The organism is Aminobacter ciceronei, from assembly GCF_014138625.1.
Lineage (GTDB): Bacteria > Pseudomonadota > Alphaproteobacteria > Rhizobiales > Rhizobiaceae > Aminobacter > Aminobacter ciceronei.
This window is the reverse complement of the sequence record NZ_JACJHY010000003.1, coordinates 57,672-278,706: the sequence shown is the minus strand read 5'-3', so window position 1 is coordinate 278,706 and position 221,035 is coordinate 57,672. Positions and strand designations below refer to the sequence as shown.

At 63.9% G+C, this 221,035-nt stretch carries 225 protein-coding genes, 1 tRNA gene, 2 pseudogenes and 2 riboswitches (2 of these 230 only partly in view); of the genes and pseudogenes, 107 read left to right on the top strand and 121 right to left on the bottom strand.

Annotated elements, in window-relative coordinates; genetic code table 11:
- A protein-coding gene (locus HNQ95_RS05280) for a hypothetical protein (RefSeq protein WP_067954543.1) crosses the window boundary here: on the top strand, window positions 1–197 show its 3' portion. 127 nt of this gene lie to the left of the window's left edge; the window shows 197 of its 324 coding nt (coding positions 128–324); its start codon lies beyond the left edge, outside the window; it ends in the stop codon at window positions 195–197.
- A 212-nt stretch (window positions 198–409) separates the two neighbouring features.
- On the opposite strand, the gene HNQ95_RS05275 is transcribed toward HNQ95_RS05280, so the two are convergent.
- The 5 genes from HNQ95_RS05275 to HNQ95_RS05255 all read right to left on the bottom strand — a co-directional run bounded on the left by HNQ95_RS05275 (window position 410) and on the right by HNQ95_RS05255 (window position 5,082).
- Window positions 410–1,231, bottom strand: coding sequence for a DUF8605 domain-containing protein (locus tag HNQ95_RS05275; RefSeq protein ID WP_067954545.1), 822 nt, complete (start codon window positions 1,229–1,231; stop codon window positions 410–412).
- Between the two features lie 87 nt (window positions 1,232–1,318).
- Window positions 1,319–2,461, bottom strand: coding sequence for an ABC transporter permease (locus HNQ95_RS05270; RefSeq protein ID WP_154384700.1), 1,143 nt, complete (start codon window positions 2,459–2,461; stop codon window positions 1,319–1,321).
- A complete protein-coding gene (locus HNQ95_RS05265; protein WP_067954549.1) occupies window positions 2,458–3,375 on the bottom strand; it encodes an ABC transporter ATP-binding protein in 918 nt (305 codons plus the stop codon). The genes HNQ95_RS05270 and HNQ95_RS05265 overlap by 4 nt, the downstream gene beginning before the upstream one ends.
- A 70-nt stretch (window positions 3,376–3,445) precedes the next feature.
- A complete protein-coding gene (locus tag HNQ95_RS05260; protein WP_067954551.1) occupies window positions 3,446–4,402 on the bottom strand; it encodes an HlyD family secretion protein in 957 nt (318 codons plus the stop codon).
- On the bottom strand, window positions 4,399–5,082 hold the full coding sequence (locus HNQ95_RS05255; protein ID WP_154384699.1) for a DUF1956 domain-containing protein: 684 nt from the start codon (window positions 5,080–5,082) through the stop codon (window positions 4,399–4,401). The genes HNQ95_RS05260 and HNQ95_RS05255 overlap by 4 nt, the downstream gene beginning before the upstream one ends.
- Window positions 5,083–5,161: 79 nt before the next feature.
- Between HNQ95_RS05255 and HNQ95_RS05250 the strand changes: the two genes are divergently transcribed.
- The 3 genes from HNQ95_RS05250 to HNQ95_RS05240 are packed head-to-tail and all read left to right on the top strand — an operon-like array spanning window position 5,162 to window position 7,417.
- Complete coding sequence (locus HNQ95_RS05250) at window positions 5,162–5,638, top strand: CYTH domain-containing protein (protein WP_067954556.1); 477 nt, start codon at window positions 5,162–5,164, stop codon at window positions 5,636–5,638.
- A complete protein-coding gene (locus HNQ95_RS05245) occupies window positions 5,635–6,567 on the top strand; it encodes a CHAD domain-containing protein (RefSeq protein ID WP_182573540.1) in 933 nt (310 codons plus the stop codon). The genes HNQ95_RS05250 and HNQ95_RS05245 overlap by 4 nt, the downstream gene beginning before the upstream one ends.
- Window positions 6,568–6,619: 52 nt before the next feature.
- On the top strand, window positions 6,620–7,417 hold the full coding sequence (locus HNQ95_RS05240) for a YiiX/YebB-like N1pC/P60 family cysteine hydrolase (RefSeq protein ID WP_067954559.1): 798 nt from the start codon (window positions 6,620–6,622) through the stop codon (window positions 7,415–7,417).
- A gap of 12 nt (window positions 7,418–7,429) precedes the next feature.
- Here HNQ95_RS05240 and HNQ95_RS05235 read toward each other — a convergent pair whose 3' ends face one another.
- Entirely contained in the window at window positions 7,430–7,627 is a 198-nt protein-coding gene (locus HNQ95_RS05235) for a hypothetical protein (protein ID WP_067954561.1), read from the bottom strand.
- Between the two features lie 24 nt (window positions 7,628–7,651).
- Complete coding sequence (hrcA, locus tag HNQ95_RS05230; RefSeq protein WP_067965763.1) at window positions 7,652–8,722, bottom strand: heat-inducible transcriptional repressor HrcA; 1,071 nt, start codon at window positions 8,720–8,722, stop codon at window positions 7,652–7,654.
- 149 nt (window positions 8,723–8,871) lie between these two features.
- Between hrcA and rph the strand changes: the two genes are divergently transcribed.
- The 5 genes from rph to HNQ95_RS05205 are packed head-to-tail and all read left to right on the top strand — an operon-like array spanning window position 8,872 to window position 12,155.
- Window positions 8,872–9,588, top strand: coding sequence for a ribonuclease PH (gene rph / locus HNQ95_RS05225; protein WP_067954563.1), 717 nt, complete (start codon window positions 8,872–8,874; stop codon window positions 9,586–9,588).
- 10 nt (window positions 9,589–9,598) lie between these two features.
- The gene (locus HNQ95_RS05220; protein ID WP_067954565.1) at window positions 9,599–10,009 is read left to right on the top strand and encodes a VOC family protein; all 411 of its coding nucleotides are present in this window, start codon (window positions 9,599–9,601) and stop codon (window positions 10,007–10,009) included.
- Window positions 10,009–10,656, top strand: coding sequence for an RdgB/HAM1 family non-canonical purine NTP pyrophosphatase (gene rdgB / locus HNQ95_RS05215; protein ID WP_154384697.1), 648 nt, complete (start codon window positions 10,009–10,011; stop codon window positions 10,654–10,656). Before HNQ95_RS05220 ends, rdgB begins: the two co-directional genes overlap by 1 nt.
- Window positions 10,656–11,822: a radical SAM family heme chaperone HemW gene (gene hemW / locus HNQ95_RS05210; RefSeq protein ID WP_182573541.1), complete on the top strand. Its 1,167-nt coding sequence runs from the start codon at window positions 10,656–10,658 to the stop codon at window positions 11,820–11,822. The genes rdgB and hemW overlap by 1 nt, the downstream gene beginning before the upstream one ends.
- 12 nt (window positions 11,823–11,834) lie before the next feature.
- Window positions 11,835–12,155: a low molecular weight protein tyrosine phosphatase family protein gene (locus HNQ95_RS05205; protein ID WP_154384695.1), complete on the top strand. Its 321-nt coding sequence runs from the start codon at window positions 11,835–11,837 to the stop codon at window positions 12,153–12,155.
- A 6-nt stretch (window positions 12,156–12,161) separates the two neighbouring features.
- Here HNQ95_RS05205 and HNQ95_RS05200 read toward each other — a convergent pair whose 3' ends face one another.
- Window positions 12,162–12,635 carry a GNAT family N-acetyltransferase gene (locus tag HNQ95_RS05200; RefSeq protein ID WP_154384694.1) on the bottom strand — a complete coding sequence of 158 codons (474 nt, stop codon included), beginning with the start codon at window positions 12,633–12,635 and terminating at the stop codon, window positions 12,162–12,164.
- Window positions 12,636–12,727: 92 nt separating this feature from the next.
- On the opposite strand from HNQ95_RS05200, the gene HNQ95_RS05195 reads away from it, so the two are divergent.
- The 4 genes from HNQ95_RS05195 to HNQ95_RS05180 all read left to right on the top strand — a co-directional run bounded on the left by HNQ95_RS05195 (window position 12,728) and on the right by HNQ95_RS05180 (window position 14,997).
- A complete protein-coding gene (locus tag HNQ95_RS05195; protein ID WP_067954574.1) occupies window positions 12,728–13,165 on the top strand; it encodes an EamA family transporter in 438 nt (145 codons plus the stop codon).
- A gap of 216 nt (window positions 13,166–13,381) precedes the next feature.
- A complete protein-coding gene (gene rsmI, locus HNQ95_RS05190; RefSeq protein ID WP_182573542.1) occupies window positions 13,382–14,281 on the top strand; it encodes a 16S rRNA (cytidine(1402)-2'-O)-methyltransferase in 900 nt (299 codons plus the stop codon).
- Window positions 14,274–14,645: a YraN family protein gene (locus tag HNQ95_RS05185; protein WP_067954578.1), complete on the top strand. Its 372-nt coding sequence runs from the start codon at window positions 14,274–14,276 to the stop codon at window positions 14,643–14,645. Before rsmI ends, HNQ95_RS05185 begins: the two co-directional genes overlap by 8 nt.
- A gap of 121 nt (window positions 14,646–14,766) precedes the next feature.
- Window positions 14,767–14,997, top strand: coding sequence for a DUF3297 family protein (locus HNQ95_RS05180; protein WP_067954580.1), 231 nt, complete (start codon window positions 14,767–14,769; stop codon window positions 14,995–14,997).
- A 109-nt stretch (window positions 14,998–15,106) separates the two neighbouring features.
- Here HNQ95_RS05180 and HNQ95_RS05175 read toward each other — a convergent pair whose 3' ends face one another.
- Together HNQ95_RS05175 and HNQ95_RS05170 are read right to left on the bottom strand one after the other, a co-directional pair.
- Complete coding sequence (locus tag HNQ95_RS05175; protein ID WP_246340567.1) at window positions 15,107–15,385, bottom strand: acylphosphatase; 279 nt, start codon at window positions 15,383–15,385, stop codon at window positions 15,107–15,109.
- 125 nt (window positions 15,386–15,510) lie between these two features.
- On the bottom strand, window positions 15,511–16,881 hold the full coding sequence (locus HNQ95_RS05170) for a cytochrome P450 (RefSeq protein WP_182573544.1): 1,371 nt from the start codon (window positions 16,879–16,881) through the stop codon (window positions 15,511–15,513).
- Between the two features lie 183 nt (window positions 16,882–17,064).
- Here HNQ95_RS05170 and HNQ95_RS05165 point away from each other — a divergent pair, with 183 nt between their 5' ends.
- The gene (locus tag HNQ95_RS05165) at window positions 17,065–17,634 is read left to right on the top strand and encodes an NADPH-dependent FMN reductase (protein WP_067954586.1); all 570 of its coding nucleotides are present in this window, start codon (window positions 17,065–17,067) and stop codon (window positions 17,632–17,634) included.
- Between the two features lie 140 nt (window positions 17,635–17,774).
- Window positions 17,775–18,221: a response regulator gene (locus HNQ95_RS05160; protein ID WP_067954587.1), complete on the top strand. Its 447-nt coding sequence runs from the start codon at window positions 17,775–17,777 to the stop codon at window positions 18,219–18,221.
- A 68-nt stretch (window positions 18,222–18,289) separates the two neighbouring features.
- On the opposite strand, the gene HNQ95_RS05155 is transcribed toward HNQ95_RS05160, so the two are convergent.
- On the bottom strand, window positions 18,290–20,188 hold the full coding sequence (locus HNQ95_RS05155; RefSeq protein WP_182573545.1) for a PAS domain-containing HWE histidine kinase family protein: 1,899 nt from the start codon (window positions 20,186–20,188) through the stop codon (window positions 18,290–18,292).
- A 502-nt stretch (window positions 20,189–20,690) separates the two neighbouring features.
- Between HNQ95_RS05155 and gyrB the strand changes: the two genes are divergently transcribed.
- From gyrB to HNQ95_RS05140, 3 genes are all read left to right on the top strand, one after another.
- Entirely contained in the window at window positions 20,691–23,138 is a 2,448-nt protein-coding gene (gene gyrB, locus HNQ95_RS05150) for a DNA topoisomerase (ATP-hydrolyzing) subunit B (protein WP_182573546.1), read from the top strand.
- 165 nt (window positions 23,139–23,303) lie between these two features.
- Window positions 23,304–23,648: a hypothetical protein gene (locus HNQ95_RS05145; protein ID WP_182573547.1), complete on the top strand. Its 345-nt coding sequence runs from the start codon at window positions 23,304–23,306 to the stop codon at window positions 23,646–23,648.
- Window positions 23,582–23,938, top strand: a complete 357-nt coding sequence (locus HNQ95_RS05140) for a Pr6Pr family membrane protein (protein WP_210289148.1) — start codon at window positions 23,582–23,584, stop codon at window positions 23,936–23,938. Before HNQ95_RS05145 ends, HNQ95_RS05140 begins: the two co-directional genes overlap by 67 nt.
- Before the next feature lie 67 nt (window positions 23,939–24,005).
- On the opposite strand, the gene HNQ95_RS05135 is transcribed toward HNQ95_RS05140, so the two are convergent.
- The 11 genes from HNQ95_RS05135 to ubiE form a co-directional block, all read right to left on the bottom strand.
- A complete protein-coding gene (locus HNQ95_RS05135; RefSeq protein WP_067954596.1) occupies window positions 24,006–24,698 on the bottom strand; it encodes a response regulator transcription factor in 693 nt (230 codons plus the stop codon).
- Window positions 24,695–27,433 (bottom strand): DUF4118 domain-containing protein, encoded by a 2,739-nt coding sequence (locus HNQ95_RS05130; protein ID WP_182573549.1) that lies wholly within the window; start codon window positions 27,431–27,433, stop codon window positions 24,695–24,697. Before HNQ95_RS05130 ends, HNQ95_RS05135 begins: the two co-directional genes overlap by 4 nt.
- A gap of 56 nt (window positions 27,434–27,489) precedes the next feature.
- A complete protein-coding gene (kdpC, locus tag HNQ95_RS05125; RefSeq protein ID WP_182573550.1) occupies window positions 27,490–28,059 on the bottom strand; it encodes a potassium-transporting ATPase subunit KdpC in 570 nt (189 codons plus the stop codon).
- A 12-nt stretch (window positions 28,060–28,071) separates the two neighbouring features.
- Window positions 28,072–30,144, bottom strand: a complete 2,073-nt coding sequence (gene kdpB / locus HNQ95_RS05120) for a potassium-transporting ATPase subunit KdpB (RefSeq protein WP_067954602.1) — start codon at window positions 30,142–30,144, stop codon at window positions 28,072–28,074.
- A 37-nt stretch (window positions 30,145–30,181) separates the two neighbouring features.
- Window positions 30,182–31,885, bottom strand: coding sequence for a potassium-transporting ATPase subunit KdpA (gene kdpA, locus HNQ95_RS05115; RefSeq protein WP_154384688.1), 1,704 nt, complete (start codon window positions 31,883–31,885; stop codon window positions 30,182–30,184).
- A gap of 31 nt (window positions 31,886–31,916) precedes the next feature.
- Window positions 31,917–32,006 carry a K(+)-transporting ATPase subunit F gene (gene kdpF / locus HNQ95_RS05110; protein WP_067954606.1) on the bottom strand — a complete coding sequence of 30 codons (90 nt, stop codon included), beginning with the start codon at window positions 32,004–32,006 and terminating at the stop codon, window positions 31,917–31,919.
- A gap of 369 nt (window positions 32,007–32,375) precedes the next feature.
- Window positions 32,376–32,981 carry a glutathione transferase GstA gene (gstA, locus tag HNQ95_RS05105; protein ID WP_182573551.1) on the bottom strand — a complete coding sequence of 202 codons (606 nt, stop codon included), beginning with the start codon at window positions 32,979–32,981 and terminating at the stop codon, window positions 32,376–32,378.
- Between the two features lie 126 nt (window positions 32,982–33,107).
- Entirely contained in the window at window positions 33,108–34,325 is a 1,218-nt protein-coding gene (coaBC, locus tag HNQ95_RS05100) for a bifunctional phosphopantothenoylcysteine decarboxylase/phosphopantothenate--cysteine ligase CoaBC (RefSeq protein WP_182573552.1), read from the bottom strand.
- 9 nt (window positions 34,326–34,334) lie between these two features.
- Window positions 34,335–34,550, bottom strand: a complete 216-nt coding sequence (locus tag HNQ95_RS05095; protein WP_210289147.1) for a type II toxin-antitoxin system VapC family toxin — start codon at window positions 34,548–34,550, stop codon at window positions 34,335–34,337.
- A 16-nt stretch (window positions 34,551–34,566) separates the two neighbouring features.
- The gene (ubiB, locus tag HNQ95_RS05090) at window positions 34,567–36,141 is read right to left on the bottom strand and encodes a 2-polyprenylphenol 6-hydroxylase (protein WP_182573553.1); all 1,575 of its coding nucleotides are present in this window, start codon (window positions 36,139–36,141) and stop codon (window positions 34,567–34,569) included.
- Window positions 36,142–36,154: 13 nt separating this feature from the next.
- Window positions 36,155–36,931, bottom strand: coding sequence for a bifunctional demethylmenaquinone methyltransferase/2-methoxy-6-polyprenyl-1,4-benzoquinol methylase UbiE (gene ubiE, locus HNQ95_RS05085; RefSeq protein WP_154384683.1), 777 nt, complete (start codon window positions 36,929–36,931; stop codon window positions 36,155–36,157).
- A 110-nt stretch (window positions 36,932–37,041) separates the two neighbouring features.
- Between ubiE and HNQ95_RS05080 the strand changes: the two genes are divergently transcribed.
- The 3 genes from HNQ95_RS05080 to HNQ95_RS05070 all read left to right on the top strand — a co-directional run bounded on the left by HNQ95_RS05080 (window position 37,042) and on the right by HNQ95_RS05070 (window position 39,388).
- The gene (locus HNQ95_RS05080; RefSeq protein ID WP_067954616.1) at window positions 37,042–38,016 is read left to right on the top strand and encodes an adenosine deaminase; all 975 of its coding nucleotides are present in this window, start codon (window positions 37,042–37,044) and stop codon (window positions 38,014–38,016) included.
- Window positions 38,017–38,118: 102 nt separating this feature from the next.
- Window positions 38,119–38,745 (top strand): uracil phosphoribosyltransferase, encoded by a 627-nt coding sequence (gene upp, locus HNQ95_RS05075; RefSeq protein WP_067954623.1) that lies wholly within the window; start codon window positions 38,119–38,121, stop codon window positions 38,743–38,745.
- 100 nt (window positions 38,746–38,845) lie between these two features.
- On the top strand, window positions 38,846–39,388 hold the full coding sequence (locus HNQ95_RS05070; protein ID WP_182573554.1) for a retropepsin-like aspartic protease family protein: 543 nt from the start codon (window positions 38,846–38,848) through the stop codon (window positions 39,386–39,388).
- 3 nt (window positions 39,389–39,391) lie between these two features.
- On the opposite strand, the gene HNQ95_RS05065 is transcribed toward HNQ95_RS05070, so the two are convergent.
- Window positions 39,392–40,348 (bottom strand): AraC family transcriptional regulator, encoded by a 957-nt coding sequence (locus tag HNQ95_RS05065; protein ID WP_182573555.1) that lies wholly within the window; start codon window positions 40,346–40,348, stop codon window positions 39,392–39,394.
- Between the two features lie 75 nt (window positions 40,349–40,423).
- Here HNQ95_RS05065 and HNQ95_RS05060 point away from each other — a divergent pair, with 75 nt between their 5' ends.
- Window positions 40,424–41,638, top strand: coding sequence for an MFS transporter (locus tag HNQ95_RS05060; protein WP_182573556.1), 1,215 nt, complete (start codon window positions 40,424–40,426; stop codon window positions 41,636–41,638).
- A gap of 33 nt (window positions 41,639–41,671) precedes the next feature.
- Here HNQ95_RS05060 and deoA read toward each other — a convergent pair whose 3' ends face one another.
- The 6 genes from deoA to HNQ95_RS05030 all read right to left on the bottom strand — a co-directional run bounded on the left by deoA (window position 41,672) and on the right by HNQ95_RS05030 (window position 47,897).
- Window positions 41,672–42,991, bottom strand: coding sequence for a thymidine phosphorylase (gene deoA, locus HNQ95_RS05055; protein ID WP_182573557.1), 1,320 nt, complete (start codon window positions 42,989–42,991; stop codon window positions 41,672–41,674).
- A 63-nt stretch (window positions 42,992–43,054) separates the two neighbouring features.
- On the bottom strand, window positions 43,055–43,861 hold the full coding sequence (locus HNQ95_RS05050) for a purine-nucleoside phosphorylase (protein ID WP_182573558.1): 807 nt from the start codon (window positions 43,859–43,861) through the stop codon (window positions 43,055–43,057).
- Window positions 43,858–44,250, bottom strand: a complete 393-nt coding sequence (gene cdd, locus HNQ95_RS05045; RefSeq protein ID WP_182573559.1) for a cytidine deaminase — start codon at window positions 44,248–44,250, stop codon at window positions 43,858–43,860. The genes HNQ95_RS05050 and cdd overlap by 4 nt, the downstream gene beginning before the upstream one ends.
- Before the next feature lie 2 nt (window positions 44,251–44,252).
- Complete coding sequence (locus HNQ95_RS05040) at window positions 44,253–45,224, bottom strand: ABC transporter permease (protein WP_182573560.1); 972 nt, start codon at window positions 45,222–45,224, stop codon at window positions 44,253–44,255.
- A gap of 1 nt (window position 45,225) precedes the next feature.
- On the bottom strand, window positions 45,226–46,368 hold the full coding sequence (locus HNQ95_RS05035) for an ABC transporter permease (RefSeq protein WP_067954655.1): 1,143 nt from the start codon (window positions 46,366–46,368) through the stop codon (window positions 45,226–45,228).
- Window positions 46,365–47,897: an ABC transporter ATP-binding protein gene (locus tag HNQ95_RS05030; RefSeq protein ID WP_182573561.1), complete on the bottom strand. Its 1,533-nt coding sequence runs from the start codon at window positions 47,895–47,897 to the stop codon at window positions 46,365–46,367. The genes HNQ95_RS05035 and HNQ95_RS05030 overlap by 4 nt, the downstream gene beginning before the upstream one ends.
- Window positions 47,898–48,078: 181 nt before the next feature.
- Between HNQ95_RS05030 and HNQ95_RS05025 the strand changes: the two genes are divergently transcribed.
- Entirely contained in the window at window positions 48,079–48,288 is a 210-nt protein-coding gene (locus HNQ95_RS05025; protein ID WP_182573562.1) for a SlyX family protein, read from the top strand.
- 20 nt (window positions 48,289–48,308) lie between these two features.
- On the opposite strand, the gene HNQ95_RS05020 is transcribed toward HNQ95_RS05025, so the two are convergent.
- From HNQ95_RS05020 to HNQ95_RS05000, 5 genes are all read right to left on the bottom strand, one after another.
- A complete protein-coding gene (locus HNQ95_RS05020; RefSeq protein WP_067954660.1) occupies window positions 48,309–48,680 on the bottom strand; it encodes a VOC family protein in 372 nt (123 codons plus the stop codon).
- Window positions 48,681–48,761: 81 nt separating this feature from the next.
- A complete protein-coding gene (locus HNQ95_RS05015; protein ID WP_067954662.1) occupies window positions 48,762–49,751 on the bottom strand; it encodes a BMP family lipoprotein in 990 nt (329 codons plus the stop codon).
- Window positions 49,752–49,945: 194 nt separating this feature from the next.
- On the bottom strand, window positions 49,946–50,611 hold the full coding sequence (gene msrA, locus HNQ95_RS05010; protein WP_182573563.1) for a peptide-methionine (S)-S-oxide reductase MsrA: 666 nt from the start codon (window positions 50,609–50,611) through the stop codon (window positions 49,946–49,948).
- 45 nt (window positions 50,612–50,656) lie between these two features.
- Complete coding sequence (locus tag HNQ95_RS05005; protein WP_067954665.1) at window positions 50,657–50,977, bottom strand: hypothetical protein; 321 nt, start codon at window positions 50,975–50,977, stop codon at window positions 50,657–50,659.
- Window positions 50,978–51,047: 70 nt separating this feature from the next.
- Window positions 51,048–51,761, bottom strand: coding sequence for a hypothetical protein (locus HNQ95_RS05000; RefSeq protein ID WP_182573564.1), 714 nt, complete (start codon window positions 51,759–51,761; stop codon window positions 51,048–51,050).
- Window positions 51,762–52,108: 347 nt separating this feature from the next.
- Here HNQ95_RS05000 and HNQ95_RS04995 point away from each other — a divergent pair.
- Window positions 52,109–52,198 (top strand) — tRNA-Ser (locus HNQ95_RS04995).
- Between the two features lie 353 nt (window positions 52,199–52,551).
- Here the strand turns inward: HNQ95_RS04995 and HNQ95_RS04990 are convergent.
- Together HNQ95_RS04990 and HNQ95_RS04985 are read right to left on the bottom strand one after the other, a co-directional pair.
- Window positions 52,552–53,844 carry a sensor histidine kinase gene (locus HNQ95_RS04990; protein ID WP_246765361.1) on the bottom strand — a complete coding sequence of 431 codons (1,293 nt, stop codon included), beginning with the start codon at window positions 53,842–53,844 and terminating at the stop codon, window positions 52,552–52,554.
- Between the two features lie 56 nt (window positions 53,845–53,900).
- Window positions 53,901–54,560, bottom strand: a complete 660-nt coding sequence (locus HNQ95_RS04985; RefSeq protein WP_067965767.1) for a response regulator transcription factor — start codon at window positions 54,558–54,560, stop codon at window positions 53,901–53,903.
- Window positions 54,561–54,702: 142 nt separating this feature from the next.
- Here HNQ95_RS04985 and HNQ95_RS04980 point away from each other — a divergent pair, with 142 nt between their 5' ends.
- The 11 genes from HNQ95_RS04980 to HNQ95_RS04930 all read left to right on the top strand — a co-directional run bounded on the left by HNQ95_RS04980 (window position 54,703) and on the right by HNQ95_RS04930 (window position 67,335).
- A complete protein-coding gene (locus HNQ95_RS04980; protein ID WP_067954670.1) occupies window positions 54,703–55,014 on the top strand; it encodes a PepSY domain-containing protein in 312 nt (103 codons plus the stop codon).
- A gap of 823 nt (window positions 55,015–55,837) precedes the next feature.
- Window positions 55,838–56,230, top strand: a complete 393-nt coding sequence (locus HNQ95_RS04975; protein ID WP_182573566.1) for a hypothetical protein — start codon at window positions 55,838–55,840, stop codon at window positions 56,228–56,230.
- A gap of 40 nt (window positions 56,231–56,270) precedes the next feature.
- On the top strand, window positions 56,271–56,741 hold the full coding sequence (locus HNQ95_RS04970) for a DUF2271 domain-containing protein (RefSeq protein ID WP_154384612.1): 471 nt from the start codon (window positions 56,271–56,273) through the stop codon (window positions 56,739–56,741).
- A gap of 10 nt (window positions 56,742–56,751) precedes the next feature.
- Window positions 56,752–58,959 (top strand): PepSY domain-containing protein, encoded by a 2,208-nt coding sequence (locus tag HNQ95_RS04965; protein ID WP_154384611.1) that lies wholly within the window; start codon window positions 56,752–56,754, stop codon window positions 58,957–58,959.
- Complete coding sequence (locus HNQ95_RS04960; protein WP_154384610.1) at window positions 58,940–59,917, top strand: FAD:protein FMN transferase; 978 nt, start codon at window positions 58,940–58,942, stop codon at window positions 59,915–59,917. The genes HNQ95_RS04965 and HNQ95_RS04960 overlap by 20 nt, the downstream gene beginning before the upstream one ends.
- A 4-nt stretch (window positions 59,918–59,921) precedes the next feature.
- Window positions 59,922–61,826 carry a heavy metal translocating P-type ATPase gene (locus HNQ95_RS04955; RefSeq protein ID WP_154384609.1) on the top strand — a complete coding sequence of 635 codons (1,905 nt, stop codon included), beginning with the start codon at window positions 59,922–59,924 and terminating at the stop codon, window positions 61,824–61,826.
- Window positions 61,823–62,524, top strand: a complete 702-nt coding sequence (locus tag HNQ95_RS04950; RefSeq protein ID WP_067954684.1) for a VIT1/CCC1 transporter family protein — start codon at window positions 61,823–61,825, stop codon at window positions 62,522–62,524. Before HNQ95_RS04955 ends, HNQ95_RS04950 begins: the two co-directional genes overlap by 4 nt.
- A 200-nt stretch (window positions 62,525–62,724) precedes the next feature.
- Complete coding sequence (locus tag HNQ95_RS04945; protein WP_067954687.1) at window positions 62,725–63,474, top strand: ABC transporter ATP-binding protein; 750 nt, start codon at window positions 62,725–62,727, stop codon at window positions 63,472–63,474.
- Entirely contained in the window at window positions 63,471–65,834 is a 2,364-nt protein-coding gene (locus HNQ95_RS34050) for an ABC transporter permease (protein ID WP_182573567.1), read from the top strand. The genes HNQ95_RS04945 and HNQ95_RS34050 overlap by 4 nt, the downstream gene beginning before the upstream one ends.
- A 2-nt stretch (window positions 65,835–65,836) precedes the next feature.
- Window positions 65,837–67,024 (top strand): efflux RND transporter periplasmic adaptor subunit, encoded by a 1,188-nt coding sequence (locus HNQ95_RS04935; RefSeq protein WP_083948234.1) that lies wholly within the window; start codon window positions 65,837–65,839, stop codon window positions 67,022–67,024.
- A 104-nt stretch (window positions 67,025–67,128) separates the two neighbouring features.
- On the top strand, window positions 67,129–67,335 hold the full coding sequence (locus HNQ95_RS04930; protein ID WP_347400132.1) for a cytochrome b/b6 domain-containing protein: 207 nt from the start codon (window positions 67,129–67,131) through the stop codon (window positions 67,333–67,335).
- A gap of 285 nt (window positions 67,336–67,620) precedes the next feature.
- Here the strand turns inward: HNQ95_RS04930 and HNQ95_RS04925 are convergent, their stop codons facing one another.
- Window positions 67,621–67,845 carry a hypothetical protein gene (locus tag HNQ95_RS04925; protein ID WP_067954693.1) on the bottom strand — a complete coding sequence of 75 codons (225 nt, stop codon included), beginning with the start codon at window positions 67,843–67,845 and terminating at the stop codon, window positions 67,621–67,623.
- 140 nt (window positions 67,846–67,985) lie between these two features.
- Complete coding sequence (locus tag HNQ95_RS04920) at window positions 67,986–68,195, bottom strand: cold-shock protein (RefSeq protein ID WP_067954694.1); 210 nt, start codon at window positions 68,193–68,195, stop codon at window positions 67,986–67,988.
- 14 nt (window positions 68,196–68,209) lie between these two features.
- Between HNQ95_RS04920 and HNQ95_RS04915 the strand changes: the two genes are divergently transcribed.
- Window positions 68,210–68,449, top strand: coding sequence for a hypothetical protein (locus HNQ95_RS04915; RefSeq protein WP_067954696.1), 240 nt, complete (start codon window positions 68,210–68,212; stop codon window positions 68,447–68,449).
- Window positions 68,450–68,520: 71 nt separating this feature from the next.
- Here HNQ95_RS04915 and HNQ95_RS04910 read toward each other — a convergent pair whose 3' ends face one another.
- Window positions 68,521–69,009, bottom strand: a complete 489-nt coding sequence (locus tag HNQ95_RS04910; RefSeq protein WP_067954698.1) for a RidA family protein — start codon at window positions 69,007–69,009, stop codon at window positions 68,521–68,523.
- Window positions 69,010–69,291: 282 nt separating this feature from the next.
- On the opposite strand from HNQ95_RS04910, the gene HNQ95_RS04905 reads away from it, so the two are divergent.
- The 6 genes from HNQ95_RS04905 (at window position 69,292) to HNQ95_RS04880 (ending at window position 76,191) form a co-directional block, all read left to right on the top strand.
- Window positions 69,292–69,981, top strand: coding sequence for a TetR/AcrR family transcriptional regulator (locus HNQ95_RS04905; protein WP_154384606.1), 690 nt, complete (start codon window positions 69,292–69,294; stop codon window positions 69,979–69,981).
- A gap of 538 nt (window positions 69,982–70,519) precedes the next feature.
- A complete protein-coding gene (locus HNQ95_RS04900; RefSeq protein ID WP_154384605.1) occupies window positions 70,520–71,581 on the top strand; it encodes an ABC transporter substrate-binding protein in 1,062 nt (353 codons plus the stop codon).
- Window positions 71,582–71,611: 30 nt separating this feature from the next.
- Window positions 71,612–72,661, top strand: coding sequence for an ABC transporter ATP-binding protein (locus HNQ95_RS04895; RefSeq protein ID WP_067954706.1), 1,050 nt, complete (start codon window positions 71,612–71,614; stop codon window positions 72,659–72,661).
- Window positions 72,658–73,578 carry an ABC transporter permease gene (locus HNQ95_RS04890; RefSeq protein WP_067954708.1) on the top strand — a complete coding sequence of 307 codons (921 nt, stop codon included), beginning with the start codon at window positions 72,658–72,660 and terminating at the stop codon, window positions 73,576–73,578. Before HNQ95_RS04895 ends, HNQ95_RS04890 begins: the two co-directional genes overlap by 4 nt.
- A complete protein-coding gene (locus HNQ95_RS04885; protein ID WP_067954711.1) occupies window positions 73,571–74,371 on the top strand; it encodes an ABC transporter permease in 801 nt (266 codons plus the stop codon). Before HNQ95_RS04890 ends, HNQ95_RS04885 begins: the two co-directional genes overlap by 8 nt.
- Window positions 74,372–74,487: 116 nt before the next feature.
- A complete protein-coding gene (locus tag HNQ95_RS04880) occupies window positions 74,488–76,191 on the top strand; it encodes a glycoside hydrolase family 3 N-terminal domain-containing protein (protein ID WP_182585765.1) in 1,704 nt (567 codons plus the stop codon).
- 2 nt (window positions 76,192–76,193) lie between these two features.
- Here the strand turns inward: HNQ95_RS04880 and HNQ95_RS04875 are convergent, their stop codons facing one another.
- The 7 genes from HNQ95_RS04875 to HNQ95_RS04845 all read right to left on the bottom strand — a co-directional run bounded on the left by HNQ95_RS04875 (window position 76,194) and on the right by HNQ95_RS04845 (window position 82,253).
- Window positions 76,194–77,663, bottom strand: coding sequence for an amidase (locus tag HNQ95_RS04875; RefSeq protein ID WP_182573568.1), 1,470 nt, complete (start codon window positions 77,661–77,663; stop codon window positions 76,194–76,196).
- Window positions 77,664–77,675: 12 nt separating this feature from the next.
- A complete protein-coding gene (locus HNQ95_RS04870; protein ID WP_067954715.1) occupies window positions 77,676–78,503 on the bottom strand; it encodes a sugar phosphate isomerase/epimerase family protein in 828 nt (275 codons plus the stop codon).
- The gene (locus HNQ95_RS04865; RefSeq protein ID WP_083948239.1) at window positions 78,500–79,675 is read right to left on the bottom strand and encodes a Gfo/Idh/MocA family protein; all 1,176 of its coding nucleotides are present in this window, start codon (window positions 79,673–79,675) and stop codon (window positions 78,500–78,502) included. The genes HNQ95_RS04870 and HNQ95_RS04865 overlap by 4 nt, the downstream gene beginning before the upstream one ends.
- Before the next feature lie 107 nt (window positions 79,676–79,782).
- Complete coding sequence (locus HNQ95_RS04860) at window positions 79,783–80,133, bottom strand: RidA family protein (protein ID WP_067954718.1); 351 nt, start codon at window positions 80,131–80,133, stop codon at window positions 79,783–79,785.
- Window positions 80,130–80,822 carry an HpcH/HpaI aldolase family protein gene (locus HNQ95_RS04855; protein ID WP_067954720.1) on the bottom strand — a complete coding sequence of 231 codons (693 nt, stop codon included), beginning with the start codon at window positions 80,820–80,822 and terminating at the stop codon, window positions 80,130–80,132. The genes HNQ95_RS04860 and HNQ95_RS04855 overlap by 4 nt, the downstream gene beginning before the upstream one ends.
- Before the next feature lie 10 nt (window positions 80,823–80,832).
- On the bottom strand, window positions 80,833–81,828 hold the full coding sequence (locus tag HNQ95_RS04850) for a sialidase family protein (protein ID WP_067954722.1): 996 nt from the start codon (window positions 81,826–81,828) through the stop codon (window positions 80,833–80,835).
- Window positions 81,829–81,857: 29 nt separating this feature from the next.
- A complete protein-coding gene (locus tag HNQ95_RS04845) occupies window positions 81,858–82,253 on the bottom strand; it encodes a cupin domain-containing protein (RefSeq protein WP_067954724.1) in 396 nt (131 codons plus the stop codon).
- A 421-nt stretch (window positions 82,254–82,674) separates the two neighbouring features.
- Between HNQ95_RS04845 and exbB the strand changes: the two genes are divergently transcribed.
- The 16 genes from exbB (at window position 82,675) to HNQ95_RS04765 (ending at window position 100,543) form a co-directional block, all read left to right on the top strand.
- Entirely contained in the window at window positions 82,675–83,808 is a 1,134-nt protein-coding gene (exbB, locus tag HNQ95_RS04840; RefSeq protein WP_083948245.1) for a tonB-system energizer ExbB, read from the top strand.
- Window positions 83,809–83,819: 11 nt separating this feature from the next.
- Entirely contained in the window at window positions 83,820–84,281 is a 462-nt protein-coding gene (gene exbD / locus HNQ95_RS04835) for a TonB system transport protein ExbD (RefSeq protein ID WP_067954728.1), read from the top strand.
- Complete coding sequence (locus tag HNQ95_RS04830) at window positions 84,278–85,180, top strand: TonB family protein (protein WP_067954729.1); 903 nt, start codon at window positions 84,278–84,280, stop codon at window positions 85,178–85,180. Before exbD ends, HNQ95_RS04830 begins: the two co-directional genes overlap by 4 nt.
- A 371-nt stretch (window positions 85,181–85,551) precedes the next feature.
- Window positions 85,552–86,055, top strand: coding sequence for an RNA polymerase sigma factor (locus HNQ95_RS04825; protein ID WP_169808286.1), 504 nt, complete (start codon window positions 85,552–85,554; stop codon window positions 86,053–86,055).
- 114 nt (window positions 86,056–86,169) lie between these two features.
- Window positions 86,170–87,141 (top strand): FecR family protein, encoded by a 972-nt coding sequence (locus tag HNQ95_RS04820; RefSeq protein ID WP_067954732.1) that lies wholly within the window; start codon window positions 86,170–86,172, stop codon window positions 87,139–87,141.
- A 130-nt stretch (window positions 87,142–87,271) separates the two neighbouring features.
- Complete coding sequence (locus tag HNQ95_RS04815; protein ID WP_182573569.1) at window positions 87,272–89,578, top strand: TonB-dependent receptor; 2,307 nt, start codon at window positions 87,272–87,274, stop codon at window positions 89,576–89,578.
- Between the two features lie 59 nt (window positions 89,579–89,637).
- Complete coding sequence (locus tag HNQ95_RS04810) at window positions 89,638–89,922, top strand: DUF2218 domain-containing protein (protein WP_067954736.1); 285 nt, start codon at window positions 89,638–89,640, stop codon at window positions 89,920–89,922.
- Between the two features lie 92 nt (window positions 89,923–90,014).
- Entirely contained in the window at window positions 90,015–91,796 is a 1,782-nt protein-coding gene (locus HNQ95_RS04805; protein WP_182573570.1) for an IucA/IucC family protein, read from the top strand.
- Window positions 91,780–93,492, top strand: coding sequence for an IucA/IucC family protein (locus HNQ95_RS04800; protein WP_067965769.1), 1,713 nt, complete (start codon window positions 91,780–91,782; stop codon window positions 93,490–93,492). Before HNQ95_RS04805 ends, HNQ95_RS04800 begins: the two co-directional genes overlap by 17 nt.
- Before the next feature lie 10 nt (window positions 93,493–93,502).
- Entirely contained in the window at window positions 93,503–94,771 is a 1,269-nt protein-coding gene (locus HNQ95_RS04795; RefSeq protein ID WP_182573571.1) for an AMP-binding protein, read from the top strand.
- Window positions 94,771–96,072: a DUF6005 family protein gene (locus HNQ95_RS04790; RefSeq protein ID WP_067954742.1), complete on the top strand. Its 1,302-nt coding sequence runs from the start codon at window positions 94,771–94,773 to the stop codon at window positions 96,070–96,072. Before HNQ95_RS04795 ends, HNQ95_RS04790 begins: the two co-directional genes overlap by 1 nt.
- Window positions 96,069–96,914 carry a sugar phosphate isomerase/epimerase family protein gene (locus HNQ95_RS04785; protein WP_182573572.1) on the top strand — a complete coding sequence of 282 codons (846 nt, stop codon included), beginning with the start codon at window positions 96,069–96,071 and terminating at the stop codon, window positions 96,912–96,914. The genes HNQ95_RS04790 and HNQ95_RS04785 overlap by 4 nt, the downstream gene beginning before the upstream one ends.
- Before the next feature lie 72 nt (window positions 96,915–96,986).
- Entirely contained in the window at window positions 96,987–97,892 is a 906-nt protein-coding gene (locus HNQ95_RS04780; RefSeq protein WP_067954745.1) for a siderophore ABC transporter substrate-binding protein, read from the top strand.
- The gene (locus HNQ95_RS04775; protein WP_154384603.1) at window positions 97,892–98,854 is read left to right on the top strand and encodes an ABC transporter permease; all 963 of its coding nucleotides are present in this window, start codon (window positions 97,892–97,894) and stop codon (window positions 98,852–98,854) included. The genes HNQ95_RS04780 and HNQ95_RS04775 overlap by 1 nt, the downstream gene beginning before the upstream one ends.
- Complete coding sequence (locus tag HNQ95_RS04770; RefSeq protein WP_246787010.1) at window positions 98,847–99,788, top strand: iron chelate uptake ABC transporter family permease subunit; 942 nt, start codon at window positions 98,847–98,849, stop codon at window positions 99,786–99,788. The genes HNQ95_RS04775 and HNQ95_RS04770 overlap by 8 nt, the downstream gene beginning before the upstream one ends.
- On the top strand, window positions 99,785–100,543 hold the full coding sequence (locus HNQ95_RS04765) for an iron ABC transporter ATP-binding protein (protein WP_154384602.1): 759 nt from the start codon (window positions 99,785–99,787) through the stop codon (window positions 100,541–100,543). The genes HNQ95_RS04770 and HNQ95_RS04765 overlap by 4 nt, the downstream gene beginning before the upstream one ends.
- Window positions 100,544–100,592: 49 nt before the next feature.
- Here the strand turns inward: HNQ95_RS04765 and HNQ95_RS04760 are convergent.
- From HNQ95_RS04760 to HNQ95_RS04725, 8 genes and pseudogenes are all read right to left on the bottom strand, one after another.
- A pseudogene (locus HNQ95_RS04760) lies at window positions 100,593–101,686 on the bottom strand (FAD-binding oxidoreductase).
- Between the two features lie 22 nt (window positions 101,687–101,708).
- The gene (locus tag HNQ95_RS04755) at window positions 101,709–102,956 is read right to left on the bottom strand and encodes an aromatic ring-hydroxylating oxygenase subunit alpha (RefSeq protein WP_154384601.1); all 1,248 of its coding nucleotides are present in this window, start codon (window positions 102,954–102,956) and stop codon (window positions 101,709–101,711) included.
- 118 nt (window positions 102,957–103,074) lie between these two features.
- Window positions 103,075–103,281: riboswitch (cobalamin riboswitch) on the bottom strand.
- A gap of 87 nt (window positions 103,282–103,368) precedes the next feature.
- The gene (metH, locus tag HNQ95_RS04750) at window positions 103,369–107,106 is read right to left on the bottom strand and encodes a methionine synthase (protein ID WP_195763176.1); all 3,738 of its coding nucleotides are present in this window, start codon (window positions 107,104–107,106) and stop codon (window positions 103,369–103,371) included.
- Between the two features lie 186 nt (window positions 107,107–107,292).
- Entirely contained in the window at window positions 107,293–108,051 is a 759-nt protein-coding gene (gene cobF / locus HNQ95_RS04745) for a precorrin-6A synthase (deacetylating) (protein WP_154384600.1), read from the bottom strand.
- On the bottom strand, window positions 108,048–108,281 hold the full coding sequence (locus HNQ95_RS04740) for a hypothetical protein (protein ID WP_154384599.1): 234 nt from the start codon (window positions 108,279–108,281) through the stop codon (window positions 108,048–108,050). Before HNQ95_RS04740 ends, cobF begins: the two co-directional genes overlap by 4 nt.
- Window positions 108,272–109,399 (bottom strand): ribonucleotide-diphosphate reductase subunit beta, encoded by a 1,128-nt coding sequence (locus tag HNQ95_RS04735; protein WP_154384598.1) that lies wholly within the window; start codon window positions 109,397–109,399, stop codon window positions 108,272–108,274. The genes HNQ95_RS04740 and HNQ95_RS04735 overlap by 10 nt, the downstream gene beginning before the upstream one ends.
- A 27-nt stretch (window positions 109,400–109,426) precedes the next feature.
- Window positions 109,427–112,312 carry a ribonucleoside-diphosphate reductase subunit alpha gene (locus HNQ95_RS04730; RefSeq protein WP_154384726.1) on the bottom strand — a complete coding sequence of 962 codons (2,886 nt, stop codon included), beginning with the start codon at window positions 112,310–112,312 and terminating at the stop codon, window positions 109,427–109,429.
- Between the two features lie 110 nt (window positions 112,313–112,422).
- A riboswitch (cobalamin riboswitch) is annotated at window positions 112,423–112,634 on the bottom strand.
- A 75-nt stretch (window positions 112,635–112,709) separates the two neighbouring features.
- On the bottom strand, window positions 112,710–114,443 hold the full coding sequence (locus tag HNQ95_RS04725; protein ID WP_210289146.1) for a peptidase domain-containing ABC transporter: 1,734 nt from the start codon (window positions 114,441–114,443) through the stop codon (window positions 112,710–112,712).
- A 385-nt stretch (window positions 114,444–114,828) separates the two neighbouring features.
- Here HNQ95_RS04725 and HNQ95_RS04720 point away from each other — a divergent pair, with 385 nt between their 5' ends.
- From HNQ95_RS04720 to HNQ95_RS04705, 4 genes are all read left to right on the top strand, one after another.
- On the top strand, window positions 114,829–117,129 hold the full coding sequence (locus HNQ95_RS04720; RefSeq protein WP_154384596.1) for a TonB-dependent hemoglobin/transferrin/lactoferrin family receptor: 2,301 nt from the start codon (window positions 114,829–114,831) through the stop codon (window positions 117,127–117,129).
- A gap of 64 nt (window positions 117,130–117,193) precedes the next feature.
- A complete protein-coding gene (locus HNQ95_RS04715; RefSeq protein WP_154384595.1) occupies window positions 117,194–118,930 on the top strand; it encodes an ABC transporter ATP-binding protein/permease in 1,737 nt (578 codons plus the stop codon).
- A gap of 9 nt (window positions 118,931–118,939) precedes the next feature.
- Window positions 118,940–119,662, top strand: coding sequence for a hypothetical protein (locus HNQ95_RS04710; RefSeq protein WP_182573574.1), 723 nt, complete (start codon window positions 118,940–118,942; stop codon window positions 119,660–119,662).
- A 5-nt stretch (window positions 119,663–119,667) separates the two neighbouring features.
- Window positions 119,668–120,510 (top strand): ChaN family lipoprotein, encoded by an 843-nt coding sequence (locus HNQ95_RS04705; RefSeq protein ID WP_154384593.1) that lies wholly within the window; start codon window positions 119,668–119,670, stop codon window positions 120,508–120,510.
- Between the two features lie 406 nt (window positions 120,511–120,916).
- Here the strand turns inward: HNQ95_RS04705 and HNQ95_RS04700 are convergent, their stop codons facing one another.
- Window positions 120,917–121,144, bottom strand: a complete 228-nt coding sequence (locus HNQ95_RS04700; protein WP_067954773.1) for a hypothetical protein — start codon at window positions 121,142–121,144, stop codon at window positions 120,917–120,919.
- A 259-nt stretch (window positions 121,145–121,403) separates the two neighbouring features.
- Here HNQ95_RS04700 and HNQ95_RS04695 point away from each other — a divergent pair, with 259 nt between their 5' ends.
- The 4 genes from HNQ95_RS04695 to HNQ95_RS04680 all read left to right on the top strand — a co-directional run bounded on the left by HNQ95_RS04695 (window position 121,404) and on the right by HNQ95_RS04680 (window position 124,176).
- Entirely contained in the window at window positions 121,404–121,718 is a 315-nt protein-coding gene (locus tag HNQ95_RS04695; RefSeq protein ID WP_154384592.1) for a co-chaperone GroES, read from the top strand.
- Window positions 121,719–121,757: 39 nt separating this feature from the next.
- A complete protein-coding gene (gene groL / locus HNQ95_RS04690) occupies window positions 121,758–123,383 on the top strand; it encodes a chaperonin GroEL (protein ID WP_154384591.1) in 1,626 nt (541 codons plus the stop codon).
- A gap of 70 nt (window positions 123,384–123,453) precedes the next feature.
- The gene (locus HNQ95_RS04685) at window positions 123,454–123,846 is read left to right on the top strand and encodes a hypothetical protein (RefSeq protein WP_115729565.1); all 393 of its coding nucleotides are present in this window, start codon (window positions 123,454–123,456) and stop codon (window positions 123,844–123,846) included.
- Window positions 123,847–124,011: 165 nt separating this feature from the next.
- Complete coding sequence (locus HNQ95_RS04680) at window positions 124,012–124,176, top strand: hypothetical protein (RefSeq protein ID WP_182573575.1); 165 nt, start codon at window positions 124,012–124,014, stop codon at window positions 124,174–124,176.
- Between the two features lie 12 nt (window positions 124,177–124,188).
- Here HNQ95_RS04680 and HNQ95_RS04675 read toward each other — a convergent pair whose 3' ends face one another.
- From HNQ95_RS04675 to HNQ95_RS04630, 10 genes are all read right to left on the bottom strand, one after another.
- Entirely contained in the window at window positions 124,189–124,803 is a 615-nt protein-coding gene (locus HNQ95_RS04675) for an isochorismatase family protein (RefSeq protein WP_182573576.1), read from the bottom strand.
- Window positions 124,790–126,361, bottom strand: coding sequence for an FGGY-family carbohydrate kinase (locus tag HNQ95_RS04670; protein ID WP_210283713.1), 1,572 nt, complete (start codon window positions 126,359–126,361; stop codon window positions 124,790–124,792). The genes HNQ95_RS04675 and HNQ95_RS04670 overlap by 14 nt, the downstream gene beginning before the upstream one ends.
- A 157-nt stretch (window positions 126,362–126,518) precedes the next feature.
- Window positions 126,519–127,997 (bottom strand): mannitol dehydrogenase family protein, encoded by a 1,479-nt coding sequence (locus HNQ95_RS04665; protein ID WP_182573577.1) that lies wholly within the window; start codon window positions 127,995–127,997, stop codon window positions 126,519–126,521.
- A gap of 178 nt (window positions 127,998–128,175) precedes the next feature.
- A complete protein-coding gene (locus HNQ95_RS04660) occupies window positions 128,176–128,952 on the bottom strand; it encodes an L-iditol 2-dehydrogenase (RefSeq protein WP_182573578.1) in 777 nt (258 codons plus the stop codon).
- Entirely contained in the window at window positions 128,949–129,947 is a 999-nt protein-coding gene (locus HNQ95_RS04655; RefSeq protein WP_154384587.1) for an ABC transporter ATP-binding protein, read from the bottom strand. Before HNQ95_RS04655 ends, HNQ95_RS04660 begins: the two co-directional genes overlap by 4 nt.
- A gap of 21 nt (window positions 129,948–129,968) precedes the next feature.
- Entirely contained in the window at window positions 129,969–130,793 is an 825-nt protein-coding gene (locus tag HNQ95_RS04650; protein WP_154384586.1) for a carbohydrate ABC transporter permease, read from the bottom strand.
- Window positions 130,794–130,803: 10 nt separating this feature from the next.
- Complete coding sequence (locus tag HNQ95_RS04645; RefSeq protein ID WP_154384585.1) at window positions 130,804–131,676, bottom strand: carbohydrate ABC transporter permease; 873 nt, start codon at window positions 131,674–131,676, stop codon at window positions 130,804–130,806.
- A gap of 93 nt (window positions 131,677–131,769) precedes the next feature.
- Window positions 131,770–133,080 carry an ABC transporter substrate-binding protein gene (locus HNQ95_RS04640; RefSeq protein ID WP_154384584.1) on the bottom strand — a complete coding sequence of 437 codons (1,311 nt, stop codon included), beginning with the start codon at window positions 133,078–133,080 and terminating at the stop codon, window positions 131,770–131,772.
- Between the two features lie 200 nt (window positions 133,081–133,280).
- On the bottom strand, window positions 133,281–134,231 hold the full coding sequence (locus HNQ95_RS04635; protein WP_154384583.1) for a sugar-binding transcriptional regulator: 951 nt from the start codon (window positions 134,229–134,231) through the stop codon (window positions 133,281–133,283).
- 135 nt (window positions 134,232–134,366) lie between these two features.
- Complete coding sequence (locus HNQ95_RS04630) at window positions 134,367–134,804, bottom strand: OsmC family protein (protein WP_067965774.1); 438 nt, start codon at window positions 134,802–134,804, stop codon at window positions 134,367–134,369.
- Between the two features lie 403 nt (window positions 134,805–135,207).
- Here HNQ95_RS04630 and HNQ95_RS04625 point away from each other — a divergent pair, with 403 nt between their 5' ends.
- Genes HNQ95_RS04625 through HNQ95_RS04615 form a run of 3 tightly spaced genes read left to right on the top strand, consistent with a single transcriptional unit; the run spans window position 135,208 to window position 140,062 of the window.
- Complete coding sequence (locus tag HNQ95_RS04625) at window positions 135,208–137,157, top strand: PrkA family serine protein kinase (protein WP_067954797.1); 1,950 nt, start codon at window positions 135,208–135,210, stop codon at window positions 137,155–137,157.
- Window positions 137,158–137,179: 22 nt separating this feature from the next.
- Entirely contained in the window at window positions 137,180–138,496 is a 1,317-nt protein-coding gene (locus HNQ95_RS04620) for a YeaH/YhbH family protein (RefSeq protein WP_067954800.1), read from the top strand.
- A gap of 9 nt (window positions 138,497–138,505) precedes the next feature.
- A complete protein-coding gene (locus tag HNQ95_RS04615; protein ID WP_067954801.1) occupies window positions 138,506–140,062 on the top strand; it encodes a SpoVR family protein in 1,557 nt (518 codons plus the stop codon).
- A gap of 7 nt (window positions 140,063–140,069) precedes the next feature.
- Here the strand turns inward: HNQ95_RS04615 and HNQ95_RS04610 are convergent, their stop codons facing one another.
- Both HNQ95_RS04610 and HNQ95_RS04605 read right to left on the bottom strand, forming a co-directional pair.
- Window positions 140,070–140,795 (bottom strand): copper homeostasis protein CutC, encoded by a 726-nt coding sequence (locus HNQ95_RS04610; protein ID WP_154384582.1) that lies wholly within the window; start codon window positions 140,793–140,795, stop codon window positions 140,070–140,072.
- Entirely contained in the window at window positions 140,788–141,702 is a 915-nt protein-coding gene (locus HNQ95_RS04605) for an ROK family protein (RefSeq protein ID WP_154384581.1), read from the bottom strand. The genes HNQ95_RS04610 and HNQ95_RS04605 overlap by 8 nt, the downstream gene beginning before the upstream one ends.
- A gap of 84 nt (window positions 141,703–141,786) precedes the next feature.
- Between HNQ95_RS04605 and HNQ95_RS04600 the strand changes: the two genes are divergently transcribed.
- A complete protein-coding gene (locus tag HNQ95_RS04600) occupies window positions 141,787–142,785 on the top strand; it encodes a LacI family DNA-binding transcriptional regulator (RefSeq protein WP_154384580.1) in 999 nt (332 codons plus the stop codon).
- Between the two features lie 47 nt (window positions 142,786–142,832).
- Here HNQ95_RS04600 and HNQ95_RS04595 read toward each other — a convergent pair whose 3' ends face one another.
- The 5 genes from HNQ95_RS04595 to HNQ95_RS04575 are packed head-to-tail and all read right to left on the bottom strand — an operon-like array spanning window position 142,833 to window position 146,650.
- On the bottom strand, window positions 142,833–143,630 hold the full coding sequence (locus HNQ95_RS04595) for a transporter substrate-binding domain-containing protein (protein WP_154384579.1): 798 nt from the start codon (window positions 143,628–143,630) through the stop codon (window positions 142,833–142,835).
- A gap of 20 nt (window positions 143,631–143,650) precedes the next feature.
- Window positions 143,651–144,574 carry an isoaspartyl peptidase/L-asparaginase gene (locus tag HNQ95_RS04590; RefSeq protein WP_182573579.1) on the bottom strand — a complete coding sequence of 308 codons (924 nt, stop codon included), beginning with the start codon at window positions 144,572–144,574 and terminating at the stop codon, window positions 143,651–143,653.
- Between the two features lies 1 nt (window position 144,575).
- Complete coding sequence (locus tag HNQ95_RS04585) at window positions 144,576–145,307, bottom strand: amino acid ABC transporter ATP-binding protein (RefSeq protein ID WP_067954817.1); 732 nt, start codon at window positions 145,305–145,307, stop codon at window positions 144,576–144,578.
- Window positions 145,308–145,979 (bottom strand): amino acid ABC transporter permease, encoded by a 672-nt coding sequence (locus HNQ95_RS04580; protein ID WP_154384578.1) that lies wholly within the window; start codon window positions 145,977–145,979, stop codon window positions 145,308–145,310.
- Window positions 145,979–146,650 carry an amino acid ABC transporter permease gene (locus HNQ95_RS04575; protein WP_067954822.1) on the bottom strand — a complete coding sequence of 224 codons (672 nt, stop codon included), beginning with the start codon at window positions 146,648–146,650 and terminating at the stop codon, window positions 145,979–145,981. Before HNQ95_RS04575 ends, HNQ95_RS04580 begins: the two co-directional genes overlap by 1 nt.
- Before the next feature lie 282 nt (window positions 146,651–146,932).
- Between HNQ95_RS04575 and HNQ95_RS04570 the strand changes: the two genes are divergently transcribed.
- On the top strand, window positions 146,933–147,505 hold the full coding sequence (locus HNQ95_RS04570) for a transglutaminase-like cysteine peptidase (protein ID WP_067954824.1): 573 nt from the start codon (window positions 146,933–146,935) through the stop codon (window positions 147,503–147,505).
- On the opposite strand, the gene HNQ95_RS04565 is transcribed toward HNQ95_RS04570, so the two are convergent.
- Both HNQ95_RS04565 and HNQ95_RS04560 read right to left on the bottom strand, forming a co-directional pair.
- Complete coding sequence (locus HNQ95_RS04565; protein WP_154384577.1) at window positions 147,485–148,045, bottom strand: GNAT family N-acetyltransferase; 561 nt, start codon at window positions 148,043–148,045, stop codon at window positions 147,485–147,487. The two genes, HNQ95_RS04570 and HNQ95_RS04565, sit on opposite strands and share 21 nt — an antisense overlap.
- Window positions 148,046–148,221: 176 nt before the next feature.
- Window positions 148,222–148,449 (bottom strand): YdeI/OmpD-associated family protein, encoded by a 228-nt coding sequence (locus HNQ95_RS04560; protein ID WP_067954828.1) that lies wholly within the window; start codon window positions 148,447–148,449, stop codon window positions 148,222–148,224.
- Window positions 148,450–148,590: 141 nt separating this feature from the next.
- Here HNQ95_RS04560 and HNQ95_RS04555 point away from each other — a divergent pair, with 141 nt between their 5' ends.
- Complete coding sequence (locus HNQ95_RS04555; RefSeq protein WP_154384576.1) at window positions 148,591–149,031, top strand: DUF2214 family protein; 441 nt, start codon at window positions 148,591–148,593, stop codon at window positions 149,029–149,031.
- Here HNQ95_RS04555 and nth read toward each other — a convergent pair.
- Window positions 149,025–149,831: an endonuclease III gene (gene nth, locus HNQ95_RS04550; RefSeq protein WP_154384575.1), complete on the bottom strand. Its 807-nt coding sequence runs from the start codon at window positions 149,829–149,831 to the stop codon at window positions 149,025–149,027. The genes HNQ95_RS04555 and nth overlap by 7 nt on opposite strands.
- A 22-nt stretch (window positions 149,832–149,853) precedes the next feature.
- On the opposite strand from nth, the gene HNQ95_RS04545 reads away from it, so the two are divergent.
- Together HNQ95_RS04545 and HNQ95_RS04540 are read left to right on the top strand one after the other, a co-directional pair.
- Window positions 149,854–150,348, top strand: coding sequence for a DUF2244 domain-containing protein (locus HNQ95_RS04545; protein ID WP_154384574.1), 495 nt, complete (start codon window positions 149,854–149,856; stop codon window positions 150,346–150,348).
- A gap of 62 nt (window positions 150,349–150,410) precedes the next feature.
- Window positions 150,411–151,337, top strand: coding sequence for a methylated-DNA--[protein]-cysteine S-methyltransferase (locus HNQ95_RS04540; RefSeq protein ID WP_182573580.1), 927 nt, complete (start codon window positions 150,411–150,413; stop codon window positions 151,335–151,337).
- Here HNQ95_RS04540 and HNQ95_RS04535 read toward each other — a convergent pair.
- Window positions 151,267–152,181, bottom strand: a complete 915-nt coding sequence (locus HNQ95_RS04535) for an EamA family transporter (protein ID WP_154384572.1) — start codon at window positions 152,179–152,181, stop codon at window positions 151,267–151,269. The two genes, HNQ95_RS04540 and HNQ95_RS04535, sit on opposite strands and share 71 nt — an antisense overlap.
- A gap of 218 nt (window positions 152,182–152,399) precedes the next feature.
- Between HNQ95_RS04535 and HNQ95_RS04530 the strand changes: the two genes are divergently transcribed.
- From HNQ95_RS04530 to HNQ95_RS04500, 7 genes are all read left to right on the top strand, one after another.
- A complete protein-coding gene (locus HNQ95_RS04530) occupies window positions 152,400–152,666 on the top strand; it encodes a hypothetical protein (protein WP_067954840.1) in 267 nt (88 codons plus the stop codon).
- 611 nt (window positions 152,667–153,277) lie between these two features.
- Window positions 153,278–153,751 carry a hypothetical protein gene (locus tag HNQ95_RS04525; protein WP_067954842.1) on the top strand — a complete coding sequence of 158 codons (474 nt, stop codon included), beginning with the start codon at window positions 153,278–153,280 and terminating at the stop codon, window positions 153,749–153,751.
- A gap of 34 nt (window positions 153,752–153,785) precedes the next feature.
- Window positions 153,786–154,175 (top strand): hypothetical protein, encoded by a 390-nt coding sequence (locus HNQ95_RS04520; RefSeq protein ID WP_067954844.1) that lies wholly within the window; start codon window positions 153,786–153,788, stop codon window positions 154,173–154,175.
- Entirely contained in the window at window positions 154,142–154,639 is a 498-nt protein-coding gene (locus HNQ95_RS04515) for a hypothetical protein (RefSeq protein ID WP_067954846.1), read from the top strand. The genes HNQ95_RS04520 and HNQ95_RS04515 overlap by 34 nt, the downstream gene beginning before the upstream one ends.
- A 32-nt stretch (window positions 154,640–154,671) precedes the next feature.
- Entirely contained in the window at window positions 154,672–155,103 is a 432-nt protein-coding gene (locus tag HNQ95_RS04510) for a hypothetical protein (protein ID WP_246790358.1), read from the top strand.
- Between the two features lie 66 nt (window positions 155,104–155,169).
- On the top strand, window positions 155,170–156,069 hold the full coding sequence (locus HNQ95_RS04505) for a ribokinase (protein WP_067954849.1): 900 nt from the start codon (window positions 155,170–155,172) through the stop codon (window positions 156,067–156,069).
- A 67-nt stretch (window positions 156,070–156,136) separates the two neighbouring features.
- Complete coding sequence (locus tag HNQ95_RS04500; RefSeq protein ID WP_067954851.1) at window positions 156,137–156,751, top strand: LysE family translocator; 615 nt, start codon at window positions 156,137–156,139, stop codon at window positions 156,749–156,751.
- 72 nt (window positions 156,752–156,823) lie between these two features.
- Here the strand turns inward: HNQ95_RS04500 and HNQ95_RS04495 are convergent, their stop codons facing one another.
- Window positions 156,824–157,765: a nucleoside hydrolase gene (locus HNQ95_RS04495; RefSeq protein ID WP_154384570.1), complete on the bottom strand. Its 942-nt coding sequence runs from the start codon at window positions 157,763–157,765 to the stop codon at window positions 156,824–156,826.
- Between the two features lie 129 nt (window positions 157,766–157,894).
- On the opposite strand from HNQ95_RS04495, the gene HNQ95_RS04490 reads away from it, so the two are divergent.
- Window positions 157,895–158,320 (top strand): Hsp20 family protein, encoded by a 426-nt coding sequence (locus HNQ95_RS04490; protein ID WP_154384569.1) that lies wholly within the window; start codon window positions 157,895–157,897, stop codon window positions 158,318–158,320.
- Between the two features lie 62 nt (window positions 158,321–158,382).
- The gene (locus HNQ95_RS04485) at window positions 158,383–158,640 is read left to right on the top strand and encodes a BQ00720 family protein (RefSeq protein WP_067954857.1); all 258 of its coding nucleotides are present in this window, start codon (window positions 158,383–158,385) and stop codon (window positions 158,638–158,640) included.
- A gap of 93 nt (window positions 158,641–158,733) precedes the next feature.
- Here HNQ95_RS04485 and ptsN read toward each other — a convergent pair whose 3' ends face one another.
- From ptsN to lptC, 6 genes are all read right to left on the bottom strand, one after another.
- A complete protein-coding gene (ptsN, locus tag HNQ95_RS04480) occupies window positions 158,734–159,198 on the bottom strand; it encodes a PTS IIA-like nitrogen regulatory protein PtsN (RefSeq protein ID WP_067954859.1) in 465 nt (154 codons plus the stop codon).
- 64 nt (window positions 159,199–159,262) lie between these two features.
- Complete coding sequence (gene hpf, locus HNQ95_RS04475; RefSeq protein WP_067954861.1) at window positions 159,263–159,847, bottom strand: ribosome hibernation-promoting factor, HPF/YfiA family; 585 nt, start codon at window positions 159,845–159,847, stop codon at window positions 159,263–159,265.
- Window positions 159,848–160,127: 280 nt separating this feature from the next.
- Window positions 160,128–161,660, bottom strand: a complete 1,533-nt coding sequence (gene rpoN, locus HNQ95_RS04470; RefSeq protein ID WP_067954863.1) for an RNA polymerase factor sigma-54 — start codon at window positions 161,658–161,660, stop codon at window positions 160,128–160,130.
- 190 nt (window positions 161,661–161,850) lie between these two features.
- Window positions 161,851–162,672 (bottom strand): LPS export ABC transporter ATP-binding protein, encoded by an 822-nt coding sequence (lptB, locus tag HNQ95_RS04465; RefSeq protein ID WP_067954865.1) that lies wholly within the window; start codon window positions 162,670–162,672, stop codon window positions 161,851–161,853.
- Entirely contained in the window at window positions 162,673–163,182 is a 510-nt protein-coding gene (locus tag HNQ95_RS04460) for an LptA/OstA family protein (RefSeq protein ID WP_172582912.1), read from the bottom strand. It abuts the gene before it with no gap.
- Window positions 163,183–163,222: 40 nt separating this feature from the next.
- On the bottom strand, window positions 163,223–163,942 hold the full coding sequence (lptC, locus tag HNQ95_RS04455; protein WP_067954867.1) for an LPS export ABC transporter periplasmic protein LptC: 720 nt from the start codon (window positions 163,940–163,942) through the stop codon (window positions 163,223–163,225).
- A gap of 267 nt (window positions 163,943–164,209) precedes the next feature.
- On the opposite strand from lptC, the gene sppA reads away from it, so the two are divergent.
- From sppA to lhpI, 4 genes are read left to right on the top strand one after another with little or no spacing between them, the layout of a single operon-like run.
- On the top strand, window positions 164,210–165,184 hold the full coding sequence (sppA, locus tag HNQ95_RS04450) for a signal peptide peptidase SppA (RefSeq protein WP_067954869.1): 975 nt from the start codon (window positions 164,210–164,212) through the stop codon (window positions 165,182–165,184).
- 42 nt (window positions 165,185–165,226) lie between these two features.
- The gene (locus HNQ95_RS04445) at window positions 165,227–165,511 is read left to right on the top strand and encodes an integration host factor subunit beta (protein ID WP_055981346.1); all 285 of its coding nucleotides are present in this window, start codon (window positions 165,227–165,229) and stop codon (window positions 165,509–165,511) included.
- Window positions 165,512–165,555: 44 nt separating this feature from the next.
- Window positions 165,556–165,885 (top strand): LapA family protein, encoded by a 330-nt coding sequence (locus HNQ95_RS04440; protein WP_067954871.1) that lies wholly within the window; start codon window positions 165,556–165,558, stop codon window positions 165,883–165,885.
- Window positions 165,886–165,921: 36 nt separating this feature from the next.
- On the top strand, window positions 165,922–166,893 hold the full coding sequence (gene lhpI / locus HNQ95_RS04435) for a bifunctional Delta(1)-pyrroline-2-carboxylate/Delta(1)-piperideine-2-carboxylate reductase (RefSeq protein WP_067954874.1): 972 nt from the start codon (window positions 165,922–165,924) through the stop codon (window positions 166,891–166,893).
- On the opposite strand, the gene HNQ95_RS04430 is transcribed toward lhpI, so the two are convergent.
- From HNQ95_RS04430 to HNQ95_RS04420, 3 genes are all read right to left on the bottom strand, one after another.
- The gene (locus tag HNQ95_RS04430) at window positions 166,877–167,320 is read right to left on the bottom strand and encodes an EVE domain-containing protein (protein WP_154384566.1); all 444 of its coding nucleotides are present in this window, start codon (window positions 167,318–167,320) and stop codon (window positions 166,877–166,879) included. The genes lhpI and HNQ95_RS04430 overlap by 17 nt on opposite strands.
- Window positions 167,321–167,322: 2 nt before the next feature.
- On the bottom strand, window positions 167,323–167,700 hold the full coding sequence (locus tag HNQ95_RS04425; RefSeq protein WP_067954878.1) for a VOC family protein: 378 nt from the start codon (window positions 167,698–167,700) through the stop codon (window positions 167,323–167,325).
- Between the two features lie 66 nt (window positions 167,701–167,766).
- Window positions 167,767–168,459 (bottom strand): helix-turn-helix transcriptional regulator, encoded by a 693-nt coding sequence (locus HNQ95_RS04420; RefSeq protein WP_154384564.1) that lies wholly within the window; start codon window positions 168,457–168,459, stop codon window positions 167,767–167,769.
- 142 nt (window positions 168,460–168,601) lie between these two features.
- On the opposite strand from HNQ95_RS04420, the gene HNQ95_RS04415 reads away from it, so the two are divergent.
- The 8 genes from HNQ95_RS04415 (at window position 168,602) to HNQ95_RS04380 (ending at window position 176,458) form a co-directional block, all read left to right on the top strand.
- Window positions 168,602–169,711, top strand: coding sequence for an RsmD family RNA methyltransferase (locus HNQ95_RS04415; RefSeq protein ID WP_067954881.1), 1,110 nt, complete (start codon window positions 168,602–168,604; stop codon window positions 169,709–169,711).
- Window positions 169,708–170,544, top strand: coding sequence for a TrmH family RNA methyltransferase (locus tag HNQ95_RS04410; RefSeq protein WP_067954883.1), 837 nt, complete (start codon window positions 169,708–169,710; stop codon window positions 170,542–170,544). The genes HNQ95_RS04415 and HNQ95_RS04410 overlap by 4 nt, the downstream gene beginning before the upstream one ends.
- A gap of 113 nt (window positions 170,545–170,657) precedes the next feature.
- A complete protein-coding gene (gene lspA / locus HNQ95_RS04405) occupies window positions 170,658–171,149 on the top strand; it encodes a signal peptidase II (protein WP_067954885.1) in 492 nt (163 codons plus the stop codon).
- 396 nt (window positions 171,150–171,545) lie between these two features.
- Window positions 171,546–172,175, top strand: a complete 630-nt coding sequence (locus HNQ95_RS04400; RefSeq protein WP_169808288.1) for an SH3 domain-containing protein — start codon at window positions 171,546–171,548, stop codon at window positions 172,173–172,175.
- Between the two features lie 101 nt (window positions 172,176–172,276).
- Window positions 172,277–174,568: a PAS domain-containing hybrid sensor histidine kinase/response regulator gene (locus HNQ95_RS04395; RefSeq protein WP_067954889.1), complete on the top strand. Its 2,292-nt coding sequence runs from the start codon at window positions 172,277–172,279 to the stop codon at window positions 174,566–174,568.
- 150 nt (window positions 174,569–174,718) lie between these two features.
- Window positions 174,719–175,600 carry a l-ornithine N(alpha)-acyltransferase gene (gene olsB / locus HNQ95_RS04390; RefSeq protein ID WP_182573581.1) on the top strand — a complete coding sequence of 294 codons (882 nt, stop codon included), beginning with the start codon at window positions 174,719–174,721 and terminating at the stop codon, window positions 175,598–175,600.
- Between the two features lie 4 nt (window positions 175,601–175,604).
- Window positions 175,605–175,958 carry an MmcQ/YjbR family DNA-binding protein gene (locus HNQ95_RS04385; protein WP_067954892.1) on the top strand — a complete coding sequence of 118 codons (354 nt, stop codon included), beginning with the start codon at window positions 175,605–175,607 and terminating at the stop codon, window positions 175,956–175,958.
- A gap of 20 nt (window positions 175,959–175,978) precedes the next feature.
- Window positions 175,979–176,458 (top strand): SRPBCC family protein, encoded by a 480-nt coding sequence (locus HNQ95_RS04380; protein WP_067954894.1) that lies wholly within the window; start codon window positions 175,979–175,981, stop codon window positions 176,456–176,458.
- A gap of 26 nt (window positions 176,459–176,484) precedes the next feature.
- Here the strand turns inward: HNQ95_RS04380 and HNQ95_RS04375 are convergent, their stop codons facing one another.
- The 4 genes from HNQ95_RS04375 to grpE form a co-directional block, all read right to left on the bottom strand.
- The gene (locus HNQ95_RS04375) at window positions 176,485–176,832 is read right to left on the bottom strand and encodes a hypothetical protein (protein WP_154384562.1); all 348 of its coding nucleotides are present in this window, start codon (window positions 176,830–176,832) and stop codon (window positions 176,485–176,487) included.
- 25 nt (window positions 176,833–176,857) lie between these two features.
- A complete protein-coding gene (locus tag HNQ95_RS04370) occupies window positions 176,858–178,210 on the bottom strand; it encodes an NAD(P)/FAD-dependent oxidoreductase (protein ID WP_083948264.1) in 1,353 nt (450 codons plus the stop codon).
- A gap of 69 nt (window positions 178,211–178,279) precedes the next feature.
- Window positions 178,280–178,912, bottom strand: coding sequence for a trimeric intracellular cation channel family protein (locus HNQ95_RS04365; RefSeq protein WP_067954898.1), 633 nt, complete (start codon window positions 178,910–178,912; stop codon window positions 178,280–178,282).
- Window positions 178,913–179,033: 121 nt separating this feature from the next.
- On the bottom strand, window positions 179,034–179,666 hold the full coding sequence (grpE, locus tag HNQ95_RS04360; protein WP_067965778.1) for a nucleotide exchange factor GrpE: 633 nt from the start codon (window positions 179,664–179,666) through the stop codon (window positions 179,034–179,036).
- A gap of 253 nt (window positions 179,667–179,919) precedes the next feature.
- Here grpE and HNQ95_RS04355 point away from each other — a divergent pair, with 253 nt between their 5' ends.
- Entirely contained in the window at window positions 179,920–180,129 is a 210-nt protein-coding gene (locus HNQ95_RS04355; RefSeq protein ID WP_154384561.1) for a hypothetical protein, read from the top strand.
- A 55-nt stretch (window positions 180,130–180,184) separates the two neighbouring features.
- Here the strand turns inward: HNQ95_RS04355 and HNQ95_RS04350 are convergent, their stop codons facing one another.
- From HNQ95_RS04350 to cysG, 5 genes are read right to left on the bottom strand one after another with little or no spacing between them, the layout of a single operon-like run.
- Window positions 180,185–180,721 (bottom strand): DUF934 domain-containing protein, encoded by a 537-nt coding sequence (locus tag HNQ95_RS04350; RefSeq protein WP_154384560.1) that lies wholly within the window; start codon window positions 180,719–180,721, stop codon window positions 180,185–180,187.
- 12 nt (window positions 180,722–180,733) lie between these two features.
- Window positions 180,734–181,492 carry a phosphoadenylyl-sulfate reductase gene (locus tag HNQ95_RS04345; RefSeq protein WP_067954904.1) on the bottom strand — a complete coding sequence of 253 codons (759 nt, stop codon included), beginning with the start codon at window positions 181,490–181,492 and terminating at the stop codon, window positions 180,734–180,736.
- Window positions 181,467–183,137, bottom strand: coding sequence for a nitrite/sulfite reductase (locus HNQ95_RS04340; protein ID WP_067954905.1), 1,671 nt, complete (start codon window positions 183,135–183,137; stop codon window positions 181,467–181,469). Before HNQ95_RS04340 ends, HNQ95_RS04345 begins: the two co-directional genes overlap by 26 nt.
- Before the next feature lie 20 nt (window positions 183,138–183,157).
- Complete coding sequence (locus tag HNQ95_RS04335; protein WP_067954908.1) at window positions 183,158–183,463, bottom strand: DUF2849 domain-containing protein; 306 nt, start codon at window positions 183,461–183,463, stop codon at window positions 183,158–183,160.
- The gene (gene cysG / locus HNQ95_RS04330) at window positions 183,460–184,911 is read right to left on the bottom strand and encodes a siroheme synthase CysG (RefSeq protein ID WP_154384559.1); all 1,452 of its coding nucleotides are present in this window, start codon (window positions 184,909–184,911) and stop codon (window positions 183,460–183,462) included. The genes HNQ95_RS04335 and cysG overlap by 4 nt, the downstream gene beginning before the upstream one ends.
- 421 nt (window positions 184,912–185,332) lie before the next feature.
- Here cysG and HNQ95_RS04325 point away from each other — a divergent pair, with 421 nt between their 5' ends.
- Together HNQ95_RS04325 and ybaL are read left to right on the top strand one after the other, a co-directional pair.
- Window positions 185,333–185,782 (top strand): baeRF12 domain-containing protein, encoded by a 450-nt coding sequence (locus HNQ95_RS04325; protein ID WP_067954909.1) that lies wholly within the window; start codon window positions 185,333–185,335, stop codon window positions 185,780–185,782.
- Window positions 185,783–185,973: 191 nt separating this feature from the next.
- Window positions 185,974–187,785: a YbaL family putative K(+) efflux transporter gene (ybaL, locus tag HNQ95_RS04320; protein ID WP_154384558.1), complete on the top strand. Its 1,812-nt coding sequence runs from the start codon at window positions 185,974–185,976 to the stop codon at window positions 187,783–187,785.
- 89 nt (window positions 187,786–187,874) lie between these two features.
- On the opposite strand, the gene HNQ95_RS04315 is transcribed toward ybaL, so the two are convergent.
- From HNQ95_RS04315 to gstA (HNQ95_RS04255), 14 genes and pseudogenes are all read right to left on the bottom strand, one after another.
- Entirely contained in the window at window positions 187,875–188,729 is an 855-nt protein-coding gene (locus HNQ95_RS04315; protein WP_067954914.1) for a hypothetical protein, read from the bottom strand.
- A 48-nt stretch (window positions 188,730–188,777) separates the two neighbouring features.
- Window positions 188,778–189,374, bottom strand: coding sequence for a DUF2865 domain-containing protein (locus tag HNQ95_RS04310; protein ID WP_312870910.1), 597 nt, complete (start codon window positions 189,372–189,374; stop codon window positions 188,778–188,780).
- Window positions 189,271–190,017 (bottom strand): hypothetical protein, encoded by a 747-nt coding sequence (locus tag HNQ95_RS34045; protein ID WP_312870911.1) that lies wholly within the window; start codon window positions 190,015–190,017, stop codon window positions 189,271–189,273. Before HNQ95_RS34045 ends, HNQ95_RS04310 begins: the two co-directional genes overlap by 104 nt.
- 113 nt (window positions 190,018–190,130) lie before the next feature.
- On the bottom strand, window positions 190,131–190,586 hold the full coding sequence (locus tag HNQ95_RS04305) for a hypothetical protein (RefSeq protein ID WP_182573582.1): 456 nt from the start codon (window positions 190,584–190,586) through the stop codon (window positions 190,131–190,133).
- 176 nt (window positions 190,587–190,762) lie between these two features.
- Entirely contained in the window at window positions 190,763–193,006 is a 2,244-nt protein-coding gene (locus HNQ95_RS04300; RefSeq protein WP_154384556.1) for a transglycosylase domain-containing protein, read from the bottom strand.
- Between the two features lie 186 nt (window positions 193,007–193,192).
- Window positions 193,193–193,414, bottom strand: coding sequence for a hypothetical protein (locus tag HNQ95_RS04295; RefSeq protein ID WP_067954921.1), 222 nt, complete (start codon window positions 193,412–193,414; stop codon window positions 193,193–193,195).
- Between the two features lie 204 nt (window positions 193,415–193,618).
- A complete protein-coding gene (locus HNQ95_RS04290; protein ID WP_154384555.1) occupies window positions 193,619–193,819 on the bottom strand; it encodes a hypothetical protein in 201 nt (66 codons plus the stop codon).
- Window positions 193,820–193,855: 36 nt separating this feature from the next.
- Window positions 193,856–194,107 carry a hypothetical protein gene (locus HNQ95_RS04285; RefSeq protein ID WP_067954926.1) on the bottom strand — a complete coding sequence of 84 codons (252 nt, stop codon included), beginning with the start codon at window positions 194,105–194,107 and terminating at the stop codon, window positions 193,856–193,858.
- Window positions 194,108–194,191: 84 nt separating this feature from the next.
- A complete protein-coding gene (locus HNQ95_RS04280) occupies window positions 194,192–194,491 on the bottom strand; it encodes a hypothetical protein (protein ID WP_154384554.1) in 300 nt (99 codons plus the stop codon).
- Between the two features lie 142 nt (window positions 194,492–194,633).
- Window positions 194,634–195,251 carry a ribonuclease D gene (locus tag HNQ95_RS04275; RefSeq protein WP_154384553.1) on the bottom strand — a complete coding sequence of 206 codons (618 nt, stop codon included), beginning with the start codon at window positions 195,249–195,251 and terminating at the stop codon, window positions 194,634–194,636.
- A 76-nt stretch (window positions 195,252–195,327) separates the two neighbouring features.
- Window positions 195,328–196,716 (bottom strand): M20/M25/M40 family metallo-hydrolase, encoded by a 1,389-nt coding sequence (locus HNQ95_RS04270; RefSeq protein WP_154384552.1) that lies wholly within the window; start codon window positions 196,714–196,716, stop codon window positions 195,328–195,330.
- 345 nt (window positions 196,717–197,061) lie between these two features.
- Window positions 197,062–197,271 carry a tautomerase family protein gene (locus HNQ95_RS04265; protein ID WP_154384551.1) on the bottom strand — a complete coding sequence of 70 codons (210 nt, stop codon included), beginning with the start codon at window positions 197,269–197,271 and terminating at the stop codon, window positions 197,062–197,064.
- Window positions 197,272–197,298: 27 nt separating this feature from the next.
- Window positions 197,299–197,687, bottom strand: a pseudogene (locus HNQ95_RS04260) (nuclear transport factor 2 family protein).
- On the bottom strand, window positions 197,684–198,289 hold the full coding sequence (gene gstA, locus HNQ95_RS04255; RefSeq protein WP_154384550.1) for a glutathione transferase GstA: 606 nt from the start codon (window positions 198,287–198,289) through the stop codon (window positions 197,684–197,686). The pseudogene HNQ95_RS04260 and the gene gstA (HNQ95_RS04255) overlap by 4 nt, the downstream one beginning before the upstream one ends.
- 171 nt (window positions 198,290–198,460) lie before the next feature.
- Here gstA (HNQ95_RS04255) and HNQ95_RS04250 point away from each other — a divergent pair, with 171 nt between their 5' ends.
- The 4 genes from HNQ95_RS04250 (at window position 198,461) to HNQ95_RS04235 (ending at window position 203,234) form a co-directional block, all read left to right on the top strand.
- Window positions 198,461–198,847 carry a winged helix-turn-helix transcriptional regulator gene (locus tag HNQ95_RS04250; RefSeq protein WP_154384549.1) on the top strand — a complete coding sequence of 129 codons (387 nt, stop codon included), beginning with the start codon at window positions 198,461–198,463 and terminating at the stop codon, window positions 198,845–198,847.
- 120 nt (window positions 198,848–198,967) lie between these two features.
- Window positions 198,968–199,444, top strand: a complete 477-nt coding sequence (locus HNQ95_RS04245; RefSeq protein WP_154384548.1) for a GNAT family N-acetyltransferase — start codon at window positions 198,968–198,970, stop codon at window positions 199,442–199,444.
- A gap of 177 nt (window positions 199,445–199,621) precedes the next feature.
- Entirely contained in the window at window positions 199,622–202,603 is a 2,982-nt protein-coding gene (gene polA / locus HNQ95_RS04240; protein WP_182573583.1) for a DNA polymerase I, read from the top strand.
- A gap of 1 nt (window position 202,604) precedes the next feature.
- Window positions 202,605–203,234, top strand: coding sequence for a LysE family translocator (locus HNQ95_RS04235; protein ID WP_154384723.1), 630 nt, complete (start codon window positions 202,605–202,607; stop codon window positions 203,232–203,234).
- 6 nt (window positions 203,235–203,240) lie between these two features.
- On the opposite strand, the gene HNQ95_RS04230 is transcribed toward HNQ95_RS04235, so the two are convergent.
- From HNQ95_RS04230 to HNQ95_RS04195, 8 genes are all read right to left on the bottom strand, one after another.
- Window positions 203,241–203,654 carry a Fur family transcriptional regulator gene (locus HNQ95_RS04230; RefSeq protein ID WP_115733516.1) on the bottom strand — a complete coding sequence of 138 codons (414 nt, stop codon included), beginning with the start codon at window positions 203,652–203,654 and terminating at the stop codon, window positions 203,241–203,243.
- Window positions 203,655–203,830: 176 nt separating this feature from the next.
- The gene (mgrA, locus tag HNQ95_RS04225) at window positions 203,831–204,883 is read right to left on the bottom strand and encodes an L-glyceraldehyde 3-phosphate reductase (RefSeq protein ID WP_154384546.1); all 1,053 of its coding nucleotides are present in this window, start codon (window positions 204,881–204,883) and stop codon (window positions 203,831–203,833) included.
- Window positions 204,884–204,940: 57 nt separating this feature from the next.
- Window positions 204,941–206,083 (bottom strand): Gfo/Idh/MocA family protein, encoded by a 1,143-nt coding sequence (locus HNQ95_RS04220; protein ID WP_182573584.1) that lies wholly within the window; start codon window positions 206,081–206,083, stop codon window positions 204,941–204,943.
- A gap of 12 nt (window positions 206,084–206,095) precedes the next feature.
- Window positions 206,096–206,839, bottom strand: coding sequence for a sugar phosphate isomerase/epimerase family protein (locus HNQ95_RS04215; protein WP_154384544.1), 744 nt, complete (start codon window positions 206,837–206,839; stop codon window positions 206,096–206,098).
- 29 nt (window positions 206,840–206,868) lie between these two features.
- Window positions 206,869–207,948 (bottom strand): ABC transporter ATP-binding protein, encoded by a 1,080-nt coding sequence (locus HNQ95_RS04210; RefSeq protein WP_154384543.1) that lies wholly within the window; start codon window positions 207,946–207,948, stop codon window positions 206,869–206,871.
- Between the two features lie 4 nt (window positions 207,949–207,952).
- Window positions 207,953–208,855 (bottom strand): carbohydrate ABC transporter permease, encoded by a 903-nt coding sequence (locus HNQ95_RS04205; protein ID WP_154384722.1) that lies wholly within the window; start codon window positions 208,853–208,855, stop codon window positions 207,953–207,955.
- A gap of 43 nt (window positions 208,856–208,898) precedes the next feature.
- Window positions 208,899–209,801 carry a carbohydrate ABC transporter permease gene (locus HNQ95_RS04200; RefSeq protein ID WP_154384542.1) on the bottom strand — a complete coding sequence of 301 codons (903 nt, stop codon included), beginning with the start codon at window positions 209,799–209,801 and terminating at the stop codon, window positions 208,899–208,901.
- 126 nt (window positions 209,802–209,927) lie between these two features.
- Window positions 209,928–211,166 (bottom strand): ABC transporter substrate-binding protein, encoded by a 1,239-nt coding sequence (locus tag HNQ95_RS04195; protein WP_154384541.1) that lies wholly within the window; start codon window positions 211,164–211,166, stop codon window positions 209,928–209,930.
- A gap of 356 nt (window positions 211,167–211,522) precedes the next feature.
- Here HNQ95_RS04195 and HNQ95_RS04190 point away from each other — a divergent pair, with 356 nt between their 5' ends.
- A complete protein-coding gene (locus HNQ95_RS04190; protein WP_154384540.1) occupies window positions 211,523–212,611 on the top strand; it encodes a LacI family transcriptional regulator in 1,089 nt (362 codons plus the stop codon).
- A 127-nt stretch (window positions 212,612–212,738) separates the two neighbouring features.
- Here the strand turns inward: HNQ95_RS04190 and gnd are convergent, their stop codons facing one another.
- Both gnd and HNQ95_RS04180 read right to left on the bottom strand, forming a co-directional pair.
- Window positions 212,739–214,157 carry an NADP-dependent phosphogluconate dehydrogenase gene (gene gnd, locus HNQ95_RS04185; protein WP_154384539.1) on the bottom strand — a complete coding sequence of 473 codons (1,419 nt, stop codon included), beginning with the start codon at window positions 214,155–214,157 and terminating at the stop codon, window positions 212,739–212,741.
- 134 nt (window positions 214,158–214,291) lie between these two features.
- Complete coding sequence (locus HNQ95_RS04180; RefSeq protein WP_067954969.1) at window positions 214,292–214,732, bottom strand: Fur family transcriptional regulator; 441 nt, start codon at window positions 214,730–214,732, stop codon at window positions 214,292–214,294.
- A 602-nt stretch (window positions 214,733–215,334) separates the two neighbouring features.
- On the opposite strand from HNQ95_RS04180, the gene HNQ95_RS04175 reads away from it, so the two are divergent.
- From HNQ95_RS04175 to HNQ95_RS04160, 4 genes are read left to right on the top strand one after another with little or no spacing between them, the layout of a single operon-like run.
- Complete coding sequence (locus tag HNQ95_RS04175; RefSeq protein WP_246340588.1) at window positions 215,335–216,147, top strand: metal ABC transporter substrate-binding protein; 813 nt, start codon at window positions 215,335–215,337, stop codon at window positions 216,145–216,147.
- On the top strand, window positions 216,144–217,055 hold the full coding sequence (locus HNQ95_RS04170) for a manganese/iron ABC transporter ATP-binding protein (protein ID WP_371818599.1): 912 nt from the start codon (window positions 216,144–216,146) through the stop codon (window positions 217,053–217,055). The genes HNQ95_RS04175 and HNQ95_RS04170 overlap by 4 nt, the downstream gene beginning before the upstream one ends.
- The gene (locus HNQ95_RS04165; protein ID WP_067954976.1) at window positions 217,052–217,912 is read left to right on the top strand and encodes a metal ABC transporter permease; all 861 of its coding nucleotides are present in this window, start codon (window positions 217,052–217,054) and stop codon (window positions 217,910–217,912) included. The genes HNQ95_RS04170 and HNQ95_RS04165 overlap by 4 nt, the downstream gene beginning before the upstream one ends.
- Complete coding sequence (locus tag HNQ95_RS04160) at window positions 217,909–218,751, top strand: metal ABC transporter permease (protein WP_067954978.1); 843 nt, start codon at window positions 217,909–217,911, stop codon at window positions 218,749–218,751. Before HNQ95_RS04165 ends, HNQ95_RS04160 begins: the two co-directional genes overlap by 4 nt.
- Before the next feature lie 128 nt (window positions 218,752–218,879).
- Here the strand turns inward: HNQ95_RS04160 and HNQ95_RS04155 are convergent, their stop codons facing one another.
- Both HNQ95_RS04155 and bglA read right to left on the bottom strand, forming a co-directional pair.
- The gene (locus HNQ95_RS04155) at window positions 218,880–219,992 is read right to left on the bottom strand and encodes an ABC transporter ATP-binding protein (RefSeq protein ID WP_067954980.1); all 1,113 of its coding nucleotides are present in this window, start codon (window positions 219,990–219,992) and stop codon (window positions 218,880–218,882) included.
- Between the two features lie 27 nt (window positions 219,993–220,019).
- Window positions 220,020–221,035 carry the 3' portion of a beta-galactosidase BglA gene (gene bglA, locus HNQ95_RS04150; protein WP_371746536.1) on the bottom strand. Its footprint extends 637 nt past the window's final position, so only the last 1,016 of its 1,653 coding nucleotides appear in the window; its start codon lies beyond the right edge, outside the window — the gene reads right to left on this strand; the stop codon is at window positions 220,020–220,022.

Sequence of the window (221,035 nt, the reverse complement as noted above, 5' to 3'; positions counted from 1 at the left end):
CCAACCCGCACAACAAGACCTGCGACGGCAAGCTGACGCCCGACGGCGTCGAATGCTGCTACCGCATGTTCGACGAGGGCAAGTCGCGCTACTCGGTGTCCCAGGCGATGAAGATCTCGTTCGCGGCGGCGACGCACAGGTTCAATGCGTGGCGCAAGGCTGGTGGCGAGAAGCGGGTCAGGTCGCTGATGGGGTGAGGAGTGTTGGCCGCAGGCCAAGAAAAGCCAACGATCTGGCTTTTCCAACGACGAACGCCCGGAGCCATAGCGGAGGGCCAAGTCTCTTCGCCAAGCACCCCTCTCCGGGCGCTACACGGCCACCTCTCCCATTTCGTGAGGGAGAGGAATCGCCAACCTCATAGGCGCGGCCTCGCAGACCCGGAGCGCCCCGCCTCTACAAGGCGGCGCCACTACGGCGCCTCATGCCCCGACAGCACCTGCGCGGCGCCTGAGACGGCGTTGCGGAAGGCGTCATCGAAGCCGACGCCTGAAATGCCCCAGCGCGTGGCGGGCGACGCGTCGGCGATGCGCCATTCGGCGACCCAGCCGGCAGGCTTGCTGTTCCAGACGATGGTGCCGACAAGCGCCCGCTCGCCGCCGGCCATGCGGGCCAGGGTGCCGAGGCGCGCCGGATCGGCTTTCGCGAGGGTCGAAGCCGAAAGCCCCGCGTGCATCAACTGTTGCTGCGACGGCAGCAGAAGCGGCAAGGCTGCCTTGTCGGCGGCGCTGACGAGTGCTGCGCGCATGTCTTCATCGCGCGGGGCAATGCTGTCGCTGGCCAGCATGCTGGCCCTCCCCTTCATGTCGAGGGCGCCGATGACGGCGACAAGTTTTGGACGCTTGAGCCAAGGTTTGTGGTCGAACGACTTCAAGAAGGCGTCGAGCTTTGCGCGGTCGAAGACGCAGGTCAGGTCGTGCGGGCGGTCGTAGCTGCCCTGCTCGTCATGAATAGGTGTGCCACTCATGCGGTCGCGGAAGCTGTGGCTGGCGATCAGCTCGCCGGCATGCGCGGCTTGTTTGGCAAGGCGCGGCTCATTGAGCAGCCTGCTGTCGCCGGTGACCCGGACCACGACATTGCGCAGGCAATTGGCAAAACCGATGTCGCGCCGCTCGGGCGCTGTGCCGCTGGTGATCGTGCCAACGGAATAGAGGTCGTCGGCCCTCGCCTGGCCGACGCCAGCGAAAAGCAGCAGGAGCGCTGTCAGCGCGTTGCGTAGTCCGCCACGAAGCATGTGCCGCACCTTCAGCCGGGAGCAGGCAGCCTAGCAGAGCCATGGGCGGCGCAAAAGCTCATGCCACAAGGCAGCTGCCAGACCTTCTCAGTCCAGAGTGCGGCGGAAGCGGAACAGGGCCAGCCCAGCGAATACGGCAACGAACAGGCCGAGAATGCCGACTTCGACGGCGATGGCCGGCAGCTCTGCGCCCTTCAGCATGACGGCGCGGATGATGCGCAGGAAATGCGTCAGCGGCAGGATCTCGCCCAGCGCCTGGGCCCAGCCGGGCATGCCGCGATAGGGGAACATGAAACCCGACAGCAGGATCGACGGCAGGAAGAAGAAGAAGGTCAGCTGCATCGCCTGCATCTGGGTGCGGGCAATCGTCGAGATGGTGTAGCCGAGCAGCACCAGCGCCAGCACGAAGACCAGGATCGCCGACAGAAGCAACGACAGCGAGCCGATGAACGGGATGGCAAACAGCAGCTTGGAGGCGACCAGCACCACCGTCACCTGCACCGCGCCGACGACAAGATAGGGCAAGACCTTGCCGAGCATGATCTCGGCCGGGCTCGCCGGCATGGCGAGCAGATTTTCCATCGTGCCGCGCTCGGTTTCGCGGGTCAGTGCCATCGACGTCATCATCACCATGGTCATCTGCAGGATGACGCCGAGCAGGCCGGGCACGATGTTGTATTGCGAGATGCCCTCGGGATTGTAGCGGCGATGGACGACGACCTCGAGCTGCCCCTTGGCGGTCTCGGCGGAAGACGCTTCCATGCCCTGGGCCCTGAGCAGCGCCTGGTTGGCCACCGTGCCCAGCGTAGACACAGCACCGCTGGAGGCCGAGGGATCGGTGGCGTCGGCCTCGATCAGGATCTGCGGCGCGTCGCCGGCCGCCACCCGGCGGCCGAAATCGGCTGGGATGGTGACGACGAAGGCAACCTCGCCGCTGGCCATCAGCTCCTCGGCCTCGGCGGCGGTATGGGCGATGTGGTCGAAGCGGTAGTAGTTGGTGTTCTGCAGCGCCGAGACCATGGCCCGCGTGTACTGGTCGTTGCTGGTGGCGAGCAGTGCTGCGGGCAGGCTTTTGGGGTCGCTGTTGATGGCGAAGCCGAACAACACCAGCTGCATCAGCGGCACGCCGAGCATCATGGCAAAGGTGATGCGGTCACGCCGCATCTGGATGAATTCCTTGGTCAGCAGCGCACCGAGCCGCGCAAAGGAAAAGAAGCCGTTGGCGGTCATGACATATTGTCCCTGGAAGCGGCCATGAACTGGATGAAGACGTCTTCGAGGCTGGTTTCGCCCGGCGCGACGGTCACGCCTTCGCGGCTGCCGATGTCGGCAAGGGCTGCCTCGAGCTTCTGCCTGTCGGAGCCGACGACATGAAGCGTCGCGCCGAAGGGGGCGACCTGCTCGACGCCGGGCCGGCCTTCAAGCGCGGAGGCGATCTGGTCGAGCCGCGGGCCCGAGACGACGAAAGTTGTCAGCCCGGCATTGCGCACGACCTCCTCGACGGTGCCCGACGCCAGCATCTTGCCATAGGAGATGTAGCTGATGCGGTGGCAGCGCTCGGCCTCGTCCATGTAGTGGGTGGAGACGAGCACGGTGAGCCCGCCGCGCGCCAGGCGGTGGATCTCGTCCCAGAATTCACGCCGCGCCTTGGGGTCGACGCCGGCGGTGGGTTCGTCGAGCAGAAGCAGCTTCGGCTTGTGCATGATACAGGCGGCGAGTGCCAGGCGCTGCTTCCAGCCGCCCGACAGCGTGCCGGCAAGCTGGTTACGGCGCGTGGTCAGACCGAGCTCTTCGAGGGTTCGGGCGACATGCTCCTCGACAGGTCTGAGCTTGTAGAGCCGGGCAACGAATTCGAGGTTCTCGCCGATCGTCAGGTCCTCGTAGAACGAGAACTTCTGCGTCATGTAGCCGACTTCGCGCTTGATCTTGAGGCTGTCGCTGCGCAAGTCGTAGCCCAGCACCTGGCCCTCGCCCTCGTCGGGCGTCAGCAGGCCGCACATGATGCGAATGGTGGTTGTCTTGCCCGAGCCGTTGGGCCCGAGGAAGCCGACGATCTCGCCTTCGGCGACGGTCATGGTGACATGGTCGACGACGGTCTTGTCGCCGAAGCGCTTGACGAGGTTGGTGACTTCGATGGCGTTCATGGGTGCCGTAGACAAGGCAGTAAGTGAATAGGGCAACAGGGCTGCAACGCGCCTGGCCTGCCCTACTGCCTTACTCCCCTGCTCCCTTCTCCAGTGCCACATCGACGATCTGGCCCGGCTGCAGCGCCGAGTTGGCGCCTTCAGGGCGCGCCTCGACGAGGTAGACGAGCTTCTGCCGGTTCTCGAGCGAGTAGATGACCGGCGGGGTGAATTCGGGATCGGGCGAGACGTAGCTGACCTTGGCGGTGAGCCCGTCGGCGCAGCCGTCGCAGCGTACGGCAAGGCGGGTGCCGACATGAACGGAGGAAAACGCGCGCTCCGGGATGAACAAGGTCAGCTTGACCGCGCCGTCGGGCAGCACCGACAGCACCGGCGAGGACGGGCCGGCGGTGTCGCCGGCATTGCGGATGACGTCGTTGATGCGGCCGGCGGCGGGTGCGGTCAGCGTGCGCTTGGACAGCCGCCACTCTGCCTGGCCGAGCGCTGAGCGGGCCTGCTCGACCTGCTTTTCGGCGGCCTTGATCACCTCGCTGCGGGCCGGCAGGCGGCCGACGGCGAGATTGGCTGTGGCCTGTCCAAAGGCCGCCTGGGCGACCTCGAGCTTGGTCGTCGCGTCGTCGAGCTGGGCCTGGGTGGCAATCGAACGTCGGGCGAGATCCTGGGTACGGGTCAGGCTGCGCTGGGCATCGTCGGCCTGGGCCTGGCTGGAGCGCACGGCTGCCTCGAGGGCGGCGATCTCGTCGGGACGCTTGCCGATCTTGAGGTCGGCGAGCTGCGCCTCTGCCTGGGCAAGGGCTGCCTCGGCCTGGGTCACCGCGATCCTGGCGTCGCCGCTTTCCAGCGTGACGACGGGCTTGCCTGCCTCGACGCGGTCGCCGCGGCGGACGGAGACGGTTTCAACCTGCGCCACCTCGATGGGAGCGAGCTGGACATAGTCGCCCTCGACATAACCGACGGCCAGAGGTGCCGGGCCGGCACAGGCCGAAAACAGCTGTGCGGCAAAGGGTATGGAACACAGAACACTCATGGCTTTCCTGCCTTTCGCGCAGCGATGATGACTGCGACGTTTTCCCTGGCGATGCCGATGACCTTGCCGACTTCGGCGGGGCCGATGTCGACCCAGCCCATCCGGCGCAGGACCGCGGCGCGGGCGATGCGGAAGTAGACGACCTGGCCGATCATCATGAAGACGCTGATCCTGACGCGCTCACTCTCGGCCTCCTCGCCGGTGGCGGCGGCCCAGAGGTGACACAGCCTGCGGTGCACCGGCTCAAACACGCCGGTGTAGATACGGTCGAGCGCATCGGTCGGCGTCGACAGCTCGCGCAGCACGAACTGGACGATCTCGCCAGCCTCGGGGCGGGCGACCATGAAACCGACCATGCGCTCTACCGCCGCCTCGATCTGGGACTCGGCCTCTTCGGCGGAGACTACTTGCGGCTGGGCCAGCCCGGTATTGCCGAGCGCCTGGCTGGCGATCGCCTGGATGGTCGCCACGACATGGTCGGCTGCGGCCAGCCTCAGCCCTTCCTTGCCGCCGAAATGATAGGCGATCGAGCCAATATTGGCATTGGCTGCGGTGGCTATCTCGCGCGTCGAGGTGCCGTCGAAGCCCTGGCGGCCAAACAGTTTCAGGGCAGCCATCACCAGGGCCAGGCGGGTGGCGTCGGCTGCGGAGGGATTTTGCGGGGTTTGTGTCTTGCTCATTTCGGCGATTTAATCAATCGATTGATTAAAGTCAAATGAAATGTTGCACCGGCTGTCGGGCCGCGCTTTATTGGCGCCCATGGCCAAGGAAGTCGAACGCAAGTTCCTCGTGAACGGACAGGAGTGGCGAAGCCTTGTCGAAGGCAGGATCCGCATCCGCCAGTTCTATCTCGCCTCGAATACGGGCCGCTCCGTGCGGCTGCGCATCTCCGATGGCGAAGTGGCGACGCTGACGCTGAAATTCGGCTCCAGGGGTCGCGTGCGCGACGAATTCGAGTATCAGGTGCCCCTCGCCGAGGCCGAGGAGATGATGGATTTTGCCATCGGCCGTGTCATCGAGAAGACACGTCACCATGTTAGCCATCGTGGCCGCCTCTATGAGATCGACGTTTTCGGAGGCGAACTGAGGGGGCTGATCATCGCGGAACTCGAGACGCCGGAGGATGTTCCGGCATCCGAACTACCGGCTTGGCTCGGCCGCGAGGTGACCGGCGATCCGCGCTACTACAATGCGTCGCTTGCCCACAGCGACGACGTCCCGGAGGCCGTTGCATGAGCTTTCGCATCGATCCGCGCCTGGCGCTTACCGGCGAGGTCCGCCGTATCGCCGGCGAAGAGATCGAGAAGATCGCCGCCCATCTGGTCACCGCCCGCGACAATCCCGACAAGGCGCTGCACAAGGCGCGCAGGCGGCTCAAGGCGCTGCGCGCGCTGCTGCACCTGGTGTGGCCGGGCGACGAGGCCTTCTGCCGCGCGGAGAACGACCGCTACCGCGCCATCTCGGCCTCGATCGCGGCACCACGGCAGGCGACCGCGCTGATCGAAACCATCGACCGGCTGGCTGAGGATTTCGCCGAGTACGCCGCAGACGCCGGGCTGATCGCAATCCGCGCCATGCTGGTGCGCCATCGCGCGCAGGCAGCCCATGGCGATGCAGGCCTGGACGCCGTACTCGACACGGCAATCGGCGAATGCCAGGCAGGTTTCGAAGCGCTGCAGTCCCTCGCTCTGCCCGACCTGCCGGAGAATGCCGCCGACGTCCTGGCCGACGGCGCCTTGGCGACGCTGAGGCGGGCGCGCAAGGCGCTGCAGCAATCCCGCGAGCGCGGCGAAGCGGATGATTTTCATGAGCTGCGCAAGGCGGTGAAGCGGCATGCCGCACACCTGTCCCTGCTGCGCAAGCTGTGGCCCTCGCCGGTCAAGCCGCGCCGCGAGCGCGTCGAAGCGCTCGGCGAAAGCCTGGGCGAGTTGCACGACGTGTTCGTTATGCGCCAGCTGATCGAGGCCGGCGAAAAGCCATTCGACGGCCTGGAACCGAAACAGCTGGTCAGGCTGCTCAAGCGCTCGGAGAAAGCGCTGCGCAAGCTGTGCCTCGCTGACGCCGCCGAACTGTTCGAGGACAAGCCACGGCGCACGGTGCGCAGGCTGGCCAAGAAGGTCCGCGACGACCTCGGCGGAACCTTGGCGGAAACTGAAGCCGACTAGCTGTTTGCCCCGCTGGCATCGCCGGCCCGGCTCATGTTACGTCCTGTGCGTCATGACGCAAAAGACCGACACCCTGCTCGACCGTCTCGGCCGCTGGCTCGCCTCCCGGCTGCAGGTCGAATCCTCCGGCTACGAGCCTTACACACCTTCCGACCCGGACACGCTGCGGCGAACGCTGGAGCCCGGCGACATCCTTCTGATCGAAGGCAACCAGCGTATTTCGGCCGTCATCAAGTATCTGACGCAGTCGACCTGGTCGCATTCTGCACTCTATATCGGCGACGCGCTGCCAGAGCCGACGGACGGATCGGAGCGGCCGCGGCTGATCGAGGTCAATCTCGGAGAAGGCTGCGTTGCCGTGCCGCTGTCGAAATACCGCACCTACAACACCCGCATCTGCCGGGCCAACGGCCTGTCACCGGAGGATCGCGACCATGTCGTCAGGTTCATGGTGCAAAGGCTCGGGCTGAAATACGACCTCAAGAACATCACCGACATGCTGCGCTACTTCATTCCGCGGCCGCCGGTGCCCGTGCGCTGGCGCCGCCGCATGCTGGCCTTCGGTTCCGGCGACCCGACACGCGCCATCTGCTCGACGATGATCGCGCAGGCCTATGGTGAGATCCGCTATCCAATCCTGCCCGAGATCACCCGCGCCCCCGGCCGCGCTTCGGCGCAGTCGACCTACATGCGCCAGGAGATCATGCACATCCGCCACCACTCGCTCTACACGCCGCGCGACTTCGACCTGTCGCCCTATTTCCGCATCGTCAAACCAACGCTGGAATATGGCTTCGACTACCGGCAGGTGACATGGGGCGAGCAGGACAAGGCCAGCAAAGGGGCGTGATCGCCCGACTGCTCATTCTTCCTGTTCGGAAAAATCGTCATCGAGGCGCTTTTCGAGGTCGACGAGGTCCTTGGGCAGCGGCAGGCCCTGGGCGCGCAACTCGGAGAGCTTCTCGCGCAGCTGTTCCTGCAACTCGTGTGAATCCTCCGGCTGGTTGACCATTTCCTGGAGCAGCACGGCTATCTGGGCCTTGATCTGTTCGAGTGCCATGGTCCGGTTCTCCGCAGTTTCAGCTCACCTCAGCATGCGCGAAATCAGCTGCGCCGTATAGTCGACCATCGGCACGATGCGGGCATAATTGAGCCGGGTCGGTCCGATGACGCCGAGCGCGCCGACCACGCGAGCGTCCTTGTCGCGATAGGGCGCGACGACCAGCGACGAGCCGGACAGCGAAAACAGCCGGTTTTCCGAGCCGATGAAGATGCGCACGCCCGAGCCTTCCTCGGCGAGGTCGAGCAACTGGATCAGCCCGTCCTGGGTTTCCATGTCCTCGAACAGGTGCTTGAGCAGCTCGATGTCGGCCTGGGCGGTGACGTTTTCGAGCAGATTGGCGCGGCCGCGCACGATCAGGCGCGCCGGCAGGCCGCTCTCGGCGCCGGCCCAGACGGCGAGACCCTTTTCGACGAGGTCCTGCGACAGCGTGTCGAGGGCTGCCTTGGTCTCGTCCTTGATACGGGCGATCTCCAGCCGGGCCTCGGCAAGGGTACGGCCTCGAATATGGGCATTCAGGAAGTTCGACGCTTCGTGCAGTTGCGAAACGGTGACGCCGAGCGGCAGCTCGACGACACGGTTCTCGACATCGCCATTCTGCGACACCAGCACGGCGAGCGCCTTGGTCGGTTCGAGTTGGATGAACTCGATGTGCTTGAGCGCGACCTCGTTCTTGGCGGCGAGGACGAGGCCTGCGCCGCGCGACATGCCCGACAGCATCTGGCTCGCCTCGGTCAGCATATGCTCCAGCGTGGCGCCCTCGCCCGAAGCCTTGACCTGCGCCTCGATCGTCCGGCGTTCGTCGTCAGGCAGATCGCCAAGCTCCATGAAGGCGTCGACGAAGAACCTGAGCCCCTTTTGCGTCGGCAGGCGGCCGGCGGAGATGTGCGGCGCGTAGACGAGGCCGAGCTGCTCGAGATCGCTCATCACGTTGCGGACGGTCGCCGGCGACAGCGACGACGGCAGCATGCGTGACAGGTTACGCGAGCCCACGGGCTCGCCATCCCTGAGATAGGAATCGACGATGCGCCGGAAGATGTCACGCGACCGCATGTCGAGCGATTGCAGCGTGGGATCGGGTACCGCTTTGGTCATCTGCTTCATGGTCTCCGTCCAAAATGATATAGACCGCATGGCCGCGAACACAACAGCTCCAGCCACGGAACCGGTTTTCCTTTGCGCTGGTCCGGCCATGGGGCTACAAGCCGGCAACAATTTCCGATTTCGCCATAGAAAGTAGCCGTATGCGCCCCTCCAAACGCCAGTTCGACGAAATGCGCGCCATCTCCTTCGAGCGCAACATCTCCAAGCACGCCGAAGGCTCGTGCCTGGTCAAGTTCGGCGACACCCATGTGCTGTGCACGGCGAGCCTTGAAGAGAAGGTGCCGGGCTGGATGCGCAACACCGGCAAGGGCTGGGTGACGGCCGAGTACGGCATGCTGCCGCGCTCGACCGGCGAACGCATGCGCCGCGAAGCCTCTTCCGGCAAGCAGGGCGGCCGCACGCTGGAAATCCAGCGCCTGATCGGCCGCTCGCTGCGGGCCGTGGTAGACATGCAGGCGCTCGGCGAGCGCCAGATCACCGTCGACTGCGACGTCATCCAGGCCGATGGCGGCACCCGCACGGCCTCGATCACCGGCGCGTGGATCGCGCTGTACGATTGCCTGCGCTGGATGGAAGCGCGCCAGATGGTCAGCATCGACAAGGTGCTGAAGGACCATGTCGCGGCGATCTCCTGCGGTATCCATGATGGGCAGCCGGTCATCGACCTCGACTATCTCGAGGATTCCTCGGCCGGCACCGACGCCAATTTCGTCATGACCGGCAAGGGCGGCATCGTCGAGATCCAGGGCACCGCCGAAGGTACGCCGTTCTCGGAGGAAGAGTTCCTGCAGCTGATGGGCCTCGCCCGCAAGGGCATTGCGCGTCTGGTCGACCTGCAGAAGATGGCGGTGGGCTGAGGCTCTCGCCATGCAGCCCTCGGCGATCCTCGAATCCGCGCTCTATGTCACCGACCTCGATGCCGCAGAAAACTTCTACGGCGAGGTGATGGGACTGGAGCGGATCGCCAAGGTGCCGGGGCGGCATGTGTTCTTCCGCTGCGGCCAGGGCGTGCTTCTGCTCTTTTACGCCGAGGCGACGCGGCAGCCACCGAAGCCCGATGCCAGGCTGCCGGTGCCGCCGCATGGTACGTCAGGCCCGGGGCATCTGTGCTTTGCCGGCACGGCCGAAGAAGTCGAGGACTGGAAGACGCGGCTCGAAGGCGAGGGTATAGCCATCGAAGCCGATTTCGAATGGCCCAATGGCGGCCGTTCCATCTATTTCCGCGATCCCAGTGGCAATTCGCTCGAGATCGCCGAGCCGAAACTATGGGGCCTTTGATGCGCAAGCTTGCCGACAATGAGATCGTGATCGCCAGCCACAATGCCGGCAAACTGCGCGAATTCGCCAACCTGATGGCGCCGTTCGGCATCGGGGCCAAGTCGGCCAAGGAATACGGCCTGCCCGAACCCGACGAGACTGGCACGACCTTCGAGGAAAACGCCTACATCAAGGCGCTGGCCGCGGCGACCGCGACCGGCCTGCCGGCCATGTCTGACGATTCAGGGCTGGTGGTCGACGCGCTCGACGGCGCACCCGGTGTCTACACCGCCAACTGGGCCGAAAAGCCGGATGGCACGCGCGACTTTGCCATGGCAATGCAGCGCACCGAGGACGCCCTGCAGGAGCGCGGTGCCAAGGCCGTCGCGCAGCGCACCGGCCGCTTCGTTGCCGTCATCTGCCTGGCATGGCCGGACGGACACGCCGAGTATTTCCGTGGCGAAGCCGAGGGCAATCTCGTCTGGCCGCCGCGCGGCGAAAAAGGCTTTGGCTACGACCCGGTATTCCTGCCCAAGGGCTTCGACAAGACCTTCGGCGAGATGAGCGCCGACGAAAAGCACGGCTGGAAGCCGGGCCAGGCCGACGCACTGTCGCACCGGGCCCGCGCCTTCCAGAAGTTCGCCCGTGCCATGCTCGGTTCGGCCTGATGGCATTTGCGTCGCTCAGCCGCGACCCCGGCTTCGGCGTCTATGTGCACTGGCCGTTCTGCGCGGCCAAATGCCCTTATTGCGACTTCAACAGCCATGTCCGCCACCAGCCGGTGGACCAGGAGCGCTTTGCCCGCGCCTTTTCGACGGAACTAGCAAACATGCGCGCCCGCACCGGGCCGCGCGAGGTGACGAGCGTGTTTCTCGGCGGCGGTACGCCGTCGCTGATGCGGCCCGAGACGGTCGGCGCCGTGCTGGAGGCGATCGCTGCCAACTGGACGATCGCAGATAGTGCTGAAATCACGCTCGAGGCGAACCCGTCGTCGGTGGAAGCCGAGCGCTTCCGCGGCTATCGCGCTGCCGGGGTCAACCGGCTCTCGCTTGGCGTGCAGGCGCTGAACGACCAGGATTTGCGCTTCCTCGGGCGGCTGCACAATGTCGAGGAGGCGCTGCATGCGATCGGACTGGCACGCGAGATTTTTCCGCGCCTGTCCTTCGACCTGATCTATGCCCGACCCGGCCAGAAGCCGGATGCCTGGGCGGCGGAGCTGAAGCAGGCGATCGGTTATGCCGTCGACCATCTGTCGCTGTACCAGCTGACAATCGAAGAAGGCACGCGCTTCTTCCAGCTCTACAATGCCGGCAAGTTCGAGATCCCCGACGGCGAGCACGCGGCGGAGCTCTACGCCATCACCCAGGACGTAACGGCGGCGCATGGCCTGCCGGCCTATGAAATCTCCAACCACGCCAAACCGGGCGCCGAGAGCCGGCACAATCTGACCTACTGGCGCTACGGCGAATATGTCGGCGTCGGCCCCGGTGCCCATGGCCGCTTCCTGGAGGACGGCACGCGCATCGTCACCATCGCCGAGAAGCTGCCGGAACGCTGGGTCGAACTGGTCGAGCAACGTGGCCATGGCGTGGTCGGCGGCGAGACGCTGACACGCTCGGAAGAGGCCGACGAGTTCCTGCTGATGGGCCTCAGGCTGGTCGAGGGCATCGACCTCGCCCGCTACGAGCAGTTATCCGGCAAGTCGCTGTCTTCGGCACGGTTGTCGATCCTGCAGGGCGAAGGGCTGGTGGCACCGATCGGCAATTCGCGCTTGCGCGCGACGCCTGAGGGCATGATCGTGCTGGACGCCGTCGTGGCCGACCTGGCGCGGTAGGCGGGGACTGCGATGAAGAACGTGCTCTTCGTCTGCAGCCAGAACAGGTTGCGCAGCCCGACGGCCGAGCAGGTGTTTGCCGCCCGGCGCGACATAGAAGTCGACTCGGCTGGCACAAACCACGATGCCGAGAACCCGCTGACAGCGGAACTGGTGGTGTGGGCCGACATCATCTTCGTGATGGAAAAGGCCCACCGCACCAAGCTACAGAAGAAATTCCGCAGGTCGCTGAAGGCGCGCGTCGTCTGCCTCGATATTCCCGAAGACTACGCTTTCATGGACCCGGCACTGGTGACGCTGCTGGAAGAGCGGGTGCCGGGGCACCTGCGCTAAGGCCGATCAGGCACCACGCTTCATCGAAAAAACGTTGAGCCCCTCGACATCTTCCTCGATGCGCTGCCAGCCGAGGCGCTCGTAGAAGGCGGAGACGGCAGGTTTGGCGCAGAGATAGGCGGTGTCGAAACCCTGCCCGAACGCCGCGTCCGCCCCGGCCTGGACAAGAGCCGCGCCGATGCCGGACCTCCTGGCGGTTTCGTCGACCCAGACGGCGGCCACCCAGGGCGAATATTGCGGCCGCGATTCGAGATCGTTGTCGATCAGGTGAGCGGTGCCGAGAAAGGTGTCGCCGTCATGGGCGACGAACGCCTGCGGCAGGCCGGTCGAGGCAAAATTCTCGTCGACGAGGCCCCTGATAAAGGCGCGTTCGTGGCCGTCCTGACGCCACCAGGCGTTCCAGATGCGGTCGGCGACGTCATCAGCGAAATCCGGCCTGTCGCGAAGATCGGAGATGGAATAGGTCTTGTGCGTCGCCATGGTATCAGCCCGATTTCGAAATTTTCAGGCGTCCGGTACAGCATGGGCAAGCAACGATCCAGCAGCCAAGAGATCAGAACAACGGAGCCAACATGAATTCAGCCCTAGATTCCTGGCAGTTCTGGGCCATTCTCTCAGCCACTTTCGCGGCGCTGACGGCGATATTCGCCAAGGTCGGCATCGAGAACATCAATTCCGACTTCGCGACGCTGATCAGGACTGTGGTGATCCTTCTGGTGCTCGGCGCAATCATTGCCGCCACCGGGCAGTTCCAGCCGCTCGGCGAGATTTCGAGCAAGACCTATCTGTTCCTCGTGCTTTCCGGGCTGGCCACGGGGGCGTCGTGGTTGTGCTACTTCCGCGCGCTGAAGCTCGGAAACGCGGCGCAGGTGGCGCCGATCGACAAGCTAAGCGTCGTTCTTGTCGCGGTGTTTGGCGTCATTTTCCTTGGCGAGCGACTTGGCACGGCGAACTGGCTCGGCGTCGCGCTGATCGCGGCGGGTGCGGTGCTGGTCGCCTACAAGGCGTGAGGGTGGAGCCGCCTTGGTGGCGGCGTCGAGGCGGGAGATGAAGGCGTCGAAACGATGGGGCATGGCCGGTACGATTGCCTCTGTTCACGAATCGCTCTGTTCCGATCCGCGGCGGCGATTTGCTTCCCGCACTGTGGCAAAGCCATGGCAGAATCGATCACATCCTTTTGCAAGCCGGACCGGACCATGCCAAGGAGAAGGTGAAAGCGAGGCGGCGTGCAGAACAACGAAAACAAGCGGGTCTATGTCATCGGACAGACCGAGATCGCGGCGCGGCCGCTGACGCCTGCGCTCTATCTGGTGGCGACGCCGATCGGCAATCTCGGCGACATCACCCTGCGCGCGCTGGAGACCCTGGCCGGCGCCGACCATGTCGCCTGCGAGGACACGCGTGTTACCCGCGTATTGCTCGACCGCTACGGCATCCGCCAGCGGCCGACCGCCTATCACGAGCACAATGCCGGCGAAGCCGGGCCGCGGCTGATCGAGGCACTGGAAAACGGTCGCAGCGTAGCACTTGTATCGGACGCGGGAACGCCGCTGGTTTCCGATCCGGGTTTTCGCCTTGTCGGGCAAGCACAGGAGCGCGGCATTCGCGTCGTGCCGATCCCCGGCGCCTCGGCTGTGCTGGCGGCACTGACCGCCTCGGGACTACCTTCGGATGCGTTCTTCTTTGGCGGCTTCCTTCCGGTCAAGGACGGCCAGAAGCGGACGCGGCTCGAAGAGGTAAGGACCGTGCCCGGCACGCTGATCTTTTTTGAATCGCCACGACGGGTGGCCGACACCCTTGAAGCCATGGCCGATGTGTTGGGGGCGCGCCAGGCAGCGATCGGGCGCGAACTGACCAAGGCCTTCGAGGAAATCCGCACCGGCACGCTGGCCGAACTCGCCGCGCACTATGCTGCGGCCGACACGCCGAAGGGCGAGATCGTCATCTGTGTTGCGCCACCCGCGGAACGGACCGAGACGGCCGACGACGTCGACAAGCTCCTGCTGTCGCTGGCCAAGGAGATGCCGGCGTCGAAGGCGGCAGCGGAAGCCGCGCGCATGACCGGCCAGCAGAAACCGGCGCTTTATCGCCGATTGCTGGAGCTCCGGGAAGGATCCGGTGACTGACCGGCGCACCCGGCAGAAGGCACTGGGCCGCGGCCATCGCGGCGAATGGCTGGCCGCGCTTGCGCTGATGCTCAAGGGCTATCGGATCGTCGCTCGCCGCTACAAGACCAAGCTCGGCGAGATCGACTTGATCGCGCGGCGCGGCGACCTGGTGCTGATCGTCGAGGTGAAGGCGCGTAGAACGCTGGTCGAGGCGATGGAGGCCGTCGCCTATGGGTCAGAACGGCGCATCGAGGGCGCTGCCGATTTGTGGCTCGCGCGACAGCCCGACTATGGCAAGCTTTCGGTGCGTTTCGACATGGTGGCGGTGCTGCCGCGTCGTTGGCCGGTGCATGTCGAGAACGCCTTCCAGGGGCGGAACTGAGCTTCGAGCAGCCGTTGGCTCTTTACGCCTGCCGCCATTGCCCTTAACAGGCCTCGCAAAGCTCGCGATGCGGGCAATCGAGGTTCGCGCCCAGGGGGCGCCCTAGTTACTGGAGATGGCAATGTCCCTGCCCGACCGCCTGAGCAACGACCCGCGCAGTCCCTTTTTCAACGCAGAGGCGCTGGAGGCTGGCGTCGGCATCATGTTCAACGGCAAAGAGCGCCAGGACGTCAGCGAGTATTGCGTCAGCGAAGGCTGGATCCGTGTGCCGGCCGGCAAGTCCAAGGACCGCTTCGGCGAGCCGATCACCATCAAGCTCAAGGGCACTGTCGAGCCTTTCGTGAAGGCGTGATGTTGGCGAGCAGTACGCTGAACAGCCGCCCCTAAGCACCACCCGCTGTGCGTACCACTTTCCCCCTCGACAGGGGGAGAGGAAGCGCCAGTCGGCGCGGTTGCGTTGGTCAAGCGGTGATGTTGAAGCCGGCGGAAGCGTCGGCAGGACTGGCCGTTTCCTGAACCACGCTGCGGACTTCACAGCCGGGCGGCCCTTGCCAAAACGCATCCAGCATCGAGGTTACTGCCTCTTCAGGACCCGAGATCAAGGCGCTGACGGAGCCGTCTCGCTCATTGCGGACCCAGCCGTTCAGGCCGAGGCGACGGGCCTCGCGCTGCGTCCAGATGCGGAAACTGACGCCCTGGACGCGGCCTGATATGCGGACGAGGACGGCGCTGTCGTTCATGTCAGCCTCCATGTGGTGCTCCCGGATTCCCCGTCCTCTCTTTGTGGGAAGGCGGCGTCGAGCGACACTGACATGGCTCTGCCGAGCGTCGCGCCGCCCCTCCTCAAACGGGGAGAAAGATGCTGTCACCGCCGCGTCACCCGCATCGGCAGGCCGCCTTGCGGCTGGGTGGTCAGCTTCTGCACCGGCCAGGGCCTGGTTTCGTCAGTTGTGTCGAAGCGGAAGCGGGAGAGCAGGATGGCGAGCGCGATGATGGCTTCCTGCATGGCGAAACTCATACCGATGCAGACACGCGGACCGGCGCCGAAGGGCAAATACTGGTAGCGGTCGATCCTGTCGCGGTTTTCGGGATGGAAACGCTCAGGCAGAAACGCGTCCGGCTTGTCCCAGAGCTTGCGGTGGCGGTGGACCGTCCAGGGCATGACCAGCACTTGCGCCTTGCGCGGGATCTTGAAGCCCTTGTATTCGTCCTCGGCGATCGGCTCGCGGTTGATCGACGGCGCCGGCGGGTAGAGGCGCAAGGCCTCTTCGAAAGCGGCGCGGGTGAGCGGCATGGCGTCGAGCCATCTCACAGGATCGGGCTCGCGCGCCAGCACTGCGTCGATTTCCTGCTCGATGCGGTCGCGCTCCCAGGTCGCCTCGGCGAGGCAGTAGATGGTCCAACCGAGCGCGCGGGCCGTGGTCTCGTGGCCGGCACCGATGAAGGTGATGATGTTGTCTTCGATCTCCTGGCGCGACAGGCCATCGGGGCCTTCGGCACGCAAGAGCAGGGTCAGGAAATCCTCGGGCGCGCCGGCTGCGTCACGCACCAGCTTGTCGCTGCGCATCGCCACCGTGTCGGTGACGATCTTGCGGAAATAGGCCATGGTCTTGCGCCCGCGGATGCGGGTGAGGCGCGGCAGCCATTCGGGCGCGCGCAACAGGTCGAGCGGGTCGACGCGACCCATGGTCTCGAACAGCCGGTCGATCTCGTGGGCGAAGCTGCCGGCCTCGCCCGCGATCTCGCCCGAAAACAGCGTCTCGGCCAGAATCTCGTAGGTCAGCATGGTCATGTCGTGGGCAACATCGACGGTGCCTGAGGCGTCCTCGTAACGTTTGACGAAGTCGAGGGTGCGGGCGAGCATCGGCTGGGCGAAACCAAAAATGTGGCGCGGGGTAAAGACCGGGGCCATAGCCTTGCGGGAACGCTTCCAGACGTCGCCCTCGGCGGTAAGCAGACCATCGCGCAGGATCGGTCGCAGGATCATCTGGCGCACGGTCGCCATCTTGTAGTTTCTGGCGTTGTCGACCAGCACGTGACGGATGAGCCCGGGATCGTTGGCGATGACCAGCGGACCGCCGACGCCGTTCACCGAGATCCAGGGCTCGTTGTAGGACGGCTCGCCCCACAGCTCGAGCGGATTGCGATAGACGATGCGCATCATCTCCAGCGTCGACGGCGGCGTGTTGCGCGGCGTCGGCGCGGGCGGGACGAAGGGTTCGGGTCTTGTGTCCATCAAATGTGCCTCATCCGTGGAATGTAGGCATGGAGAGTGGGCACGTCCATGCGGCGGAACGGGACGATGACCGAGATGTGACCGGGTTACCTCGAGGTGCCTTCTTGCCATGGCGGGGTCCAAGCGACTATTTCCCGCCAGTCACCTTTTGATACCGCCCCTTACCTGCCAAGGACTGAAATCTTGAAACACCAGCTCAATATCGTCGTGGCCAGCACCCGCCCCGGCCGCGTCGGACCCGTTTTCGCCCGCTGGCTCGATGCCTATGCGCGCGAGCATGGCAAATTCGAACCCGTCATCACCGACATCGAGGCCTTCGGCCTGCCGATCTTCGACGAGCCCAGACACCCAAGGCTCGGTCAGTACGAGAACGAGCATACGAAGAAGTGGTCCGAGGCGATCAAGGCCGGCGACGCCTTCGTGTTCGTGACGCCGGAGTACAATTTCTTCGCCGCGCCTGCGCTGGTGAACGCCGTCAACTATCTGGCGCGCGAGTGGAACTACAAGCCGGCCGGTTTCCTGAGCTATGGCGGCGTCTCTGCCGGCCTGCGCGCCGTGCAGTCGGAAAAGATGCTTTTGACGACGCTGAAGATCATGCCGATCCCCGAGGCGATCGCCATCCCCGCTTTCACCCAGCACCTCGCCGAGGATGGCGAGTTCAAGTCGAACGCGCTGATCGACGACAGCGCCAAGACGATGCTCAACGAACTGTTCCGCTGGAGCGAAGCGCTGAAGCCGCTCCGTGTCGGTTGACCACGTCGTTGCCTCAGGACCACAATTGAGGCGACGAACATTGTCTTTGCGGAAATTCACCCCCCTGGCATGCAACCTATCGCTGACGGTGACGTTTGGCCCATGCAACCAATCAACAGGGAATACGCGTGTAGAGTGACATGATGAACTGCAAGGTGATGGTGGTTGAAGACGAGATCTTCGTTGCCACCGAAATTGAGAGCATGCTCGAAGAGCTAGGACACCACCCGATCGGCATCGCCATGGACTCGGCGAGTGCCCTCGACTTGGCGCGGCATGCCGAAATAGCGCTTGTTGACCTCAATTTGCGGGATGGTCCTACCGGCCCTTCACTGGGCAAGATTCTTGCCGAACAGTTCGGCGTGACGGTGCTGTTCATCACCGCCAACCCTTCGCAACTGGGCGACGGCGTTCCCGGCACGATCGGCGTACTTCCCAAGCCGGTGATGGACGAAGAATTGTCTGAAGCGGTACGATATGCAGTGGCGCGCCGACACCGCCTTGCCGCCGAACCGCCAACGCGGCTGAAGCTGTTTGGAGCGGATAATTGCAATGACCGCGAGGACGGACTTGGCGTAACCGCCTGACGAAAACGCGACGTCTCAACATCATCAGGGGCGCTCCGGCCGAAGCCGTTGCGCCCTTTGTCGTCGCTCTAGCGCCGCAACGTTGCCGAACGGCTGAGCTGTGCTGCCGGCATCGTCAGTTCCACTTCGAGCCCATCCGCCTTCCAGCGCCGCTGCAGCGTGCCGCCAAGCTGGCCCTGGACGCTGAGTGTGATCAGGCGGCTACCGAAACCTTCGTCGGCGGGCGGACCCGAAACTGGCGCGCCACCCGTTTCCTTCCAGACCATGCGATACTTGTCGCCGCTCAGAACAGCGTCGATGACCACGCGGCCATCGGCCTCCGCCAAGGCGCCATATTTCGCCGCATTGGTGGCAAGCTCATGAAACAGCAACGCAAGCGGAGTGGCCGCGCCGTCGTCGATGGTGGCGTCGTCACCGTGGAAGGTAAAGCGGCCGGAATCGTCGCCGACATGCGGAGCGAGCAGAAGCTCGACCAGGGCGCGCAGCGAAGACTGGTTGTTCTGCGGCCGCGATGCCCGGCTGTGCGGCCGGACAAAATCATGCGCCTTGCCCATCGCGCTGATGCGCTGCCTGAGTTGGTCGGCCAAGGGCTTGATGTCAGGATGGGACCGCGCCGACAGGCTGATGATGCCGTTGAGAACCGAAAAGATGTTCTTGATGCGGTGGCTGAGTTCGTGCGCGATGATCTCGCGCTCCTCGGCAACCTGCTTGGTTTCATGGATGTCGGTACAGGTGCCAAACCAGCGGATGATCTCGCCGGCCTCGTTGCGGATGGCCAGCGCCCGACCCAGTGTCCAGCGGTATTCGCCATTGGCATGACGCAGCCGGTACTCGATCTGGTAGGGCTCGCCGGTGGCGAGCGAATGGCGCCACAACTCCCAGGCGCGGTCCTGGTCGTCGGGATGGAACATACCTGCCCATGCCTCGCCATCCGTCGAACCGAGCGGCATGCCGGTGAATTCGTACCAGCGCGCATTGTAATAATCATGGAAACCGTCGGGCCTGGTCGACCAAACCATCTGCGGCATGGTGTCGGCAAGCGTGCGGAAGCCGGCTTCGCTTGCCGCCAGCGCCGCCTCGACCGCCTTGCGCTCGGTGATGTCGATGACGACGCCCGGCAGACGCGGATTGCCGCCGACGGTTTCGAAAAACTTGCCGGTGGCAAGCACCCAACGGATACCGCCATCGTCGTCGACGAGGCGATACTCGGCCCGAAATCCGCCGCGATTGGCGATTGCCTCATCGGTTTTGCGCGCGACGAAGTCCCGGTCGGCGGGATGGATGCGCCTGAAGAAGCCTTCAGCCGAAATGCCCTGTTCGGCTTCGGCGAGGCCGACGCCGAACATCTCGGCGAAACGCGCGTCGGCTGTGACGATCCGGCTGGTCAGATCGAGTTCCCAGGCACCGACGATGCCCGACGCCTCGAGCGCCAGCGACAGGCGCTCCTCGCTGCGGGCGAGTGCCTTTTCGGCACGTACGCGCTTGGTGGTTTCAGCCAGGATCGCAAATGCACCAACCGCCTCGCCGTCGTCGTCGAGCAAAGGACTGTAGTCGAGCTCGAGCCAGACGCGTTCGGCGGCACCATTGCGCCACAGCACAAGTTCCTGATCCTCGTAGGTCAGCGTTTCACCCTCGAAGATGCGGTCGATGACGGTACGGTTGAACTGCGCGACCTCGGGCCAGCTGTCAAAGACTGAAGTGCCGAGGCAGGCCGGATGCCTCGCGCCCGCGATGTCGCGATAGGCGTCGTTGTAGATCATCACGCCCTTGCGGCCGATGAGCAGGCACATCGGCATTGCCGATGCCAGCATGATGCGGATCGTCATGCGCACGACTGCCGGCCAGGAACCGATCGGGCCGATCGGCGTAGACGTCCAGTCCAAGGCCTCGATGAGCCCGGCCAGCTCACCTGAAACGATCGGATTGGAAACCTTGTCGTCGGCCTTCAATGGTCTTGTGGTCGGCATGGATGAGAATTTTCTCGGCTGAAATCTGTTGTGAAAAGTGTAGGCCGGCAAAAAATGGGCCCTACCGTGTCAGACGGAAGTGGGACAACATTATTGATGAGCCTGAATGCACCAGCGCGGCGTTTGTTCCAAACTCCGCCTACATGAACGGACGAGAAATCACATAGTTTCGCCAGTTTGCCAACGATCGGCGGCTTCCACGGCTGCATCGCCAACATGCCGCCGTCGATCGGCTTCCGGTAGCAGTGTGTCGGCATTTGGCTCACGTAAACTACGGCCTGTACTCGTTTTCGGGACGCGCTGCAGGCAGCGCAGATGGGCCGAACCATCAAGCCGGAGGACGAGGCGCCGCAAGGCCACGCGGCATGGCGTTATCCCCTCGCAAAAGCCCGGTAAAACTTGGAAAAACCACACTTAACGCCTATATCTGGGGCACCAACGGGCGTGCGATTCGGGGCCGATTTTGCCGCGTCCTCCTGCGGCAGTCAGACGAAAGTTTTTCATGAGCGACCAGTCCGAGAACCTTCCCGGCGCAGAAGCCGAGTACGGCGCAGATTCCATCAAGGTTTTGAAGGGGTTGGATGCCGTCCGCAAGCGCCCAGGCATGTATATCGGCGACACTGACGACGGCTCGGGCCTCCACCACATGGTCTATGAGGTCGTCGACAACGCGATCGACGAGGCGCTGGCTGGCCATGCCACGCTGGTGACGGTGTCACTCAATCCCGATGGATCGGTGACCGTGACCGACAACGGCCGCGGCATTCCGACCGATATCCACCCTTCGGAAGGCGTTTCCGCCGCCGAGGTGATCATGACGCAGCTGCATGCTGGCGGTAAGTTCGACCAGAACTCCTACAAGGTGTCGGGCGGCCTGCACGGCGTCGGCGTGTCCGTCGTCAACGCATTGTCGGTGTGGCTGAAGCTCAGAATCCGCCGCAAGGGCGAAATCCACGAGATGACCTTCAGCCACGGCAATGCCGTGGCGCCGCTGAAGGTGGTGGGACAGGCCGGCGACGAGACCGGCACGGAAGTGACTTTCCTGCCCTCGTCCGACACCTTCACCATGGTGGATTTCGACTACAGCACGCTGGAGCATCGCCTGCGCGAACTGGCCTTCCTGAATTCGGGCGTGCGCATCGTCTTGTCCGACAAGCGCCATGCCGACGTGAAGGTGCAGGAGCTGCTCTATGACGGCGGCCTGATCGAATTCGTGAAGTATCTCGACCGCGCCAAGAAGCCGCTGATCGCGGCACCGATCGCCATCCGTGCCGAGCGCGACGGCATCACGGTCGAAGTGGCGATGTGGTGGAACGACAGCTACCACGAGAACGTGCTGGCCTTCACCAACAACATCCCGCAGCGCGACGGCGGCACACACCTTGCCGGCTTCCGCGGTGCCCTGACGCGCCAGGTGACCGGCTATGCCGAAACCTCGGGCATTTCGAAGAAGGAAAAGGTCTCGATCACCGCAGACGACACCCGCGAGGGCCTGACGGCGGTGCTTTCGGTCAAGGTTCCCGATCCGAAGTTTTCGTCGCAGACCAAGGACAAGCTGGTGTCCTCCGAGGTTCGTCCGGTGGTGGAGAGCCTGGTCAACGAAGCACTCGGCACCTGGCTCGAGGAGCACCCGACCGAAGCCAAGACGCTGATCGCCAAGGTGGTTGAGGCCGCTGCCGCGCGCGAAGCAGCGCGCAAGGCGCGGGAGCTGACCCGCCGCAAGGGCGTGCTCGACATCACCTCGCTGCCCGGCAAGCTGGCCGACTGCCAGGAGCGCGATCCGGCCAAGTCCGAAATCTTCATCGTCGAGGGTGACTCGGCAGGCGGCTCCGCCAAGAGCGGGCGCTCGCGCCAGAACCAGGCGATCCTGCCCTTGCGCGGCAAGATCCTCAACGTCGAGCGTGCGCGCTTCGACCGCATGCTGTCGTCTGACATGATCGGCACGCTGATCACCGCGCTCGGCACCTCGATTGGCAAGGACGAGTTCAACGCCGACAAGCTGCGCTACCACAAGATCATCATCATGACCGACGCCGACGTCGACGGCGCCCATATCCGTACGCTTTTGCTGACGTTCTTCTTCCGCCAGATGCCGGAGCTGATCGAGCGCGGCCACCTCTATATCGCCCAGCCGCCGCTCTACAAGGTGACGCGCGGCAAGAGCTCGCAGTATCTGAAGGACGAAAGCGCCTTTGAGGATTACCTTGTCGATGTCGGTCTCGACGAGGCGTCGCTGACGCTTGCATCGGGCGAGGTGCGGACCGGTCAGGATCTGCGTACGGCCGTGGCCGACGCGCTTGGCGTGCGCACGCTGATCGACGGCCTGCATACGCGTTATTCCAGGCCGGTGGTCGAGCAGGCGGCGATCGCCGGCGCGCTCAACCCCGACATCTTCAACGATCTCGGCCGCGCCAAGGCAATGGCCGAAACAATCGCCCAGCGCCTCGACCTGATCTCGGAAGACATCGAGCGCGGCTGGACGGGCGAGATCGCGACCAGCAATGACGGTTCGGGCGGCTATGTCTTCGAACGCACGCTGCGCAGCGTCAAGGAAAGCATCCACCTCGACATGGCGCTGATCAACTCGGCCGACGCGCGCGCGCTTGACCGTTATGCTGCACGCCTTACCGAGCTTTATTCGCAGCCGCCGGTGCTGCGCCGCAAGGACAATTCGGAGACCCTGGCAGGGCCGCTGGCGCTGCTGACCGCCGTCTTCGCCTCGGGCCGCAAGGGCCTGACCATGCAGCGCTACAAGGGCCTGGGCGAAATGAACGCCGAGCAGCTGTGGGAGACGACGCTCGACCCGAACGTGCGCTCGCTGCTGCAGGTCAAGGTCAATGACGCCACCGATGCCGACGCGCTGTTTGCCCGCCTGATGGGCGACGAAGTCGAGCCGCGCCGCGACTTCATTCAGGAGAACGCTCTCAGCGTGGCCAATCTGGACGTCTGATCGCGGCGTTTTCTGAGTTTGATGTTTCGCCCCCTTCATTCAGCGGAGGGGGCGATTTTCGTTGGCAGGGAGATGCTGCGATGGCCGGAACCGTTGCCGGTACATTGCGCTGATGGCGCGTTGATGTAGCTTGGCGGAAGAAATCAGCCTTGCAGGAAAGCTCCATTGCCCCTCCGCCGCGGCCTCGCCTTCGTCACGGCTATCGCTGCCTGGGCCGCCCTCGCCCTGCAGCTCACGCTGCTGATTACCCAGGCCGTCAATGACGGCGGGTCGATCCTTGCTGCGGTTTGGCGGTTCTTCGGCTTCTTCACGATCATCATGAACTTGATGGCGGCGGTGGTGGCGACGGCGCTGGTGCTTGATCCGGGCGGGCGGTTCGCCGGGGCGCGCTCACGGCTGGTGACGGCGGCGGCGATCTGTTCGGCGGGCTTGTCTATTCGGTGTTGCTCAGGGCGATCTGGCAGCCGACCGGCTGGCAGGCCGTTGCCGACCATGCGCTGCATGACGTAACACCGGTACTGTTTTTCCTGACCTGGCTCGTCTGGGATCATGGCGGGCTCAAATGGCGGGATGCGCTATGGGCGGTGGTGCCGCCGCTGGCCTATTGCGGCTATGCCTTTGCCAGGGGTGCCGCCGATGGCTGGTACGCCTATTGGTTCCTCAACCCGGAAGCGCTGAACCTCACGCAGCTTACGGCCAGCATCGTATTGCTGACCGCGGCCTTCCTGATCATCGCCGTCACGCTCGTCAGCATCGACCGCCTGCTGGGCGGCCGCAGAGGCGTGGCAAGGGCGGCTTAGGTCCTGCCCTTGCTTCAAGACGCGGGCGCGTTCAAGCAACCCTCGAGGCGAAGCCCAACGTCTGCGGTCAATCAGGTTCGCGCAGTCTGTAGCCGACGCCGGTTTCTGTGGTGATGTATTGCGGCTCGTCGGGGGTCTTTTCGATCTTCTGGCGGAGCTGGCGGACATAGACGCGGAGATATTGCACGTCGGCCGAGCCGCCCCAGATATGCTCGAGCAAGAAACGGTGGGTGAGCACCTTTCCGGCGTGCTGCACCAGAACGCGCAGGATGTCGTATTCCTTGGGCGACAGCTTCACCTCCTGGCTGCCAAGCCTGACGATGCGCTTGACCAGGTCGACCGACAGCTCGCCTGTCTGGAACACCGGCTTTTCACCCTGCTGCTGCAGCCTATGGCGAAGGGCGTTGCGGATGCGGGCGGCAAGTTCGTTCATGCCGAATGGCTTGGTCACGTAGTCGTCGGCCCCCAGTTCGAGCGCCTTGACGATACCGGCCTCGTCGGTGCGGCTGGACAGGATGATCACAGGCACGTGAAGGCCCTCGCGCCGCCAGGCAGCGAGCAGATCGTGCCCGCCCATGTCGGGCAGGCCGAGATCGAGCAGGATGAGATCCGGCTTCTCGGCCCTGACCATGAGCATCGCCGGCTTGGCGGCCGGTGCTTCGGAAATGGCATAGCCCTGCGTCGAAAGCCCGACCCGCAGCAGCTTGCGGATCGGCGGCTCGTCATCGACGATCAGGATCTTCACCGACGCGTTGGTCATGCAATTCCGTCCAGATTTGATCCGCCCAGGGCAGGCCCGGTGATATTTGGTCGCTCGGCCGGCACCGGCATGGTGATGGTGAAGACCGCGCCCGGCCGGTCGGCGCGGTTGGAGGCTATGATTGTGCCGCCCATCGCCTCGACGAAACCACGACAGATCGACAGGCCGAGACCGGTGCCGGCGCGGACATGGTCGCCCTTGCGGACGCGATAGAACGTATCGAAAACGCGCTCCAGATCAGCCTGCGGAATTCCGGGCCCCTCGTCCATGAGCTGGATCGCAACCGTCGCACCGTCGGCCCAGCCGCGGATGCGGATCGTCGAGCCTTCGGGCGCATATTTCGCGGCATTGTCGAGCAGGTTGAACAGCACCTGCTCGAACAGCACCGGATCGAGCTTCAGCATCGGCAGATCGGCCGGCATGTCGAGTTCGGTCTTGTGCTGCACGGTGATCTTGGCCGCGCGGCGAAGTGCGGAGCCGACGATATCACCGACATAATGCAGCGCCGAATTGGGCTCCATCGCGCCCGACTCGATCTTGGTCATGTCGAGCAGATTGGCGATGAAGCGGTTGAGGCGTTCGGATTCGTCGAGCACCGTCGAGACGAGCTCCGCCCTACCCTCCTCGGGCAAAGACATACCAAACTCGCGGAGCGCACCGGCCGCGCCCATGATACTGGCGAGCGGGGTTTTGAGGTCGTGCGAGATCGAGGTGAGCAGCGCCGAACGCAGCCTGTCAGCCTCGACGGCAAGCCTGGCGCGGTCAACATCGGCGACGAGCTGGATGCGCTCGATGGCAACCGCCGCCTGGTCGGCCAGCGCATCGAACAGGCGCTGCTGTTCGGGCGTCAAAAGCGGGCCCTGGCGATCGTTGTCGAGACCGACGACGCCGACAGCCATGCGACCGGTGCGCAGCGGCAGATAGAGGCGCTTGGCGCCGGGCAAGGTGTCGGCGCCACGGCCGGCGGCACGGTTGTGTTCCCAGGCCCATCTGGCAGCGGCGATGTCGGCGTCGACGAGCGTGTCGTCGGGCGGATAGCCGGCCTTGACGGCGATGGTGCCCTCCTCGGGCAGCAGCAGCACGACGCGGACCTTGAGCATCGACGCAATCTGGAAGGCGGTGGCCCAGAGCACGTCGTCGAGCGTGCCGGTGCCGGCGAGCTTCTTGGAGAAGAGATAGAGGTCCTCGGTCATCCGGGCGCGCTCGCGGGCGGCGGCGGCCTGGCGCTGGACACGGCCGGTCAGGTTGGAGGCGATGACCGCGACGATGAGGAAGAACACCAGCGCGACCACGCTTTCAGGATCGGCGATGGTCAGCGTGTAGAGCGGCGGCAAAAAGAAGAAGTTATAGGCGAACGCGCTGAGCACCGAGGCAAACAATGCCGGCCAAAGGCCGAGCGTGACCGCCGAGCTCAGCACGGCCATCAGGAAGACCAGTGCGATGTTGCGAACGTCGAGGAATTGCCGCAGCGCAATGCCGACGACAAGCGCGCCGACAACGTGCAGTCCCGCCGTGAGGTAAGGCCATGGGTCGAAGCGCCGCCGTGGAGTGGCCGTCTTCACGCTCTGCGAAGCAAGTGCCGCGTCCGGCTCGACGCCAGACGTAACGTGAACGCTTATGTTGCCAGCATAGCGGATCAGGTCGTGGGTTACCGAGCCCTCGAAATACTCGCGCCAGCGCGACTTAGCCGGCTTACCGACGACGATGTGGGTGATGTTGTGGGTGGCGGCATGGCGGACGATGTCTGCAGCCACCGACTGGCCGGGAATGGTGATCGCCTCGCCGCCAAGCTGCTCGGCAAGGCGCATGGTCGCGGCGAGCCGGTCCTTGTCGGCGTCGGGCAGATTGGCCGAGCGCGACGTCTCGACATGGAGTGCCGCCCATGGGCAACGCAGGCGGTCGGCCTGGCGGCGCGCATAACGAACCAGCGAGGCGCCGCGCGGATGCTCGTCAACGGCAACCAGCACGCGATCGCCGGCTGCCCACGGCCCCTCAATGGCGTTGGCCTGCATGTGGGTCAGCAACTGCTCGTCGACGCGCTGGGCGGTGCGGCGCAGTGCCAGTTCGCGCAGAGCGGTCAGGTTGCCGGGCGAAAAATAGTTCTCGATGGCGCGGCGCGCCGTGGACGGTACATAGACCTTGCCCTCGTGCAGGCGCTTGATCAGGTCGTCGGGCGTGAGATCGATGATCTCGACATCGTCAGCGCGATCGATGATGGAGTCAGGTACCGTCTCGCGCACGGTGACGCGGGTGATCTGGGCGACGATGTCGTTGAGGCTCTCGACATGCTGGATGTTGAGCGTGGTGTAGACATCGATGCCCTGGCTCAACAGCTCCTGGACGTCGAGATAACGCTTGGGATGGCGGCTGCCGGGCGCATTGGTGTGGGCGAGTTCATCGACAAGTGCGAGCGCCGGCCGGCGCGCGATGATGGCATCGAGGTCCATCTCTTCGAGGGTACGCCCCTTGTAGTCGACTGCCTTGCGCGGGACGACCTCGAAGCCTTCGACCAGTGCCTGGGTTTCGCGGCGGCCGTGGGTCTCGACGACGCCGATGACAACGTCAATGCCGTCGGCAAGGCGGGCGCGGCCCGACATCAGCATCTCGTAAGTCTTGCCAACGCCGGGGGCGGCACCGAGGAAGATCTTCAGACGGCCGCGTCCTTCACGCTCGGCTGTCTCAAGCAGCGCGTCCGGCGAAGGCCTGGATTCCTTGTCCCTGATATCGTCTGGCATCTGTCTTTTTGCAGTCTGGCGTGCCGGAGTTCTGATGGAACTCCGGCACAACCTTGTCAGGGCGCAACCGCTGCGTCGAGCGCCAAATTGAGCTTGAGGACGTTCACAACCGGTTCGCCCATGAAGCCGAGCGCTCGGGCTTCGACATGGCCGTCGACGAGCTTGCGGATGACCGCCTCATCGGCACCTCGGGCCTTGGCCACACGTGCCACCTGGAAATAGGCGGCTTCAGGCGACAGGTGCGGATCAAGACCGCTGCCAGAGGCGGTGACCAGTTCCACCGGCACTGGTGCGCCAGGATCGCTCTGCTTCAGCGCCTCCGCCTCGGCCTTGATGCGGTCGATGAGCTTGGCGCTTGTCGGGCCGAGGTTGGAGCCCGAGGAAGCGGCGGCATTGTAGCCGTCGCCGGCGGCAGAGGGGCGACCATGGAAGTACTGCTCGCCGGCGAAAGCCTGGCCGATCAGCTCGGAGCCGATGATCTTGCCGTCCTTCTCGATCAGGCTGCCATTGGCCTGTCTGGGGAACAGCACCTGGGCGATGCCGGTCATGCCAAGCGGATAGGCAAGGCCGGTGATGACGGTGAGCGCGACGATCATGACGAGCGTAGGTCTGAGTTGCTTCAACATGATGGATGTCCTTTACACGAGGCCGATGGCGTTGATTGCCATGTCGATGGCCTTGATGCCGATGAAGGGCACGATGATGCCGCCGAGGCCGTAGACGAGCAGGTTGCGGCGGAGCAGTGCGCCGGCGCCGATCGGTCGGTATTTGACGCCCTTCAGCGACAGCGGAATCAGCGCGACGATGATCAGGGCGTTGAAGATGATCGCCGACAGGATGGCGCTCTGCGGTGTCGACAAGCCCATGATGTTGAGCGCGCCGAGCTGGGGATAGAAGGCCAGGAACATCGCCGGGATGATGGCGAAATATTTGGCGATGTCGTTGGCGATGGAAAAGGTCGTCAGCGCGCCGCGGGTCATCAGCAGCTGCTTGCCGATCTCGACGATCTCGATGAGTTTGGTCGGATCGCTGTCGAGGTCGACCATGTTGCCGGCCTCGCGGGCGGCGACCGTGCCGGTGTTCATCGCCACGCCGACGTCGGCCTGGGCGAGGGCCGGGGCGTCGTTGGTGCCGTCGCCGCACATGGCCACCAGCTTGCCCTTGGCCTGTTCCTCGCGGATCAGGCTGAGCTTGTTCTCAGGTGTCGCCTGGGCGAGGAAGTCGTCGACGCCGGCTTCGGCAGCGATGGCGGCGGCCGTCATCGGGTTGTCGCCTGTTATCATGACGGTGCGGATGCCCATCCGGCGCAGCTCGGTGAAGCGTTCCTTGATGCCGCCCTTGACGATATCCTTGAGGTAGATGACGCCGAGAAGGCGGGCATCGCGGACAACCGCGAGCGGGGTGCCACCGAGCTTGCCGATTTCGTCGGAGATGGCCTGGATGCCACGCACGGCTTCGGCATCGACCCGTGCGCCCGAGGCCGAGGCGGCGCCCGACTTGACATGGTTGAGCACCGAGTCGACGGCGCCTTTGCGGATGGAAGAGCCGTCGAAATCGACGCCGCTCATCCGGCTCTGAGCAGTGAAGGGCACGAAATGGGCATGCAGCGAGCCCATGTCGCGGGCACGGATGCCATAGCGTTCCTTGGCGAGCACGACGATCGAGCGGCCTTCCGGCGTTTCGTCGGCGAGCGAGGCAAGCTGGGCCGCGTCGGCGAGCTCCTGCTCGGTTACACCCTTGACCGGACGGAACTCTGTGGCCTGGCGGTTGCCGAGGGTGATGGTGCCGGTCTTGTCGAGCAAAAGCGTGTCGACGTCGCCGGCGGCCTCGACGGCGCGGCCCGACATGGCGAGCACGTTGAAGCGCACTAGACGGTCCATGCCGGCAATGCCGATGGCCGACAGCAACGCGCCGATGGTGGTCGGGATCAGCGTCACGAACAGCGCGACAAGCACGATGACCGGAATGTAGCCGCCGGCATAGGTAGCGAAGCTCGGGATGGTGGCGACGGCGAGCACGAAGATCAGCGTCATGCCGGCAAGCAGGATGTTGAGCGCAATTTCGTTCGGCGTCTTCTGGCGCTCGGCGCCCTCGACCAGCGAGATCATGCGGTCGAGGAAGGTCGAGCCGGCGGCCGCCGTGATACGCACGCGGATCCAGTCCGACAGCACCTGGGTGCCGCCTGTCACGGCCGAACGGTCGCCACCGGATTCACGAATGACGGGCGCGGACTCGCCTGTTATCGCGGCTTCGTTGACCGAAGCGACACCTTCGATGATTTCGCCATCGGAGGGGATGATGTCGCCGGCCTCGACCAGGACGACCTGGCCGACCTTCAAGCTGGTGCCCGGCACCATCTTGTAGGCGGTGCGGCTTTCGCCCTCGAGCAGCTTGGCCTGGGTTTCGGTGCGCGCCTTGCGCAGCGAGTCTGCCTGGGCCTTGCCGCGGCCTTCGGCGACAGCCTCGGCGAAGTTGGCGAACAGCACGGTGAACCAGAGCCACAGGATGATCTGGAACGAGAAGCCGAGCCCGCCCGCACCCGTGACCAGGTCCTTGATGAACAGCACTGATGTCAGCGCCGTGACCACGGCGACGACGAACATGACAGGGTTCTTGGCCAGGCTGCGTGGGTCGAGCTTCCTGAACGCGTCGCCTATGGCGGGAAGGATGATGCGAGCGTCGAGCAGGCTCGCAGATTTGTGGGCACTCATGTGAGAGACTCCAGTCGTTTGGTTTTGCGGCGCTGCATCAGAACGTCTGGCCGACGATCATGGCGAGGTGCTCGACGATCGGGCCGACGGCGAGCGCCGGGAAGAAGGTCAGGCCGCCGACAATCAGAATGACGCCGGCAAGCAGGCCGACGAACAGCGGGCTGTCGGTGGGGAAGGTGCCAGCGGAAGCGGGAACCGTCTTCTTGGTGACCAGCGAACCGGCGATGGCGAGTGCCGGTATGATGACCAGGAAGCGGCCCATCAGCATGGCGAGACCAATTGTTATGTTGTACCAGGGCGTGTTGCCGGTGAGACCGCCGAAGGCCGAGCCGTTGTTGGCCGCGCCCGAGGTGTAGGCGTAGAGGATCTCGGAGAAGCCGTGCGGACCCGGCGTGCCGACTGAAGCCACGGCACTCGGCAACAGCACGGCGATGGCCGTGAAGCCGAGCATGGCGAGCGGCAGGCACAGGATGGCAAGCACGGCCATCTTGATTTCCTTGGCCTCGATCTTCTTGCCGAGATATTCCGGCGTGCGGCCGACCATCAGGCCGGCGACGAAGATGGCAATGACGACGAACATCAGGATACCGTAGAAGCCGGCGCCGACGCCGCCGACGATGACCTCGCCGAGTTCCATGTTGATCAGCGGGATCATGCCGCCGAGGGCTGTGAACGAGCCGTGCATGGCGTTGACCGCACCGCAGGAGGCAGCCGTAGTGATGACGGCGAAGAGCGACGACAGGACGATGCCGAAGCGGGCTTCCTTGCCTTCCATGTTGCCGCCGTCGATGCCCAGCGCGTGCACCAGCGGGTTGCCGGCAGCCTCGGCCCAGTAGGTGATGGCGACGCCGGCGACAAACAGGATGCCCATGGTGGCGAAGATCGCCCAGCCCTGGCGCTGGTTGCCGACCATGCGTCCGAAAACGTTGGTGAGTGCAGCACCCAGCGCGAAGATCGAGACCATCTGGATAAAGTTGGAGATAGCGTTAGGGTTTTCGAACGGATGTGCGGAGTTGGCGTTGAAGAAGCCGCCGCCATTGGTGCCGAGCATCTTGATGGCGAGCTGCGAGGCGACTGGTCCCACAGCGATGGTCTGCTGAGCTCCCTCGACGGTGGTGGCAGCGATGTAGGAACCGACCGTCTGCGGCACGCCGAGCCAGACATAAGCGAGCGTGAGCACGATGCAGAGCGGCAAAAGCACGTAGAGCGTGGTGCGCGTCAGATCGACCCAGAAGTTGCCGATCGACTTGCCCGAGGCGCGGGCGAAACCGCGGATCAGCGCCATACCGATGGCGATGCCGGTGGCGGCCGAGACGAAGTTCTGCACCGTCAGGCCGGCCATTTGCACGAGATAGGACATCGTGCTTTCGCCGCCGTAGTTCTGCCAGTTGGTGTTGGTCATGAAGCTGACGGCAGTGTTGAAGGCGAGCTCGGGCGGCACAGCACCCATGGCTGCCGGGTTGAAGGGCAGCGCGCCCTGGAACCTCTGCATCGCATAAAGCAGCAGGAAGCCGGCGATGTTGAAAGACAGCATGGCGGCGGCATAGCCAGTCCAGTGCTGGTCCTCGCGCTCGCTGGTGCCGGCAAGCCGGTAGAGCACGCGCTCAACCGGGCCGAGCAGCGGCGACAAGAACGTGCGCTCGCCAGTAAAGACGCGGGTCATGTAGCCGCCGAGCGGCTTCACGAGCAGAATGATGACCGCGCAGAATGCGGCGATCTGTATCCAGCCATTGATGGTCATTTGAGAAGCTTTCCGTGCGAGCGCTGAGCGGTCAGAACCGTTCGGGGCGGATGAGCGCGTAGGTCAGATAGGCAAGCAGGAACACGGTCACTGCGCCGCCGAGGATGTATTCGAGCAACATTTGGCGTTCCTTCAGAGGATGTCGCAGGCTTTGACGTAGGCGAAGCACAAGGCGAAGAAGACCACGCCTATGGCGAGAACGAAGATGTCCATCTTCGAAAACTCCTGTTCCGTTGAAACCTTAAGCCGAGGGCGTAAGGACCATCCCCACGCGCCAAACGACGGCGTCAGGCATGCTGACGACGTTGGCCGGGTCTGGATTTCGCAAAGGAATATGGCTCCGAACCACATTAAGGTTCGAGAGAGCGGGGCGGACAAAGAAATAGGAATGCCATAAAGAAAACGACCCCAAGGCGTGAGCCTCGAGGCCGTCAATAATCAAGTCGGCAATTGCCGGTTCAACAGCGGCGGCAGTTGCTGGAGCCGGAGATCAGGCCAGGCCTTCGGCGCGCAGGGCCTTCTGCACGGCCGGGCGGGCAGCCACGGTGCCGAGATAGCGCTGGATGTTGGCAAAGGAAGACAGATCGATGCCGACATGCTTGGCCCAGCCGAGGATCGTCCAGAGATAGGCGTCAGCCGCAGTGAAGGCATCGCCCATCAGATAGGCGCGGCCGTCGAGCTTGCCGTCGACATAGGCCAGGCGCCTGGCGAGCAGCTCGCGGTTGATCTCCTTGGTGGCCTCGGGCGTGTTGGGCTTGAAGAAGGCGCCGAAGACCTTGTGCAGTTCGGTGGCGACGAAGGCCAGCCACTGCTGAACACGGTAGCGCGCCATGTCGCCGGCCTTGGGCATCAGGCCGCTCTCGGGCTTCTGGTCAGCGAGGTACTGCACCAGGACGGAGGATTCGGTCATCAGCTCGCCATCGCCGAGCACCAGCGCCGGCACATAGCCGTTGGGATTGGTGGCAAGGAAGTCCTGCTGGGTTTCAGTGGTCTTGGTCTTGCCGTCGACCTTGACGAGTTCGAGGTCGATGCCGACTTCGTTGGCGACGATGTGCGGGGCCAGCGAACAGGCGCCGGGCATGTAGAAAAGCTTCATGTCTTGGAGAACTCCGGATGGTGGTCGACCCTCACCTCGCATGCGCGTGCGGGGTGGCCAAGCATCCATCCGGTGAACACTCTGTTGCAGCCGGCGCAGACCCGTCAGCGAAAAGATCGCCGGGGCTCAGACCGTGACTGTCCCGAGCCTTTCGGCGATCAGTTGGGCGAGCCGCTCGGCGACCTCTTCCTTGGGCAAATCAGGCCATTCGTCGACGCCCGCCTTGCTCACGATCTTAACCCGGTTGCGGTCGCCACCCATGACGCCGCCTTCGTGGCTGACATCGTTGGCGACGATGAAGTCGGCGCCCTTCCTGGCCAGCTTGGCCTGGGCATTTTTGAGAACGTCCTGGGTCTCGGCAGCGAAACCTATGACCAGATAGGGACGCTTGGCGTGGTGGCCGACGCCGGCGAGAATGTCGGGGTTCTCGACCATCTGCAGCGCCGGCGGCCCCTCGCCCGCCACCTTCTTGATCTTCTCATCGGCAGAGGCGGCTGTGCGCCAGTCGGCGACGGCGGCGACAAAGATGGCAGCATCGGCCGGTAGCAGTTGTTCGACCGCATCGCGCATCTCGCGCGCGCTTTCGACATGCACCGTCTTCACACCGGCAGGATCTGGAATGGTCACCGGGCCGGAGACGAGGCGCACATCGGCGCCGAGCCGGGCGAGCGAGGCGGCGAGCGCATGACCCTGCTTGCCCGACGAGCGGTTGGCGATGTAGCGCACGGGATCGATGGGCTCGTGCGTCGGGCCTGAGGTGATGATGATCTTGCGGCCCGACAGCGGCTTCGGCCTGATGTCGAGCAGTTCCTCGACCGCTCCGACGATCTGCAACGGCTCGGCCATGCGGCCCTCGCCTGCCTCGTTGCTTTCGGCCATCTCGCCTTTCATCGGGCCGATGAAATGGATGCCGTCCTTTTCCAGCGTGGCGCGGTTGCGGCGCGTCGCCGGATTCGACCACATGCGCGGGTTCATGGCCGGCGCAAACAGTACCTTCTTGTCGGCGGCAAGCAGCACGGCAGAGGCGAGGTCGGAGGCATGGCCGTTGGCGAGCTTGGCCATCAGGTCGGCGGTGGCCGGGGCAACGACGATCAGGTCGGCCTCGCGCGCCAGCCTGATGTGGCCGACATCCTGCTCGTCCTGGCGGTCGAAGAGATCGGTGAAGACGTGGTCGGCGGTGAGTGCGCCAACCGACAGAGGCGTGATGAACTCCTGGGCGGCAGAGGTCATGACCGCCCGGACGGATGCGCCGCGCTCGCGCAACCGACGGATCAGGTCGAGCGACTTGTAGGCCGCGATGCCGCCGCCGATGATAAGCAGGATGCGCTTGCCGGAAAGGAACATGCTTGGCCCTCAAGCCGGCTTCAGCGCCGGCACGATGTCGGTATGGATGAAATCATCGCCCTTGAAAAGCGGCGGCACGTTCCGGGTTTTGGCGAGCAGCCGAGTACAGCAGTCGCCGAAGTTGAGATTGACCGCATGGCTCGAACCCTTCCCGAAGCGGCGATGCGCGTCTGACGCAAAAGTAGCGCCGACGGGGGGCGCATTCAATGCCGGCACTGCCAGCAATGCCGGCATTGTCCGATCAGAGCAGTTGCCAGGCGATGTAGACCAGCGTCAGCGCAATGACCCACAGCGCAATGCGACCGGAGCGGGTGTGGCGCGCTTCGGCCTTGCCGATGGCGCGCGCGGTCGCGGCATCGAAGCGCAGGCCGTTTTCGGCCATGGCGTCGATCTCGCGCGACAGCCTTTCGGCGCGGGCGGAGAGGTCGGGGGCTTGGCGGGCCAGCGACAGAAGCGCGCCAAGACCGTCACGGGCATCGATCATCAGGCCGCGCGGGCCGAGATTTCCAGCGATCCAGTTGCCGACCACGGGTTCGGCCGTCTTCCACATGTTGAAGGCCGGGTCCAACGTGCGGGCAACACCCTCGACGACGACCATGGTCTTCTGCAGCAGCACCAGTTCGGGCCGCGTCTCCATATCGAACAGCTCGGTGACCTCGAACAAAAGGGTCAAGAGCTTGGCCATCGAGATGGTTTCGGCCGGCTGGCCGTGGATCGGCTCGCCGATGGCGCGGATCGCCTGGGCGAAGGCCGCGACATTGTGGTGGCGCGGCACATAGCCGGCCTCGAAATGCACTTCGGCGACACGCATGTAGTTGCGGGTGATGAAGCCGTAGAGGATCTCGGCAAGGAAGCGCTGCTCCTTCTTGCCGAGACGGCCGGAGATGCCGAGATCGACGGCAACGATGTCGCCATTGGCGTCGACGAACATGTTGCCGGGGTGCATGTCGGCATGGAAGAAGCCGTCGCGCAGCGTATGCCGCAGGAACGACTGTACCAGCGTCGCGGCGATCGCCTGGAGATCGAAGCCTGCGGCGCGCAGCCCTTCGATGTCGTTGAGCTTGACGCCGTCGATCCACTCCATGGTGAGCACGTCGCGGCCGGTGCGCTCCCAGTCGACAGACGGCACGCGGAAGCCGGGATCATCCCTGGTGTTTTCGCCAAGTTCGGAATAGGCCGCCGCCTCAAGGCGGAAGTCCATCTCGATCTTGGTTGTCTGGGCCATCGTCTCGGTGATCTCGACCGGACGCAGGCGGCGGCTCGACGGAACGAAACGCTCCTGCAGCCGGGCTGCCAGGAAGTAGCTTTCGAGATCCTGGAAGAAGCGGCGGCGCACGCCGGGGCGGATGACCTTGACGGCGACCTTGCGCGGGCCTTCCGGCGTCGCAACTTCGGCCGGGTGGACCTGGGCGATGGACGCGGCGGCAATCGGCGCGCCGATGCTGAGATAGAGATCGGAGACCTTGCGGCCGAGAGAACCTTCGATCGCCTCGACGGCTTCCGACATCGGGAAGGTCGCCATGCTGTCCTGGAGCAACGCCAGGTCGAGCGCGATGTCGTCGCCGACGACGTCAGGGCGGGTCGCCAGGAACTGGCCGAGCTTGACGTAGGACGGACCAAGGCGGGCGACCGCCTTGGCAAGGCGATCGCTGCGCACGCTCTTGCGGGCGCGGCGCCGGGTCAGCAGGCGCGCCACCTGCCAGCCGATCTTCGGCAGGCCCTCGAGCTGGTCGCCGGGCAACGCCGCGACCACGCCTTCACGCACAAGCACCCAGCCCGCACGCGCGAGCCGGAACGACGCTCCGAGACTGCTCATCGCGCGCCGTCCGTCAAAGCTTCCAGCCCGAGTGCAGTGCTGCGATGCCGCCGGTGTAGTTGCGGAAGGTGACGCGGTCGAAGCCGGCGCGGGTGATCATTGCGGCAAAGTTCTGCTGGTTGGGAAACTTGCGGATCGATTCGACGAGATAGGCGTAGGGCTCGCCGTCGCCTGTCACGGCCTGGCCGATGCGCGGAATGGCATTGAACGACCAGGCTTCGTAGATCTTGTCGAGCAAGGGCATCTCGACCTCGGAGAATTCGAGGATCAAAAGGCGCCCGCCCGGCTTCAGCACGCGCCAGGCTTCCGACAGCGCCACATCGATGCGCGGCACGTTGCGGATGCCGAAAGCGATGGTGTAGGCGTCGAAGGTCTCGTCGGCGAAGGGCAGTTCCTCGGCGTTTGCCTCGACGAAATCCGTCTTGTCGGCAAGGCCGCGCTTTTCGGCGCGCTCGCGGCCGACGCCAAGCATCGAGCCGTTGATGTCGAGCACGGTGGCATGCGCGTTGCCATGCGAGGCGTCGACGATGCGGAAGGCGATGTCACCGGTGCCGCCGGCAACGTCGAGCACCTTCCAACCCGGACGCCTGGGCGGGTTGAGCCAGGCAACCATTGCGTCTTTCCAGATACGGTGCAGGCCGCCCGACATCAGGTCGTTCATCACGTCATAGCGGTCGGCGACCTTGTGGAAGACCTCGTTGACCAGGCCCTGCTTGTCGCCAGCTCCCACATTGCGGAAACCGTAGGAGGTTTCCATGCCGCCGACAGCCGTCGTCCGTTGTTCTGACATTTTGTTGTCCAATCAAATCCGGCGGGACCATAGCCGATCACACCAGCGGGCGCTATTGTTTGAGGCGCGGTTTTAGGCCGCGCCCGCGCCGACAACACAAGGAACAAGGAATGCCTTTGAAAGCCGAGCTGCACTGCCACATAGAAGGTGCGGCGGCACCCGAACTCGTCGTCCGCCAGGCGCAGAAATACGGCAAGGACGTCTCACCCTTCATCCAGAACGGCTCCTTCGTCTGGAACGACTTCACCTCGTTCCTTGCGGCCTACGACTTCGCCGCCGACCTTTTCCGCACCGAAGAGGACTACGCCCGGCTTTCAGAACACTACCTGACCAGCCTCGCCCGTGACGGCGCGATCTATTCGGAAGTGTTCACTTCGCCCGACCATGCCATCAAAGCCGGGCTGTCGCCCAAGGCCTATACCGACGCGCTCGGCGAAGGCATGCTGCGGGCCAAGGCCAAGACAGGCATCGAGGGCCGGATGATCGTCACCGGCGTGCGCCATGTCGGTGTCGAATCGATCGAGGCGGCGGCACGCTTTGCCGCCAGGTGCAACCATCCACTGGTGACCGGCTTCGGCGTCGCCGGCGACGAGCGTATGGGCGAGTTCGAGGATTATGTGCGCGCCTTCGAGATCGCCCGCGAGGCCGGCCTCGGCATCACCATCCATGCCGGCGAACTGCTGGGCTGGGAGAGCGTGGCGCAGGCGCTCGACCACATCAAGCCATCGCGCATCGGCCATGGCGTACGCGCAATCGAAAACCCCGATCTGGTCAAACGCATCGCCGACGAAGGCATCGTGCTGGAAGTCTGCCCGGGGTCGAACATCGCGCTCAAGGTGTTCGACAGCTTTGCCGACCACCCCTTCCCCAAGTTCCGGGCGGCTGGTTGCAAGGTGACGCTGAGCTCCGACGATCCGCCCTATTTCTGGACCAGCCTGAAGCGCGAATATGACATTGCCACTGAGCATTTCGGCATGGACGACAAGGCGCTGATGGCGACGACCCGCACGGCGATCGAGGCCGCTTTCGTCGACAGGAAGACCAAAGCAGCACTTCTTGCCCGTCTCGACGGCCATAAACGCTGAATTTGGCCGACAAAACTGTGGTTCAAGGCTGGCGCGACATTGGTCGGCGGCGCGCCAGCCGATAGAATGGCCTGAATTACCCGAGTTTCAGGAGCGTAAGCCATGACCGTGACCGTCGTCGACCATCCGCTTGTGCAGCACAAGCTGACCATCATGCGCGACAAGGAAACCTCGACGGCCGGCTTTCGGCGGCTGCTGCGCGAGATCTCCCTGCTGCTCGGCTACGAGGTGACGCGCGACCTCGAACTGACCACCAAAATGATCGAAACGCCGATCGAGACGATGGAGGCGCCGACGCTCGAAGGCAAGAAGCTGGTGTTCGCCTCGGTGCTGCGCGCCGGCAATGGCCTGCTCGAAGGCCTGCTCGACCTGGTGCCGGCAGCCCGCGTCGCCCATGTCGGGCTTTATCGCGACCACGAGACGCTGGAGGCGGTAGAGTATTTCTTCAAGGCGCCAAGCGACCTCGGCGACCGCCTGGTGATCGTCGTCGACCCGATGCTGGCCACCGCCAATTCAGCGATCGCGGCGATCGACAAGCTGAAGGGCCGTGGCGCCACCAACCTGCGCTTCCTGTGCCTGCTGGCCTCGCCCGAAGGCATCGAGCGCTTCACCAAGGCGCACCCGGATGTTCCGGTGTTCACCGCCTCGATCGACCGCGAGCTCAACGAGCGGGGCTACATCATCCCCGGCCTCGGCGACGCCGGCGACCGTATGTACGGCACCAAATAGGCCTTAACCCACGGTTTACCGCCTTTGACATCGGGATGGCTGCGTTAAAGCCACGATCACCTTGTCCGGACTATCGTGACGCCTCAAATCAGGGCGTCACATGCTGCGTAAGCTCATCATATTCGGTGTCTGTGCCGGCGCATCCGCGTCGGTGCCCATGCTGTGGGACAAGGACGGTGAGAAGTTCAAGGCTTTGACCGAGATGGCGACGGGCACCATTACGCCGGCGCCCAAGCCCGTCGAACCCAGTGCTGCGACTGCCTCCACCGCCGGACGCAGCGTCAAGATCGACGCCGACATGCGCGGCCATTTCACGGCAAGCTTCAAGATCAACGGTCGCTCGGTCGACGCAATGGTCGACACCGGGGCGACGCTGGTGGCGATCAACGTTTCGACCGCGCGCAAGGCCGGGGTGAAAGTCGCGCCGGGGGATTTCACCCAGCAGGTCAACACTGCAAATGGTGCTGCGCGCGCAGCGCTTTCGCGCATCGACCGACTGCAGATCGGCCGGATCAGCGTCGACGACGTGCCGGTGGTGGTGCTCGAGGACAAGGCCCTCGACGGCACGCTGATCGGAATGAGCTTCCTGTCGCGACTCAAGAAGTACCAGGTCGAAAATGGCGCGCTGCTTCTGGTGCAGTGAGACTCAGGCCGCGGTTTGCTGATCCGCAGTCCTGAAGTGGCCGGGCGGATGGCCGATAACGCGCTTGAAGGCGCGGCTGAAGGCAGCTTCCGAATCGTAGCCCAGCCGTGACGCCACGACCGAGATGCGCAGGCGGTCGCGGACCAGCCACTGCCGCGCCTGGTGCATCCTGACCTGAGTGACGTAGCGCGCCGGCGTTTCGCCGACGATCGCCGCGAAGCGGTCGGCGAAGCCGGAGCGCGATGCGCCCATCATCCGAGCCAGCGCCTCGACCGTCCAGTTGTGGCTCGGTTCGAGATGGATCGCGGCCAGCACCTTGCCGATCTTGGGATCCCTGACCGCGGCGATCCAGCCGCTGGAATCGCCGCAGCCGCGCTCGACCCATGAACGAATGATGATGGCGGCGAGCACGTCGGCGAGCCGGGCGACGATGCCGGCGGAACCGACGCGCTCGAGCTTGACCTCGCGGGCCATGGTTTCGAGCATGTGAGTGATACCGGGGTCATGCGCCTCGAGTTCGGTCGTGCGCATGACGTCAGGCATCATGCCGAGCAGCGGGTGCAGGCCGTCGAGGTTGAAATACATGCTGCCGCAGAACAGCAGCGTGCCCGGCCGGCAGCCCTCGGTCGAAAGACAGAAGACCTTCTCGCAGATCTGCTTGATCTCGTAGCCATTGATCGGCGACGATTTTGCGCCTGGCTCGCTGGAGATCACATGGGCCACGCCGCGCGGCAGGAGCACGGCGTCGCCGCAGCGAAGCTCGACCCATTCGCCCGAGGGTTGGCGCAGCCAGCACGCCTTCTGTCCGACGAAGTAGAAGCGTGCCGTTGCCTGGGCCGGGAATTCGATGTTCCACGGCTCCTTCAGTTCCCAGCGGCCATATTCGACGCCTTCGAGGCGCAAACCCCTGAGGATATCGGTCAGCGGGTCGGCGGCAAGTTTGGACGAACGATCATTCATACTGGCGTATCTAGCATGGAAACGCCAAATCGTCACCCCCATGTTGCACCGCACTGCAATCGGAGAGCCTCCCAAATGAACGATATCGTAACCGCAACGCTGGACGGCATTCCGATCCAGAAAGCGAAGGCCGAGGAGCGCGCGGAACCCCTGTGGGGCGCCGTTCTGTCGTTGTCGCTCGGCGTGTTCGGCCTTGTGACAGCGGAATTCCTGCCGGCCAGCCTGCTGACGCCGCTGGCGCAGGATCTCGGCATCACCGAAGGCACCGCCGGACAAGCGGTGACGGCGACTGCCGTCATCGCCGCGATCGCCGCGCCGACAATGGCTATCGCGACAAGGAAGATCGACCGACGGCATGTGATGATCGGATTGTCGCTGTTGCTGGTCGTGTCGAGCCTGCTCGCGGCAACCGCCTGGTCACTGCCGTCGCTTTTGTTCGCGCGTGTGCTCCTGGGCGTGGCACTCGGCGGCTTCTGGTCGATGTCGGCGGCCATCGCGATGCGGCTGGTGCCCAGCGAGGTGCTGCTGCGCGCCATGTCGATCATCCTGACCGGCGTTTCGGTGGCGACCGTCTGCGCCGCCCCCGTGGGCGCCTATGTCGGCGACGTCTGGGGTTGGCGCAGCGCCTTCATCATCGCTGCCGGCGTCGGTTTGGTCACGCTGATCGTGCAGTTCGCCACGCTGCCCAAGCTTCCGCCCATCAGCATCGCCAGCTTCGGTGCCCTGCGTGACGTCTCCCGCAACCCGATGATCCGCGTGGGGCTGCTGCTGGTCATCCTGACCGCGTCCGGCCATTTCGCCGGCTTCACCTATTTCCGAGCCTTCCTCGAGCAGGTGCCGGCACTCGGCATCGAGACCATATCGCTGGTGCTGCTGGCCTTCGGCATTGGCGGCTTCTTCGGCAATCTCGCCGGCGGTTTCATGGCCGAACGCAGCCTGCGGTCGGCGGTGACGTTGGCTCCGTTGCTCATCGCCATCTCGGCACTGGCGCTGCTGTTGGCGGGTTCGTCGGCCGGGATCGCGGGCGTCGCCATCGCCGCGTGGGGCTTTGCCTTCGGCGCGGTGCCGGTGGGCGTGCAGACCTGGATGGTACGCGCAGCGCCCGACCAGGCTGAAAGTGCCGGCGGCCTGATGGTCGCGACCTTCCAGGTGGCGATCGCGCTGGGTGCGGTGTTCGGCGGCGTGCTGGTCGACACTGCAGGCGTCAACAGTGCCTTCATCTACAGCGGTGCCGCGACCCTGCTGGCTGCAATCGCCGTTGCCTGCTTCGGCAGGAAGCACGCAAGCTGACCTCAAGGGATGTGACTTGCGCCGCGTGGTTTACTAGCTGCGCGGCGCAATGCGTCTGGCGACCACCTTCGCCGCCACTGGCCTGGCTTCATCCAGCGTGTAGCAGGCAAGCACCGAAGCGGCAGCCGTCTCCGCTGCAAGCGGGCTGCGGGCATGGATGCGGGCGAGCGCCTCACCGGCCCTCACTTCGGCACCGACAGGAAGCAGCCCGGTAATGCCGACGGCATGGTCGACGTTGTCCTCGGGCCGGGTGCGGCCGCCGCCCAGGGCGACGACCGCAAGGCCGATGTCACGGGTTGCGATTGCCGAGACGAAGCCGCCGCGCGGGGCTTTCACCACCAGTTCCACATCTGCCTTGGGCAGATATTTGGCCGCGTTCGTCACGAAATCCACGGGGCCGCCGAGCACAAAAACCATGCGGCCGAAGATGTCGGCGGCGGTGCCGTCTTCGAGCGCCGTGCGTGCCTGCTGAAGCCCCTCGCGCTGCGAGCTCGCCCGGCCGGCTGACAGCAGCATGTCGGCGGCGAGCGCCAGCGTGACCTCTTCGAGGCGCGGGTCGCGGAAGCGGCCGGTGAGGAAATCGACGGCGTTCCGGACCTCGACCGCGTTGCCGGCGGCGGAGGCCAGCGGCTCGTTCATGCCGGTGATTAGGGCTGTGGTCCTGAGACCCGCGCCATTGGCGACCTCGACGAGGCTGGTGGCCAGTGCCGAGGCGTCGCGCGCGCTTTCCATGAAGGCGCCGTTACCGATCTTGACGTCGAGCACCAGCGAGCCGAGGCCGGCAGCAAGCTTCTTGGACAGGATCGAAGCGGTGATGAGCGGCACCGATTCGACCGTCGCGGTGACGTCGCGAATGCTGTAGAAACGCTTGTCGGCAGGCGCGAGGTCTGATGTCTGGCCGATGATGGCGCAGCCGGCTTCGCGCACCGTGCGCCGCAACAGCGCAAGGTCGGGCTGGCTGGCGTAGCCCGGGATCGAATCCATCTTGTCGAGCGTGCCGCCGGTGTGGCCGAGGCCGCGGCCCGAAATCATCGGCACATAGGCGCCGCAGGCGGCAACGATGGGCGCCAGCATGAGCGAGACATTGTCGCCGACACCGCCGGTGGAGTGCTTGTCGGTGGCGGGACCCGGCAGGTCGGACCAGTCGAGCACATCGCCGGAATCACGCATGGCCGTGGTCAGCGCCACCGCCTCGTCGCGACTCATGCCGTTGAAGAAGACGGCCATGCCGAAAGCCGCGATCTGGCCTTCCGAGACGGCGCCAGAGGTGATGCCGCCAACGAAGGCGGCGATTTCGGCCGGGGCGAGAGCCTTGCCGTCGCGCTTGCGGCGGATGATTTCCTGCGGGAGCATCAGATGGCGCTCGCGGCCGGCGAAGCTTGGCGCTCGGCGTTCTCCGCGGTCGCCGCCCTGCCCTCAGCCATCGATCGGGCCCTTCTCGAACATCTTGCGCAGGACGGTGGCGAGGCGGCCGCCGCCGATGGGGGCCATGTCCTTGGTTTCGCGATGCGACAGCTCGGCCCCGGTCATGCCGGCGGCGAGGTTGGTGATGACCGAGCAGGCGAGCACCTTGAGGCCGAGGAAGCGGGCGATGATCGCTTCCGGCACCGTTGACATGCCGACCGCATTGGCGCCGAACATGCGGGCCATGCGAATCTCGGCCGGCGTCTCGAAGGACGGGCCGGAGAACCACATGTAGACGCCCTTGTGCAGGTCGATGCTTGCTGCCGCGGCGGCGGTCTCGAACGCCTTGCGCAGACCGGCATCATAGGCCTCGGTCATGCCGACGAAGCGGCGGTCGGTCGGCTCGCCGAACAGCGGATTGGCGCCGGCGAAATTGATGTGGTCCTCGATCAGCATGATCGAGCCGGGCAGCATGCCGGGGTCGACGGAGCCGGCGGCATTGGTCAGCACGAGCTGGGTGACACCGATGCCGGCGAGCGTCTCGAGCGCCGGACGCATGACCGAGGCATCGCCATGCTCGTAATAATGCGCGCGGCCGGCCATCATGATGACCGGCTGGCCACCGAACAGGCCGGCAACGAGCTCTCCGGCATGGCCGGTCACGCCGCTTCGGGGGAAACCGGGCAAGGCGGCGTAAGGGATGCGGATGGCGTCTTCGACCTCGTCGACGAGGCCGCCAAGGCCGGAACCCAGCACCATGGCGGTCGCCGGCGCAAGACCGTCGAGCTGCTCGACGAGACGATCGACGGCTTCCTTCATTTCAGGATCTCCCCCTGGAACCCGTAGGGCAGCATCTGGCCCATGGTGACAGTTTCGACGATGCCGGCATCGTCGCAGAGATAGAGTTTGGTGTCCGGACCGGTGAATTCGGCCAGGCGCTGGCGGCAGCCGCCGCAGGGTGTGATGCGGGCCATGCGCTCGGCAACGACGGCGATCTCGGTGATCTTGCCGCCGCCGCCCATGATGTAGTGGCCAAGTGCGGTGGTCTCGGCGCACCAGCCCTCGGGATAGGACGCAACCTCGATGTTGGCGCCGGCAAAGATGCGTCCATCTTCGGTGCGCAGTGCCGCGCCAACCGGAAACTTCGAATAGGGCGCATAAGCCTTGGCCATGGCGGCGGTCGCCGCCTGGAACAGATCGTGGGACAAGATCAGCGCTCCTTCACATAGGGCACGCCGCCGGCGCGAGGCGGGATGGCCTTGCCGATGAAGCCGGCAAGCAGGATGACGGTAAGGATGTAGGGCAGTGCCTGCATCAGCTGAACCGGCACTTTGCCGATGATCGGCAGGGGAGACCCCTGCAGGCGGATCGACAGCGCGTCGAGGAAACCGAACAACAGGCAGGCGAACATGGCCGGCACCGGTTTCCATTTGGCGAAGATCAGCGCAGCGAGCGCGATGTAGCCGCGGCCGGCCGTCATGTCCTTGACGAAGCCGGCATTCTGGGCGAGCGCCATGTAGGAGCCGGCAAGGCCTGTCAGGATGCCGGTGCAGATGACGGCACGATAGCGCAGCCAGGCAACCGAGATGCCGGCGGTGTCCACGGCCGCCGGGTTCTCGCCGACGGCGCGCAGGCGCAGGCCGAAGCGAGTGCGGAACAGCACCCACCAGGTGAACGGCACGGCGAGGAAAGCGACATAGGTCAGCAGCGAATGGCCCGACAGCAGGCCGGAATAGGGCTGGCCGACGACAGGCACGTCGCGCAACGCATCGGCGAAAGGCAGGTTGACTGCGCCGAAGCGGCCTTCCGGCGGCAGCGAGGGCGTGCGCCCGCCCTGCTGGAACCAGGCCTGACCGAGGATGATCGTCGAACCGGCAGCGATGAAGTTGATCGCGACGCCAGAGACGATCTGGTTGCCGCGATGGGTGATCGAGGCAAAGCCATGGACCAAGGCCATGCCGACCGACACCAGGACGGCGATCAGCAGGCCGATCCACGCCGAGGCGAAGACGGCTGCGGCCGCCGCGCCGGCGAAGGCGCCGGCCAGCATCTTGCCTTCAAGGCCGATGTCGAAAACGCCGGCGCGTTCCGAATAGAGGCCGGCCAGGCAGGCGAGCAGCAGCGGCACCGAAACACGGATTGTCGAGTTCAGGATGTTGATGAGCGCGTCGATGAATTCCATGTCAGGCGCGCTCCCCTTTGGTCGCCGTGATGCCGACGGATCGCGGGCTGAAGCTCGCGAAGATGCCCTGGATGGCCGGGCGGAACATGTGCTCGAGCGCGCCGGCAAACAGGATCACCAGGCCCTGGATGATGACGATCATGTCGCGGGAGATGTTCGGCATCTCGAAGGCCAGTTCGGCACCGCCCTGGTAGAGCATGCCGAACAGGACCGCCGCCGGCACGATGCCGGCCGGATGCGATCGGCCCATCAGCGCCACCGCGATGCCGACGAAGCCGGCGCCGGAGACGAAATCGAGCGGCACATTGTGCTGGTCGCCCATGATCGGGTTGAGCGCCATCATGCCGGCGAGCGCGCCCGAAATCAGCATGGTGACGATGATGATGCGGGTTTCCGAGATGCCGGCGTAGCGCGCCGCCTTCGAGCTGAAGCCGAAGGTGCGGATCTCGTAGCCGAGCTTGGTGCGCCAGATCAGCACCCAGACCAGGAAGGCCATGACCAGCGCCAACAGGAACGAGACGTTGAGCGGCGCCGAGGGCCGGACGGTGAGGCCGAATTCGGCGAGCAGCCAGCCGAGCTTGGGCAATTGCCCGCCTTCGACGAACTGGCGCGTCTGCGGCGCCATCGAGCCGGCCGGCTTCAGCACGTTGACGAGCATGTAGACCATCACCGAGGCGGCGATGAAGTTGAACATGATGGTGGTGATGACGATGTGCGAGCCGCGCTTGGCCTGGAGATAGGCCGGAATCAGCGCCCACAACGCGCCGAACAGTGCCGAGGCGATGATCGCCATCGGAAAGACGACCCACCAGGGCAGCGTGCTGTCGAAGGCAAGGACGACGATGGCGATGCCGAGGCCGGCGATATAGGCTTGGCCCTCGCCGCCGATGTTGAACAGGCCGCAATGGAAAGCGACCGCGACGGCCAGGCCGGTGAAGATGAAGTTGGTGGCGTAGAACAGCGTGTAGGCGAGGCCCTGGCCGCTGCCGAAGGCACCTTCGACAAGGATGACGGCGGCGCGCAGCGGGTTTTCGCCGACAAGCAGCACGACGAGGCCAGCGACGACGAACGCGACGAGCAGGTTGATCAGTGGAATGAGCCCGTAGTCGGCCCAGGCCGGGAGTTTTGCGTAAGGCGTGCTCATTCGGCGGCCTCCTTGTGTTCGACGCCTGCCATCAGAAGCCCCAGCTCGCCTTCGCCGGTTTCGGGTCCGCGTTCGCCGACGACGCGGCCGGCGAACATCACCAGGATGCGGTCGGAGAGCGAGCGGATCTCGTCGAGCTCGACCGAGACCAGCAGAACCGCCTTGCCCTGGTCGCGCATGGCGATCAGGCGCTTGTGGATGAATTCGATGGCGCCGACATCGACGCCGCGGGTCGGTTGGCCGACGATCAGCACCCCGGGGTCCTGTTCGATCTCGCGCGCGAGCACGATCTTCTGCTGGTTGCCGCCGGAGAAATTGGCGGTCTTGAGCCGAGGATTGGCCGGGCGGATGTCGTATTTCTCGATCTTTTCCTGCGCGTCCTTCTGGATCGCGTCGAGATTGAGGAACGGTCCTTTGAGATATTGCGGCTTGTCGTGATAGCCGAGGATCGAGTTCTCGCTTTCGTCGAAAGCAAGCACCAGGCCGACATGATGCCGATCCTCCGGCACATGGGCGAGGCCGCGGTCGCGCAATTCGCCGGGGTCGGCCTGGCCGGTCAGATCAATCGGCTTGCCGTCGAGCATGACCGTCCCCGAGACCGCCTTGCGGATGCCGGAAACGGCTTCCATCAGTTCCGACTGGCCGTTGCCGGCGACACCGGCGATGCCGACGATCTCGCCGGCGCGGATGTCGAAGGATACGTCGTCGACCATGGTGACGCCGCGCGAATCCTTGACCGTCAGGTTCTTGACCGAAAGCTTGACGGCGCCGGGCTTGGCCTCGCCCTTTTCGACGCGCAACAGCACGCGGCGGCCAACCATCAGCTCGGCCAGCTCCTCGACGGTGGTTTCCCTGGTCTTGCGTGTGGCGACCATCGTGCCCTGGCGCATCACCGAGACGTTGTCGGTGATGGCCATGATCTCGCGCAGTTTGTGGGTGATCAGCACCACCGTCTTGCCCTGTTCCTTGAGCTGCTGGAGGATGCGGAACAGGTGGTCGGCTTCAGCCGGGGTGAGCACGCCGGTGGGCTCGTCGAGGATGAGGATTTCAGCACCCCGATACAGTGCCTTGAGGATTTCGACGCGCTGCTGCAGGCCGACAGGCAGTTCCTCGATGATCGCATCTGGATCGACCTCGAGGCCGTATTCCTGTTCCAGCCGGCGCAGCTCGGAGCGCGCCTTGGCGATGGACTTGTTGAGCAGCGCCTCGCCTTCTGCACCGAGAATGACGTTTTCCAGCACCGAGAAATTCTCGACCAGCATGAAGTGCTGATGCACCATGCCAATGCCGGCGGCGATGGCATCGTTGGGTGTCTTGATGCTGGCCGGCTTGCCGTTGACGCGGATTTCGCCGCTGTCGGCCTGATAGAAGCCGTAGAGGATCGACATCAGCGTCGACTTGCCCGCGCCGTTTTCTCCAATGATGCCGTGGATCGTCCCGCGCGGTATCTCGAGCGCGATGTCGCGGTTGGCGCGGACAGCACCAAAACTCTTGTTGATGCCGATCAGTTCGATAGCTGCTTCCGCCATACGACCGTCCCACCTCAGGTTCTTATGTTCTTGTTATGGCTTGCCGAAAGAGCTAGCACGCCGATACTGCCCTGCCAATCGGCTCGCCTGGTGACCCCAAGGAATTGACCGCTCCGCGGTCGATTTCGAGGCAACGACCGATATGACGGCCCAATGAGGATCGCCCCAATGAGGATCGACCATGACCACGCCCGATGACCGGCTGACGACGCTCGAAATACGCGCCGCTGAGCAGGAGCATACGATCGAGGAGCTTTCCGGCCAGATCGCCGAACAGTGGAAGGCCATCGAGCGGATGCAGAAGAAGCTCGACGCCCTCACCGAGCGCTTCCTGGTGCTCGAGGAGCAGACGTCACCCGACACGCCGGTGACCAAGCCGCCCCACTGGTGACGCCGCGCCAGAGCCAAGCCTCAGGCCAGACCAGCCGCTTCGGATGGCTGCCACAGCTCGATCGGATTGCCCTCAGGATCGTGAATCCGGCAGAACCGGCCGACCTCGGAGTCCCACTCCGCCCGCGTTTCCACCGCGATGCCGGCTGCCTTCAGCTCGGCCATCGCGGCATCGAGGTCATCGACGCGCAGGTTGATCAGCCATTGCTGCTCTGGACGGCCGAAATACTCGGTGTCGCGACTGAAAGGCGAAAGGATCGTCGGCCCCGCCTGCTGCTGCCAGACAGCGCGCGAGATGTCTGAAATGCCGAGGTGCTGTTCGTACCAGGCAGCGAGTGCCTGAGGATTCTTGGCGCGAAAGAAGAAGCCACCAATTCCGGTAACCGTGAACATCGATTGCCGTCCCGAGGACTGGCCCACAATGATCGACGCCGCCGGACCAGGATCCGGCGGCGCGTTTCATTCAGGCAGGGATCAATAGGGGCACTTGTCGTCCGAGGTGTAGTCATGCACCTGGATGGTGCCGGCGATGATGTCGGCTTTGGCCTTTTCGACGGCTGCCTTCATCTCGTCGGTGACGAGCGCCTTGTTGTTATCGTCCATGGCGTAGTCGACGCCACCTTCCTTGAGGCCGAGATTGTTGATGCCGCCTTCGAACTTGTCGTTCTTGGCATCCATGAAGGCGTTGTAGACGGCGACGTCGACGCGCTTGAGCATCGAGGTCAGCACCTTGCCCGGCTGCAGGCCGTTCTGGTTGGAATCGACGCCGATGCCGAGCTTGCCGCCGTCAGCAGCAGCCTGGAGCACGCCGACGCCGGTGCCGCCGGCCGCGGCGTAGATCACGTCAGCGCCCTGCGAGATCTGGGTCTTGGTGATTTCGCCACCCTTGGTCGGGTCGTTCCAGGCGGCAGGCGTGTCGCCGGTCATGTTCTGGATGACTTCGGTCGCACCGGCAGCCTTGGCGCCGCCGACATAACCGCAGCCGAACTTGCGGATCAGCGGAACGTCCATGCCGCCGACGAAGCCGACCTTCTTGGACTGCGAGGCAAGGGCTGCCATGACGCCGACGAGGTAGGAGCCTTCATGCTCCTTGAACACGATCGACTTCACATTGGGCTTTTCGACGACCATGTCGATGATGGCGAACTTGAGGTCCGGATAGTCGGCAGCGACCTTGGCGAGCGCCTCGGACCAGGCAAAGCCTGCCATGACGATCGGGTTGCGGCCATCCTCGGCGAAGCGGCGCAGGGCCTGGTCGCGCTGCGAGGCGTTGGAGACTTCGAACTCGACATAAGGAATGCCGGTTTCGGCCTTGAACTTCTCGGCGCCGTTGTAGGACGCTTCGTTGAACGACTTGTCGAACTTGCCACCGAGATCGTAGAGCAGCGCCGGCTGAACATCAGCGGCGAGCGCCGGAAGGCACATGGCGGTGGCCGCCAGAAGGCCGAGGACGATACGTTTCATGTGATCCACACCCTGTCGGTTGTCTTTTTTGCAATCGCCGCGCGAGCCGTTCCTCCGGCTGCCGCACGGCCCATGGCGAGGATCTCTCCCCCCGCGCATGGCCATATCTTGCACGGGCCAAGACAAAATTCACGCGGAATCTTGACCTTTTGGAAAAATGCACAGGCATCGCAAATGGCGCCTGAAACGAATGTCTAAACGGCCGCCTTGTCGGGGATCGCGCAAGCAACGCCGGTGCCCTTGAGGCCACAATAGCCATAGGGATTCTTGGCAAGGTATTGCTGGTGATCGTCTTCGGCGAAGTAGAACTGAGGCACTGCGGCGATCTCGGTGGTGATCTTTTCGCGACCGGCAGCCTTGAGCGCTGCCTGATAGGCATCGCGCGAGGCAACCGCCTCGGCCTGCTGGCTGTCGGAGAAGGTGTAGATCGCCGAACGGTAGGTGGTGCCGACGTCGTTGCCCTGGCGCATACCCTGGGTCGGATCGTGCGCCTCCCAGAAGATCTTCAGCAACTCGCCGTAGCTGACCTGTGCGGGGTCGTAGACCACCAGCACGACTTCGGCATGACCGGTAAGGCCGGTGCAGGTCTCCTGATATGTCGGATTGGGCGTCAGCCCGCCGGCATAGCCGACTGCCGTCACCCACACGCCGGGGATCTGCCAGAACAGGCGCTCCGCACCCCAGAAGCAGCCGAGGCCGAACAGCGCCTGCTCGAAGCCTTCGGGATATGGCCCCTTGAGCGGGCGCCTGGAGACGTAGTGCTTCGATGCGGTCGGAATCGCCCGCGCGCGGCCGGGCAGCGCTTCGCCAGACGTCGGCAGCTTGAGCTTCTTGTTCAGCATGTCGCTCAGGAAAAACATCTGCCTTCCCTCCTCGTCGTTGCGCTGAAGCTTGCTGGCGTCGCGTCAGACCTCGCCGGTGAAGCGGCCGGCGCGGCGCCGGTGGCCGATTGCGTAGAGCAGGAAGGCGAGCACGGCAAAGACCGCGAAGCCCGGCTGGTTGAGCACCGGCACGACGACGCTGTCCCAGACAGCCGGGCCGGTCTTGTCACGGACGAATGTCTCGGTCGCGGCGAGGGTATCGGGCGAGGCCGTCGACCAACTGGTATCGAGCGGCGTCATCACCAGCCGTGACACGGCGACGGTGCGGGTGGCGTCGAGCACGGCCATGATGACGGCGACCGAAAGCGCTATTGCGGCGGCAAGACGGAACACGAAGCGGATCATCGGCGGTCCTGGATATCGGTTATGAACGAGAAATAGGCCGCGCCGCCGGTGGGTGCAATCGAAGACACGGCTAATTGACAGACGTTTGCGGCGGGACTGGCGGCTTCGACTTGCGGCGATTGGCCCGCCAGACGGCGAAGATGCCGCCGGCAACCGCGCCGACCAGCAGGCCGCCGAGGCCGATCAGCACGACGAAATAGCCGCAGGCGCCCTCGAAGCAGCTCATATCGGTGGCTTCGGAAATGCCCGTGCCCAGCGCGAGCCCGACACCCGCGCCAACTGCTGCACCGACGATGACGCCGAGGATGGCGGCGACGATCGAAACCAGCAGACGCGGCCGCTTGTGCGGGCCACTGCTCAACAAGGCTTGTGGCTGGTCCTGTCGGCCGACCAGCCAGATCATGGCAAGGCCGATGGCGACCTCGCCGCCGTCCCAGGCAAGACCGACGAGGCCAAAGGCGAAATTCGGCATGACAAGAATATAGACCTGCTTGAGGACGAGGAAGGCGATGATCGCCCATTGCCAGATGGTGAAGGCGCGCCGGAACCTGCGATCGCGATTGTAGGCGAGCACGAGCAGGTAGATGCCCCAGCCGATCGTCACCGCGCTGAAGGCGACCGAGACATAGATCAGCCCCAGCACTGCCGACGGCATCGAGAAATCCAGCATGATGGCGAAGCTGGCGTCGATGCCGCGCGCGCTGAGCGCCATGACGAGGCACAGCCAGGCCACCGGCAGCCAGCGCCAGATGTCCCAGCCGGACGGTTCGCTCTCTGACGACATCGAATCTCCCCCTGCCCTTCAAAGCAGTTTGTGACAGAGCGCCAGGCACTTGCAATAAGGGCGGCGACGGTGCCAGCAAGGCGCCTCGCCGCTGCGGATGGTGGCTTTGCCGGCGCTGCGCAGCACGACGATCGTTTTGCCTGATAACATTTGCCACGTCAGCGCTTGGCAAGCGGCGCAGGATCGACTAGATGAGCCCCGCAGCCGGACGCTAATGTGTTCGGTGGCAGGCGATGGGTGCCCGGCAGGTTGGCTGCACCCGAATGACGGCTCGACGAGCCGACGCCAAGGAGATGCGCGCACTCCCAACCGGCCCGGCATAACCAGCCGGCGCACAGCGCGCATGCGGAGAGGTGGCCGAGTGGTTGAAGGCGCACGCCTGGAAAGTGTGTTTACGGGAGACCGTAACGCGGGTTCGAATCCCGCTCTCTCCGCCAGACTTTCACGAAGTCATTTGTTTTTGTTGTATTTTTCTGAACATCCTGATAACCATCCCACACATTATCCCACATTATTTCAGGATTGCACTGGATCGCTCCGGACGTCCCAATTCAACTTGGAGCGGATCGCACGCGAAAATCGAAAGACAGCTTTGCGCCTAATCTCGGCCGCAGAAATAAGCTTTGCCGTTGCCCGAAAGCGGACACTACCGGCGCCCTCGCTGAAGGTCGCGGACCATCGGCCCGGATCGCGCCGTGGGTTTATTGCCTCGAAGCTCTCGGTTCCACCGGCGGATACGATGCAGGATTTTCGGTTTCTTTCGACGTGTTGCGGCCGGATGAACTTCAGTTCAGGTCCTTGTCTCGGCAGTACCTGCGCTCGCGAGCGGGACGCTTGCCTCGAATCCGGTCTGGCAGCCTGGGCGCGGCGACCTGAGCGTCAGCGCGCCACCCATGCGGTCTGCGATGGTCGAGACGATGGACAGGCCGATACCGTTCCCGCGGCCCGCCGCGCCGCTGCGCTCGAAGCGGTCCGCTAGCCTCGCCAGTGTCTCAGCGGGCACGACGGGGCCGTCGTTGGACACCGTCATAAGGCCGTTGGAGGAAAGGGCCACTTCGACGGGGGAAGACCGGCTTCCGTGGCGCAGCGCGTTCTCGACCAGGTTGCGGCAGAGGATTCCGACCGCGTCGGGATCGGCGGCTGACATGACGGGCGTGTCGGGCAGCCTGAGCAAGATGCGCCCGGTCGACTCGTTCCGGCGCATGTCTCCGATCACGACGTCCAGTGTATCGCGCAGGTCGGACTCCCGGTCCAGGTTCAGCCGTCCCCCCTCCGCCCGCGCCAGTTGCATGAGCCGCTCGGCGCGCGCCGTCAGCCGCTTCAACGTCGCCTCGATGTCGGCTCCGCGCTGGGCCGTCTGAGGCTCGGCGGTTTCCTTTCGGATGCGCTGGGCCTGGGCGATCGCTCCGGCGAGCGGTGTCCTGAGTTCGTGGGCAGTGTTGGCGGTAAGGCTGCGCTCCGCCTCGAACGCTGCTCGAAGCCTCTCGATCAGTGCGTTCATGCTAGCCGCCATCGGGGCGACCTCGCTCGGCAGGTCGCCGGAGGCAACCGGGGCGAGGTCTTTCTCGCTGCGGGTCTCCAACTGGTCCCGGAAGGCCCGCAGCGAACGGGTGCTCTGTCTCACCGCGAAGGCGACAGCCGCAAACGCGGTGGGAATCACTAGCAGGACGGGCAAGCCGAGGCCCATCTGCATTTCGCGGATAACCGCGTCCTGATGTGCCAGCGACTTCGCAACCGTGATGCGGATCGTGCCCTGCAGAGCTTCTTCGCTGTAGAGGCGGTGCGTTGCGGTCCGGCCGAAGCCCGCTCCTGTATATGGCGGGAAGGTGGAGAGGTCGGCCGCGTGTGACCGGAGCAGGACCTTGCCCTTGTCGTCGCGGACCACGTAGGTGAAAAGCTCGTCATGGCTTCGGATCGCTCCGAGTCTCTGGCTGGCAGTGTCACCATCCTCGCGCCCGACGATGTCAAGGACGGCAAGCGGAAGCAGGCGCTGCGCGGTTTCCTGCAGGGAGGAATCGAAGACTTCTTCGATCTCGTGCCTCAGCAGGACGGCGGTTGCCCAGGCTGCGGCGATCCAGACCACGAGCAGGACTGCTCCGAGCGACAGAAGGAGCCTACCCTGGAGGCTTCGCGCCCCCCTCATGCCCGCGCAAGCCTATAGCCGAGGCCGCGCTCGGTCTCGATGAGGTTGGTGCCCAGCTTCTTCCGAAGGCGGCTCACATGGACCTCGATCGTGTTGCTCTCGATCTCGACGTCGAAGTCGTAGAGCTTCTCCTCCAGCTGCGGCTTAGACAGGAGCTGGCCGGGACGCGTCAGGAAGGCCTCCAGCAGTGCCCATTCGCGCGAGGTAAGCTGAACGGGCTTGCCCTCCCGGAGCACGCTCCGCCGCGCGAGGTCGATATTGAGCGCACCATGCCGGATGATAGGGTTCGGGTTGCCCGAATAGCGGCGGGCGACGGAGCCGATGCGGGCGGAAAGTTCATCGAGGTCGAAAGGCTTCACGAGATAGTCGTCCGCTCCGGCCTTTAGGCCCTCGATCCTGTCGGAGACCTGGTCGAGCGCGGTGAGGATGATGATGGGCGTGACGTCCCCCGAATTCCTCAGCGTCTTGAGGAAGACGATGCCCCTTCCGTCGGGCAGCATGAGGTCGAGCAGGATGAGGTCATAGCCCGCGCTCGCCATCACGTCGCGTGCCCCGTCTAACCTGGTGACCCAGTCGACCGAATGGCCGTCCCCAGCGATTTGGTCGCGCACGGCGGCGCCCAGCACGGCGTCGTCCTCTACAAGCAGGATTCGCATATTCACACCTGTTCCGCTGCCGTTGCCTCTACTATCAGATTTTCCTGACGGGTTGCTGAAGCGAATAGAGGGCTAACTTCAGGGTGCCGTAAGGTTGGCCCTGCAGGTTCAGCGCAAATCCAGGTGAACGGAGTAATTCGCCATGCGGCTCGTCCTGACAATTCTCGCATTCGTCGCGGCCTTCCCGGTCGGCAGCGCGATGGCCGATGACGAGTGCTTCGTGCCGATGGCCGACTGGAAGCCGAGGGAGGCCGTTGCCGCCCTGGCGGCGCAGCAAGGCTGGACGGTGCGACGGATCAAGATCGATGACGGCTGTTACGAGATCGACGGTACCGATCTCAGGGGGCAACAGATCGAAGCGACAGTTCATCCGGCAACCCTCGAGATACTGGAAATCGAACACAGGGACGGCGATCGGCGTCGCGAGGGAAAAACCCACAATAACGATCAATGACCTGCCATCGCCCGCGACGGTGTCGCACAGAACCCCGCCCACCGGGTCGGGGTATGGGACCGCTTGTCCGCATCTTCCACTGGTCGGTGCCTTCGCCACGGCTTGGCTCACCGCCGAGGAGATACAGCCGGTTCACGAGTTCGCGGGCTAAGTGGTAGCGGCGCTGTTCCGCATCACTTTCGCAATCGTGTGGGGTTTTGTCGGGAGCCGCTACGCCCGTTTCGGTCAGTTCGTCCGGAGTCCCGCCGCCATGCTCACCTAAGTCGCCCATGTCGCCAGGGACGAGAGGTGCGCTACCTGGGCCACAACCCGGCAGGCGCGGCCATGATCATCACACTGCTCGTGACGTTGTCCGGAACGGCCTTCACAGGATGGCTCATGGAAGAGCCGGCCCGCGCCGCAGCCGCAACCCACCTGCTGCAGTTCGTGGCCCCGGTGCTTGCGGACGATGACGACGGCGAGGGCTTGGCCAGGGAGCCGTCGACGCGGAAGGCGAGGCCAAAGGGCCACTCAAGGAGATCCCCAAGACGCTGGCGAACGCCATGTTGCCCCTTGTCACCTTGCACCTCGGGGGCATGGCGCTCGCGACGTTCCGCCACCGGGAGAACCTTGCCTGCGCCCTGGTTGCGGGCCGGAAGAGACCTGCTGGTCCTGGCGATATCGTCTGATCCCTCGTCCGGACAAGCAGGTGCTTTCCGAGGCCTCGCCATTGCGACGGGGCCTTTAGATTCCTGACGGCAAGCTGAAGCAGAAACTCCGTTTCCGTCAGGAAGGGATCAGGCGAGGCCTTCAGAACGAAACCATCAGAAAAGGAGACTCTGCCATGAAGAAGACATTCACCATCCTGTTCGCATCGACTGCGCTGGCCGTGGGCGCTGGCATTCCGGCGTGGAGCGCCATGCATGACGCAGCGCGGCCTCACGCATCTCGCGAGACCGTCGAGGACGCTTCCGATGAGGGCGCCAACCTGCTGTTCGCCAGCGATGACGGCCGCCTTGACCGGGATCATGGCCCCCGCCTCGGCCGTGGCGACGATGACGACGATGACGACGGTCATCACGAAGGCGATGACGACGACGACAGCGACGATGATGACGATGATGACGACGGATACCGGGGCGGTGCCGCGGTCGGACCCGCTCGGGCGGGCACAGTTGCCCCGCCGAACAACGGCCTGTTCGGCAGCGGCGCAGCGCCGAAGGTCAAGGTGAACTGAGCCACCCGCCACCTTTCCCGCGAATCCTGGAGACTTCGTCATGAGAACGATATTCGCCGCCCTGGCGCTCACCACCGCACTCACCCTTCCCGGCATAGCGATGGCGCGGCCGGTGACGCTGACGACCACCCTGAACAACTACGGCGGCGATGGAGCCTATCTCGCCATCTATGTCACCGATCCAAAGGGCGCCTATGCCGGCACCCTCTGGATGGCGGGGGGCAAGTCCAAATACTACGAGCATCTCAGCGACTGGTACCGCGCGACGCGCGGCAACATCGCCGAGATCAACGGCATAACGGGGGCCAGTGTGGGGGCCGGTCGCAAGCTCGAGATCACACTCGACCTGGCTGACGCGCTTTTCGACGCCGGCTACACGCTGCACATCGATGCCGCGGTCGAGGACATGCGCGACAGCCCCAACGAAGTCGCGGTGCCGCTCACGTCCAAGGGCGCCGGCCAGTCCGTCAAGGGCCGACGCTACGTCGCCAGCTTTGGCTACGGCATGTGAGGGCGGACGCATGATCCGAGCTCTTCACCGCTGGCCTGGGCTTGTGGCTCTGGCCCTGGTCTGCCTGCTCGCGCTCAGCGGGGCCGCCCTTTCGGTCTTCCCAGCGGCGGAGCGGCTGGGCGCGCCGCAGGCTGAAGCTACGATGAGCGTTGCCGATCTCGCGACCCGCATCCATGTCGTCTATCCGGGGGTGGAGCAGATTAAACGCTCCCCCTCGGGACGCATCACGGCCTACTGGTTCGACAACGGAACGCCGGGTTCGGCGGTGGTCGATCCTGCCACGGGGGCGGGTGTCGCCTCTGCCGACGCGAACCCGGTCGAACGCTGGCTGACGAACCTGCACCGCTCGCTGTTCATGGACGACGCCGGCCGCTTCGTCTCGGCTGCCGGGGCGGTAGCCATGCTCGTCCTTGCCGTCTCGGGAACGATGCTCGTCGCCCGCCGCGCCGGAGGCTGGAGGCGGTGGTTTGCCCCGCTGCGGGGGCCGATGACGGGACGCATTCATGCCGAGCTCGCGCGCGGGGCCGTGCTCGGCCTCCTGCTGTCCTCGGCGACCGCGATCTGGATGACGGCGTCGACCTTCGGGTTCCTTCCGGACCAGGCTGTCGTCCCGGATTTGCCGTCCACGGTGAGCGGGGATACAGGCATGCCCCTGGCCGGGATGCCCATGCTCGTCTCAACCCCCGTCTCCAGCCTGCGCGAACTCAGCTTCCCCTATCCAGGCGATGCGAGCGACGTCTTCACGCTCAAGACCGACCTCGGCACGGGGTACCTTGACCAAGGGACGGGAGCGACGCTGGGCTGGTCCAACCTGAGTGGCTGGGAGCGTGCCTCCGAAACAATCTACATGCTGCATACCGGACAGGGTGCCGCGGTGCTCGGCCTGCTGCTCGGACTGATGGCGCTCGCGGTTCCTGTGGTGGGCGCTACGGGCGCCGTCATATGGCTGGCAGGACGCCGCGGGCGACCGCGCATCCGCGGCAACGTCCCGGCGTCGCGCGGCGAGACGGTCATACTGGTTGGGAGCGAGGGCGGCAGCACCTGGGGCTTTGCAGCGACGCTGCACGATGCGCTCACTCGGGCCGGGCATCCGGTTCACGTCGCGCCAATGTCGGCCTTCGATCCGGCGCGGACCCCCGCTGCTCGCCGCTACGTGGTCCTCGCTGCGACCTATGGCGACGGCGATGCCCCGGCGTCAGCGAAGGGGTTCCTCGACCGCCTGGCCAGGCTGTCCGTCGCCCCCTCAGCGCCGCTGGCGGTGCTAGGCTTCGGTGACCGCGGCTTCCCGGCCTTCTGTGGCTACGCCCAAGCAGTCGAGGCGGCGGCGAAGGCGAAGGGATGGCCGACGCTGCTTCCGCTGGACACGGTGGACCGCCAGTCGCCCCAGGAGTTCGCGCGATGGGGGCGTGCGCTCGGCGAGGCGCTGGCAATTGAACTGGAACTCGACCATCGGCCCGTCCGCCCCGAGACAACTTCCCTCAGGCTCACCTCGCGGCGCAACTACGGCCAGGACGTCCAGGCGCCCACGGCGATCCTGCGTTTCGCGGTACCACGCCTGTCCCTCTGGCAGCGGCTCACGCGGAAAGGATTCGCCAGGTTCGAGGCGGGAGACCTCCTCGGCGTCGTGCCGGAGGGCTCGACCAATCCGCGCTTCTATTCGCTGGCATCGGGTAGCGGCGACGGCTTCGTCGAGATCGTGGTGCGCAAGCATGTCGGGGGCCTGTGTTCAGGCGCGCTGATGGCACTCGAACCGGGCGACACGCTTGCTGCCTTCCTCCACCGCAACCCGGCCTTCCATGCGGGCACGGACCGTGCTCCGCTGATCCTCGTCGGAGCGGGCACGGGGCTTGGACCGCTGGCGGGCTTCATCAGGGCCAACAGCGGGCGCAGGCCGATTCACCTGTTCTTCGGCATGCGTCATCCGGAAAGCGACTTCCTGTACCGTGAGGAACTGGAAGCCTGGGCGGTCGAAGGCAGGCTCTCGCGCCTATCCACCGCGGTTTCGCGCGGCATCCGGCCCCACTACGTGCAGGATGCTCTCGCTTCCGAACACCGGCAGGTCCTCGGCGCGATCCGCAACGGCGCGCGTGTGATGGTCTGCGGCGGCCGGGACATGGCGGCAGGGGTCGCCGAGGCGATGGCACGGATGCTGGAGCCCCTCGGCATGTCGCCAGCGATGCTCAAGGCGGAGGGACGCTATGTCGAAGACGTCTACTGAGTTCGTGCGCCACGCGCTCAACGGGCCGACCATGGGCACGCGCTGGTCGGCTCTCTTCTTCGCGCCACCAGGGTTCGATGCCGAAGCCGCCCGCAAAGCCCTCCAGACGGCGGTCAACGAGGTCGACGCGCAGATGTCGACATGGAAGCCCGACAGCGACCTGATGCGGCTCAACCGTGCGCCCGTGGGAGAACGGGTGCCTGTTCCGGCCATGATGATGGAAGTTCTGAGGCTGGCGCTGGCGGTCGGCAAGGCATCCGACGGCGCTTTTGACATTGGAGTTGGCGATGCCGTCTCTGCCTGGGGCTTCGGCCCGGCCGCCGCTGCCCCCGGCCTCATCAGTACGGCCATGACGGCGCGCCGTGTTCCCGCGCATGAGGCGATCGAGCTGGGCGACGGGAGCGTGCGGAAGCACGCCCAGCTCGCGCTCGACCTCGACGGCATCGCCAAAGGCTTCGGAGTAGACCGGTTGGCCGAGACGCTCGGCAGACTTGGCATCCGCGATGCGCTGGTGGGCATCGACGGCGAGATGCGGGCCATGGGACTGAGGCCGGACGGCGAGACCTGGACGGTCGCCGTGGAACTGCCCGACCCGGACCGGCGGGCACCGCATTCGGTCCTGTCCCTGCAGGACTGCGCCGTGGCGACCTCGGGCGACTATCGGCATTGGGTCGAGGTGCAGGGACGGCGGCTCTCGCATACCGTGGATCCACGCCGGGGCGCACCGCTTCTGGAAGCGCCTGCCTCGGTCACGGTGCTTGCCCCGTCCTGTGCCGCCGCCGACGCCTGGGCGACGGCCCTGATGGTGCTCGGCCCCGGCAAGGGCGGGGAACTGGCGCGGAAGGTCGGGATCGATGCGCTGTTCCTGCTTCGGGGCGAAGGAGATAGCATCGACGCATGCCGCGTCGGGCGGGTATTCGGGGACGAACAACTGCCGACCGGAAACGCAGAGGGCTGATTGTATGGAGCATTCGAACGGAGACCGGTTGAAGACCGCGCTGTTGCTGGCTGCCGTGGGCGGGCTCTTGGGTGGGCTTGCCCTCTACTTCAGCGGACGGCCAGACTTGGCCTCGACGGTCTGGCTTGTGGGCGTGCTCCCCGTGCTCGGCGCGCTGCTCGTGGAGATCCTACGCAGCCTGTGGTGTGGCGAAATTGGGCTGGACATCGTCGCCGCACTTTCGATGTCGGCCGCGCTCCTCTTCGGAGAAACTCTGGCGGCGGCCGTCGTGGCGCTCATGTATTCCGGTGGAACCTTTCTCGAAAGCTTTGCGGAAGGGCGGGCGCGCCGCGAGATGCGCGACCTGCTTGCGCGTGTGCCACGCACTGCGACCCGGCATCAGAACGGCAGCCTGGAAGAAGTTCCGCTCGACGACATCATGCCCGGCGACCGCCTGCTTATCCGTCAGGGCGACGTTGTCCCGGTCGACGGCACGGTGGCGTCCGCCTCTGCCTTCCTCGACACGTCCGCCCTGACGGGCGAATCCCTCCCGATCCGTGCGCAGAACGGAGGCGATGCGATGAGCGGTTCCACAAACGCAGGCGAAGCGTTCGACCTCGTCGCGACGCGTCCTGCAAAGGACAGCACATATGCGGGCATCGTACGGCTCGTGGAAGAAGCCCAGCGGTCGAAGGCGCCCATGTCGCGGCTGGCCGATCGCTGGTCGCTCGGCTTCCTGCTGGTCACGGTCGCCATAGCCTTCGCCGCATGGTGGTTCACTGGTGACCCTATCCGGGCAGTCGCGGTCCTCGTGGTGGCCACGCCATGCCCGCTGATCCTGGCGGTTCCGGTGGCGCTTGTGGCGGGCCTTTCGCGGGCGGCGCACTTCGGCGTGCTGATCAAGGGCGCGGGTCCTCTGGAGGCAATGGCCAGGACGCAGACGCTCATCCTCGACAAGACCGGCACGCTGACGGACGGCAGGCCGCAGATCGTGACGATCGACAGCCATGACGGAACGGATCCTGACGAGGTCCTCCGGCTCGCCGCGGGACTCGACCAGGCCACGAAACACCCGGTGGCGCAGGCGATCGTCGCCGCGGCACGGGAGCGCGGCCTGTCGCTCCCGGTTCCGACGAACGTGGCCGAAGCTCCCGGCGAAGGGCTGACAGGACAAGTCGACGCCAGGTCCGTTGTCGTCGGCGGGCACGGGTTTGTCACCGGCCGTGTTGGCGAGGCTGCAGTGGAGCATCCGGCACTCGCCGCCGGGTCGGTCCTTGTGGCTGTTGGGGTCGACGGGCGGCTGGCGGGCCATCTGGTTATGGCAGACCCACTTCGCGAGGGGACGCATGACATGCTGGCCAGGTTGCGTCGTCAGGGGATAGGTCGGATCCTGCTGGCGACAGGCGACCGCCAGGAGGTGGCCGAGCGCGTGACCGAGGGCCTCGGTCTCAACGGTATCCGTGCCGGTCTCACGCCCGACCAGAAGGTTCTGCTGGTGCTCACCGAACGCAAGCGCGGCCCGGTCATGATGGTGGGCGACGGCGTAAACGACGCTCCGGCTCTCGCCGCGGCCGATGTGGGCGTCGCCATGGGCGCGCGTGGTGCGGCCGCCTCTGCCGAGGCAGCCGACGTGGTCCTGTTGGTTGACCGCGTCGACAGGCTCGCACCCGGGATCGAGATAGCCCGCGGCGCGCGCCGCATCGCGCTGGAAAGCGTGGTCGCAGGCATAGGCTTGTCGGTGATGGGCATGGTCGCGGCGGCGCTGGGCTACCTCACGCCCGTCCAAGGGGCGCTCATTCAGGAGGCGATCGACGTGGCCGTGATCCTCAACGCGCTCCGTGCGCTTCGCATCTCTCCGGCAGAGACATGGTCACCCAGGTCTACCGCCACCGGACACCAGCCGACCCTATTGCAAGGAAACCAGACATGAGCCGCCTTTCGCACTCCGAAGTCCACATGGTCCACCGCATCGGCTGGCTGCGTGCGGCCGTGCTCGGCGCTAACGATGGCATTGTGTCCACGTCGAGCCTCGTGGTGGGTGTTGCAGCTGCCGGATCTGGCTCGATCGAAATCCTCATCGCCGGCCTTGCTGGCCTTGTGGCCGGAGCGATGTCCATGGCGGCGGGTGAGTATGTCTCGGTGAGTTCCCAGACCGACGCCGAGAACGCCGATCTCACCCGGGAACGGCGGGAGCTTGCAGAAACGCCAAAGGCCGAGCTGGAAGAGCTGACGCGGATCTATGTCGACCGCGGGCTCGACAGGGAACTGGCCGAGCGGGTCGCAGTCCAGCTGACCGAGCGAGATGCGTTGGGGGCGCACGCCCGCGACGAACTCGGCATTTCCGAAACGGTCGCCGCCCGTCCCGTGCAGGCAGCTGTCGTATCGGCCCTGACCTTCGCGGCGGGCGCGGTCATTCCGGTGCTGGTCGCGCTCGCCTCCCCCGTTGAGAGAACCAGTGTACTCGTAGCCGGAACCACCGCGGTTGCGCTTGCCATCCTTGGTGGCCTCGGCGCCACGGCCGGAGGAGCGGGCGTGATGCGGGGGGCGGTCCGCGTTACTTTCTGGGGTGCGCTTGCCATGGGCGTCACCGCCGCGGTCGGTGCGGTCTTCGGAGTGAGTGTCGGCTAGACCCACACCAGAATACATTGTGGGCGCGACCGTGTAGTTTCCGCCATGCTGTCAGGACTCTGAAGCAGCACGAACGGGATGTCGGCCACATACTCAGTGGGACTGAATTTCCTTACCACGTTCCAAATTTGATAAGAATCAAGGGACGGGACGAGGCAATGTGTAGGACTTCTGCAATCTCGGCGGAGACCGGAGCCTGCATGCAAGTCCGTGAACGAGAGGCAACGAATCCAGCGACACAACCTCAGGCCCCCGTGTTCGTGGCCAGGGGGTTGACCAAAGTCTATGGATCAGGCGATGCGCAAGTCGTAGCGCTGAAGGATGTCAATCTCGATATCCGGCAAGGCGAATTCATCGTTCTTCTTGGGCCCTCCGGCTCAGGCAAATCGACCTTACTCAATATTCTCGGCGGGCTGGATGCTCCAACGTCAGGAACGGCGACCTGGCGGGACCACGAACTGACCGGCGCCGGCGACGATGAACTCACGACCTACCGGCGCGAGCATGTCGGGTTCGTGTTTCAATTCTACAACCTGATACCGAGCCTCACCGTTGAAGAGAACGTGCGGCTGGTCGCGCAAATCGCCAGCAACCCTATGAGGCCAGCCGAGGCGCTTGAACTCGTTGGGCTGACGCATCGCGCCGGTCACTTTCCCTCGCAACTTTCGGGCGGCGAGCAGCAGCGCGTTGCGGTGGCCCGCGCTATCGTGAAACGGCCGGACATCCTGCTTTGTGATGAACCGACCGGCGCGCTCGACGTAGATACCGGCCGACTGGTTCTTGCAGCAATCGCAAAGGTCAACGCGGAACTAAGCACGACGACCGCGGTCATCACCCACAACTCCGCAATTGCTGGGATGGCTGATCGCGTGTTGCGATTAAGCGGTGGGCGCATCGTCAAGGAGGAACCGAATCCGAAACGAATACGGGCCGAGGACGTGACGTGGTGAACGTGCTCGATATCAAGGTCCTGCGCGATCTTTGGTCGATGCGGCTTCAGGTCCTCAGCATCGCGCTGCTCGTTGCCGCCGGCGTCGCCGTCTTTGTAATGTCCCTGTCGAACTACCTGGCGCTGGTAGGCGCCATGGAGGCGCACTACCGCAATGAACGGTTCGCCGACGTTTTTGCGAGCATTACGCGCGCGCCGCTCGTCATCGTCGACCGGCTGCGCGAAATTGACGGCGTCGGCATTGTGGAACCGCGCGTCGCGAAGGCAGTGCGCGTAATCCGTGAGGACACAAACCTCCCGATCTCGGGGCGCGTTATCTCGCTTCCAGCCTCGGGGCAGCCGTTGCTCAATCGCCTCCATCTCGTGCAGGGACGTTGGCCCGATCCGCTGCATCCGGAGGAGATAATCGTCAACGCGGCTTACGCCGAGGCACGCGCCATGCGGACGGGTGACACCATCGATGTGGTTCTGAACGGGCGATTGCAGGACTTCCGAGTGGTTGGCTCCGCCCTGTCGCCCGAGTTCGTCTTTGCAACACGCGCCGCCGTGCCACTGCCGGACGATCGGAACTTTGTCGTACTGTGGGCCAGTGAGGATGCGGTAGCCAGCGCATTCGACATGCAAGGCGCATTCAATGACGTGTTGATGACACTGGCACCTAACGCAAGCGTGCCGCATGTCCTGGAAGAGGTCGATCTTTTGCTCGCACCATACGGCGGAACGGGAGCCTACGATCGGAGCGATCAGCCTTCGCACCGCTTCCTGAAAGACGAACTGGCGGAGCAGGAAACCTTGAGCATGGTGATGCCGTCGGTCTTCTTCGGCATCGCGGCATTCCTGCTCAACGTCGTCATCGGCAGGATGGTCGAGGCGCAGCGGGGACAGATCGCTTCGCTAAAGGCACTGGGGTTCAGAAACCTCACCATTGCGCTTCACTACTTTAAACTGGTTTCCGCCATTGCGTTGCTGGGAACGGCGATAGGTCTTGCCCTGGGGCGCTGGTTTGCGGTTGGAGTCGTCGGAGCCTATCGCGCCTTCTTCCGTTTTCCGTTGCTGGAGGCGCAGCTTGAGCCGTGGCTGCTCGTTGTTGCGATGCTTGTCAGCGTCGCCGCGGCTAATCTCGCGGCGGCGACGGCGGTATATCGGATAGCCATGCTTGCTCCCGCCGAAGCCATGCGACCCGGAACGCCGCCCGCGCTACGCACATTTGGTTGGCTGCAGACTATTGGAAGCAAGCAAATCCCGCTCCAGTATGTCATGGCGGCGCGCACCATCCTCGGACGGCCGTTGAGAACGCTCTTGACAACCGTCGGCATCGCTCTGGCCATTCCGCTGGTTCTGTTCGGGCTCTATTGGTTCGATGCAATCGACCACATGATCGATGTGAGCTTCGGGCGCATCGAGCGTGGCGATGCATTCATTACCTTTACGGAACCTGTCTCGGCGGATGCGCTCTACGAACTGCAAGCGATCCCCGGCGTGCTGAAAGCTGAGCTCCAGCGAGTCGTGCCGATCAGATTGCGGGCCGGCCACCGAACCTATCGCACATCGGTCACGGGGCTGGAATCTGGCTCTGAACTCAAGATTCCGAGAGACAGCGCGCTGCAGCCAATTGCCGTTCTCTCCGACGGCATCATGCTCAGCCGGACAATCGCGCGGCAGCTTGATCTCGACCTGGGCGACAGTGTCACGATCGAAGTGCTTGAAGGAAACCGGACCGTGAGGGACGCCGCCGTTCGCAAGATATCGGACGATATCCTTGGGGCATCGGTGACGATGGAGCGCACGGCACTCAATCGCTTGATGCGGGAGGGTGATGTCGGCAATGTCGCAACCCTCAGGATTGATCCGCGCCAATCCGAACTGCTCTGGTCCAGTATAAGATTGATGCCGAAGGTCGAGGGAAGCTCCGTCAAGGCCCTGTGGCTTGCGTTGTTCAACGAGACGATCGGTGGAATGGTGCTGGTCGGGGCGCTAATTCTTGCGGGGTTTGGAATGCTGATTGCGATAGGGGTAGTCTATAACAGCGCCCGCATCGCCCTGCAGGAGCGCGCCTGGGAACTGGCTAGCCTCCGAATAGTGGGGCTGACAAGGCGTGAGGTATCCGCTGTCATTTTCGGTGAGCTCGCCGTGGAACTCATTGTGGCCGTTCCTGCTGGGCTCCTTATTGGATGGTACTTGATCGAGTTGATCGCGTCAGCGCGTGCGAGCGAGTCATTTCAGATCCCCGCTGTGATCGATCCAAGCAGCTACGCCATAGCGGCGCTTTTGGTGATCGGTGCAGCTGTCTCCAGTTTCATTGCGATTCGCCGACGGATCGACACGCTCGATCTGGTGGCAGTCCTGAAAGCGCGGGACTGAATATGAAGCTTCGAACAACTTCGATCGTCGGCGGACTGGTATTGGCGCTTGCAGCGCTTGGCCTCTACTGGATCCTGATGCCGCAGCCGATCCTTGTCGAAACCGGCGAGGTAAAGACCTCACAGTTCCAGGACGCGATCGAAGAAGACGGCCGCACGCGCGTGCGGGACCGCTATCTGGTGTCGGCCCCTCTGTCCGGACGCCTACAGCGGCTGGTGCTCGAGGCGGGTGATGCCGTGCAGGCGGGGCAGATGCTCGCGACCATCACGCCGCCTGTTTCTCCGCTTCTTGATCCTCGCGTGCGGCTGGAACTCGAGGCGCAGGTCGGCGCCGCCGAAGCGGCAGTCGAGGAGGCGGAATCGCTTCACGAGCAGGCCAAAGTGCTTCTGGCCCAAGCCAGTGCAGACCTCGAACGCACCAGATCGCTCGCCAAGCGGAATGTGGCGCCTGCGGCGCAATTGGAGCGTGAGGAGTTCCTGTTTCGCTCCGCGGAGAGACAGGCCTATGCAGCCGAGCGCCGCTGGCACGCGGCGACACATGTTCTGGAGCAGGCTCGCGCGGCATTGACGTCCGCAGGCAACTCGGAGGCTAGCGAGGCTTTCCCGGTATCTTCCCCCATAAACGGTCGGGTTCTCAGGATACTCCAGGAGAGTGAGACCACTGTCGCGCAGGCCGCCCTATTGGTCGAGCTGGCCGATCCTGGAGATCTCGAAATCGCGGTTGACGTTCTGACGACCGATGCCACCCGCATCAGGGAGGGCGACAAGGTGATCATTGAGCGATGGGGCGGTCCCACCGATTTGCAGGGGGCCGTGCGACGCGTCGAGCCCTCCGGCTTCACCAAAGTCTCCGCGCTCGGCGTCGAAGAGCAGCGCGTCTGGGTCGTCGTCGACATAACCTCGACGCCGGAGATGTGGACCAGCCTGGGGGACGGCTACCGTGTCGAGGTCAGGATCGTGGTCGACGAAATCGACCAGGCAATCGTCGTGCCGATCGGAGCACTGTTCCGGCGCGGCGATGCCTGGAGCGTCTTCGTTGTGGAGGGGGGCCGCGCGCAGCTCCGAGAGGTAGAGATTGCGCGCCTCTCGACTCGCATTGCCGCCGTGGCGCAGGGCGTTCGTCCGGGCGAAATCGTCGTCGTCTATCCGCCCTCCAGCCTTACCGACGGGAGTAGGATCAAGCTCCGGTAAGAGGAATCGGCCGCGCGCCACCCACGCCGCATCCTTTTGATCCAGGTCAATGCATGGGAAGTCGAGTTGGCTTGTTGTGAGGACAACGACAAGGGGCAGACAGCATGCACACTCGATCTTCCTCCGAGATACAAGTCTGGGATCCATTCGTCCGAATGGCCCATTGGACCCTTGCCCTTGGGTTCTTCGTTGCCTACCTGACGGAAGACGTGATGACCGTGCACGTCTGGGCGGGCTACGTCGTCGGCGTGCTGGTTCCTGCACGTATCGTGTGGGGATTTCTCGGCCCGCGCCATGCGCCATCGGCATAACGGCCTGCTGCCTTCGTCTGTCTCACTTGCACGGCTGTTAGTGCCTTTCCAGGATGTCGCCCCTGGCTTTTCACGCTCCGCCCAACTCGTTACCCCACATTATGACCCACAAACTATCAGCGATGGCGGCGGATCGCAATGGACGCCGCAGGACAGGCGCAGTAGAAATCTACAGAGTATCAAATAGTTGTTGAACTGTATTGGATTGAGCTGCACGCTAGTTGGGCGGGCGCTCTCTCCGCCAGCAACTTTGATCACCTAGGCCGTTGATCTTATATCTGTTTCTTACTTCTTGCCGGCTGCGCGCTCGCGAACGGTAGACGGACCGGCGGCAAGCTCGGTGGCTTCCCTTTCCAGCCGCAGAGCGCGCAAGCGCAGCGTCTTTTCCTCGCGCTGCTGAACGACCGCGTCGATCTCCGAGTTGATCCGGTTGCGGGCAAGAGATTGCGATTGCGTCTTGCCGAAGGCTGACTCGGCTTGCTCTCGTGCCTTGCTCTGGGAATCAGTCATGTTTGTTATCCCTACATTCTCGAAAAGAGGACTGAACGCTGCCAACAAAAAAGCCAGGCAAACTGCCTGGCTTTTGTAAGTCGATCGCGCCCTGTGACGGTGCCAGTACATCCGTGGTCACCGAAGGGCACCAAGACCGATCAGGCGGCCTGCAACTGGCCGGCAGACATCTTGCCCGACTTGCTGTCACGCTCCATCTCGTAGGCGATCTTCTGGCCTTCGACGATTTCACGCATGCCGGCCCGCTCAACCGCGGAAATGTGGACGAACACGTCCGGACCGCCGTTGTCAGGCTGGATGAAGCCGAAGCCCTTGGTAGCATTGAACCATTTCACTGTGCCAGTGGTCATAACAAACCCCTTTCATGGCAATATTCATCGACAACCAAGCGATTGCGTGGCTGTTTTACATCGCGATTTTATTTGAAGGGATGTTCGTTGGCGCACAGCGATTTTGCGCAATAACAAAAATCGAACAAGCAAATATCGACAGCCGGGTTTTATATTTATTGGCTGTCGATGTCAATTTTATTATTCTGCTCTCCAGGACAGACGTTTCTCCGGTTGGAAATTCCAGTTTCAACGGGATGCGCGACCCCCGGTGAGGCCGGCCTCCCGATTGACGGTCAAACATCGTGCGCCGACGCATCAGTCACCCCCGGGCGAGCCACCACCACTATTTCAGCAAGACGACAGCCTCGACCTCGAACAGCATTGGGTCGACGGCGAGTTTGGGGACGGGGATCAGCGTCTGGGCCGGTAGCGTGTTGCCGAACATCGCCTTGACGCTCTCCGTCAGCACGCCGAGCTTCGACATGTCGTGGTCGACGACGTAGACGGTGAGCTTGGCGACCTGGTCGGGCTTTGCGCCGAGAGCGTCGAGAGCGCTACGCAGATTGGCATAGGCCTGCTTCACCTGAACGGAGAAGTCGGGCGACAGGCTGCCGGTGGCGTCCTGGCCGCCCTGCCCCGAGATGTAGGCGACACGCGCACCGGCGGGAACGATGACCGCCGTGCTGTAGCCGTTCGGCGTCGGGTCGTAGAGGTTCTCGGGGTTGACGATTGTCAGCCTGAGATCGCTCTCGTTGGCCGTCGTCGCGGTGGGAAGTGACATGGTCATGGTGATTAGGCCTCCGACAAGCAGATGCTTGATTTTGCGTGACATGATTTTTCTCTTTGGTTCCGCGGCCCGCCACTGGCGGCCGTGCGATTAGTCCTATGGTACATTGTACTAGTCAACTGCCGGGCATCGACTTTCCTGACGTCGACTGCCAAAGTCGAAGCTCACGAACGGTGTTTTCGCTCGAATTGGAAATCAGGCGACGGGCAGAACTCCGTGCCGTGATGACGGCAACTTATTGATTTCAGGCCATTCGATTGCGACGTCCGCCTGCAAAACGAATGTCGGTAGCGAATTCAGAAATCGTGGCGCAAGTGGGGACGACGGATGGCAGGCAAACGCAGCGGCAAAAAACGGCCTCAGCCCGGCAAGTCGCCAAGACCGACGCGCGAGCCGCGCGGCGAGCCGCCCCTGTCTCTGGAACGCATCGTGGCGACCGCGGTGGAGCTGCTGGACACCCAAGGCATCGACGGACTGACGATGCGACGGTTGGCCGATCGTCTCGGCTCAGGGGTGATGAGCCTCTACTGGCACGTCGACAACAAGGAGGACGTTTTCGACCTTGCGCTCGACAAGGTGCTCGAATACCGCGCGCCGTCCGACAGGGCCGAACCCCAGGGGTGGCGGCAAGAGGCCGTACATGTGCTCGAGGGCTGGCGCGCCAGCATGCTGCGCCATCCCTGGTCGGCATCGCTGTTGCCGCGCCGGGCACTCGGCCCGAATATCCTCGGTCGCCTGGAATTGCTTGCCAACGCCTTGTCCAAAGCAGGTGTAGCGGATGCAGATCTGAACGTCGCGATCTGGTCACTGTGGAACCACGTGATGGGCTCGACCATCACCCGGGCGAGCTTCGAACTCACCGACGACGACCAGGCCGCAGCACAGCAACGCCTCGCCGGACTCAGCGAACGCTATCCCACGATCGAACGCTCCCGCCTGTTGCTGGACAGCGATTGGGACGGCGCCTTCCGCAAGGGCCTCGACTATCTGCTCGATGGTCTTGCCCCAATACGATGAACGCTGGTTCTCGTTAGCGCAGCATGCACCAGTTCTTGGGCAGACGTTTTGGTCTGGCCATGGACAGGCCGGCGCGGAGGGCTCGTCGAGGTCCGGTGTGACCTATGCCGCCTCCGGGCCACCACCGAAATGACTGACCCGATGGCTTCCGCCCCTCTTGGTGCAACCAGACCTCGGCTCAACTATGGCGGGAACATCGGCTTGCAGGCCTCGCAAGCCTGGCGATGGCTTCGCCCCCTAACCTTGGCTTGTCGCGACAAGATGGACCGGCGCAGCCTTCCCCGGTGAGCCTCATCGGCGTGACGGGCCCGCGGCGCTTGCGAAGCGCCGCCGGCGAGACTTGGGAAATAGCGAGAACAAAATTATCGATAAGCGGATCGATAAATCGCGGATACCTGCCCAACATGCCCTACGGTAATTCTGGACCTGGCCCTGGCGACATAGCCAAGGGCGCTGAACACCGGGCAAACCAAGCCTTCCAGTGCTGTTCAGGGAAAAGAAAACTGCTGGACGAAAACCAGCCCCGTGGGGAATTACCATGATCCGGAAAAATGTGAGGAACTCTCTTTCTGCCTGTGCGCTGCTTGCCGCGTGGGGCATTGCAGGCCAGGCCGCCCAGGCGGCTGAGATGACGGTCGCCGTCGGCGGCGGCGTGATCCAGGAGGTCGGCCGCGAGACCCTGTGGGGACCGGCGGCCAAGACGCTCGGCAACACCGTGCGCGAGGAAACCATCAACGACGCCTATGCCTCGGTGAAGCTGCAGGCGGCGGCCAATGCGGTGAGCTTCGACCTCGTACAGACCAACGCCTTCCAGGCTGAAAAGGGCGGCCGCGAGGGCCTGTTCATGCCGCTCGACTACAGCGTCATCGACTCCAAGGACTTCATCGAAGGCACGGCGCAGAAATACTGCATCTCGGCGCTGATCTTCTCCTGGGTCATGGCCTGGAATACCGACGCCTACAAGGACCAGGCGCCGCAGAGCTGGGCCGACTTCTGGGACGTCGAGAAGTTCCCGGGCCGCCGCGCCATGCGCAACGACGCCGAGGCGCAACTCGAGATCGCGTTGCTTGCCGACGGCGTGCCGATGGACAAGGTCTACGAGGTGCTGGGATCTGAGGGCGGCATGCAGCGCGCGCTCGACAAGATCGAGCAGTTGCGTCCGCACATCGCGGTGTGGTGGAATTCGGGTGCCCAGCACGCGCAGCTGATGAAGGACAAGGAAGTGGACATGTCGGTGGGCTGGAACGCCCGTTTCGAAGCCGCCAAGAAGGACGGGGCCAAGATCGACTACACCTTCAACCAGGGCGTCATGAGCATGGATTGCTGGGCGGTGCCGGTCGGAGCCCCGCATGCCGCCGAAGCGATGAAGATGATCAACGAGATGTCCAAGCCGGAAGCCCAGGCCAAGTTTTCGGTCGGGGTGAAGTATGGCGCGGCCAACAAGCGTGCCTACGAGACCGGCCTCATCCCCGACGACGCCTCGAAGAAGCTGCCGACCTATCCCGACAACGCCGCGCACCAGCTTGCCCAACGCAATGAATGGTGGGTCGAACATGTCGGCGAAGCCCAGCTCGGCTTCCAGGAAATGATGTCGCGCTGAGCGCGGCAGGAACAGGTCGGCTCAAGCGACATGACAAGTGCTGCGTTCATCGAAATCCGCAATCTTTCGAAAGCCTACGGATCCTTCCGCGCCCTCAACGACGTCGGCCTCGACGTCGGGCGCGGCGAATTCCTGAGCATTCTCGGCCCCTCGGGCTCCGGCAAGACCACGCTTCTGATGGCGCTTGCCGGGTTCGTCAGGCCTGATCGCGGACAGATTTCCGTCGATGGACGCGACCTTGTCCGCCTGCCCGCCAACAAGCGCGGCATCGGCGTGGTGTTCCAGAACTACGCCCTGTTTCCGCACATGAATGTTGCTGCCAACGTCATGTTTCCCCTGCGCGTCCGCGGCATCGGCCGCGCAGAGGCTGCCGAACGTGCCAGAAAGGCGCTCGACATCGTCGATCTCGCCAACATGGCCGAACGTGACATCGCCACGCTGTCCGGCGGGCAGAAGCAGCGTGTGGCGCTCGCCCGCGCCGTGGTGTTCGAACCCCGACTGATGCTGATGGACGAGCCGCTGTCGGCGCTCGACAAGAACCTGCGCGAGCAGATGCAGTATGAGATTCGGAAGCTGCACGACCGGTTAGGGCTGACCACCGTCTATGTCACGCACGACCAGCGCGAGGCGCTGACGATGTCGGATCGCATTGCCGTGATGCGCGACGGTGTCATCCGCCAGCTCGGAACACCGGCTTCGTTGTATCATCGGCCGACGTCGCGCTTTGTCGCCGAGTTCCTCGGCGAGGCCAACATTCTCGAACTCGATGCGGTGGAAAGCTTCGTTGCCCCGGAGCGGGATGCCACTGGTGCTGGCCGCAAGCTGATGATCCGCGCCGAAAGACTGTCGCTTTCCGATGCCAGCGGCCACGACCATGTATCACTCAGCGGCACGCTGACGCGCTCGGTGTTCCAGGGCGACAGCTGGCTCATCTCCGTCGATCTGGCGAACGGCGGAGCCGTCTCGGCGCGCATCGCCGCTGCCGAGGCGGCGAATTTCAACCTCGAGGCGCTGGCCGAAGGTGCGCCGCTCAAGTTGCATGTGCGGCGCGATGCGCTGATCCCGGTGATCGACGCATGAGCGCGCCGGCTATGACCTTGCCGGCGGCAGACGGCGCCTTCGACAACTCAGCCCTCTTGCGGCGGGACCGCAAATTGGCGCAGATCGGCCTCTTCGGTCTGGCGCTGCCGGCGGTGCTGCTGGTCACCATCGCCATCGTCGTGCCGCTGGCGGCGATGTTCTGGATATCGATCGCCCGGCCCGACGGCTCTGTGTCGCTCGACACCTATCTCAGGATCCTGAGCACTCCGGTCTATACGCGCTCGGTACTGACCACCTTCCAGGTCAGCGGCATGACGGTGCTGACCTGCATGCTCCTGGGCACGCCATTCGCGCTGGTCATGGCCAGCGCCGGCCAGCGGCTCGCTTCGATCCTGCTGCTCGTGGTGATGTTGCCGTTCTGGACGGCGCTTCTGGTCCGCACCTACGCGCTCTCGGTGCTGTTGCAGCGCAACGGCCTGGTCAATAGCTTCCTGATCGACACCGGGCTGGTCTCGGAGCCGCTGCCGCTGATCAACAACTTCTTCGGCACCATCGTCGGCATGACCCATGTGATGCTGCCGCTGTTCATCCTGCCGGTCTATGCCGCGATCAAGCAAATCGACCACAACATCATCCGCGCCGCAGCCAGCCTCGGCGCCAGCAAGCTCCTGACCCTGCGGGCGGTGATCCTGCCGCTGGCCGCCAACGGCATCTTCGCCGGTGCTGTGCTGGTGTTCGTCCTCAGCCTCGGTTTCTACGTCACCCCCGCCATCCTCGGCGGCGGCCGCGTGCCGATGATTTCGACCCGCATCGAACAGAACGTCTCGGTGCTGTCCGACTGGCCGGCGGCAAGCGCGCTCGGCGTGCTCTTGCTGTTGTCCGTCGGGCTGGTGTTCCTCGTCACGTTCCTGCTTCGCCGCAGCATCAAGGCCCTCGGAGGCAGCGCCAATGTTTGACGGTTTCGACGTCTCCTGGCCGCTGCGCCTGGCGATCGGCATTTTCACCGCGCTGGTGGCGACCTTCCTGTTGGCACCTTCACTGATCGTGGTGCCGATGTCGTTCTCGGCCTCCGAACTGCTGCAGTTCCCGCCGACCGAATTTTCGCTGCGCTGGTGGCAGCAGTACTGGCAGTCCGACCTGTGGATGCCGGCGACCAAGACCAGCCTGCTGCTGGCCACCGTCACCGCCGCGGTTGCCGTGCCGATCGCCTTTGCCGCGGCCTACGCCACCACGCGTTCGCTCGGCTGGGCCAGGCTGCCGCTCTATGGCGTTCTCCTGATGCCGGCCACCGTGCCGCCGATCCTCGTCGCCATCGGCCTGTTCTTCGTGCTGGCCCGCCTGCATCTCGTCGGCTCGTTCCCGGGCCTTTGGCTCGGGCATACGGTGATCGCCATTCCGACCGCCTATGTCATCCTGTCCGCCGGCTTTGCCCGCTTCGATTTCACCCAGGAGAAGGCCTCGCGCAGCCTTGGCGCCGGCTGGTGGCGGACGATGATTTCTGTCGTCATCCCGCAGATGCGTTTTCCCTTGCTGTCGGCGGCGTTGCTGTCCTTCCTGACATCGCTCGACGAAGTGATCGTGTCGATGTTCGTCGGTGGCGGCGCCAACACGACGCTGACCAAGGTGATGTTCCTCGGCCTGCGCGACCGCGTCGACCCTCAGGCCGCAGTGATCTCGACGATCTGGATCGTGCTTGTCGCCATGGTCGTCACGGTGGTCTTCGGGCGCCAGCGGCAGGAGCCGTCGTGACCGGCAGGCGGTGGGCACGGGCGCTGACGGCTTCCGCGCCGACAGCTTTTCTGCCAAGTTGATGGCCGTGGTGGCGACAAGTCGGTCTTGTGCAGTCCGCCGAGAGTGTGATGACCATGCCGCTGACAATTGACCGAACCCAACCGAAGGCCGTGGTGTTCGGCTGCGCGGGCACCAGCCTGAACGCTGCCGAACGCAGCTTCTTCCGCGCCGCCCAGCCCTGGGGCTTCATCCTGCACAAGCGCAATTGCGCCGACCCTGCACAACTGCGCACTTTGGTGGCGGAACTGCGCGAAAGCGTTGGCCGCAGCGACGTGCGCGTGCTGATCGACCAGGAGGGCGGCCGCGTCGCCAGGCTGGCGCCACCGCACTGGCGCGCGCCCCCGCCGGCCTCGCTGTTCGCCCAGATCGCCCGCACCGACGTCAAGCGGGCACTCGATGCCGTGCGCCTCAACGCACGCCTCGTCGCGGCCGAACTGTTCGACCTCGGTATCGACATCAACATCGCGCCTGTGCTCGACCTGCCGATCGGCAAGGGCGACCTGGTGATCGGCGACCGGGCGCTGGGAGACACGCCTGAAATGGCGAGCATTCTCGGCCGCGCCACCTGCGAGGGGCTGCTGGCCGGCGGTGTGCTGCCCGTCATCAAGCATATTCTCGGCCATGGCCGCGCCCGGCAGGACAAGTCGGAGGCGCTGCTGGTGGTCAACGCCTCGCTCGACGAGATGCAGTCGGCCGACTTCGTGCCGTTCCGCTCGCTGCAGGACATGCCCTGCGCCATGGCAGCCCACGTCATCTACCGGGCCATCGACCGCGACGCGCCGGCTACCGCCTCGCGCACCGTCATCGATGAGATCATCCGCGGCATGATCCGCTTCGACGGCGTGCTGATGAGCGACGATGTCTCGGACATCAGCCGCACCCATCCGATCGATGCCCAGGTCAGCGCGACGCAGGAGGCCGGCTGCGACGTCATCCTGCACGGCAGCGGCGACATGGACGAGATGCAGCGTGTCGCCGATGCCGCGATGCCGTTGTCGGAGAATGCGGTCGAGCGTCTGCACCGCGCCGAGCGCATGCGTCGCCGGCCTTCGGCGATCGACCTGGCCGAAACCGCACGCAAGCTGGAGGAACTGCTCAAGCCGCTTGGCGCGCGGGCCCGCCAGTCGGGTACGACGCGCTCGTCCGAGATCGTCGGCAATGTCGCCAAGAAGATCGAGCGCGATATCGTGCTCGGCCGCATCCTGCCCAAGGAGCGGATCATGGAGGACGAGCTGGTCTACGGCCTCGGCGTCAAGCGCCACGTCGCACGTGCCGTGCTGCAGGAACTGGCACGCACCGGGCTGGTCAAGCTCGAACCCTATCGCGGTGCGGTGGTGCGCCACCTGTCACCGGACGACCTGGTCAAGCTGCACGACGTGCGCCAGCTCTTGATCGCCGCCGCCGTGCAGCGCATTCGCCTGCCGGTGTCGCCGGTGCTGATGAACAAACTCGAACATGCAAGGCAGATCCATCGCTCGGCGATTTCGGTCGGCGATCTCGAGCTGGCTTATGTCCAGGACCGCGCCTTCCACGATCTGTTGCTCGAAGCGACCGGCAACGAGTTCATTGCCCGCTCGATCCATGATTGTGATGCCGGCATGCGCAGCATCGATGCCGCGAGCCTGATGGCCGACACCCTCGTCGAGCCGTCGCTCGCCGAACATGACGAGATGGTGAAGGCGCTGGAGGACCAGGACCTCGAGCGCCTGGGCAAATTGTGCGCGGCGCATTTCGACCGGCCGTTCGCCCATCACATGGCGAACGGCGTCCGGCACTGACTTCAGAACCTGCCGCCGACCCCGTTGGCGGCATGGAACGGCGCGCGCCGATCATACCAGGGGCGGGCCCGTTCAAGTGATGCCGCGAGCTCGATCAACGCGGCTTCACCGGCCGGTGGGGCGACAAGCTGGACGCCGAGTGGCAGGCCCGAACGGTCCATGCCGAGCGGCAGCGACAGTGCCGGCTGTCCCGAGACATTGAACGGCATCATGTAGACCGTGTCCTCGCCCATCGCCGAGGCGTCATAGGCGTCGATGTCCTTGGACATGTCGTAATAGCCGAGCGGGCGGGTACCCTGCGGCAGGACCGGCAGCAGCACGACGTCGTAGCGCGAGGTCAGCGTGGCGATGTGGCGGGAATGCCGGCGCATCGCCTCGATGTCGCGGCTGTGCTGGATGGCGCTGGTCGCCCGACCGTGTTCGATCGTCGTCCAGATCGTCGCCGACATGTCGGACGGCTTGTTGGGAACACCCCGCGCCCGGGCATGATCGTCAAACTGAGCCGCGGTCTGGACCCGGATCATGCCGGTATAGGCACGCCACAGGCTCTCGAAATCATAGTCGAAATCGAACGGTTCGACCTCGTGCCCGAGCGCGCCACAGAGCCGCGCCGCATCGCAGACGGCCTCGTCGACGACGATGCTGTTGGCATCGCCACGTGGGTTGTTGAGGCTGAAGCCGATGCGCAGACGCCGATTGGAGGGCGCAGTGCTGTCGAGGAACGACGGGCGCTCCCTGATGTAATAGGGCTCACCCGGATAACCGCCCTGCAAGGCGTCGAGCATGGCCGCTGTGTCGCGCACCGTTTTCGACACGCATGAGGACTGTCCGCCGCCGAACCAGAAGTCGGTCGCCTCGGGTCCCGGCGAAATCCGGCCGCGCGACGGCTTGAGGCCGACCAGCCCGTTGATCGCCGCCGGTACACGGGTGGAACCGGCGCCGTCGCCGGCGTCGGCGAGCGGAAGATATCCCGCCGCGACCGCCACTGCCGCCCCGCCGCTCGAACCGCCCGGTGTCCTGTCGAAGGCCCAGGGGTTTCGCGCCGGGCCATGCATCGGCGACTCTGTCGTCAGCGACCAGCCCCATTCCGGCGTGTTGGTCTTGCCGAGCAGGATGAAGCCGGCGTTCTTGGTCCGCTGGGTGATCAGCGAATCCGACTGGGAAACAGTGCCGGCGAAGGACGAGATGCTGTTTGTCGAGGGAATGCCGGCCCATGAGGTATGCAGGTCCTTGGCCAGATAGGGCACGCCGGCAAAGGGTCCGGCGGGCGGCGCGGTCTCGGCAAGGGCGAGCGCCTTTTCGAAACAGCGGATGACGACGGCATTCAGCACCCCGTCGAGCGCTTCGATGCGGGCGATCGACGTCTCCAGAAGTTCGCGGGAGCTGACCTCGCGGCGGCGCACCAGATCGGCAAGGCCAAGCGCGTCGTAATCGTCGAACTCCTTGAACGGCCCGATAGGCGAGCGCGACATGGGCGTCTCCGTTCAGATGCCGAGCACGCGCAGGAAGGCGCGGCTGTCGCGGATGACGTCGTCAGCCGGGATCTCCCAGCCGAACAGGTGCGATTCATATTCGACCGAGGCGGAACCGGCGTAGCCAAGGCGCCGCAAGGTGTCGGTGACGGCCTTCAGGTCGACCTCGCCGGTGCCGAGCGGCACGCATTTGAAGTCGGGATAGAGGCCGACCGAATCCTTGACGTGGAGATTGCTGATGCGGTCGAACAGCAGCTCCGCCGCCCTGACCGGATCCTCGCCGCGCAGCTGGAAATGGGTCGGATCGAAAGCGACGCGGACATCAGAGCCGGGGATCGCCTTGAACAGGTCGAGATATTCGTCGGCCTTGGCGACGATGTGCATCGAGCAGCCTTCGATGCCGAACTTGACGCCGCGATCCCTGGCGTGGTCGCAGACCTCCTCCAGGGCGGCGGCCAGGTACTTTCGCGCCGTCGCGATGTCGATGCCGCCGAAGGCGCGGCCGGTAAAGACCCAGACCATAGGCGCGCCGATGTCGCGCGCCAGGTCTACCGATGCCTTGAGATAGTCGATGCCGGCGCGGCGTTCCTCCTGTTTCTCCTTGGCGAGATGCAGGCAGGCGCTCAGTGCCGAGATGTTCATGCCGGCAGCCGAAATGGCGCGGGCGACCTCGGCCCGGCCTGCCGCATCGAGTGCCGGCGTCACATGCGGCACGAAGCCGTTGCTCCACAGGTCGCCATTGAGCTCGACCGAGCTGTAGCCGGCCTGCGACAGCTTGCCCGCCAACTCAGTGACGGGCAGCTGGTGCAGGAAGGTGCTGTAGAAGCCGGCGCTGATCATGACCGGCCCGCCTTGGCATCGTAGCCGTGGCCCTCGAAATCGGGAAATGCGAAGGGCGCGTCGTCGGCCAAAGGCAGCGACACCCAGGCGCGGGCAATCTGCGAGCTGTAGGCGGCATGGACCAGCTCGGTGGCGCGGGCGCCGTCGAAGCCGGTGGCGCCGATGCCGTCGCGTGTGCCGGAGAGGATTTCCTCAGCCATGCCGGCGAGTTGCTCGGCATAGGTGTCCCATTCGTTGCGCGGCGGCCAGATCGACAGCCAGCCGTCCCAGGCATGGCGGTTCTGCTTGGAGCGCGCAGTGGGGTAGACGGCCTTGCTGATCGGTTCCGGCAACTCGTTCATCGGCACCGTGGTGTTGATGGCGAGCGGCACGTCGAAGAAGGGCGAGCCGGCATTGGTCCAGAACGACAGCGAGCCCTTGGTGCCGTAGAGTTCGGTGGCATCGCCGAGCACCGGCGAATAGCGGTCGGCGATGAAGGAGCCGCGCGCGCCCTTGTTGGTGCGGACCATCAGATGGACGTTGTCGTCGACGACCGGCGGGATGACGCAGTGGCTGACATCGGCCACGACTTCGGCATAGTCGTCATCGAGCAGGTAACGCAGCATGTCGAAGCGGTGGATCAGGTTGTCGTTGGTGGTGGCGCCGCCCGACCGTTCGAGATCCCAGCGGAAGTTGGAGCCGTCGACCCAGTTGTCCCATTTCGCCGAGAACACGGTGCGGAAGGAGAACACTTCGCCGATCAGACCGGCCTCAATGGCGAGTTTGGCCATGCGAATCTGATTGAGGTAGCGCTGGTTGAAGCCGGTCTTGAGCACGATCTTGTGCTCCTCGGCGATCCTGGCCATAGCGATCGCGTCGGGATAGGTGACGGCCAGCGGCTTCTCGCACAGCACATGCTTGCCGGCACGGGCGCAGGCCTCGAAGTCGCGGCGATGCAGGTTGTTGGGCGTGGCCATGATGACGATGTCGACGGACGGATCGGCGAGCATCTTGTCCAGGCTGGTGTAGATGTTGGCGCCGCCATAGGCGTCGGCCAGCGTCCGGGCGCGCGCCTCATCGATGTCGCAAACCGCGGCGAGCCTGGTCGAGACACCAGCCGCAACGGCCGGCGCATGGCCGTCGTGGACAATATTTCCGGCCCCGTAGAGCCCCACTCCCAATTGACGTGACATGGCAGTTCTTCCGTTTTCTCTGGCCGCAGGCCGGCATTCCCGCTCGACAGGTCGAGCAAGCGCTTGCCGGTTCGGACCGGGTTTTCAGTTGAGGTTTGGCGCGGCGCTCAACGCGCCGCGATGACGGCGATTTCGACCAGGTTCTTCGGCCGCGCCAGCGGCGATCCGACGGTGGCGCGCGCCGGCGTGTTGCCTTTGGCGACCCAGGCGTCCCAGACCGCGTTCATCTCCTCGAAGGTGGCCACGTCGGTAAGCCAGATGTTGGCCGACAGGATCTTCGACTTGTCGGTGCCGGCCTCAGTGAGATAGGTGTCGATCTTGGCGAGGATCTGCCGTGTCTGCTCGGCGACGGACGGCACCGGATCGGTGGCCGTCTGGCCGGCGAGATAGACCGTGTCGCCGTGGATGACGATCTGCGACATGCGCTCGCCCTGGCGCAGCCGTTCAATCTTGCTCATGTGTTGCTCTCTTTCATTATGTGCCGGAAGTCGTTGGCTCCGGTGACCAGGAAATTGTTGGCATGCTCGTAGAGGAAGCGGCAGCCGCCGCGGACGAAGGCGGCGACCGTGTCGCGCGTCACCAGCGTTCCCGGCACCTTGCCTGCGGCGCGGATTTTGGCGGCGCAATCGAGGACGAGGCGCTTGACGTCGGGATGGTGGGTCTGGCCGTTCAGGCCCATCGAATGCGACAGGTCGTTGGGGCCCATGAAGAACGCGTCGACGCCTTCGACGGCGACGATGGCATCGAGGTTGGCGACCGCCTCGAGCGACTCGATCATCGCCACCACGACGGTATCCTCATGGTTCTGCGGTCGGGCCCGGCGGACCGCCGCGACGATGCTGCGGGCGCCGTCGGCATCGTCGACATGCGGCACGATCAGGCCGCCGGCGCCGGCGTCGAGGTAACGCGTGAGCAGATGGTCGAGATTGGCTTCCGGCCGGACGATGGACTGCAGGCCGGCGGCACGCGCCGCGCGGCACATGTCCTGTACGGTCTGGATCGAGGCCGTGCCATGCTCGCAATCGATGAACACGCCGTCGATCCCAAGCCGGCCGAGGAACTCGGTCAATGCCGGCGAGGGATGGTCGGGGTTGAGGACGACGACGGGTTCGTCCCGCAGAAGGCGTTGCTTGAACGGATTGGCCATGATGCGCCCCTCAGCCGATGGCGATGGAAAAGACATGGCCGATGCCACGGGGAAGCGGATGCGCACGCCAGCTGTCGCCGGCATCGTCGCTCAGGAAAACCTGGCCGAACTTGTCCGAGCAGACGAGCCGCTTCGGGTCGGTCGGGTCGACAGCCATGGCAAAGACGGTGCTCTTCAGGGGCGCGCCGAGATCAAGGCGCTGGAAGCTCGCGCCGCCATCTGTAGAACGGAAGAAGTCGCCCAGGTCGCCATCGAAATCGTTGCCGGCGCCGAGATAGATCGTGTCAGCCGGGCCCTGGCCGAGGACGCGGCAATAGGAGCCCTTTTCGCGCAGTGCCGGCACCGGCAGCTTGCGCCAGCGGCGGCCGTGATCGCGGCTCTGGAAAGCGCCGACACGTGTCGTCACCGACACCTTGCCCTCGGCATCAACAAGCACCGAATGCAGGTCGACGGCATCCTCGACGACATAGAGCCCGTCGAGCGCCTGGCGCCAGCTGCGGCCGCCGTCCTCCGACATGATCAGGCCGCCGATCTCGATGCTGGCGTAGATCCTGTCCGCATTGGTGGGGTCGACGGCAATGCGGGTGATGCGCCTTGGCATGCCGGCCGTGATGTCGGGGTAGCCGACCGAGACGTCGAGGCTACGCCAGCTGCGGCCATTGTCGGTCGACTTGAAGATCGCCGGCGGCTCGTAGCCGGCAAACAGCGTGTCCGGCTCATGCGGATGACGGGTCAGCGACCACACTGCGAACTCCGGCTTCGGCGCGTCGAGCCGGGACCAGCTGTCGCCATAGTTCGTGCTGCGGAAGATGCCGTCCTGCGCGGCGGCGAACACTTCGCCCGGACGTCTGGGATCGGCGAGCAGGGCGAATGTCTGCGGTACGGCGGGAAAGCCTTTCTCGATCCGCTCCCAGGCGCCGCCATCGCGGCTGCGCAGCAGGCCTGAGCTCATGAAGCGGCCGGGATCGGTGTCGCCGGCGAGCCCGGCATAGAGGGTGATGGTCATTGTCGTGGTCGCAGCCTGGATGAAAGGGGTCAGTAGCTTTCCGGGTCGGTCGAATAGTCGACGACGGGCGCATCCTTGACGCCGAAGGCCATGGCCAGCGCCCGGATGCCGTTATGCTCGTGCGCCGGCTTGATCGAGTGCCGCGCATTGGGCGGAATCGTGACCAGGTCGCCGGGGCCGATCTCGCGGGTCTCGTCCTCGATGGTCATCAGCGCCCGGCCGGAGAGCATGAAATAGAACTCGTAGGTGGGGTGGTGGTGGGTGTTGACCTCACCGCCGGCGCGGATCTCGAACTCGCTGATCAGTTCGAGATGGCCGCCCAGCGTCGCGTCCCGCATCGCGCGCGGCGGCACCAGCCACCACACCGGCGTGGTGCCCTGGTGCTCGAGTGTCGGTCGCGTGAAATCGCTCGAGCGGATGTCCATCGGAGCGCTCCTTTAGCCGGCCAATGCTGATCTTGTTGTCTGGGCCTCGGGGCCCTGCGATGGACCGGACCTTACGAACGGCCCTCGGCGCTGGCCAGAAATGGGTTATCGCCAACTTTATTGATAAGCCGCAGCGCGCTCGTGCGAACGTCGAAGGCGGTCAGCCGAGCCTCCGATTTCCCTGCGCCTCAGCCCTTTCGATCGCGCCTCGTCCTCGACGCATGAATTCTGGTGTGTCATTCTCATGTTTCTTGGGCGCTTTTCTTGATTAAAGAAGTCAACAATGTTAGAGGCCCGGCACGACACCTGCCTTTGAGTCATTTGCGTGCGATCGGAGACTGCGGACATGAGAAGCATCTGGGGCATCACAAGCACCGGGACGGCTTTCGGGTCGCAAGCTCAGTATCGGTCCGGACGCATCATGGCAGCGGCGCTGTACATCACGCTGAGCGCGGGCGCGGCTTTCGCCCAGCAGACCGCGCCGGCTGAGGTGGAGCCCACGGCACCCGCAACGAGCGCTCCAACAGCTCCAGCAAATCCGACGGCAGCCGTCGCCACGCCGACCGCCCAGCCAGCAGCGCCCGGCGATGCTCCCAATGCGGCCGCCCTCGCAGCCGAAGCAACGCAGCCACGTATCAACGCCCTGCCGCAGCCGGGCGCCAACGTCGCACCACAACCGGACCAGGCTGCCGGTGAGCCGACGGTCGCACCGGCGGCCACGGCGCCTGCAACCGGGCAGCCTGCTGTGTCCGCGCCGATCGACACGACCGTCGGTGCACCTGCCGGCACGGACGTTCCCAAGAGCCTGTTGCCGCACGACCTCTCGCCCTGGGGCATGTTCATGGCCGCCGACTGGGTGGTCAAAGGCGTGATGATCGGCCTTGCCTTCGCCTCGCTGATCACCTGGACCGTGTGGCTGGCCAAATCACTCGAGATCGCCGCAAGCAAGGCGCGGCTGAAGAAGGCGCTGCGCGGTATCCTGCACGCCCGCAGGCTCGCCGACGCCTCGCAGACGCTCGGCGACCGCGCCGGCATCGGCGGCGTGCTTGTTCGCGCCGCCGTCGACGAGTTCGAAATGTCGGGCCACGAATTCGGCCATGCCGACGCCTCCGGCATCAAGGAGCGCGTCGAGTCGAGGCTGATGCGCATTCAGGCGCAGGCAGGCCGCCGCCTCAGCCGCGGCACCGGCGTGCTCGCCACGATCGGCGCGACGGCACCCTTCGTCGGCCTGTTCGGCACCGTCTGGGGCATCATGAACTCGTTCATCGGCATCTCGGAATCGCAGACGACCAACCTCGCTGTCGTCGCTCCCGGCATCGCCGAAGCGCTTCTCGCGACCGCGGTCGGCCTGATCGCCGCCATTCCGGCGGTGGTGATCTACAACGTCTTCGCGCGTTCGATCACCGGTTACCGCCAGGGCCTGGCCGACGCCGCGGCTGGCGTGCAGCGCCTGGTCAGCCGCGATCTCGATCGCCAGCCACAGCGCAGTGAGCGCTTGCCGGCCAATGAAGCCATGCGCGGCAACGGGCGTGGCGCGCCCGCCGTCGCTGTCTAGGAGTCGGGACCATGGCCGGCGGCATCAGACAATCCGTTGACGAGGACGATCTCCAGGAAAACCACGAGATCAACGTGACGCCGTTCATCGACGTCATGCTGGTGCTCTTGATCATCTTCATGGTGGCAGCACCCCTGGCCACCGTCGACGTCAATGTCGACCTACCGGCCTCGACCGCGACCGCCACGCCGCGCCCTGAGGAGCCGCTTTACGTGACGCTGAAGGAAGACCTCAGCATCTCGATCGGCCAGGACGCGGTTGCCCGCACCGCGTTCCAGCAGCAGCTCGATACCGCCGCCAAGGCCGACAAGGAAACCCGCATCTTCCTGCGCGCCGACCGCGGCGTCGACTATGGCGAGCTGATGGAAGTGATGAACCTGATGCGCGGCGCGGGCTACCTCAAGATAGCGCTCGTCGGGCTGGAGCAGGTGCAGGCCACTCCGCCTGCGGTCAGCGAGGGGCAGGCGCAATGAGCGCTGCAACGCATGACCAGTTCAGCTTCGGCGGCATCAGCCGCAGCGAGGCATTGCTGTGGTCGACGGCGGCGGCCGTCATCTTTTCCGTCCACATGGCCGGCGCCTGGTATCTCAACCAGCAACCGCCAATGATGATGGAAGACATGCAGGCGCAGTCCGCCGTGATGATCGACCTCGCGCCGATGGCAATGGCCCCGGAAGCCGTTGAGCAGGACGTGACCGACATGGTCGACAGTGCGGCGGCCGAAAACGTCGAGGAAATGACCGAGACCATTTCGCCCGATCCAGTCGAGCCGGTGACGGAGCCGGTCGAGCAGGTCGCGGAGCTGACGCCGGAGCCTCTGGAAGAAGTCACCGAGGCCGAGCCGATCGAGGACGTGATCCCCGACCTCGTCGAGGCACCGCTGCCTGAAGTGGCGATGGCGATCCCCGAACCGCGTCCCGAGATCAAGAAGCCGAAGCCGGTGGAAAAGCCGGTGCGCGAAAAGAAGCCGGTGCAGAAGAAGCCCGAGCCGGTCAAGGAAGCCAAGATCGAGAAGAAGCCGTCGCAGCAGAGCGCCGCGGCGAAGAAGTCGGCGCAGAACTCCGACAGCGTGCGCGCGCCCGCACCCGGCCAGGGCAGCGGCAAGGCAATGTCGCCGGCGCGCTGGCAGTCACGCGTCTTCGCCCATCTGAACAGGCACAAGCCGCGCAACGTGCGCAACCGGGGCGTTGCCGCAGTTCAGTTCTCGTTCAATTCCGGCGGCGACGTGCTGTCGGTCAAGCTTATCAATTCGTCTGGCGACCCGGCGCTCGACGAAGCTGCGGTCAGCCTGGTGCGCCGGTCCTCGCCGATCCCGGCGCCGCCGCCGGCGGTGCCGTCAGTGATCGTTGTTCCGATCGACTTCAAGCGCTGACGGGCGCCTCCCTGTCAGGTGCAGCCAGGCGCAGTCCCTCATCGAAACGCCTCGTGGTTCACGTCCGGCTTCCATGGTCGGCTGGCGATCACTTTGCGCCTGCAAGCATCGTGTGTTGTTTCTGCTACACCCGTAAGACTTTCTTACTGCGACAATTCATGCAGGCCGCGATGCGACTGCCGCCGTTAGTTCAGCAGAATCAAACACTAAACATGATAAAAATAGGAAGGTTTTAGCCCGCAACCCCGGCAGTGCCGTGTTTTCCCTAAGGTGTTGGGGTTGCAGGCACTTTTTTGATGGCCTATCGAACGTCCGTCGCGGCCGCCCCCCAGGCATGCGCGATCGGAACTGGTGCAAACAAGAGTGAAAAAATGACACTCACCAGGCTGATGACCAGCTTTGCGACGTTGCGTCCGCGCATCGAGGCGCTGACGCGTGGCCGCGTCGGTTGCAGCGCGACCTCCGAGGACATCGTTCAGGACACGTGGATCAGGCTGTCCAACGTCCGTCATGACGACGCCATCGACAACCACGCCGCCTTCACCATGCAGGCGGCGAAGAATGCTGCCATCGGGCACTTCCGCAAACAGCAGCGGCGCAACGAGATCGACGCCGAGGTCAATGAGCTTCTGTCGACGTCGGTGGACGAGATCTCGCCCGAACGCATCGTCATGGGTCGCGACATGCTGCGCGCCGTCGACAAGGCATTGCAGACGATGCCGGAGAGAAGCCGGCGCATCTTCCTAATGAACCGGGTCAACGGCGTCTCGCACCGCGAGATCGCCCGCCAGCTCGGCATCAGCGACGAGGCCGTCTACTACCATATCCGCCGCGTCGTCGAGCGCCTGGCCGAGCTGCGCGACAGCAACGGCTGACCTGTTCCAAGATTTATTTTGCCGTGACGCTTAGGCGTGGTGCCATCTCGCGTGTCTATGATAGCAAGATGGTTAGTGTGCCCGAACCGATGGGCACCGCTTGCGTGACTGGCGATGGGCAAAGGGCAACACGGATCCGAGATCGACCGCGGCATCGCACTCGATGCGCGCGACTGGATCGTTCGACTAAGCGCCGGCAATGTCAGCCGGCAGGATCTCGACCGATTCAACGCCTGGCGGGCCCAGTCCCCGGGGCATGCGCGGGCCTTCGCCCGCGAAAAGGAATTCTGGCAGCTGCTGCAAAATGTCGACGGCAGCGGCCTGGATGTCGCCCCGGTTGCTATGCCAATGCCTCGGTCGGCCGTCAGCCGGCGCAAATTCCTCGTTGGCGGCGCCGTCGCCGCCTCGGCGGCGGCTGTCGCTGCTCCGCGGGTCCTGACCTGGATGCGGTCGGACTTCGCAACCGGCGCGGGCGAACAAGTGTCTGCCACCCTGCCCGACGGCTCGACCATGCTGCTCAACACCAACAGCGCCGTCGATGTCGATTTCCGACCGGGCCTGCGGCTGGTGAACCTGCTTTCGGGCGAAGTCGAATTCTCGGTCAGGCCCGATACCCGCGCACCGTTCCGTGTTGCGGCCCTCGGTGGCAACAGCGATGCCGTCGAAGGCACCTATGCTGTTCGTTCCATCGCAGACGAAGTGACGGTCACGGCATCGGCAGGACGCATTTCCGTCTCGGGCGGCGCCAAGGCCGATGCGGCCAACACCGTGTCGCTCGCCACCGGCCAGCAGACGCGCTACCTCACTGGCAAGGCGCCGCTCGCAGTTGCCGACGTCAATCTCGAGAGCGAACTCGCCTGGCGTGGCGGCCGCGTGGTATTCGAGGGCAAGCCCTTCGTCAGCGCCATCGGCGAGCTTGGTCGCTACGTGCCCGAACGCCTCGTGATCGCTACGCACACCCATGATGCGAGCCCTGTCAGCGCCGTGTTCCTGACGCGCGACGCCCATGACGCGATCGAGGCCCTGGCCCAGACGCAAGGGATGTCGGTGCATCGGGTTCCGGGCGTCGTCATCGTCATCTCCTGAGCCCGACGAAGTCGATCCAACTTATTTCAGAAAAATCGCAACTGGCTCTTTAGGCAGTTGGCCTGTTCGCGCGTCACACCATCGAGGGCGCGCGGTGGATGCGTGCGCCAGACCTTTGGGGACCAGCACGATGGGCAACGGCAACATGGATTTTGGCAGCAGGGCGTCGGGGCGCCTGCTGGCACGGCTTCTTGTGGGCACGGCGCTTGGCGCCGGTATGCTGACGGCTGGCACGGCGATGAGTGTTGCCCATGCACAATCGGCGACGCGCGCGCAGAGCATCAGCCTGCCGGCACAGTCGCTCGGCCAGTCGTTGAGGCAGCTGGCGGCGCAGACCGGCCTGCAGATCGCCTTCGGAACCGCTGACGTCGGAGGGGCAGCCGCCCCTGCCGTCTCGGGTAACTTGTCGCCGGAACAGGCGCTGCAGCGCCTGCTCGCGGGCAGTGGCCTCAACTACCGCTTCACCGGGCCCAATACGGTTTCGGTCCAGTCGGCCTCCGCCAGCGCGGCTACGGGCGGGCTTAGCGTCTCGGCCAATGGCGCTGTGGTTCTCGACACCATCGACGTGACCACGCTGGGCTCCGGCGGCAGCGTCAACAATGTGCAGATCAACACCGCGGATCTGGCGCAGAAGGCGCCTGCCGATCTGCAGGAAGTGTTCGCCAACGAACCCAAGGTCGCGGTCGGCAGCTCACTTCCGATGTCGCAAAAGGTCTATGTGCAAGGCATCGAAGAGACCAATCTTGCAGTTACTGTCGACGGAGCCCGCCAGAACAACAAGGTCTTCCACCACAACGCGACCAACCTGATCGACCCCTCACTGCTCAAAGCCGTCAGCATCGACGCGGGTGTAGCCCCGGCCGATGCCGGCCCCGGCGCGCTCGGCGGCTCGATCGCCTACGAGACCAAGGACGCGCGCGACCTGCTCGAGCCGGGCAAGAGCCTCGGCGGCCTGGTCACCGGCACCTACGACTTCAACAGCGAGACCTCGACTGTCGGTCTCGCCGCATATGGCATGAAGGACGGCTTGGAGTTCTTCGGCTATCTGAACTTCGCCAAGGGCGACAACTACACCGCCGGCAATGGCAGTGAGGTCGGCGGGACCAGCGCCAATCTGTTGAGCGGCATCGGCAAGGTCGCCTACCAGGCGGAAAACGGCTATCGCTTCGAGCTGAGCCACGAACAGCTGCGCGACGACGCCCCCCGGCCGTTCCGCGCCAACATGGGCGAACTCGATCCTCCCAAGTACTGGGAGCCGAAGATCCGCGACTATACGCTAGACCGCAGCAGCACCGTCTTCACGTTCACTGACGATTCTCCCGAAGGATGGTGGGATCCGAAAGTGGTGATCGCCTACACGAGCGCGACCGTGGAGACGCTCATCTATCCGAGGCCCGTGGCACCGAGCACCGTTTCAGCCACTTATACCGGTATCGGCAAGACCGAGAGCCTTAACGGCAAGGCAGAAAATCGCTTCGCGCTCGACATGGGCAGCATCACCGCCGGCTTCGATTTCTACAAGGACACCGCCGATCTGGACGCCAAGGAAGATTCGTCCACCGAGCATGCCAGCAATGTCGGCCTCTACGCTCAGGCCCGGCTGGAGCCATGGGAGCGGGCGCGGCTGTCATTCGGCACACGCGGCGACAACCAGTGGTTCGAGGGAACGACGGGACAGGAATGGACCAATGCCGGTCTGAGTGGCAACATCTCGGGCGAATATGACCTCGTTCCCGAATTCCTCACTGCCAAGGCCGGATATTCGCATATCTGGGCCGGGGTGCCGCTGGCCGAGAATTTCAACTTCAATCCGAAGTGGAACTACGGCGACGGTCCGAAGCCGGTGACATCGGACAACTTCACCGCAGGACTGGTCGCGACCTATGAAGGCTTCACCCTTGAGGGCGGCATCTTTCGTACCGACATCTACGACGCGCGCACCGCCTACTGGGCTCCCGGACGAGCCATCGAGGCACATGATGTCCGCTCACAGGGCTTCTCGCTCGGCGGTGGTTATGACTGGGGTGCAGGGAATCTCAGCGTCAAATATGTCAACATCGACGTGACCATCGACGGTGGACCGGCGGATTCTTACCTCGGCAACTACCTAGCGACCCCGGTCGGCCAGATTTTCACGCTCGCCGCCGTACACCGTTTCGACGACTGGGGCGTAACCGTTGGCGGCGACGTCGAGATCGCCCTTGACTACGACAAGTTGCCGAAGGGCTCGAAGCGGATCGAGGGGCACGAGGTGGTCAACGTCTTCGTCGAGTACCAGCCGGAGTCGCATCCGAACCTGACGTTCCGCGGCGAGGTGAAGAACCTGTTCGACGAGAACTATGCCAGCCGCGCGACCTACGGCCAGGAGTTCAACGATGTGAAGCCGTTGCTGGAGCCGGGCCGATCATTCCGGCTGAGCGCGACGGCCAAGTTCTGACCCTGATGGCCACGGGCGTTGTCCGTGGCCATTTCAACTGAAGCACGGACGGAGAGATCATGTTCCAATCGACAGGACGGTTCGAGACTGCGCATGGCGTGAAGTACCTGACCCAGCTGTGCAAGCATTTTGCCCATAAGATCGAGGTGAGCCATGGCGACGGACATGGCGAATGCCATTTCCCGTTCGGCCATGCCGTGATGAAGGCCGATGTCACTGGCCTAGCGATCGAAGTGGATGCGCCCGACGCCGATCAGTTGGCGCGGACCAAGGCCGTCATCGACGACCACCTCGTCCGCTTCGCCTTCCGCGAGCCGGAACGCAGCATCGCGTGGAGTGCCTGAGGCGCCAGGCAGCGCCTACGTTCCCGAGAAAATCCGTCAGATACCCAGCTGCTGCAAGGGACTCTATCGGTCAAACCATGTGGTGACGACAGATGAAGCTCACGCAGCGGCAGGTTGCCGAACACGCGACGTTCCAGAATTTCGCCAACTGCTATGTCCGCGAAATCTCGCCCGGCAGGGTGACCCAGCACAGGGTCGGACCGGAAGACCCCATCGACTGCATCGAACTGGTTCTGGCAGCACAGCAGCTGGTGCTGCTCGCCGAGCTTCGGTCGCACTCGCTCTGCGGCCCGCACCGCTTCGGACAGGTCTGGCAGCGCCGGGCGACGGAAGGCGGCTGGCGCAATGTCGAGCCTTTCGCCGCACTCCAGCTTTTGTTGCAGGAGGCCTACAGGCAGCTGCATGACGAGCGCGGCGATGCGATGCGCGGCTGCGAACTCGAACTGCTCGGGCGGGCGCTGCAGAGCTACCAGCAGACGCTGCGCTACATCGAGGCACATCGCGTCGACGATGACGACGACAGCTTCATCGCAGCCGAACAGTCGCTGGTGTTCGGCCACTCGCTGCACCCGACGCCGAAGAGCCGGCAAGGCATGACCTCCTGGCAGGAGCCGAGCTATGCGCCTGAGCTGCGCGGCAATTTCCAGCTCGTCTATTTCGCCGCCGACGCCTCCATCGTCAGCCACAAGTCCGCGGCCAGCCAATCCGCGCCCGAGATCGTCGCGTCGCTGGCAGGTCCCGGCGAGATCGAGACGCGGCGTGGTGAGATGCTGCTGCCGATGCATCCGCTGCAGGCCGAAGCGCTCTTGCTCGACGACGGCATCCGCGCCCTGCAGGCATCGGGCAAGCTGCGCCTCATCGGTCCGGCCGGCCCGGCATTCACCGCTACGTCCTCCGTGCGCACGGTTTACAACAAAGATCTGCCATGGATGCTGAAGTTCTCGCTGCCGGTGCGGATCACCAATTCGCTCAGGGTCAACAGCCGCAAGGAGCTGGAGGCCGGCGTTGCCATGGCCAAGCTCGTGCAGCGGGCAGGCATCGGCGGCGGCGACGGCCGCTTCAGAATCATTTCCGATCCGGTCTACATCACGCTCGACCTGCCCGGTCGCGGCGAAAGCGGGTTCGAGGTGATCCTGCGCGAAAACCCGTTTGTCGCCTGCAAGGGCAATGGCAAGATCACCATCGCAGCACTGACCGCCGAGCCGCTGCCGGGTGAATGGTCGCGGCTCGAACGCATCATCTACAATATCGGCCTAAGAGACGGCACGCATCCCGAGCTGATCTGCCGCTACTGGTTCCAGCGCTATCTCGACTGCGCGCTCGACCCGCTGGTCTGCCTCTATGACGATTTCGGCCTGGCACTCGAAGCGCACCAGCAGAACAGCCTGATCGACATCAGCCAGGGCTATCCGAGCACGGGTTATTATCGCGACAATCAGGGCTTCTACCTCTCGAAACGCCACCGCGCTCGCCTCAGCCAGCATGTGCCGGAGGCGGCGGAGATCGCCTCGCTCTACTACGACGACCGCGATATCCAGGACCGCTTCGCCTACTACCTGATCGTCAACCAGATCTTCTCGGTCATCGCCCGCATGGGCCATGACGGCCTGGTCGAAGAGGAGGTCCTGCTGAACATGCTGCGGGACCGGCTGGAGGTGCTGTCGCGAACGACATCGGGCGTCGGCCGCGAATTCGTCCGCGGCGTACTCGACCGCCCGACGGTAGCGTTCAAGGCCAATCTGATGACGCGGCTGTTCGATGTCGACGAGCTGCAGACAAGCAACGAGCGCTCGCTCTATGCCCGCCAGCCCAACCCCCTCTTCGCGGCCATTGCGGGCCTCTATCACGGAGATGGCAGTGCCCTTGCCTCTTGACCTGCCCGGCCGCCCCGATGAGCGCGTGGTCAGGCAATTGGTCGAGGCGGTGCTGTATGAGGGGCTCGTCGTGGCTGGTGTAACCGGCGACGGCGCACAGCTCGTCTTCACCTGGTCGGATGGCGCCAAGCGGTTTCGCTGCTCGGGCATGGCAGGCGCTTTCGGCCGGATCCGCCTTTCGGCCGGCTCGGTCGAGAGCGAGGGCCGCGACGGCTTCTGGCAACCGGCGACACTCGACGAGCTGGTCGCGAGCCTGCCGGCCTCGGTGGAAGACCGGCGCCGGCTGCTCAGCGAGCTGCACAGCACGGTGGCGCATTGCAGTTGGAACGAGCGCAACCTGCACAGTGGTCCGCGTCGCGACCTGGCCTTCGCCGCGCTGGAAGGCGCCCTGCACGAGGGCCACGCCTATCACCCATGCTTCAAGGCGCGGACGGGGTTCAGCGAAAGCGACCATCGCGATTTCGGCCCCGAAGCCGGCAACAGCTTCCAGCTCGCCTGGCTGCTGATGAAGCGCACAGAGGTGAGCCAGCGCTTGCCTGGGGATGAAGGCGCGTTCTGGATCGCCGAGCTTGGGGCGGACGTTTGTGCGCAGCTCGACCGCGAGCGCGCGCGCCTCGGCCTTGGCTGGGCGGACTACTGCCTGCTGCCGCTGCATCCCTGGCAGTGGCAGTCGCTGCGGGAGACGCTGCTTGAGCCATGGCTTGCCGATGGCACGGCGCATTTCGCCGGCATCGCCGGCGACCGTTACGTTGCGAGCCAGTCGATCCGGACGCTGCTCAATACCGACCGCACCGAGGCGGCAAACGTCAAGCTGTCGATGAACATGAGCAACTCGTCGTCGCTGCGGACAATCGAGCCGCATTCGGTGTGCACGGCGCCTGTCATCTCGCGCTGGCTCGGCGAAATCGTCGCCGGCGATCCGCTGTTCGAAACGACCTATCCGCTTGTCGTGCTCGACGAATATGCCGGCATCATCGCTGGCCGCGACGGGCCGCTGGCCGGCCAGCTCGCAGCGATCTGGCGCCGCAGCGTCAGCGCAACGCTCGGTGACGGCGAACAGGCCGTGCCGTTCAACGCACTGATGGCTGTCGAGCATGACGGACGCCCATTCATCGACGCGTGGGTGCACCGCCACGGCTTCCGCAACTGGCTGGAGCAATTGTTGCAAGTCGCTGTGCTGCCTGTCTGGCATCTGCTCGTCGGGCACGGCATCGCCACCGAGGCGCATGGACAGAACATGGTGCTCGTCCACCGCGACGGTTGGCCTGTCAGGCTCGTGCTACGCGACTTCCACGACAGTGTCGAATACGTGCCTGGCTTCCTGCATGAGCCGGACAGGGCGCCCGATTTCCTGGCGCTCGACCCAGACTATCGGGACGCACCGCCCGACCAGTATTACTGGATGGAAGATGTCGAGACGCTCGGCGAATTGGTGACGGACGCGCTGTTCGTCTTCAACCTGGCCGAGGTCTCGCACCTGTTGCAGACATTCTACGGTCTGCGCGAAGCCGACTTCTGGAACGCCGTCCGGCAGATGCTGGCCGAGTACGCCGCCACTCATGGGCTCGGCCACCGGCAGGACATGCTCGGCCTCGCGCGCCCGAGATTGACGGCTGAAGCCCTGCTCGCCCGCAAGCTGAACACCGGCCGCTCCAGCCATGCCGTCCCCAACCCCCTCTCCACCCCCGACGCCTGAAGGAAAATCGATGCTCCAGATCGACGACAGGTACTATGACCGACAGAAGTTCGAGCAGATGGTGGCGCAAAGCGCCGACCGGGCCGGACTTGACCCGAACGGGCGCTATGCCGTCTGTTTCAGCGACACGGCGGCCTGGCTGGCGCTGTTCTTCGCCATCCGCAACATCGGCGCCAGCGTCTTCCCTATCCATCCGGCAACGCCGCATGCCGCGGCACGCCGCCTGGCCGTCGCGGCGGACTGCCACGCGCTCTATTTCAACAGCCTCGACGCCGAGACGCTGTCGAGCGAAACCCCGCCAGGCGCCACCGGTCAGCTCCTGCAGATGAGCTCGGGCACGACGGGCGCGCCGAAATGCATCGCCCGCGGCTGGGCCGAGATCGACGCCGAGGTGGCAAGCTATGTCGCGACCTTCCGCAAGCCGGAGGAGATGACGCCGGTCATCGCCTGCCCGACGACGCATTCCTACGGGCTGATCTGCGGCATCCTCGTCGCCCTGAAGCGCGGCCGGACGCCCGTCATCGTCGATGCCGGCAATCCGAAATACCTGCTCAGGACCCTGCGCGCTATCGAGCGGCCATTGCTCTATTCGTCGCCGGCGGTGCTGCACACGCTGGCCCGGCTGATGCCCGAGGGCGAGAAGCTGTTCGCGGCGATGACCTCCGGCACGGTGCTGCCTGAGCCGTGGTTCGCCCGCATCCGGGCACGCACCACGCATCTGTTCCAGCAATATGGCTGCTCGGAAACCGGCTGCATCGCGGTCAACCCCGATGTCACCGACGCGGCCGACATGGGCTTCGTCCTGCCGCATCACGCGGTCAGCTGCAGCAACAGCGCGGTTGCGCCATCCGAAATTGTCGTCAGCGGTCCGAATGGCGCCGTCGCTACCCGCGACCTCGGCTACTACAGGCCTGATGGCATGCTGGTGTTCGTCTCTCGGCTCGACGACACCATCAATGTCTCCGGCCTCAACGTCTATCCGCGCGAGGTCGAAGACGTGGTGATGTCGATGCCTTCGGTCACCGACGCCGTCGCTTTCCGCAAGGCTGACACGCTGGCCGGCGAGCGGGTCGGCCTGCTGTTCAGCGCCACCGAGCGGCTGGAGGGGCCCGTCGTGCGGCAATGGTGCGCCCAGAACCTCGCCAGCCACCAGTTGCCGATGGAGATCGTCCAGGTCGACGCGATACCACGCCAGGCCAACGGCAAGATCAGCCGGCGCGAAGTGGCGGCACAGCATGCCGCCGGCCAGTTCACGGCAGTGACGAGGGAGGTCGCGTGATGAACACCGAACAGGTGATCGAAGCGATCGGCACAGTGCTGCACGATCACATGAAGCACGCCCATGTCGAGCGTTTCGGACCCGAGGCACGGCTCAACGAGGACCTCTATCTCGACTCGGTGCTGATTCTCGAGATCTTCCTCAGCCTGGAGCTCGAGTTCGGCCTGGCCGCGCCGGAGGAAGCAATCAACCGCCAGGACATCGAGACGGTGCGCGAGCTGGCGCAGCTGTTCACCGGCGAGGCGAGTGTCGCTGCAGAGCGCTCCGCGCCGGCCGGTGAAGGCGTGCATGGCGAGGACTATATCGACATCAAGGTGCATTGCTTCGTCAGCAGCGTCTGCGACGCGCTGAAGCGCTCCGGCATCGACCAGCGGCCGTTCTATTTCAGTGTCTGGGACGCCGGCTTCGCCATCAACGAGCGCTGGCAGCTCGCCTATCACGACAAGTCGATCAACCACGATTTCTTCCACGCCTGGTACCAGCGGCTCTACGGCGTCGGCATGCATTGTTGGTACGACCCGGCACGGTCGAAGGACCAAAACCTCGTCGTCATGCTCGACCTGCTCGAGCGCAAGCGCGACAGCGAATATCTGATGGTGATGCTGGACCTGTTCCACCTGCCGGAGCGGGAGAACAAGTTCAACCAGAACCCCTTCCCGCATTATCTGATGATCGAGAAGACCGACGATCCGAAGATCTGGCAGGTCAACGATCCCGACTTCCGCTGGGAAGGTCAGATCGCCCGCGACAAGGTCATCCACGCCATCCGCCAGCCAACCGTGGGCGGCGGCTACATCTTCGACCGGCTGGAAGCGCGCGTGCCCGCCGCCACCGACCTGCGCGACTTCTTCCTTGCCTGCTACCAGCCCGACCACAATCCGCTGGTCGACGGCGTGCGTCGCATCGTTGCAGCCCATCTCGACGGCAGGGACGGCGTCAAGCTCGCCGATCTTGGTGCGGCGCTGCGCGAGGTGCCTGTCATCTCGATCCGCAAATATGCCTATGAGCACGGCTTCGCCTTCTTCTGGCGCGAGATGAAGCTGGCCAATGCCGATTTCGACCATTGGTGCGACCAGATCGAGCGGGTGATCCAGGACTTCAAGACGCTGCACTACGCCGTCATGAAGCTGGCACAGACCGAGGACCACAGCCTCGCCGACGACGTGTTCTGCCGCCTCGACACGCTGGACGGGCTCGAAAAGCGGATCAAGGCGCACCTCGGCGAAGCCTTCCAGGCCTGGTGCGCCACAAAGGGCATTCCCCACACACTTCCCGCCGAACTGCTCGGAGCAGCCGAATGAAAATCTCGCTCTGCACCATCACCTTCCGCCATCATCTCGTCTCGCTCGAGGACATCGCCAGATGGGCTGGGGCCAACGACTTCCAGGGCATCGAGCTGTGGGGCGCGCATGCGCGTAACCTGGCCTACCAGCCGCAATGCGACGCCGACTGGCTGGCCGGGCAAGGGCTCTATGTGCCGATGGTCAGCGACTACCTGCCGCTCGACGGCGACGCCGAAACCTTGCGCAAGAAGACCGTCGACCTGTGCCGCCTCGCCCGGCATTGGCGGGCGGGCAAGATCCGCACCTTTGCCGGCAGCCGCGGCAGCCGGGATACCCCGGCCGAGGTCAGGCGTATCCTCACCGCGCGGCTGCACGAGGTTGCCGGGATGACCGCGGATTTCGACCTAGAACTTTTGGCCGAAACGCATCCCGGCACGCTGGCCGATTGCGGCGCCTCGACGCTCAGGCTGGTCGCCGAGGTCGACCATCCGGCGTTCAAGATCAATTTTGACACGCTGCATGTCTGGGAAGGCGGCGATGACCCCGTCGCCGCGCATTCAGCGATGCGTCCCCATATCCGCCATTACCATCTCAAGAATGTGCGCTCGCGCGCCGATCTCAGGGTCTTCGAGCCGGCTAATGTCTATGCTGCAGCCGGCAGCCGCGAAGGCATGACGCCGCTGTTCGACGGCAAGGTCGACTATCGGCGCTTCCTTGCAGAGCTGCGCGACGACCCCACTGTCGAGGCCTCGCTCGAATGGTTCGGCAATGATTGCTTCAATGTCCTGCGCAGTGACCGACAAGCAATCAAGCGTCTGAAAAGCCCCAACGAAGTCTTGCTGCGCACCGGCAGCTTCTGATATGCGCAAAAGAAGAGTATTTGGCGAAGGTTTTATCCAACCAACGCCCACCGACAAGGACGGAGATAACAGATGAAGTTTGTTCGCCTGCTGGCCACTCTTTCGGCGGCACTGGCTATTGCCACCGCACCCGCCCTTGCGGTCGAGATCACCACCGCAACCGGCCCCAAGACCATCGACAAGGTGCCGGCCAAGGTCGCCGTCTATGACATCGCCGCGATCGATACGCTGAACCGCCTCGGCATCCAGCCGGCCGGCATCCCCGACAAGCTGTTCGTGCCGGAACTCGCCGGCGTCGCCAAGGGCGCTACCGTCGTCGGCACGCTGTTCGAGCCAGACCTCGAGGCGCTGAATGCGCTCGCCCCCGATCTGGTGATCGTCGGCGGCCGTTCGTCGACGCAGGTCGAGGCGACGTCGCGCGTGGCGCCGACGATCGACATGACGATGGATGGCGACGACCTGGTGACCCAGGCCAAGGCGCGCCTCGCCGCCTATGGCGAGCTGTTCGCCAAGCCGGACGAAGCAGCCGCTGCCGCCAAGGAGCTGGACGCCGCGGTCGAAGCCGCAAGGCAGGCCGTCAAGGGCAAGGGCAAGGCGCTGATCCTGATGACCAACGGCCCGAAGATCACCGCCTACGGCCCCGGCTCGCGCTTCGGCTGGGTGCACAAGACGCTCGACCTGGAGCCGGCTGTCGCCGACGTCGAGGCGGCAACGCATGGCGAGGCGATCTCGTTCGAATTCATCAGCAAGACCAACCCGGACTGGTTGCTGGTGCTCGACCGCGCCGCCGCGATCGGCTCGAACGACCAGGGCGCCAAGGCAACGCTCGACAACGAGCTGGTAGCCCAGACGACCGCATGGAAGAAGGGCCAGGTGATCTTCCTACCGTCGCCCGACTTCTACATCGCCGCCGGTGGCGTGCAGTCGACGCATCGCGTGCTGTCCACCATCGAGCAAGCCTTCGCCAAGGCCAAGTGATGGCAGCGTTGCCCAACATCCGGCTGCTCGTCGCCGCCGGGCTCGTCGGGCTTTTTGCCGTCAGCCTGAGCATCGGCGTCGATGATCTGCCTGTGGACAGCGTGTTCACCGATGCCGGTGCGCTACAGCTTCTCCTGGTCAGCCGCCTGCCGCGAACCGTGGCCGTGGTGCTGACCGGCGCCGGCCTGGCGATTGCGGGGCTGGTGCTGCAGATCCTGGTGCGCAACCGCTTCGTCGAGCCGATCACCACCGGCACCGGCCAGAGCGCCGCGCTCGGCGTGCTTGCCGTGACCTTGCTGTTTCCGACCGCCTCGATCGCGATGAAGACGCTGGGCGCCAGCGTGACCGCACTTGCCGGCACGTCGATCTTCCTTGGCATCGCGCATCGGCTGCCGCCGACGCAGCCCTTTCTCATCCCGCTGTTTGGCCTCGTCTATGGCGGCGTCATCGGGGCTGCGGTGACGTTCATCGCCTGGCAGACCGACCTTTTGCAATATGTCGACGTCTGGACCAATGGCGAGTTCTCCGGCGTGCTGCGCGGACGCTACGAGCTGCTGTGGATCACGGCTGCCATGGTGGCGCTGGCCTGGTGGGTCGCCGACCGGCTGACCATCGCCGCGATGGGGCGCGAGGTCAGCCTCGGGCTCGGCCTCAACTACCAACGCATCGTCCAGCTCGGCCTGGTCATGGTGGCGGTGATCTCGTCGCTGGCCGTCGTCGTCGTCGGCATGATCCCTTTCGTCGGACTGGTGGTACCCAATCTCGTTTCGCGCCTGATGGGCGACAATCTGAAGAGCGCCCTGCCTTGGGTCGCCGTCACCGGCGCTACACTCCTGCTGGCCTGTGACGTCGTCAGCCGCGTCATCCGCTACCCCTACGAAATTCCTGTCGGTACCGTGCTCGGCGTCGTCGGTTCGGGGCTGTTCCTGTGGATCCTGTTCGGGCGGGCGCAGCGTGCTTGAAAAGCGTCTCCTGATCCTGGCCGCCCTTGCAGCGGTGGTGGCAGTCGCCTTCATGACCATCGGCCTGCGCGGCAACATCGCCTTCGCGCTCGAACTGCGCGCCGTGCGGCTGGTGACGCTGATTCAGGTCGGCGTGGCAATCGCCATCTCGACGGTGGTGTTCCAGACGGTGACCGCAAACCGGGTGCTGACGCCGCAGATCATGGGGCTCGACGCGCTTTACCTGTTCGGCCAGATGGCGCTGGTGCTGGCGCTCGGCAGCGTCGGTTACGTCGCGCTCGACCCGCGCCTGAAATTCGCCGGCGAGGCCGGCCTGATGATGGTCATGGCGCTGGTACTGTTCCTGCCGATGCTGCGGCGGCGGTTCGACATCGGCCTGCTGCTGCTGACCGGCGTCGTGCTCGGCGTGCTTTTCCGCAGCCTCGCCTCGCTTATCGCGCGGCTGATCGACCCGAACGAATTCGCCGTCGTCCAAGGTTCGAGTTACGCCGACTTCAACACGGTGCGGCCGGACCTGGTCGTCATCGGCTTGGTGGTGACGACGATTGCCGCCATCATCCTCTGGCGCCAGCGCCACCTGCTCGACATCGTGGCACTCGGCGCCGACAGTGCCACCGGGCTTGGCGTGTCATGGACCAAGGCGCTGACCGGGCTGCTGCTTTTGGTGGCTGCCCTGGTTGCGGTGTCGACGGCGCTGGTCGGGCCGGTAACCTTCTTCGGGCTTCTGGTGGTGGCGCTGGCCGAGCGCATCGTCGATAGCCGCCGCCATCACCTGTTGCTGCCGGCGGCGATGCTGACCGCCGTCATCGTGCTGCTTGGCGGCCAGATGGTGCTGCAGCATCTTCTGGGCGGTGCCGCGACGCTCGGCGTCGTCATCGAATTCGTGGGGGGCCTCGTCTTCCTGGCCATGCTGATCACAACGAGCAAGCGATGATCGAGATCAAGAATGTTTCGTTGCGCCTCGGCGACACGCAAATCCTGGAGGATGTGTCGCTGACCATGCCCAAGGGTGGGGTGACGGCGCTGGTCGGGCCCAACGGCGCCGGCAAGTCGAGCCTGTTGTCGCTGATCGCCCGGCTGCAGCCGCTGCAGAGCGGATCGATCTCGGTCGACGGCCTGCCGGTCGACACGACGCCAAGCCGCCAGCTGGCCAGGACGCTCGCCATATTGCGCCAGGACCCGGCGGTGGCAAGCCGGCTCAAGGTGCGCGAACTCGTCGGCTTCGGCCGCTTTCCGCACCAGCGCGGGCGAATCGACGCAAACGACATGAAGCTGATTGAGGCGGCCTTGCAGCAGTTCGGCCTGATGGATCTCGCCGACCGCTTCCTCGACAATCTGTCGGGCGGCCAGCGCCAGCGCGCCATGGTCGCCATGGCCTTCTGCCAGGGCACCGACTACATGCTGCTGGACGAACCGCTGAACAATCTCGACATGCTGTTTGCCCGCCAGTTGATGCGTGACCTGCGCGCGGCCGCCGACAACGACAAACGCACCGTCATCGTCGTGCTGCACGACATCAATCACGCCGCCGTCTATGCCGACCGGATCGTTGCAATGAAATCGGGGTGCGTCGTCGCCGACGGATCGCCGGCGGAGGTGCTGCAGCCCGACATGCTGGCCCGCGTCTTCGGCTACGGCATGGACGTCATCGACGTCGGCGGCGCGCCGCTGGTGCTGCACCACCGCTGACTTTTCCCAACTCCGGACGGAAACCGCTGCACGGTTTTCCTGACTTGCGCTACGCCTCGACCTCGATCGCCGACAGCGGCTTCGAACAGCAGGCAAGGATGAAGCCATCGTCGATCTCGTGGTCGAGGATGCCGCCATTGTGGCTCATCTCGACCTCGCCGGAGAGCTTCCTGACCTTGCAGGTGCCGCATAGGCCGAACTCGCAGGCCGCCGGAATACGCACGCCCGAAGCACGCGCCGTCTGCAGCACGGTCTGGCCCGAGAGGCAGTCGGCGTCGACATCAGACAACGCGAAACGAACCGGCAGGACGGCATCCGGCACAGTCTCGCTGTCCCCGCCCGGCGTCGAGAACGGCGCGGGGACCTCCTCGACGGCAGGTGCGGCAAAGCTTTCCCGATGGTAGCGGGACATGTCGAAGCCGGAAGACTCGAGCATGCCGCGCACGGCGCGCATGAAGGGATCTGGGCCGCAGCAGAACACCTCACGCTCGCGGAAGTCGGGCGACAGCAACGGCAGTCGCACCGCATCGATGCGGCCCATATGGCCGAACCAGCCTTCGCGGCTCGACCGCTCCTCGATCATGAAACCGAGCGACAGTCCGGGCATGTGTGTGCCCAGCAGTTCGAGCTCCTTCCGGAAGATGATTTCTTCCGGACGGCGCGCGCAGTTGACGAAGGCAACGTCCGTCCACGGCGCGCAGTCGTTTAGCCAGCGCAGCATCGACATCATCGGCGTGATGCCGGACCCGGCCGAGACGAACAGATATTTGGCGGCCGGATGCTGGTGCAGCGAGAAGTCGCCTGAAGGGCCATAGGCCTTGATGCGGACGCCCGGCTTCAGATGGTCGAACATCCAGCGCCGACGCTGCCCGCCTGCGCCTTGACGGTGACGGCGATGGAGAACGGCCGCGACGGGCTGGACGACAGCGTGTAGGTGCGCATGACGGGTGCCGGTTCGGCCGGCAGTTCGAGCGTCACGAACTGGCCCGGCTTGTAGCGGAACCAGGTCTGGTTGTCGGAGCGGAAGGTGAAGGTCCTGACGTCGGGCGCCTCGTCGGTGACGCCGATGACCTCCAGTACCTGGAGCCGGTCGTTCCAGGGCGCCATTTCGTCGAGGTTGCGGTAAAGGCCAAGCTCGGTCATCGCGTTCATGCCCTTCTCCCGGTCAGGCGACGTTTCGCAGGACCGGCTTGCCACCGTCGGCCAGCCGCGGTTCGATGAAGCCGACGTACCATTCGATGAACTGCATGACGCCGCCCTCGTGTTCCTCCGAATAAGGCCCGGGCTCGTAGGCCGGCGATTTGATGCCGAAGGCATTTTCCTCGACGATGCGGCGGTCCTGGTCGTTGGTCTCGGTCCAAACATGGGTCAGTTCGGCCAGGTCGTAGTCGACGCCTTCGACGGCATCCTTGTGAACCAGCCATTTGGTGGTGACGGCCGTTTCCGTGGCGCTGATCGGCAGCACGCGGAAGGTGACGGCATGGTCGCCGAGCACATGGTTCCAGGTTGTCGGATAATGATAGAGCAGCAGCGTGCCGATCCTGTCGGCCGAGACGCTGTCGGAGAGGTTTTTCCGCACTGCGCGCTTGCCCGACATGGTGTAGCTCACCGCGTCACGCAGCAGTGGCGCGCGTGTCGCCCTGTACTGGCCGCCGGCATCGATGCGGAACTTGCTCGGCAACCCCACCGCCTCGCACTTTGCCCAGTGCGCCAGCATTTCGGGATCGCTTTCGGCGCCATTGACGCCGGTAACGTTCGGCGCCTCGGGAAAGGTCTTGCACAGCTCAGGGTGATTGCCGGCGCAGTGGTAACACTCGCGGTTGTTTTCCCAGACCAGCTTCCAGTTTCCCTTCTCGACGATTGTGCTTTCGAAGGCGACCTTGGCTTCGCGCAGCCGGTGCGGCAGCAGGTACGGCTCGACCATGGCCCGCATCGGCGCGAAGTCGGCGGGCTCGTCGGCGAGGCAGATGAAGATGTAGCCGCCGACGGATTCGCAGGCGACCGGCTTCAGGCCGAACTGGCTCTTGTCGAAACCTTCCGCCATCTGGCGCGCAAACAGCAGGCGTCCGTCGAGTTCGTAGGTCCACTGGTGGTAAGGACAGACGAGCTTGGCCGCCGTACCTTTGTCCGTGGTGCAGACGCGGCTGCCGCGGTGGCGGCAGGAATTGTGGAAGGCGCGCAGCTCACCCTTCTGGTCGCGGACGAGCACGACGGGATAGTCGCCGACCTGGACGGTGAAGAAGCTGCCCGGCTTGGCCAGTTCGCAGTCATGGCCGACAAACAGCCAGTCGCGGTACCAGATCAGCTCGAGGTCGAGCCGGTAGAAATCCGGGTCGGTGTAAAAGGGCTGTGCCAGGCTGAACCCGTCGCGGCGTCCGCGCAGCAGCTTCAGCATTTCGTTCTTCGCATCCATGTCCTGTCCTCGCACCAAGGACTGAACGGGTGGCTTGATTTGGGAAGAACGCCAGCCGGCGGACGCAGAGGTCCGTGCAGCAACGATCCGCCTCTTGACCGCCCACCGCGATCAGTCGAGTTCTGTCAGGTTCAAGGCTGGTTTCCGGGCTTCGGAGCTGTCCTTTCGGACTGTCTCGACACCTTCCCAGGCCGGCTGGCCCAGTGGTCTCGCGTCGAAACAATAACTCCGCCACCGTTGCGGGGGCAGCGCCGGCTTCTCACCGGCTTCCCAATTCTCCGCTTCGTCTCACACTCGAAGCAGCACCTTGAACATGACCGGATCAGACCACGGATTGGTGGCCGGGCACGAGCATGAAAACGACACGGGCTCAGCGCAAAGGCGACAGAGCCCATGTGATGTCATCGTGTTGCTATTCGGCCGCTTCGGCGAACGATGCCGGCACATAGTTGAGGATCGGCCCGAGCCAGCGCTCGACCTCGGCGATGGTCATGCCCTTGCGCCGCGCATAATCCTCGACCTGGTCGCGCTCGACCTTGGCGACGCCGAAATAATAACTCTCGGGGTGGGCGAGATAGATGCCGGAGACCGACGAGCCCGGCCACATCGCCATGCTTTCGGTGAGGCTGACGCCGGCGGTTTTCTCGGCATCGAGCAGGCGGAACAAGGTCACCTTTTCGGTGTGGTCGGGCTGGGCAGGATAGCCCGGCGCCGGACGGATGCCGCGATAGGGCTCGCCGATCAGGTCGTCGGGCGCGAGGTTTTCATCAGGTGCGTAGCCCCAGAACTCCTTGCGCACCTTCTCGTGCATGCGTTCAGCGAAGGCCTCTGCGAAACGGTCGGCCAGCGCCTTGACCATGATCGAGGAGTAGTCGTCATTGGCGCGTTCGAAGCGCTCGGCGATCGCCACTTCCTCGATGCCTGCAGTGACCACGAAGCCGCCGAGATAATCCGGCTTGCCGCCGTCGGCGGGAGCGATGAAGTCGGCCAGTGCGACATTGGCCTTGCCGTCGCGCTTGGTCAGCTGCTGGCGCAGGGTGAAGAAGGTGGCAAGCTCCTCGCTGCGTGCCTCGTCGGTGAACAGCCTGACGTCGTCGCCGACCGAATTGGCCGGCCAGAAGCCGATGACGGCCTTGGGCGCGAACCACTTCTCGTCGATGATCTTGCGGAGCATCGCCTGCGCGTCGTCGAACAGCTGGCGCGCCGCGGCGCCCTGCTTCTCGTCCTCGAGGATCTTGGGGTAACGGCCCTTGAGTTCCCAGGTCTGGAAGAACGGCGTCCAGTCGATGTAGCGGGCCAGTTCGGCCAGGTCCCAGGCTTCGAACACCCTGGTGCCGAGGAAGGTTGGCTTCGGCGGCGCATAAGATGACCAGTCGACCTTGTGCGCATTGGCACGCGCCTTGGCCAACGGCAATCGCTGCTTGTCAGCTTCGGCGCGGTGATGGGCGTCGGCGACCTTCTGATATTCGGCTTGCACCTGTTCAACGTAGCCGCCCTTGGCCTCAGGGGACAGCAGGTTGGACACCACGCCAACAGCGCGGCTGGCATCGGTGACGTAGACTGTCTGGCCGGCGCTGTAGCGCGGATGGATCTTCACCGCGGTGTGGACACGACTCGTGGTGGCGCCGCCGATCAGCAGCGGAATGTCGAACCCCTCGCGCTCCATTTCGGCGGCGACATGCGCCATTTCGTCGAGCGAGGGCGTGATCAGGCCGGACAGGCCAATGATGTCGACCTTCTCGTCCTTGGCAACCTGGAGGATCTTGGTTGCCGGAACCATGACGCCGAGGTCGATGATCTCGTAGTTGTTGCAGGCGAGCACGACGCCGACGATGTTCTTGCCGATGTCGTGCACGTCGCCCTTGACGGTCGCCATCAGAATCTTGCCGGCAGTCTGGCGTTCGCCATTGTCGATCCCATTGGCGGCGTTGGCCGCCTTCTCCGCCTCCATATGTGGCAGCAAGCCGGCCACCGCCTGCTTCATGACACGGGCCGACTTGACAACCTGCGGCAGGAACATCTTGCCGGCACCGAACAGATCGCCGACGACATTCATGCCGGCCATCAGCGGGCCTTCGATGACATGCAACGGACGCTCTGCCTGCAGCCGCGCCTCGTCGGTGTCGGCGTCGATGAATTCGGTGATGCCATTGACCAGCGCGTGGCTGATACGGCTCTCGACCGGCCAGTCGCGCCAGGCGAGATCGCGCTCCTTGGCTTCCTTGCCGGCCGCGCCCTTGAAGCGCTCGGCAATGTCCAGCAGCCTTTCGGTGGCGGTGCCGCCGGCCTTGGGCAGGCGGTTGAGCACGACGTCCTCACAGGCCTCGCGCAGCTCCGGGTCGATCGATTCATAGACGGCGAGCTGGCCGGCATTGACGATGCCCATGTCCATGCCGGCCTGGATGCAGTGATACAGGAACACGGCGTGCATCGCCTCTCGCACCGGCTCGTTGCCGCGGAACGAGAACGACAGGTTCGACACGCCGCCCGAGACATGGACATGCGGCAGGGTCTGGGTGATTTCCCGCGTCGCCTCGATGAAGTCGACACCGTAATTGTCGTGCTCCTCGATGCCGGTGGCGACAGCGAAGATGTTGGGATCGAAGATGATGTCCTCGGGCGCGAAGCCGGCTTGCTCGGTCAAGAGCTTGTAGGCGCGGGTGCAGATCTCGACCTTGCGCGCCTTGGTGTCGGCCTGACCCTGCTCGTCGAATGCCATGACGACGACGGCAGCGCCATAGGCCCGGCACAGCCGGGCATGATGCAGGAAGGCTTCCTCGCCTTCCTTCATTGAGATCGAATTGACGATCGGCTTGCCCTGGACGCATTTCAGCCCGGCCTCGATCACCTCCCATTTGGAGCTGTCGATCATGACGGGCACGCGCGCGATGTCGGGTTCGGCGGCGATCAGATTGAGGTACTCGACCATCGCCTTCTTCGAGTCGATCAGGCCCTCGTCCATGTTGATGTCGATGATCTGCGCGCCATTGACGACCTGGTCGCGGGCGACGTCGAGGGCGGCGGCATAGTCGCCTGATGTGATCAGCTTGCGGAACTTGGCCGAGCCGGTGACGTTGGTGCGCTCGCCGACATTGACGAAGGGGATCTCGTCGGTGAGCGTGAACGGCTCGAGGCCCGACAGGCGCATCTGCGGCTTGAGCTCCGGCACCTGGCGCGGTGGATATTTGGCGACAGCCTGCGCGATGGCGCGGATGTGCTCAGGCGTCGAGCCGCAGCAGCCGCCGACAATGTTGATGAAACCCTCGCGCGCGAATTCCTCGACCTGGGAGGCCATGAATTCGGGGCTCTCGTCATACTGGCCGAAGGCGTTGGGCAGGCCGGCATTGGGATAGGCGCAGATGAAGGTCTCGGCGACATCGGACAGTTCGGCCAGATGCGGGCGCATGGCGGCCGCACCAAGCGCGCAGTTGAGGCCGACCGTGAACGGTTCGGCATGACGGACCGAATTCCAGAAGGCCGACGGCGTCTGGCCGGACAATGTGCGGCCGGACAGGTCGGTGATGGTGCCCGAAATCATCACCGGCAGGCGCACGCCCTTTTCGATGAAGATCTCGTCGCAGGCAAAGATCGCCGCCTTGGCGTTGAGCGTGTCGAAGATGGTCTCGATCAGGATGATGTCGGCGCCGCCGTCGATCAGGCCACGCAGCTGTTCGCCGTAAGCGATGCGCAAATCGTCGAAGGTGACGGCGCGGTAGCCGGGATTGTTGACGTCAGGCGAGATCGAGGCGGTGCGGTTGGTCGGCCCGAGCGCGCCGGCGACAAAGCGGCGCTTGCCGTCTTCCTGCTGCGCCCGGACGACGGCGCGGCGGACCAGCCGCGCGCCGTCGCGATTGAGCTCATAGACCATGTCCTCCATGCCGTAGTCGGCCTGGGCGATGGAGGTCGACGAAAAGGTGTTGGTCTCGATGATGTCGGCGCCGGCGATGGCGTATTTGTAGTGAATCTCCTCGATCGCCTTGGGCTGCGACAGGATCAAGAGGTCGTTGTTGCCCTGCTGATGGCAGGCGCAACCGGTGAATTTGTCGCCGCGGAAATGGTCCTCGTCGAAGCCGAGCCCCTGGATCTGGGTACCCATCGCGCCATCCAGGATCAGGATGCGCTCGCGCGCCGCCGCTTTCAGCGCTGCCATCACCTCCGAACCGTCTGGCTTGGCGGCAACCGACCCAAACAGGGCGTCGAGCGAGGTGGCGTTTTGCGACACTTTTCATCCTTTCGGCGACAAAGCCGTCAGGTCACATAAAGACATCTTTATGTCAATATGTCGAGTGTGTCGTTATCGCATTTGCGACCACGCGCAACACGACCAGCCTGCCGGCTAGTCCGGCTGCTTCAGCAGATAGGTGTCCATGATCCAGCCATTTTGCTCGCGCGCCTGTTTGCGGATGCGCTCGATGTCGCCGACGACCTCGCGCAACTTACCCGACACCAGGATTTCATCCGGCGTGCCGACATAGGCGCCCCACCAGATGTCGAGATCACCATCGAGACCGGCGAAGGCACCTTCGCCGTCGAGCATGACGACGACGCTGTCGGCATTGTTGGGAAAACCCTCCGCAAGCTTGCGACCGGTGGTGATGGCGATCGACTGGCCGATCCTGTTCAGCGTGACCTTGTGCCGGGCGGCAAGCGCCTGAATGCTGGTGATACCCGGAATGACATCATATTCGAGTTCGAAGCCGCCCTTGGCCTGCAGCCTGTCGAGGATGCGCAGGGTGCTGTCGTAAAGCGTCGGATCGCCCCAGACGAGGAACGCGCCGCACTCGTCTTCCTCGAGTTCCTCCATGAGCAGCTGTTGGTAGACGCCTTCGACAGCGTCATGCCAATCTGCGACGGCGGTGCCGTAGTCCTCCGCCGCCGGCCTGCGGCGAGGCACCTCGAACGCGACGGTGCGATAGCTCTGGTCGCGGATGAAGCGTTCGCAGATCTCGCGCCTGACCCGCGCCAGCCCGTCCTTCTCGATACCCTTGTCGGGGATGAAGAAGACGTTGACCCGGTTGAGCGCATCGACAGCCTGGATCGTGACATAGTCGGGATTGCCCGCACCGATGCCGATGACAAGAATCCTTCGCTTCATGACGGCATGGCCGTGCCGCCGCCGAGTTCGGCGGCAAGGTCCAGAAACAATTGCCTGAGCCGGCGCGGCCCCGGATGCCTGCCACCATATTCGGCGAGCCGAGTGGCCTGCCGCGAGGCGGCCTCGTGGAGGTTGCCGCCTTCAGGCTGCGCGACCAGCCAAGCCAGGAACACCTGTTCGGGTTCGGGCATGACCGATGCAATGGTGGGACGGTTCCAGGTCAGTCCCATGCCAGTGCTCCACCATTCTGGTATTCGATGACACGGGTCTCGAAGAAGTTCTTCTCCTTCTTCAAATCCATCGCCTCGGACATCCACGGGAATGGGTTCTCGACTTCGGCGAAGACCGGCTGCAGGCCGAGCTGGGCGCAGCGCCGGTTGGCGATGAAGTGCATATAGGTTTCGCAAAGCGCTGCATTGAGGCCAAGGAAACCGCGCGGCATCGTATCGCGGCCATAGGAGGCCTCGAGCTCAGCAGCCGTGCGGATCATGCCACGGATCTCATCCTGGAACGCCGGCGTCCACAGATGCGGGTTCTCGTGCTTGATCTGGTTGATGACGTCGATGCCGAAGTTCAGATGGATCGACTCGTCCCGCAGGATGTACTGGTACTGCTCGGCAATGCCGACCATCTTGTTGCGCCGGCCCAAGGACAATATCTGGGCGAAACCGGTGTAGAACCACATGCCCTCGAAGATGACGTAGAAAGCGACGAGGTCGCGCAGGAAGGCCTGGTCCGCTTCAGGCGTGCCGGTCCTGAAATCCGGATCGTCGAGATGCTGTGTGTGCTTCAGCGCCCATGCCGCCTTGTCGGTGATCGAGGGCACCTCGCGGTACATGTTGAACAGCTCGCCTTCGTCCAGGCTGAGGCTCTCCACGATGTACTGGAAGGTGTGGGTGTGCACCGCCTCCTCGAATGCCTGGCGCAGCAGATATTGCCGGCATTCCGGATTGGTCAGATGGCGGTAGATGGCCAGCACGATGTTGTTGGCAACCAGGCTCTCCGACGCGGCGAAGAAGCCGAGATTGCGCTTGATCATGCGCCGTTCGTCGTCGGTCAGCCCATCCTTCGACTTCCACAGGCCGATGTCGGCCTGCATCGACACTTCGGTCGGCATCCAGTGATTGTTGCAGCCGGCGAGATATTTCTCCCAGGCCCAGCGGTATTTGAGCGGCAGAAGCTGGTTCACGTCGGCACGGGCGTTGATCATGCGCTTGTCGTCGACGCGGACGCGGCCACCGCCGCGTTCGATCACACCCAGCCCCGTGGCATCGGCAAGCGGGACGTCGCCTGTGAAGGCGGGGTGGATGGTTGCAGCGGCAGCCTTTGGTTCGGACCAGTCGAGCATCTTGTTGTTCCTTTTCCTGATCGCCGCTTACTGGCAGGCTTCACATTCGGGATCGTCGATGGCGCAGGCCTTGCCCCATGCGACATCGGCGTTGACGATGATTGGGGCTGACGCTGCAACAGCGACAGCGGAGACGGAATTGAGCTTGCCGTCGGTGCCCTTCAGCGTCGACTTCTCGACATGCGAGGCCGAGCGCGAGCGCAAATAGTAGGTCGTCTTCAGGCCCTTGTTCCATGCCAGGCGGTAGAGCGCGTCGAGCTTCTTGCCGCTTGGATCGGCGATGTAGAGGTTGAGCGACTGGGCCTGGTCGATCCATTTCTGCCGACGCGACGCTGCCTCGATCAGCCAGGCACTGTCGATCTCGAAGGCGGTAGCGAAGAGCGCCTTGAGGTCGTCGGGGATGCGGTCGATCCGGCCGATCGAGCCGTCGAAATATTTGAGGTCGGAGACCATGACCTCGTCCCACAGGCCGCGCGCCTTCAGCTCATGCACCAGTGCTGCGTTGACCACGGTGAAGTCGCCGGACATGTTCGATTTGACGAACAGGTTCTGGTAGGCCGGCTCGATCGACTGCGCGACACCGCAAATGTTGGAGATGGTCGCAGTCGGCGCGATCGCCATGGTGTTGGAGTTGCGCATACCTGTCTTCCTGACGCGCTTGCGCAAGGCATCCCAGTCGAGCGTCGAGGCGCCGTCCATGTCGACACCGGGGCGCGCCTTGGCCAAGAGGTCGATGGAATCGATCGGCAGGATGCCCTTCGACCACAGCGAACCGTCAAAGCTCGGATAACGCCCGCGTTCGGCGGCAAGGTCGCAGGACGCCGAAATCGCGTTGTAGGAGATCGCCTCCATGCTGGCGTCGGCGAAGGCCACGGCAGCGTCTGACGCATAGGGGATCTTCAGCGCCTGAAGTGCATCCTGGAATCCCATCAGGCCGAGGCCGACAGGACGATGCTGCAGGTTGGAGCGCCTGGCTTCGGGGATGGTGTAGAAATTGATGTCGATGACATTGTCGAGCATGCGCATCGCCGTCTTCACGGTGCGCGCCAGACGGTCGATGTCGAGCCCCTCGGCTGCGATATGATTGGCAAGATTGACCGAACCGAGATTGCAGACGGCGACCTCGTCCTTCGAAGTGTTGAGGGTGATCTCGGTGCAGAGGTTCGACGAATGCACGACGCCGATGTGGCCCTGCGGCGAGCGGATGTTGCACGGGTCCTTGAAGGTGATCCACGGATGCCCGGTTTCGAACAGCATGGTCAGCATCTTGCGCCACAGGTCGAGCGCCCTGACCGTGCGGAACACCTTGATGCCACCAGCCAGAGCCTTGGCCTCGTAGCTTTCGTAGGCCGCCTTGAACGCCGTGCCATAGAGATCGTGCAGGTCGGACGCCTCGTCGGGCGAAAACAGCGTCCACACGCCATCGGCCTCGACGCGCTCCATGAACAGGTCCGGCACCCAGTTGGCGGTGTTCATGTCGTGGGTGCGGCGGCGGTCGTCGCCGGTGTTCTTCCTGAGGTCGAGGAACTCCTCGATATCGACGTGCCAGGTCTCGAGATAGGCGCAGACAGCACCCTTGCGCTTGCCGCCCTGATTGACGGCGATAGCCGTGTCGTTGGCAACCTTGAGGAACGGCACCACACCCTGGCTCTCGCCATTGGTACCCTTGATGTGGGCGCCGAGGCCGCGCACCGGGGTCCAGTCATTGCCTAGCCCGCCGGAATATTTGGCCAACAGCGCATTGTCCTTCACCGCCTTGAAGATGCCGTCGAGATCGTCGGCGACGGTGGTGAGGAAACAGGACGACAATTGCGGGCGCAGCGTGCCGGAGTTGAACAGCGTTGGCGTCGAGGCCATGAAATCGAAGGACGACAAAAGATCATAGAACTCGATGGCGCGGCTCTCGCGGTCGATCTCGCGGCCTGCCAGGCCCATAGCCACGCGCATGAAAAAGGCCTGCGGCAGTTCGAAACGCTTGCCTTTGCTGTGCAGGAAATAGCGGTCATAGAGCGTCTGCAGACCCAGATACTGGAACTGCAGGTCGCGCTCGGGCTTTAGCGCGGCACTGAGCCTGGCAAGGTCGAAACGGCCAAGTTCGGGGTCGATCAATTCGGCCTTGATGCCGGTGGCGATGAAGGCGGGGAAATAGGTGGCATAGCGCTGGGTCATTTCGGCCTGGGTGGCCTGCTCAGACCTGGCCGAGACGAAGCTCAGTGCCTCGCGCCGCAACCGGTCCAGCAACAACCGGGCGCTGACGAAGGCGTAGTTCGGTTCAGTTTCGACAAGCGTACGGGCGGCCAGGATCGGCGCCAGCGAAAGCTCGTCGGCGGTGATGCCGTCATAGAGATTGCGCCTTGTCTCGGCCAGGATCGCATCCGCTGAGACGGCCTCGAGCCCGCTGCAGGCCTCGTCGACAATGCGGGCCAGTCGCGTCTCGTTCAGCGGTGCCAGGCCGCCGTCATCGGCCTTGACCTGGAGCGGCGGTGCGGCGACCTCGACCGACGTGACCTTGGCGGCAGCGCGTTCGCGGGCACGTTCCTCGCGGTAGAGCACATAGGCGCGGGCGACCTTGTGATGCTCGGAGCGCATCAGCGCCAGTTCGACCTGGTCCTGGATTTCCTCGATGTGGAAGGTGCGGCCGCTATCTGCCCGCCTGGTCAGCGCGGCGAACACCTGGCCGGCCAGTTCCTCGACGACGTCGTGGACGCGGCGCGAACCGGCGGCCACCGAACCCTCGGTGGCGAGAAATGCCTTGGTCAGCGCCACAGTGATCTTGATCGCATCGAACGGCGTCACCGCGCCGTTGCGCCGGATGACACGGTAGCCAGGTTCGGACGCGGTCTCGGAACCCTGGCTGAGAGCGGACGGAACGCTGTCGGTTCCGCTGGATTGAAGTGTAGAGGTCGCCGGCATCATCTTCCCCGATGGTTTGGGGGCGAAGGGCCTTGGGCGGACGCATGCCGGATTTCGGCCGGCGCAAGCCAGCAGAACGCAAGCGCACCACCGGACACCCCGCCCGTGGACGTTCAGACTCGATCGCGGCAGGTCTCCTGGCTCGCAGGTCATTGCTGCTGTCTGGCCTTCCCAGCGCCCATTGGCGCCAGTGGCACTACGCGACAGCAACTCACTGCTTACAGTTGCGGGGGCAGCGCCGGCATTGCGAAATCGCGCACCGGCTTCCCTCTTAGCTCCCGAGCTGGAATCAACTCGGAAGACCACGATGTCTACATATAGTATGACTGCCCGGCGTCGTGTCAACAGGTGGAAGAATCATTTCCACCCTCATCGACCGATCAACGCCGGCGGCCGATCAATCCCTGACGTAGTCGCGCCACAGCGCCTGATAGACCGGGCATTCGGCAGTCAGAGCCTCATGGCTGCCCGTGCCGACGATCCTGCTATCGTCGAGCACGACGATCATGTCGGCCGAACGCGCCGAAAAGAGATGATGCGTGACGATGATGACGAGGCGGTCGCGGCCGAAGGCCAGCAGTTCACGTTCGAGCGCCATCGCCGATTCGGCGTCGAGCGCCGAGGTCGGTTCGTCGAAAACGGCGATGTGCGGATCGCGCAGCACGGCGCGCGAAATCGCCAGGCGCTGGCGCTGGCCGCCGGAGAGGTTCTGCCCTGCCTGGACCAGTTCGGTGTCGATGCCTTTGGGCAGGCCGGCGGTGAACTTGTCGGCGGAGGAAAACGCCAGCGCCTTGTCGATCTCGTCGTCGCGAAGCGGGCGCGGCAGCGACGCCTGAAGGTTCTCGCGGATGGTACCCGAAAACAGCGACGTCTCCTGGTCGACAACACCTATGCGGCCGCGCAGCCAGCGCGGATTGTAGGCGCGGACGTCGATGCCGCCGATTGCCACCTTGCCGGCATGATCGCGCTCCAGTCCCAAAAGCACGCGCAGCAGGCTGGACTTGCCGGAGCCATTGCGGCCGACGATCGCCACGACGCCCGTCGCCGGCAGCACCAGGCTGACACCGTTGAGTGCCGCAGCCGTCGCCTCGGGATAGCGGAAGGTCAGATCCTCGACCGTGATCGGGCCGAAATCAGCAGCACGCAGCGCCGGGGCAACGATGGCGCGCTCCGGCTGGCGCTTGAGGAAAGCCGCGAGGGCCGAGACGGTGGCGCTCACCGAATGGAACTGGATCAGGATGCCGGCACTGGTCAGCATCGGCATGGTCGCCCGGGTGACGAGCAGCTGCAGCGCAAGCAGGCCACCGATCGTGAGATCGCCGCGCAGGATGCGCCAGCAGCCGACGAGGACGACGAGCAGCGTCAGGATCTCGCTCAGCAGGCCAAGCGTGAACGAATAGGAGTGCGAGAGGTCGAGTATGTGCCAGCGCGCCTTGATGGCTTCGGCCGACTTCGCGGACCAGCGCCCGATGAAGAAGCGCTCAACCGCATTCGACTTGATGCCGCGGATGTTGCCTACCGTTTCAGCGGTCGCCCCCTGCAGGGCGCCGTTGAGGCGGAACGAGCTGCGGCTCGCCTCGCCCAGCTGGGCATTGGTCTTGCGGGCAAAAACGGCGAAGATCAGGGCAACGACAAAGGCCAGCAGGCAGATGAGATAGTCGTAGTACAGCGCCACGGCGAACGAGACGGCAGCACCCAACATGGTGAGGAAGAAATTCGGCGCAGCGCTCAGCATGAAGGTGGCGACACGCTGGGATTCGTTGAGGAGGTTGATCGTGCTTCCGCCTGCGGATGCCGAACTCTCATAGGGGATGCGCATGAGGCGGAAGTAGATGCGTCTCGACAGCCGGGCGGTGAACCTTGCGTCCACGTCGTTGATCGGCGAGTTGTGCCAGCGTGAGGTCATGTGCCTGATAACCGCCGCCACGATGGCGATGGCGGCGAACTGGGTCGCTGCCCAACCGTCCTTGCCGACCATGACGCTGTCGACGATCTTCTGCGAAAGGATCGGAACCGTCACCGAGAGCACGATTCCGGCTAGCGAAAGTGCAATGGCAAGAAAAAATTCACGGCGGTAGATGCCCATGATCCGCATCAGTATCCGCCAATCGCCGAGCGGTATCTTGCGCAAGGCGTTCAGTTTCTCTCGAAATTTCATTGCCTACCCGACGCCGCTCGAACAACAGGGACGGGTTCGCTAGGTCATTCGCGCTTTCCTGTCAAATAATATGACAATGATAGTCATATTATTGTGAAACGCTTCGGCGAAAAGCGCCCGCCTCGCGGAACGACGCACAAAACAAGTCTTCCAGATCCTCGCCAGCCGTAGCTGGGCGGCGCCGGCATGTGTCTGTTCCAGGTGAGGCCAGGTGTCGCGCCGCGCATCACCCGGCTTGCACACACCGCAGGACCCATTATACAGCCATCACCAATCTTGAGTCACAGACTCATATTAACTTACGCCAGCCCTTCGTTCGCGGACAGCCAGCTTTTCCAGATTTTTCGAGGGGGCTGTCATGTCTAACGTTCACACCGGCCGCGGTTCGCGGTCGCAAATGCTTCTGGCCGGCGTTTCGCTTCTGTTGCTGCAATCGGCCGGTATCGCCAGTGCCCAGACGGCAACGACACCGGCCAAGAAGGTCGAGGAAACGAAGCCGCTGCTGAGCAATGAAGAGCGCATCGTGCTCGACAGGCTCGTCGTCACATCGGCGCGCACCACCGGCAAGGTGCTCGACATTCCGATGTCGGTGTCGGTCATCGACCGCGAGACGCTGCAGCGCCATGTCGTCCGCGACATCCAGGACATGGTTCGCTACGAGCCGGGCGTCACCGTCTCGCGCACGACATCGCTTACCAATCCGTTCGGCCAGCTGACCGGCTTCAACATCCGCGCCATGGGCGGCAACCGCGTCCAGATGAGTGTCGACGGCAGCCGCATCCAGGAGCAGATCATCGACGGCAGCCGCGACTTCGTCGACCCCTTCAACATGCGCAGCGCCGAGATCGTACGCGGTCCGAACTCGGTGCTCCAGGGCGCCGATGCGCTGGGTGGCGCAGTCGCATTCCGCACGCTCGACCCCGACGATCTTCTCAACGGCTCGAAGCCATGGGCAGTCGAGATGAAGACCGCCTATGACAGCTACGACGATTCGTTCCGCAAGCAGGTGAGTGCGGCCGCTGAATCCGGCGACTTCAAGTTCCTCGGCAGCTTCGGTCATCTCGGGGCGTCGGAAGGCGATTTCAGCAACAGCCGCGCCGATGGCGGCCAGTGGGGCTGTCCACGCCAGGCGATCTGGCCGTGCAACAAGGCGTTTCCCGCCGACACCGACGCCTTCAACGGTCTGATGAAGCTGCAGTGGAACCCGACCCAGGATCACGAGGTCAAGCTGACCGGCGAGTGGTTCAACCGCAACACGACGATCCAGCAGATGTACGACTCGTCTGCGGGATCGACGTACGTCAACACCAGCTGGCAGCGCGAACTGGAGATGGAGCGTTACAGGCTGGCCCTGTCGCACGACTGGAAGGTCGACGCGCCGTGGCTCGATGAGATCAAGTGGCAGATCTCCTATTCGCCGCAGAAGCGCGACACCTACAGCAATCAGCTGCGCACCTACCCAACGCGCCGCCAACAGAACATCCAGGTCCGCAATTATGGCGAGGATTTCCTCGAGGCCGACGTGCAGGCCAACTCGTCCTTCGAACTGGGCGGCCTGTCGCACAAGCTGACCTATGGTTTCGACGGCGATCTGACCAAGAGCAACTATGACGGCTACAACATCACCAACAACCTGACAGCTGGCACCACGACCACCGCCAACAACCAGGGCTTCAACTTCCCGAAGGTCGACACCGTCCGCGCCGACATCTACCTTCAAAATGAGATCAAGCTGTTCGACGACCGGCTGACCATCACCCCAGGCGCGCGCCTGGCGCACTATTCCATCGATCCCACCGGCGACGCCGACTACAAGCCGAAGCCCGGCTTCGAGCCCAAGAAGATCGACGAGACCAAGCTGATCAAGCGGATCAGCGCGATGTATGAGCTGAACGACACCTATACGCTCTATGCCGGCTATGGCGAAGGCTTCAAGATGCCGACGTCGCAGCAGTTGTTCGTGTCGTCGGACAATCTTTTTACGTCTCCGCCATCCGTCCTGATTCCCAATCCGAACCTGAAGCCTGAATCCGTGCGCAGCTATGAGGCCGGCATTCGTGGCGAGCTCGACAAGGGTTACTTCAGCCTCACGGCCTTCTATGCCGACTACAAGGATTTCATCCGCTCTCTGCAGGAGGTTCCGGGCAGGCCGAACCACTACACCTCAGACAATGTCGAGGACGTGAAGGTCTGGGGCATCGAGTTCGGCGGCGAGTACGAGGTCTACGAAAACCTCTACCTGAACGGCTCGATCTCCTACCAGAAGGGCACGCAGCGGATTTCGGCAAGTGCTGCCGAAACGGCCTTCGACGGTGCGGTACCGCTCACCGCGGTGCTGGGCGGGCGTTACCTTGTCCCCGACTGGAACCTCGAAACGGAGTTGGTCGCCACCTTCGCCCATGGCGTCACCGAACGCGCCGACCCCAACGCCTTCAAGCCGGGCGGTTATGCGGTGTTCGACGCCTATGCCCGCTGGAAGCCGACCGAAAATGTCGATGTCGACTTCGGCATCCAGAACATCTTTGACCGCCGCTATTTCCCCAACACCCTCACTGGCGTCACCAACGTGATCTCGGGGCCGGTGGCCAACGCCAACAATCCGGAAATGCAGGTGGCGCCAGGCCGCACCTTCAAGCTCGGCGCAACGGTGCGCTTCTGAGCCAGATCGACAGCGATCCGACGCAGGGCACGTTGCCCTGCGTCTTGCATGAAAGGCCATCGCGGTGACCAACGTCCTCAGGCAGTTCGTTCGCCTGCTCAAGCTCTGCATTGCCGGCAAGGGTGGCAAGACGAGCCTCGTCTGCCTCACCGCGGTCATCGCGCTGCAACTGGCCGGCATCTATTTCACCATCAGGCTGGTGAGCTGGACCTCGGAATTCTACGGTGCGCTGGAAAAGGTCGACGCCAAGGCGGCGGTCTGGCAGATCTGGATCTTTGCCGGCATCGTCGCAGCCAATTCGGTGCGCTCACTGACGGCAGATTACCTGCAGAAAATGTTGCATATCAGGTGGCGCAAGTCGCTGACCGAGGCAGCCCTCGGCTCGTGGTTCGCCGACCGCGCCTATTGGCGACTGACCCAGGGCGACTGCCCGCGCGACGTCGACAATCCCGACCAGCGCATCGCCGACGATTGCGGCCTGTTCGTCAAGGGTATCCTCGACGAAGGCATCGAGCTGATCACCAAGATCGTCGGTATCTTCTCCTTTCTCGCGCTGCTGTGGGGGTTGTCGACCTTCGCGCTCAACTTCTCGCTGTTCGGTTTCGACGTCTCGATCCCGCGTTACATGGTCTGGGCGGCGTTCATTTATGTCGCACTGTCGAGCGGGCTGACGCATCTGCTCGGCCGGCCGCTGAAATCGCTGTTCTACACGCAGCAGAAGCGCGAAGGCGATTTCCGCTTCGCCATGGCGCGCATCCGCCAGTCGGCCGACGAGATCGCGTTGATGGGTGGCGAGAACGTCGAGCGCACCGGGCTCGACCGCCGCTTCGACGGCATCGCACAGAACTGGCGCAAGATGGCGGGCCGCGAATTCCTGCTCGGCTGCTTCACCTTTCCCTATTCGCACACGGTGCTGCGCATCCCGCTGTTCGTTGCCCTGCCCGGCTTTCTCGCCGGCAGCATTGCGCTTGGCGGCCTGATGCAGATCGCCATGGCGTTTTCCAACGTCGTCACCACGCTGTCCTGGTTCATCTTCTCCTACAAGCCGCTGTCGAACCTCGTCGCCGCGTCTTCCCGTCTCGATGGCTTCCTCGCCGCGACCGAGGCGGTGCGCGGCCGTGCTTCGGGCATCGTCCAAGAGGCGTCGTCCGGCGGACTGCATGTGCACAAGCTCACGCTGCGGACACCGGAGGGGCGCGAGCTGCTGCCGCTACCGCGCCTCGATATCGGCGCCGGCGAAGCAGTGTGGCTGCGCGGGCAGTCGGGGCTAGGCAAGACCACTCTGCTCAAGGCGATGGCCGGCGGCTGGGACCATGGCGACGGTCGCATCGAGATGCCCTCGGCCAGCAAGCTGTTCCTGTCGCAGAAGGCCTATTTCCCGCAAGGCGACGTCTTCGAAGCGGTCGCCTACCCCGCGCCAGCCGAGGCCTTCACGCGACAGGAATTGCGACAGGCTATCGAAGCCGTCGGCTTCGGCGACAGCGACATGCTGCGGCTCGAAGATGCCTGGGAAGGCCATCCGCTGGTGTTGTCTGGCCTCTCTGGTGGCGAACTGCAGCGCTTGGCGCTGGCTCGCGCGCTTGTGCTGAAGCCGGACTGGCTGTTCCTCGACGAAGCCACCAGCGCGCTCGACGAGACGGCCGAGGCCGAACTGTTTTCCGTGCTCAAGAAAGAGTTGCCGGCCACGACATTCGTTATCGTCGCGCACCGCAGCCCGAAGGCGCTGGGGACCATTCGCGTCATCGATCTCGATCCGAAAGCCGAAGCGGCGAACGAAAATCCAGCACTGCAATTCGCATAGGAAATGCCCATGACCGCCCGCACGCCCCACAAACGCGAACGCCTCGACGTCGCCCCCACCGCCCTGCTGGCGCGGCTGCCGGCCATCGGCCGGGTGATGATCAATTCGGAACGCCTTGGCGCCACTCACGAGCGCATCGGCCCGGTCGAGAAAGTTCGCATCGAGGATGGCTGGCTGGTCTGCGAAGGGGCCGAGCACAACTCCCGCATCGAGCTGGCGGCGGTCGTCACAATCATCGTCGATCGCACGTCGGTGATGCGCGAAAAATCCTATCCGCGCATCGAACTGCGCGGCGCCGACGGTGAGAGCATCGCCAATGTCACCGGCTTCGAGGGCCTCGAACCGTTCGACGCCGTGCTTGCGGCCTTCCCGCAAGGCACCGAGCTTGCCGCCGAAGAGCGGACCGGCAGCCTGGACGAGCGCAAGGAACTGGACGCCGACGATGCCGGGCTCGAACCCTTCGCCGCGGCCGAGCGCAACGGCGGCCGCGTCAGGATCGAGTTCAGCCGTCCGTCCTTCTGGCAGGCCTGGGAAGGCGACATGCCGGTGGTCAAGCCTGTCATGGGCTACGTCAACGTCATGCGGCCGGACTTCCATCTTCATCTCAAGGGCGGATCGGTCGGCGGCTGGCGCCGCGAGGACAACGCAGGCGAGGCGCGCTTCGTCGCGCTGACCGCCGAAGGCGCCGAGACCGGGCTCACCGTTTCGGGCGCGCAGACGAGCTTCGGGTGACCGTCATGACCGAATGGAACCACCCTGTCGCGACATGGCTCGACGCCGACAGCGGAGCTTTGCTCGATCATACGGCGTTGATGCGCGAGGTCGCGCAGAGCGACGTGCTGCTGCTCGGCGAAACGCATGACCGCTTCGACATCCACCGCTGGCAGTTGCATGTCTGCACGGCGATGCGGACTTTGCGCAATGACATCGTCATCGGTTTCGAGATGTTTCCGCGCCGGTTGCAGCCGGTGCTCGACCAGTGGGTCGCCGGCAGTCTTGAGCGGGACGAATTTCTGAAGGCTGCCGAATGGGGCAAGGTCTGGGGGTTCCCGGCCGAGCTCTACCTTCCGATCTTCCATTTCTGCCGCGAGTTTGGCGTGCCGATGCTGGCGCTCAATTGCTACCGCGAACTGGTGACGCGGGTCGGCAAGGAAGGCTGGGACGCCGTTCCTGTCGACGAGCGTGACGGTCTCACGCCCTCGGCAAACGCGACGCCGGCCTATCGGCAATATCTGTTCGATACCACCGGCGGCGGCTCGCCGGCGCGCAAGGTGAAAGCGCCCGAGGCGCCGGAGTTCGACCGTTTCGTCCGGGCGCAGCAGACCTGGGATCGGGCGTTTGCCTGCAACATCGCCAAAGCGCGGACGGCCGACAGCTCGCCGCTGGTGATCGGCATCATCGGCCGCGGACATCTCGAATTTGGCCATGGCACGCCGTTCCAGCTGAAAGATCTCGGCGTCGACAAGGTGACGACGCTGCTGCCCAACGACACGGCGCAGGTCGACCAGGGGAAGGTCGGGGGAATTGCCCGGGCGCTGTTCCGGCTGCTGCCTCAAGCCGACGCCAGGCCAGCCGCCTGACGCGGGCAGAAGCTGCTTTTGGCAAAAGCTCTCCAGAAAAGAAAAAAGCGGGCATAGGCCCGCTTCCCTCTGGCTCCTGAAACTTGCATGCCGCCGGTACATTCGTGGTCGGCCAGCTGTCAATCAGGGCAAATGCAGCATTCCGCGGCAAAACCCACCATCGTATCTCGATGAGCGTTTCGCTCCCGGCGGAGTGCCGATGAGCCTTCATATGGGGAGGGATGTTCTACAAAACAATAGGCTAGCTGACAGCAAGGCCGGCATTCTTGATCGTACATCGACCGACTGGCATCCTGCCCCGCGCATCGGCCCGAAAATCGGAGTCGTTTTTCGGAAAGCACGACGCCCAGGTGCGTACACATGGGCTGACGCTCCAGGCAGGATTGGCAGTCAGGTGATGCGCTTGCTACTTTGCGGCGCGCGCCACGCGCTTCTTCTTGGCTTCTACGGGTTTCAGGGCCTCGGCAGCGCGGTCAGCCTCGTCCTTGGCCAAGCGCAATTCCCGCAACTTTGCCGTCTTGATGGCCCGAGCCTTTGCTTCTGACTGATAATCAGCCATGGCGCTGTTGCGCTCTGCTGCCTTCTTCTGTGCCTCGATCGAACGGGACTGCGCTTTTTCCAGAAAATTTTCCATGGCTACATCCAATATCTGAAATCCTCTTCGTGCGCGGAAAATAAAAATTCCACTGCACCTTAAATAGGGTTTCTCGACCTGGAATTCAAATTCCCAGCCTATTTGCACTGAATCATAATTTTAATCCGCCCCCTGGCGCCTGTTATTTTTGAATACTCTCGTGCATAGCGAATAATTTCTGGCACTCCTGTCATTCGAGTGCCAAAGGGCGTATATAGGACATGCGGTCCCCTATGCGCCGGCTGCAGAAAGAACATTCATGAAATTCCGACCACTTCACGACCGCGTCGTCATTCGGCGCGCCGAAGGCGATATCAAATCCAAGGGCGGCATCATCATCCCCGACAATGCCAAGGAAAAGCCCCAGCAGGGCGAAGTCCTTGCCGTTGGCCCGGGCACCCGCGACGAAAGCGGCAATCTGATCCCGCTCGACGTCAAGGCCGGCGACACAGTGCTGTTCGGCAAATGGTCGGGCACGGAGGTCAAGATCGACGGCGCGGATCTCCTGATCATCAAGGAGGCCGACATCATGGGCATCGTCGACACGAGCGAAGCCGCCAAGAAAGCCGCCTGATCCGGCTTTGCGACCTCAAGAACGAACTGGACGAAAATCATGCCTGCCAAGGAAATCAAATTCTCGACCGATGCCCGCGACCGCATGTTGCGTGGCGTCGAGCTGCTCAACAACGCCGTCAAGGTGACGCTCGGCCCTAAAGGCCGCAACGTCATCATCGACCGCGCTTATGGCGCGCCGCGCATCACCAAGGACGGCGTCACCGTCGCCAAGGAGATTGAGCTATCCGACAAGTTCGAGAACATGGGCGCGCAGATGGTGCGGGAAGTGGCCTCGAAGACCAACGACCTCGCCGGTGATGGCACAACGACGGCAACCGTGCTGGCTGCATCCATCCTCCGCGAAGGCGCCAAGCTGGTGGCCGCCGGCATGAACCCGATGGACCTCAAGCGCGGCATCGATCTTGCCGTGGCTGCCGTGGTCAAGGACATCCATGCGCGCGCCAAGAAGGTCAAGTCTTCGGACGAGATCGCCCAGGTCGGCACCATCGCCGCCAATGGCGATACCTCTGTCGGCGCTATGATCGCCAAGGCCATGGACAAGGTCGGCAATGAGGGCGTCATCACCGTAGAGGAAGCAAAGACCGCCGAGACAGAACTCGACGTCGTCGAAGGCATGCAGTTCGACCGCGGTTACCTCAGCCCCTACTTCGTCACCAATGCCGACAAGATGCGTGCCGAACTGGAAGACCCCTACATCCTCATCCACGAGAAGAAACTCGGCAATCTGCAGGCCCTGCTGCCAATCCTCGAAGCGGTGGTGCAGAGCGGCAGGCCGCTGCTCATCATCTCCGAAGACGTCGAAGGCGAGGCCTTGGCCACGCTCGTCGTCAACAAGCTGCGTGGCGGCCTGAAGGTCGCCGCCGTCAAGGCACCTGGCTTCGGCGATCGCCGCAAGTCGATGCTGGAAGACATTGCTGTCCTGACCGCCGGCCAGATGATCTCGGAGGATCTCGGCATCAAGCTCGAGAACGTCACCATCGAGATGCTCGGCCGGGCCAAGCGCGTGCTCATCGACAAGGACACGACAACCATCATCGACGGCTCCGGCGGCAAGGACGGTATTGCAGCCCGGATCGCACAGCTGAAGATGCAGATCGAGGAAAGCACCTCCGACTACGACAAGGAGAAGCTGCAGGAACGCCTGGCGAAGCTCGCTGGTGGGGTCGCCGTCATCCGCGTCGGCGGAGCGACCGAAACCGAGGTCAAGGAAAAGAAGGATCGCATCGATGATGCGCTGAACGCCACGCGTGCTGCCGTCGAAGAAGGCATCGTCGCCGGTGGCGGCGTGGCCCTGCTGCGGGCCAAGGCAGCGCTTGAGACGCTCACCGGAGCGAACGCCGACGTCACCGCCGGCATTTCGATCGTGCTGAAGGCGCTCGAGGCGCCGATCCGGCAGATCGCCGACAACGCCGGCGTCGAAGGCTCCGTCGTCGTCGGCAAGCTGATGGAAAGCAAGGATGCCAATCTGGGCTTCAATGCGCAGACAGAAGCCTATGTCGACATGATCAAGGCCGGCATCGTCGATCCCGCCAAGGTCGTTCGCACGGCCCTGCAGGATGCCGGCTCGGTCGCCGCCCTGCTGATCACCGCCGAAGCCATGATCGCCGACAGTCCGGCGAAGGAAGCCTCCAACGGCGGCAGCCCAGCCGGCATGGGTTACTAAGCGACACCTGAACCATCTGGCCGCGACACGGCTGGATGGTGACTTCCCACCATCAACAAGGAACGTTTCCATGGCTATGCAGAGCAACCAGAAGCAGTCCCTCGCCGCACGTTGGGAAAGCTACCAGCCGTCCAAATCAACGCTTGTCTGGACATGCGTCGGCACCGCCGTCGCCACGATGATCGTCGGCTTCAGCTGGGGCGGCTGGGTCACCGGCGGCACTTCGCAGACACTTGCACAGACGGCCGGCGACGTGGCGCGCGGTCAGCTCGCCTCGACCATCTGCGTCGAGCGGTTCAATGCGGCACCCGACGCAGCGGCAAAGCTGGTCGAACTGAAGGCCAAGTCGGTCGGTTATGACAGGCAGAAGTTTGTCGAGACCGGCGGCTGGGCCACCATGCCGGGCGAAACCTCTCCCGACCGCCGCGCCTCCATCGGCTGCGCCACCGCGCTCGCAGCCTGATATCTGGCGTATCTTCCTACGTCCGCGCCGGAGACACCGGCGCGGACAGTTCGCGCACTGCCAGTTGTCAAACTCAGCCTGATTTTCTTCCCGAAAGACTAGTGCCGCCGCCGCCAGGACATGTCCCGGCGGGTTCCTCGGCTTCAGCAGAATAGGATTTCGCCCATGATCAAGTTTTCAAGCAAGACCGGCACGCCGCCGAAGCTCGCAGATGCCGAAGAAAACCGGTTTGATTTCATCCGCAAGACGGCAGCCGCGCAACACAAGAAGTCTGACGATGACACCAGGCGGCGCGAACGGCAAACTGCGGAAGACGACCAAACGGAATGAATAGCGGGGCAGTTAGCCCGCTTGGTGGCGGGCAAATTTGACGTCGCCCGCCGAAGCCACGATCGTCACCTCGTCGCCCAGCGACCATTCCGCTGCCCGCGCGGCGAGATGCGCAGGAACGCCCTCAGAGCCGCCAGGGCCAGGCGGCACGTCGTAGGTGGCATGGCCGTCATGCGGCAGGATCACGCCATAGCCGAGCGCCATCGCTGTTCGCGCCGTCGCCGCAAGGCACATCTCCGACAGCATGCCACAGAAGGCGATGGTCTCGATGCCGGAGACCGACAGCAGGTCGTTCAAGCTGGTGCCATCGAAGGCATCGTCGAGTTCCTTGCGCACGACGTGCTCGCCGGGCCGGGGTGTGAAATGCAGTTGCCAGCCAGGCGTGTGTGGCTCGTCGACGGCGCCTGCCGGACCGTCGTTCTGGATGAAGATGACGGCCACGCCCGACGCCCGCGCATTCTCGAGCAACGTCGCCACCGCAGACAGAAGCCGCTTATGTCCCGGCACCGCGTCCGTGCCCGACACGAAAGCGCTCTGGACGTCGACAACGATCAGCGCTTGGGCGGTGGGAGCTTCGTCTACGTCAGTTTCTGGAATTGCCTGCACCGATCCCTCATGCGATGTCATCGAGCGCCTTGCGCTGGCGGTGCATTTCGAGGAACACCCGGTAATCACGGTCGAAACGTTGCTTCGCCCAGGGGGTGGGCCGGCGCGCGCGGCCTTCCTGGCGCATCGCCGTACAAGCCCCGGTGAGACTTGGATAGAGCCCGGCCGCGGCAGCTGCCGCCATCGCCGTTCCCAGCAGCACTGCATCCCCGCCCAGCGGCTCGACGACGGTGCAGCCGGTGGCGTCGGCATAGAGTTCCATCAGCAGCGGATTGCGGGTGTGGCCGCCGGTGACGTGCAGCGTGTCGATGCCGTAGCCATTGGCATTGAGCGCGTCGAGCACATGGCGCAGGCCGAGCGCGATGGCGACCGCGGTACGCCAGTAGAGCCGACACAAGCTGTCGAAGGATGAATCGAGCGTCAGCCCGCTGATCACGCCAAGGGCGTGCGGATCGGCCAGCGGCGAGCGGTTGCCGTGGAAGTCGGGCTGCACATGAAGGCGACCGGCGAGGTCGAGGCCCTCGATGGCACGCAGGTCCATGATGCGCTCGGTGATGCGCCGGTGCAGCGCTGCGTCGGGTTCGCCGCCAGCGCCGTGCCAGCGAATGACGTGGTCGAGCAGCGCACCCGTCGCCGACTGGCCGCCTTCGCTCAGCCACAGGCCGGGCAAGGCGGCGCCGAAATACGGCCCCCAGACACCGGCAAAGGCGCGCGGCTCGGGCGACATCGCCATGACACAACTCGAGGTGCCGGCAATCAGCGCGAGATGGCGCTCGATACCGGACAGGCCGCCGATGACGCCTATGGCGCCGGCAAAGGCGTCGATCATGCCCGCACCGACGCGGCAGGCCGTGGTCAGGCCGAGCGCCGCGGCGGCGATAGGCGTGAGCGGACCGAGGTCGGCGCCGACCGGGCTGGCGCGCTCGGGCAGAGCGGCATGCTCGAAGATGTCGGCGAGGCCGACCGCCGCAAAGAAATCGTGACGCCAGGCCTCACGTTCGTGGGCCAGATAGGTCCATTTGGCGGTCAGCGTGCATTGCGAGCGGGCGAACGAGCCTGAGGCCTTGTGGCTGAGAAAATCGGCAAGGTCGAAAAGCTGCCCGGTTCGCGCCCAGCTCTGCGGCAAGTGACGCTTGACCCACATCAGCTTGGGCGTCGCCATCTCCGGCGACATCACCCCACCGGCATAACCGAGCACGTCATGGCGGGTCTCGGTGCATTCGTCGGCCTCGGCCAGTGCGCGATGATCGAGCCAGACGATGGTGTCCCAACGCTGCTCGCCATTGCTCGAAATACCAACCTGCTCGCCCGCCCTGCCCCGGAACACCGTCGAGCATGTCGCATCGAAGCTGATACCGACAATTTCAGCCGGGTCGACGCTGGCAGCCTTGCGGGCTCCGTGCACAGCGTCGCAGACAGCCGACCAGATCTGCTCGGAGTCATGCTCGCAATGGCCCGATGGCGAGCGGTTCATGACGATGGGATGTTCAGCGCGCCCGAGCAGCTTGCCTGCGGCATCGAAGATGCCGGCGCGCGCGCTGCCGGTACCGACATCGACCGCACATAGATAGGCCGCCATCAGAACGACGACGCCCCGAACGGCGCGACCGCGCGACAGCCAGAGCCTTCCGGCGGCGAGTTCAGATGAGGCAAGGACGTGGAGATCAACACCATGACGCGCAGTCTATATGCGCGCCATGGCCAATTCCAGCGGTCAGCGACGCCCCGGATTTGGTTCAGAGGCGATCGCCGAGATAGCGCGTCAATGTCTCCTGCGTGCCCAACTGCCAGAGCATGTCGAGGCTGTCGCCAAAGGCAGCCGCGAAGGCTGCGGATTTGCCGACATCGCCATAGATGTCCTCCATCGCAAGCCAGGTCGCAGGCGCATTCTTCGCCGCCTGCGCTGTTCGTTGCAGGCGGTCCCAACTCGGGTCATTGGGTTCGATGATGGCACCGGAATCGGTCACCCCGAAGCAATAGCGGCACCAGAGTGCCGATTCGAGCGCCAGCCCCGATATGCCAGCGCCCGCCTTCAGGCGATCCGATATGGTCGGGATGATGAATTTCGGCTGCCGGTTGGAACCGTCGAGACAGAGGCGGCGGACGGTGTCGCCGATCTTGGGATTGGAAAACCGGCGCTCGATGAGCTGGCAATACTCCTCCAGCACCACGCCGGGTACCGGCGGCACCGTGGGCATGATCTCCTCGCGCTCCAGCTTGGCCAGGAAGGCGCGCACCAGCGGATTTTCCATCGCCTCGTGGACGAAATGAATGTCCATCAACCCGGCGGGATAGGCGATCGTGGCGTGGCCGCCATTGAGGATGCGGATCTTCATCAGCTCGAACGGAGCGACGTCATGGACGAACTGGACGCCGACCTTTTCCAGCGCCGGACGGCCGTCAGTGAAATGGTCTTCCATCACCCATTGCTTGAACGGCTCGCAGAACACCGGCCAGCTGTCCTCGACGCCGAAGTCGCTGGCGAGAATGCCGCGCTCGCGATCGGTGGTGGCGGGCGTGATGCGGTCGACCATCGAGTTCGGAAAAGCGACGTTATCGCGGATCCAGTCGGCGAAGGTTTCGTCCGCGAGCCGCGCCAGGCCGATCACCGCATCGGCCGTGACCCGGCCATTGTGGGGAATGTTGTCGCAGGACATCACGGTGAATGGCACGACCCCGTCCTGGCGACGACGCCGGAGGCCGGCGAGGATGATGCCGAAGACGGTCCGGGGCGCCGCGACGTTCTGCGCGTCGGCGACGATATCGGGATGGGTCGGGTTGAAGATGCCCGACGCCGGATCGATGAAATAGCCGCCCTCGGTGATGGTCAGCGAGACGATGCGGATCGCCGGGTCGGCGAGACGTTCGATGACGGCCGCAGCATCGCCGGGGGTCAGGAAATCGACCATGACCGAGGTGACGCGGGCGCTCATATGGCCGCTGTCCTGCTCGACGACTGATGTCAGCCAGTCCTGCCCGGCGAGCTTCGCTTGTCCGGCCTTCTCGCCCTCGAACACGCCCGCGCCGACGATCGCCCAGTCATGTCCGAGGCCGGTGTTGAACAGCTCGTCGAGATAGATCGCCTGGTGCGAGCGATGGAAGTTGCCGACGCCGAAATGGACGATACCGGCCTTCAGCGAGGCGCGGTCGTAAGTCGGGCGCGCGACCTTGGCAGGCAAATCCGGCAGTGTGGCGAGGGAGAGCTTCACGGTCATGGTTCGACGCTTTCCTGTTTAGGCGCCGACTTTCGCGACACCTTCTCCCCTTGCGGGAAAAGGTGGATCGGCGCGCAGTGCCGAGACGGATGAGGGTTGCTGGACGGAGCGTCACACTGGAACACCCCATCCGACCTCGCCCCACTCGGCCACCGTCTCCCCAAGGGAGAAGGACATTTCAACTCATCCAGTTGCCGCCATCGACGTTGTAGGTCTGGGCGACGACATATTGGCTCTCGGCTCCGGCGAGGAAGATCGCCATGCCGACGAGGTCTTCGGCGGTGCCCATGCGGCCAAAGGGAACGGCCTCGCCGACGAGGCGCTTCTTCTCGCCGCGGGGCCGGTTCTCGTAACGGGCGAACAGCTCGTCGACATGCTCCCAATGCTCGCCGTCGACCACGCCGGGGGCGATGGCATTGACGTTGATGCCATGCTTGATCAGGTCGAGCCCGGCCGACTGGGTCAGGCTGATGACAGCCGCCTTGGTGGCGCAATAGACGGCGACGAGCGCTTCGCCACGACGCCCGGCCTGGCTCGCCATGTTGATGATCTTGCCGCCCTTACCCCGTGCGATCATCGAGCGGGCGGCGGCCTGCAAGGTGAACAAGGTGCCGGCGACGTTGACCGAAAACAGCCGGTCGTAACTCGCCCTGGAAATCTCGACGATCGGGCCGAGATCGAACAGCGCGGCGTTGTTGACCAGTATGTCGAGCCCGCCGGTCTTCTGCTCGACGACCTTGATCGCCGCCTCGATCGAGCTCTGGTTGGTGACGTCAAGGCTGACGGCATAGGCCGACGGGCCGACTTCGGCTGCCGTCTTCATCGCCGCGTCGAGATTGATGTCGCCAATGGCGACCCTAGCCCCCTCGCGGATGTACGCCTCGGCAAACACCCTGCCTATACCGCGCGCGGCCCCTGTGATGAGCGCCGACTTGCCCTCGAGACGACCGCTCACATGGCCCTCCCGTCGGCGCCGAAACGGTGGATCTTGTTCGGGCTCGGTGTCAGGTAGACAGTTTCGCCATGGCGCACGCCAAGCTCGCCATCGGCCCGTACCGTGAGCGTGCCGACGTCGCCTGCCTGGACATGCAGGAACGTGTCGGAGCCGAGATGTTCGGCGACGCCGACTGTCGCCTTCCACTCGCCTGATGTGGTCGAGATGCCCAGATGCTCGGGTCGCACGCCGATCGTCGTCGCGCCATGCTTGGCGGCGGCGGTGCCGTTGATCAGGTTCATCTTGGGCGAACCGATGAAGCCGGCGACGAACAGGTTCTTCGGCGTCTTGTAGAGTTCCATCGGCGAGCCGACCTGCTCGATGTTGCCGGCGTTCAGCACCACGATCTTGTCGGCCATGGTCATGGCCTCGACCTGGTCGTGGGTGACGTAGATCATCGTCGTCTTGAGCTGGTGGTGCAGCTCGCTGATCTCCAGCCGCATCGTGCCGCGCAACGCGGCGTCAAGATTGGACAGAGGCTCGTCGAACAGGAAGGCCGAGGGTTGGCGCACGATGGCGCGGCCGATGGCGACGCGCTGGCGCTGGCCGCCCGAGAGCTGGCCGGGACGGCGCTCGAGATAGTTGGTCAGGTTCAGCACACGCGCCGCGTCCTTGACCTTCTTGTCGATGACGGCTGCGTCCTCGCCCGCCATTTTCAGCGGGAAGGCGATGTTCTTGTAGACGGTCATATGCGGATAGAGCGCGTAGGACTGGAACACCATCGCCAGCCGGCGCTTGGCCGGCGCCTCGCCGGTAACATCGCGCCCATCGATGCTGATGCTGCCGCCTGACGTGTCCTCCAATCCTGCGATCAGCCGGAGCAAGGTCGACTTGCCGCAGCCCGATGGCCCGACGAAAACGACGAATTCGCCGTCTTCGATCTGGAGATCGATCTCCGGGATGATTGTCGTTGCGCCGAATGACTTCGACACTTTCTTGAGGGTGATGTTTCCCATGGTTTCCTCCCGCGGGGTCGACTACTTCACGGCGCCGAATGTCAGGCCGCGGACGAGCTGGCGCTGGGAGAACCAGCCCATGATCAGGATCGGTGCGATGGCGAGCGTCGATGCCGCCGACAGTTTCGCCCAGAAAAGCCCCTGTGGACTGGAGAACGAAGCGATGAAGGCGGTCAGCGGTGCTGCGTTGGTGGTTGTCAGGCGGATCGTCCAGAAGGCCTCGTTCCACGCCAGGATGATGTTGAGCAGCATGGTCGAGGCGATGCCGGGCACCGCCATCGGCGTCAGCACATGGACGATTTCGCCCCATAGGGTGGCGCCGTCCATGCGTGCGGCTTCAAGAATCTCGCCGGGGATTTCGCGGAAGTAGGTGTAGAGCATCCACACCACGATCGGCAGGTTGATCAGCATGAGCATGACCGTCAGCCCGATGCGGGTGTCGAGCAGGTTGGCGTCGCGGAAGATCAGGTAGATCGGCACCAGCACGGCGACAGCCGGCATCATCTTGGTGGAGAGCATCCACATCAGGATGTCCTTGGTCCGCTTGGTCGGCGAAAACGCCATCGACCAGGCGGCCGGAATGGCGATCAGCAACGCCAGGATCGTCGAGCCGACAGCGATGACCACCGAGTTCAGGAAGAACTTGAAATAGTTGCTCTGCGCCTGAACCTCGGCGTAGCTCTCCAGCGTGCCCGAAGGCACCAGGCTGAAGCCGGCGATCGCCTCGGTCTCCGACTTGAAGCTGGTGATGATGGTGTAGAGGATCGGGAAGAAGATCAGCAGGGCAACCACCCAGGCTGCAACGGTGAAGCCGATCTTGCGACGTGTCGAAACTGCGCGTGCCATCGTCTCCTCCTCACTTGTCCAGGTTCTTGCCGACGGCGCGCATCAGGAAGAAGGCGACGATGTTGGCAAGGATGACTGCGATGATGCCGCCGGCCGAAGCGCCGCCGACGTCGTAGCCGAGCAGTGCCGTGCGGTAGATCAAGAATGGCAGGTTGGTTGAGGCGTAGCCCGGGCCGCCATTGGTGGTGACAAGAATCTCGGCGTAGACGCCGAGCAGGAAGATCGTCTGGATCAGGATGACGACCGTTATGGCGCGCGAGATGTGCGGGATCGTCAGATAGATGAAGCGGCTGACGAAGCCGGCGCCGTCCATCTCGGCGGCTTCCTTCTGCTCGCCGTCGAGCGATTGCAGCGCCGTCAACAGGATCAGCGTCGCGAATGGCAGCCATTGCCAGGCGACGATGATGATGATCGAAAACAGTGGGTACTGCGCAAACCAGTCGACAGGCTGGGCGCCGAAGAACTTGGCGATGTCGGCGAACACGCCATAGCCCGGATGCATGATCATGTTCTTCCACACCAGTGCGGCCACCGGCGGCATGACGAAGAAAGGCGAGATCACGAGGATGCGGACGATGCCCTGGCCGAACATCGGCTGGTCGAGCAAAAGCGCCAGCGCGATGCCGCCAACGACGGTGATCAACAACACCCCGACCACCAGCACCAGCGTGTTCCAGATCGATTGGAAGAAGGCCGGATCGGTGTAGAAGAACTTGTAGTTGAACAGGCCGGCAAAGCTGACATTGGCCGGATTGAGCAGATTATAGTTCTGGAACGAGAACCACAGGGTCATCGCCAGCGGCACGATCATCCAGATGAAAAGGAGGATCACCGAAGGCGCCATCATCAGGCGCGCCAGCGAACTGGTCTGTCGAGTAGCCATGGCGATCACCCCGGTTCGGACAGATGATGTTTCAGGTCACCGAAAGGGGCCGTCCGAACTGGGAGACCGGACGGCCAGGCAGGGAGGATCTGCCTATTTGATGTAACCGGCGCGGGTCATCTCACGGACCGCTGCGGTCTGTGCACCGGCAAGCGCGTCATCGACGCTCGACTGGCCGGCGAGTGCCGCCGAGAACAACTGGCCGACCGTCGTGCCCAGCCCCTGGAACTCGGGAATGGCGACGAACTGGACGCCGACATAAGGCACCGGCTTGACGGTGGGCTTGGTCGGATCGGCCGAGTTGATCGAGTCGAGCGTCATCTTGGCGAAGGGCGCGGCCTTCTGGTACTCGGGGTTGTTGTAGAGCGAGGTGCGCGTGCCGGGCGGAACGTTGGCCCAACCTTCCTTCGAGGCGACGAGGTCGAGATAGCCCTTGCCGGTCGCCCATGAGACGAACTTCTGCGCCGCCTCGGCCTTTTGCGTGCCGGCCGGAATGCCGAGCGACCATGCCCACAGCCAGTTGCCGCGCTTGCCGAGACCGGTGTCGGGAGCAAGCGCATAGCCGACCTTGTCGGCGACCGTCGAATCCTTCGGATTGGAGACGAAGGAGGCAGCGACGGTGGCATCGATCCACATGCCGCACTTGCCCTGCTGGAACAGCGCCAGGTTCTCGTTGAAGCCGTTGGAGGAGGCACCGGACGGGCCGGCGTCCTTCATCAGGTCGACATAGAACTGCAGTGTTTTCTTCCATTCGGGCTGGTCGAACTGCGGCTGCCATTTCTCATCGAACCAGCGCGCGCCGAACGAGTTGGACATGGCGGTCAGGAAGGCCATGTTCTCGCCCCAGCCAGCCTTGCCGCGCAGGCAGATGCCGTTGATGTCGGCGGCGCGGTCGGTCATCTTGCGCGCCGCGTCGGCGATGAAATCCCAGGTCGGCGCGTCGGGCATGGTCAGCCCTGCCTTCTCCATCAGATCCTTGCGGTACATGACGAACGAGCTCTCGCCATAGAAGGGCGCGGCGTAGAGCTTGCCATCAGCCGAAAGGCCACCGGCGATGGCCGGGATGATGTCTGCGGCGTCGTAGTCGGCACCAAGGTTGTCGAGCGGCAAGAGCCACTGCTGCTTGGCCCAGATCGGAACCTCGTAGGTGCCGATGGTCATCACATCATACTGGCCGCCCTTGGTGGCGATGTCGGTGGTGACGCGCTCGCGCAGCACGTTCTCTTCGAGCGTGACCCATTCGAGCTGGATGTCGGGATTTTTGGCGGTGAAGTCGTCCGTCAGCTTCTGCATGCGGACCATGTCGCCATTGTTGACAGTGGCGATGGTGATGGTCTCGGCATGAGCGGCAAACGCAAGCGCGCTCGCTCCGCACAGGCCCAGGAAGAGCGTGTTCAGTTTCATCGAATTCCTCCCAAAAGCCAAAGTGAGCATTTGCCTTGGCTGTGGGCAATTATTCATCTGATGTGATTTATGTCAAGCGGGAATCTGGACATGACAGTGCAACCGCCAGTCCGGCGGGCGACGCGCAGGAAAGAATGCCGGGAAATGGCGTAAGACGGCGCACTGAAGCGCGGCACCGGGCAATTCGGAAAAGGACGGTGCTAGCCGGCGAGCAGTGCCGCCGCGGTGCGCTCGTCGGTGATCAGTCCGTTGACGAGGCGGCGGGTGATGGCGGCGAGGATGCCTGGCAGCTTGCGCTCGCCCATGGCCAGCGCCACCACCAGCGAGCGCTCGCGCGACGGCAGCGGTGCCGAGGCGACGCGATCGTTGGTGATGCCTTCGATCAGCTTGCCGTCGCGGTCGAAGGCCCAACCGACGATCTCGCCGACGGCGCCGGCCTTCTGCAGCGCCTTGAGCTCGGCCTCGGTGATGAAGCCGTCTTCATAGAGCGGCGCCTGTGGGCCCATGTCGCCGACGCCGACGAAGGTGACGTCGGCCTGGGCGGCAAGCGCCAGCGTCGGCTGGATAAGTGGCTGGCCATGCAGCATGCGACGCTCGTCGGAAGACGAGGCGATCGCCGGCAAAGGCATGGGAAAGCTGCGCGCCTTGATGGTGTCGGCCATGGTGAAGATGACGTTGTAGAAGGCGGCCGAACCGTCCGGCGAGATGTTGCCGGTCAAAGACACCACCTTGTGCTGCGGACACTCCATCGGCGGCAGTTGCTCGATCGCAGCCTTCAGCGTGCGGCCGGTGCCGATCGCCATCACGATCGGCTCGGGCGAACGCAGCCACTTCTCGATCTCGGCGGCCGCGGCCTGCGCGATGCCGATGGTCGTCGACGACGAATCCGGATCGCTTGGCGTGACCTCGACGAGGTCGAGCGCGAAGCGCGAGCGAAGCTTGGCGGCAAGATCGAGGCAGTTGGCGATCGGATGGTCGACCCGAACCTTGATCAGGCCTTCCGACATGGCGAGCGACACCAGCCGTTGCGCGGTCTGGCGCGAGACGCCGAGCTTGGTTGCGATCTGGTCCTGGGTGTTGCCGGCGACATAATAGAGCCAGCCGGCGCGGGCTGCCTCGTCGAGCCTTGGGTTTTCGCTCCGGGAACTCATGCGTCACGCCTCTTCATCTGACGAGGCAGTTTCGCAGGGTTTTCGGAAATGCGCAATTGCCCTGAAATCGCGCATTTGCTCGGCATCGATTCTGGACAGAACGCGGCAGCCACGGCCACTCCCAGTCGGCGCGGGTCAGTCGGCGCTGGCCGGCGCGGAGGTGTCGACGACCTCGAAGTCATGGGTGATGACGGCGGACTTGGCGAGCATCGCCGAAGCCGAGCAGTATTTCTCGATCGACAGGTTGACCGCGCGCTCGACCTTGGCCGGCGCAAGGCCACGACCCTTGACGACGAAATGCATGTGGATGCGGGTGAACACTTTGGGGTCGGTGTCGGCGCGGTCGGCATCGAGTTCGACGGAGCAGTCCTCGATCGCCTCGCGGCCCTTTTCCAGGATGTGGACGACGTCATAGGCCGAGCAGCCGCCGGCGCCGATCAGCATCAGCTCCATCGGGCTCGGACCAGGCGTCTCGCCACCCGGTTCCTTGGAGGTCCCGAGCACGATCTTGTGCCCGCTGCCCGACTGACCGACGAAGGTGCGATCCTCAACCCATTTGATGCGTGCCTTCATGACGGCGATCCTTCCCTGCAAAAACGTTCCGCGACTGCGGTCAACGTTCATAGCCGGATGCCGGCCGGAGCGTCGAGTACTTGGCCATGAGTGGGAGGCCTTTTGAGCCGGAAAAATCGTCGCGGACGACGATCCGAAACTTGTCCTGCCGAGCGACCGTGTGTTCGAGAGGCTGCGTCGCGTGCAGCCGAAAGTTGAGACGAAAGCCCTGTCGAGTGCCCGTGGAATCCGGCGTTGACCGAGGCAGATCGAAGCCCGCGCCGCGCCACAATTCGACGCATGCAAACTAAATCTTCGATCACGACATTCTGTGCGGAACTTTGCCTGTTCAGGGAAGTTGAGAGGAAGGCAAAAGGTCGAAGTGGTGTTACACTCCCACCGTCTTCGGCATTGTGAGGGTGCCATGCAAACACGTGAAAACGACGTCTTCAATCTCTTCTCGGAAATCTACAGCAGTCAGACGACCGAGGAGATGAGCCTCCAGCAATATCTTCTCGCCTGCCGCGACCAGCCTTCCATGTACGCCACGGCAGCCGAAAGAATGGTCGACGCGATCGGCGCGCCGACGTTGATCGACACCAGTGCCGACCCGCGCATGGGCCGCATCTTCGCGAACCGAACAATCAAGGTTTATCCGGCGTTTGCCGAGTTCTACGGCATGGAAGACACGATCGAGCGCATCGTCGGCTACTTCCGCTATGCCGCCCAAGGGCTCGAGGAGCGCAAGCAGATTCTCTATCTGCTCGGCCCGGTCGGCGGCGGCAAGTCGTCGCTCGCGGAGCGGCTGAAGAAGCTGATGGAGGAGCGGCCGATCTACACGCTCAAGGTCAACGGCCAGCTCAGCCCGATATTCGAATCACCTCTCGGCCTGTTCCATCCCGAACGCATGGCCGGCCTTCTCGAGGACAAATACGGCATCGCCCGACGCCGGCTGACCGGCCTGATTTCGCCATGGGCCGCCAAGCGGCTCGAAGAAATCGGCGGCGACGTCTCCAAGTTCTCCGTCGTCAAGCTGATGCCGTCCAGGCTGCGGCAGATCTGCATCGCCAAGACCGAGCCCGGCGACGAGAACAACCAGGACGTGTCGGCGCTTGTCGGCAAGGTCGACATCCGCAAGCTCGAGAATTTCAGCCAGGCCGATCCCGACGCCTACTCCTACAGCGGCGGCCTCAACCGGACGACGCAAGGGCTTCTCGAATTCGTCGAGATGTTCAAGGCGCCGATCAAGGTTCTGCATCCGCTCCTGACCGCGACCCAGGAAGGCAACTACAACGGCACCGAAAGCTTCGGCGCCTTCCCCTACCAGGGCATCGTGCTGGCGCACTCCAACGAGTCCGAATGGCTGCAATTCAAGAGCAACAGGAACAACGAGGCCTTCCTCGACCGCATCCTGGTGGTCAAGGTGCCCTATTGCCTGCGCGTCACCGAAGAGCGCCAGATCTACGAAAAGCTGCTGCGCGAGAGCGAACTGGTGAGCAATCCATGCGCACCCGAAGTGCTCGACATTTTGAGCCGCTTCACCGTTTCGACACGGCTCGCCGAACATGAGAACTCGCCGCTCTATACCAAGATGCGTGTCTATGACGGCGAGAACCTGAAGGACGTCGATCCCAAGGCGAAGTCGATGCAGGAGTATCGCGACGCCGCCGGCGTCGACGAAGGCATGAACGGCGTCAGCACGCGCTTTGCCTTCAAGGTGCTGTCGGAGACGTTCAACTACGACACCAAGGAGATCGCCGCCGACCCGGTGCATCTGATGTATGTGCTCGAACAGGCGATCAAGCGCGAGCAGTTCCCGGGCGAGATTGAGTCCTCTTACCTGGATTTCATCAAGTCGGAGATCGCGACACGTTATGCCGAGTTCATCGGCCACGAGATCCAGAAGGCTTATCTCGAATCCTACAGCGAATACGGCCAGAACCTGTTCGACCGCTATATCGCCTATGCCGATGCCTGGATCGAGGACCAGGACTACAAGGACCCCGACACCGGCCAGATCCTCAACCGCGGCATCCTCGATTCCGAGCTGTCGCAGATCGAGAAGCCGGCCGGCATCGCCAACCCCAAGGACTTCCGCAACGAGGTGGTGAAGTTCACGCTGAGGGCACGGGCCAAGAACAATGGTCGCAACCCGTCCTGGACGAGCTACGAGAAGCTGCGCGAGGTGATCGAAAAGCGGATGTTCGGCCAGGTCGAGGACCTTCTGCCGGTGATCAGCTTCGGCGCCAAGCGCGACAGCACCACCGAGAAGCAGCATGCTGAATTCGTCGAACGCATGACCGAACGCGGCTACACGCAGCGCCAGGTGCGGCGCCTCGTCGATTGGTACATGCGGGTCAACAAGGCAGGCTGACCGGGAGCGAGCGGGGACCGAAATGCCGAACTTTATCGATCGGCGCCTCAATCCCAAGGACAAGAGCCTTGGCAACAGGCAGCGTTTTCTGAGGCGCGCCCGGGACGAGTTGAAACGGGCGATCAACGAGCGGGTCAGGTCCGGAAAGATCGACGCGGTGGGGGAAGACCAGGTCATCCCGATCCCGCGCAAGGGGATCGGGGAGCCGACCTTTCAACGCGCACCACATTCGGGCCGCCGAGAGGAGGTCCTTCCCGGCAACAAGACGTTTGGCACCGGCGACCGCATCCCGCGCCCGGCCGCCGGCGGCGGCAAGGGGTCGGACCCATCGTCCTCGGGCGACGGCGAGGACGATTTCAATTTCGTGCTGTCGCGTGAGGAAGTGCTCGACCTGTTCTTCGAGGACCTCGAACTGCCCGACTTGGTCAAGCTCAACCTCAAGGAAGTGGTGACGTTCCGGCCGCGCCGGGCAGGTTTCACGATGAGCGGCAACCCGACGAGCATCAGTGTCGGGCGCACCATGTTCAACAGCTTCGGCCGGCGCATCGCGCTGCGGCGGCCGCGGCAGGCCGAGATCGACGCGGTCGCGGCGGAGCTCGCCAAGCTGGAGGGTGAGAGGCGGCCAAGCGCCGCCATTCTGCAACGCATCGCGGCCTTGCGCGAGGAGCTTGCAACACTCGCGCGGCGGCGAAAGCTGATCCCCTACATCGACCCCATCGACATCCGCTTCAACCGGTTCGAGCCGCAGCCGGTGCCCAATGCCAATGCCGTCATGTTCTGCCTGATGGATGTCTCCGGCTCGATGGGCGAGCGCGAGAAGGACCTCGCCAAGCGCTTCTTTGTCTTGCTGCACCTGTTTCTCAAGCGGCGTTACGCCAAGACCGACATCGTCTTCATCCGCCACACCCATGAGGCATCGGAGGTCGACGAGGACACCTTTTTCTACAGCACCCAGAGCGGCGGCACCGTCGTTTCCACCGCCCTCGACGAGATGCTGCGCGTCATCCGTGAGCGCTATCCGGCCAAGGAGTGGAACATCTACGCCGCCCAGGCATCCGACGGCGACAACATCCCCAACGATTCAGAAAAGTGCGTGTCGATGCTCGACAGCACGCTGATGCGGCTCTGCCAGTACTACGCCTATGTCGAGATCATCGACGAGCGCGAAAGCGAGATGTTCCGCCACGCCGACAACGGCACGTCATTGTGGAATGCCTACCGCGAAGTCAGCGCCGAATGGCCGAACTTCGAGATGACACGCATTGCCAAGCCGTCCGACATCTATCCCGTCTTTCACGAGTTGTTCGCCAAGGCGCCAGCCCCGGCCAAACGCGGATGAGGATGCAAGTTGGAAAAACGTTCGAAACAGTTGCCGCTGCTGTTCACCAGTTCCGACTGGAACTTTGACGACCTGTCGCGCGCCTATGACGCGATCCGCGAGATCGCGGTCAACGAGCTTCGCCTCGACTTCTACCCCAACCAGATCGAGGTGATCTCGTCCGAGCAGATGCTGGACGCCTATTCTTCGATCGGCATGCCGCTGATGTACCAGCACTGGTCCTTCGGCAAACATTTCGTCCACGAGTCCAACCTTTATCGCAAGGGGCGGATGGGACTCGCCTATGAGCTGGTGATCAACTCCAATCCCTGCATCACCTATCTCATGGAAGAAAACACCATGGCGCTGCAGACGCTGGTCATCGCGCATGCGTCGTTCGGCCATAATCACTTCTTCAAGAACAATTACCTGTTCCAGCAATGGACCGACGCTGGCGCAATCCTCCCTTATATGGAGTTTGCCAAGAGCTTCATCGCGCGTTGCGAGGAACGCTACAGCCCGGCTGCCGTCGAGGCCGTGCTGGATGCAGCGCACGCGCTGATGCCGCAGGCAGTGTTCCGCTACCGCCGCCGTCCGCGCCTGTCGGTCGAGCGCGAGCGGGCACGCATTCGAGAGCGGCTGGAGCACGAAGAGCGCACCTTCAGCGACCTGTGGCGCACCCTGCCGCAAGCGGCCGAGGCAGAAGCCCCGCGCGAGGTCCAGACCGACATGTCGGAACGGCAGTCGGCGATCGAGTATCCCGAGGAGAACCTGCTCTACTTCCTGGAGAAAAACAGCCCCGTGCTCAAGCCCTGGCAACGCGAGATCCTGCGCATCGTCCGGGTCATCGCGCAGTATTTCTACCCGCAGCGGCAAACCAAGGTGATGAACGAGGGCTGCGCCACCTTTGTCCACTACACAATCATGAACAGCCTCTATGACAAGGGCCAGATCAGCGAAGGCACCATGCTGGAGGTGCTGCAGAACCATTCCAACGTCGTGTTCCAGCCGCATTTCGACGACCCGCGCTACGGTGGGCTCAATCCCTATACGCTGGGCTTCAACATGATGCGCGACATCCAGCGCATCTGCACCGAACCGACGGCGGAAGACCGCGACTGGTTCCCCGACTTCGCCGGCAATGGCGACTGGTGCGGCACACTGCTCGACGCCTGGGCCACGCACCGCGACGAATCCTTCATCCGGCAGTTCCTGAGCCCGGCGCTGATCCGCGACATGCGGCTGTTTTCGCTGCAGGAAGAATCATCGGACCCCTATTACGAGGTGATGGCGATTCACGACGAGCGCGGTTACGAACGCGTGCGTTCGAGCCTCGCCAACAGCTACGATGTCGGCATGACCCAGCCCGACATCCAGGCAGTGGATGCCGACCTCAAGGGCGACCGCAAGCTGCGCATCAAGCACACCGTGCACAATGGCGCGACGCTGGTCGAGGAAACGCGCAACGAGACGATACGCTACATCCAGCGGCTCTGGGGCCATGAGGTCAGCCTTGTCGGTGTCGACGCCCAGACTGACAAGGTACTCTACGAGGTCTCGTCCAAAGAACTGGGCGAGAAGGCCTGAGCCCACCCTACGCCAGTGCCGCCTTCATCCTGCGCACGACGCCTGTGTCGGTGTGCTTTGGCCGGAGCGCGACAAAGCCGAGTTCCAGCGCCTTGTCGGCGGGTGCGTCTGATGCCAACGAGCAGGACGAGTGGATTTCGCGCAGCGGCAGCCGCGCCTTGATCGCGCCGACAGTGTCGAGATTGACGCCGGATCCCGGCATGATGACGATGCGGCCTTGCGCATGGTCGAAGCACCTAGCCAGCGCGTCGAGCCCCTTCAATGCCGTGGTTTCGCCGCCCGAGGTCAGGATGCGCTCGAAACCGAGAGCGACGGCGAGCTCGACCGCCTCGCTGAAGTCAGGCCCGGCAAGGTCGAAGGCGCGATGCAGCGTCATGCCGAGCCCCTTGGCCTGGCCGGCCAGGCGCGCAAGTAACTCGTGGTCCAGCGAACCGTCCGGCCTGTTGGCGCCGAGCACGACACCCGCCAGCCCGGCGGCACGCACCGCGTCGATGTCGGCCAGCAAGGTAGCAACATCCGCATCGTCAAAGACGAAGGCACCGGGGCGGGTGCGGATCATTGCATAGACCGGGATCGGCGCCTGGGCGGCAAGCGCCATCAGGCCGGGCGACGGCGTGAGGCCGCCGGTTTCGAGCGCCGCGCACAATTCGATGCGGTCGGCACCGCCTTCAATCGCCGCAGCCAGGCTTTGCGGGCTGTCGACGCAGACTTCGAGACGGATTTTCTCAGACATTGGCGAGCTCCTGGAAACCGACGGCTGCGGCGCCGATGAGGCCCGGTTCGGTGGTCAAGGCGGCCTTGACCACCAGCGGGCCTTGCGCACGCCGCAGCGTGCGGCTGCGCACCTGGTTGTCGAGCGCCTCGATCAGCTCGGGCACGTTGGACAGGCCGCCACCAACGGGAACGATGGACGAGCCGATGATGTTCATGGTCAGCGCCAGCGGAACGCCGACGAGCTCGAGATAAATGCCCATGGTGCGGCGCGCCTTCGGCTCCCCTTCGCGCCAGCGGTCGATGACCTCGGTGCTCGACAGCGCGTCACCGCACAGGAAATGATGCAGCTTCTCGACCCCGCGCGCCCCGCCGATGGTGTCGACGCAGCCGACCTGGCCGCAGCCGCAGGTGAAATGCGGGATGTCGACTGGCGGCGTGCCGACCCTTGTGGCAAGCGCCTGGCCGTGGCCCCATTCGCCGGCGTAACCGCCAGCACCGGTGACCAAGCGCCCGTCGATGACCAGGCCGCCGCCGACGCCGGTTCCAAGGATGATGCCGAAGACATTGCGATGGCCGCGCCCTGCCCCTTCAGTCGCTTCCGCCATGGCAAAACAGTCAGCATCGTTGGCGATCCACACCGGCAGGCCGATCTCAGCCTCGAGATCGGCGGCGATGATGCGGCCGTCGACGCAAGGGATGTTGGCGCATTTCAGGCTGCCGGAGGCCGGGTCGACGACGCCGGCGATCGAAATGGCAACGCCCCGTGTTGTGCCGCGATCCAGCGCCACGCGTTCGGCAATGACGGCGGCGAAAGCCGTGAAGTCGTCGAGCGGTGTCTTCACCCGGTCGATGATCTCGATTTCGCCGGGCGAGCGCGCACGCGCGCTTTTTATCGTTGAACCGCCAATGTCGAAGCAGGTAAGCATGAAATCAGTTCCCGGATGGATGAATGCTGCGGGACGTCTGGCCACGGCGCCCGAATTTCAAGACCAAAACTCGCAAAGGCACTTATGGACAGTACGCGCAAACGACGAACGTCGCCGACCATCGCCGATGTCGCCGAGCTGGCTGGCGTGTCGCGCGCGATCGCCTCGCGGGCGCTGTCGAGCGAAAGCCGTCCCGTCTCCGCCGACAAGCGCGCGCGTGTGCTTGAAGCAGCAGACAAGCTCGGCTTCAAGCCCAATCTTCTGGCCCGCAGCCTGACCACCAAGACGGTCAACCTGATTGCCGTCATCGTCAACCACATCCACGACTTCTCCGACCTCGACCTGTTCGACCTGCTGATCAGCGACATCCAGTCGATCGGCAAGCAGGTGATCTTCCTGCGCGTCGGCTCGGTCGAGCGCATCGAGGAGTTCCTGCGCAACGGCGTTGCCTATCATGTCGATGCCGCACTGGTGTTTTCCGACTTCGCCGACGCCGAAAGCGTACGCAAGATGTTCCGCAGCGACGACGTTCTGATGCTCAACGGCATGCATGACGGCTCGTCGCCTTCAGTCGTGCCCGATGAAGCGACCGGCATTGCCGGAGCTGTCGCCGACGCCGCCAGCAAGGGCGTTGCCACCGCAGCGCTTGTGACCGGCCGCGTGTCCTCACCGGTCGAGCAGCAGCGCATCGCCAACTACAAGGCCGAGATGGCCAAGCGCGGCATAAGGCTGGTTGCCGAACTGCGCGGTGACTACTCCTACCAGAGCGGCCGCCACGTCGCGCTGTCGCCTGAATGGCCAACGACCGACGCGGTGTTCTGCACCTCGGATGCGATGGCCATGGGCATCATGGACGTCCACCGCGATGCCTTTCCCGGCAACAGGCCAGAGCGCTTCCGCCTCTATGGCTTCGACAATCTGTCGCTGACCGATTTCGAGGCCTACCCGATCTCGTCGATCGGTTATGACAAAAAGACCTATGTCGGCGAAATCCTGCGCTTCCTGGCGACGCCGGAGCAGTTTGGCAACGGCCATGCCGAGGTGACGGTGCCGACCTTCTTCGTGGCAAGGGCAACGTCCTGAATGCAAAACGGGCAGGCTTCCCGCCTGCCCGCTGCCTCAGCCCTGTCTTACCAGAGCGGGGTCAGTGCCGGCGGGTTGGCTGTTTCGCCCCACCACTTCTTGTAGTTCGTCTCATAAGCGCCGCTCTGGATATAGTCGGAGACGAACATGTCGATCCAGCGGACGAAGCCCTCGTCGCCCTTAGCGACAGCGATGCCGATCGGGTCGTTGGAGTGCAGGCCCGGTAGCGTCACCAGGTTCTCGTTCTTGGTGGCGAGATAGTCGAGCAGCGAGGAGTCCTCGATGGCCGCGTCGACCCGCTTCTGCTGCAGCAGCAGCACGCCTTCAGGCGAGAAGTTGTCGGTATAAACGAGCTCGGCCTCAGGTGCTGCCTTCTTGATGAAGGTCTCGCCGGTCGAGCCGCGGCCGACGACGATCTTCTTACCGGCGAGGCCTTCCAGCGAGGTGATGCCGGCGTCCTTCTGGACGATGATGCGCAGGCCGGCGCGGTTGTAAGGGATCGAGAAATCCACCGATTTGGCGCGCTCGAGCGTCGCCGAGGTGTTGGCAACCGCGATGTCGATCTGGCCCGACACCAGCATCGAGATGCGGGCGTCGCCCGACACGTCCACGAATTCGACCGGCACGCCGAGCTTCTCGGCGAGCTGGGTGGCAACGTCGACGTCATAGCCGACCGGGTTGTTCTGGGCGTCGCGGAAGCCGATCGGCTCGCCGCCAAGCGACACGCCGATGCGCACGGTGCCGCGCTCGCGGATCTCGTCGATCTTGCCGGCCTGGGCAGCACCGGTGGCCGCAAGGCCCACGGCCAGGGCCATGCCGGCGAGTTTCGTGATCAGGTTCTTCATATTCCCTCTCCCTCGGGTTGTTAGGATATGAACGGTTCGGCGAAGCGATGTTCCGGTTCGGGCAAATCGGTGTCCCAGAACCAGTATTTGATCTGCTCTTCGCAATTCAGGCTGACAACCTTGTGGTTGCCCTTGGCGTCGAGCGCGTGGATGACGACGCCGGCCAAGAAGCCGTCCTTCAGCTCGCGCAGCTCGTCGATGGCAAGGGCTATGGCCTGCTCCAGCGAATGACCGAGGCGCATGGCGAGCACGATGGTGCGCGCGGTGCCGCAGCGCATGGTCATCTCGCCGGTATGGGTGCAAGCGGCGGCGCCGAAACGGCTGTCGGCGTAGAAGCCGGCGCCTGGGATCGGCGAGTCGCCGAGACGGCCGGGATATTTCCACGCCCAGCCCGACGTCGAGGTCACGACATTGAGCCCGCCAAGGCTGTCCTTGGACAGGAATACTGTGGTGTCGCGTACCCGTTCGGGGTCGGTGATGGTGCGGCTGAGCGGCGCGAGCGCGATGTCGGGGAACTTCGCCAGCTCCTCCGGCGACAGTTCCTTTTCGAGCCGCTGCCACCAGACACGCTTGCTGTCTTCGTAGAGCGTTTCGTCGACGCCGAAGCCGATCTCGGTGGCGAAGCGGCGGGCGCCGTCGCCGGTCAGCATGACGTGCGGCAGCCTCTTCATCACCTCATGGGCGAGCGCTGCCACCGGGATGGTATCGGGCACCGCACCGACCGAGCCCACTTCGCGCGTCGTGCCGTCCATGACGCCGGCGTCGAACTCCATGCGGCCGAGCATGTTCGGCCAGCCGCCGAAGCCGACCGAACGGACCTTGACCTCGCGCTCGACCTCGCTGATGCCGGCAACCATGGCATCGATGCCGTGGCGGCCAGCCTTCAGAAGTTCGACGCTCTTGGAGAAGCCGGGCCAGGCCTCGGAATTGGCAAGCAGGATCATTTCAGTCTTTACGCATCTTGGAGAGGAACTGGGCCACGCGCGGCAGGGCCATGCCCGTGGCGGAGAAGAAATCTTCGGTCGGCAGGTCGGCGATGAGCTGGCCCTTGTCGAGGAAAGCAATGCGCGACGAAATGGAGCGCGCAAACTCGATCTCGTGGGTGACGAAGACCATCGTCGTGCCGCCCTTGGCGAGATTGGCCAGGATCGACAGCACCTCCGACGTCATCTCGGGGTCGAGCGCGCTGGTGACCTCGTCGAGCAGAAGATAGCTCGGCTTCATCGCCAGCGCCCGGCAGATGCCGACGCGCTGACGCTGGCCGCCTGACAGTTGGGAAGGATAGGCGTCGGCACGCTCGGAAAGCCCGACTGAATTCAACAGCTCGCGCGCCTCTGCCTCGGCCTGCTTGCGCGGCACCTTCAGCACCTCGACCGGGGCAAGTGCCACGTTCTGCACTGCAGTCATGTGCGGATAAAGATTGAACAGCTGGAACACGGTACCCGAACGCTTGCGCGCCTCGGCAAGCTCGCGCGGCTTGGAGACGTCAAAATTGTCGACAGTGATCTTGCCGGCGTCGATCTTCTCCAGGCCGTTGATGCAGCGGATCAGCGTCGACTTGCCCGAGCCGGACGAGCCGAGCACCGAGACGACCTCGCCTTGGCGGATCTCGAGGTCGATGCCGTTGAGGACAGTGGCGGCGCCGAAGGATTTGCGCAGGCCGGTGATGCTGATCATTTACAGACCCTTCCAGGCGGTATGGGCGCGAAGCCGCTTCTCGAAGCGCGCGCCGGCATAGGTCACCAGCTTGGCGGTGAGGTAATAGACCAGGCCTACGGCGGTCCAGACGATGAACGGCTTCAGCGTGCGCAGGTTGAGAATGTTGCCGACCTTGGTCAGATCCATCACGCCGATGACCGAGATCAGCGAGGTGACTTGCAACTGGTTGACCAGAAGGCCGGTCAGCGGCCCGATGGCGAAGGCTGTCGCCTGCGGCGCGATCACCCGGCGCAGGATCTGCCAACGCGTCAGGCCGAAGACCCGCGCGGCCTCGATCTGGTCGCGACCGACCGACTCGATGGCCGAAACGGCGATGACGTAGATGAAGGCGGCACTGTTGCCCGAGAGCGTGATGACGGCGGCTTCAGTCGGCGTGACGTTGATCTTGAGGAACGCCGGCAGGCCAAAGAACACCAGGAACAGTTGCACCAGGACAGGCGAATTCTTGAGCAGTTCGGCGACGAAGGTGACGAGTTGCATCAGCACCGGCACGCGGTAGAAGCGGACCACCGCCCATGCGGTGCCGATGACGAGGCCGATCAGCGTGGTCGAGACGAACAAGGCCAGCGAAACGCCAAGACCCTGCAGCAGCAGAATGATGTCGAACGGCGTGAAATCCCCGTAGCGCATCAGACGGCTCCCTCTTCCTGGTGACGGTTGAGGTAGCGGTGCAGCATGCCGATCAGGATCGAAACGGCATAGGTCAGCGCGGCGTAGGCGACGAGCAGGACAAAATAGACCTCGAACGGACGGAAGGTGTTCGATGCGACGATCTTGGCGGAGCCGGTCAGTTCGTTGAGCGTGATCGTCGACAGGATCGACGAGGTCAGGATCAGGTTGATGAAGACCGAGCCCAAAGGTCTCACCGAGGCGCGCAGGGCAATCGGCAGAATGATCTTGCGGAAGATTGTGATCTTCCTCAGACCGCTGACCTGCGCTGCCTCGATGACGCCCGGGTCGATTGCCAGGATGCCCGAGCGAATGACGTCAGAGGTGAAGGCGCCGCCGGCGATCGACAGCGCGACGACGCCGGTGGTGAAGGCGTCGATGTAGATGCCGATCTCGGGCAGGCCGAAATAGAAGAAGAACAGCTGCACGATGAACGGGATGTTGCGGAAAATGTCGATATAGACCGCAGCCACCCGGTTGAGCAGCGGCGACGCCGAGGTGCGCATCGCGCCAACGACAAGACCCAGCGCCAGCGAGCCGACGACGGCAAGCGTGCAGGCCTGCAACGTCAGCCACGCCCCTTCCAACAGGAAGGGGATATGCTTGGCAAGGATCGACAGGTCGAACTTCAAGCGGCACGTTCCCAAAAGTGAAACCGGTTTCATTCTGCAAAACGGCCGAAGCGATGTCAACGCCTCGACAGGCTGAGTTGCAGTTTTTTCATCGGGGAACGTCCCGCCAAGAGCCTCGGTTCGCCGCCCCTGCGACCGGCCGGTGGGACAATGTCTCAACTCTTATGTGTTCGGTTTACAATTTGTTAGGGGCGCTGCCTCGTTTGCGACCAATCGTCATTTTAGCAACCGCTCATTAACCGACACACGTCATCCTTTTTCTACGCATCGGGGACTACCACTGTGAAAAGTATCGTCGCGCTGATCGCGCTATCGGCGTCGTTTGCCTGTACGCTTGCTGCCCAGGCCGGAACGACCATGGAGACCAAGGGTAAGGCTTTTGCGCCGCCCGCATTCGCCTCGTTCTGCGGCCGTGAGCCGGGCCTGTGCAGCACATCCGGCGGCAGCAAGGTTGTTGCCTTGCACGCCGACCTCAAGTCCGAGCTCAAGCAGATCAACCGCGCCGTCAATTCGCGCATCAAGGAACGCAACGATATCGGCGATGACTGGCGCGTGCCGGTTTCATCAGGCGATTGCGAGGATTTCGCGATCCTGAAGAAGCGCGAATTGCTGAAGCGCGGCTGGCCCGGTTCGGCGTTGCTTTTGACGGTGGCGCGCTACCGCGGCCAGGGCCACACGGTGCTGACGGTGCGCACCAACGAGGGCGACCTGATCCTGGACAACCTGACCAGTTCGGTCCGCGACTGGTCCAGCACGCCCTACAATTATTTCGCGCGCCAGGCTCAGGGCAACGGCCGAAGCTGGGAACGCATCGGCGGCGCCAAGCCGGTCACCTCAACCGCCGTGGGCGGCTGACCCAACCGAACCTCTCCGCTCTAGCAGGATGGTCGGCTCACCGTGATAGGTGGTCCGGCCGGTCTCGCGGTAGCCGTTCTTCTCGGCGACCCGCAACGACGCACCGTTTGCCGGATCGATGATGCAGACGGTAGGGCCGGCAAAGCGGCTGTCGGCCCAGCGCACGAAGGCCGCGACCGTCTCGCTGGCGATGCCCTTGCCGTGCATGTCAGCGACAAAACCCCAGCCGGCCTCAGGGATACCTTCTATCGAAGGCGTGATGTCACGCTTGAGATCGTGGAAACCCGCTTCGCCGATGAAGCGGCCCGTCGCCTTTTCCTCGATCGCCCAGAAACCGTAGCCAATCAGCGACCATGAACCGGCATGACGGAGGAAACGCTGCCAGCTTTCCTCGCGTGTGCGCGGCTTGGCGATGAAGCGCGTGACGACCGGATCGGCCCACATCCCGGCATAGGCATCGAAGTCTTCAAGCCGATGCGGCCGCAGCACCGTTCGCTCGGTCTCGATGACGGGAATGTCGGCAAGGGAAAAGGCGGCCATCGTCGATCTCCATGGACAATGGCAGCGGGTCTAGCACAGATGGCCGGCAGAACAGCAGGCCAGAACCCAGTGACGCTGTCCGCCAGTGGCCAACCTGTCCTAGTCCGAGAAATGGAACGGCCCGGGCTTCCTCGTGGGGTCTTATCCGAAACCGTCCCTGCTTTCAGAACCATGCTCTAACCGTGCCAGGCCATCCGCATATAGACGTCGCCACGATCGAGCTCATCCAGCATCTGGTCGAGCCGCTTGCGGCGGGTCGTCGCCAGCTTGGCGCGATCGATCCAGCCAAGATAATCATTGCGCTGGTAGTCTGGCCGCCCCTCATAGGCGCCGACCAAGCCACGCGAGACGAGCTCGTTGCGGATCCAGTCGGGCATCGGATTGATCTGTCGTGTCAGCGCCATGGTTGAAACGTGTATTTCCTCAGTCTCTTCGTCAATTCGACAAGTGACAGACAGCTGACATTTGCTGACATCTGCCTCGTCATATGCTTGCCCTACGTCCGTTGCTAAGGTGCCGCGGTCGAGTCGCATCACGAGGCACTGATGACTGACCTTATCCTGACCATCATTCACCACCTCCTGGCATTCTCCCTTGCGGGCGTGCTCGCTGCCGAGGTGATACTGGTTCGCCCCGGGCTCGGCCGGCGCAATCTCGCACTGCTCGGACGCATCGACGCGGTCTATGGTGGACTTGCAGCACTGCTGGTGCTCATCGGCGCGTCGCGTGTCTATTTCGGACTGAAGGGCTGGGAGTTCTATATCTACAACCCGACCTTCTGGGCCAAGATGGTGGCGTTCGCGGCCGTAGGCCTGCTGTCGATCGCACCCACGATCCGTATCGCGCGCTGGCGTGGCGCCGGCGGTGGCGAGGCTTATGTCGTCCCGAATGCCGAGATTGCCAGGGTGCGCAACTTCCTCAAGGCCGAGATCGCCGTGTTCGCGCTGATCCCGATATTTGCGGCGGCGATGGCGCGCGGCTACTGAGCCGCCACTTCGGCTTCGGCGACCTCGATCGGGTCGATGTCGTCGAGAGGCACCAGCGGCGCCGGTTCGCTGGTCGACTTGTCAGGCGACTTGCAGATATCGGCGATGACGCAACGCCAGCAGTCGGGCTTGCGTGCCTTGCAGACATAACGGCCATGCAGGATCAGCCAGTGATGGGCATGGCGCATGAACTCGTCAGGGATGATCCTGACCAGCGTATCTTCGACCTGCTCGGGCGTCTTGCCAGGTGCCAGACCGATGCGGTTGCCGATGCGCAATATGTGGGTGTCGACGGCCATGGTGTGTTGGCCGAAGGCCATGTTGAGCACGACATTGGCGGTCTTGCGGCCAACGCCGGGCAGCTCGACGAGCTGGTCGCGGTCGTCGGGCACCGCACCACCATGATCACGGATCAGCACCTCGGACAGGGCGATCACGTTCTTGGCCTTGTTGCGCCACAGACCGATGGTGCGGATGTGCTGGCCCACGATTTCCTCCCCCAGTGCCAGCATCTTCTCGGGCGTGTCTGCGATGGCAAACAGCGCGCGCGTCGCCTTGTTGACGCCGGCGTCGGTCGCCTGCGCCGACAGCACCACCGCAACCAAAAGCGTGAACGCGTTGACGTGTTCGAGCTCGCCCTTCGGCTCCGGCCGCTGGACCGAAAAGCGGCGGAAGATCTCGTGCACTTCGGCCGCCGAATAGAGTGAACGGCGGCGCGTGGCGCGCGGTTTGGCTGCGGCACCGGACGTGCGGCCTTTCGGCAGGGCCTTGGCCTTATCTTTGGGCTTGGGGTTTTTCATCGCCCCTCTATAATTGTCAGGCATGAGCGAGACAAACGCCACTTTTGCAGCCGACGAGCCATTCTTCAAAGCGTTGCTTCTGCCGCACCGCTCGCTCGGGCACACCGGATTCATGATCTTGATGGGTTCGCTGACCTTTGGCTGCATGGTCACCGGCGCCATATTTCTCAGCCACGGTGCCTGGCCGATCTTCGGCTTCCTCGGCCTCGACGTCGTAGCCCTTTATGTCGCCTTCCGGCTCAATTATCGCGCCGCGCGCGCCCGAGAGGAGGTCAGCGTCTCCCGCACCAGCCTCGACATCCTCAAGACCGCCCCGTCGGGCAAGTCGGAGCAATACCATTTCAATCCGTTCTGGACGCGATTCGCAGTTTCCCGTCATGACGAGATCGGCATCACCGGCATGGCGGTCGAGACGCGTGACAACAGCGTAGCGATCGGAAGTTTCCTCAACCCCGATGACCGCGAGAGCTTTGCCACGGCTTTTTCGCGGGCTCTTGCAACCGCAAGGAGCAGATGAGCAGGAATCGGGTGGGAAATACCCACAGCCAACGCGACATTGGCGTCCAAGGAGATCAAGCCATGAACGCCCAGACGCAAATGAAACCTGTCGCCACGCTGCAGCACGACATCACGCCGACCGGTTCGGAGTATGAGACTGTGCGCCGGGTGATCGAAAAGATCAGCCTCGACTACCGCGACCAGCCGTCGCTCGAGACGCTGGCCGCCGAGGTCGGCGAGACACCGACAAGCTTGCAGAAGCTGTTCAGCCGTTGGGCCGGCCTGTCGCCGAAAGCCTTCCTGCAGGCGGTGACGCTCGACCACGCCCGCAAGCTGCTCGACGACGGCCTGCCGCTGCTCGAAACCTCATTCGAGGTCGGCATGTCGGGGCCGGGCCGCCTGCACGACCTGTTCGTCACCCATGAGGCGATGTCGCCGGGTGACTACAAGACACGCGGCGCCGGGCACACCATCCGCTACGGCTTTCACATCTCGCCCTTCGGCGTGGCGCTTGTCATGGTCACCGACCGCGGCCTCGCCGGCCTGTCCTTCAACGACGCCGGCGAAGAGCGCGCCGCCTTCGCCGACATGTCCGGCCGCTGGCCGAACGCCACCTATGTCGAGGACATGAGTGCAACGGCCCCTTATGCCGCACACATCTTCGACCCGACGCGCTGGCGCCAGGATCAGCCCTTGCGCGTGGTCATGATCGGCTCCGACTTCCAGGTGCGGGTGTGGGAGGCGCTGCTCAAGATCCCGATGGGTCGGGCCTGCAGCTATTCTGCGATCGCCTCGGAAGTCGGCTCGCCCAAGGCAAGCCGGGCGGTTGGCGCTGCCGTCGGAGCCAACCCGCTGTCGTTCGTCGTGCCTTGCCACCGGGCGCTTGGAAAGTCGGGCGCGCTGACCGGCTACCACTGGGGTCTGACACGCAAGCGGGCTATTCTGGGCTGGGAGGCGGGGCAACTGACCGCTGCGGACGCGAAAACAGCCGTGGCCCGAACAGGTTGATGCACAGTCCGGCGATGACAAGACTGGAAGCCACCAGCTTCCAGTCTTGTAGTGGCTCGCCCAGCAGCACCGCCGAACCGAGGAAACCGAACACCGGCACCAGCAAGGTGAAGGGCGCAACGGTCGAAACCGGATAGCGCGCCAGGAGCCCGCTCCAGGCCGCAAAGCCGAACAGCGTGGAGAGATAGACGATATAGGCGATCGAGCCGACCGACGCCCAGTCGAGCCCGGTGAAGCTGCTGACGAAATGCTCGGGGTCGAGGACCAATGCCACGACCAGCAGCGGCGGCAAGGCGAAGAGGCTGCCCCAGACGACGAGGCCGAGCACGTTGGGTGCCGTGGCGGCACGCTGCGAAATCTGCTTGGAAACGACGTTGCCGCCGCCCCAGGCAGCAGCCGCTGCGATCAGCAGCAACAATCCGACCATGGTCACGTCACCACCGACATGCAGCCCAACCAGCCCGACGCCGCCAAACGCCAGCGCAGCGCCGGCCAACTGCCAGGGTGTCGGCCGCTCGCCGAGCAGGATCATCGACAGGCCGATGGTGAAGAACACCTGCAACTGCAGGATCAGCGACGACAGCCCCGCACTCATGCCGATCTTCATCCCCGTGAACAGCAAGCCGAACTGCAACGCAAAAATCAGCAGGCCATAGGTAGCGATCATCGACAGCGGCACGTTCGGGCGCTTGATGAAGAAGACCCACGGGAAGGCAGCCAGGAAGAAGCGGGCGACGCCGAGGGCCAGTGGCGACACCTGCTTGAGGCCGATTTTGATGATGGCGAAGTTGACGCCCCAGATCAGAACAATGCTCAGGGCGAGCAGCAGATGGCGCGGGCGCATGCTTCAATTTTCCTGACGCTATCGATCAAATATTTGAATTTATTGACTTTTTATCCTATACGATGATGACCCGGAGGGAAAGACCTGCCCATTGCGACGGCTTCGGGTTTCATCTCTGATCACGGTCGATCGCACTCGTTGGCGAGAAGTGCGTTGAGGCGGCTGATGGACTATTGGTTGGTGGAGCGGCATGATCCGCAGATTCGGAAGGAACGCCCATGCCTGCAAAATTTGAAAACACGACCAACACACCGAACCTGATCAACGTGCATATCAACGCGTTGGAGCCGGGGAACCTTATTGTTCGTCTTGAGTATGTGACCTCCCAGGAGCATATCGAGCGGGTTCGTCGTGGAGAGGCCACGGCTGAGAGTGTGGAACTTCTGATAAAGCCGCACCAGGCACGGAAAATCGCAGAAGGCCTCGTCCGCCAGGCGGACCTGATCGAAGCGTCAAAGCAACCCAGTGGCGGCTCCAAGCAGTAGCACCAATCTGCAAATGATGACGGCCCGCCTCCGGCGGTGACGAAATCGTGTTCTCGTCTTGGCTCCTTGAAGGTATCGAGTTCCAGGCGACGCTTTTCAAGCTCAATCTAATCAGCTGGTTCGCCAATCTTCATTGGTTGGTTGAGCTTGGCTAACTCGCGCCCGCTGCTGTTGGGTCAACTGCGGGCCTGACGCCGCATAAGCTCGTATGCTTGTGCTGCGCGCCATGGCGAGATTATATCAGCCATCGATCATATTGTTTGAAAGAGACTGCGGCAAAGTCTCGCCATGCTTAGTCGATGAGCATATTCTTGCTGCTGTGGACCATACTCACCTCACGGCTGGTTCAATCGTAACGCACAGATACTTGACGGGATGGCCGCTCAATTCGAGCAAATAATTTGCTGCGACAAAACAATTTATAAAATATACTTTAATTCAACACAGCAAACGAGATTGACGCCGTGTCGAAAATCTCGAATTCATGCAGAATAAATTATATGCATACAAACGAACTTTTGGTCAGAGTTTGGCGTTAATATCAAATTAACCATACTGGATCACCGTCGCCTCCAGGACAGATGCATTTTTTTGCGGTCCCGGAGAGCAGAATGAAATACTGCATTCTCACTGCAGGTCTTGCCGTAGCGGCTTGCTCTATTGCCCAGCCGGCGCTCGCGGCCACCGGCAACGTCACCTTCAACGGCACTGTCGCGGCAATCTGCACGCTGGTCGTCACCAACGGCAGCGGCACGATGACGGTGAGCCCAGACCTGCAATCGTTGAGCTCGCACAATGCCGGCGGCGTGGCCGGCACTATCACGGCCACCACAACGGGCAATGTCGCGATCAGCATTGGCGCGCCAACTGCAATCACCGTGCCGCCGGCCGATGTCACCCCGATCACCTGGGCGCCGACCTATTCGGTGGCAGGTGCCCATACGGTTGCGGAAACAGGGGCCTCCTCCAACCTGTCGACGCCCGGCGTCGACACCGTCACCGTCCACCTCACCGGCACCAAGACCGGCTCCGACATCTTCGCCGCCGGCAACTATTCGGCCACCGTCACGGTCACATGCCAGTAACGCCTGCGCAGACAGGAAAGACAGGGAGAGCTTGATGTTACGCAGTCTGGCAATTCCATTTCTCGGAATGGGTCTGGCGGCCAGCCCCGCGTCCGCACAGTCTATGTCGCCGATGCGCGGCGAAGTGACGAGTTTCACCGATGCCTTCGCTGTGCGGGTGTTTCCATCCAACCCCTACAACAAGAAGATCCGGATCGATGTCCGGGTCTACGACCAGAACTTCCAGCCGGTCGACGCCAAGATAGCGCCCGACAGTTTCATGCTGGGGGCAGAGGCGTCACGACCGGTCCTCGTGGTCGTGCCGTTCGACGGCAACAATGAGCGTAAAGTGCGTATATGTACGGAAAGCGTGCCATTTCCAAATGAACAGACGCAGATCAAGGCTCAAATATGCGGAAAATTCCTCGGACAGCGGCGTTTCTGACGCTCACGAGCCTCGCCGCATTGACGCCTTGCGCGTCCTGGGCAGAGGACGTCTACAATCTCAACCAGAACCAGAGCGGCTTCTCCTTGCCGGGCGTGACATTGCCGCAAGGCCAGGACGAGGTGCGCGCCGCGGATGGCACGACCTGCCGTTCGGCCGTATCGGGCAGCGGCGCCTATCTCGATGTCGGCGTGATCCAGGGCAACAACCGCGAGAACAACGACATCGCCACTTATGGCCGCGTCGTCATCCCGATCGGGCGCACGCCGAAACGGCTCGACTGCTCCAAACTTTATGAGCTCGAAGTGGCGCGGCTGCAGATGGAGCTGAAGCTGCTCAAGATGGGGCTGGGTGCACCCGGCGGAGGCGATGTCACCGGCTCGGTGCAGCATTCCAAGGCGGGCTGGGCAGACAGCGGCTGGACCGATGGCAAGACGCCGCCACCAAAACAGACGGGGCAGTGAACATGCGCGCCGGCGCTTCTGTCCTGGGGATCTTGAGCCTCTGGCTCACCGCTGCGCCTGCGCAGGCGGCGATCATCGGCACCTGCACCATCAACGTCCAGACAACGGGCACGCTGTCGCCCAATCCGACGATCAATGTCTTCGGCTCCAGCCAGGCCGGGGGCTCGGCCGCCTCGGTGACAGTGACAACCAGCTCGCTATTGTGCTCGATCCTGAACCTGCTCGACTGCTATGGCCTGTCGGCACCCGCCCCGGTCAACTTCCTCTCGGCGCCAAGCGGCGGCGATGCCAACGTGACCTTCGCCTCCACCTACACGGTGGATAGTGTGACTTATGGCGGCAGCACGATCACGCGGGTGTCAAACGGAACCAGGATCATCCCGGTGAACCTGACAGCCACCAAGTCGACCGGCATATTCCCGGCCGGCACCTACCAGGCCCAGGTCGTCTTCCGCTGCGAATGACCAGGCACCATCTGGCAAGCGACCGCGACACAATGTAGTTTCCGGCTGACTTTTCAGGAGACTGCCGTGATCACCGTTGTCGGATCCATCAACCTCGACCTCATCGCAACCGTCGGCCGCCTGCCCGGCCCGGGCGAGACCGTACCCGGCGGCGACTTCAAGTCGGCGCCCGGTGGCAAGGGCGCCAACCAGGCGCTTGCCGCCGCACGCGCGGGCGCTGAGGTGCGCATGGTCGGCGCGGTCGGCAAGGATGCCTTCGCCGGCGAGGCCGTCGCCTTCCTCAAAAGCGGCGGCGTCGACCTTTCCGGCGTGGCCGAGATCCAGGCCGCCACAGGCATCGCATTGATCCTTGTCGGCGGTGACGGCGAGAACATGATCGCGGTGGTGCCGGGGGCCAACGGTTCGGTGGTGCCGGGCGATCTCGCCAAGGCACAGTTCAAGAAGGGCGACATCGTGCTCCTGCAGCACGAGATCCCGCTTGCGACCGTCGACGCGGCGCTTGAGGCGGCACGCAGTGCCGGCGCCGTGACCATACTGAACACCGCCCCCTTCCGCGCCGAGGCGGCAAGCTTCGTCGGCAAGGCCGACTATGTCATAGCCAATGAAACCGAATTCGACCTCTACGCCGAGGCGCTTTCGCTGCCCGCGGGCGAACGGCCGGAGCGGATGGGCGAATTCGCCCGGAGCACCGGCGCCACTGTCATCGTCACGCTCGGCGGGGATGGTGTCCTGGCGGCAAGAGGCGACGAGCTCATCCATGTCGAGGCGCTAAAGATTACCCCTGTCGACACCGTCGGTGCCGGCGACACCTTCTGCGGTTATCTCGCTGCCGGCCTGTCCGCGGGACTCGACCTCAAGGACGCGCTCCGCCGCGCCGCCGCCGCCGGATCGCTCGCTTGCCTGAAGCCAGGCGCCCAGCCGGCGATCCCGCTGGCCGCCGAGGTGGACACAGCACTCATGGGTTGAGTTCCGCCCACTAGACACGCAAAAACTTCGCGTGCTTAGTGTCGGTCGACCGCCGGAGGAATGGAACATGTCGCTTGAACTCTACGCCGCCTATGTCGTCGCCTGCATCGTCATCGTGCTGATACCGGGGCCGACGGTCACGCTGATCATCGCGTCCAGCATCAGGCATGGCACGCGCGCCGGCCTCGCCAACGCCGCCGGCACGCAGATCGGCGTCGCCATGATGATCGCCATCGTCGGCATCGGCCTCAACCAGATGATCGAGGCGATGGGGCACTGGTTCGAATGGGTCCGGCTTTTGGGCGCCGCCTATCTGATCTGGCTCGGCATTCAGATGTTCCGCTCGGGAGGCGAGCTCGCCGCCGACGGCACGCCCAGGCGGCCGCGCGGCGGCTTTTTCCTGCAGGGCTTCCTGGTTGCGATCAGCAACCCCAAGACGTTGATCTTCTTCGGCGCCTTCATCCCGCAGTTCATCGACCCGAGCGCCAACTACGCCCAACAGATCGTCATCATGGGCGTCACAGCGATGGTCTTCGCGGCGATGTCGGATTCGGCCTACGCGATTGCCGCAGGCCGCGCCGGCAAGTTCCTGTCGGCCAAACGCCTCAAGCTGATGACCCGCATCTCGGGCACGTTCCTTGTCGGCGGCGGCGTCTGGCTGGCGTTTTCGCGGACGCGGTAGATCTTTCGCCAGATCGGCAATGCAAAAGGGGCGGCCATGTACCGCCCCTTCTTCCTCCAAACATTGGCGGCTTCACAGCCGGCCAAGGCGCTCGACGAGCAGCGCGAAGAAGCCGTCATGGTCGATGTCGCGCATCACCATGGCGTTCTTCGGACGCTTGGTGACGCCCCACCAGTCGATGACGGTCATGCCCATGGTCAGCTCCGAGGAGGTTTCCACTGTCACATTGCAGTGGCGGCCCTGGAACAGCTCCGGCTTGAGAAGGTAAGCAATGACGCACGGATCATGCAGCGGGCCGCCGTCGGTGCCGTATTTGCCTTCGTCATAGCGTTCGAAGAATTCAAGCATCTGCGCCGTGGCAAGGCCGACCTTGGTGCCGAGTTTGCGGAAGGCGTCGATGCGCTTGGTCGTGGTCAGCGCCTTGTGGGTGACGTCGAGCGGCATCATGACGATCGGCACGCCCGAGCGGAACACCACGTCGGCCGCATGCGGATCGACATAGATGTTGAACTCGGCGGCAGGGGTGACGTTGCCGCCTTCGAAGAAGCCGCCGCCCATCAAGACGATCTCCTTGATACGTGGGGCGATCCTGGGTTCGCGGATGAGGGCGAGCGCGACGTTGGTGAGCGGGCCGAGCGGACACAAAGTGATGGTGCCGGCTTCCTCGCGCATCAGCGTCTCGACGAGGTAGTCGACGGCATGCTGTTCCTGCAGCTTCATTGTGAGTTCGGGCAGATCGGGGCCGTTCAGGCCGGTCTTGCCGTGCACTTCCTCGGCGGTGACCAGTTCGCGGATCAGCGGCCTGATGGCGCCGGAATAGACCTTGATGTCGGGACGGCCTGCCAGCTCGCAGATCTTGCGGGCATTGTTTTCGGTCAGCTTGAGCGGCACGTTGCCGGCAACAGCGGTAATTCCCAGAATGTCGAGCTCGGAGCTCCCCAGCGCCAGCAGAATGGCGACGGCATCGTCCTGACCGGGGTCAGTGTCGATGATTATCTTGCGCGGTACGGGCATTTTCTTTCCTTGTTGGGCAGTTTTTTGCAGTCTTGAAGTTGCCGACGGCGCGGACCATATCAACAACAGACGGGAAAATGCCATCCGGGTTTTTCCGCATTATGTCGCTCTCGGAGGACAAGCTGTAACATGAGCCGTATGACGCCCTTCTCAAGCCCGCTTCTCCTGGGCTTCGACACGATGGAAAAGACGCTGGAGCGCCTTGCCAAGTCGGGCGACAGCTACCCGCCCTACAACATCGAACGCATCAGGGATGCCGATGAACGGAGCGAGAGGCTGCGGATCACGCTTGCGGTCGCCGGTTTCGCCGAAAACGATCTCGAAGTCACCGTCGAGGAGAATCAGCTCATCGTGCGCGGTCGACAGAGCGACGACAAGGAGCGCGAGTTCCTGCATCGCGGTATCGCCTCACGACAGTTCCAACGCTGCTTCGTGCTGGCCGACGGGATGCGGGTGATTGCGGCCGATCTGAAGAACGGTCTGCTCTCGGTCGATCTCGACCGGCCGGAAGCCGAGCGACTGGTACGGAAAATAAACATATCGGTAGCAGACTAAGCACTGCCGATGGCTCTCATGCGGGATGGCCAATACGGCATCCTGGCTAGAAGGAGGCTACAATGCCCAATACTGCCCAGAGACACACGATGACCACGGGCGAGCTCGCCCATCTCGGCGAAGGCTCCGTCGCCTATCTCAGGAAGGTATCCAGCGACGATCTGCGCGGCCGTTTCCCAGGCCTGACCGAGATCGATCCCGGCCTCGAGTTGTGGGCGCTGTTTGCCGCGACCGGCGAACCGATCCTGTTGTCCGATGCCCGTGACCGCGCGCTTGCGGGTGCGATGGAAAACGACCTGACGACCGTAGCCATCCACTAACCTGTAGCCCGCGCTTTCGGCCGGCGACAGGATGGCGAAACGGCAAAGGGCCGCAAAATGCGGCCCTTCCCAAACTTTTCCGAAACATCGAAATCAGGCGGCGTGCGAAGCCGGCGTTTCCGACAGCAGCGCGTGGATCGCCGCCGCATCACGCGTGCCGCGAATCTTGGCGACCGTATCGGCGTCGCGCAGCACGCGTGCAATGCGCGACAGCGCCTTGAGATGGTCGGCTCCCGCCCCTTCGGGGGCCAGCAGCAGGAAGACCAGATCGACCGGCTGGTCGTCCAGCGCCTCGAAATCGACGGGCGTTTCCAGACGCGCAAAAACGCCGGTGATGCGCTTTACGCCTGCGAGCTTTCCATGCGGGATGGCGATGCCATTGCCGACACCCGTCGAGCCAAGACGCTCGCGCTGAAGGATGGTGTCGAACACCTCCCGCTCGGGGATACCGGAAATCGATGCGGCCCTTTCGGCGAGAAGTTGCAGAAGCTGCTTCTTCGAATTCGCCTTCAAGGCCGGCATGATTGCCGGAGCCTCGATCAGATCACTCAGATCCATGCTGAAATTCCCTTGCTGTGCTCACCGCCGCATTGCCCCAAAACCCCACATGCGGTGGCGGCTACTATCCCTGGGCGACCTTTGCGGTCGAGGGATCTATCCAGCCGATGTTTCCATCAGACCGGCGGTAGACGATGTTGAGGTGCTCATTGCCGGCATTGCGGAAGACCACAACAGGGCTATCCTTGGTGTCGAGTTCGATGACGGCCGATGCAACCGACATCGTCTTCAGAACCATCGTCGACTCGGCAACGATGGCGGGCGCGAAATCTTCGGGCACATCCTCGTCGTCATCGACGAGCGCTGCGACCACCGAATAGGCGACATCGGTCAATTCACCGTTGCCGGCGCCCAGATTGTGCGACTTCAGCCGGCGCTTGTAACGCCTCAGGCGAGTCTCGAGCTTGTCGGCCGCCGCGTCGAACGCGGCAGTCGGTTCCTGTGCGTCACCGGTCGCTTGCAACGACATGCCCGAATCGAGCCGTACCACACAATCGGCGGTGTAGCGCGAGCCGGCCTTCACGACGTTGACGTGCCCGGAGAAGCCGCGATCGAAATACTTGCCGATCGCTTCGCCGATACGTCCCTCAATGCGCGTACGAAACGCATCGCCGACGTCCATGTGTTTTCCTGATATGCGCAGGCTCATCTGAAAACTGACCTTTTCTGTTCAGACTTCAAACCGGTCCGAGTTTATACCCGTGGCAGATGCAAACAAGCGTTGGCTCGCCTGTCACACCAATTTTAAGTCCGAACTTGTCGGCTGATCTTGGGCCACCCGCCGGCAGCCGCAGGCTCGTGTCACAAGCCATCCTGTGCCGCATCTTTCCTTGGTGGGCTGAGCCCTCTTCATGCGGGCGGGCTTCTAGACACTTCATTAAGGATTGTCAATCAAGCGCGGGAGAGGCCTGAATTCCGCGCCTTTCGGCCTAGCCGGCGGCACCTGCCAGCGCGCGTTTTTCACGCCTGCGCTGCACCGACGAGGCGATGTTCATGCCTTCCCGGTACTTGGCGACCGTACGGCGGGCGATGTCGACGCCACTTTTCCTGAGGATATCCACAATGGCATCGTCGGACAGCACGTCGGAGGCCTGCTCTTCCTCGATCATCTGGCGAATACGGTCGCGTACCGCCTCCGACGAATGCGCGTCGCCACCTTCCGCCGAGGCGATCGAGGCGGTGAAGAAGTAGCGCAGTTCGAACACGCCACGCGTCGTCAGCATGTACTTGTTGGCTGTGACTCGGCTGACGGTCGATTCGTGCATGCCGATGGCATCGGCCACGGTGCGCAGGTTGAGCGGCCTGAGATGGCGCACGCCGTGGACCAGGAAGGCATCCTGCTGGCGCACGATCTCCGAGGCGACCTTGAGAATGGTCTTGGCGCGCTGGTCGAGGCTACGGGTCAGCCAGTTGGCGTTCTGCAAGCACTCGCTGAGGAAGTTGCGTTCAGCCGCGTCCTTGGTGCGACCGGTGACCTGGGCGAAATACACCTGGTCGACCAGCACGCGTGGCAGGGTGTCAGGATTGAGCTCCACCGCCCAGCTGCCGTCGGCGGCCTGGCGCACCTCGACATCGGGCACGATGGTATCGGCTGAGCCGCCGACAAAGGCTCCGCCGGGCCTGGGATCGAGTGCGCGGATCTCAGCCAGCATGGCGAGCAGATCCTCCTCGTCGACGCCGCAGATGCGCTTCAGGCTCTGGAAGTCGCGTTTTGCGAGAAGGTCGAGATTGTCGATCAACGCTGCCATCGCCGGATCGAGCCGGTCGCGGCGGATGAGCTGGATGCGCAGGCATTCTGCCAGGTCGCAGGCAAACAAGCCGGCAGGATCGAAAGCCTGGCAATCGGCAAGGACCCTCAGCACGAAGGCCTCGTCGACACCGAAGCGCGCCGCGATCTCGTCGGCTTCGCCACGGAAATAGCCCGCTTCGTCGAGCCAGTCGCTCAATTCGGAGGCAACGAGCCGCTCTACCGGGTCGGTGAAGGCGAAGGATATCTGCTCACCGACATGGTCGCGCAAGGTGACGGCGGCCGCCGCCATGTCCTCCATGTCGAAACCTTCGGAGCCGCCGCCCGAACCGGAGCCGGAAGACGCCGACTTCCACTGCATGGCAAGGTCGGGTCCCATGCGCTCGACGGCACCGGGGTCATCGGGGAACAGGTTTTCGAGCGAGGTGTCGAGTTTTTCGGAGATGGCCTCGGAACTCCAGCCGGCCTCGCCTTCGAACCAGTCCTCGCCGGCCGCGCTGGCCTCGCCCTGGGTCTCGATCTTGGGGAACTGGTCAGCCGGCGCGTCGTCAGGCACTTCTGCCCGTTCGAGCAGCGGATTGCGCTCGATCTCGTCGTCGATGAAACGTTCAAGCTCGGTATGGGTGAACTGCAGCAGCCTGATCGACTGCATCAGCTGTGGCGTCATCACCAGCGATTGGGACTGCCGTAGCTGTAGTTTCGCCGACAGCGCCATTGCTCGAAGTGGTCCGATCCCGATCCTGCGCAGCCGAAAACCGGCGCGCTCGCCAGCCGCGATAAAACTGGCCCGGCTTTTGCATGTCAAGCAGATTGGGGATTCGCTATCGAGATTGCCGGCGCATTGCCCGGCAATGGTGAAGGAAGGCTGCGCATTTCACCGGCACGTTGTGCGCTGGCGGGCAGCCCTAAAGGGTGAAGCCCTCGCCGAGATAGAGACGGCGGACGTCGGGATTGGCGACGACCTCGTCGGCGCGGCCATGGGTCAGCACCTCGCCGGCATGGATGATGTAGGCACGGTCGATCAGGCCCAGCGTCTCGCGGACGTTGTGGTCGGTGATCAGAACGCCGATGCCGCGCTTGGTCAGGTGTCGGACGAGTTGCTGGATGTCGGCGACGGCGATCGGGTCGATACCGGCGAAAGGCTCGTCGAGCAGCATGTAGTTGGGCCGGCTCGCCAAGGCGCGCGCGATCTCGAGGCGGCGGCGCTCGCCGCCCGACAAGGCGATCGCCGGCGACTTCCGGAGATGGCTGATGTGGAACTCCTCGAGCAGCGCATCGAGCGACTTCTCGCGCTCCTTGCGGCTCTTCTCCACCACTTCGAGAATGGCGCGGATGTTGTTTTCGACCGACAGGCCACGAAAGATCGAGGCTTCCTGCGGCAGGTAGCCGATGCCGAGACGGGCACGGCGGTACATCGGCATGGCCGTGACGTCGAAGCCGTCGATCTCGATCGTGCCCTGGTCGACGGGAACGAGCCCCGTAACCATGTAGAAGCAGGTCGTCTTGCCGGCGCCGTTGGGGCCGAGCAGGCCGACGGCCTCGCCGGCGCGGACGCCGAGCGTCACGCCCGAGACCACCTGCCGGCCCTTGTAGGCTTTGGTCAGCCCCTTGGCGATCAGCGTGCCCTTGAACTTACCGCTCTTGGCACTGCCTGTTGTCGCGGGCGCGGCAAGTTTTTGCGCCGAGCCAGGCTTCAGACGCGACAACAGCGAAGATGCCTCAGTCATTTATTTCTTCTGCGACCCCGGTGTGATCGACATCATAACGCGACCATTGCCCTTGGTGCCCTTGTTGCAGCCGTCGACCTGGGCAAGCCCGGTCTTCATCTGCACGGTGAGCTTGCAGCCGACCAGCACGTTATCGCCTTCGGACAGCACGACTTCCTTGCCGGACATCACCAGCACCTCGGTCTTCATATCGAAGGTGCCGCGGTCGCCGGTGGCCACCTGCTTGTCGGACTTCACATAGACCTTGTCGTCGACTTCAAGCCTGTCGATGTTGGCCGAGCCGGTGGCGGCCGAGCCGCCATCCTTGGCGTAATAGACGGTCATCTTGCCCGACTTCATGACAGTCGGGCCCTGGGTGACGCTGACATTGCCGGTGAAGATCGCGAGATTCTCCGATTCGCGGACCTCGAGCTTGTCGCTCTCGATCTGGATCGGCTGGTCGCCCGAGAGCTTGAGACCTGAAAGCCTGCTCTGGCTATCCTGCGCAAAAGCGCCGGCGGTGCACAGCATCACGCCCGCGCATGTTAACGCGGCCAATGACCGCCAAGACCTAATTTGCCGCACTCCCGCCTCCGCTGCCATTCTGCGCCGCCTTCATTCGCGCGGGATCGATGTCCACGCGTACCTTTTTCTCGAACACGACAACCTTGCCGTTTTCGAGCATGGACATCGAATCGGACGTGATCTTTGAACCGTCAAGGCTTATTTCAACCGGTTCGTCAGACTTCATCGCGCCACTGCCCATGTCGAGATACGCCGATTTGAGCTTGGCGACCATACCGTCGCTGGTCTTTACGATTACTTGCTCGGTCAGATTGAGCGTATTTCCCTCGCGGTCGTAGACCCCGCGCGCCGCATCGACCTGGGCGACGTTCTCGGCTGAGATCGGTAGCTTGGCATCGATGCCGAGCAATTCGACGACGCCCTGGTTGGCCGGATCCTGCACGGCACGGTCGGCGGTCATCGAATAAGGCAGGTTGTCGCGGGTGAAGCCGCTGAGTTGGGGCTTGGCCATCACCAGCTTGCCTTCGGAGAAGGCGGCACCTTCCGCCTTGACCTTCAGCGACGGCGGCGCGGCAAGGTAGGTGTAGCCACCGAACAGTGCCGCCAGCGCGAGCGCCGCCAACGGCAAAGCGCGCTTGAGGAAACGGACGCGGCGCGAATGACGCGCTGCGAGGTCGAAAGCATCGGCGCGCGAAGTCGCAAGCGCAATTGCGGTGTCAGCCGCGACGCCGCCTCCGCCGCCACTCGTCTCGATTGGTCGCGCCAACTGCAATGTCCTTCTTCAAACTGTCCAAGCCGCCCTTCAGGCCGGCACGGTGAAGCGGATGAAAGCCACGAAAATATGACCATAAGGTCAAAGAGTTGCGACCGAACGCACTGCTGCCCCGCGTCCGGCTGCCTGGATGCAAACCCCAATATGGCTATTTAGCTTACAAATCCCAACTCCCGCAACGTCAGCTGCGGCAGGAAAGCTGTGGCTCTCGCCAAAGCGTTGCTTTAAAAGCGCTAGCCTGCACAGCATGCGAGGCACGCCATGTCCATGAAAGCCGACGATCTGATCGACCGACGCCGCTTGCGACGCAAGCTGACCTTTTGGCGGGTCGTAGCGTTTCTCATCGCAGCCTTCGCCGTCGTCGGCATGTCGACATGGCTGGCCGGCGAGCGCATTCCGGGCGTGACCGCCAGCCATATCGCCAAGATCCGCATCGAAGGCACGATCACCGAGGACGAGGACCTGCTGCGCCGCCTCGACGAGGTCCGCAAGTCGGCCTCCGTCAAGGGCGTGATCCTGTCGATCGATTCGCCCGGCGGCACCACCGCCGGCGGCGAGGCGATCTACGACGCCGTGCGCAAGATCGCGGCAGAAAAGCCTGTCGTCGCCCAGGTCGGCACGCTTGCCGCATCCGCCGGCTACATGATCGCCTCGGCATCGGACCATATCGTGGCGCGCAAATCGTCCATCGTCGGCTCGATCGGCGTCCTTGTGCAGTTTCCCGACCTGACCGGGCTGATGGACAAGCTTGGTGTCAAGCTCGAGGAGATCAAGTCGTCGCCGCTGAAGGCGGAGCCCAATCCATTCAACCCGACGACCGACGAAGAGCGCGCCATGATGCGCAACATGATCCTCGACAGCTACGACTGGTTCGTCGGTACCGTCGCTGAACGCCGCTCGATGTCGAAGGCCGAGGCCACCGCCCTTGCCGACGGCTCGGTATGGACCGGACGCCAGGCACTCGCCAACAAGCTTATCGACGAGGTCGGCGGCGAGGACCAGGCGATCGCCTGGCTCGGCACCAAGGGCGTCGACGCCAAGCTCGAGGTCATCGAATGGAAGCCGGCCCGCACCGGCAGCTTCCTCCTGCCAAACTCGATTGCCCAGGCCCTTGGCCACGCACTCGGCATGGGCGACGTCTCGTCGGAATTGCTCAAGGAAATCGGCGCCGACCGCTTGTTCCTTGACGGTATGCTGTCGCTCTGGCAGGCTGAAAAAGCTGTCTCAGGCGGCTGAAAAACAAATAAAATCATCACCATCTCGACGGGGACCGAGCACATGATCAAGTCTGAACTGGTGCAAATCATTGCCACACGCAATCCGCATCTGTTCTTGCGGGATGTCGAGAACATCGTCAGCGCCATTTTCGACGAAATCACCGATGCCCTTGCCGACGGAAACCGCGTCGAGTTGCGCGGATTCGGCGCTTTTTCGGTCAAGAACCGCCCTGCCCGCACCGGCCGCAACCCGCGCACCGGCGAATCCGTCGAGGTCGAGGAAAAGTGGGTGCCTTTCTTCAAGACCGGCAAGGAGCTGCGCGAGCGGCTGAACTCGGCCAAATAGACCGCCAGGCGGCTGCGGCGGCGGGACTTTAAACGGGAAAATACATGTTCAACCGCTTCATGCTCATCGTTGTCTTCGTGCCGGTGGCGATCGTGCTGATCGCGCTTGCCGTGGCCAATCGCGCACCGACTGCGTTCACGCTCGACCCATTCAATCCGGGCAATCCGGCTTTGACCATCCAGGCACCGTTGTTCGTGCTGCTGTTCGTTGCACTGGCGCTCGGGGTGATTCTCGGCGGTGCCGTGACCTGGTTCAAACAGGGCCGCTTTCGCAAGATCGCTCGCCAGCGCGGCCTCGAGGCCGAAAGCCTTCGCCAGGCAGCCGCCCAGCGGCCGCCGGTTGCCCAGGGCCCGGCCCTGCCGCGCCCCAACTGATCCGCTTGGGCGCGACCACCTTTCAGGGAGAACTTCATGCTGCACTTTTCGGCCGATGACATCGACCGCGCCTTGACCTTTCCGGGATTGGTCGAGACTTTGCGCACGGCCTTTCGCGAGGGTGCGGTGCAGCCCGTGCGTCATCACCACACAGTGGAGCGTGCCAAGGGCACCGATTCGACCCTGCTGCTGATGCCGGCCTGGACTGACTTCAAGGCCGCGGGTGCAGGGGCCGACGGGCATATCGGCGTCAAGATCGTCACTGTCTCGCCCGACAACAACGACATCGCCAAGCCGGCGGTCGTCGGGCTCTATTTGCTGCTCGATGGGATCACCGGCGAGCCGCAGGCGCTGATGGACGGCCCGCGCCTGACCCAATGGCGCACCGCCTGCGCTTCGGCACTCGCCGCGTCCTACTTGGCGCGCGAGGACGCCTCGAAGCTGCTGGTCATCGGTGCCGGCGCCCAGTGCAGGTTCCTGGCACGGGCACATGCAGCTGTGCGGCCGATCAAAGAGATCCGCGTCTGGAACCGGACGCCGGCCAACGCCGAAACGCTTGCTGCCTCGCTGCGCGACGAGGGGTTTGAGGCGACTGCCGTCTCCGACCTCGATGCCGAACTCGGCTGGGCCGACATTATCACCGCCGGCACGATCTCGACCACGCCCCTGGTCAAGGGTGCCAGGCTCAAGCCCGGCGCCCATGTCGATCTCGTCGGCGGTTTCACGCCCGGCATGCGTGAGGCCGATGACGACGCGATCGCCAAGGCGCGAGTCTATGTCGACACCCGCGCCGGCGCCACAAAGGAAGCCGGCGACATCGTCCAGCCGATCGCAGCAGGCGTGCTAACGGCCGACGCCATCGTCGCCGACCTGCATGAACTCGCCCGCGACCAGAAGCCCGCCCGCCAGTCGGCGGACGAGATCACCCTGTTCAAGTCGGTCGGTGCCGCTCTGGAAGATCTTGCCGCCGGCATCGCCGTTTACGAGTCGCTCAAGCCGAAGGCCTGAGCTCCACTTCGTCCACCTCCATGGCTTCCGCAATCAGGCGGAAGTCGTGCGCGGACAGCGGACAGAGACCGAAACGCAGCTGGTAACCCCAATTGGGCATGGCGGTGAAGTCGAGTTGGCCGGCAAGCGCCGCTACGGGTACCTCCCGTGCCGCCGCCCAATCAACATCCTTGCGGGAAGGCGCGAAGCCGCCGCCCATGTCGAACCGATAGGCGTCGCCCGCCCGCACCCAACCAATTGCGGTGAAGGATTTCAGCCCGTCCTTACCACCCATGACGTTCGCCGGCGAATAATAGACCACCCCGTCTCCGGCACCGATCCGCCGCAGTGGGCCTACCTTGCCATGGCAGACTTGCATGAAGCCGCTGACCCTGCCGATACGCACATGATCGGCCGAGGCGACGGCCAGCCAATTGCCCGTGCCCATAGCTACACCGCCGCTTCGTCGAGGCAGTAGACACGCAAGCGATGATTGTCAGGGTCGAGCGCGACGAAGGTGCGGCCGAAATCCATGTCGGTTGGCGCCTGCAGAATGTTGAGTCCACGGCCCGCCCAGTCTGAATGGGTCGCGTCAACCGCCCCGGGCGATTCCACGGCAAGCACCAGTTCCGCTCCGCCACCCGCTGCGGACGCCGCCGGCTGAGCGGTGCGGCGCGACCACAAGCCGAGCTTGAAACCGTTGTCGAGCACGAACATGACAAAGGTCGGTGACGTCTCCACCGGCTGGCGGCCGAGCAGCTTGGCATAGAAGGCACCGCTGGCTTCCGGCTTGTCGACATAAAGAATAATGAAGTTGGGGCTGCGCATCGCTGTTCTCCTTGTTGGATGCGGAGAACCCTAGCCGGCACCACTGTCAGATTCTGGCAGTGGCGTTCAAAGCTTCCTTGTGGTGTCGAGCGTCGCCCGCCATTCCTTCAGCATGGCGGCGCGGCGGCGCGGATAGCGAGTGTCGATCGCGGCGAGTTCCGAAATGCGGTCGGCGCGAAAGTGGCGAAAATCCTGGCGCATCTCGCACCACGCCACCATGACGCGGACCTTGTCGAAGAACCCGAGCGCAAAGGGCCAGACGATGCGCCGCGAGCCGGTGCCCGAAGCGTCCTGATAGGTCATCTCTAGCTTGCGCTCGGCGCGGATCGCCTGGCGGATGATGCCGAGATCAGCGCCCTCGCGTGTCGCCTCGGCACTCGGGCCAACCAGAAGGGCCGTGGCGTCAAGCTCCTCGCGCAAATCGTCGGGCAGCACGGCAGCGATCTTGGCGAGCGCATCGGCGGCGGCCGCAGACAGCCTTGTGTCCGGCTGCTTCGCCACCCAGCGCGAGCCGAGCACGATCGCCTCGATCTCCTCGTCGGTGAACATCAGCGGCGGCAGCATGAAGCCGGGCTTCAGCACATACCCCAGCCCCGGTTCGCCCTCGATCGGCGCTCCTTGGCCCTGCAGGGTAGCGATGTCGCGGTAGAGCGTGCGGATCGACACGTCCAGCTCGCCGGCAAGCGTCAAGCCGCTCACCGGCCGGCGGTGGCGGCGCAGGATCTGGATGAGGTCGAGCAGGCGTTCGGAGCGCGACATGATTCTCGGGCGGGTTTGGCAGCACGATAGAGCGGAGACGGCGGCGCCGGAAGGCGGCTGCGAGACGCCCGCGACCGCCCGTCCGGTTGCGGTGTACCGTGGCCTGTGTCAAAAGCGGCCAACCATCCGGAGACGCCGTTCCTTGAAGCATCCGCGCGACAAACGCCGCGACAGCCGCCCGCAGCCGCCCCGCAAGGGCGGTGCCGCTCCCGCACAGACGCGCGACCGCACCGAGCGGCAGCCAGAGCGCAAGCCGGAGCAACGCGCAACCCTGCGCCAGGACCATCAGGCAGAACCAAAGCATCAGGCCGAGCCGAAATCGGAACCGCGCAAGCTTGCCCGCCGCGAAGGCGCACTGCCGGCCGAACGCCTGCCGCTGATCCTCGAGGTTGCGCCGAACGATGACTATGCGCTGCTCGACAGCGGCGACGGCCAGAAGCTCGAACAATACGGCCCCTACCGCATCGTCCGCCCAGAGGGACAGGCGATCTGGCAGCGCGCGCTGCCGGCGAAGGACTGGGACCGCGCCGACGCCGTCTTCACCGGCGACACTGACGAAGAAGGCATTGGCCGCTGGCGCTTTCCGAAGGCGCCGCTCGGCGAAACATGGCCGATGCGTCATGACGGCTTGTCCTACCAGGGCCGTTTCACCTCGTTCCGCCATGTCGGCGTCTTTCCCGAACAGGCGACGCACTGGGACCACATGGCCCGGTTGATCGACGACGCCAAACGCCCGGTCAAGGTGCTCAATTTGTTCGGCTACACCGGCCTTGCCTCGCTGGTCGCGGCGCGTGCCGGCGCCGAAGTGACCCATGTCGACGCCTCGAAGAAGGCCATCGGCTGGGCCCGCGAGAACCAGGAAATGGCAGGCCTTTCCAGCAAGCCGATCCGCTGGATCTGCGAGGATGCGATGAAGTTCGTCGAGCGCGAGGAGCGTCGCGGCAGCCGCTACGACATCATCCTGTTCGATCCGCCGGCCTATGGCCGCGGTCCCAAGGGTGAGGTGTGGCAGCTGTTCGAGAGCCTGCCGGCGATGACCGACATCTGCCGCTCGATCCTGACGCCGAAGCCGCTGGCGGTGGTGCTTACTGCCTATTCGATCCGCGCCTCGTTCTTCGCCATCCATGCCCTGATGCGCGATACCTTCGCCGGCATGGGCGGCACCATCGAATCGGGCGAACTCGTCATCCGCGAGAAGTCGGCAGGACGGGCGCTTTCGACATCGCTGTTCTCACGCTGGGTGGCCAAATGAGCGAACACCGCACCGGAGCCCCTGGCCGCGTCAAGGAAGTGACCAGCCTGGCCAACCCGCTGGTCAAGGACATCAAGGCGCTCTCGCTGAAGAAATTCCGCGACCAGCAGAACGCCTTTTTGGCCGAAGGCCTGAAGCTGGTGATCGACGCGCTCGACCTCGGATGGACGATCAAGACTTTGATCTTCGCCAAGTCGGCGCTCGGCAACCAGGCAGTCGAAAAGATCGCCGCGCGCACCGTGGCGCTGGGCGGCGACGTGCTCGAAGTCTCGGAAAAAGTGCTGACGGCGATCACCCGCCGCGACAATCCGCAGGCGGTTGTCGGCGTGTTCAGCCAGCGTTTCGTGCCGCTCAAGGACATCAGGCCGAAAGGCAACGACGTCTGGGTGGCGCTCGACCGGGTGCGCGATCCCGGCAATCTCGGCACCGTCATCCGCACCGTCGATGCGGTTGGCGCCAAGGGCGTCATCCTGGTCGGCGACACCACCGACCCTTTCTCACTCGAAACCGTGCGGGCGACCATGGGCTCGATCTTCGCCGTGCCTGTTGCCAAGACGCATCCGGATGCCTTCCTCGAATGGCGCAAGAACTTCCCCGGCACCGTCGCCGGCACGCATCTCAAGGGCGCTGTCGATTACCGGTCCGTCGATTTTGGCAACCGCCCGGTGCTGTTGATGATGGGCAACGAGCAGCAGGGCCTTCCCGACAATCTCGCCGACGCCTGCGACAAGCTTTTGCGCATCCCGCAGGCGGGCCGCGCCGATTCGCTCAATCTGGCTGTCGCTACCGGCGTCATGCTGTTCGAAATCCGGCGCGGCGCGCTGAAGCTTTAGTGCATGACCCCAAAAATCAGCTTCGATTTTTGGAAAGGATCATGCACGAAATCAAACTGTTACGGCGTCCCATGCGTGCCCGGGAGGGTACGCGGCGCTGAAGGAGGCCGCTGTTGAAGCCAGTCGCAGTCTACGGGATCGTCGCAGCTCTTGCCGTGGCACTCGACCAATGGATCAAGGTGCTCGTCGAGGCCAATCTTGTCATGCACGACAAGGTCGACCTGCTGCCGTTCCTGGCGCTCTATCGCACCTACAACACCGGCATCGCGTTCTCGATGTTCTCCAATGTCGGCGATACCGGCCTGATCGTGCTGACGACTGTCGTCGTCGCCTTCGTCACCTTCCTCGCCATCAAGACCACGCCAGCGCAGGTGATCTCGCGCTTCGGCTTTGCGCTGATCGTCGGCGGCGCGCTGGGAAACCTCATCGACCGCACCGTCTACGGCCACGTCATCGACTACATATTGTTCCACACGCCGGTGTGGTCTTTTGCCATCTTCAACCTGGCGGATGTGTTCATTTCGGTGGGCGCAGCGCTGGTGGTGCTGGATGAATTCATCGCCTGGCGGCGCAGCCGCAGCGAACCCAAGGCGGCCGACAAATAGGTCGATCAAGTCACAATACAATATGTGACAGAGCCGTGAGGTCATCCGCAGCTTACCCACAGACTTGACTAAGCGGTTAAGATTTTTTTCACTAAGGTCGCAATCGGGTCCAAGGTCTGCCACAATCGCTCATCATGGTGCGTTTGGTGGACGGGCCGAAAGGTACCGACTGAACTGTCTGGCGGCTACGCGGCGTAGATTTGCGGGTCAAAACGACAGGTGGGGGAGCTCGCTATTCCGAGCACTTGGGGCCTGAGTGGAGAGTTGCTAGTGAAAATGCCCTTCGGGTTGGGCGCAGCCAATCAGCCGCGCTCCGCGATGATGTTTATGAAAGCCGAGCCGGCTTCCTGGCGCGAGAACGCGCCGAACCGCGGCTTGGTTTGCGGTGTATTGGCAATGACCGCCCTGATGAGCGTAACCGCCGTCTCCGCCCTCTTCATCGTGCCTCATATGGGCCAGAACTCGGCCGACACCGTGCAGGAAGCCAGGCAGGTCGAGACCGAGCCATCCAAGGAAAAGATCACCACCATCATCGCCGAGCCAACCGGCCGCAAGAGCCGCGTCGCTTCCGCTGCCAGCTCGATCATCGTTTCGGATGCTGCCGCCGAGGAAGCCTCCGACATGCCATTGGCCGCCGACCCGCGATGGGCGCAGGTGGTCAAGGCGGGCGCAACCCAACCGCTCGAAGCCATGCCGGCCATTCCCGGCGCCGAAAAGGTCATCGCCAAGGACCCGACCGAGACGGCGGCACTCGCGCTGACCGACACCAACGCCAAGACCGATCCGGCCGAAACCGCAGCAGTCAAGGCGATCGACGCCGAGGCGAAGCCTGCCGAGGCCCGCGAGGGCGGCAAGGCTGCCGTCATCAAGCGCTCGGTCAACATGCGCGCCAAACCGCAAAAAGGCGGCGCGGTGCTCGGCGTCATTCCGGCCAAGACCTCAGTCGAACTGGTTTCCTGCACCCAATGGTGCGAAATCGTTTTCAACGGCAAGCGCGGCTACGTTTACAAGAGCTACGTCCAGTAATCGCAGTATTTCCCGGCCGTCCTATTGCTAAAAAGCACGACCGCTAAAATTCGATCTATCTGCCAAAATCTTCCCTAAGCTCTCGGTGCTAGGCTTCCGCCATGATGACGGAATCTGGCACGACGGGAGAAAAGACGACGCAAGGCGCGGCCATCGCCGACACCGATGCCCAGTCGCACCGCCGTATCATCACGCCGCCACCGCTTGCCCCCGCTTTGCCGAAGGAGCCGCCGCGCGGCCTCTATTTCGCGATCATCGTCGCGGTGCTGGTGCTGTCGGGCCTCGCGCATCTGACCGGCGCGCCTGTTTTCATCAGCGCCAGCCTGTTTGCCATCGGCCTCGCCGGCATGGTGCTGTTGTCGCGCAGCCTGGGCGAGCGCGCGCGAGCCGCGGAAGAGATCACCGAGAACGCTTCGCGCAACCGGGCCGAGATCGAGACCCTTGCCGACCGGATGTGGGAGTTGCAGGAAAGCGAAGAGCGCTTCCGCGGCCTCATCGACGCGCTTGGCGATCTTGTCGTCCATCGCGACCGCGACGGTCGCATCGTCTATGCCAACAAGGTGTTCGCCGGACTCATCGGCCAGGACCCGCGCGATCTCGCCGGCCGCACGCTTGCCGAACTCGGCGTCGATGTCGGCGTGGTGCCGGACGCCGCCTTCTCAGACGGCGAATGCCTGAGCTCTACCGATGTCGGCATCCGCTCCAACGGCGTCGTGCGCTGGTTCTCGTGGATCGAGCTTTCGGTGCGCGACAAGGCCAGCAACGCAGTGTCGCACCGGGCCATCGCCCGCGACATCACCGCCCGCAAGCGCGCCGAAGCCGCCCTTATCGGCGCCCGCGAGCGCGCCGAATATGCCAGCCAGGCGAAGTCGCGCTTCCTGGCAACCGTAAGCCACGAGATCCGCACGCCGATGAACGGTATCATGGGCATGGCCAAGCTTCTGCACGACACCGAACTGTCGCCCGAGCAGCGCACCTATGTCGGCGCCGTCTCGACCTCGGCCAGCGCGCTTCTGGCGCTGATCGAGGACCTGCTCGACTACTCCAAGATCGAGGCGGGCCGCTTCGATCCCGAGCCCCAGCCGATGTCGCCGCGCGAGATCGCCGACAGTGTCGTCGAGCTTTTGGCGTCGCGCGCATTCGCCAAGGGCATCGGGCTCGGCTGCCATGTCGCGTCCAACGTGCCGCAGATGATCTCGGCCGATCCTGGCCGCGTCCGCCAGGTGCTGCTCAACCTGATCGGTAACGCCATCAAGTTCACCGACGCCGGGGGCGTCCGGCTCAGCGTCAAGCGGACCAGCGACGACCATCCCGGCAAGATCCGCTTCACAGTGAGCGATACCGGCCCCGGCCTGCGTCCCGAGGACGTCGAGCGCATCTTCGAGGAGTTCGAGCAGGCCGACGGCACCTCGACACGCTCGCATGGCGGCGCCGGGCTCGGGCTCGCCATCTCCAGACGGCTGGTCACCGCCATGGGCGGCACGATCACCGTCACCAGCCAACCCGGCGAAGGCTCGCAATTCGCCTTCGAACTGCCGGCTTTTGGCGCAACCGATACGCCCCAGACCAATGCCGATGCGCTGGCCGGCCGATGTGCCGTCATCCTGTCAAGAAACACCACCGAGGCAGAAGCACTGGCCGAAACCATTCGCGCGCATGGCGGCCGCGCCGACATTGCGGTGACGCCCGAACAGGCCGCCGCATTCGCCGAAGGCTGCAACGCGCTGCTGGTCGACGCCGCGCTCGAGGACAATGACGGCCGTCTGCTCAAGCAATTGCGCGAAACCGGCTTCTCCGCCAGCGAGGCGATCACGTTGATCGCGCCGACCGACCGCGGACTGCTCGGCGAACTGCGCGCCAGCGGCTATGCCACCTTCCTGGCCCGGCCGGTTCGCGGCGAGACGCTGCTGCGGATACTTCTGGCGAATCAGGGCGTGGTGCCGGGCAAGCCGCAGCTTGCCAGCCGTCGCGCTGCGGCCAAGCCCGCGAATCATTCGCAGCTTCGCGGCCTGTCGGTGCTGATCGCCGAGGACAACGACATCAATGCCATGCTCGCCCGCGCCGTGCTGGTGAAAGCAGGCCATCGCGTCGACGTCGTCAACAATGGCAAGGCCGCCGTCGAAGCGGTGACGGGCGCCAGCCGCAAGCGGCGCTACGATGTCGTGCTGATGGACATGCATATGCCCGTGATGGACGGATTGGACGCCATTTCGGCCATTCGCAGGCATGAGGAGCAGCATGGCCTGGCTGCCGTGCCGATCATGGTGCTGTCCGCCGACAGCCAGGAAAAAACCCGCCACGCGGTGCTCGCCCATGGCGCCAGCGGCTTCGTCACCAAGCCGCTCGACCCCGATGTCCTGATCAATCTCGTCGAGCAGCGGGCCGCTGCGTGAACTAAATCACGGTGATTTTCCTAGCCGGCTACTCGACGTTGCTTGCCCGCCCAGACTTGCCGCGACAGGTTGATCACGATACTGTCACAATCCTGTAGCACCGACACCGTATCCCCGCGCCAGGAGGGATGGCTCGAAGGAGAATCACCCGTGCATACAGCCTTGCCGGACAGTGACACTCAGAAAGCCAACGGCGCCAAGGTGACAGTGCCTTCCAAACCTTTACTGCCAGGGACGCCGCTCGGACGGATCGGGACGCTTGAGGTTCGCCTCGCCCGGGACGAGGCGGAAATCGCCGCCGCCCAGGAAGTGCGCTACCGCGTGTTCTTCGACGAACTCGGTGCCAGGAAGCAGGCGCTGCACTCGATCGAGCGGCGCGACGCCGACCGGTTCGACGATATTTGCGATCACCTGCTGGTCTTCGATACCTCGATCAATGGCCCCGAGCATCGCCGAATCGTCGGCACCTATCGCCTGCTGCGCCAAGAGCGCGCAACGGCGGCCGGCGGCTTCTACTCCGACGACGAGTTCGAGCTGAACAAGCTCATCGCCCGCCATCCCGGCCAGCGCTTCCTCGAACTCGGCCGTTCCTGCGTGCTGCCCGAATACCGCTCCAAGCGCACCATCGAGGCGCTGTGGCAAGGCATCTGGGCCTATCTGAACCGCTATGACATCGACGTCATGACCGGTTGCGCATCGTTCCACGGCACTGTGCCCGCAGCGCATGCCGAGGCGCTGACCTATCTCGCCTATCACTGCCGCACCAGCGCAGACTGGGACGTGCGGGCAGTTGCCGGACGCTATTGCGCCATGGACCTGATGCCGATCGAAGCAGTCAACGCCAAGTCGGCGATCGCTGCGATGCCGCCGCTGATCAAGGGTTATCTGCGCGTTGGCGCCAAGATCGGCGACGGCTGCGTCATCGACCACGACTTCGGCACGACCGACGTCTTCATCGTCATGCCGGTCAAGGAAATCGGCGCCCGCTACATCAACTATTACGGCGGCGAAACCCAGCGCTTCGCCGCCTAGTGCCATGACCGACGACCTCCGGCCTGCCTTCGACAAGCTGCTAGCTGCGGCCGAAGGACTGGCTGAGGTGGTCGAAGGCACCTCCTACGGCACGCCGTCGCTTCACGTCCGCAAGAAATTCCTCTGCCGCGTCAAGGATGCCGACACGGTGGCGGTGGTGTGCGCGCTCGAGGAAAAGGAGATGCTGATGGAGGCCGATCCGCATCTCTATTTCGAGACCGCCCACTACAAGGGCTGGCCGGTGTTCCTGGTGCGCATCCACGACATTCCAGCCGATCAGCTGAGGACAAAGCTCGAACACGCCTGGTTGAGGCAGGCACCGAAGAGCCTGCTCAAGGCGCGGCAAGCAGCCGGCTGACGAACAGGGACGAGGCGCAGATGGCAGGCGCTGGTGAGCACGGACGGACGGACACGGGATCGCGCCTCATCAAGGCTACGCCCGACATCATCTACCGGGCGCTGATCGAGCCGCAAGCCGTGGCGAGCTGGCGTCCGCCACAGGGCATGCGCGGCGAAGTCCTGGCCTTCGACGCGCGCGAGGGCGGCACCTTTCGTATGGCCTTCATCTATGAAGACGAGCATGGGCACGGCAAGACCACCGACAATGCCGATGTCTTCGAGGGCCGGTTTGCCGAACTGATTCCTGGCCGCCGCGTCATCGAGCTCGTCGAATTCGAATCGGACGACCCGTCCTTTGCCGGGACCATGCGGATCGTGACGACACTGGAACCGGTCGAAGGCGGCACACGGGTCACCGTCAGCTGCGAAAACGTGCCCCCGGGCATCAGCGAGGACGACCATCGCGAGGGCATCGCCTCGTCGCTTGAAAACCTCGCGGCCTTCGTCGAAGCCCGCTAAGGGTGCCAGTCGCGCGAGGCATCTGATCAGCCGCAGGTATCGGAAGCGAGATCGTTGACCCGCTGCTCCCTGACGGCGTCGGCGATGTTGGCCATCAGCGCCAGGCAGACCAGCATGCAGGTCCCGGCGACCAGCAGCCGCAACGGTTTTCTGAAATGCCTGCCGTTGAGGACCGCGCCCGCGCCATAGATCGCCAATCCGAGAGTGCTGAAGAGCAGCACCGGGCCAGGGCCGTCGCAGTCGATGCCCGCGCCGCCCCAAGCCGTATACTCGTTCGCTGGCATCAGCCCGAACAAGGCGATGGGCAGTGCGACGACAAGGCCCACATGGCCAAGGATAGCTATGAGGCGGTGCGGCTGGTTCTGCCCGGTCATGCCAGCGGCGCCCCGGCGAAGGCGGTCATTGAGGCGTGGGCGGCGCATGCATGGCGTCCGCCGCAGGGGGCCGGCGCAACGCGTCGGCGGTTGCCAGCTCGTCGACGGCGGCAACGCCGCTCGCGTCGATCTGCGCCTCGCCTTGGGTGATCAGACGGGCGCCGCGCTGGTTGCGGGCGTGAATCCACAACCAGTTGATGGCGACGCTCAGCCGCGCCCGCGAGCCGATGAGGAAGTAGATATGGGCGATGCCCCACAACCACCACGCCAGCGCCCCTTTCAGCTTGATCCATCCGAAATCGATGACCGCGCGTCGCTTGCCGATCTGCGCCAGGCTACCCTGGTGGCGGTAGCGGAACGGCCGCGGCCCGGCGTCGCCGCGCAGCCGAGCCTTGATGCTGGAGGCGACGTGCTGGCCCTGCTGCTTGGCGGCGGGAGCGATGCCGGGCGCCGGCCTCCCGTCCGGCCCGTTCACCGTCACCGTGTCGCCGACGGCGAAGATCTCGGCGTGGCCGGGCACCGTCAGGTCGGGCATGACCTGGAGACGGCCGGCCCTGTCGGCCGGGGCACCGAGCCATTCGGCGGCGGGCGATGCGCGAACACCGGCGGCCCAGATGATGGTCTTCGTCGCCAGCCTGGTGTCGCCATAGGTGACGCTGTCGGCGTTGCAGTCGGAGACGGCGCGACCGAGTTCGACCTCGATGCCGAGCTTGCGCAGCGAGCGCAACGCATATTCGGAAAGGTCGTCGGGGAACCCGCCAAGGACGCGCGGACCGGCCTCGATCAGCACCACCCGCGCCTTGCCGGTGTCGATGTTGCGGAAATCGCGCGGCAGCGTGTCCCGCGCCAGTTCGGCGATCGTTCCGGCCATTTCCACCCCGGTGGGGCCGGCACCGACGATGACGAAGGTCAGCAGTGCCGCCTGCTTTTCCGTATCTGTCTCCCGTTCGGCGCGTTCGAACGCTACCAGGATGCGGCGGCGGATGGTCGTTGCGTCCTCGAGCGTCTTCAGGCCGAGCGCAAAGGGCTCCCACTCGTCGTGACCGAAATATGCGTGCCGCGCCCCGGTCGCCAGCACCAGGCTGTCATAGGGTACCGTCTCGCCACCTTCGAGCAGAACGTGGCGCCGTTCGGCATCAACGCCGGTGACGCTGGCCAGGATTGTTGTCACGTCCGGCCTGTTCCAGACCAGCGAACGGATCGGCCAGGCGATCTCTGAGGTGGCCAGCGAAGCCGTCGCTACCTGGTAGAGCAGAGGCTGGAACAGGTGATGGTTGCGCCGGTCGATGAAGGTGACGCTGACTGCTGCGCCTGCCAGCCCCTTGACGACCTCAAGCCCGCCGAAGCCGGCGCCCACGACCACCACGCGATGCTGCATCCGACCTGTCCTCTGCTTCGTCGGCACATAGTAGAACCGGCGCCGCGGACAGGTATAGAGCCAGCTTTCTCAGGGAATATCTTCGGGGCGGCGGCCGGGACGGCTGCGATAGGCAGGAAAGGTCCAGCCGAACCTCAGCGCACCGCCACGCACCATGAAGGCCGCGACGAAGGCAACGACGGTCGACAACTCAGTCGGCAATTCCGCCAGTTCGGCAAGCGTGTAGATGGCGGCGCCCGTCATCGCCGCGGAAACATAGATCTCGGGCTTCAGCAGCACCGACGGCTCGCCTGCAAGCAGATCACGCAGGATGCCGCCGAAAGTGGCTGTCAGCATGCCCATGATGATGGCGACGGTCGGCGACCCCGTGGCCTCCAGCCCCTTGGCCGCGCCGATGGCGGCATAGGCGGCCATGCCGAGCGCATCGAGCCAGAGCAGCAGCTTGTAGCGGGATTCGACAAGATGGGCGGTGAAGAAGACCAGCACCGCGACCGAAGCACAGACCAGCACATAGGCCGGATTGATCACCCAGAAAATCGGCAGGCCGAGGATGACGTCGCGAACGGTGCCGCCGCCGATGCCGGTAAAGCTCGCCAGGAACAGGAAGCCGATGACGTCGAGCTCCTTGCGCGAGGCGGCAAGCGCACCTGTGGCGGCAAACACCGCCACGCCGGCATAGTCGAGGTAGAGCAGAGGGTTCATGGAAGGAGCGAATAGGGAGTGGTGAATCGCGCGTAGGGAAAGAACATTGCAGCCCCCCTGTCTTTGGGGTCACTGTAGCGATGAATTCCCTGTTCGCTACTCCCTATTCGCTATTCGCTTTTCAGGCGTCTTTCTCGGCCTGCTCGTTGACCGGGCCAGGTTCGGCCGGGGCATCGGCGACATGCTTGGGGCCGCCCTTGGCAACGCCGACCATGGCCGGGCGCAGCACGCGGTCGCCGATGGTGTAGCCGGACTGGGCGACATGCACGACCGTGTTGGCGGCGACGTCGGGGTTCGGCACTTCGAACATCGCCTGGTGAAAGTTCGGATCGAACTTCTCACCCAGAGGGTCGAGCTTGCGCACGCCGTGACGCTCCAGCGCCGACAGCATCGACCGCTCGGTCACCTCGACGCCCTCGATCAGGCTGGCCAGTCCAGCACCGCCAGCTGTCTTGGCATCGTCCGTGACGGCCTCGATCGCCCGGCGCAGGTTGTCCGAGACCGACAGCATGTCGCGGGCGAAATTCGCGACCGAATAGGCGCGGGCATCCTGCACGTCGCGCGCGGTACGGCGGCGCAGGTTTTCCATCTCGGCCGCGGCGCGCAGGGCGCGGTCCTTCAGCTCCTCGTTTTCCTTGAGCAGCCTTACGAGGGCTTCATAATCACCTTCGACGCTGCCTTCGATCTTGTCGGCCTGGGCCTCGGCAGTCGCGGCTTCGTCGAGCACGCGTTCGTCTTTTGCCTGATCGCTCATCGCCATTTCCCGTTGTTTGGACACGTTCTAAGTTGCGCCCGATATCGAGGTTTGGGTGCCAAAAATCAAGGGGCAAGGGCCGCCGGGACCGGATGCCGCGCCTTTCGGCGCCTCATCGCCGGTGCGGCCGGCACCAGCCATTCAATGTTAATTCAAGTTTTACCATCCGGGCCGACCATGTCTGCGGCGGGCAAGCAATGTGGGAACCATTTGCATCTGGCGGGAGTTTTGCCAGCGAAAACAGGTCTCGATCATGTCCAGCGCACGCATCAGCAAGACAGCAGCCAAGGTGGCGACGAACATCAGGCGAGAGCTGGCCTCCGAAAGCAATCTGCGCGTGCTGGAAGCGCTGCCGGCGTTCCAGGCCGACGAACATCTGCCCAAGAAACTGCGCCGCCTGCTCGACAGGCTGGATGCCGCCGAGCACGACAAGCCGCTTCGCAAGATGCTCCGCAGAAGCTAGCGCGCTGCGCGCTTCAGTCCAGGGTTCCAGCCATTTTCCCGTCGCTCTGCGGCGCTCAGGTCGCGCTGCGGCGCCAGGAATACTTCGCGCCTCCCCCAGGCGTTGCCGCCGGCTTGGCGGTCGGCTGGTAGTAGAGCGGCAAGCCGCCGACCTGGCCGGCCTCGAGCCGTTTCAACAGCACTGGGTGCGACACCTCGAATTCGTTGAAGCCGACGCGCAACATGTGCGGCAACTGATCGATCAGCACCTGGCCGGTGGCGCGCACCACACCTTCGAAGTCGTGGCGGCTGCGCAGCAATTCGGCCTTGGAGAAGGACCGGCCGTCGTTGAAGGCCGGAAAGGCAAGCGCCACCAGCGACAAGTGGGCGAGATGGTCGATGATCTCCTCGAGCTGGTCGCCGGGCTGCAGCAACACGCCGAGACGTTCCTTTGCGGCTTCGCGCTGTTCGGCCGAAAGCTCGAGAAAGGCCTGAAGCGGCAGGATCACCCGGCTGTTGCCGGAAAGCGCGCTCGCATCCTCGGCATGGGTCCAGCCATCGTCCCTGAAGCCTTCTGGTGTCCAGAGGCGCGGCGCCGGTGTCGCTTCGGTCATGAAAAAGAATTCCTAAAGTGATGCGTCGGTCAGCGACTGTTCGAGACCCGAAAGATGGATGCCGCACTCGGTCTTGGCCTGTCCGGCCCAGCGTCCACTGCGCGCGTCCTCGCCCGGTTTGACGATCTGCGTGCAGGGAAAGCAGCCGATCGAAAGGTAACCATAGGCGACCAGCGGGTTCTCGCGCAACGCGTGCTTGCGCATGTAGTCGGCGAGGTCGGAGGTGGTCCAGCGCGCCAGCGGATTGATGCGGAAGCGGGGGCCGACCTGCTCGAACACCGGCAGGGCCGCGCGTGTGGCGGCCTGGAAACGCTTGCGGCCGGTGAACCAGGCCCGGAACGGCTCGACGCCACGCGCCATCGGCTCGACCTTGCGCACGTCGCAGCAGGCGTCGGTGCTCGTCTGGTGCAGATTGCCGGTCGGATCGATGCGGGCAAGTGCTGCCTCGTCGGGCGTGACGATGCGAATGTCGGTCAGGCCAAAATCGGCGGCCAGTGCATCGCGATAGTCGAGCGTCTCGCCGAAGTGCTTGCCGGTGTCGAGAAAGATCACCGGCAGCTTGCGGTCGACCTCTGAAATCATGTGCAGCAGCACGGCTGAATCCGCCCCGAAGGACGAGACGGCCGCAATCTCGCCGACAAAGCGCTCGGTGGCAGTGCGCGCGATGACTTCGACGGGTGACAGATGCCCGTAGAGCGCGTCGAGCGCCACAGCCTCGGCCAGAACCTGAGCTTCGGTCCCGGCGTCAGGCTGCCTTGGCTTCGCTAGCATAAAGCGCCTCCTTGAACGGCGCTGGGCCGACACGGCGATAGGCGTCGAGGAACTTTTCCGAACGGTCGAGGCGGATGCCGAGATAGGTCTCGACGATCGTCTCGATGGCGTCGGTGATCTCTTCCGGGCCGAAGCCGCGGCCGATGATCTCGCCGACCGAGGTGTGCTCGTCGGCCGAGCCGCCGAGCGTCACCTGGTAGAGTTCCGCGCCCTTCTTCTCGACGCCGAGGATACCGATATGGCCGACATGGTGGTGGCCGCAGGCATTGATGCAGCCGGAGATCTTGAGCTTCAGCTCGCCGATGTCGCGCTGGCGTTCCAGCGAGGCAAAACGCCTGGAGATTTCCTGAGCCACCGGGATCGATCGGGCGTTGGCCAGGGCGCAATAGTCGAGGCCCGGGCAAGCGATGATGTCGCTGATCAGGTTGGAGTTCGACGTCGCGAGCTCGATCGCCACCAGCGCGTCATAGACCGCCTTGAGGTCGGCGCGAGCGACGTGCGGCAGGATCAGGTTCTGCTCGTGGCTGACGCGGATCTCGTCGAAGCCGTATTTCTCGGCGATGTCGGCGACAGCCTCCATCTGGCTGTCGGTGGCGTCGCCCGGCACTTCGCCGATGCCCTTGAGCGAGATCGTCACCGCGGCGTAGTCGGGATTGCGGTGGGTGAAGACGTTCTGGTCGACCCAGTCGCCAAAACTCCTGGAATCGAGCCGAGCCAGCTTGACGGCCTCGTCGCCTCCCGGCCGAGCCGTCAGCGCCGGCGGCGCAAAATAGGACTGGATCGCGGCGACATCGGCCTCGGGCAGCCTGAGTTCGCCGTCCTTCAGTGCCTGCCACTCATGCTCGACCTGGCGAACGATCTCGTCGACGCCGGTCTCATGGACCAGGATCTTGATGCGCGCCTTGTACTTGTTGTCGCGGCGGCCGTGCAAATTGTACACGCGCAGGATCGCGGTGGTGTAGGACAACAGGTGCTCTTCCGGCAGGAAGTCGCGGATTTTCTTGGCGACCATCGGCGTGCGGCCCTGGCCACCGCCGATATAGACGGCAAAACCAAGCTCGCCCTTGTCGTTCTTCTTCAGATGCAGGCCGATGTCGTGGGTCTGGATGGCGGCGCGGTCGCGCTCGGCACCCGTCACCGCGATCTTGAACTTGCGCGGCAGATACGAGAACTCCGGATGCACCGACGACCACTGCCGCAGGATCTCGGCATAGGGACGCGGGTCGGCAGCCTCGTCGGCGGCAGCACCAGCGAAGTGATCGGCCGTGACATTGCGGATGCAATTGCCCGAGGTCTGGATGGCGTGCATCTCGACCGAAGCGAGGTCGGCGAGGATCGCAGGAATATCCGACAGTGCGGGCCAGTTGAACTGGATGTTCTGGCGCGTGGTGAAGTGGCCGTAGCCCTTGTCGTATTTGCGGGCGATGTGGCCGAGCATGCGCATCTGCTTTGAGCTCAGCGTGCCGTAAGGTACGGCGATGCGCAGCATGTAGGCGTGCAGCTGGAGATAGACGCCGTTCATCAGGCGCAGCGGCCGGAACTGATCCTCGGTGATCTCGCCGGCAAGGCGACGCTCGACCTGGTCGCTGAAATCGGCGACGCGGGCCTTCACGAAATCATGGTCGAACTCGTCGTAACGGTACATGGTCGTCTTCCGGTCTGTGTTCAGGCGGCGCCGGCGGCGGGCCGGGCTTGCTTGCCAAGGTCGAGGCGATTGCTGGGACCAGCGGCGCGGATGACCTCGCGCAGCCTGAGCGGCTGGATCGCACCGTTGACGACGCTGACGTCGATGAGGTTGACGTCAACGACTTCGTTGTTGTCGTAGGCGGCCTTGCCGATCGCCTCCAGGCGAGCTTCGCCGGCCTTGTCGCCGACGGTCTCGGCGACATCGATTGTCTCTGCCCAGGTACCGTCGGCCGCGAACCACACAGCCTCGCCGTCGGTCAGCCTGTTGGCGGTAAGGATTTTCATGCCCTGCTTCCTTCGAGCGCCGCGCGGGCGGCCTGTTCGTGCCTATGTGCCGCGAGCGGCTCGGAAAGTTCAAAGTTGGCGCCGGCGACCGCATCGCCGATGATCGTCATGACCGGGCCGTCGAGATCGCTGCGCGTTTCGAGCGACGGCAGGTCGGCGAGCGTGCCGTGAAAGCGGCGGCGGTTCTTCAGGCTGGCGTTCTCGACGACGGCCACCGCCGTATCGGGCGACAGCCCGGCGTCGATCAGGCGGCCGGCGACGTCGGCGGCGACCGAGCGGCCCATATAGACGGCGACCGTCGCGCCTGAGATGGCGAGTTTGGCCCAGTCGGGCAGCGAACCGCCCTTGAGGTCGTGGCCTGTCGTGAACACCATCGAGGAGGTGACGCCGCGCAGCGTCAGCGGCAACTCGAAGTCGGCGGCGGCGGCGAAGGCCGAGGTAACGCCCGGCACGACCTCGTAAGACACGCCGGCATCGCGCATCGCCTGCATTTCCTCGCCGGCGCGGCCGAACACCAGCGGGTCGCCCGACTTGAGGCGGACGACGCGCTTGCCGGCCTGCGCCAGCTCGACCAGCAGGTCATTGATCTCGGATTGGGTCTTGGAGTGGCAGCCCTTGCGCTTGCCGACCGGCAGGCGCTCGGCATCGCGACGGCCCATCGAGATCACCGCCTCGGGAACCAGCGCGTCATGGACAATGACGTCGGCTTCCATCAAAAGGCGATGGGCGCGTAGCGTCAGAAGATCCTCGGCGCCAGGACCGGCGCCGACGAGCGCAACGTGACCCTTGATCGCGCCTTTCTGCAGCAAAAGCTCGGTCGCCGCGTCATGCGCCTCGGCAAGCTGGCCGTTGTCGAGCGCACGCGCCGGCGCGCCTTCGAAGAATTCGCGCCAGAAGCCGCGGCGGACATTGCCCTTGGGCAGCAGGCGCTCGACGGCGTCGCGGAAGCCGGCGCCAAGCGTCGCCAGTGCGCCGAGTTGCGGCGACAGCATGCGGTCGACGCGGGCGCGGATCATCTGGGCCAGGACAGGCCCTGCCCCTTCGGTGCCGATAGCAACGGCGACCGGCGCACGATTGACCAGAGCGGGGGTAAAGAAATCGCAGAGCTCGGGACGGTCGACGGCGTTGACCGGAATGCCCAGTTCACGCGCATCGACAGAGATGCGACGGTCGAGCGCCTCGTCGCCGGTCGCAGCGAACACCATCACGGCGCGCTCGATCAGCGAGGCGTCATAGGGCGCATGGATGCGGGTCGCGCCGTTGGCGGCGATCCAGTCGCGCAGATGCGGCTCGACATGGTCGGCGATGATGCGGATTTCGGCGCTCGACTGGGTAAGCAAACGGGCCTTAGCCAGCGCCTCGTCGCCACCGCCGACGATGACCACGGCTTCGCCTTCGACCTTGAGGAAGATCGGGAATGCGTTGAGCTTGGCGGCAGCTGGGGTCATGACGCAGGGTTCCGGAATGTCTGCCATTTTTAGCCGCCCTTGCTGCGCTGCAGAAGAAATGCACTCGCGCGCGCCGAGAAGGGAGGCAATCGCTTTTGCCCGCCCTGATGCCTCAAGAGAAAATTATTCCAACTGCTGGTCGACGCACATGTTTCCGAGCTACGCCTGCGACAATGCCCGCAAATGTCAGGCTGACCGCCCGCAGCCCTTGAAATCGCCGGAGTTACAAGGGTTGGCGATGCCCCACTTGTGCCGAGACGCGGTACCGAACCGAAAAGCCGCCCGGATGCGTTTTTCCTAATTTCTACTAAGTTAGTAGAATTAAGCGTGACGGCGCTCAATCCTCGATTTGCCACTTGTCCGGAACATCCATCAACCGTCGACGTTCCGCAAAAGGGGCTGACAGCAGAAGGAGCACGACATGACCCACCTCAAACTGAAGCACGGCATCTGGGTGCTGGTAGCGGATGGCGAAAAGGCGCTGTTCCTGAAGAACCGGGGCGACACCAAATACCCCAACCTCGAGGTCGTGCGCGAGATGGAGCAGGACAACCCGCCGACGCGCGAACAGGGCAGCGATCGTCCCGGCCGCTCCAGCGACGGGCCCTCGATCCACCGCAGCGCAGTCGACGACACCGACTGGCACCGTATCGCCAAGGAGCGCTTCGCCGACGAGATCGCTGCCCGGCTGTACACATTTGCCCATGCCGGCGATTTCCGCGAGATCATCTTGGTGGCACCGCCGCTGGTGCTCGGCGAGTTGCGCAAGAAGCTGCACAAGGAGGTCGACGTGCGCGTTGCGGCGGAGATCGCCAAGACGCTGACCAATCACAGCGTCAGCGACATCGAGACCATCCTGATGGCGGCCTGATCCCCGCTGTCGTTCAGAACTCCAGTCCTTGCGTGCCGGCAGCGATTGCCGGCACTTTTCTTGATATCGGCCAAGTTTCTTGGCCGCTTAGGGTTGCGCATGCGCGCCTGCGTCCACCATATTGGAAATGCAGCGGATTTCGCCGCTGCATCCCAAAACAATGCTCATTTTCGAAAGGTGCCGCCGGGACAATGCCGCATGACACGCCCCTCATCGCAACCATCGTCGCCGGTCTGGGGCTGGCATTCATCTTCGGCGCGCTCGCCAATCGCTTCAAGGTTCCGCCGCTCGTCGGCTATCTGATCGCCGGCGTGCTGGTCGGGCCGAACACGCCCGGCTTCGTCGCCGACCAGGAGCTGGCGCTTGAGCTCGCCGAGATCGGCGTCATCCTGCTGATGTTCGGCGTTGGCCTGCATTTCTCGCTCAAGGACCTGCTCTCCGTCCGCGCCATTGCGGTGCCCGGCGCAATCGTCCAGATTGCCTTTGCCACGGCGCTTGGCGCAGGCCTTGCCTGGATGCTCGGCTGGTCGCTTGGCGCCGGCCTCGTCTTCGGCCTGGCGCTTTCGGTCGCCTCTACCGTCGTGCTTTTGCGCGCGCTGCAGGAGCGGCGGATGATCGAGACCGAACGCGGTCGCATCGCCGTCGGCTGGCTGATCGTCGAAGATCTCGCGATGGTGCTGGCGCTGGTGCTGCTGCCCGCGCTTGCCGGCGTACTCGGCGGCGAAGCTCAGACGACCGAGACTCCCAACATCCTTGCCCTGCGCTTCGATTTCGGCGTCTGGGGCGTCATCGGCCTGACGTTGGCCAAGGTCGCGGCCTTCGTCGTGGTCATGATGGTCGTCGGCCGCCGGGTCATCCCGTGGGTTCTGCACTACGTCGCCCACACCGGCTCGCGCGAACTGTTCCGCCTGTCGGTGCTGGCGATCGCGCTCGGCGTCGCCTTCGGTGCCGCCAAGCTGTTCGGCGTCTCGCTGGCGCTGGGCGCCTTCTTCGCCGGCATGATCATGAGCGAATCCGAGCTCAGCCATCAGGCGGCGGAGGAAACGCTGCCGCTGCGCGACGCGTTTTCGGTACTGTTCTTCGTTTCGGTCGGCATGCTGTTCGACCCGACCAGCCTGCTCAGCAACACCTGGCCGATCCTTGCCACGCTGTTCATCATCATCATCGGCAAGTCGGTCGCCGCCTTCCTGATCGTGATTGCCTTCGGCTATCCGGTGGCGACAGCGCTGATCATCTCGGCCAGCCTCGCGCAGATAGGCGAGTTCTCGTTCATTTTGGCCGAGCTCGGCGTGGGGTTAGGCCTATTGCCCGAAAAAGGCCGTGACCTGATCCTTGCGGGCGCCATCCTGTCGATCGTACTCAACCCGGTGGTCTTTGCCGGCGTCGCGCGGTTGAAGCCGTGGCTGGAAAAGCGCTCGGGCAAGGTGCCGGAAACAGTCGAAGCCGTGCCGATCGGCCCGGCCACCGAGCCCGGCGAAGTCGCCACCACCACGCCAGTGGCATCGGCCAAGGTCGACGACGACACGCCGCCGCCGACAAAACTCACCGACCACACCATCCTGATCGGCTACGGCCGCGTCGGCTCGCTGGTCGGCCAGTCGCTCAAGGACGCCGGCCTGCCCTTCCTGGTCATCGAGGACTCGGACAAGACCATCGCCAAGCTGATGGCAGACGGCGTCGAGACTGTCGCCGGCAACGCGGTCAAGGGCGAGGTGTTCGGCGCGGCCAATGCCGCCGGCGCCAGGCGTCTGATCCTAGCCATCCCCAATGCCTTCGAGGCCGGCCAGATCGTGCTTAAGGCCAAGGCCGCCAACCCCGGCATGCTGATCATCGCTCGTGCCCATTCCGACGCCGAGGTCGAGCACCTGACCGGGCTCGGCGCCGACAAGGTGATCATGGGCGAGCGCGAGATCGCCCGCGGCATCGTCGAACAGGTACTGGAAGGTTCGGGCAAACCGCCGGCCAACGATCCAGAACCCGACGCCCCGCCGGCGGCGGCCTGAGCCGGCCGAAGCAAAGCCCTCCAAAGCAAAAAAGGCCGCAATCAGCGCGGCCTTTTTCATTGGCGCGCGGGCAAAGCCCGCAGCCTTCCTCAGAGGAAGGGGAACGGCATGACGAAGTTGGGCTGATAGGTGTCCATCGTCGCGCCATTGCGATCTTCGTCGATCAGCGTGCTGCTGCCGAAGCTGGCGCGCAGGCCGACCATCACCTTGTGCGAATCGAAGCTTGCCTCGCCGAAACCTTGCGAGATCGAGATGTTCTCGTACTGGTAGCGGCCGAACACCGACCAGGGCGTGCCGTCAAAGCGGTAGGTCGCCTGCAATGCTGCGGCGATGGTGTCGAAATCGGCCTCCAGGCCACCCTGGCTCAGGTTGGCGCGATGGAAGCCGAGCTCGCCGTCGAAACGCAGATTGTCCTGGGCGAAATAGCGCACGACGCCGCGAATGCCCATGAGATCGACGTCAAAAGGCAGGAAGTCGGATTCGAGGGCACCGTAATAGGCCTGCGCATAAAGCGTCACGTTGCCGAAATAGGCCTGGGCCTCGGGGCCCACCTTCCAGCTCCAGAGGTCCTCATCCGAGCCGCCTGAAAATCCGTAGGTGCTGGCCTGGACGAAGCCGCCGAAAGCGTAGGAAGCCGGGTCGCGCCAGAAGATGTGCGCCGCACCACCAACGCCGTGCAGGCTGTTGCCGTCCTGGCCGACGGCATCGACGGTGAAGTCGCCCTGGGCGTTCCAGCGCTCGGCAAACGGCACGTTGATGCGCGCCGCGCCACCGGCTGCCCACAGGGTCTCGTCGGAGAATTCGCTGATCCACAGCCCGCCGCCATAGATCTGGCCGTAGCCGGAGACTTGGCGAACGGTTTCCTCGACCGGTTGCGTCGGATCGGCGGCGAAAGCCGGCGTCGTGAGCACGACAAGCCCGGCGGCAGCGAGCAGTTTCTTCATGGATGGCCCCTCGTCAAAAAATGCGATGCAACATCTCATATCGCTAATTTACGCAAGGGAAAGATAACAGAACCCGACCAAGCACAACCCTGGCTGGTTTTCCGGCAACAGTGATACATTGCAGCAACAGGCGGTCACACCGGCGCGCCCTTGCCCGCTCCAAGCTTCCCCCTTGCGGACATCCGGGGCAGACATCTTGGCGACGCCAAGCGCGCAGAGATGACGACTCAGCGCGAAAAAGACTGAAGCGAACCGGTCAGCAGGAACGGCGCCCCGACGATGCGGACCTTGCGCGTCGTCGCCGGCGCATCGGGTACGAAAATCGGTGACGGTACCGTCGAGAAACAGTTCGGACTTGGCTTGCGGCAGCGGGATCACCGTCCGCGCCCGCATCTCGTCGGCGCGGCGATAATAGCGTGGCAGGTCGCAGCCGTGGAAATCGGCCATTTCGCGATAAGCGAAAGCAGGTGGCAGGTCCCTGTAGGACTGGCGCGTCCTCACCGAAACCATCTCCTCGGTTTCACGCCCGATGTCGTCAAGCTCATAGACGTCCATTGCCTTGTCGTTGCAGATGTACCGGCAACGATCGAGCGTGTTGTCGTAATGGCCGGCATTGACGAACTGGGCGTTGGGCGCCGGAAGAATAGTACCCGTCCTTGAGCCGCACGCAGCAGAGCATCGCCAGCCCGGCATATGACAGGGGCCTGTCCGACTTGCCCGGTCTGCGCGCACCATCTGGCTGCAGCCCAATGCCGACATACGCGCCCTGATCGCAGCGCCGTTGCCTCGGCGCGGTGCGGCCTGGATTTCGCGCTCGACGGCGACAGCTCGCAGCGAGCGAGCCGCCCCGTGAGGCTGCGGCGAGTGGTTTCGGCAGTCGAAGTATGTTGAGTGAGATATCGACCCGGAGGAGTTGAGTCCCGTCCTTGCTCCAAGTCGAAGCCGAATTCATGCCATAGGGGATCGAACCAAACAGCCGTCGAAATACCCCGCGTGTCGGAAATTTCGGACCATTCTTGCGGATAGAGTAGGAGCCATGAACATGCTGGGTGCCGTCATAACTGATGTTTGGACGTGCGCTGCTGAACGACTTGGGCACTGTGAAGCCTTGGGCTTCGAACCATTTCGTTGCATGCGAAATGTTTCTGTAGGAAGCAAGAAGCCTGAACATGCAGACCTCGGCCTCACTCACGTTGTTGATGCGGTCCCAATCCATCTGCTCAAGGTAATTTGGGGAGGCCTTATCGGCGTTCCTCGACAGGCAGGATGCCACGTCGGGAAAATCCATCAACGCCACCTTCCGAGCTGCGGACATCTTCCGCAAAGGCACGGGCGGCGTTCCCAAGCCGGGTTCGCTTACGTAGCTTACCCACAGCAGTTTTCCTCCATAGTAGCCGTAGCTCACTGCTTGGGCAGCAAGATAGGCAACGACTGCGTAAGCGAGATAGGTTCCGGGCTGAACCCCGGCTGACTCTTTTGTTCACGCCAAGCCGAAATCCAGTCGCCCGCCGACTTACCGGCCGACAGCCAGTAAAAGTAGCCTGCGGCCGGCGCCGAAACCGCCGCAGCCAGCAAGTTTGCTCGCCCCAGGAACAGCCCTCCGGCTATCCAGACGAGAAAGTAGGGCCACTGCTTTTGCACACCGCGCAGTTCCATGATGGTGAGCATGAAAAGCAATGGCGCAGCACCAAAGAAGACGTACGCTGGCGCACGAAATACAACGCCCCACCACAGCGCGTGTAATGGGAAGCCATTTGCGACAGGGAGTGCGTTTACGAACTCAATCAATGCGGCAAAGATCACGATCCCCATGACGGCGCAAAATGCCATACGGAGAATTCGGAGCAATATCGTCATAACATCCTCATGAAATATTCGATGTTCTGAAAACTCATAACATCAAATGAATACTTCACCGATCGTCAACAACAACCGTCGGGGATATTTCCGGAAAGCATCATGACCGATAGACGTCCGCGCACGTCTGTTGCGAACGTCACAGACATACGCAGATCATCAGGGATTTGGAGTGCCTAGTTCCCCAGAAGCACGTCCAGGATCGACGTTTCGCGGCGCTGGGTCGGACCGCCGACTTCGCCGGGAGGAACCGGGCGGCCGCCGCCGACATCTGCGGGCGGCACGGGTCGGCCGATCGAGGCGGTGGGTTGGTCCTGCCGGACGTTGACGGCGCCGACCTGCTGCTTTGCCGGCTTCGGCGCTGGCGGGAAGGTGTTTTCATCCATTTGCTGGGCCGGCTGGTCGTCAACGGCGACGTCAGGTGCCCCGCTGCCCGGTGTCCACGAGCCCGGAAGCGCCGCCACCGGCACGCCTTCGTGGGCTGCAACCATGAATTCGTGCCAGGCCAGCGCCGGCAGTGCGCCGCCGGTGACCTTCTTCATCGGTTTGCCGTCGTCATTGCCGAACCACACGCCGGTGGTCAGGTTGGCGGTGAAACCAACGAACCAGGCATCGCGCGAGTTCTGGCTTGTGCCTGTCTTGCCGGCTGCCGGCCAGGCAAAGGCAGCCTTCTTGGCCGTACCCTCCTCGACCGCGCCGGTCATCATCGCGTTCATCATGCCGACGACCTCGGGACTGATCACCCGCGGCCCGCCTCCAGCCGTGTTCTCGTAGAGCACCTTGCCGTCGGTGGTGGTGACACGGCGGATGATGTGGACTTCGGGCCGGTAGCCGCCATTGGCGAAAGGCACGTAGGCAGCGGTCAGCTCGAGCGGGGTTACCTCGGATGTGCCGAGCGAGATCGATACGTTGGGCTGCAACTCGGATTCGATGCCCATGCGATGGGCTGCCTCGACGACAGCGTTGGGCCCGACTTCCATGGCGAGCTGTGCCGCCACCGAATTCAGCGACTTCGCCAGGGCCGTCTTCAGCGTCACCCGGCCATAATATTTGCCGTTGTAGTTTTCCGGCGTCCACTTGCCGATCTTGATCGGCGCGTCGTTGCGCATACTGTCGGGGGTGCGGCCCTGCTCAAGTGCCGCCATGTAGACGAAGGGCTTGAACGCCGAGCCCGGCTGGCGCCGCGCTTCGGAAGCGCGGTCGAACTGGCTGGTGGCATAGTCGTAGCCGCCGACCATGGCGCGCACGGCGCCGGTATTGTCGATCGACACCAGCGCGCCCTGGCTGACATTCAGCTTCTGGCCGTTCTCGTCGACGAGCCGCCGGATCGATTTCTCGGCAATCTCCTGCAGCGTCATGTCGACTGTCGTGTCGACGACGATGTCCGACTGCACCTCGCCGATGAGCTCGGGCAACTCCTGCATGACGCGGTCGGCGACGTAGTTTTCCGAACCGGTCCAGAACGAGGCGACACGGGTCGCCGGCGCATTCATTGCGTTGGCCAGTTCCTTGTCGCCGATCATGCCCTGGTCGCGCATGGCGGCAAGGACCAGTTGGGCGCGGTCGCCCGCGGCCTTGGGATCGCGTGCCGGCGACAGCCGCGACGGCGCCTTGAGCAGGCCGGCCAGAAGTGCCGCCTCGGCCAATGTCACGTCGCGCGAGGACTTGCCGAAATAGCGCCGCGAGGCGGCCTCCACGCCATAAGAACCGGAGCCGAAAAACACCCGGTTGAGATACATCTCAAGGATCTGGTCCTTGGTGTGCTTCTGCTCCAACCACATTGCCAGGAGCACTTCCTGGACCTTGCGCTCCAAGGTGCGGTCGGGCTTCAGGAACAGGTTCTTGGCCAGCTGCTGGGTCAGCGTCGAGCCGCCCTGGGTGAAGCGGCCATTGAGGAACCGCGTCGACACGGCACGCGCCAGGCCAATCGGGTCGAAGCCGAAATGCGAATAGAAGCGCTTGTCCTCGATCGCGATCACGGCTTGCGGGATGTAGGGCGACATCTGGTGCAGGCCGACAGCCTCGCCGCCGGTCATGCCGCGATTGGCGACGAGCTGGCCGTCGACGCCGACGATCTTGATGTTGGGCGAACGGTCGGGAATGGCCCAGGTGGTGGCGCTGGGCATCTTGGCGCCGTAGTAGACGACGATGCCGGCAGCGGCGATGCCGCCCCAGATGGCAAGAACGAAGCACCAGTAGACCAGGCGACCGAAGATGCCGAACAGGCCGCGCTTTGGCTTGCGCGAGCGGCTGCGGCCGCGTTCAGGCGCGCGGCCCTTGGACGACTTGCGCTTGGCGGGCTGCTTGCGGCGGCTGGGCACGACGCGGTCCTCCTCGCGCACCGAAAAGACGTCGTCCTCCGCATCATTGCGCGGTCCATCGAAGCTGGGCTCGATGCGTCTGTCGTTCCGGTTCGCCATACCTGTTTGTCCGGCCCCCATGCCAATGGCGTTCCGGTTGGACAGTAAATGCGGCGATTTAAGGAGGCCTTAAACAACCGGAGCTGCCGCCCTGTGGGCAAGGCGCAACGGCCGCGCTGTGGATAGGGGTGACCGAAACAGCAAAACCGCCGTCCTTGCGGGCGGCGGTTTGGCGGTCGGTCCATGTCACTGCGGGATCGGGTCAGGACGCGGATCGTTCGGCTTGTCGGGGCGGTCGCTGCCCTTGTAACAGGGGCTCGAGGGATCGTTCTTGTCGCAGCAATTGCTGCTCTGCAGGTAGCGCGGATCCTTCGGCTTCCATTCGCAACGGCGGATCTCTGTCGACTGGCACGCGGTCACCGCCGAAGCGGCGACGACGGCCAGAATGATGTTGCGGAATACACTCATGGTTCTCTCCTTTGAAATGAATTTTCCCACCTCACGAGACTGGGTCGCAGCCAAGGGCGAAATGGTTCAAAAGAGATTTGAGATTTTTTACGCTGCCTCTAATCGGTAGCAGGACAGGGCGTCGGCGCGGAGATGATGACCCCCAACGTGGCGTTGGACCTGCATCGGAAGCAGTTTGGAGGTCGGCGGCAGTGGCGGCCGCTTCTATGGTCCGGTCGTCTTGTTGAGGGCAGCTGAGACCCGCTCGCGCAGCATCTCGGCGATGTCTGTGGCCATGTGAAGGCGGACACGGCCGCCGCGGGCATCGACGAGCGTCACGGCGACGCCGTCCAGCGTGTCGTCCTTGGCAGCCTCCACGGCCGCCACCATGAACTCATGTTCCTTGCGATCGGTTTTTTCGGCCATGGCTATGCTCCCTGGCTGGCAGAACCGATCATACGCCTATTCGTCGTCTTCGTCGCTGCCGCCTGATTTGGCCCAGGAGTGCGGGCTGATGCGTTTCTGGGTGTCGCTGTCGACATAGGCCCACCAGCCGGTGTCGCTGTCGTCCCATTGCCCGCCTGATGCCTTCAGGCGGTCCAGCGACCGGTACTGCGCAACCGATTCATTTTCCTGGCCGTCGCGGTCGGTCCAGTAGACCGTGACCTTGGAGCCATCGGTAGGTGCGGAAGCGATCGGCAGTTTGGCGCTCATCTGGGTCTCTCGGATTGCTGCTGGCGGATTGCTGGCCAACGATAGACGACCGCGCGGCCCGGTAAAGCCACGCGGCGGCAAAAGTCAGCGACGGCTGAGCAGGGCAGCGACAAGGCCGAAGACCGCGACGCCGACAAGTGCTGTCGTCATCGGATTGTCCTGGGCGGTTTTCTTCGCCACGCGCGCCTGCTTGCGCATCGCCGGCAAGGCATCGGTGAAGCGGTCGTACAAACCTTCGTAAAGCTCTGAAGCGCTTTCACGGCTGTCGGCAAGGGCTGCGGAGCCGCGCTTGGACATCGACTTGGTCAGCGAAGCGACCTGCTTGGTCAGCTGGGAAACCTGTTCTTCGAGGTCGGCCTGGATTTCTTCACGGGTGGAAGCCATTCGTATGCGTCCTTTCATCTGGTACGCATCCAAACGGCTCAGGCAGGCTGTTGTTCCCTAGGCGGGGCTAAACGTCGCCACCCAGTCCGACCGCCTGCAGCTACAGTCGGACGGATCTTTCACGATATCAAGCGCTTAGAACTCAGCTATGGGCGAAGATGTCTTCTTCGTCCCAGCCCATCAGGTCGAGTTTGGCGCGGGTGGGCAGGAAGCGGAAGCAGGCCTCGGCTTCCCTGCTGCGGCCATCGCGCTCCAGCCTAGCGGCGAGCACGTCGCGCAGCCGGTGCAGGTAGAGCACATCGGAGGCGGCGTATTCGAGCTGCTCCGGCGACAGCGTCTCTGCCGCCCAGTCCGACGACTGCTGCTGCTTGGACAGCGACACGCCCAAAAGCTCGTTGCAGATGTCCTTCAGGCCGTGGCGGTCGGTGTAGGTGCGGACCAGGCGCGAGGCGATCTTGGTGCAGAACACCGGCTCGGTCATCACGCCGAAGGCGTTGTAGAGCACGGCGATGTCGAAGCGGCCGAAATGGAACAGCTTGGTCACCTTGCGGTTCTTCAGAAGCGCGGTGAGGTTCGGCGCCTTCTTCTGGCCCGGCGCGATCTGGATGACGTCGGCGGTGCCATCGCCCGGCGAAATCTGGACGACGCAAAGGCGGTCGCGATGCGGGTTCAGCCCCAGCGTCTCGGTGTCGATGGCAACGGCATCGACGTCGTAGTGCTGGAGGTCGGGAAGGTCGTGCTTGTGAAAGCGGATGGTCATGCGTGTCTCCGATCGCGGCTTGGCAACTCAGTTGCCGCGATCGGAGGAAAAATCAATAGAAACCTCGGTTTCTGGCTCACTTGCGCGTCAGCGCCTCGAGAATACGCGCCCAGGAGCGCTGGCCCTTGTGGAACGAGGCCAGATCGTATTTCTCGTTCGGCGAGTGGATGCGGTCGTCAGGCAAAGCGAAACCGACGAGCAGCGACTCCATGCCAAGGAAGCTCTGGAAGTCGCCGACGATCGGGATCGAGCCACCCATGGCGAGCATTACGGCCGGCTTGGGCCACTCGTCCGACAGCGCATCCTTGGCCTTTGCCAGGAACGGCGAGTCGTAGGACAGCTGGATCGCCGGCCCGGCGCCATGCTCGTGGAACTCGACGCTGCAATCGGCCGGAATGCGCGCCTTCACGAAGTCGCGGAAGGCGGCACGGATCTTGTCGGGGTTCTGCTTGTGCACGAGGCGGAACGACACCTTGGCCGACGCTTCGGCGGCGATGACCGTCTTGAAGCCCTTGCCGGTGTAGCCGCCTGATATGCCGTTGAACTCGGCGGTCGGGCGGGCCCAGACCAGTTCGAGGATCGACCGGCCCTTCTCGCCCGAAGGGATCGACAGACCGATCTCGCCGAGGAAGTTTTCCGCCGTCTCGCCGAGCGTTTCCCACGACTTCAACACCTGCGAGGGCGTCTCCTCGACGCCGTCATAGAAGCCGGGAATGGTGACGCTGCCATTTTCGTCATGGATGGCTGCCAGCACCTTGGACAGGATGCGCACCGGATTGGCGGCGGCACCGCCATATTCACCCGAATGCAGGTCGCGGTCGGCGGCCTTGACGATCACCTCCTCACCGACGAGGCCGCGCAGGCCGACGCAGATGGCGGGCGTCTGGCGGTCCCACATGCCAGTGTCGCAGACCATGGCGAAATCGGCCTTCAACTCCTCGGCATTGGCCTCGAGGAATGGCTTCAGCGACGGCGAACCGGACTCCTCCTCACCCTCGAACAGCAGCGTAATCCTGCATGGCAGGCCGCCATGCACTTCCTTCCAGGCGCGGCAGGCCTCGACGAACAGCATCAGCTGTCCCTTGTCGTCGGACGAGCCGCGGCCGGTGATGACCTTGATGCCGCCGGCGATCTCCTTGATCTTGGGATCGAAGGGATCGTCTTCCCAGAGGTTAAGTGGGTCGACCGGCTGCACGTCGTAGTGGCCGTAGAACAGTACATGCGGCGAGCCGGCGGGGCCGTCGTGATGGGCGACCACCATCGGATGACCTGGCGTGTCGCGCACGCTGGCGTCGAAGCCGATGGTCTTGAGGTCGGCGACCAGCCATTCGGCGGCCTTGCGGCAGTCGCCTGCAAAGGCCGGGTCGGTGGAGATCGACTTGAGACGGAGCAACTCGAACAGGCGCTCCAGGCTCTGGTCGAGATTCTTGTCGAGGCGATCGAGAACGGGTGCGACAACGGACATTGGGGTGCCTTTCGATTCTTCTGGCGCGCAACCTAGTGGGCCGATGTGAAAACGAAAAGGCGGCAGGATTGGGCCAGCGGTCAACGCTGCGAAAGCTCTCTGGCAAGCGGACAAAAAAGTGCCGCCGTGGTGGAGGGGGGAGCCACGGCGGCACATTCTTAAACGGTGCGGCAGCCCGGAGAGGGGGATGAGGCTGCCGCAGGGTCCGGATAGGCGGGGGACGGGCCTGAGACCGGACTTCGGCAAAAACTGCCGATGCCCTACATTTATTCCTTTGAACGTGGCGATTCAAGGGCACGAAGATTACACTTTTGTAACATGCGCGTGATCGGACCGCAGCCCTGCTCAGCCCTTGCCGCGCGCGCGACGGTACTGTTCGACAGGCATTCCGCCGACGCCCCAATCCTCCAAATCGACTTCATTTATTACCACGAACGTCGTCGTCGGATCCTTGTCGAGAACGTCGACGAGAAGATCGGTTGTGCCCTTGATCAAGGCGGCTTTCTGCTCCGGCGTCACGCCTTCACGGGTAATCTTGATATTGACGTAGGGCATTCTTCTGCTCCCGTTCCCGGCGGCTCACTAGGACTGCAGGTCGAAGTGAAAAACCTTTGACATGATCTGCCAGCGGCCATCGAGCTTCACCAGCGTCAGGAAGTCGGTGAAATGCTTGCGCCCGATGGCGCAGTTGAGCTTGGCGAAGGCCGTCACCGGACCGGCGAACTCGATCGACACGATGCGATCAGTGCGCACCTCCGACCGGGTCGCCGGCGAGGCCGCTTGTCGACGATGGGGAAATACTCGTCCATGGTCAGCCGCAGCAGCTCGCCTTCCGTCGCGCAGGCGTAGATCGCCTGTTGGTGGAAAATCCTCGTCAGCCGCTTGGTGTCGCTGAAGTAGAGCCCGTCGAAATAATCCGTGAGCGCATCGGCGACTTCGGCATAGGCCGTGGCGTGGTCGGCGGCGGTCATGCCAGGCCCTCGGCGGCCATCGCGGCAACGACGGACGGGCGCTGATGCACGCGCTCGACGAAGGCCGACAGGCGTGGCCAGCGTGCAAGGCCGATCCCTGTTGGGCCGGTCCATCTGGCGACGACAAACAGATAGGCATCGGCAACCGAGAAATGGTCGCCGAGCAGGTAGGCACGGCCATCGGCGAACTGCCTTTCCATATGGTCGAGGCGATTGCCGACATTCGCTTCCGCCGCGTCCTTGGCTTCGCCCGTGGCTCCGTGAAACAGCGGCCCGAATGCCTTGTGCAGTTCGGATGCGATGAAGTTCAGCTGCTCCTGCAGCCTCGCACGGGCAAGCGTGCCCGGCTCCGGCGCCAGGCGCCGCGCGCCGTTGCTGTCGGCGAGATACTGGACAATCGCTGCGCCCTCAGTCAGCACCTCGCCATCGCCGAGCCGAAGCGCCGGCACATAGCCCTTGGGGTTGATGGCGCGGAAATCCGCCCCAGTTTCGGTCGTCTTGGTCTCGACGTCGACACGCTCGACGTCGAACTGCCCGCCCAGTTCGTGCAGCACGATGTGCGGTGAAAGCGAGCAGAATCCGGGTGTGTAATAGAGCTTCAAGTGAGGTTTCCTTGCGCCTGAAACGTTAAGGTCATGTTTGCAGGCGAAGGGCTAACAGATAATCGTTACCTCTGGATACCAGGTAACTTGAGGTGATCTTCATTATCGGGTATCCAGGCGGTAACGGCAGTTTCGCCGCAGTAACCCGACGATTACTGAGGTGCTCGAGCCATGGCGCTGAAACTTCGCAGAAACCGCGCTCCCGAGCCGCCCGAGGCCTGTCCGCTCAGCGAATGCATGTCGCTGCTCGGCGGCGCCTGGACACCCAACATCATCTGGTACCTCAGCGCCGGCCCGCGCCGCTTCGGCGAGCTGCGCCACGACATCCCAGCTATTTCGGCAAAGGTGCTGACCGGACGGCTGCGCGATCTCGAGGCCAAAGGCGTTTTGTGGCGCCGCGTGATGCCGACGTCGCCGCCCTCGGTGGAATACGGGCTGACCGACCTCGGCACCGAGTTCCAGCCGGCGATCGCGGCTATCGTGGCGATCGGGCACAAGATCAAGCAGCGCCAGGCCGCCCATGGCCAGTCCGACGACATGGCGATGCCAGCCTCCTGACATGGACACGGTCTGGGCTGGCGGCCAATGTCAGTTGCCGAGGCCGCGCCCCTTTGCACAAGGATGCTGGCCGCCTAGTCTTGGGCAAATCAGCCAATCCAACTCCGGAATGAACAGTCCATGCCCGTGCATGTCCGAGCCGCCCTGCCTCAAGACGCCAGCGCCATGGCCCGAATCCTGAACGAAATCATCGACATCGGCGGAACCACGGCGCATCGCGAGAAGTTCGATGACCAGCGCATCATCGACTACTTCATCTCGCCGAAACTCGGAATCAGCTGCTTCGTGGCGCTGGAGGGCGAGCAGGTGCTGGGGTTCCAGTCGCTCGACTGGTCCGACCCAGACTGGCCGGGCGATCGGCTGCCCCCCGACTGGGGCGTCATTGCAACCTTCGTCGATCCGCACGCGCACAAGCGGGGCGCCGGAAGGGCGTTGTTCGCCAACACGGTGGAAGCTGCGAAAAATGCGGGTGTCAGCTTCATCGACGCAACCATCCGCAAGGAAAACACCGGCGGCCAGGCTTATTACGGAGGCATTGGCTTTACCGACTATAGCGAGAGCGCCGAGACCGTCTCAAAGCGTTTTGCGCCGCAATAAGAGGCGCCAAGATCGCCCTCCGGCGCTTGAATGTTGCCGGTCGCAGCGCGTCAGCCGCCACCTTGTCGGTGTCGACGTGACGACCCGCAACAGATGGTGTCAACGACTTGTCAGTAGACGGCGGCAAAGCCCGCTTGACCATGGACAGCCGCGCTGTGCCAAGCTACCCGTATCGCCATGAAAAAAGGCGATCATCTCTTCCTAGTCGACGGCTCCGGCTACATCTTCCGCGCCTATCACGCGCTGCCGCCGCTGACCCGTAAGTCAGACGGCCTGCCGGTCGGCGCGGTGTCCGGTTTCTGCAACATGTTGTGGAAGCTGATGCTCGACGCGCGCAACACCGAAGCCGGCGTGGTGCCGACCCATTTCGCCGTCATCTTCGACTATTCCTCCAAGACCTTCCGCAACGAGCTCTATCCTGAATACAAGGCCAACCGCTCGGCGCCGCCGGAAGACCTGATCCCGCAATTCGGCCTGATCCGCCAGGCGACCAAAGCTTTCGAGCTGCCCTGCATCGAGATGGAGGGTTTCGAGGCCGACGACCTGATCGCAACCTACGCCAGGCTTGCCTGCGAGGCCGGCGGCGACACCACAATCGTCTCCTCCGACAAGGACCTGATGCAGCTCGTCGGTCCCAGCGTGTCGATGTACGACCCGATGAAGGATCGCCAGATCAACATCCCCGAGGTCATCGAGAAGTGGGGCGTGCCACCGGAGAAGATGATCGACCTGCAGGCGCTGACCGGCGACTCGGTCGACAACGTGCCGGGCGTTCCCGGCATCGGCCCAAAGACGGCAGCACAATTGCTCGAACAGTTCGGCGACCTCGACACGCTTCTCGCCCGTGCCTCCGAGATCAAGCAAGACAAGCGCCGCCAGTCGATCATCGACAACACCGAAAAGGCGCGCATTTCGCGCGAGCTGGTGCGGCTCAAGATCGATGTGCCGGTGACCGACGGGCTCGAAGATTTCGTGCTGCAGCCGCCCAACGGGCCGAAGCTGATCGGCTTCCTCAAGACCATGGAATTCACGTCGCTGACGCGCCGCGTCGCTGAGGCCACGGGCACCGAGGCGGGCGAGATCGAGGCCGTGCCGGTATCAGTGCAATGGGGCGCCGACGCGCATGGACCGGACGTCGGAGCGGGCGCAACACCTGCAGCGGCACCCGCCGCAGGTCCCGCCGCGCGTGCGAACGGCGGCAGCATCTCCGCCGCAGTGCCCCCGTCCGCCCCTGCCGACGGCGGCACCGCGCTCGACACGCCTACCGACCTCGCCAACAAGATCGCTGCAGCCGCAGTCTCGGAAAAATTCGACCACGCCGCCTATGTCACGATCCGTGACCTCGCGACACTGAAGGCCTGGGTGGCTGAAGCGACCGAGGCCGGCGTCATGGCATTCGACACCGAGACCAGCTCGCTCGATCCGATGCAGGCCGAGCTCGTCGGCATTTCTTTCGCCACCGCACCGGGACGCGCCGCCTATGTGCCGCTCGCCCATAAGAGCGGACGCGGCGACCTGCTCGGCGGTGGCCTGGTCGAGAACCAGATTCCGGTGCGCGACGCCCTAGCCACCCTCAAGCCGCTACTCGAAGACGGTTCGGTGCTGAAGATCGCGCAGAACCTGAAATACGACCTGGTGGTGATGAACCGCCACGGCGTCGACATCAGTCCGTTCGACGACACGATGCTGTTGTCCTACGTGCTCGACGGCGGCACCAATGGCGGCCACGGCATGGACCCGCTGTCGGAAAAATGGCTCGGCCACACGCCGATCGCCTTCAAGGACATCGCCGGCTCGGGAAAGAACTTCGTCGGCTTCGACCAGGTCGACATCGACAAGGCGACCGCCTATGCCGCCGAGGATGCCGACGTGACACTGCGCTTGTGGCGCGTGCTGAAGCCACGCCTCGCCGCCAAGGGGCTGACCTCGGTCTACGAGCGGCTGGAGCGCCCGCTGGTGCCGGTGTTGGCCGAGATGGAGCAGCGCGGCATCTCGGTCGACAGGCAGATCCTGTCGCGGCTGTCGGGCGAACTCGCCCAGGGTGCCGCGCGGCTTGAAGACGAGATCAACACGCTTGCCGGCGAGCGCTTCAACATCGGATCGCCCAAGCAGCTCGGCGACATCCTGTTCGGCCGCATGGGCCTGCCCGGCGGCACCAAGACCAAGACCGGCCAGTGGTCGACCTCGGCGCAGGTGCTCGAGGATCTCGCCGCCGAAGGCCACGAGCTGCCGCGCAAGATCGTTGATTGGCGCCAGCTGACCAAGCTGAAATCGACCTATACCGACGCCCTGCCCGGTTTCATCAACCCCGAGACCAAACGCGTCCACACCTCCTACGCGCTGGCCGCCACCACCACCGGCCGGCTGTCGTCGTCGGATCCTAACCTGCAGAACATTCCGATCCGCACCGCCGAAGGCCGCAAGATCCGCACCGCCTTCATCGCCGACAAGGGCAACAAGCTGATCTCGGCCGACTACAGCCAGATCGAGCTGCGCGTGCTCGCCCATGTCGCCGACATTGCCCAGCTCAAGCAGGCTTTCGCCGACGGCGTCGACATCCATGCCATGACGGCATCCGAAATGTTCTCGGTGCCGGTCGAGGGCATGCCGTCGGAAGTGCGCCGCCGCGCCAAGGCAATCAACTTCGGCATCATCTACGGCATCTCGGCCTTCGGCCTCGCCAATCAGCTGTCGATCCCGCGCGAGGAAGCGTCCGACTACATCAAGAAGTATTTCGAGCGCTTCCCCGGCATCCGCGCCTATATGGACGAGACCAAGGCGTTCTGCCGTGACAACGGCTATGTCGAGACCATCTTCGGCCGCCGCATCCACTATCCCGAAATCCGCTCGTCGAACCCGTCGGTACGCGCCTTCAATGAACGCGCCTCGATCAACGCCCGCCTGCAAGGCACCGCAGCCGACATCATCCGCCGGGCGATGATCCGCATGGACGACGCACTGATCGCGGCCAAGCTGTCGGCGCGCATGCTGCTCCAGGTACACGATGAACTGATCTTCGAAACTGTCGAGAATGAGGTCGCAGCGACGATCCCTGTAGTTCGGCACGTGATGGAGAACGCGGCCATGCCGGCCGCGTCGATGTCGGTGCCGCTGCATGTCGACGCCAACGCCGCCGACAGCTGGGACGAAGCGCACTGAGATGGAGTTCGCGGCGGCATCTGACCTGCCGACGCTGCTTTCCTTTTCCCTGACCTCTGTCATCATCGAGCTGACACCGGGGCCAAACATGACCTATCTGGCACTGGTGTCGGCTGGCGAAGGCCGCCGCGCCGGCTTCGCCACGGTGGCCGGCATCGCGCTCGGTCTCGCCACCATCGGCGTGGTCGCGGCACTTGGCGTCACCGAATTGATCCAGTCATCGCACCTGCTCTACGAGGGCCTGCGCTGGGCCGGCGTATTGTTCCTGCTCTTTCTCGCCTATGAAGGCTGGCGCGGTCCGGGCGACGTGGTATCCGAAGGCAACGATGCCGACCGGCGCTATTTCACCCGCGGGCTGGTAACCAACCTTCTGAACCCGAAGGCGGCGGTGTTCTATGTCGCTGTGCTGCCGACCTTCATCATCGCCGACAAGCCGGTGCTGTCGCAGACGCTCACGCTGACCGCCATCTATGTCGCGGTCGCGACCATCATCCATGCATTGATCGTGGCACTGGCAGGGACGCTCGAGCCCTTGCTCAACAACCCACGGATTGAGAAGGTCGCGCGAAAGTTCCTGTCGGCGCTGCTGGCGGCCGTGGCCGTCTGGTTCGCGTTTGCGACGGCACGCTAAGCTGGTTCAGGCGGCGATCGCAGCACATTTGGCGCAAGTGCCGCGGAACTCGATTACTGCCTTCTTGGCGACGAAGCCGGTCGATCCAACCCAGTGATCGAGCTGCTTGCCGATCGTCTCGTCCGAGATCTCGGTCACCTGGCCACAGGTGTCGCAGATGGCAAAGGCCGTCATGCGGTGGTTGTGATGGCTGTGGTCGTGCGGCTCGGAGCAGGCGACGAAGGCATTCAGGCTTTCGAGGCGATGGACGAACCCGTCCTTCATCAGCGCTTCAAGGGCGCGATAGACCTGCAGCGGCGCGCGAAAACCCTCGTCGCGCAACTGGTCGAGCAGCGTGTAGGCGCTGAGCGGTCCGGTCGCCACTTCGAGTTTCTCCAGAACCTTCTGCTGGTTCTTCGTCAGCGTAACCCGCGCCGCCATCTTTCCGCTTTCACCTTCCTCGGCCGGGCCGATGCCCGGACGGAACAATCCACCGCCTAAGATGGCGACTGGACACGGGTTTTGCTAGCGCGTCCGGCCGGCAAAGACAATCTGCCCCAAAAGCAAACGGCGGGAACGCCCGCCGCCTGCATGTTTCGAACCTTCAGAGCACCAGCTTATTTCTTCTGCCGCGCCGGCCCTTCGCGCTCGGACGAGCGGGCCCACAGGTTGATGTCGGCCTCGCGGGCATAGGTGTCGATCTCGGCCAGTTCCGCATCGGTGAAGATTGCGTTCTTCAGCGCGCCGACACAATCCTCGACCTGCTCAGGACGGCTGGCGCCGATCAGTGCCGAAGTGACGCGGCCGCCACGCAGCACCCAGGCCAGCGCCATCTGCGCCAGCGTCTGGCCGCGGCGTTCGGCAATACCGTTCAGCGCACGGATGTTGGCGAGGTTCTTGTCGTTGAGGAAGGCCGGGCGCAGCGACTTGCCCTGCGATGCGCGGCTGCCTTCCGGCACGCCGCCGAGATATTTGCCGGTCAGCATGCCCTGTGCCAGCGGCGAGAACACGATCGAACCGATGCCCAACCCGTCGAGCGCGTCGAGCAGGCCGTCATCCTCGACCCAGCGGTTGATCAGCGAATAGCTCGGCTGGTGGATCAGGCAGGGCGTACCGAGCTGGCGCAGGATGTCGGCCGCCTCACGGGTGCGCTGGGCATTGTATGAGGAGATGCCGGCATAAAGCGCCTTGCCGGAGCGCACGGCATGGTCGAGCGCACCCATCGTCTCTTCGAGCGGGGTGTCCGGGTCGAAGCGGTGCGAATAGAAGATGTCGACATAGTCGAGACCCATGCGCTTCAGGCTCTGGTCGAGACTCGCCAACACATATTTGCGGCTGCCCCACTCGCCGTAGGGACCGGGCCACATGTCGTAACCGGCCTTGGTCGAAATGATCATCTCGTCGCGGAGACCGGCAAAGTCGGTGCGCAGGATGTCGCCGAAGGCGGTCTCGGCCGAGCCGGGCGGCGGGCCATAATTGTTGGCAAGGTCGAAGTGGGTGATGCCGAGGTCGAAAGCCTTCTGGCAGATGGCGCGCTTGGTGTTGTGCGGCGTGTCCTCGCCGAAATTGTGCCACAGGCCGAGCGAGATCGCCGGCAGTTTGAGCCCCGATTTGCCGCAGCGATTGTAGACCATGTTTTCGTAACGGTTCGCAGCCGGCTGCCAGGTCATGATGCTGTCCTCGAATGGAAAGGGGAATCGGCCGATAGGCCGTTCCCCTGTCTTAGCCTATTTCGACGGAGCCAGCAGCCCCCTTGCAGCAGCCGGGCCGAGCGGCTCCGGGCGCTCGCAGGTCGTCTGCATCTCGACGAACTTCTTCGTCTCGCCCGACTTCAGTATACCGGTCATGATATCGATGACGTGGTTGGCGAGTTCCAGCGAACAGCGATGGGGCCTGCCCTGCATGATTGCCAGCGCCATGTCGGCGAGACCCGCCGTGCGGTAATTGGCCATCATGCCGTGCGGATGCTTCTCGTTGGCAACCGAGAAGGGGTGGTCCCATTTCGGCAGCGTCTTCACAGGCTTTTCGCCCCTGGTGTAGCTGAGATCACCGCCGAAGAAATTGGGGTCCGGCATGTGGATGGTGCCCTGCTCGCCATAAAGCTCCATCGGCGCGTGGCCGCTGTTCCAGACATCCCAGCTGGCATTGAAGGTAAAGACAGCGCCGTTCTCGAACTCCATCAGCGCAAGGATCGTCGTCGGTGTCGTCACCAGAATCTTCTCGCCAGCGCGTGGCTTCGACAAGATGGTTCGCTCCTTCGCCGGGATCGACGACAGTGCAGCCACGCGGGCAACCGGCCCGATCAACTGGACCAGATTGGCGATGTAATACGGTCCGAGATCGAGGATCGGCCCGCCGCCCGGCTGGAAGAAGAAGTCGGGGTTGGGGTGCCAATGCTCCATGCCATGGCTCATCACGTGGCAGGTGCCCGAGGTGATCCTGCCGAGCTTGCCGGTGTCGATCAAGTGCCGCGCCAGTTGATGTGAGCCGCCGAGGAAGGTGTCGGGCGCCGAGCCGATGCGCACGCCCTTCTTGTCGGCGCGCTTCTTGAGGTCGAGCCCGTCCTTGATGGCCAGCACGAATGGCTTTTCCGAATAGACGTGCTTGCCAGCTTCGATTGCCTGCCTCGACACCTCGTAGTGCACCGCCGGAATGGTCAGATTGACGACGATGTCGATGTCGTCAGATGCCAAAAGCCCTTCGACCGTCTCGGCGCGCAGCTTGAATTCCTTCGCCCGTGCCTTGGCCGCATCCATGTTGATGTCGGCGCAGGCACGCATCTCGATGCCTTTGAATTCAGGCGCATGCTTGAAGTAGGTCTTCGAGATGTTACCGCAGCCGATCACCCCGACGCCGAGTTTCCTTGCCATATGCTGTTCCCCCTAGAAGGTCTTGGCGGCTGCGATCGAGCGGCTTGCGAAGCGCTCGAAATCGGCCGGGTTGTCGTGTTCCATGACAAAATACTTCGCCGGCGTGTTCTTGCGCAAAGCCGTCACCAGCCCCGCCCAGTCGACCGTGCCGTGTCCGACGTCGGACCAGCCGTCCTCATCCGTCGCCAAGCCTTGAGGCGCGATGTCCTTGACGTGGACAGCCAGGATGCGCGGGCCGAACTCCTCGATCCAGTGCAGCGGGTCGGATCCGCCGCGGATCACCCAGGCGACGTCCATTTCCCAGCCGACCTCAGGGGCGGCCTCCAGGATCACGCGTTGTGGCACCACGCCGCCAACCGGCACGAACTCGAAGTCATGGTTATGCCAGGCAAAGTCGAAACCTGCTTCTTTGGCCTTTGCGCCAATGGCAGCAAGACGCCTGCCGAATGCCCGCCAGCCATCCGCGTCGGTAGGCCGTTCCGCCGGCTCGAGCCACGGGCAGGCGATCAGCTTCATGCCGAGCGTCCTGGCGATGCCTGCCGCCTTGGCGAAATCCTGCTCCAGAAGGTCGATGCCGAAATGGCCGCTCGGCATGGCCAGACCGTTCTTGTCGAGCTCGGCGCGGAACGCCGCGGGCTCTTCGTAGACGGCGCCAAAGCCCTCGACTTGGGCGTAACCGAGGGCGCCGAGCGTCTTGAGCACATTCTGCCAGGGTTGAAAGTTGCGGGCGCTGTAGAGTTGGAATGACCAGTCCATGGTTCTGTCCGTTTGTTTGGGAGGGGATTTCACATGCGGCTGCCGCTCTGGCCGTCGAACAGCGAGGCGCGCGCTGGATCGAAGCCGATGCGCAGCTGATCGCCCGACGCCAGATGGCGTTCGGCCTCGACGCGGAAGGCGAAACTCTGGCCGCCAAGCTTCGTCCAGACCAGCGTGTCCGAACCCATCGGTTCGACCAGCTCGACCCTGGCGTCCACTTGAAAGGGCATGGCAGCAGCGGCATCGCCCGTGGCAATGTGCTCCGGCCGCACGCCGAACACCGCCTTGCCGGGCTTAGCCGCGTCGCCAAAACCGTAGCGGCCGAGCGGTATCTTTGTGTCTGTCGCGACGAATGTCGGCGCATCGCCCTCAACCTCGCCGTCGAGAAAGTTCATGCCGGGCGAGCCGAGGAAGCCGGCGACGAAGCGATTGACCGGTTTGTTGTAGATCACCTGCGGCGCGTCGAGCTGCTGGATCACGCCGCCCTTCATGACGGCGATGCGGTCGGCCAGCGTCATCGCCTCGATCTGGTCGTGGGTGACGTAGATCATGGTGTTGGCGAGTTTCTGGTGCAGCCGCTTGATTTCGACGCGCAGCTCCGAGCGCAGTTTGGCGTCGAGATTGGACAGTGGCTCATCGAACAGGAACACGTCGACATCACGTACCAGCGCCCGGCCGATCGCCACGCGCTGGCGCTGCCCGCCCGACAGCGCCGCCGGCTTGCGCTGGAGCAGCGGCTCGATCTGCAGGATCTCGGCTGCGCGGGCGATACGCCTTGCGATCTCGTCCTTCGCCATGCCTGCCGTCTTCAGGCCGAAGGACAGGTTTCCCTCCACCGTCATCTGCGGATAGAGCGCATAGGACTGGAACACCATGCCGATGCCGCGATCCTTGGGCTCCTCCCAGGTGACGTTCTTGCCCTTGATGAAGATCTGCCCTTCGGACACGTCGAGCAGGCCGGCTATGCAGTTGAGCAGCGTGGACTTGCCGCAGCCGGAGGGACCGAGCAACACCAGGAACTCGCCCTCGGGCACGTCGAGGTTTAGCTCCTTGAGCACATCATAGGCGCCGAAGCTGAGCGAAACGTCCCTGACCTGGACACTCGTCATCGCCTCACCCCTTCACCGCGCCGGCGGCGATGCCGCGGACGAAAAGCTTGCCTGAAATGAAGTAGATGACGAGCGGAACCAGTCCGGTCAGAAGGGTGGCTGCCATGTTGACGTTGTACTCCTTCACGCCCTGTACGGCGTTGACGATGTTGTTGAGCTGGACCGTCATCGGATAGGTGTCGGGCTTGGTGTAGACGACGCCGAACAGGAAATCGTTCCAGATGCCGGTGACCTGCAGGATGATCGCCACGACGAAGATCGGCAACGACATCGGCAGCATGATCCTGAGATAGATCGTCCAGAAGCCGGCACCGTCGACACGAGCCGCCTTGAACAGCTCCTCCGGCAGCGAGGCGAAATAGTTGCGGAACAACAGCGTCAGGATCGGCATGCCGAAGATGGTGTGCACCAGCACCAGGCCCCACAGCGAGCCATAGAGGCCGATCTCGCGCAGCACGATGACTACAGGATAGAGCATCACTTGGTAGGGAATGAAGGCGCCGACGACGAGCACGGTGAAAAACACCTCGGCGCCTTTGAAGCGCCAGTTGGCCAGCGCGTAGCCATTGATCGAGGCGATTGATATCGACAGGAACACCGACGGCACGGTGATCATCACCGAGTTCCAGAAGCCGCGCGACAGCCCGTCGCAATTGAGGCCGGTGCAGGCCGTCGACCATGCCTTGATCCATGGCTCGAAGGTGATCTCGACCGGCGGCGAGAAGATGTTGCCGAGCCGGATTTCGGGCATGCCCTTCAGCGACGTCACCACCATCACATAGAGCGGCAGCAGGTAGTAGACGGCGACAAGCGCCAGCGTGCCGTAGATGAAGACGTTGCGGCGGGAGAAGCGGCGGCGCGGCCTGGGGCCATGCGGCCCCGACAGCGCCCTTGCGCGGGCGGGCATGGCGCTTGCCACCGCAAGTTCGGGGGCGGCGCGCAGAAGCTGCTCAGCCATGGCGGCGCCTCCTGGCGAATTCGAGATAGGCCCAGGGCACGATGACGATGACGACCGACAGCAGCATCATTGTCGAGGCGGCGAAGCCCTGCCCCAGATTCTGCGCCAGGAACATGTAGTTGTAGACGTATTTGGCCGGCACTTCGGATGCGATGCCGGGGCCGCCGCTGGTCTGGGCGACAACGAGGTCGTAGACCTTGACGATGCCGCTGGCGATGATCACCAACGTGGTCACAAGCACCGGCCGCATCATCGGGATGACGATGAAGACATAGGTCTTCCAGGTCGGGATGCCGTCGACGCGCGCCGCCTTCCAGATGTCGCCGTCGATGCCGCGCAGGCCTGCCAGCATCAGACACATGATCAGCCCCGTGCCCTGCCACAGCCCGGCGATCAGAATGCCGTAGATGACGATGTCGGCATTGTAGAGCGGGTCGAAGGTGAAGCTTTCCCAGCCGAGATTGCGAACCACCTGCTGGATGCCGAAATTTGGATTGAGGATCCACTGCCACGCCAGGCCGGTGACGATGAAGGACAGCGCGAAAGGGTAGAGAAAGATGGTGCGGAAGGTGTTCTCGAAACGGATCTTCTGGTCCATCAGGGCAGCCAGCACAAAGCCGATGACCAGTGAAAAGACCAGCGTGCAGACGCCGTAGATGGCGAGGTTCTCGACCGCCACCAGCCAGCGCGGCGTCGCCCACAGTCGCTCGTACTGGTCGAAGCCGACGAAGCTGGCGCGGGGCAGCAGTTTGGAGTTGGTAAAGGAATAAAACACCGTCCACGCCGTGCCGCCGACGAAAATGACCAGCGCGGTCAGGATCATCGGGATCGAGGCGATCTTGGCATTCAGGTTGCGAAACAAGCTGAATGGTCGGCCCTGATACGTCGGGGTCATCGGTCGGCACCCATCCGGATCGTCAGCCAATCTGCCGGTCCCGACATGTCGGGGCCGGCAGAACGCCGCTGACAGGACTGCAGCATCTCAGGCAGGAACCGGGTCGGGAAGCCCGGATGCCCTGCCCTAGTCCGCAGCGGCGATGATTTCGGCAAAGCGTTTCTGCGCGTCTTGTGGCGAAAGCTCCTTGTTGGCGAAGAACTCCACGAACAGATCATTGATCTGGGTCACGCCATCGGCCGACATCAACTGGTCGGGCGCCGGGATGATGTTGCCCTTGGCGAGGATCTCGAGCCCCTTCTTCATGCAGTCATTGGCGGCGTTCAGGTCGACGTCGCCGCGCACCGGCAGCGAGCCCTTTTTGAGGTTGAAGGCAACCTGGGTCGCCGGCGACAGCATCACCGAGGCAAGCGCCTCCTGTGCCTTGGCCTTTTCAGGATCGGTCTGCTTGGGGAAGTAGAAGGCATCGCCGCCGGTCGAGATGATCTCGTTGACGCCGAGGCCGGGCAGGCAGGTGTAATCCTTGCCGGCAACCTGGCCGGCGACCTGGAACTCGCCCTGAGCCCAGTCGCCCATGATCTGTCCGCCGGCCTTGCCGTTGATGACCATGCTTGTCGCCTGGTTCCACTCCTGGACGTTGGACCTGGCCGACATCTGGCGCGCCTGGTCGGCGGCGGCGAAGACCTTGGCCATTTCGGCGCCGGCAGCCAAAGTCGCGTCCTTGTCGCCAAACACTTTCTGGAACGTTTCCGGACCGGCAAGTGCGACGAGGATGACCTGGAAGGCGAGCGTCGTCTGCCAGGGCTGCTGGCCGATGGCGAGCGGTACGATGCCCGCCTTTTCCAGCGCCGGCGCCGCTGCGACGAACTCGTCCCAGTTCTTCGGTACCGCCACGCCGGCGTCGGCAAAGGCCTTGTTGGACAGCCACAGCCACTGCTGCGAATGGATGTTGACCGGCACGCAGTAGATCTTGCCGTCCAGCGTGCAGCCGTCGAGCAGGCTCTTGGGGTGGATGAACTTTGTCCAGCCCTCCTTCTGTGCCAGTTCGGTGAAATCGCGCATCAATCCAGCCTGGACGAGCTCTTCCGCCTGGCGGCCATGATTGAACTGGGTTGCGCCCATCGGATCGCCGCCGGTGATGCGCCCGATCATGATCGGGCGAGCGATGTCACCGGAACCGGCGATGGCGCCGTCGACCCATTTGTTGCCGGTGGCATCGAAGGCCTTGGCGAGTTCGGCAACTGCCGCCGCCTCGCCGCCGGAGGTCCACCAGTGCGTCACTTCGAGATCGGTCGCGGAGGCTGAACCTGCAGCCCCAAACACGACGCTTGCTGCAAATGCAGCTGTCGTCAGCCTATAACGCATCGTACTCCTCCCTGAATCTGAAACGTTACAGGTACGGACGTTAGGCGAAGTTTTTGGCCGCTGCAATGGGTGTGCGATATTTTCTTCGCGAGCCGAACTAAAGCCAGGAGAAGCAGCAGCCCTGTTGCGCTGGTAAATCGCGCCGCAATGCAGCATTTCCAAGCAAATCATGCAGATGAATCAACAGTCGACAGCCATTTTGCAGCGCACGGTCACGCCTGAGCCGTCGACCGTGGGGGCTCTCCAAAAACACCGTGAATTGGCACAATGTGAAACGTTACAGTTCTTGCAGGAAAGCGCTTGTCAGGTCCATCATGCAAATGCGATATGCGCCGAGCAGGGATCACGGTGGGGCAATGGCCATGAACGACAAGACACCGCCGGATGAAAATGCCGACCAGGCCGCTGGCGGCGAGGCCAATCCGCCGACGCTGAAGACCATCGCCTTCATGACCGGCCTCGGCGTCACGACCGTCTCGCGCGCGCTCAAGGACGCCCCCGAAATCGGCGCGGCGACCAGGCAGCGCGTGCAGCTCGTCGCCCGCCAGATCGGTTACCGGCCAAACCGCGCCGGCGTGCGCCTGCGCACCGGCAAGACCAATGTCATCAGCCTGGTGCTCGACACCGAGGAGCAGGTCGGCGGCTTCGTCTCGGACCTCATCTACGGCATCTCCGAGGCGCTGGCGCAGACTCCCTATCACCTGGTGGTGACACCCTATTCGCGCAACAACGATCCGCTGGAGCCGGTGCGTTATGTCGTCGAGACGGCGTCGGCCGACGGCGTCATCATCTCGCGCACCGAACCCGACGACAAACGTGTGCGTTACATGACCGAGCGCGGCATGCCTTTTGCCACCCATGGCCGCACCCATATGGGCATCGACCATGCGTTCCACGATTTCGACAACCATGCCTATTCAATCGAGGCGGTGAAGAAGCTCGCAGCGCTCGGGCGCAAGCGCCTGGCGCTGCTCGCCCCGCCCTCGAACCTCAGCTACTACCATCACATGCGCGACGGCTTCGCTGACGCCCTGATGGAACACGGATTGAGCGAAGTGCCGTTCCCGATGGCCACCGTCGACCATTCCATCGAGGACATTCGAAAGCAGACCGTCGAGCTGATGCGCCGACCCAACCGTCCAGATGCCTTCGTCAGCGGCGCGGGGGCCGGCACCTTCGCGCTGGTCGCCGGCATCGAGGAGGCCGGCTTCCGGATCGGCCAGGACGTCGACATCGTTTCCAAGCAATCGTCAAAACTGCTGCACCTGCTCAGACCGCAGCTCTACGTCGTCAATGAAGACGTGCGGCTGGCGGGCGCCGAACTCGCCCGCGCCGTGCTCGGCCGCATCGCCGGGCGCGACATCGGTGCCCTGCAGAGCCTCAGCAAGCCCAAGGCGGTCGAGGCCTACGAGACACCCGGATCAGGAAAAGACGACACCACCTGAGCAGCCCTCTCCCCGTATACGTGGCGAGGGGGGCCGCGCCGCGGCAGCTTCCCGTCTCCCCATTCACCGGGAGACGCTGTCAGCAGGCGGATGAGGGGCAGCGCTGCCCGACACTTCCCTGAGGACGCTAACTGCCGCTGCCCCACGGCCCGTGGTGCGCGCCCGGCTCGTCGATGCGCTCGAAGCCGTGAGCGCCGAAGAAATCGCGTTGCGCCTGGGTGAGATCGGTCGAGCCGCGACCCTGGCGATAGCCGTCGAAATAGGCCAGCGCCGACGACAGCGCCGGCACCGGCAGCCCGGCCTCGGCGGCGCGGGCGACGATGCGGCGCAGCGACGGATGCGCCTTGCCCATGATCTCGACAAAGGCCGGCACCATCAAAAGATTGGTCGACCGATCGGCCTTGCCGAAAGCTTCGGCGATGGTGTCGAGGAACTGCGAACGGATGATGCAACCGGCGCGCCAGATCTTGGCGATGGTCGGCATCGGCAGGTTCCAGCCGAATTCCTTCGACGCGCCGGCCATCACGGCGAAGCCTTGCGCATAGGCAGCAATCTTGCCGGCAAACAGTGCAAGCTCAAGATCGCCGAGTACCTCGTCCTTGTTGCCGGCGAATTTCAGCGTGTTGGCGCCGTAGGCCTTTTCCGCCGCCAGCCGTTCATCCTTCATCGACGACAGCACGCGTGCCGCGACCGCCGCTTCGATGGCTGTCGCCGGGATGCCAAGCTGCTGTGCCTCGATGACCGACCACTTGCCGGTGCCCTTCTGACCGGCGCGGTCGAGGATGATATCGACCACCGGCTTTCCGGTCTTGGGATCGTCGGCTTCGAGCACCGATGCGGTGATTTCGATCAGGTAGGATTCGAGCCGGCCCTTGTTCCAGCCGGCAAAGACCGGCGCGATCTGCTTCGGCGTCATCGACAGCCCGTCGCGCAGGATGCCGTAGATCTCAGCGATCATCTGCATGTCGGCATATTCGATGCCGTTGTGGATGGTCTTGACGAAATGGCCGGCGCCGTTCGGCCCGAGCCAGGCGGCGCAGGGCTCGCCCTTGTACTTGGCCGAAATCGCGGTCAGCACGTCCTCGACGCGGGCATAGGATTCAGGCGTGCCGCCGACCATGATCGAGGGGCCGTGGCGCGCGCCCTCTTCACCGCCCGAGACACCCATGCCGATGAAGGTCAGGCCCGAGCCGTCGAGCTCCTCGAAGCGGCGCATCGTGTCGCGGAAATTGGCGTTGCCGGCATCGATGATGATGTCGTTGGCGGCGAGAACCGGGCGCAGGGCTGCGATCTGCTGGTCGACCGGATCGCCGGCCAGCACCATGATGATGATCGGTCGCGGCGGGCGGATGGCGGCGGCCAGTTCCTCGATCGAGCCGCAGGGCACGACCATGTCGCGCAAGGCGCCCGCCGATTCGACAAACGCCTGCGTCCGGGCCGGTGTGCGATTGAAGACGGCGATACGATGGCCTTTTTCGGCGATGTTCAGCGCCAGGTTCGAGCCCATCGTGCCCAATCCGATCAGTCCGATTTCGGCTTTTTCCATGGTCGCTGGTCCTGTCTGCTGATTGCTGTCGTCGAAGACGCGGCATGATTGACCGCGCTTTTGCCGAGGTCAACTCGCCGCCCGACGCGCCTTGTCGCCGGTCGATCAACTCGTCGTGGCCTGACCTTGCGTCATCAGTCCTTGCGGCGGCGGCCGTAGAGCTCGAGCCGGTGATGGACGATGTCGTAGCCGAGCTGGCGGGCGATTTCCTGCTGCAGCTGCTCGATGCGATCGGAGCGGAATTCGATGACGTCGCCGGTGTCCATGTCGATGAGATGATCGTGGTGATCGCCGCCAGCCTGCTCGAAGCGCGATGGCCCGCCCTCGAAGGCATGGCGGTGAATGGCCCCCATCTCCTCGAGCAACTTCATGGTGCGGTAGACTGTCGAAAGCGAGATGCTCTTGTCGACCTGTTCGGCGCGGCGGAAGATCTCCAGCGCGTCGGGATGGTCCTCAGTTTCACCCAGAATGCCAAGGATGATCTTGCGCGGCCGCGTGATGCGGATGCCCGCCTTGCGCAGCGCTTTCTCGTAGTCCGGCTTCTTGGGAGCATGTTTCACAGGCGTCTTCGTCATGGCGCGACTATGTGCCAGATGACACTCAGTTGCAAAAGATTATGTCGCCGTTCATCCCCAGGTGAAGTGGGGCGATGCGTGTCCCCCGCGTGGGAGCAAGTGGAAGACGGCCCGCGCTATACGAAGCCAACCCTCCCCGCCGTGATGGCCTGCCGGCCATCTCCCCCACAAGGAGGGAGATTAGTCTCGTCGCCAGGGGCGCTCATTCTGCCACGTTGCATCAAAAAGGCCCCGAGATGTTGGCGACGCTGGCGATCGGACGGATCGCGGCATAGCCGATCTGTGGGAGCTAAAAAGAAGCTAAAAGCGTCAACAAGCTATCCACGCATCGACCATCCTGCCTGCCGTCGCCCGCGCAACAAGACCACTTCGGAAGGTTCAGTAAGCGACAGTCACATCTCTACTTGCAAACGATTTGCAATTGCATTGACAGGCGCACCAACTGCCATTAGGTAAGGCACCGTAGCTGCCGCCCCTTCGGTGCGGCATTCTGAAACGGGATTACCATGACAGCACTTCGCACCACCTTCGCCGCCATCGCTCTGCTTGCGGCGGCGCTCGGGCTTTCGGCCTGCTCTCAGGACAGCGCGGCGGGCGGCAAGATGAAGGTGGTGACCACCTTCACCGTGATCGCCGACATCGCCCGCAACGTCGCCGGCGACGCAGCCGAGGTGGAATCGATCACCAAGCCCAATGCCGAGATTCACAACTACCAGCCGACGCCGGGCGACATCCTGCGCGCCCAGAAGGCCGACCTCGTTTTGTGGAACGGCCTGAACCTCGAACTGTGGTTCCAGAAGTTCTTCGAAAACCTCGACGGCGTCAGCCAGGCCGTCGTCTCCGATGGCGTTGTGCCGATGGGCATCGCCGAGGGTCCCTATACGGGCAAGCCCAACCCGCATGCCTGGATGTCTCCAGAGGCGGCGCTGATCTATGTCGAGAACATTCGCAAGGCCTTCGCCGAGAAAGACCCTGAAAACGCCGAGGTCTACGCCAGGAACGCCGCCGCCTATGCCGAGAAGATCAAGGCGACGGTGGCGCCGATTCACAAGGCCATCGAGACCATCCCTGCCGAGCGCCGCTGGCTCGCCACCAGTGAAGGCGCCTTCTCCTACCTGGCGCGCGACTTCGGGCTGAAGGAGGTCTATCTTTGGCCGATCAATGCCGACCAGCAAGGCACTCCCCAGCAGGTGCGCAAGGTGATCGACCTCGTCAAGGCCAACGGCATTCCGGCCGTGTTCAGCGAAAGCACCGTGTCGTCGAAGCCTGCCGAGCAGGTCGCACGCGAGACCGGGGCAAAATATGGCGGCGTGCTCTATGTCGACTCGCTGAGCGATGAGAGCGGCCCGGTGCCGACCTATCTCGACCTGTTGAGCGTCACCACTCAGACCATCGTCAAGGGACTGACCCAATGACTGCACCCATGAAAGGGCGGCCCCAGGCGGAGGCCGCCCCGGGCGACGGGCTCAACGTCTCCAATATCTCGGTGACCTACCGCAACGGCCACACCGCCTTGCGCAACGCCTCATTCGCCATTCCGCGCGGCACCATCACCGCGCTCGTCGGCGTCAACGGCTCGGGCAAGTCGACCCTGTTCAAATCGATCATGGGCTTCGTGCCGCTGGCGTCAGGCAGCGTCGAGATTTTAGGCCAGCCGGCACGCGAAGCGCTGAGGAAAAACCTCGTCGCCTATGTGCCGCAAAGCGAGGACGTCGACTGGAATTTTCCAGTCCTTGTCGAGGATGTCGTCATGATGGGCCGCTATGGCCACATGAATTTCCTCCGCATGACGCGCGGCATCGACCGCGAGGCGGTGGACGCAGCGCTCGAACGCGTTGGCATGGCCGACTTCCGCAAGCGCCAGATCGGCGAACTGTCGGGCGGGCAGAAGAAGCGTGTATTCCTGGCCCGCGCGCTGGCGCAGGAGGGCGAACTCATCCTGCTCGACGAACCCTTCACCGGCGTCGACGTGCGCACCGAAGAGGCGATCATCGCGCTTTTGCAGGGCCTGCGCGACGAAGGTCGGGTGATGCTGGTGTCGACCCACAATCTGGGTTCTGTGCCACGCTTCTGCGACCGCGCCGTCCTGATCAACCGGACCGTTCTGGCGGCCGGGCCGACTTCTGAAACCTTCACCAAGGCCAACCTCGAAAAGGCCTTCGGCGGCGTGCTGCGCCAGTTCATCCTCGGCGGCTCCGAACTGCATGACGATGCCGATACGCGACAGGTGACGGTGCTGACCGACGACGAGCGACCCTTCGTCATCTATGGCGACGGAAACGGCAATGATCGGGCCGACAAATCGGGTGGGCGCCGGAAATGATCTCCACGCTGATCGAGCCGTTCGGCTACGGCTACATGCTCAACGCCATGTGGGTGTCTGCACTCGTCGGCGGCGTCTGCGCCTTCCTGTCGGCCTATCTGATGCTCAAGGGCTGGTCGCTGATCGGCGACGCGCTTTCGCATTCGATTGTCCCAGGCGTCGCCGGCGCCTACATGCTCGGCCTGCCCTTCGCGCTCGGCGCGTTCCTGTCGGGCGGGCTGGCGGCGGGCGCCATGCTGTTTCTCAACCAGCGCACCAAGCTGAAGGAGGACGCCATCATCGGGCTGATCTTCACCTCCTTCTTCGGGCTTGGCCTGTTCATGATCTCGCTGTCGCCGGCCTCGGTGAACATCCAGACCATCGTGCTCGGCAACATCCTGGCGGTGACGCCTTCCGACACGTTGCAGCTAGTCCTGATCGGCGGCATTTCGCTGGCGATCCTGCTCGCCAAATGGAAAGACCTGATGGTCGCCTTCTTCGATGAGAACCACGCGCGCTCGATCGGGCTGAACCCTGATTTGCTCAAGGTGCTGTTTTTCATGCTGCTGTCGGCCTCGACGGTGGCGGCTTTGCAGACAGTGGGCGCCTTCCTGGTCATCGCCATGGTGGTGACGCCGGGGGCGACGGCCTATCTGCTCACCGACCGGTTTCCCCGGTTGATCGTCATCAGCGTGGCGATCGGCAGCGTGACCAGCTTTGCCGGCGCCTATGCCAGCTACTTTCTGGACGGCGCGACCGGCGGCATCATCGTGGTGGCGCAGACGCTGATCTTCCTGGTCGCCTTCGTCTTCGCACCCAAGCACGGATTGCTTGCGGCGCGGCGACGGGCGCGGCTGGAACTGGAGGCTGGGGCATGATCGAAACCCTCGCCCTGCCCTTCGCCTTCCCGTTCATGCAGCAGGCTTTCGCCATCTCGCTTTTGGTTGCGGTGCCAATGGCACTGTTGTCTTGCTTCCTGGTGCTCAAGGGTTGGTCGCTGATGGGTGACGCCATCAGCCATGCGGTGTTGCCCGGCGTCGTGCTGGCCTACATCGCCGGCCTGCCGCTGGCGGTCGGCGCCTTTGCCGCCGGCATGACCTGCGCGCTGGCAACCGGCTATCTCAAGCAGAACAGCCGGATCAAGGAAGACACCGTCATGGGCATCGTCTTCTCCGGTATGTTTGGCCTCGGCATCGTGCTCTACACGAAGATCCAGACCGACGTGCATCTCGACCATATCCTGTTCGGCGACATGCTCGGCGTGAGCTGGAGCGATGTCGGCCAGACGGCAGCCATCGCGCTGGTGGCAACAGGTGCCATCGGCTTCTTCCGCCGCGACCTGTTGCTGCATGCCTTCGACCCACAGCACGCGCAGGCCATCGGCCTGCCGGTCAGGCTGCTGCATTATGGGCTGCTGACGATACTGTCTTTGACCATCGTCGGCGCGCTGAAGGCCGTCGGCATCATCATCGCCATTGCCATGCTGATCGCCCCCGGCGCAATCGCCTACCTGCTCACCGACCGCTTCGAGCGTATGCTTATGGTGTCAGTGCTGGTGGCGGTGTCTTGCTCGTTGTCGGGCGTCTATCTCAGCTTCTTCATCGACAGCGCGCCGGCGCCAACCATCGTTCTGCTGATGAGCCTGACATTCGTCGCGGCGTTCTTTGTCTCCAAGCGGCGGACGGCGATCAGGCAGAAACAGGTGGCGGTAGAGTGAACAGCATACCTTCCCCTTGTGGGGAGGGCCGAGCAACAGAGCCGAGCGGGTTTGGGCGTAGGAGTTCCCACGCTCACCACACCCGGCCTTTTTGGGTCACCCTCCCCGCAAAGGGGACGGCAAGGCGTTTACGCAGCTGCAGCCGTCAGCCGGCGGCGGGCAAAGGAATGACCCTCACTGTCGAAGATGTGCAGTTCGTCGGGACTGGCGGCGAGCCGAATCTTGGCACCGCGCTTGACCTCGACATTGCCGGGCAGCTTGGCCACCAGCGGCTGCTCCGCGCGACCGATGTCGACATAGACCAGTTGGACCTCGCCGAGCTGCTCGACATAGTCGACGAGCCCCTCGAACAGGTAGTCGTCACCGGTCGCAACATAGAGATCCTCGGGTCGCACGCCGAAGCTGACTGGCTTGCCCTGGGCCTCAGAGGGCGTCGCCACCGGAACAGAGCTCTTGTGGCCACCGACATGGCTGACGACGCTCGTCTCGCCTGTCCTTTCGATGGTACCGGCAACGATGTTCATCGCCGGCGAGCCGATGAACTGGGCGACGAACAGATTGCCGGGATGCTTGTAGAGCTCCATCGGCGAACCGACCTGCTCGATGCGGCCATCCTTGAGCACGACGATCCGGTCGGCCAGCGTCATCGCCTCGACCTGGTCGTGGGTGACGTAGATCATCGTTGTATTGGGCATCGATTCCTTCAGCTTGGCAATCTCGATGCGGGTGGCGACGCGCAAGGCGGCATCCAGGTTGGACAGCGGCTCGTCGAAGAGGAAGACCTTCGGGTTGCGCACGATGGCGCGGCCGATGGCGACACGCTGACGCTGGCCGCCGGACATCGCCTTGGGCAGGCGGTCGAGATATTTGGTCAGCTGCAGGATTTCGGCCGCGGCGCGCACCCGCTTGTCGATCTCGGCCTTGCTCTCGCCAGCGATCTTCATGCCGAACGCCATGTTGTCGTAGACGGTCATGTGCGGATAGAGCGCGTAGGACTGGAACACCATGGCGATACCGCGCTTGGACGGCGGCACGTCGTTGACCTTCTCGCCGGCGATGTACAGTTCACCGCCGGTGATCTCCTCCAGGCCTGCGATCGAACGCAACAGCGTCGACTTCCCGCAGCCCGAAGGGCCGACGAAAACGATGAACTCGCCCGACTTGATGTCGAGGTCGATGCCATGAAGAATGTTGAGATTGCCGTATGACTTCTTGACGTCCCTGAGCGTTAGATCGGCCATGGTTTCCTCCCAGTACCTAATTTGCGGTCAGACGAAGCGCCCGAACCAGGCGCCGTAACCACCGAGCCGGACTGCGCCGGCGTTGGCATTTCCATCGAGCCCATGCCCCGGCAAGGGCTGCAGACCACGACCTCCGAGGTCGATGTTAGCCGGCGCGCTGCCAAGATTGAAGACGCAGACGACCTCCTCGTTGCCTTCGCGACGGGTGAAGGCGACGACGTCGTCTTCTGCCTTGAGGAAGGCGATCTCGCCCTTGGCGAGCGCCGGATGTGAACGGCGGAAGGCCAGGAAGCGCCGGTAGTGCTCAAGCAGCGAGGCCGCATCACCCTCCTGGGTGTCGACAGCCTTCGCCAGATGATCCGCGGGCACCGGCAGCCAGGGCTTCGCCCGGGAGAAGCCGCCATTGACGGCGTCCTTATTCCACACCATTGGCGTGCGGCAGCCGTCGCGGCCCTTGAACTCGGGCCAGAAGCGGATGCCGTAAGGGTCCTGCAGATCCTCGAAGGTGAGGCTGGCTTCGGTCAGGCCAAGCTCCTCGCCCTGATAGATGCAGACCGAACCGCGCAGCGACATCAGAAGCGCCGATATCACTTTGAGATAGGCGGTGCGGTCGGCCTCGCCCATGCCCCAGCGCGAGGCGTGGCGGACGACGTCGTGGTTGGAGAAGGCCCAGCACGACCAACCGTCGCTGGCCGCCTTGCCGAAATCTTCGAGCACCGTGCGCACCTTGGCGGCCGATATCTTTTCCGGCGCCAGGAAGTCGAAGGCGTAGCACATCTGCACCTTGTCGCCGCCGGCGGTGTAGGACGCCACGACCTCGAGACCGCGCTGGGAATCGCCGACTTCGCCAACAGCTGCGGCCGCCGGATACTCGTCTAGCACGGCGCGGAAGCGGGCGAGGAATTCAAGATTCTCCGGCCGGCTCTTGTCGTAGATGTGGTCCTGGAAATTGTAGGGGTTTACCGCGGGTGCCGTCTGGTCGTTGCGCTGTTCCGGCGGCAGCGCCGGATTGTCCTCGAGGCCTGCCGAGTGGAAGTAGAAAT

Excerpts from the sequence above, each read along its gene's own strand:
- HNQ95_RS05275 (WP_067954545.1), bottom strand. The coding sequence starts at position 1,231 with ATGCTTCGTGGCGGACTACGCAACGCGCTGACAGCGCTCCTGCTGCTT.
- HNQ95_RS05270 (WP_154384700.1), bottom strand. The coding sequence starts at position 2,461 with ATGACCGCCAACGGCTTCTTTTCCTTTGCGCGGCTCGGTGCGCTGCTG.
- HNQ95_RS05265 (WP_067954549.1), bottom strand. The coding sequence starts at position 3,375 with ATGAACGCCATCGAAGTCACCAACCTCGTCAAGCGCTTCGGCGACAAG.
- HNQ95_RS05260 (WP_067954551.1), bottom strand. The coding sequence starts at position 4,402 with ATGAGTGTTCTGTGTTCCATACCCTTTGCCGCACAGCTGTTTTCGGCC.
- HNQ95_RS05255 (WP_154384699.1), bottom strand. The coding sequence starts at position 5,082 with ATGAGCAAGACACAAACCCCGCAAAATCCCTCCGCAGCCGACGCCACC.
- HNQ95_RS05250 (WP_067954556.1), top strand. The coding sequence starts at position 5,162 with ATGGCCAAGGAAGTCGAACGCAAGTTCCTCGTGAACGGACAGGAGTGG.
- HNQ95_RS05245 (WP_182573540.1), top strand. The coding sequence starts at position 5,635 with ATGAGCTTTCGCATCGATCCGCGCCTGGCGCTTACCGGCGAGGTCCGC.
- HNQ95_RS05240 (WP_067954559.1), top strand. The coding sequence starts at position 6,620 with ATGACGCAAAAGACCGACACCCTGCTCGACCGTCTCGGCCGCTGGCTC.
- HNQ95_RS05235 (WP_067954561.1), bottom strand. The coding sequence starts at position 7,627 with ATGGCACTCGAACAGATCAAGGCCCAGATAGCCGTGCTGCTCCAGGAA.
- hrcA (WP_067965763.1), bottom strand. The coding sequence starts at position 8,722 with ATGACCAAAGCGGTACCCGATCCCACGCTGCAATCGCTCGACATGCGG.
- rph (WP_067954563.1), top strand. The coding sequence starts at position 8,872 with ATGCGCCCCTCCAAACGCCAGTTCGACGAAATGCGCGCCATCTCCTTC.
- HNQ95_RS05220 (WP_067954565.1), top strand. The coding sequence starts at position 9,599 with ATGCAGCCCTCGGCGATCCTCGAATCCGCGCTCTATGTCACCGACCTC.
- rdgB (WP_154384697.1), top strand. The coding sequence starts at position 10,009 with ATGCGCAAGCTTGCCGACAATGAGATCGTGATCGCCAGCCACAATGCC.
- hemW (WP_182573541.1), top strand. The coding sequence starts at position 10,656 with ATGGCATTTGCGTCGCTCAGCCGCGACCCCGGCTTCGGCGTCTATGTG.
- HNQ95_RS05205 (WP_154384695.1), top strand. The coding sequence starts at position 11,835 with ATGAAGAACGTGCTCTTCGTCTGCAGCCAGAACAGGTTGCGCAGCCCG.
- HNQ95_RS05200 (WP_154384694.1), bottom strand. The coding sequence starts at position 12,635 with ATGGCGACGCACAAGACCTATTCCATCTCCGATCTTCGCGACAGGCCG.
- HNQ95_RS05195 (WP_067954574.1), top strand. The coding sequence starts at position 12,728 with ATGAATTCAGCCCTAGATTCCTGGCAGTTCTGGGCCATTCTCTCAGCC.
- HNQ95_RS05180 (WP_067954580.1), top strand. The coding sequence starts at position 14,767 with ATGTCCCTGCCCGACCGCCTGAGCAACGACCCGCGCAGTCCCTTTTTC.
- HNQ95_RS05175 (WP_246340567.1), bottom strand. The coding sequence starts at position 15,385 with ATGAACGACAGCGCCGTCCTCGTCCGCATATCAGGCCGCGTCCAGGGC.
- HNQ95_RS05170 (WP_182573544.1), bottom strand. The coding sequence starts at position 16,881 with ATGGACACAAGACCCGAACCCTTCGTCCCGCCCGCGCCGACGCCGCGC.
- HNQ95_RS05160 (WP_067954587.1), top strand. The coding sequence starts at position 17,775 with ATGATGAACTGCAAGGTGATGGTGGTTGAAGACGAGATCTTCGTTGCC.
- HNQ95_RS05155 (WP_182573545.1), bottom strand. The coding sequence starts at position 20,188 with ATGCCGACCACAAGACCATTGAAGGCCGACGACAAGGTTTCCAATCCG.
- gyrB (WP_182573546.1), top strand. The coding sequence starts at position 20,691 with ATGAGCGACCAGTCCGAGAACCTTCCCGGCGCAGAAGCCGAGTACGGC.
- HNQ95_RS05135 (WP_067954596.1), bottom strand. The coding sequence starts at position 24,698 with ATGACCAACGCGTCGGTGAAGATCCTGATCGTCGATGACGAGCCGCCG.
- HNQ95_RS05130 (WP_182573549.1), bottom strand. The coding sequence starts at position 27,433 with ATGCCAGACGATATCAGGGACAAGGAATCCAGGCCTTCGCCGGACGCG.
- kdpC (WP_182573550.1), bottom strand. The coding sequence starts at position 28,059 with ATGTTGAAGCAACTCAGACCTACGCTCGTCATGATCGTCGCGCTCACC.
- kdpB (WP_067954602.1), bottom strand. The coding sequence starts at position 30,144 with ATGAGTGCCCACAAATCTGCGAGCCTGCTCGACGCTCGCATCATCCTT.
- kdpA (WP_154384688.1), bottom strand. The coding sequence starts at position 31,885 with ATGACCATCAATGGCTGGATACAGATCGCCGCATTCTGCGCGGTCATC.
- kdpF (WP_067954606.1), bottom strand. The coding sequence starts at position 32,006 with ATGTTGCTCGAATACATCCTCGGCGGCGCAGTGACCGTGTTCCTGCTT.
- gstA (WP_182573551.1), bottom strand. The coding sequence starts at position 32,981 with ATGAAGCTTTTCTACATGCCCGGCGCCTGTTCGCTGGCCCCGCACATC.
- coaBC (WP_182573552.1), bottom strand. The coding sequence starts at position 34,325 with ATGTTCCTTTCCGGCAAGCGCATCCTGCTTATCATCGGCGGCGGCATC.
- ubiB (WP_182573553.1), bottom strand. The coding sequence starts at position 36,141 with ATGAGCAGTCTCGGAGCGTCGTTCCGGCTCGCGCGTGCGGGCTGGGTG.
- ubiE (WP_154384683.1), bottom strand. The coding sequence starts at position 36,931 with ATGTCAGAACAACGGACGACGGCTGTCGGCGGCATGGAAACCTCCTAC.
- HNQ95_RS05080 (WP_067954616.1), top strand. The coding sequence starts at position 37,042 with ATGCCTTTGAAAGCCGAGCTGCACTGCCACATAGAAGGTGCGGCGGCA.
- upp (WP_067954623.1), top strand. The coding sequence starts at position 38,119 with ATGACCGTGACCGTCGTCGACCATCCGCTTGTGCAGCACAAGCTGACC.
- HNQ95_RS05070 (WP_182573554.1), top strand. The coding sequence starts at position 38,846 with ATGCTGCGTAAGCTCATCATATTCGGTGTCTGTGCCGGCGCATCCGCG.
- HNQ95_RS05065 (WP_182573555.1), bottom strand. The coding sequence starts at position 40,348 with ATGAATGATCGTTCGTCCAAACTTGCCGCCGACCCGCTGACCGATATC.
- HNQ95_RS05060 (WP_182573556.1), top strand. The coding sequence starts at position 40,424 with ATGAACGATATCGTAACCGCAACGCTGGACGGCATTCCGATCCAGAAA.
- deoA (WP_182573557.1), bottom strand. The coding sequence starts at position 42,991 with ATGCTCCCGCAGGAAATCATCCGCCGCAAGCGCGACGGCAAGGCTCTC.
- HNQ95_RS05050 (WP_182573558.1), bottom strand. The coding sequence starts at position 43,861 with ATGAAGGAAGCCGTCGATCGTCTCGTCGAGCAGCTCGACGGTCTTGCG.
- HNQ95_RS05040 (WP_182573560.1), bottom strand. The coding sequence starts at position 45,224 with ATGGAATTCATCGACGCGCTCATCAACATCCTGAACTCGACAATCCGT.
- HNQ95_RS05035 (WP_067954655.1), bottom strand. The coding sequence starts at position 46,368 with ATGAGCACGCCTTACGCAAAACTCCCGGCCTGGGCCGACTACGGGCTC.
- HNQ95_RS05030 (WP_182573561.1), bottom strand. The coding sequence starts at position 47,897 with ATGGCGGAAGCAGCTATCGAACTGATCGGCATCAACAAGAGTTTTGGT.
- HNQ95_RS05025 (WP_182573562.1), top strand. The coding sequence starts at position 48,079 with ATGACCACGCCCGATGACCGGCTGACGACGCTCGAAATACGCGCCGCT.
- HNQ95_RS05020 (WP_067954660.1), bottom strand. The coding sequence starts at position 48,680 with ATGTTCACGGTTACCGGAATTGGTGGCTTCTTCTTTCGCGCCAAGAAT.
- HNQ95_RS05015 (WP_067954662.1), bottom strand. The coding sequence starts at position 49,751 with ATGAAACGTATCGTCCTCGGCCTTCTGGCGGCCACCGCCATGTGCCTT.
- msrA (WP_182573563.1), bottom strand. The coding sequence starts at position 50,611 with ATGTTTTTCCTGAGCGACATGCTGAACAAGAAGCTCAAGCTGCCGACG.
- HNQ95_RS05005 (WP_067954665.1), bottom strand. The coding sequence starts at position 50,977 with ATGATCCGCTTCGTGTTCCGTCTTGCCGCCGCAATAGCGCTTTCGGTC.
- HNQ95_RS05000 (WP_182573564.1), bottom strand. The coding sequence starts at position 51,761 with ATGTCGTCAGAGAGCGAACCGTCCGGCTGGGACATCTGGCGCTGGCTG.
- HNQ95_RS04985 (WP_067965767.1), bottom strand. The coding sequence starts at position 54,560 with ATGCGAATCCTGCTTGTAGAGGACGACGCCGTGCTGGGCGCCGCCGTG.
- HNQ95_RS04980 (WP_067954670.1), top strand. The coding sequence starts at position 54,703 with ATGCGGCTCGTCCTGACAATTCTCGCATTCGTCGCGGCCTTCCCGGTC.
- HNQ95_RS04975 (WP_182573566.1), top strand. The coding sequence starts at position 55,838 with ATGAAGAAGACATTCACCATCCTGTTCGCATCGACTGCGCTGGCCGTG.
- HNQ95_RS04970 (WP_154384612.1), top strand. The coding sequence starts at position 56,271 with ATGAGAACGATATTCGCCGCCCTGGCGCTCACCACCGCACTCACCCTT.
- HNQ95_RS04965 (WP_154384611.1), top strand. The coding sequence starts at position 56,752 with ATGATCCGAGCTCTTCACCGCTGGCCTGGGCTTGTGGCTCTGGCCCTG.
- HNQ95_RS04960 (WP_154384610.1), top strand. The coding sequence starts at position 58,940 with ATGTCGAAGACGTCTACTGAGTTCGTGCGCCACGCGCTCAACGGGCCG.
- HNQ95_RS04955 (WP_154384609.1), top strand. The coding sequence starts at position 59,922 with ATGGAGCATTCGAACGGAGACCGGTTGAAGACCGCGCTGTTGCTGGCT.
- HNQ95_RS04950 (WP_067954684.1), top strand. The coding sequence starts at position 61,823 with ATGAGCCGCCTTTCGCACTCCGAAGTCCACATGGTCCACCGCATCGGC.
- HNQ95_RS04945 (WP_067954687.1), top strand. The coding sequence starts at position 62,725 with ATGCAAGTCCGTGAACGAGAGGCAACGAATCCAGCGACACAACCTCAG.
- HNQ95_RS04935 (WP_083948234.1), top strand. The coding sequence starts at position 65,837 with ATGAAGCTTCGAACAACTTCGATCGTCGGCGGACTGGTATTGGCGCTT.
- HNQ95_RS04930 (WP_347400132.1), top strand. The coding sequence starts at position 67,129 with ATGCACACTCGATCTTCCTCCGAGATACAAGTCTGGGATCCATTCGTC.
- HNQ95_RS04925 (WP_067954693.1), bottom strand. The coding sequence starts at position 67,845 with ATGACTGATTCCCAGAGCAAGGCACGAGAGCAAGCCGAGTCAGCCTTC.
- HNQ95_RS04920 (WP_067954694.1), bottom strand. The coding sequence starts at position 68,195 with ATGACCACTGGCACAGTGAAATGGTTCAATGCTACCAAGGGCTTCGGC.
- HNQ95_RS04915 (WP_067954696.1), top strand. The coding sequence starts at position 68,210 with ATGGCAATATTCATCGACAACCAAGCGATTGCGTGGCTGTTTTACATC.
- HNQ95_RS04910 (WP_067954698.1), bottom strand. The coding sequence starts at position 69,009 with ATGTCACGCAAAATCAAGCATCTGCTTGTCGGAGGCCTAATCACCATG.
- HNQ95_RS04905 (WP_154384606.1), top strand. The coding sequence starts at position 69,292 with ATGGCAGGCAAACGCAGCGGCAAAAAACGGCCTCAGCCCGGCAAGTCG.
- HNQ95_RS04900 (WP_154384605.1), top strand. The coding sequence starts at position 70,520 with ATGATCCGGAAAAATGTGAGGAACTCTCTTTCTGCCTGTGCGCTGCTT.
- HNQ95_RS04895 (WP_067954706.1), top strand. The coding sequence starts at position 71,612 with ATGACAAGTGCTGCGTTCATCGAAATCCGCAATCTTTCGAAAGCCTAC.
- HNQ95_RS04890 (WP_067954708.1), top strand. The coding sequence starts at position 72,658 with ATGAGCGCGCCGGCTATGACCTTGCCGGCGGCAGACGGCGCCTTCGAC.
- HNQ95_RS04885 (WP_067954711.1), top strand. The coding sequence starts at position 73,571 with ATGTTTGACGGTTTCGACGTCTCCTGGCCGCTGCGCCTGGCGATCGGC.
- HNQ95_RS04880 (WP_182585765.1), top strand. The coding sequence starts at position 74,488 with ATGCCGCTGACAATTGACCGAACCCAACCGAAGGCCGTGGTGTTCGGC.
- HNQ95_RS04875 (WP_182573568.1), bottom strand. The coding sequence starts at position 77,663 with ATGTCGCGCTCGCCTATCGGGCCGTTCAAGGAGTTCGACGATTACGAC.
- HNQ95_RS04870 (WP_067954715.1), bottom strand. The coding sequence starts at position 78,503 with ATGATCAGCGCCGGCTTCTACAGCACCTTCCTGCACCAGCTGCCCGTC.
- HNQ95_RS04865 (WP_083948239.1), bottom strand. The coding sequence starts at position 79,675 with ATGTCACGTCAATTGGGAGTGGGGCTCTACGGGGCCGGAAATATTGTC.
- HNQ95_RS04860 (WP_067954718.1), bottom strand. The coding sequence starts at position 80,133 with ATGAGCAAGATTGAACGGCTGCGCCAGGGCGAGCGCATGTCGCAGATC.
- HNQ95_RS04855 (WP_067954720.1), bottom strand. The coding sequence starts at position 80,822 with ATGGCCAATCCGTTCAAGCAACGCCTTCTGCGGGACGAACCCGTCGTC.
- HNQ95_RS04850 (WP_067954722.1), bottom strand. The coding sequence starts at position 81,828 with ATGACCATCACCCTCTATGCCGGGCTCGCCGGCGACACCGATCCCGGC.
- HNQ95_RS04845 (WP_067954724.1), bottom strand. The coding sequence starts at position 82,253 with ATGGACATCCGCTCGAGCGATTTCACGCGACCGACACTCGAGCACCAG.
- exbB (WP_083948245.1), top strand. The coding sequence starts at position 82,675 with ATGGCAGCGGCGCTGTACATCACGCTGAGCGCGGGCGCGGCTTTCGCC.
- exbD (WP_067954728.1), top strand. The coding sequence starts at position 83,820 with ATGGCCGGCGGCATCAGACAATCCGTTGACGAGGACGATCTCCAGGAA.
- HNQ95_RS04830 (WP_067954729.1), top strand. The coding sequence starts at position 84,278 with ATGAGCGCTGCAACGCATGACCAGTTCAGCTTCGGCGGCATCAGCCGC.
- HNQ95_RS04825 (WP_169808286.1), top strand. The coding sequence starts at position 85,552 with ATGACACTCACCAGGCTGATGACCAGCTTTGCGACGTTGCGTCCGCGC.
- HNQ95_RS04820 (WP_067954732.1), top strand. The coding sequence starts at position 86,170 with ATGGGCAAAGGGCAACACGGATCCGAGATCGACCGCGGCATCGCACTC.
- HNQ95_RS04815 (WP_182573569.1), top strand. The coding sequence starts at position 87,272 with ATGGGCAACGGCAACATGGATTTTGGCAGCAGGGCGTCGGGGCGCCTG.
- HNQ95_RS04810 (WP_067954736.1), top strand. The coding sequence starts at position 89,638 with ATGTTCCAATCGACAGGACGGTTCGAGACTGCGCATGGCGTGAAGTAC.
- HNQ95_RS04805 (WP_182573570.1), top strand. The coding sequence starts at position 90,015 with ATGAAGCTCACGCAGCGGCAGGTTGCCGAACACGCGACGTTCCAGAAT.
- HNQ95_RS04795 (WP_182573571.1), top strand. The coding sequence starts at position 93,503 with ATGCTCCAGATCGACGACAGGTACTATGACCGACAGAAGTTCGAGCAG.
- HNQ95_RS04790 (WP_067954742.1), top strand. The coding sequence starts at position 94,771 with ATGAACACCGAACAGGTGATCGAAGCGATCGGCACAGTGCTGCACGAT.
- HNQ95_RS04785 (WP_182573572.1), top strand. The coding sequence starts at position 96,069 with ATGAAAATCTCGCTCTGCACCATCACCTTCCGCCATCATCTCGTCTCG.
- HNQ95_RS04780 (WP_067954745.1), top strand. The coding sequence starts at position 96,987 with ATGAAGTTTGTTCGCCTGCTGGCCACTCTTTCGGCGGCACTGGCTATT.
- HNQ95_RS04775 (WP_154384603.1), top strand. The coding sequence starts at position 97,892 with ATGGCAGCGTTGCCCAACATCCGGCTGCTCGTCGCCGCCGGGCTCGTC.
- HNQ95_RS04765 (WP_154384602.1), top strand. The coding sequence starts at position 99,785 with ATGATCGAGATCAAGAATGTTTCGTTGCGCCTCGGCGACACGCAAATC.
- HNQ95_RS04755 (WP_154384601.1), bottom strand. The coding sequence starts at position 102,956 with ATGGATGCGAAGAACGAAATGCTGAAGCTGCTGCGCGGACGCCGCGAC.
- metH (WP_195763176.1), bottom strand. The coding sequence starts at position 107,106 with ATGGCAGCGCTGAAAGCGGCGGCGCGCGAGCGCATCCTGATCCTGGAT.
- cobF (WP_154384600.1), bottom strand. The coding sequence starts at position 108,051 with ATGAAGCGAAGGATTCTTGTCATCGGCATCGGTGCGGGCAATCCCGAC.
- HNQ95_RS04740 (WP_154384599.1), bottom strand. The coding sequence starts at position 108,281 with ATGGGACTGACCTGGAACCGTCCCACCATTGCATCGGTCATGCCCGAA.
- HNQ95_RS04735 (WP_154384598.1), bottom strand. The coding sequence starts at position 109,399 with ATGCTCGACTGGTCCGAACCAAAGGCTGCCGCTGCAACCATCCACCCC.
- HNQ95_RS04730 (WP_154384726.1), bottom strand. The coding sequence starts at position 112,312 with ATGCCGGCGACCTCTACACTTCAATCCAGCGGAACCGACAGCGTTCCG.
- HNQ95_RS04720 (WP_154384596.1), top strand. The coding sequence starts at position 114,829 with ATGTCTAACGTTCACACCGGCCGCGGTTCGCGGTCGCAAATGCTTCTG.
- HNQ95_RS04710 (WP_182573574.1), top strand. The coding sequence starts at position 118,940 with ATGACCGCCCGCACGCCCCACAAACGCGAACGCCTCGACGTCGCCCCC.
- HNQ95_RS04705 (WP_154384593.1), top strand. The coding sequence starts at position 119,668 with ATGACCGAATGGAACCACCCTGTCGCGACATGGCTCGACGCCGACAGC.
- HNQ95_RS04700 (WP_067954773.1), bottom strand. The coding sequence starts at position 121,144 with ATGGAAAATTTTCTGGAAAAAGCGCAGTCCCGTTCGATCGAGGCACAG.
- HNQ95_RS04695 (WP_154384592.1), top strand. The coding sequence starts at position 121,404 with ATGAAATTCCGACCACTTCACGACCGCGTCGTCATTCGGCGCGCCGAA.
- groL (WP_154384591.1), top strand. The coding sequence starts at position 121,758 with ATGCCTGCCAAGGAAATCAAATTCTCGACCGATGCCCGCGACCGCATG.
- HNQ95_RS04685 (WP_115729565.1), top strand. The coding sequence starts at position 123,454 with ATGGCTATGCAGAGCAACCAGAAGCAGTCCCTCGCCGCACGTTGGGAA.
- HNQ95_RS04680 (WP_182573575.1), top strand. The coding sequence starts at position 124,012 with ATGATCAAGTTTTCAAGCAAGACCGGCACGCCGCCGAAGCTCGCAGAT.
- HNQ95_RS04675 (WP_182573576.1), bottom strand. The coding sequence starts at position 124,803 with ATGACATCGCATGAGGGATCGGTGCAGGCAATTCCAGAAACTGACGTA.
- HNQ95_RS04670 (WP_210283713.1), bottom strand. The coding sequence starts at position 126,361 with ATGGCGGCCTATCTATGTGCGGTCGATGTCGGTACCGGCAGCGCGCGC.
- HNQ95_RS04665 (WP_182573577.1), bottom strand. The coding sequence starts at position 127,997 with ATGACCGTGAAGCTCTCCCTCGCCACACTGCCGGATTTGCCTGCCAAG.
- HNQ95_RS04655 (WP_154384587.1), bottom strand. The coding sequence starts at position 129,947 with ATGGGAAACATCACCCTCAAGAAAGTGTCGAAGTCATTCGGCGCAACG.
- HNQ95_RS04650 (WP_154384586.1), bottom strand. The coding sequence starts at position 130,793 with ATGGCACGCGCAGTTTCGACACGTCGCAAGATCGGCTTCACCGTTGCA.
- HNQ95_RS04645 (WP_154384585.1), bottom strand. The coding sequence starts at position 131,676 with ATGGCTACTCGACAGACCAGTTCGCTGGCGCGCCTGATGATGGCGCCT.
- HNQ95_RS04640 (WP_154384584.1), bottom strand. The coding sequence starts at position 133,080 with ATGAAACTGAACACGCTCTTCCTGGGCCTGTGCGGAGCGAGCGCGCTT.
- HNQ95_RS04635 (WP_154384583.1), bottom strand. The coding sequence starts at position 134,231 with ATGAGTTCCCGGAGCGAAAACCCAAGGCTCGACGAGGCAGCCCGCGCC.
- HNQ95_RS04630 (WP_067965774.1), bottom strand. The coding sequence starts at position 134,804 with ATGAAGGCACGCATCAAATGGGTTGAGGATCGCACCTTCGTCGGTCAG.
- HNQ95_RS04625 (WP_067954797.1), top strand. The coding sequence starts at position 135,208 with ATGCAAACACGTGAAAACGACGTCTTCAATCTCTTCTCGGAAATCTAC.
- HNQ95_RS04620 (WP_067954800.1), top strand. The coding sequence starts at position 137,180 with ATGCCGAACTTTATCGATCGGCGCCTCAATCCCAAGGACAAGAGCCTT.
- HNQ95_RS04610 (WP_154384582.1), bottom strand. The coding sequence starts at position 140,795 with ATGTCTGAGAAAATCCGTCTCGAAGTCTGCGTCGACAGCCCGCAAAGC.
- HNQ95_RS04605 (WP_154384581.1), bottom strand. The coding sequence starts at position 141,702 with ATGCTTACCTGCTTCGACATTGGCGGTTCAACGATAAAAAGCGCGCGT.
- HNQ95_RS04600 (WP_154384580.1), top strand. The coding sequence starts at position 141,787 with ATGGACAGTACGCGCAAACGACGAACGTCGCCGACCATCGCCGATGTC.
- HNQ95_RS04595 (WP_154384579.1), bottom strand. The coding sequence starts at position 143,630 with ATGAAGAACCTGATCACGAAACTCGCCGGCATGGCCCTGGCCGTGGGC.
- HNQ95_RS04590 (WP_182573579.1), bottom strand. The coding sequence starts at position 144,574 with ATGATCCTGCTTGCCAATTCCGAGGCCTGGCCCGGCTTCTCCAAGAGC.
- HNQ95_RS04585 (WP_067954817.1), bottom strand. The coding sequence starts at position 145,307 with ATGATCAGCATCACCGGCCTGCGCAAATCCTTCGGCGCCGCCACTGTC.
- HNQ95_RS04580 (WP_154384578.1), bottom strand. The coding sequence starts at position 145,979 with ATGCGCTACGGGGATTTCACGCCGTTCGACATCATTCTGCTGCTGCAG.
- HNQ95_RS04565 (WP_154384577.1), bottom strand. The coding sequence starts at position 148,045 with ATGGCCGCCTTTTCCCTTGCCGACATTCCCGTCATCGAGACCGAGCGA.
- HNQ95_RS04560 (WP_067954828.1), bottom strand. The coding sequence starts at position 148,449 with ATGGCGCTGACACGACAGATCAATCCGATGCCCGACTGGATCCGCAAC.
- HNQ95_RS04555 (WP_154384576.1), top strand. The coding sequence starts at position 148,591 with ATGACTGACCTTATCCTGACCATCATTCACCACCTCCTGGCATTCTCC.
- nth (WP_154384575.1), bottom strand. The coding sequence starts at position 149,831 with ATGAAAAACCCCAAGCCCAAAGATAAGGCCAAGGCCCTGCCGAAAGGC.
- HNQ95_RS04545 (WP_154384574.1), top strand. The coding sequence starts at position 149,854 with ATGAGCGAGACAAACGCCACTTTTGCAGCCGACGAGCCATTCTTCAAA.
- HNQ95_RS04540 (WP_182573580.1), top strand. The coding sequence starts at position 150,411 with ATGAACGCCCAGACGCAAATGAAACCTGTCGCCACGCTGCAGCACGAC.
- HNQ95_RS04535 (WP_154384572.1), bottom strand. The coding sequence starts at position 152,181 with ATGCGCCCGCGCCATCTGCTGCTCGCCCTGAGCATTGTTCTGATCTGG.
- HNQ95_RS04530 (WP_067954840.1), top strand. The coding sequence starts at position 152,400 with ATGCCTGCAAAATTTGAAAACACGACCAACACACCGAACCTGATCAAC.
- HNQ95_RS04525 (WP_067954842.1), top strand. The coding sequence starts at position 153,278 with ATGAAATACTGCATTCTCACTGCAGGTCTTGCCGTAGCGGCTTGCTCT.
- HNQ95_RS04520 (WP_067954844.1), top strand. The coding sequence starts at position 153,786 with ATGTTACGCAGTCTGGCAATTCCATTTCTCGGAATGGGTCTGGCGGCC.
- HNQ95_RS04515 (WP_067954846.1), top strand. The coding sequence starts at position 154,142 with ATGCGGAAAATTCCTCGGACAGCGGCGTTTCTGACGCTCACGAGCCTC.
- HNQ95_RS04500 (WP_067954851.1), top strand. The coding sequence starts at position 156,137 with ATGTCGCTTGAACTCTACGCCGCCTATGTCGTCGCCTGCATCGTCATC.
- HNQ95_RS04495 (WP_154384570.1), bottom strand. The coding sequence starts at position 157,765 with ATGCCCGTACCGCGCAAGATAATCATCGACACTGACCCCGGTCAGGAC.
- HNQ95_RS04490 (WP_154384569.1), top strand. The coding sequence starts at position 157,895 with ATGAGCCGTATGACGCCCTTCTCAAGCCCGCTTCTCCTGGGCTTCGAC.
- HNQ95_RS04485 (WP_067954857.1), top strand. The coding sequence starts at position 158,383 with ATGCCCAATACTGCCCAGAGACACACGATGACCACGGGCGAGCTCGCC.
- ptsN (WP_067954859.1), bottom strand. The coding sequence starts at position 159,198 with ATGGATCTGAGTGATCTGATCGAGGCTCCGGCAATCATGCCGGCCTTG.
- hpf (WP_067954861.1), bottom strand. The coding sequence starts at position 159,847 with ATGAGCCTGCGCATATCAGGAAAACACATGGACGTCGGCGATGCGTTT.
- rpoN (WP_067954863.1), bottom strand. The coding sequence starts at position 161,660 with ATGGCGCTGTCGGCGAAACTACAGCTACGGCAGTCCCAATCGCTGGTG.
- lptB (WP_067954865.1), bottom strand. The coding sequence starts at position 162,672 with ATGACTGAGGCATCTTCGCTGTTGTCGCGTCTGAAGCCTGGCTCGGCG.
- HNQ95_RS04460 (WP_172582912.1), bottom strand. The coding sequence starts at position 163,182 with ATGCTGTGCACCGCCGGCGCTTTTGCGCAGGATAGCCAGAGCAGGCTT.
- sppA (WP_067954869.1), top strand. The coding sequence starts at position 164,210 with ATGTCCATGAAAGCCGACGATCTGATCGACCGACGCCGCTTGCGACGC.
- HNQ95_RS04445 (WP_055981346.1), top strand. The coding sequence starts at position 165,227 with ATGATCAAGTCTGAACTGGTGCAAATCATTGCCACACGCAATCCGCAT.
- HNQ95_RS04440 (WP_067954871.1), top strand. The coding sequence starts at position 165,556 with ATGTTCAACCGCTTCATGCTCATCGTTGTCTTCGTGCCGGTGGCGATC.
- lhpI (WP_067954874.1), top strand. The coding sequence starts at position 165,922 with ATGCTGCACTTTTCGGCCGATGACATCGACCGCGCCTTGACCTTTCCG.
- HNQ95_RS04430 (WP_154384566.1), bottom strand. The coding sequence starts at position 167,320 with ATGGGCACGGGCAATTGGCTGGCCGTCGCCTCGGCCGATCATGTGCGT.
- HNQ95_RS04425 (WP_067954878.1), bottom strand. The coding sequence starts at position 167,700 with ATGCGCAGCCCCAACTTCATTATTCTTTATGTCGACAAGCCGGAAGCC.
- HNQ95_RS04420 (WP_154384564.1), bottom strand. The coding sequence starts at position 168,459 with ATGTCGCGCTCCGAACGCCTGCTCGACCTCATCCAGATCCTGCGCCGC.
- HNQ95_RS04410 (WP_067954883.1), top strand. The coding sequence starts at position 169,708 with ATGAGCGAACACCGCACCGGAGCCCCTGGCCGCGTCAAGGAAGTGACC.
- HNQ95_RS04400 (WP_169808288.1), top strand. The coding sequence starts at position 171,546 with ATGACCGCCCTGATGAGCGTAACCGCCGTCTCCGCCCTCTTCATCGTG.
- HNQ95_RS04395 (WP_067954889.1), top strand. The coding sequence starts at position 172,277 with ATGATGACGGAATCTGGCACGACGGGAGAAAAGACGACGCAAGGCGCG.
- HNQ95_RS04385 (WP_067954892.1), top strand. The coding sequence starts at position 175,605 with ATGACCGACGACCTCCGGCCTGCCTTCGACAAGCTGCTAGCTGCGGCC.
- HNQ95_RS04380 (WP_067954894.1), top strand. The coding sequence starts at position 175,979 with ATGGCAGGCGCTGGTGAGCACGGACGGACGGACACGGGATCGCGCCTC.
- HNQ95_RS04375 (WP_154384562.1), bottom strand. The coding sequence starts at position 176,832 with ATGACCGGGCAGAACCAGCCGCACCGCCTCATAGCTATCCTTGGCCAT.
- HNQ95_RS04370 (WP_083948264.1), bottom strand. The coding sequence starts at position 178,210 with ATGCAGCATCGCGTGGTGGTCGTGGGCGCCGGCTTCGGCGGGCTTGAG.
- HNQ95_RS04365 (WP_067954898.1), bottom strand. The coding sequence starts at position 178,912 with ATGAACCCTCTGCTCTACCTCGACTATGCCGGCGTGGCGGTGTTTGCC.
- grpE (WP_067965778.1), bottom strand. The coding sequence starts at position 179,666 with ATGAGCGATCAGGCAAAAGACGAACGCGTGCTCGACGAAGCCGCGACT.
- HNQ95_RS04355 (WP_154384561.1), top strand. The coding sequence starts at position 179,920 with ATGTCCAGCGCACGCATCAGCAAGACAGCAGCCAAGGTGGCGACGAAC.
- HNQ95_RS04350 (WP_154384560.1), bottom strand. The coding sequence starts at position 180,721 with ATGACCGAAGCGACACCGGCGCCGCGCCTCTGGACACCAGAAGGCTTC.
- HNQ95_RS04345 (WP_067954904.1), bottom strand. The coding sequence starts at position 181,492 with ATGCTAGCGAAGCCAAGGCAGCCTGACGCCGGGACCGAAGCTCAGGTT.
- HNQ95_RS04340 (WP_067954905.1), bottom strand. The coding sequence starts at position 183,137 with ATGTACCGTTACGACGAGTTCGACCATGATTTCGTGAAGGCCCGCGTC.
- HNQ95_RS04335 (WP_067954908.1), bottom strand. The coding sequence starts at position 183,463 with ATGAAAATCCTTACCGCCAACAGGCTGACCGACGGCGAGGCTGTGTGG.
- cysG (WP_154384559.1), bottom strand. The coding sequence starts at position 184,911 with ATGACCCCAGCTGCCGCCAAGCTCAACGCATTCCCGATCTTCCTCAAG.
- HNQ95_RS04325 (WP_067954909.1), top strand. The coding sequence starts at position 185,333 with ATGACCCACCTCAAACTGAAGCACGGCATCTGGGTGCTGGTAGCGGAT.
- ybaL (WP_154384558.1), top strand. The coding sequence starts at position 185,974 with ATGCCGCATGACACGCCCCTCATCGCAACCATCGTCGCCGGTCTGGGG.
- HNQ95_RS04315 (WP_067954914.1), bottom strand. The coding sequence starts at position 188,729 with ATGAAGAAACTGCTCGCTGCCGCCGGGCTTGTCGTGCTCACGACGCCG.
- HNQ95_RS34045 (WP_312870911.1), bottom strand. The coding sequence starts at position 190,017 with ATGGATTTTCCCGACGTGGCATCCTGCCTGTCGAGGAACGCCGATAAG.
- HNQ95_RS04305 (WP_182573582.1), bottom strand. The coding sequence starts at position 190,586 with ATGACGATATTGCTCCGAATTCTCCGTATGGCATTTTGCGCCGTCATG.
- HNQ95_RS04300 (WP_154384556.1), bottom strand. The coding sequence starts at position 193,006 with ATGGCGAACCGGAACGACAGACGCATCGAGCCCAGCTTCGATGGACCG.
- HNQ95_RS04295 (WP_067954921.1), bottom strand. The coding sequence starts at position 193,414 with ATGAGTGTATTCCGCAACATCATTCTGGCCGTCGTCGCCGCTTCGGCG.
- HNQ95_RS04290 (WP_154384555.1), bottom strand. The coding sequence starts at position 193,819 with ATGGCCGAAAAAACCGATCGCAAGGAACATGAGTTCATGGTGGCGGCC.
- HNQ95_RS04285 (WP_067954926.1), bottom strand. The coding sequence starts at position 194,107 with ATGAGCGCCAAACTGCCGATCGCTTCCGCACCTACCGATGGCTCCAAG.
- HNQ95_RS04280 (WP_154384554.1), bottom strand. The coding sequence starts at position 194,491 with ATGGCTTCCACCCGTGAAGAAATCCAGGCCGACCTCGAAGAACAGGTT.
- HNQ95_RS04275 (WP_154384553.1), bottom strand. The coding sequence starts at position 195,251 with ATGACCATCCGCTTTCACAAGCACGACCTTCCCGACCTCCAGCACTAC.
- HNQ95_RS04270 (WP_154384552.1), bottom strand. The coding sequence starts at position 196,716 with ATGTCCGTTGTCGCACCCGTTCTCGATCGCCTCGACAAGAATCTCGAC.
- HNQ95_RS04265 (WP_154384551.1), bottom strand. The coding sequence starts at position 197,271 with ATGCCCTACGTCAATATCAAGATTACCCGTGAAGGCGTGACGCCGGAG.
- HNQ95_RS04250 (WP_154384549.1), top strand. The coding sequence starts at position 198,461 with ATGGCGCTGAAACTTCGCAGAAACCGCGCTCCCGAGCCGCCCGAGGCC.
- HNQ95_RS04245 (WP_154384548.1), top strand. The coding sequence starts at position 198,968 with ATGCCCGTGCATGTCCGAGCCGCCCTGCCTCAAGACGCCAGCGCCATG.
- polA (WP_182573583.1), top strand. The coding sequence starts at position 199,622 with ATGAAAAAAGGCGATCATCTCTTCCTAGTCGACGGCTCCGGCTACATC.
- HNQ95_RS04235 (WP_154384723.1), top strand. The coding sequence starts at position 202,605 with ATGGAGTTCGCGGCGGCATCTGACCTGCCGACGCTGCTTTCCTTTTCC.
- HNQ95_RS04230 (WP_115733516.1), bottom strand. The coding sequence starts at position 203,654 with ATGGCGGCGCGGGTTACGCTGACGAAGAACCAGCAGAAGGTTCTGGAG.
- mgrA (WP_154384546.1), bottom strand. The coding sequence starts at position 204,883 with ATGACCTGGCAGCCGGCTGCGAACCGTTACGAAAACATGGTCTACAAT.
- HNQ95_RS04220 (WP_182573584.1), bottom strand. The coding sequence starts at position 206,083 with ATGGCAAGGAAACTCGGCGTCGGGGTGATCGGCTGCGGTAACATCTCG.
- HNQ95_RS04215 (WP_154384544.1), bottom strand. The coding sequence starts at position 206,839 with ATGGACTGGTCATTCCAACTCTACAGCGCCCGCAACTTTCAACCCTGG.
- HNQ95_RS04210 (WP_154384543.1), bottom strand. The coding sequence starts at position 207,948 with ATGACGAGTGTCCAGGTCAGGGACGTTTCGCTCAGCTTCGGCGCCTAT.
- HNQ95_RS04205 (WP_154384722.1), bottom strand. The coding sequence starts at position 208,855 with ATGCCCGCCCGCGCAAGGGCGCTGTCGGGGCCGCATGGCCCCAGGCCG.
- HNQ95_RS04200 (WP_154384542.1), bottom strand. The coding sequence starts at position 209,801 with ATGACCCCGACGTATCAGGGCCGACCATTCAGCTTGTTTCGCAACCTG.
- HNQ95_RS04195 (WP_154384541.1), bottom strand. The coding sequence starts at position 211,166 with ATGCGTTATAGGCTGACGACAGCTGCATTTGCAGCAAGCGTCGTGTTT.
- HNQ95_RS04190 (WP_154384540.1), top strand. The coding sequence starts at position 211,523 with ATGGCCATGAACGACAAGACACCGCCGGATGAAAATGCCGACCAGGCC.
- gnd (WP_154384539.1), bottom strand. The coding sequence starts at position 214,157 with ATGGAAAAAGCCGAAATCGGACTGATCGGATTGGGCACGATGGGCTCG.
- HNQ95_RS04180 (WP_067954969.1), bottom strand. The coding sequence starts at position 214,732 with ATGACGAAGACGCCTGTGAAACATGCTCCCAAGAAGCCGGACTACGAG.
- HNQ95_RS04175 (WP_246340588.1), top strand. The coding sequence starts at position 215,335 with ATGAAGGTGGTGACCACCTTCACCGTGATCGCCGACATCGCCCGCAAC.
- HNQ95_RS04170 (WP_371818599.1), top strand. The coding sequence starts at position 216,144 with ATGACTGCACCCATGAAAGGGCGGCCCCAGGCGGAGGCCGCCCCGGGC.
- HNQ95_RS04165 (WP_067954976.1), top strand. The coding sequence starts at position 217,052 with ATGATCTCCACGCTGATCGAGCCGTTCGGCTACGGCTACATGCTCAAC.
- HNQ95_RS04160 (WP_067954978.1), top strand. The coding sequence starts at position 217,909 with ATGATCGAAACCCTCGCCCTGCCCTTCGCCTTCCCGTTCATGCAGCAG.
- HNQ95_RS04155 (WP_067954980.1), bottom strand. The coding sequence starts at position 219,992 with ATGGCCGATCTAACGCTCAGGGACGTCAAGAAGTCATACGGCAATCTC.